Consider the following 229,246-nt stretch of genomic DNA (forward strand, 5'->3'; position numbering starts at 1 on the left):
GAAGATGGCTGCAGTCACTACATTGTGGTGTGCGCTAATCGGATATCCCATGGCGTATTACATCGCTCGCTCGCCTGACTCTATTCGTAATGTGTTGTTATTGGCGGTGATTTTGCCGTTTTGGACATCATTGTTATTGCGCGTTTATGCCTGGGTAGGTATTTTGCGCTCGGATGGTCTTCTAAATAGCGTGCTAATGGCAGTGGGTGTGATTGATGCCCCACTTGAGATTTATCGGACCGATTGGGCGGTTTACATCGGGCTGGTTTACGCCTACCTGCCATTTTTCATCTTGCCGCTATACGCTAATTTAGTGAAGCTAGATACCCGGCTGCTCGATGCGGCGTATGACCTAGGTGCCAAGCCCTGGCGCGCCTTTGTGTCGATCACGTTGCCATTGTCAATGCCAGGCGTGATTGCCGGTGCCATGTTGGTGTTTATTCCCGCGGTTGGGGAATATGTCATTCCAGAACTCTTGGGTGGTGCTGATACGCTCATGATGGGTCGTATTATGTGGAACGAATTCTTTACCAACGCGGATTGGCCAATGGCCTCTGCGATCACGGTCATCATGGTTTTGTTGTTGCTGATCCCCATGATCATCTTCCAGGTCAATCAGAAGCATCGCTATGAAGCTGACAGGGGCAATGTATGAGCTGGCTCAAGCGAACTGCCCCTAATGATCCCAGTCCCCTGGGGCGGATGCTGGCATTGGGCATCGGGTTTTTCTTTTTGTATGTTCCGATTGCCACGTTGATCGTTTTCTCGTTTAACAGCTCTCCCATCATGACCAGCTGGAGCGGATTCTCGTGGCGCTGGTATGAGGCGCTATTGAATGATCAGGCGCTATTAAGTGCCGCCTGGCTGTCATTTAAGGTGGCCACGCTGACAGCGACAGCGGCTGCCATCATCGGCACCTGGGCAGGTTATGTGCTGGCACGTAAGGGTAATTTCAAGGGGTTCTCGCTGTTTGTAGGATTGGTGAGCGCGCCTTTGGTCATACCGGAGGTGGTCTTGGGCATTTCCTTATTGTTGCTGTTTGTAGAAATGGATTCGATCTTTGGTTGGCCCGGTGAGCGAGGTTTGTTCACGATCTGGGTTGGACATACAACGTTCTGTACGGCATTCGTGACGGTTATTGTGCAGTCACGCATTCGAGATCTTGATCGCTCGCTTGAAGAGGCGGCGCTCGATCTTGGCGCTACGCCGCTGAAAGTATTTTTTGCGGTGACCTTACCGTTAATTGCGCCAGCAATTGTGTCAGGCTGGCTATTGGCTTTTACGCTCTCGCTTGATGATGTGGTGATAGCCTCGTTTTTATCCGGACCAGGGGCAACATTGCTGTCACCAGAGATTTTTTCTCGGGTAAGGTTAGGGCTAAAACCGGAGGTCAACGCCTTGGCAACCATTTTTGTGGTGGTTGTGGCCATTGTGGTGGTAGGGCTGAACGCGGTGCAGCGTCGTCAAGCGAGGAGAGGTCTATGAAACTGTATGGATTAAAAAAGTGCAGCACATGCCAGAAAGCAATGGCGTGGTTATCGGAGCACGGTGTAAACCACGAGTTTATTGATTATCGCGATGAGCCAATTGATCCCGAGCATTTAAAAATCTGGGCGGATGCGCTCGGTGGCTGGGAAAAGCTCGTCAATCGCGCCTCAATGACTTGGCGCAAGCTTGCCGATCATGAGCGTGAGGTATACAACGATGAACAGTGGCAATCCCTGATCGCTCAGTATCCATCGTTGGTGCGTCGGCCACTTGCCATTCATCGGGATGGCTCGGTGACGACGGGGTTCAATGAAAAAAAGTTTAAAGAAAAATTAGAGCAGTCGTGAATGAATGGCTAAATGACCCTCAGACCCTGCCATGGCTGGCCTTGGCCAGCGTGGTGCTGTCGGTCGTGATGGTCGTTTTTGTCTATTCTTTGTGGCGATCAAGAAACGTTGACCACGACGATAGGCTAGATCGGATACTGGAAAATCAGGATAGGCTGGAGCAAACCTGGCGAAGTGAGCTTGCTGATAGTCAACGGCAGCTAAGGACAGAGCTGTCAGAGTCGCAGCGGGCCTTGCGCATGGAACTAGCTGCCGCTGACGAGCAATTTCGAGCCATGGTGTCGCGCGATGCTGCTAGCGGCCGTCAGGAATCGGCGCAAGCGCTGGAGCGGTTTGGTGAGTCTTTCGCCCAGCGTCTACAGGCCTTGTCCCAAAGCAATGAACATCGTATGACCGATCTTCGAGGCCTGGTTGAGCAGCGTCTGGAGCTGTTGCAAAAGGATAACGCTGCCAAGCTCGAACAAATGCGGCAAACCGTTGATGAAAAGCTGCATGCCACGCTGGAGCAGCGACTAGGAGAGTCATTTAAACTGGTGTCTGATCGGCTTGAGGCGGTCCATAAAGGTCTGGGCGAGATGCAAACCTTGGCGGCAGGGGTTGGTGACCTCAAGCGGGTATTAACCAACGTTAAATCCCGCGGTACCTGGGGTGAGGTGCAACTAGCCAGGCTCATAGAAGACACGATGACCGGCGATCAATTTGCCCGTAACGTCAAGCCCATTCCGGGCAGTGATGCAATGGTGGAGTTTGCGATCAAGCTACCCGGGCGCGATGGGATCGATGGTCCAGTATGGTTGCCGATTGATGCCAAGTTTCCGAAAGAGGAATACGAACGCTTGCATCAAGCTCAGGAAGAGGCGGACCGTGACGCAGTGAAAACAGCATCACAAGCATTGGGTCGAGCCATTGAGGCACAAGCGAAAATAATCGCCAGCAAGTACGTCGCTCCGCCTTACACGACAGATTTCGCGATTATGTTTCTACCAAGTGAAGGTCTTTATGCTGAGGTGCTCAGGTCGCCAGGGCTACTAGACAGGTTGCAGGCTCTGCGCATCAATGTGTCGGGCCCCGCCAACTTGGCAGCTATGCTCAATAGCCTGCAGATGGGTTTCCGTACACTTGCGATTGAAAAACGCTCGTCTGAGGTCTGGCAATTGCTGCGAGCCGTTAAAACGGAATTCAGCAAATTTGGAGCATCATTGGATGATGTGAAAAAATCGCTGGAAACAGCTGCCAATCGAATTGGCAAGACGGAAACACGCACGCGTGTGATGTTAAGAAATCTGAAGAATGTAGAGGCCTTGCCCGTTGATGAGGCAGCTAGGCTTTTGCGTGATGACGAGTCAAATGAGGATGATGCACGATGACACTCGATGCCAATGCATTGAAACAGGCGGCTGCACAGGCGGCGATTGACTATATCGAACCCTGGTTAAAGCCAGATGCGGTGATCGGTGTGGGTACGGGGTCTACAGCAGACCTGTTCATAGACCTGTTGTGTGCTAAACGAGATCGGTTCAAGGCAGCCGTCGCGAGCTCAGAACGCACGGCCAAGCGCTTGCGTGACGGTTTGGTTCGAGTGCTCGAGCTAAACGAGGTGACCTCAATGCCCGTTTATGTGGATGGTGCTGATGAAATTAACCCGCAGGGCGAGATGATTAAGGGTGGCGGTGGAGCGCTGACTCGAGAAAAGATCGTGGCCTCAGTCTCTGAACGGTTTGTTTGTATTGTCGACGCATCAAAGCAGGTGGAAGTTTTAGGGAGATTTCCTTTGCCGATTGAAGTGATTCCCATGGCGCAGGAAGCAGTACTCCGAAAATGCCGGTTATTGGGTGGCGAACCAGCTGTCAGAGAGGGTTTTGTGACGGATAACGGCAACATCATCGTAGATATCTCTGGGTTGTCAATTCACAACGCTGTCGGGCTTGAGACTGAAATCAATCAATGGCCAGGTGTGGTGACCAATGGCCTGTTTGCCCTGGAAAAGGCTGATGTTGCGCTGGTAGCCGGCCAGGGCGGTGTAACCTTGGTTGAACATTAATTCACAAAACTGTCATATTTAATCCTTAGACTGCGTGCGATAGTAATGAATCAACCCAAAACCCAAAGGTCAGCCTCCACCATGACTGAGCATACCTATAAGCAGTTTGATGTCGAACTTGACGAGATCCGCAGCCATTTGCTGCGTATGGGTGGTTGTGTGCAAAACATGATCACTGATGCAATGCAAGCGGTGCTGACCGGCAACACAGATCTCATCGAAAAAGTCCGTGAAACCGAAAAGGAAGTGAATGAACTTGAGGTTTTAACAGACCAGGAAGTTCAAAATCTCATCGTACGGCGCCAGCCCACGGCGGTGGATCTGCGAATTGCTTTGGCGGTTACCAAGATGCTCACCGACATGGAGCGTTGCGGCGATGAGGCGGAAAAAATCGCCAAGCTTGCTAATCGTATCCATGATGATGCGCAGCGGTTTGTTCCCGAACTTGAATTGCAGCACATGTTTCGTGCCGTATCTGAGATGCTCAATGATGTGATGGATAGTTTTGCACGGCATGACTCGGTCAAAGCCGCTGCAGTGGTTCGCCATGACAAGCAAGTGGATAAAGAGTGGAAAGCCGCGTTACGTGGCTTGATTTCCTACATGATCGAGGATCCTAGAACGATTTCAGGTGCTATCGAGCTTTTGTTTGTGGCTCGTTCTCTGGAGCGCATTGGAGATCATTGCAAGAATATGGCCGAGCGCGTGATCTTTATGGTGCACGGAGCCGATGTGCGTCACCAAGGTGTCAAGGCTGCCGAGCGTTTGGTCGCTGAAAGAACTCAAGCAGAGTAGCGATCACAATAAGAAGCCACCCTGGGACAGGGTGGTTTTATGATGGCTAGGCCGTCACGCCGACGGGGGTACATAGCCCTGTGCTTCGATATCCTGGTCCTCAAACAGAAACTTTTCCATTTGCTCTTTCAGGTATTTACGTGCGCGCGCGTCAGCGAGATTTAAGCGGTTCTCATTCACGAGTCTGGTCTGAACGTCCATCCATTCTTGCCAAGCTTGTTTGGAGACGCTTTGCCAGATTTGTTTGCCAAGCTCGCCTGGGTAGGGCGGGAAATCCAAACCTTCCGCTTCCTTTTTGAGCTTTACGCAATTCACCATTCGAGCCATGCATCACCTCTTGCTTGTTTGTTTTGATCGGCTTGCCCGATCGATTTATTGACCAATGACATTGTAGTGGTTAGTGGTGCTTTGCAAGCAAAGACCACGCTGGCGGGCGTGTTTGCACCCAATGTATTGTCAGAGTCGCTTGATGAAGATCTGACTGTTACGCGCCCGGTTATAGGCCGATTGTCGCTCTTTGGGTAGATCCGATACTCCACCTTGCACAAAACCACGCTTGATAAACCAGTGCGAGGTACGAGTGGTTAATACAAACATGCGCTTGGCACCCAAGGCACGCGCTCGGGATTCCATGTGTCTGAGCAGCAACTCGCCTTCACCAGAACCCTGCCATTCCGGGTGCACAATCAGGCAGCCCATCTCGGCCATTTGCTCCTGGGGAAAGTGATGCAAGGTGGCACAACCGAAGATAACGCCATCGTGTTCCAGCACCGAGAAGTTCTCTACGTCGCGTTCAATGGAGGCTCGGCCACGCGGCACCAATGTCCCATCAAATTCGAGCGGTTCAATCAGGCGCAAGATGGCTCCAACATCATCAATGGTGGCTGGTCTCAAGTCGTCAAGCGTGTCTTCAACCACCATGGTGCCAACACCATCGTGGGTGAATATTTCCAGCAAAACTGAACCGTCCAGATTAAATGGCACCATGTGTGCACGGGCGACACCGCGTTTGACAGCTCGGGATGCGTAGTGCAGATAGAAAGCGGTGTCCTCATCGAGGCCACCAGCTGCCAGCAGTGCATCGGCGTCAAGTCGTGCGAGCTCGGTGTCCACGTTGCCGTCCTCGTCGATCACCCCGGGTGTTTCGGTCAGAAAGATTAGCTTTTCTGCGCGCAGCCCAACAGCTACACTGGTTGCGAGCTCTTCCATGGCGAGATTAAACGCTTCGCCTGTGGGTGAGAACCCCAGAGGCGACAGAACGACAATTGAGCCGCGCTCGATAGCCGCTTTCATGGCGTCAATGTCGATTTTGCGAACCTGTCCAGTATGACGATAGTCCACGCCGTCGATGACCCCCGTCGGGCGCGCCGTCACAAAATTCCCAGAGATCACCCTGATTTGGGCATGCGACATCGGTGTATTGGGCAATCCCTGACTGAATGCAGCCTCAATATCTAGACGAATTTCACCGGCAGCCTCTTTCGCACATTCGAGGGCCGCATCGTCCGTCGGTTGTCGACCCCGACCAAATTGTTGGGTGTAGCCCTTAAGGCGAAGTTGTTCATTGACTTGTGGCCGTGATCCATGCACTAGCACTAGCCGAATGCCTAACGCACTTAAGAGTGACAAGTCTTGAATTAACGGATTCAGGGCATTGGCCTGTACAAGCTCACCGCCGAAGGCGACCACGAACGTCTTGCCACGGAAAGCGTGAACGTAAGGGGCAACCTCGCGAAACCAGCGGACAAACTGTGGACCCGCCGAGTCGGGGGCACCTAAAGCCGATACGGTGTCGGCGACTGCACCAGATAGTGAGTCGTTGTCTGGCTCTTTAGCGACAACAGCGTTGTCGGGGGTGACGTTCATCGTTGGGTGAGATCCTAGTAAGGTTTGATTAGCTATCGATTTTATAATGCGTAAATATTTCCTGCCTCACCGACAGAGCGTAAGCATTGAATTCCGAGCCGTCTGCGGACTTAACCGTTGCCAAATCCCCACGAGCTGAGCCCGTGATCAGTTTTGATCCGGCATTGCCAGTCACACAGGCGCGTGATGAAATCGCGCGCGCTATTGCGTCTCATCAGGTCGTGATCATCAGCGGGCAGACCGGCTCAGGCAAAACCACACAGATCCCGAAAATCTGTCTGTCGATCGGCAGAGGGCGGGCAGGCATGATCGGCCATACTCAACCCAGAAGGCTGGCAGCCACCTCGGTTGCCAAGCGGATTGCACAAGAGTTGCAGACATCGATTGGTGAGCTCGTTGGCTATCAAATTCGATTTCATCAACGGGCGGCATCAACTACCGCGATCAAACTGATGACCGACGGCGTGTTGTTGGCACAAACCCAGCGTGATCGCTTGCTAAAGCAATATGACACTCTGATTATCGATGAGGCACACGAACGTAGCCTAAATATCGACTTCTTATTGGGTTACCTACGCCAGCTGTTGCCCAAGCGACCCGACTTAAAAGTGGTGATTACATCAGCGACCATTGATGCTGACCGTTTTGCGGCGCATTTCGCAGGCCCGGATGGTCAGCCAGCGCCTGTGATTGATGTGTCGGGCAGGTTGTATCCGGTTCAGGTGCTGTATCACCCTGTCACGCAGCCTCGCACACAGATCGAGCAAGGCGAGTTGACAGGCGGTGATGACAGCGACGAGGAGCGCGAACTGACCGATGCCATTGTCGAGGCTGTGGGTGAATGTGCACGCCTCGGTCCTGGTGATGTGTTGGTATTTTTGCCCGGTGAGCGTGAAATTCGCGAGGCTGCTGAGGCCTTGCGCAAGCATCATCCGCCGAGCACGCAGATATTGCCCTTGTATGCCCGGCTATCCCAAAATGAGCAGGAGGAGATCTTTCGACCTAGTACCAGCGCTCGGCGCGTGGTACTGGCCACCAATGTTGCGGAGACCTCCCTGACAGTTCCTGGTATTCGGTTTGTGGTGGATTCTGGCCTGGCACGCGTTAAGCGCTACTCCTGGCGTCAGAAAGTCGAACAGTTACAGGTTGAGCCTATCAGTCAGGCGGCTGCCAACCAGCGCGCTGGGCGTTGTGGGCGTTTAGGCCCAGGCGTTTGTATTCGCCTATACGACGAGTTGGACTTCAAACGCCGGCGTGAATTCACCGAACCTGAAATCCTGCGTTCATCGTTGGCAGGCGTCATTTTGCGCATGAAGTCTTTGGCGCTCGATGATATTGATGCCTTTCCATTTGTCGACCCGCCCACCGGTCGGGCCATAGCGGATGGTTACCAGACACTGCAAGAATTGGGTGCCTTGACTCAGAAAGTTGGGCGTGACGGTCAAGCGTTGAATCATTTGACAGCCGTCGGTCGCACTCTGGCAAAGCTTCCCCTAGATCCCAGGGTTGGCCGCATGTTGTTGGCAGCCAGAGATCAACAGTGTTTGCATGAAATGCTGATCATTGCGTCGGCGCTAGCGGTGCAGGACCCTCGTGAGCGGCCCATGCAGGCCAGAGAGCTTGCCGACCAAGCACATGCCAAGTTCTCTGATAAACAGTCAGAGTTTTTAGTGCTGCTCAAGCTTTGGAGTTGGTACCACGATCAGGTAGCGCATAAATCCTCACAACGGCAATTGGTCAAGCTCTTAAAGCAGAATTACCTGTCAGTGCCGCGTCTGCGCGAATGGCATGATATCCATGGCCAACTTGCCGCTTTGGTGGGAGAGCAGGGCTGGCGGGTTAACCAAACTGAAGCCACGTTTGAACAGATTCACTCTGCCTTGTTGGCTGGTTTGCTTGGGCAAGTAGGTTTGAGCGCTGAGCAAGCGGGGCATTATCAGGGCGTGCGTGGCATTCGGTTCTGGATTCACCCGAGCTCCAAGTTAGCCAAGCGCGCAGGCAAATGGATCATGGCCGCTGAATTGGTCGAAACCAGCAAGCTCTATGCGCGTTGTATCGCCAAGATAGAGCCTGTTTGGATAGAGCGAGTTGGTGGTCATTTGTTACAGCGTAGCTGGTCAGACCCGCGCTGGGATGGCAGGCGTGGGCAGGTGGTCGCGCACGAGCGAGCGACACTATTTGGTTTGCCGGTCTACAGCGGGCGGCTAGTCAATTATGGGCCTATCGATGTGGTGCAGGCCCGTCAGACATTCATACGCGAGGCACTGGTGCCTGGCGAACTGGATGTGCCATTTGATTTTGTGGCTCACAATCGGCGTTTGATTAGGCAAATTGAGCAACTCGAGCATCGTAGCCGTCGTCCTGACATTTTGGTGGATGAGGAGCTAATTGCGCGATTTTATGATCAGCTATTGCCAGCAGATATTTGCCAACTCGCCAAATTTCGACATTGGTTCAGGCATTTGCCCGCTGAGCAACAAGTGCGATGGAAACTGTCGCGGGAGGACTTGATGCAGCATGAGGCTGCCGGTATCACCAGCGATGTGTTTCCCAAGGCCGTGAGTTGGCAAGGCACCCAACTAAAACTCGATTATCACTTTGAGCCGGGTTCCAGCAAAGATGGCGTGACTTTGACGGTGCCTCTGGTCGTTCTGAACCAACTATCGCCTGAGCGTTGGGAGTGGCTTGTGCCGGGCATGCTCAAAGAGAAGGTGCAGTGGTTAGTGAAGTCTCTGCCACAAAAGCTGCGTAAGCATTGTGTGCCTTTACCTGAGTATGCCAAGGCATTTTTTGATAGATGGTTTGATCGCCTCGATCACCCGCCGGGCAGTTTGTTGGCTGCGATCATCCAGGATATCGACACACAGTTTCATGTAAAGGTGGCTATTTCGGATTTTCGGCTTGACAGCTTGCCAGCACATCTATTCATGAATTTCAAGGTGATTGATGAGCACGGTCGCATGCTCAAAGCCGGTCGAAACCTCGCTCAAATCAAAGCTGATCTTGGACGTCAGACGCAACAGACCCTGCAGGCTATGGCCGCAGAGGGCCAGCCTGTAATGGCAGACGTACCTCAGCAAGAGATCACTGGCTGGTGTTTCGATGAGCTACCTGAAATTATGGAGATCCGTCGTCAACGGCAAACGGTGATCGGCTATCCGGCATTGGTGGACGAGGGCAGCCACTGTCGCATCGATGTATTTGATGAGCCCCACATAGCCCGTGAACATCATCGCAGGGGGGTGATTCGACTTTTACGCTTGGCACTGAAGGAGCAAATTCGTTTTATCGAGAAAAACTTACCGCAGTCCCTTAAGCTAGGTGTGTTGTATATGCCGTTGGGTACGTGGGATGAACTGCGCGGTCAGATTGTCGATGCAGCCTTGTATCAGGCTTGTTTGGCTGGTGATTGGCCGGTCACGGCTGCTCAATTTGATGCTTGTCGTGAGCAGGCCAAGGAGCGGGTAGGGCTGCTAGCACAAGAAATGGGGCGATTGGTGTTGGAGATCCTGCAGGTCTGGTCAGATGTGCAAAAGCGTTTGGTGCAATTCAAAGTGCATCCAAGCGCTTGCCAAGATATTCATACCCAACTCGAACAATTGATTCACAAGTACTTTGTGGTGCAAACGCCTTATGAACATCTGAGGCACTTTCCTCGCTACTTACAGGCTGTATTGGTAAGGTTTGATGCTTTGCGCGCAGATGCGGACAAGGATCAGGCCAAAATCAATGAGATGGCGCCACTGGTGGCGAACTATCAACGTGCCAAGGCAAGCTTGGCTGGTGCGCCAGATCCTGCTTTGGATGAGTTTCGCTGGATGCTCGAGGAGCTGAGGGTGGCGTTATTTGCGCAACGATTGCGCACGCCGTATCCCGTATCGGTGAAGCGATTGCATAAAGTCTGGCAGGCCTTGGCACGTTAACGAGACATTAAATGTATTTTGGCAGAGAGCTGGCAGCTTAGCCTTAGAGTCTGGCAAGTTCAATCGCTATTGTCTGGCAGTCTTGGTTTTTGAGGGGTAGATCTGTTTTGTCAGCGAGCTTTGCAAAGATTGCTTGGCTAACCCACCAGTCTTCAAAGGGTTTATTGTCTTGTGACACGTCAAGTGCCAGCGGCACATAACCATTGAGCTCTAATATCTGGCGTTGCGCGAGCGCGGTCTGTTGTCCGAATTGGTACGCGTCGTGTTCGAACGTAATAAAAGAAAAGCTGAACTGATCAAACGGTATTTGTTTAAGTACCGCCAAAGAGGCCTCTGGTGGATCAATATCTATTTGCAGGTAGTCGATGATTTTTGGGAGTGCGTGCTGGTTAAAAATTTCAGCGTAGTCATGCTTGGTTGCATCGCCCTCGATACACGTGTTGTGGCGAAACCAGTTAAAGAACCTCACATATTCTCGATCAATTTCGAATGATAGGCCGCGCCAGCCATAGTTGATCTCAAGTGCGTAGGAATTACTGCGTTTGACTGCGTCTTGCGCACCTATTTCGACATAGGTGCCTCCATGCTTTCGATCAAATAGTTTGATGACAGCCAGATCTTGGTAATTGCTTGAGAAAATTTCTTCTCCGTCTATGGTCTTGCCGTATTTTTTTCTACGGTCTGACAAGATGAATCGAAAAAAATACTTTGTCAGATCAACGAGAATCATGAGAGATCGGGCGTTACCCATCGGATTGTCTTTGCTGCCGGACCGCAATCTGTCGATGAAAGCGTTAGTGCCATTGAGCCTGCATCCTCAGATTGCCAAGAACAACAAAATAGCCAGTGCAATCAAGCCAATTTTGGTTGCTTTGTAGAGCGTTCGATTGGCGTCTTTAAAGGCCTTTCGTTTCTGGTCAATGACCCAGTGAGCATGAGTGAGTTTGTTGATAAAGCCAGTTTGATCGGTTTCAGCATTTGGCGAGCTTGCGGCAGACATCACATGGCGCCCGAACCATCTATTAAATGCCTCGGCCCAACGCCATTTGAGTGGCCGTTCGACATCGCAGAACAGAATGATTCGATTTGAGTCGGTCTTATTGTGTGCCTCGTGCACGTAGGTTTCATCAAAGATAACGCCTTCGCCGTCATGCCAGATGTGTCGGATGCCATCGACATCGATATAACACTGTGGGTCATTTGGCGTAGCAAGGCCCAGGTGGTAGCGTAACGAACCGGCAAATGGGTCTCGATGTGGATTTAGGCGACCACCAGGTGGCAGCTCAGCAAACATCGCGGCTTTGACATACGGAATTTGCTTAAGCAGTCCAACAGTTTGCGGGCAGAGCTCTTCTGCGGAAGGGTGTTTGGCGTCGTACCACTTCAGGTAAAACCGTTTCCATCCGTACTTGAAAAAGGAGTTAAAACCGATATCGTCGTGTTTGTCTGGTGCTTTGATTTCTTTGAGTTGAGCCAGCTGTAATGCCTCGTCTCGGATGGTCTGCCAGTTGTCTTCGAGCAGCTTAAGCTCTGGCAGGCGCGACACCGGGACGTAAGGCGTTGTCGGTACCTTTGAAGTCAGTACCATCAATGCGTTGATGGGTGCCAAGATGATTGAATGATCAAGCAATTGCCGCTTGAGCGGCAGCCTGACTTGTCCGCGAAAGTGGGCTAGTAAAACCGAGCCTAGCCATAAAAAAAGAATCAGCCATTTCATGATGCGTTTGGACACTCCTTCGGTACAATCGACTGCATGTCAGACCCAACTACTACCCCATTTGTTCACCTGCGCGTTCACTCCGAGTTTTCGGTGGTGGACGGCATGGTTCGCATTGGCGATCTGGTCGACCGGGTGCGTGCGCTCAGCCAACCTGCTGTAGCCTTAACTGATTTGGGCAACGTGTTTGGCCTCATCAAGTTTTACAAGGCTGCACGTGCACAAGGGTTAAAGCCGATTGCCGGGTGCGACATTGGGCTAACCAATGAGGCTGACTTAAGCAAACCTTTTCGTATTTTACTATTGGTAGCCAACGATACGGGTTACAGAAGCCTGTGTGAACTGATTACACGCGCTTGGCTGGAAAATGCCCGCCAGGGGCGCGCCGAAATCAAACGGGAGTGGTTGCTTGACCCACAGGCCAATGAGGGGTTGATTGTGCTGTCTGGAGCCCGACATGGTGATGTCGGCCAGGCTTTGCTGGCAGGGCAAGCCGACTTGGCTCAGGAACTGGCCACGCAGTGGCAATGCGCGTTGCCCGGTCGATATTTTCTGGAATTGCAGCGTACTGACAACGTGGCCGATTGGCAGTGCACCGATGCGAGTCTTGCGTTGGCTGAATCGATTGGGCTTGCGGTAGTGGCGACTCACCCGGTGCAATTTTTGTCTGCAGACGATTTTCAGGCACATGAGGCGAGGGTTTGCATTGCTGATGGCGAGATCCTGACCAACCCCAATCGTCCCAAACGATTTACGCCAGATCAGTATTTGCGTACATCACAGGACATGGCGGAGCTTTTTAGTGATGTGCCATCCGCAATCGCCAATACGCTTGCAATCGCCAAACGCTGCACTTTGAATTTGACACTCGGTCAACCGCGGCTACCTGACTTCCCGACGCCAGACGGATTGTCGATTGATGATTACCTGGTCAAGTTGTCTCAGGATGGCTTAAATATAAGGCTTGAGCAACTGTTTGAGGATCCGGCTGAACGAGAGCGCCAGCGCCCGACCTATGAAGCCCGGCTTGACTGGGAGTGTCAGACGATCATCCAGATGGGGTTCGCAGGCTATTTTCTGATTGTGCAGGACTTCATTAACTGGGGTAAGAATAATGGTGTTCCTGTGGGTCCTGGTCGAGGTTCTGGAGCCGGCTCCTTAGTGGCATACAGCCTGGGCATCACTGATCTGGATCCAATACGCTATGACTTGCTTTTTGAGCGTTTTCTGAACCCTGAACGGGTATCCATGCCTGACTTTGATATCGATTTTTGTCAGGACAATCGCGAACGGGTGATTGATTACGTCAAACAAAAGTATGGTCGGCAAGCGGTCAGTCAGATCGCCACCTTCGGAACACTGGGTGCCAAGGCTGTCGTTCGCGATGCGGGGCGAGTGCTAGACATGCCTTACAGCCTGTGTGATGGGTTGTCGAAATTAATCCCATTTAACCCGGCTGACCCCTGGACACTTGAGCGGGCACTAGCCGATGAGCCGGCATTCAAAGCTCGCTATGAGCGTGAGGACGAGGTTAGGGCGTTAATCGATCTTGCGCGACCGCTTGAGGGATTAACGCGTAACGTGGGCATGCATGCAGGTGGCGTTCTCATTGCGCCTGGCAAGCTAACCGATTTCTGCCCCCTATATTGCCAGCCAGGTCAGGATGCCAGCGCCGTGTCGCAATACGACAAGGATGATGTCGAAGCCGCTGGCTTGGTGAAGTTTGACTTCCTGGGGCTGCGCAACCTCACCATTCTCGATTGGTCAGTCCGATATGTACGGCGCTTCAATGATGATTTGACCGACTTTGACATCATGAAGCTGACCCTGGATGACCCAATGGTCTACCAATTGCTGTGTGAGGGTAACACCACGGCAGTGTTTCAGCTTGAATCACGCGGCATGAAAGAGTTGCTTAAGAAGCTGCGACCAAGCAACTTTGAAGACGTCATTGCCGTGTTGGCGTTATATCGTCCTGGCCCCTTGGAATCGGGCATGGTCGATGATTTCGTGAATCGTAAGCACGGCAGAGCAGCGGTCGATTATTTCCACCCGGATTTGGAGCATACGCTTAAGAGCACGTACGGTGTCATCGTTTATCAAGAGCAAGTGATGCTCATTTCGCAGATCATCGGTGGCTACTCACTGGGCAGTGCCGATCTTTTGCGTCGCGCCATGGGTAAGAAAAAGCCTGAGGAAATGGCTAAACAGCGTGAGTTGTTTCAACAGGGCGCGGAAAAGAAGGGCCATGATCCGCAGTTGGCCGTCAAGCTATTTGATTTGATGGAGAAATTTGCGGGCTACGGTTTTAACAAGTCGCACTCGGCCGCCTATGCCTTAATCGCCTATCACACCGCTTGGCTCAAAGCACATCACCCGGCCGAGTTTTTGGCGGCCACACTGTCATCGGATATGGATGACACCGACAAAGTGCAGATTTTTTGGCGCGACTGCATTGCCAATGGCGTTAAAGTGTTGCCACCGGATGTCAATGCGTCGGGTTATCGGTTTGAGCCAGTCAAGGACGAGCATAGCGCTGCGGGCAAGCCTCCCCGAACGATCCGTTATGGTTTGGGGGCCATTAAAGGCGTTGGCCAGGCGGCGATCGAGGAAGTCATTCGGGCGCGTGATGCTCAGGGCGCATACGTATCGTTGGCCGACTTTTGCAATCGTATTAATCGGCAGATTGTCAATCGGCGGGCAATAGAGTCCATGATTCGAGCAGGTGCCTTTGATCCAATCGACGCCAATCGCGCTGCTTTGTTGGCAACCCTACCCAAGGCGATAGAAGCTGCTGAGCAAGCAGCGCGTAGTGCTAGCCAGGCATCGCTTTTTGGTGATGATGCCGGCGAGGTGGTCGCTGTCGAGCTCGCCAAAATAGCCCCATGGGATTTACGGCGTCGCCTCATTGAAGAGAAGGCTGCGCTTGGTTTCTTTTTTAGTGGGCACATGTTTGATGCGTGGCATGATGAGGTCCGTAGAGTAGTGACCAAGCCCTTATCAAAAATTTCACCATCACGCGACAACCAGTGGTTGGCAGGTACGATTGCTTCGGTCAGAACGCAAATGACTCGACGCGGCAAGATGCTGTTCGCGACGCTTGATGACGGTACAGCGCAGATTGAAGTGGCGCTATTTAATGAGCTCTATGAAGCAAATCGGCACCGCTTGCGTGAAGATCATTTGCTCGTGGTCAGTGGTCGTGTATCTCTAGACGAATACTCAGGTGGCCTAAGGGTGTCGGTCGATGAAATATTCGATCTGCAAGCCATGCGTGAATCGCGCGCTCGTGCCCTGAAAATCGAGCTCAATGGCAATGCCGATGCCAAACGACTTGAGCAGTTGCTTGAACCCTATCGCGCTCCAAATGCTGAGCAAGGCATGGTTGTTGAAGTTGTCTACCAAACCAAAGGTGCACAATGTGTTGTGCGTTTGGGCGAGCATTGGCGAGTTCATGTTCCAGACGAGTTGATCGGCGAACTGGCTAAATGGGTCGATGCCAGTCATGTTGAGATACGTTACTGAGTCGGTGCAACGCTGGCGCGACCGGTTGCGTCGGCGCCTAGCTATTTGGATATGGGACAGGCCCAACCGTCAGGATGGTGTCTTTCAAGACCGAGTGGTCTTCATACGTTGGGATGCCAAGCTCGGGGACACAATTGTCCTGTCTTGGGTTTTGCGTGCGCTTGAGCGGCAACGCCCTGATCTTGAAATTGTCGTGATTACTGGTGAGTCACTCGAGGACTTGTACCGTTGGGGTTATGGCATTGACTCTGTTTATCGGGCAAGCAAGCGCCATGGGTTCAAGAGCCTAAGATCGATCGTTTCAAAGCTGGAGCGTCCACGTTATGTTGTGCATTTGAGCATGGCCTGGCGCGCACGAGATTTATGGTTTGTACACCATCTGAAGCCGCGGCACGTTGTCGGGCTTGATGATGAGCTTAGAATGGTTGATGTCAAGCTTGGCCAACGATCGCTCGGCTTGCACTTTGCCGACAAACTTGTACCTTGGCTTGAACAGATCGGCGTCGATGTCAATTCAAGGCGATATTCGATACCGAGAATCCCCGAGGCTGGTCACCGGGTTGATCTATGGTGGCCAAAGGGCAAGGTTATCGGCGTGTGCCCCTATGGGGCAAGTCGCAAGAAGTATCTAAATGATGTCTGGTTTGAGTCAATCGTGCGCGGGCTGCTGGCAAATCAATTTAATGTGGTTGTGCTGGTGTTGCCCGACCATCACGCGGTCGTGCAAAACATGATTCACAAGCACGCCTGGCAACAGCGAGTGTTTTTGAATCCGGATAAGTCGTCCGTGTACGATCTCTTTGAGCAAGTTGCTCGTTGCGATGGCGTGGTGTCAGTTGACACAGCTGTTGTTCATATTGCCGTGGGTTTTGAGCGTCCACTGGTGGCCATTTACAACTCTTCAGGCATCGAGTTTGATCACTGGCATCCGAACAGTTCTAAAGCACTGGTCCTTCGGGGCGCGTCTGATTTAAGTCAGATCGATAATGGTCTGTCTCAGATGGAGCTGGCGAGAGCTTTGCAGTATTTGCGATGCAACATTTAGGCGCTACGCCAAACATCGAACGCTAATCAAGTAGCGCGCCTGTCAGCAGGATGAGGCTGACTCATCTGAAGCATCGCCCAAAACAACACAAAGAAAAGTGTGACAAAGTGCGGGACGACCGTGTAGAACATGCCCACGATCAGCAGGTTCATGAGCAAGATCGATGGCGTCGGATTGCTGTTAATGATGTGCCAACTAAATCGGGTGCATAGCCAAATTAGATAAATAGTCATGGCTAGCGTCCACAAAACACCATGCCTCAGTGCGTTGTCTATGTAGGTGTTGTGGGTGTCACCTGTCGGGTACCCGTAGCCTGTTAATCGGGAGCGGTCCGCATCGTTATATGGCATGGTCTCAAAAAATGCCACCTGCTTTGCATCATAACTTTGAGCCCCTCCGCCCACGATGAATTCGACGGGGTCGTCCTTGGCCAGTTGATTTAGATGAGCAATGCCAATTTGCCACAATTGCAGGCGAATCCAATTGGAGCTGTTGGTTGTGGTATTGAAAACCGAAGCAAACCGCTCGATTACCGGCTGGGCTTTTTGCTCCAGGGTGGTTAGGACTAGAGTGCTGGCTATTACACCAGTGATTAATCCAAAGAGCACCAGCTTTTTATTAGGCTTAAAAAACACAAAGTAGATGGCTAGGCTAAGTAAGGCACCGATCCAGGGTGCCCGACCACCGGCCAGCACAAGCATGAGCAGGGCCAAGGCTGTGGTGCCAAGATGGATGACGCGTTGAGCATTGCTTGCTCCTGTCCATTTAAAACTGAGCACCATGAAGGCAAAAAACAAACCGAGCAATGAGTCCCATGTGCCTTGTGGCCATGGTCCTTGCATTCGATCGCCAAAGTTCAATTGCCATTGGTATTCATTGAGCGTCAAAACCGAGGCAATCCAAAAGCCTGTGATCAATCCAGCCATGGCAATGTTTCGATTCAGTTGCCTAGACAATGCAAATACGAAAAAGACGACAGCAGGCAGGAATAATGTCTTACGGGCCATCCATGTGATGTCCTGAAACTGCTCGGCACCAATACTGGCAGTGATTAAGCCAAGCAAGAAGATCGCTAACGACACTTTGGTGATTCGGTTGTTCCAAACCATGTGTCGGTAATCGGGTTGTATCGCACAACGCACCATCAGATAGAGCGTGATGGCGCCGGATGCAACGTACATCCCGGGCTTCCATACAAACACAGACACTGCAAATAGCAGGGTCAAAAAAGATTCAAAATGCTCGAAGCTAAGTTTGGTGTTCATGCGCTAATTGGCTGTTGTCGCCAGTTTTATTGGTTGCGATGTGGCAACCGAACTATAAGCGATGCATCTGGTGGTCGGTGGATCATCAAGATGAACCAACCAGATTCGTTAGCCAATAGATCACCAATCCCGCGTACTCTTTGATGATGCTTCGACTGGCCAAAAGTGTATGCAGGTCGGGTGACCAATTGGTTTGTGGGGTTGAGCCGTCCAATCTAATTTGAGGTGGTAACGCAGCAGGAGTCACCGCGACGGAGGTGCCATCAAAAGCAGCCATGGCTCGGGGCATGTGCAGTGCAGAGGTGACTAACAACACTCGATCGAGATTGAGTTTTTTTAATGTTTTTTGCGTGAGCTCTGCATTTTCGAGGGTGCTTTGGCTCTCTGTTTCCTGCACAATGGCCTGTGCGGGTATACCGGCCCTTTCAAGAGAGCGGGCCATGCTTGCGGTGTCGCTGATATTGCCTTCTAGCGCTCCGCCAGAAAGCACAATCAGCGGTGCTCGATCAGCTTTATAGAGATCCGCCGCCAAAGATTCCCGGCCAACGACATTGATTCGGTCGTAGGGCTCGAACCAGTTTCGACGATTGCCCTGGATGTGGCCACCGAGTACGACGATAGCCTGCGCTTGGGGGTATGCCGCTGGTTCACGAGCCGGATAGCGATGCTCCAACCATCCACCTGAGAACACAGTGGTGATGGGCAGCGACCACAATAGCACCCAGGCCAACCCGAATAACAAGCAGGTAATCGCCAGTATCCGGCGCTTGATCAGCAGCAGAAGTACTGCAAGCACAACGAGAGCTACCAGTACGTTGGGTGGAAATAGCAAGCTGTATGCCAAGCTACTGACCATGGCGAATGTCTATAGTTTATTGATCAATATTCTGTGATTTTGCAAGCATCTGCCTTACTTTTGCAAAGACTTCATGTAAGTCAGGCCAGCATCCGTTTGTACCCAGTCTTTCGGCTTGCGCTGACCGGGCAGCTGTGATGCTGGGATCGGTTACCCCAAAAAGGGTGAGTTGTTGCGCATCGGCCACGGCTGCCAAGTGTGAAACGCCCGAATCATTACAAACCACCAAGCTAGACAATTGAGTCAATGCGCAGAACTGCCGCAGGGATAGCGGATCAAGCAAAGTGGTGTCTGGACACGCTCGTTTGGCTTGTTCACGCTCTTGTGGGGGAGGACACATCGCCACTGCGGTGCCCTCAGACCTCAGTAACCTAGCAAGCTCAGCAAAATATGGCCATACTTTGACTTTACCGTGGTGTGTGCCCGTAGCCGTGGGGGCAAGCAAAACAAAGTTTCTCGGTGTTAGGCCATGCGCTATAAGATTGGTTTGAGCTACATCGAGGTCTTGCGCACTCGTGGTCAAGGTGACCATAGGTGTCTCAGCGTGCGCGTGAGCCAGCAGGGGGCTCTGAATGTGCCAGGTCAGCAGGGCCTGCCTGGTCAGTAGCCACCATTTTTCGGCGGCGTGTATTGAGTGATCTGGCTTTTTGACAGGCCAGCGCAGCAATAGACTGCGACCGTCATCTCGATAACCGATTGATTTGATACCTGCGAACCGAAATAGGGCTGCACTAGAGAGCGAATCTGGCAAAACTAGACCCAATGCGCTGTGTCTGGTTGCCGCCGTCAGATTCTTGATGGATCGGTAGTCCGACCGGAAGTTGCCTGACACAGCAATAAAGTGTTGCGGCGCGTACTCCTTGACGAGGTCTTCTGCCCAGGCACGGGCGCATACAATCAGAGGGTGTCCAGTTAGAGACAACGCTTTCAGGCAGGGAAGGCTCATACAGACATCGCCAACCCAGTTAGGCAGGCGAACGATGATTGGCGAATTCGCGTGTGCAGATTTAGTCACTATCAATTTGGCCTGTGCGCAGCGTAGGGCAGTGGTCGTTACAATCCAGACTTTATGGACTGACGCCATTATGGCGGCAGGCTCGGGTTTGTTCAAATGAAAGGTTCAAGTTGAAAGAGGCTAATGCCAATCCGCATACTGACCACCCTTTAAAAAGCGCTGTTTGGGGTCGTATTTATTCGCGAGTCGGAAAATTCTGGAAAGCGTTGGCAGCTGCGGCATTCTTCATGGCAATCGCGGCAGCTACACAGCCCACCCTGGCTGTGGCGATGAAGCCCTTGTTAGATGAAGGTGTAAGCGGTGCTAAACCGGGCTATGTCTGGCAGATTCCGCTTGCAATCGTGGCATTGGTATTGCTTCGAGGCATCTGTGCCTTTGTGAGTGATTATTTGCTCGCCTGGGTCGCTAACCACATGCTGCTCGGTTTGCGCCGCGATATGTTCGACCGGTTGCTGTCCCTGCCCGATGATGAATTCAAAAAGGGCGATAGCGGGCGACTAATGAATCGTTTTACGGTCGACGCAGGCAACATCACATTTACGGCCACTAGCGTTGTCACCGTGTTGGTTCGTGAGACGCTGGTTGTGATTTCACTGCTGGCAGTGCTGTTCTATATGTCTTGGCAATTAACACTGATTATTTTGGTGGTGATGCCAACATCGATCTTTATTTCCCGTTTATTCATGAAGCGCCTTCGGCGTATTAACCGTGAGACCATCAGTAGCAATGCTGGTCTTGCTGATGTGGTCTCTGAGGGCATCTCTGGGCAGCGAGTTATCAAGTTATTCGACGGGTATGAAGTAGAGCGAGACCGTTTCAGCCATGTGAACGGGCAGTTACGCCGCCACCAGATGCGCACTGCCATCGCCGACTCTGCGTTACGTTCAATTGCGCAAGTCATCATCGCGGTGGCCGTGGCACTGGCTATCGGTGTGGCCTTAAACGAGACCACATCAGGGGTGTTATCCGTGGGCAGCTTTGCGGCATTTATGGCCGCTTTGGCGCAGATTTTTGATCCGGTTAAACGACTAACCAGTGTGCTGAGCAATATGCAAAAGATGCTGGCTTCAGCAGAAAGCGTTTTCGACTTGATCGATAAGGCTGGCGAGGATGTCGTCACCGGGGGGGATTTCCCGGCAGTGGTGCGTGGGCGCGTCGAGTTTGCCGGTGTAACCCATCGGTTTGAAGACGCTGAACGAGATACATTGAGCGATATCTGGCTGACGGTTGAGCCCGGTGAAATTGTTGCCCTGGTGGGCCGATCCGGAAGTGGCAAAACAACTTTGGTCAACACCTTGGCTCGTTTTGTGACTCCAAGCTCTGGTGCCGTACGTATCGACAGTGTGGACATTCAGACGTTGTCACTTAAGCACCTGCGTGCCAGGTTATCGCTCGTCAGTCAGGATGTTGTTTTGTTTAACGGCACGATTGCGAGCAACGTCGCTTACGGTGCCTTGCATGATGTGACTGATGCGCAGGTAACGGACGCGCTCGCCGCGGCTAACCTGCTTGACTTCGTCAACGGCTTGCCCGATGGCATTCAAACACAGGTCGGAGAAAACGCGACCAGGCTATCGGGCGGGCAGCGGCAACGTTTGGCTATTGCCAGGGCGTTGATCAAGAATGCGCCGATTTTGATTCTGGATGAGGCAACCTCTGCCCTAGACAATGAGTCTGAGCGCCAAGTACAGACTTCACTTGAGACCTTAATGAATGGGCGCACGACCTTGGTTATCGCGCACCGGCTTTCAACCGTCCAGAATGCAAATCGGATTGTGGTGCTTGATCACGGGCGCATCATCGAAAGTGGCTCGCATCAGGAGTTGTTGGCTGTTGATGGCGCTTATGCTGCACTCTTTAAGATGCAGTTCGCAGGGGATCAGGAGCAGGTTGATTAACGACCTTAGATCAACACAATGTCGTACTGCTCCTGCGTGCAGGTCGTCGATACTTCTAGAGAAATCGGTTTGCCAATATGCTCGCTTAGTTGGGCTAACTGCTGGCTTTCTTCGTCGAGGAACAGGTCAATCACTGACTGGGACGCGAGGATACGGTACTCCCGTGGGTTGAACTGTCGTGCCTCACGCATGATTTCGCGCAAGATTTCATAGCAAACGCTGCGAGCGGTGAGGATCTGGCCGCGGCTTTGGCAGGTGGGGCAAGACTCACACAAATGATGTGATAACGCGTCGCGTGTGCGTTTGCGGGTCATTTCGACAAGACCGAGGGGGCTAAATTCACTCACTGTTGTGCGGGTTCGGTCCTGAGCCAAGGCTTGTTTGAGCGTGTCCAGTACCGCGCGCTGGTGTTCAGCTTCATGCATATCTATAAAATCGATGACGATGATGCCGCCTAGGTTGCGTAGTCTTAATTGGCGGGCGATTGCGTGAGCGGCTTCCAGGTTGTTTCTAAATATCGTGTCATCGAAATTGCGCCCGCCCACGAAACCGCCAGTGTTCACATCAATGGTAGTGAGCGCTTCAGTCTGATCAATAATGAGATAGCCACCAGACTTCAGATCTACCCGGCGAGATAGCGCTCTTTTTAGCTCCTCTTCGACATTGGCCAGATCAAATAAGGCCCGCTCTCCCTCGTAGTAGGTGATCTTGGCGCTGACCTGAGGCGTATAGGTATCGGCCCAGACTTGCATGTCGCGTGCGGTTTGCGCGCAGTCCACCAGTATTCTGTGAGTTCTAGGGCTGACAACGTCGCGCAAGACGCGCTCGGGTAATGTCAGGTCCTGATAGAGCAGGGCAGGTACCGTGCAGGATTTCGCGTTTGTTTGAATGTTTTGCCACAGACGCATCAGGTATTCAATATCTGTCTTTAGAGCCTCATCGCTGGCATCTTCGGCTTGTGTGCGAACAATGAAACCACCCTTGCAGTCCTCTGGCATCAGTGACTGCACGCGCTCGCGCAACACTTGTCTTTCTTGCTCTGATTCAATTCGCTGCGATACCCCGATGTGTGGGTCATGTGGCAGATACACCAGCAAGCGCCCGGCCAAGCTGATCTGAGTCGAGAGCCGAGCGCCTTTCGTGCCAAGAGGATCTTTTATGACCTGCACCATCACCGTTTGCCCCTCAAAGAGCAATTTCTCAATCGGTGTCGTGGTTGTGCCAGCAAGTCGCTCTAGTCGGTTCTCGCGTACGTCGGCGATGTGAATGAACGCTGCTCGGTCAAGACCTATGTCGATGAATGCACTTTGCATGCCCGGCAACACTCTGGCGACTTTGCCAAGCCGAACGCTACCCACTTGCCCGAGTTGAATGTTGCGCTCTAAATGAAGCTCTTGTACCGTGCCCTGACAGACCAGGGCGACTCGGGTCTCAAACGGAGTGACATTGATGAGGATATCTTCAGTGGATGGGTCCATTTGGGCTTTGTTTTGTTCAAAGGATTTGATCTCTGTGATTAGAGTCTAGCCCTATTCGGGCTAACCCGGAGTTTTAATTTGACAACCGCCAAAAACGCGTTCATAATCTCGTTTCTTCGCTGCTTGAACAAACGCATCGGAAACGAGGCAAAATCAAGTTGCGAAAGTAGCTTACTGGCTACTCCGTTCTTTAACAACGAAACAACCGATAAGTGTGGGCACTTGTTGTCTGTAGGCGTTGGGTGTTCTGGGTAGTGACTTGGTGTTGGGTTTACTTGACATGGGGTGGCTATCTGGAGGCGCGATGACCACAAGTAAATAGCAAGTGCTCACGAAGAAGAAGCAAGGTAAGGAAGTCTCTTTGGAGAGATTTGGTAGATGACTTGTTTGTTTCTTTGAGTGAAGCGAGGTCTGTGCTGTGATAGGTGCAGGCCAACCAAACAGAGATTGAACTGAAGAGTTTGATCCTGGCTCAGATTGAACGCTAGCGGGATGCTTTACACATGCAAGTCGAACGGCAGCGCGGACTTCGGTCTGGCGGCGAGTGGCGAACGGGTGAGTAATGTATCGGAACGTGCCCAGTAGCGGGGGATAACTACTCGAAAGAGTAGCTAATACCGCATACGCCCTACGGGGGAAAGGGGGGGATCTTAGGACCTCTCACTATTGGAGCGGCCGATATCGGATTAGCTAGTTGGTGGGGTAAAGGCCTACCAAGGCTGCGATCCGTAGCTGGTTTGAGAGGACGACCAGCCACACTGGGACTGAGACACGGCCCAGACTCCTACGGGAGGCAGCAGTGGGGAATTTTGGACAATGGGGGCAACCCTGATCCAGCCATCCCGCGTGTGCGATGAAGGCCTTCGGGTTGTAAAGCACTTTTGGCAGGAAAGAAATCGCATGGGTTAATACCCTGTGTGGATGACGGTACCTGCAGAATAAGCACCGGCTAACTACGTGCCAGCAGCCGCGGTAATACGTAGGGTGCAAGCGTTAATCGGAATTACTGGGCGTAAAGCGTGCGCAGGCGGTTCGGAAAGAAAGATGTGAAATCCCAGGGCTTAACCTTGGAACTGCATTTTTAACTGTCGAGCTAGAGTGCGTCAGAGGGGGGTGGAATTCCGCGTGTAGCAGTGAAATGCGTAGAGATGCGGAGGAACACCGATGGCGAAGGCAGCCCCCTGGGATGACACTGACGCTCATGCACGAAAGCGTGGGGAGCAAACAGGATTAGATACCCTGGTAGTCCACGCCCTAAACGATGTCAACTAGCTGTTGGGGCCTTCGGGCCTTGGTAGCGCAGCTAACGCGTGAAGTTGACCGCCTGGGGAGTACGGTCGCAAGATTAAAACTCAAAGGAATTGACGGGGACCCGCACAAGCGGTGGATGATGTGGATTAATTCGATGCAACGCGAAAAACCTTACCTACCCTTGACATGTCTGGAATCCTGAAGAGATTTAGGAGTGCTCGCAAGAGAACCGGAACACAGGTGCTGCATGGCTGTCGTCAGCTCGTGTCGTGAGATGTTGGGTTAAGTCCCGCAACGAGCGCAACCCTTGTCATTAGTTGCTACGAAAGGGCACTCTAATGAGACTGCCGGTGACAAACCGGAGGAAGGTGGGGATGACGTCAAGTCCTCATGGCCCTTATGGGTAGGGCTTCACACGTCATACAATGGTCGGGACAGAGGGTTGCCAACCCGCGAGGGGGAGCTAATCCCACAAACCCGATCGTAGTCCGGATTGCAGTCTGCAACTCGACTGCATGAAGTCGGAATCGCTAGTAATCGCGGATCAGCATGTCGCGGTGAATACGTTCCCGGGTCTTGTACACACCGCCCGTCACACCATGGGAGTGGGTTTCACCAGAAGTAGTTAGCCTAACCGCAAGGGGGGCGATTACCACGGTGGGATTCATGACTGGGGTGAAGTCGTAACAAGGTAGCCGTATCGGAAGGTGCGGCTGGATCACCTCCTTTCAGAGTCTGCGCGATGCACACAGTGTCTTAGGTGGCAGGTGTCCACACTTATCGGTTGTTGGTTGGGATAGAGAGTTAAATGCTGGGTCGGTTGGGTCTGTAGCTCAGTCGGTTAGAGCACCGTCTTGATAAGGCGGGGGTCGTTGGTTCGAATCCAACCAGACCCACCATCTGCGGTTGCGACACACAGAGGGGGATTAGCTCAGCTGGGAGAGCACCTGCTTTGCAAGCAGGGGGTCGTCGGTTCGATCCCGTCATCCTCCACCAAGTTTGTGTGTTGTGGGTTGGTGAAGCGGCGGATGCAGCAGTGAGGTTTGGGCAGTGGGCGGTGCAGTGTGCAGTGAACAGGGCAAGCGGGTCTTGTGTTGTTGACTGTGCATTGTGTGAGGGCGCTTGTATTGGCGGGCGCGCGGTGCGCGATGTATCAGTAGGGTAATAACTCTTTGTTCTTTAACAATTGGGAAGAAGCACAACGAGAAGTGTTTGTGTCAAAGGGTTTATCTGGCCTACAGGGGTTGGGTAAGCGAAGAGGCACGGATACGGGTTGTGATTGCATAGTAGTAATTTGTTCTTACTCAAGTCTTTGTGTGGAGACACGCAAAGAGCCTTGAAAGGAAGAACGGCACACAAACGCGAAAACTCAGCAAAGTAGTAAAAAACTTATAAGTCTGTCAGGTGCGAGCCTGCAGGGTTATAGGATCAAGTGACTAAGTGCATGTGGTGGATGCCTTGGCGATCACAGGCGAAGAAGGACGTGGCAGCCTGCGAAAAGCTGCGGGGAGCTGGCAAACGAGCTTTGATCCGCAGATATCCGAATGGGGAAACCCACTTACCGTGAGGTAGGTACCCTGGACTGAATCCATAGGTCCAGTGGGGCGAACCGGGTGAACTGAAACATCTAAGTAACCCGAGGAAAAGAAATCAACCGAGATTCCGAAAGTAGTGGCGAGCGAAATCGGAGCAGCCGGTGCGTTTTAGCCGTTGTGATAGTTGAACAGTCTGGAAAGTCTGGCCATAGCAGGTGATAGCCCTGTAGACGAAATCACGATGGTGGAACTAGGCGCACGACAAGTAGGGCGGGACACGTGAAATCCTGTCTGAAGATGGGGGGACCATCCTCCAAGGCTAAATACTCGTGATCGACCGATAGTGAACCAGTACCGCGAGGGAAAGGCGAAAAGAACCCCGGAAGGGGAGTGAAATAGATCCTGAAACCGCATGCATACAAACAGTAGGAGCCTCCTTGAGGGGTGACTGCGTACCTTTTGTATAATGGGTCAGCGACTTACATTCAGTGGCAAGCTTAACCGAATAGGGCAGGCGTAGCGAAAGCGAGTCCGAATAGGGCGATATAGTCGCTGGGTGTAGACCCGAAACCAGGTGATCTATCCATGGCCAGGTTGAAGGCACGGTAACACGTGCTGGAGGACCGAACCCACTAATGTTGAAAAATTAGGGGATGAGCTGTGGATAGGGGTGAAAGGCTAAACAAACCTGGAAATTTCTGGTTCTCTCCGAATACTATTTAGGTAGTGCCTCACGTATTGCTGCCGGGGGTAGAGCACTGTTATGGCTAGGGGGTCATGGCGACTTACCAAACCATGGCAAACTCCGAATACCGGCAAGTATTAGCGTGGGAGACAGAGCACCGGGTGCTAACGTCCGGACTCAAGAGGGAAACAACCCAGACCGCCAGCTAAGGTCCCCAACTATCGCTCAGTGGGAAACGAAGTGGGAAGGCATAGACAGTCAGGAGGTTGGCTTAGAAGCAGCCATCCTTTAAAGAAAGCGTAATAGCTCACTGATCGAGTCGTCCTGCGCGGAAGATGTAACGGGGCTTAAGCGATAGACCGAAGCTGCGGGTGTGTACGTTTGTACACGCGGTAGGAGAGCGTTCTGTAAGCCTGCGAAGGTGGCTTGTAAAGGCTGGAGGTATCAGAAGTGCGAATGCTGACATGAGTAGCGATAAAGGGGGTGAAAAGCCCCCTCGCCGTAAGTCCAAGGTTTCCTGCGCAACGTTCATCGGCGCAGGGTGAGTCGGCCCCTAAGGCGAGGCAGAGATGCGTAGCTGATGGGAAGCTGGTTAATATTCCAAAGACCGTCGTATGGTGCGATGGGGGACGGATTGCTGAAGGTCATCAGGGTGTTGGAAGTCCCTGTTGCTGCACTATAGAAGGCGCTTAGGCAAATCCGGGCGCGTGATTCAAGGGTGTGGCTCGAGTGAACTTAGGTTCACGAAGTGATTGAAGTGGTTCCAGGAAAAGCCTCTAAGCTTCAGCCATACGAGACCGTACCGCAAACCGACACAGGTGGACGGGATGAATATTCCAAGGCGCTTGAGAGAACTCAGGAGAAGGAACTCGGCAAATTGATACCGTAACTTCGGGAGAAGGTATGCCCTGGTAGTGTGAAGAGCCTGCGCTTGGAGCATGAAGGGGCCGCAGAGAATCGGTGGCTGCGACTGTTTATTAAAAACACAGCACTCTGCCAAGACGAAAGTCGACGTATAGGGTGTGACGCCTGCCCGGTGCCGGAAGGTTAAGTGATGGGGTGCAAGCTCTTGATCGAAGCCCCGGTAAACGGCGGCCGTAACTATAACGGTCCTAAGGTAGCGAAATTCCTTGTCGGGTAAGTTCCGACCTGCACGAATGGCGTAACGATGGCCACACTGTCTCCTCCTGAGACTCAGCGAAGTTGAAGTGTTTGTGATGATGCAATCTACCCGCGGCTAGACGGAAAGACCCCATGAACCTTTACTGCAGCTTTGCATTGGATTGTGAACCGGCTTGTGTAGGATAGGTGGGAGGCGCAGAAGCGTGGTCGCCAGACTGCGTGGAGCCAACCTTGAAATACCACCCTGGTTTGTTTGCGATTCTAACCTTGGCCCGTGATCCGGGTTGGGGACAGTGCATGGTGGGCAGTTTGACTGGGGCGGTCTCCTCCCAAAGTGTAACGGAGGAGTTCGAAGGTACGCTAGGTACGGTCGGAAATCGTGCTGATAGTGCAATGGCATAAGCGTGCTTGACTGTGAGACTGACAAGTCGAACAGGTGCGAAAGCAGGACATAGTGATCCGGTGGTTCTGAATGGAAGGGCCATCGCTCAACGGATAAAAGGTACTCTGGGGATAACAGGCTGATACCGCCCAAGAGTTCATATCGACGGCGGTGTTTGGCACCTCGATGTCGGCTCATCTCATCCTGGGGCTGTAGCCGGTCCCAAGGGTATGGCTGTTCGCCATTTAAAGAGGTACGTGAGCTGGGTTTAAAACGTCGTGAGACAGTTTGGTCCCTATCTGCCGTGGGCGTTGGATACTTGACGGAGCCTGCTCCTAGTACGAGAGGACCGGAGTGGACGTACCGCTGGTGTATCGGTTGTCATGCCAATGGCATTGCCGAGTAGCTAAGTACGGAAGAGATAACCGCTGAAGGCATCTAAGCGGGAAACTCGTCTGAAGATTAGGTATCCCGGGGCCTAGAGCCCCCTGAAGGGTCGTTCAAGACCAGGACGTTGATAGGTCGGGTGTGTAAGCGCAGTAATGCGTTGAGCTAACCGATACTAATTGCCCGTGCGGCTTGATCCTATAACTGTGCAGGTTATAGCGTGATAAGTGTGCCGCTCAGTAACGTAGTACATGCAACACCGTGCAGTAAAACGCACAACCCAAATCAATCCAGCAAACACACACACGCTGTGCTTCGACCCCAATTGGCATGCCTGCGCACAACGCAGGTGTGCAACCAAGCTTACGCTTGACGACCATAGCAAGGTGGTCCCACGCCTTCCCATCCCGAACAGGACCGTGAAACGCCTTTGCGCCGATGATAGTGGATGTACATCTGTGAAAGTAGGTCATCGTCAAGCTCCTTACCCTCAAACCCCCGCCCTCAAAGCGGGGGTTTGTCTTTGGCACCGACGGTTTGCCTCATCCATACTGACTCATTTCAGCAACAATCTGGCCTGCCAGTACCGTAGCAATCGGCGCAGCGTCTCTTTACAGCTGTTCTGCCACTGTCACGGACGCTAAACTAAAGCCCTATGCGCGGGCAGGACATCACCGATCTCATTTTGCTAGCTGCCATTTGGGGCAGCTCGTTTCTGTTTATTAGTCTGGCTGTCGAAGATTTTGGTCCTTTTGCTTTGATGGCCATGCGCACCGGTATCGGCCTTTTGGTCTTACTGCCTCTGTTGTTCTGGCGGCACGCCTTGCCAGATTTGGTTCGTCACTGGAAACCGATCTTCACGGTAGGCATTATCAATGCCGCCTTACCATTTACTTTGCTCGCATATGCCGCATTTGTGATTCCGGCCGGCGTATTGTCGATTCTTAACGCTGCCACACCCTTGTGGGGCGCCGTTTTTGCGGGACTCTGGCTAAAGGATATTCTGCCTAAGTGGCGAATTGCTGGTCTTGTGATCGGATTTTGCGGAATGATCTTGCTGGTTTGGGATGAGCTCGAGGTGGATCAGTTGATAGGGACTGGACTTGGTCTGGCTGCCGCGGTGGCTGCACCTATGTTCTATGGGCTGTCATCGACATTTACCAATCGGTATTTAATGGGCGTGAGGTCCATCGCAGTGGCCACAGGTGCTTTGCTATCTGCGACGCTGGTGCTGTGGCCTTTAGCGGTTTTGATGTGGCCTGAGGGAGAGATCAGTCAGCGGTCTTGGGGCGCTTTATTGATGCTCTCCATCCTTTGCACCGGTGTGACCTATATTATTTTTTATCGTCTGGTTATGAATGCTGGACCTGCAAAAGCGAGTACGGTGACTTTGTTAATTCCCGTGTTTGGGGTTCTCTGGGGTTGGATGTGGTTGGAGGAAGAGGTCACGGGCGTGATTTTGCTGGCCACTGGAGTTATTTTGCTTGGTACGGCGTTAGCCACTGGAATCGTTGGTAGCCCGCATTTGAAGCAGTTACGAACAAAATTGATCCGCAAGTCTAAGGTCCGCTAAACGTACAATCCTGCTCGTTTCAGCAACTGTGCAGTTTCAAAAAGCGGCAAACCCACCACAGCGGAGTAGCTGCCCTCGATGTTCTTGACATAAGCGGCAGCTATGCCTTGAATGCCGTATGCGCCTGCTTTGCCGAATGGTTCACCTGAAGCGACGTAGTGATCAATCTCGGGTTCTGTCAAAGTGTCCATTTCAACACGGGCATGTGCTAGGGCTTCATGCAGCTGGCCGTCATGTGACAGAACTACCGCTGTGTAGACATCATGAGTTTTTCCGGCAAGTTCGGTCAATATGCGTTTGGCATCCATTTCGTCTAACGGCTTGCCCAGAATGGTTTGTCCCATGGCAACCGTGGTATCTGCTGCAAGCATTGGGGGCAGGGGCTGGCTTGGATGTTGCTCGCGCCAGTAATGTTGTGTGCGGATTAGTTTGTCGCGGGCAGTGCGGGTGACGTAATCAGTCACACGCTCGCCACTGAGTCTAGGCTCGTCTTCCCCGTCTGCTGGCACAACGAGTTGCTCGACAGGTACATGAATTTGTTCAAGCAACTGGAGCCTTCTCGGGCTAGCCGACGCTAGGATGAGTCGATCTGATTGGTTTGTCCACATGGCCTAGGTCCGATGGTATGGGTGTCCGGTGTCGATGGAATAAGCCCGGTATATCTGTTCGGCCAGGAATGCCTTGACTAAAGCATGTGGCAGCGTCATTGCCGATAGTTGTATCTTGAGGGGACAACTTGCCTTAAATTGGCTGTCGAGCCCATCTGCACCACCAATCACAAAAATTACGCCACCGTGATCGTTTTGCTGTGTCTTTAACAGTCTGAGAAATGCCTCGGTGGTAAGCGATTTGCCGTGCTCATCCAATGCAATGCGCACTCCCTGCGTTTGTTTAAGGGCTGTTTCAATTCGCTCTGCTTCAATCGCCATGTTCTGAGTCGCGGTTTTGCCGGCTTGGCGATCAGCGGGTTTGATGGTTTTAACGTCGAGTTGCCAATCGGGCGGTAATCGTTTGGCATAGGTGTCAAACGCTTGTTGTGCCCAGTCAGGTGGGCGCTGGCTGACCGCAACAATGGTGAGCTTCATGCGCCTTTGAGGGAAGCAGCCTTCTTGGACGTTTTTTTAACGGCAGTTTTAGTGGTTTTTTTAGCAGGTGCTTTGGTCACAGTTTGAGAGAGTGTTTTGACGGCGCGCTTTGAGGGTGGAGGTCCACCGATTTTCATGCGCACAGGTTTGCCACCCCAAATTTCCTCGAGGTTGTAATACTGTCGGATAGCAGGTTGCATGATGTGTACGACCACATCACCTAGGTCGACTAGCACCCATTCGCCAGTTTCCTCGCCCTCAGTGGCAATCACGGGGATACCAAGCTCTCGGGCCTTGTCCTCTACAGAATTTGCCAGTGCCCGCGTCTGACGGTTTGATGTGGCCGTGGCGATTACCACTCGGTCAAACAGGCTCGTGAGCTCTTCGGTGTTAAAGACTTGAATGTCTTGCGCTTTGATGTCTTCAAGAGCATCAACCACCGCACGCTGTTGTTTCTTAATATCCATGAGTTCAATGTTACTCGATGCTGAGCCCTTAAGGCTTGTCTTCAGATTGATAAAGATGGTTGTCTGCAATGTAGGCAGCCACCCTCGGATCGAGCCAATGTTCTGTCGACTCGCCGGCTTTAATTGCATGGCGCAAATGGCTGGCAGATATATCCATCGGCCTAAAATTAAGCACCTGGACGTGGGCCTGACCAGCATCTACCTGCTTTTGGAGCTCGTCCGGCAGTAGCAGCACGGCCCCAGGACGATGCGCCACAACCAACGTCACTAAACTGGCAATGTCTTGCCAGCGATGCCATGTGGGGAAGTTTTGTAGCTGGTCTGACCCTAGAATCCAGAAATAGTCATGATCCGCAGGCAATGTGGTCAAGGTGTCGATCGTGTAGGTTTTACCGGGCCGATTCAGCTCAACCGGATTGACGCTTAGACCAGGGGTGTCGCTGATGGCCATCTCCACCATGGCCAGCCTGTCCTCGCAACTGGCTGACAGGATCGGCTTTTGCCAGGGCTGGCGCGCCGGCAACAATTGCACTTGGTCCAACGCCAGGTCACGCAGGGCGGTTTTGGCGAGCTCGATATGCGCCTTATGCACCGGATCAAAGCTGCCGCCGAGTAATCCGATACGCATCAGACCCAATTCCTGGGTTTGAGGTAATCATACAGACGAGATTCGGGGCTGCCAGCTTCCGGATGCCAGTTATAACGCCAAGTTACCTCAGGGGGCATAGAAAGTAGGATCGATTCAGTCCGACCGCCCGATTGGAGCCCAAATAGCGTTCCGCGATCAAACACGAGATTGAATTCGACGTAGCGTCCACGACGATATCTTTGAAAGTCCTTTTCTCGTACGCTGTATGGCATTGAGCGCCGACGCTCGACGATTGGGAGGTAAGCGTCAATAAAAGCGTCACCAACCGCGCGCATCACGGCAAATGAACCCTCGAAACCGCGATCACTCAGGTCGTCAAAGAACACACCACCTATCCCCCGTGTTTCTTGCCGGTGTTTGAGATAAAAATATTCGTCACACCACTGCTTGTAGGCCGGATACAGTGAGTGATCGTGAAGATCAAGCGCAGTTTTACAGGTCTGGTGAAAGTGGCAGGCGTCTTCTTCAAACACATAGTAGGGGGTTAAATCCATACCGCCACCGAACCAGAATATGTCATTCTCCCCAGAATCGGGCTTGGCGTACGCCACAAACATGCGCACGTTCATATGTGTCGTGGGCACATAGGGATTGTCTGGGTGCAGCACCATGGATACGCCCATGGCCTCCCAGCAACGGCCCGCCACGTTGGGGCGGTGGGCTGTGGCGGACGCGGGCAGCGTATCGCCTTTGACATGACTAAACAACACGCCGGCACGCTCGAACACAGTGCCACCCTCGAGATAGCGAGAGATACCGCCGCCGCCTTGCTCACGCGTCCATTCATCTATCGCAAAGGCGTTGCCGTCCACCGTTTGAAGGGCATTGACGATGGTATTTTGCAAATTGATCAGGTAGGAATGTACACGGGGCACATCGGCTGCCTGGGTTATCGCGTGCGGGTTGTGCTCAGTCATGATGTCAGTGCTCGCCAAGCGATATCGTTGCGATATTGAGCACCATCAAACTTGATGCTTCCAAGCCTTGAGTAGGCAAGCTCGCGAGCCGCCTGAACGGTGTCACCGAGGGCTGTAACGCAAAGTACCCGACCACCCGAAGTGACCAACTTCTGGTCTTGTAGTGATGTGCCGGCATGAAAGACAACCACGTCTTTGTGATCTTTATCAGCGCCTGAATCAGTGATCACGTCTCCTGTGCGAGCTTTGGCAGGGTAGCCAGCGCTTGCCATTACAACGCCCAGTGCAGTGCGAGGATCCCAGTCGAGCGTGATTTCGTTCAGTCTGCCGTCTACCGCGGCATCCAGTGCTTCTAGCAAGTCCGAGCGCAGGCGCATTAGTATGGGTTGAGTCTCAGGGTCACCCATGCGACAGTTGAATTCCAGCACATCGATTGAGCGAGTGGCATCATCGCCATCGCCAATCATGACGCCTGCGTACAAGAAGCCGGTGTAGGGTAAGCCATCTGCTTGCATACCTGAGATGGTTGGCAGGATGACTTCACGCATGATTCGATCGTGAATCGTTGCACTCACCACGGGTGCTGGCGAATAAGCTCCCATGCCACCCGTGTTGGGGCCTTGATCGCCGTCGCCTAGACGTTTGTGATCCTGGCTGCTGGCTAGCGGCAAAATGTGTTTGCCATCAGCCATGATGATAAAGCTGGCCTCTTCTCCAGTCAGGCAGGCCTCTATCACAACCCTTGCGCCCGCGGCTCCCAAGCTGCCATCACCCAACATGCTGTCCACGGCTGCGTGGGCTTGATCGAGCGTTGTTGCAACCACCACACCTTTACCGGCTGCCAAGCCATCGGCTTTGATAACGATCGGGGCGCCTTGTGCATCGATATAGGCATGTGCTGCTGCCGGATCCGTGAACGTTTCATAAGCTGCTGTTGGAATGCCGTGACGCTTCATGAAGGCCTTGGCGTAATCTTTTGAGCTTTCGAGTTGGGCGCATGCTTGGGTAGGGCCAAAAATGCGTAAACCTTGCGCTTGAAAAGCGTCCACCACGCCTGCCGCCAATGGCGCCTCGGGTCCGACGACAGTAAGGTACACATCATGGTCCTTAGCAAACTTGGCAAGCTCAGTCGGGGATGACAACGCCACGTTGGTGACTTTGGCCATACTGGCTGTTGCGCCGTTACCTGGCGCGACATACACATGACTGACCTTTGGGGAGCGCAATAGCGCCCAGGTCAAGGCATGTTCTCGGCCGCCTGAGCCAATCACTAACAGTTTGTGCATGCGCTAAATTCCTTGTCGGTAGTTTCAGTCTTGGGCTGGCAGAACGGCGTTGGTGTAGACCTCTTGTACATCATCTAGGCCCTCTAGCGCATCGAGCAGTTTTTGCATTTTGATGGCATCTTCACCGGTAAGTTCTACCTCGTTTTCTGGTTTCATGATGACATCGGCCATGTCGGCGGTCAGTCCCTTGGCGTCTAGCGCGGCTTTGACGCTACCGAACTTGCCAGGTTCACAAATAACCTCAATAACCCCCTCTTCATCAGTCACGATGTCATCAGCACCAGCCTCTAGCGCAACTTCCATCACGTCATCTTCTGAGGTTCCCGGTGCAAATAGAAATTGACCGACATGGCGAAACATAAACGCCACGCAACCATCTTGCCCCAGATTTCCACCGTGCTTGGTAAAAGCATGCCGTACCTCAGCCACAGTACGCGTTCGGTTGTCTGTCATGCAGTCAACAATAACGGCCGCACCGCTGATGCCATAGCCTTCGTAGCGGATTTCATCATAATTGTCACCTTCGCCAGTGCCAGCGCCGCGTGCAATCGCTCTCTGGATATTATCCTTTGGCATATTAGCGGCGGTAGCCTTATCCCACGCCAGTCTGAGGCGAGGGTTGGCCTCTGGATCTGGGCCACCTGCGCGAGCCGCGACCGTGATTTCGCGGATGATTTTAGTCCAGAGCTTGCCTCGCTTGGCGTCCTGCCGGCCCTTGCGATGCTGAATGTTCGCCCATTTACTGTGACCTGCCATATCGCCCCATCGGTTCTGTCAAAAACCATCATTTTAGCCCGCCAGAAGATACACTAGCTAGCAAGCATCAATTGTCAGTCAATCGGGCTTGATTGCCGAGTTCTGTTGTACCTGGCCGTCGATGCGCAGTCCAGCAAAAAACAGCACACAACCAAATAACAGGATAGGGAGCACTATGAGTACCCTGACAAAAGCCATTCGTATTGAACAGCACGGAGGACCCGAGGTCCTGCAACTCGTTGAGATCGCAGTGCCTGCACCGGCTGAGCATGAAATCACGATCCGTCAACGAGCCGTCGGCCTTAATTTCATCGACATTTATTTCCGAACAGGGTTGTACAAGTCGCCTTTGCCTCATGGTCTCGGTTTCGAGGGGGCTGGTGAAGTGATTGGGGTAGGTAAGGGTGTCAAGCGTTTCAAGGTCGGTGACCGGGTTGCTTATGGTCAAAGCCCAATCGGTGCGTACGCAGGGGTGCGCAATGTGCCGGCGGCTCAAGTGGTCCACTTGCCCAAGGGTATCTCGTTTGAGGATGCCGCTGCCATGATGCTTAAAGGCTTGACGGTTCAGTACCTGTTTCGCCAAACCTATCGTCTTCAAGGTGGCGAGACAATTCTGTTTCATGCAGCCGCCGGGGGTGTGGGCTTGATTGCGTGCCAGTGGGCCAAGGCTTTGGGTGTCAAACTAATTGGCACAGCTTCAAGCGACGAAAAAACAGCGCTGGCCAAAAAGCATGGCGCATGGCAGGTGATTAATTACAGCAAAGAGAATGTGGTGCAACGAGTCGCTGAGCTGACCAAAGGCAAAAAAGTACCGGTTGTTTATGATGGTGTCGGTAAAGACACTTGGGAGACCTCACTCGATTGTTTGCAGCCACGCGGCTTGATGGTGAGTTTTGGGAATGCCTCGGGTGCTGTGGATGGTGTGAACTTGGGTATTTTGGCAGCTAAGGGATCACTCTATGTGACCCGTCCCACGCTTGCGGCTTATGTGCCCACGCCTGAAAAAATGCAAGCCGCTGCCGATGAGCTGTTTGAATTGGTATTAGCTAAAAAGATCAAGATGCAGATCGATCAACGTTACACACTTGAACAGGCCGCCCAAGCGCAGACGGCATTGAAGGCCCGAATGACAACTGGGGCTTCGATTTTTGTATTTGAATAACCCCAAGGGTCTACCCGCCGCAGCGCTTTAAGCTGCGGCGGGGGTGTTGGCGCTGCCCGCTCAAAGTCTTGTTGACCTTTTTAAGCCTGGTCAGCCTCAAGATGGTATTGCGTCACACGAGCAACTTCATTTTTTGAGCCGAGCATGACGCTGACTCGTTCGTGCATGCCTTTGGGTTCGATGTCTAGAATGCGCCGACGCCCATCAGTGGCCATGCCACCGGCTTGTTCCACCAGCATTGCCATGGGGTTAGCCTCGTACATGAGTCGCAATTTACCGGGCTTGTTGGGTTCTCGAGCGTCCCAAGGGTACATGAAGATACCGCCCCGCATCATGAGGCGATGTACGTCTGCCACCATGGATGCGATCCAGCGCATGTTGAAGTTTTTGCCGCGCGCGCCATCTTTGCCCGCTAAGCATTCATCGATGTAGCGCTTCATCGGGGGTGCCCAATGGCGAACATTGGACATATTGATCGCGAATTCCTGTGTATCTTCTGGAATTTGCATGTTCTCGTGTGTAAGCACCCAGGAGCCCATTTCTCGATCCAGGGTAAAGCCAACCACCCCTTCGCCAACTGTTAATACCAGCATGGTCTGTGGACCGTAGATCGCATAACCGGCAGCGACTTGTGTGTGACCGGGTTGCAGAAAGTCTTCCTCAGTGATGTCTCGCCCAGATGCGCTTGGTGGTGCTTGTAGCACCGAGAAAATAGTCCCGATTGAAACATTCACGTCGATGTTTGACGACCCATCGAGTGGGTCGTACATCAACAGGTATTCCCCTTTGGGGTAGCGGTTGGGGATACGGTGAATGGCCTCCATTTCTTCAGATGCCATGGCCGCTAGATGACCACCCCATTCGTTGGCTTCCAGTAGTACCTCATTGGAGATGACATCGAGTTTTTTCTGGATCTCACCCTGAACGTTCTCTTGCTCAAGGCTACCGAGCACGCCGCCAAGAGCCCCTTTGCTGACTGAATGACTGATCGTTTTGCAGGCCCGAGAAACGATCTCGATCAAGAGTCTGAGTTCTGCCGGAAGTGCCTTGTCGGTACGCTGCTTCTCAACAAGATACTGGGTCAGGGAGGTTCTTTTCTTAGACATGATGTACTCTCATGGGAGGATGATCTGAAACAGGGTGATGCGCTACAGGGTTAGAGCTTTGGTGACGATCTCACGGGTGTTGCCGGATATATCAGGCGTATCGGCAACAGACTTTAATGCGGCTTGCATGTGTGACTTTAGTGGCTCGATATGGTGAGCCCAGTGGTCAAGCATACGCGCTAGTCGCGCAGCAACCTCGGGATTGGATTGGTCAATGCGGGTGACCTGCTCGGCCCAGAAGCGATAGCCGCTGCCATCGGGCGCATGGAATCCAAGTGGGTTATTCGAGCAGAATTGAAAGACAAGGGCTCGGAGCCGATTCGGGTTGCGAAATACAAAGGCTGGGTGATTCAGCAATTGCGACACAGTCTTTAGACCGGTGCCCGGCGCGCTCGCTTGGATGGCGAACCACTTATCCACTACCAGGGGGTCATTTTGGAATCGATCATAAAAATGGGCCAACGCCGCCTCGACCCGATCGTCGCGAACGGGGCTTAGCAATAGCGCACGCAAAGCGCCGAGGCGGTCAGTCATGTTGTTTGCGCTGTCGTAATGGTGTGTGGCCAAAGACTTGGCTTGCTCTACATTGGCTAAATTAAGCCAGCCTAGCGCCAAATTGCGTAACGCCCGTTTGCCTGCGGCTTCTGGTGAGGCGTCAAACTGCTGTGTCACTGGAGACTGGGCTACACATTCCATGAGTTGATCAGCCAGATTCATTCCCAGAGTGGTCTCAAGCTGATGCTTGGCGCGAGCCAATGACAGCGGGTTCATCGGTTGCATTTGTTGTAGCAAATACTTGTCCGAGGGCAGGCTAAGTAGTCTGGTGATGTAGGCTTGGTCAAGCTTAGAATCGCCCAAAGTAGCGTTACAGACATCTATAACCAAGGCGAGTAAATTTGCAATTGCTGGCGTGTCGTTTTGGGTGGTGTCGGCAGCCTGGGTCTGAGCAAGCAAATAGCGGGTGTAAAGCATTTGCATCGCCTCCCAGCGCGCCCAGGCATCTGGGTCGTGTTGCGCTAAGGCTGCTAGTTGCTCATTGCTGTATTCATAAGCAATTTCAATTGGTGCGGTGAAGCCCCGATTTAGCGACAAGATGTCGTTTTTGATGAGTCCGGAAATTCGCCAAGATTGCTGCGTTTGCGTCAATTCGAGCAAGACAGATTCACCGGTTTGTACAGCTTGTTCACCCTCAGCATGAACGGACAGGTAGCGCTTGCTCCCGTCGGCACCAATGGCGCCAATGCGCAGTGGAATATGAAAGGGCTGTTTGGCAAAGCCAGTGGATTTTTCGACGCCAACCATCTCGCATCGCTGGGATAAGGTCAGTGTGGCATCTTCTGGGCCGTGTGATAGCTCAACATTGACATGCGGCGTGCCCGCTTGGCTATACCAGCGACGAAAGACGTCCAAATTACGGTTCGGGTGTTCCGCTTGCAACGCCCACTCCAGTGAGCTGACATAATCATCGCAGGTCACAGCCTGGCCGTCATGGCGCCGAAAATACTCTTGCATGCCCGACTGAAATGTCTGCTCTCCAAGCAGGGTATGCATCATGCGTATGACTTCGGCCCCTTTTTCGTAGACGGTCGCAGTGTAAAAGTTGCTGATTTCCTCAAAACTCTCTGGCCGGATAGGATGAGCCATGGGTCCAGCATCCTCGGGGAACTGGGCGGCCCTGAGCATAATGACGTCGTCAATGCGTTTGACTGCACGCGCACTGGCTGCCGAGGTCTCGTCCAGACCCTCAGCGAGCATGTCAGCAGTAAATTCCTGGTCGCGAAATACGGTCAAACCTTCTTTCAGACTTAACTGGAACCAATCACGACACGTGACTCGGTTGCCAGTCCAGTTGTGGAAGTATTCATGGCCGATCACTGCTTCAATGGCCTGATAGTTGGCGTCGGTGGCGGTTTCAGGATCTGCCAGCACATAGGCGGCGTTAAAGATATTCAGGCCCTTGTTTTCCATGGCGCCCATGTTGAAATCACGGGCAGCCACAATCATGAACCGATCAAGGTCAAGTTCGAGTCCAAAGCGACTCTCGTCCCAGCGTACCGAACGTTCGAGTGATTGCATGGCCCATTCAGTGCGATCAAAGGTGCCCGGATCACTATAGATTTGCAGGGTCACCGCTTTGCCGGAGCGGGTGTAGGTTTGCTGTTGGCGCAAATCAAACTCACCTGCCACGAGCGCAAACAAGTAGCAGGGCTTGGGGAAGGGGTCATGCCATTTGCATTCATGTCGGCCGTCATCGAGGTTTGTTTCTTCAACCAGATTGCCGTTAGATAACAGAACCGGGTATTGGCTGCGGTTGGCCCTTAACGTCACGCTGTATGTCGACATCACATCCGGCCTGTCGGCAAAGTAAGTGATACGCCGAAAACCCTCAGCCTCGCATTGGGTGAATAGACTGTGGCCCGAGACGTACAACCCCATGAGGCTGGTGTTTTGAGCGGGCTGTGTGATGCAAACGATTTCTATCTCGCAACTTGAGGGTAGATCCAAAACTGTCAGAGATGTGTCGTCAACTACAAACCGATCAGGTGCGCAAGGCTGGCCATTAAGACTGACGCTGACGAATTCGAGGTCTTCTGCATCGAGTCTGAGGGGGGTATGCGCGGCAACCCCATCGCGCCGAGTGACCGACAGTAAGGAGGTGACCCGTGTAGCCTCGGGGTCTAGGTCAAACTGCAAAGCAACGGTCGGGATGTGATACGGAAATGGTTGGTAGTCGTTACGGTATACAGTCATTTTCTTTTGGATTGGCGGCAAATCGAGAGGTTGTTGACAATTATTCACTCAATGCAGTCAGCAACTTAATGTAGTCGATTTTAGACCGGCCATAGAGTTTGCCTCAGGGCTTTTGCTCACGCGATCGATCGGGGCCGATAGATGACGATAGCGTGAGCAAGGCAGGCGCGCGCAAAGTGCTAGTGGGAGGTTTTAACAGACGCGAGCCGTCCGTGTCCCCGAGACTTTGACCATAGTTGACTGGCCGTGAAGCACTATTCAAATATTGATTGAATAGTCAGTTAATCAAGCGGTCGGAATGAGAAATTCGTCGCGTTTGCGACCAGACGCCTCGGCCTGTGTGACCCAGCGTGGGGCTTTGCCGCGACCGGTCCAGGTTTCGCCGGTATCTGGATGGCGGTATTTGGCAGGTACTGGGCCACGAGATCCACGTTTGCCGGTACTGATTTTGCTGCCGCGCAGCTTGGTGTTGCCTTTTTTGCCGAATGCCGCTGCAATTTCCTCGGGTGTGATGTCATACTCTTTCATCGAATTGATAATCGAACGAATCACAGGCTGGCGTTTCTTGTTTTGCAGAGCTTGCGCCTGTTTTTTTAATTTTTCGATTTCTTTTTCAATTTTTGCCTGTAATGCAGCATAACTTTGACGTGGCATGATGATTTTCCTAGATTCAGTTTGTTTTAGTTCTGACTCGATTCAGTATGGCTTGGAAAGTTATTGTTGTAGCTGCTGTTGGTATGGAGTCAGCTAAGTAGTGATAAGGACATAGGTTGCTTGGAATTCAGTGAGCATGATTGAAAGTGCATGCTAGAACGTGTATTCGCAAAATAGGTCTGCCTTATTGATTTGTAAATCAGCACTCCTAATCACAGTTCAGGGCTATTTGATCTGACCGAGTTGATCCAATCAAGTTTTTAATGACTGAGATTTGGTGGCTAAGTTTTAATTTAAATGAAGAAGCAAATTATCCAGCGATTGATTATAGCGAATCCATTAAAGTGTGTACTGCGCTTTCGATTTAACTGCCATCCAGATAATTATTAAGGAGATTTTATGGTTGACCGTTTTTTAGTGGCAGCTGTGCAAATGGTATCGAGCGATGATGTGCAAGCTAATATTGAAAGTGCCAAGGCTGGTGCTCGTGAGGCGGCCACAAAAGGGGCACAACTTGTTGTTCTTCCAGAGTATTTTTGTCTACTAAGTCCGCGCGATGATGCTAAAAAAGAAATCGCTGAAGATTATGGCGATGGTCCTATTCAAACTGCACTGGCCCAATTAGCCCGTGAAACTAAATTGTGGTTGGTAGGTGGTACGTTACCGCTGAAAGGCAATGAGATTGGTAAAACTGATCGGGTTTTTAATACCCAGTTGGTATTCTCACCTGATGGCGAGGTGGTTGCGCGGTACGACAAGATTCACCTTTTCAATTTTGATAATGGGGCTGAATCCTATAATGAATCAAAATCTGTTGTGGCAGGCCACGAGCCCCGCATCGCTGAATTGCCACTAGGCAAAGTCGGGCTTTCTACCTGTTACGATTTGCGCTTCCCCGAGCTCTACCGTGCGATGGGTGAGGTCGATTTAATCGTGGTGCCAGCGGCATTTACTGAAACCACAGGTCGTGCACATTGGGAACCGCTGCTGCGGGCCCGCGCCATTGAGAATCAGACTTATGTGCTGGCCTCAGCCCAGGGTGGGGAGCATCCGGGGGCACGTCGTACGTGGGGGCATTCTATGCTGATCGACCCATGGGGTGAGATCATCACACAGATGACTTTTGGTCCTGGTGTGTTGGTAGGCGAAATCAGTGGCGAGCGTCTGAGGTCGGTGCGTTCATCGCTTCCGGCGCTTAAAAACCGGGTGCTTTGAGTCGTTGTGTGAAACGTTGGCGAGACTGCCCCGTAATAGCTGGTTTGATTGTTGTGTAAGAACGAACGAAATTTTAGGAACTAATGAATGAGCGCCGTAATTGATAGCCAACCCATGAATGTTGCGCAAAATTTGTTGCTAGAGCCTTGGGGGCTCGGTAACAAGGACTTCGATCGTGCGATGGGCGAGATTTTTAAGCACAAGGTCGACTATGCCGATTTGTACTTTCAGTACACCCGCAGCGAGGGCTGGGGGCTTGAGGAGGGTATTGTCAAAACAGGCAGTTTTTCAATTGGGCAGGGTGTTGGCGTGCGTGCTGTGGCTGGTGAGAAGACGGCATTTGCTTACTCCGATGCTTTGTCCTCCGATGCCATCATGAATGCGGCTAGAGCCGTTCGTGAAATTGCGGGTGCGGGTCAACAGCGGCGCATCCCGATCACGGGTAAGCAAGTGCCAGGTGCGCATGCGCTATATGAATCACTTGACCCCGTGGCCAGTTTGCCTGCCGAAGAAAAGGTGAGATTGCTTGAACGCCTCGAAGCGATGGCTCGTGCTCGCGACCCGCACGTGGTTCAGGTGATGGCTTCGCTTGGCATGGAGTATGACGTGGTGATGGTGGTCGGTAGTGATGGACGTCAATGCGCAGATATTCGGCCTTTGGTACGCCTGTCCTTGACCGTGATTGCCGAACGCAATGGTCGTCGAGAGACCGGCAGAGCTGGGGGAGGCGGTCGCACGAGCCTGGGGTATTTCACTGATGATGTTCTGCAGAGCTACGTGGATCAGGCAGTGCATGAAGCCATGGTCAATCTCGAAGCACGGTCCGCGCCAGCTGGCGAAATGACCGTTGTGCTGGGCTGTGGCTGGCCCGGGATTTTGTTGCACGAGGCAGTCGGCCACGGCCTTGAGGGTGACTTCAATCGCAAGGGCTCCAGTGTATTTGCTGGGCGCATTGGGCAGCGCGTGGCATCCAAGGGCGTGACCGTGGTTGACGATGGCACGTTAAGCGGACGGCGTGGATCGCTGAATATTGATGATGAAGGCAATCCAACGCAGCACAACGTGCTGATTGAGGACGGTATTCTCAAAGGTTATTTGCAAGACACCATGAATGCCCGTCTGATGGGAGTGGCTCCCACCGGTAATGGTCGGCGTGAGTCTTTTGCGCATTTACCGATGCCCCGTATGACCAATACTTATATGCTCGCGGGCAAAGACGATCCAAAAGAGATTGTCAAATCAGTCAAAAGAGGGCTCTACGCAGTCAACTTCGGCGGAGGCCAGGTCGACATCACAAGTGGCAAGTTTGTGTTCTCGGCCTCAGAAGCCTACATGATTGAGAATGGAGAAATCGCCTACCCAGTTAAAGGCGCGACCCTGATTGGTAACGGTCCGGATGCCTTGACTCGGGTGTCGATGATCGGGCGCGACATGCAGCTCGATAGCGGAGTTGGCACTTGTGGGAAAGAGGGGCAAAGCGTGCCGGTAGGCGTGGGAATGCCCACGATTCGGATCGATGGCCTGACAGTGGGTGGGACAGCTTGAAATCCCGGTGTCTTCAAAGCGTTGTGAATGAGCAACAAATAGGCTTCAGTAGCTGGCTGAAATTTCCTTGTCAGCTTATCTGTGGTAGATTCGTGCCATGGTCAAAAACGCAACCTACTTTTGGTTTTACTTTTTTAGCTTTCCTCCCCTTGCTGGCGGAAGGTCGGTTGCCTAGTGCCTAAATAACTGAACCGAATCTGAAACCGCCAGCCAAGCTGGCGGTTTTTGTTTATGGATGCTCGCAATTATTTATTTGAATCCGAGGAGTTTGCTGTGCCACACAATACCGACGACATTAGAATTCGAGAAATCAAAGAACTCGCCCCCCCTGCGCATGCCATGCGCGAGTTTCCTTGCACGGAGTCGGTTAGTACCGTGGTGCATGAGGCGCGCCAGGCCATCCACCGCATATTGCATGGGATGGATGACCGGATGGTGGTGGTCATTGGGCCTTGCTCAATCCACGACACCAAGGCGGCCATGGAATATGCCAACCGTCTGAAGCCGGTTCGTGAGCGCTTAAAGGACAGCCTTGAAATCGTCATGCGCGTCTATTTTGAAAAGCCACGCACTACAGTGGGTTGGAAGGGGTTAATTAACGACCCGGATTTGGATGGTAGCTTCCAGATCAACAAGGGCTTGCGTCTGGCCCGCGAGGTTTTACTGGATGTCAACTCACTGGGCTTGCCTGCAGGCTGTGAGTTCCTGGACATGATCACGCCGCAATACATCGCTGATCTGGTGTCTTGGGGCGCCATTGGCGCACGCACCACTGAGAGCCAGGTACACCGCGAGCTTGCATCTGGATTGTCTTGCCCGGTCGGGTTTAAAAACGGCACCGATGGCAACATCAAGATTGCTGTGGATGCCATGAAGGCTGCCTCGCAGCCTCACCATTTTCTCTCGGTCACCAAGGGCGGTCATTCAGCAATTGTGTCCACCGAGGGCAACGAGGACTGCCATGTCATTTTGCGGGGTGGCAAGGCGCCTAACTTTGACGCACCAAGTGTGCAGTCGGCCTGTGAGGAACTCGCGAAATCGGGTCAGGCCCAGCGCGTGATGATCGATGCTAGCCATGCCAATAGCAATAAAAAACCGGAAAACCAACCAGCGGTGTGTCATGACATTGCGCAACAGGTCGCAGCCGGCGATACTCGTATCATTGGTGTGATGGTTGAGAGCCACTTGGTGGGCGGGCGTCAAGACTTGGTGCCAGGCCAGCCGCTGACATACGGGCAAAGCATCACAGATGGTTGTATCGATTGGGATTCGTCGGTGGCTGTGCTTGAAGAACTCGCGCAGGCTGTGCAGGCGCGTCGTAGAACGCTAGCCACCTCAGGTAAATAGGCCGGCATCGACATTATTGACACGCAACGGGATCAAAAATGGGACACATGTTGATTGAACAGCGGTTGCGCAAACCTCTGCCGCCAAAGATGGTGAGCGAGTTTACCGAGCGCTTTGGCACTCGATTTTCACTCTCGTTGCCAGTCAGGGAGCATCACGGTCGTGACGAGTCGCCGTTTCCCAACATGTTGCCCGACGCCGTCGTGTTTGCCGAGTCACGAGATGATGTGGTGTTCGTGGTCAAGGCATGCTCTGAATACGGCGTACCGTTGATTCCTTATGGCGCTGGCTCCTCGCTTGAAGGGCATTTGCTGGCTATTGAGGGAGGCATTTCTTTAGACGTCAGCGCCATGAATAAAATCGTGTCGCTTAACGTGGAGGATTTAACCGTCACGGTGCAGCCCGGCATCACCCGCAAGCAATTGAATGAACAGTTGCGCAATACGGGGCTATTTTTTCCGATTGATCCAGGCGCCGATGCCTCTATCGGCGGAATGGCTTCAACCCGTGCGTCAGGGACCAATGCAGTTCGCTATGGAACCATGCGTGAAAATGTCTTGGGCCTTGAGGTAGTGACCGCGCAAGGAAAGGTCGTACGAACGGCTCGTCGAGCACGCAAGTCATCGGCTGGCTACGACCTGACCCGCATCTTTGTAGGCAGCGAAGGTACGCTGGGCGTCATCACTGAGGTTACCGTGAGGCTTTATCCTCAGCCAGAGGCGGTTAGTGCTGCCGTCTGTCATTTTCCGTCGATGCAAAATGCCGTGGCGGCGGTCATTCAGACTATTCAGATGGGGATTCCGATCGCGCGTGTCGAATTGATGGATTCCAATGCGGTCAAGGCAAGTAACGCGTATAGCCATTTGAATCTACGTGAAACCCCTCTGTTGCTGTTTGAATTTCACGGCAGCGCCGCCGGTGTTCAGGAACAAGCAGAGATCGTGCAGGAAATCGCACGTGAGCATGACGGCATGGACTTTGAATGGGCGAATTTGCCGGAGGAACGGTCACGGCTCTGGACCGCCCGTCACAACGCGTACTTTGCCGGGCTGCAGTTGCGGCCTGGTTGCCGAGCGAGCACCACCGATGTTTGTGTGCCTATCTCCAGGTTGGCAGAGTGTATTGATCGCGCCGGCGAGTTGCTTGCCACTGCATCGTTTCCGTACACCATCGTCGGTCACGTCGGTGACGGTAACTTCCATGTGCTGATGTTGTTGGACCCTGAAGACTCCAATGAGTGGCAAGAGTCAGAAAAACTGAACCATGCGCTTGTCGAAATGGCACTATCCGTCGATGGCACTTGTACCGGTGAGCACGGAATTGGCTTGCACAAACTTGGCTTTATGCACGAGGAGCATGGTGAGGCGGCGCTTGAGCTGATGTGGGCGTTAAAACGTGCCTATGACCCTAGCAATATCCTTAACCCCGGGAAGGTTTTGCCGACCCTCTGAAATACCCTGATTTGGGGTAAATCCTCGCTGTCAATTGCATCGCGACAATGTATTGTTGTGTTAAGCAATACGAAGTGAAGAATCGTGATGACAACTGAACTGGAAATGCCAGTCTCCGAGACTGTGGTACCGCCGTTAGATGAAATTCTGCATGCGCTCAGGGTCGTGGTGCCCGAGCACTGCATCTTGGCCAGAGACGAGCAAAAACGCCCCTACGAGTGTGATGGCCTGTCGCTTTATCGGCAAATTCCGATGGTGGTGGTCCTACCTGAAAATGAATCCCAAGTGCAAGGGGTGTTGCGTGCGGCGCGGCGACTCAATGTGCCAGTCGTCACCCGAGGTGCAGGCACTGGACTTTCAGGCGGTGCGATGCCCCATGCTCAGGGTATTTTGCTTGGTATGTCCAAATTCAATCGGATTAAGCATATTGATCCGGTCGCAGCAACCGCAGTGGTCGAACCGGGGGTGCGTAACCTCGCGGTGTCTGAAGCGGTCGCTCATCTTGGGCTTTACTACGCGCCAGATCCGTCAAGTCAAATTGCTTGTAGCATCGGCGGCAATATCGCCGAGAACTCGGGTGGTGTGCATTGTCTGAAGTATGGGTTAACCGTGCACAATGTATTAAAGGTTCGCATGGTGACGCTGGACGGCGAGGTGGTGGAGCTCGGCAGTGAGGCGCCCGATGCGCCCGGGCCTGATCTGTTGTCGACATTTATCGGTTCAGAAGGCATGCTGGGTGTGGTGACCGAAGTGACCCTGCGCTTATTGCCAAAGCCTGCGCTCGCCAAGGTCATCATGGCTAGTTTTGATGATGTCGAGAAGGCGGGTCAAGCTGTAGCGGCGGTGATTGCGGCCGGTATTATCCCTGCAGGTTTGGAGATGATGGATCAGCGCGCCACCGAGATGGTCGAGCCATTTGTCAAAGCAGGGTACGACGTGAGTGCCAAAGCGATCTTGCTGTGTGAGTCAGATGGTACGGAAGTGGAAGTCGCAGAGGAAATTGCGCGTATGACCCGCGTGTTTGAGGGCGTGGGTGCGACCCGTATTCAGGTGTCTGAGACTGAAAGTGAGCGCCTGTTGTTTTGGGCGGGCCGCAAAAACGCTTTCCCGGCAGCTGGTCGTGTCTCGCCTGATTACTACTGTATGGATGGCACGATACCGCGCAGACGTTTGTCCGACGTGCTGCAGGCGATCGAAACCATGCAGACCACCTTTGGATTGCGATGTGCCAATGTATTTCACGCAGGCGATGGCAATCTTCATCCCTTGATTCTGTTTGATTCGAATGACCCGGATGAGGTTGAGCGTGCCGAGAAATTTGGTGCTGCGATTCTAGAGTTGTGCGTTCAAGTGGGTGGCACTATCACCGGGGAGCACGGCGTAGGGCTGGAAAAAATCAATCAAATGTGTGTTCAGTTCGAGCGCGATGAGCTCGACACGTTTTTCGGTGTCAAGCGAGCCTTTGACCCTGAGGGACTTCTGAACCCAGAGAAAGTGATTCCGACCCTGGCTCGCTGCGCCGAATACGGCAAGATGCATGTCCATGGCGGTAAGCTGCCGTTTGCTGATATTCCGAGGTTTTGATAATGGACTACGCGCTGTCTCAGTTGTGCGACCAGGTCATGACCGCTCGAGCAAACTTTCATGCGATAGAGATCGTTGGCGGGGGCACCAAGCGCTTCTACGGCAATCCAATGCCTGCTCAGGACAAGACGACGCGTCTTGAGATGTCATCGATTTCAGGCATTTTGACCTACGAGCCTAGTGAGCTTGTGGTCACGGCCATGGCTGGAACGCCGCTTGCTGATATACAGGATATGCTTGCCCAGAAGGGGCAAATGCTTGCCTTTGATCCGCCATGTTTTGGTTCAGGCAGTACGATTGGTGGCGTCGTAGCAAGCGGATTATCGGGACCGTTGAGTTTTGGTTATGGACCGCTGCGGCACTACGTTTTGGGTGCACACTTGCTCGATGCTCAGGGCCGGATTCTGAAGTTTGGCGGCGAAGTCATGAAAAACGTCGCAGGCTATGACGTCTCGCGCTTGTTGACTGGCTCAATGGGTATGTTCGGTGTCATTGTTCAGGTATCCCTGAAAGTCCTGCCTTTGCCGATGTGCGACGCGACCTTGGTGTTCGACCTGACCGAGTCAGAATCGCTCGAACGGTGTGCACCCTTGCGTGCCAAAGCCATGCCAGTCAAGGCAGCAGCCTGGGTACCGAGTGGTATCGGGAAGCAAGGTCAACTAGCTATTCGGCTCTGTGGCGCGCAATCCGCTGTGGAGCAAGCAAAGCAATTGCTCGGTGGGCAGACGCTTGATCAAGCGCTTGCTACGCAATGGTGGCAAGATTTTAGAGATCAGACCACATCATTTTTTGATGGCCAACCCCTGTGGCGTCTTGCGGTGCGGGGACAAACACCAGCGCTAGACCTGGGACCCACTGCGTTTGATCTGGCGGGAGAAGTGCGATGGATAAAAGGTGATCTGCAGGCACAAACGGTGCGGCAGGCTGCTCAAGCCGCTGGCGGGCACGCAACCCTGTTTAGAAGTGGCGAAACGTTGCCTTTGCCGACTGATGGTGTGTTTCAGCCAATGGCACCATCAGCTCGCGTCATCACCGAGCGTCTGAAACGAGAGTTCGATCCCAAGTCCATCTTTAACCCAGGGCGATTGGTCGCCGGCATTTGAAGGAAAGGCAGGCATGCAGACGAAGTTGTTGCCCGACATTAAGGAAACGCCGCTAGGACAAGAAGCAGAGGAGATTTTGCGCCGGTGTGTGCACTGTGGGTTCTGTACGGCCACATGCCCGACCTATCAAGTGCTCGGCGACGAGCTCGATAGTCCCAGAGGCCGTATTTATCTCATCAAGGAAATGCTCGAAGGCGCGGCAGTGACTGAGTCAACCCAGCTTCATCTTGATCGATGTCTGACCTGCCGAAACTGTGAGACGACTTGCCCATCGGGGGTTGAGTATGGCAAGTTAATTGATATAGGGCGTCAGATCGTCGATGAACGCGTGCCACGCTCGACGCCAGAAAAAATAAAGCGTGAGAGCCTGCGTCGTACTTTGAACGCCTCTTGGTTCGGTCATGCCTACAAGCTCGGACAATCAGTGCGTCAATGGCTACCGGAGTCGATTAAGCGCAAGGTGATTGCCAGGCAGTCCGCAGGCGTCATACCAGAGAACCGAGGACATGTCCGTCAGGTGATTATGCTCAAAGGCTGCGTGCAGCCCTCAATGATGCCTAACATCGACGCTGCGACAATCCGTATCCTGGATAAGTTGGGGATCGGTGCTCAAATTGTTCAGGAATCCGGCTGTTGTGGTGCCTTGAATTTCCACCTTGATGCGCAGGAGGCTGGCAGGGCCCAGATGAGGGCAAATATTGACGCCTGGTGGCCTTTATTGGCCAATGGTGAAGTCGAGGCAATCGTGATGAATGCCTCGGGCTGTGGCGGCATGGTACGTGAATACGAACACCATCTGCGTCTGGATCCGGTTTATGCAGAAAAAGCCAAGCTAATCAGCGAACATGTCAAAGACATTGCCGAGTATCTTGCGCCACAGGCTCAGAGACTCAAGGAGTTGATCGAGGTTTCTCGCTTGCCGGCTAAGCCAGTGTTTCATCCACCTTGCACCTTGCAGCATTGGCAGGGACTTCGCCCTCAAAGTGAAACGCTGCTGCGTGATATTGGTCTTGACTTGCAGCCGTTTGCAGAAACCCACCTTTGCTGCGGATCAGCAGGTGCCTATTCAGTTTTACAGCCTCAAATCTCGACTCAACTTCGCGATCGCAAGCTTGAGCACATTGACGCTGCCAATCCGGACGTGATTGTGTCTTCCAATATTGGCTGTATCGGGCATTTGCAGTCGGGGACAGACATGCCAGTCAAGCACTGGGTTGAGGTGATAGATGCCGCACTGCGCTAGTGGGTTGGTGCACTCGTTGTTCAGTGCTTTTGCGCCTGAATCGTGACAAAAAACCCGCCACGTTAGTCGCGTGGCGGGTTGTCAAAGACCTTGGTAAGGCCACTTTGGTATCTGTGTCTCTAAACGGCTTTGACCATGTCCTCAATGACTTTCTTGGCATCGCCAAACACCATCATGGTCTTGTCCATGTAGAAGAGCTCATTGTCTAGGCCGGCGTAACCTGCTGCCATCGAGCGCTTGTTCACGATGACGGTTTTTGCCTTGTAGGCTTCGAGGATGGGCATACCAGCGATTGGCGATTTGGGATCATTCTTGGCCGCAGGGTTGACCACATCGTTGGCTCCTAGCACGAGCACCACGTCGGTTTGCCCAAATTCTCCGTTGATATCCTCCATCTCGAAGACTTGATCATACGGCACTTCGGCTTCCGCCAAAAGCACGTTCATATGACCAGGCATGCGACCGGCGACGGGATGAATCGCATACTTGACGGTCACGCCTTGCTCGGTGAGTTTCTCAGCGAGCTCTTTTAAGGCGTGCTGTGCGCGTGCGACAGCCAAGCCATAGCCCGGCACGATGACGACCGATTCCGCGTTAGACATGATAAATGCAGCATCCTCAGCGCTACCTGAACGAACGTTGCGAGCACCCTGGGCCGCACTAGAGGCGCTGTCATCAGCACCACCACCAAAACCGCCAAGAATCACGTTGAAAAAGGAGCGATTCATGGCCTTGCACATGATGTAGGACAGGATGGCTCCCGACGAACCGACTAACGAACCGGCAATGATGAGCATTGAGTTATTCAACGAAAACCCAATACCAGCTGCTGCCCAGCCAGAGTAGCTGTTGAGCATTGATACCACCACAGGCATATCAGCGCCCCCAATCGGGATGATGATAAGGACCCCCAAAATGAAGGCAATGATGGTCATGATGATGAATGGCGTCCAGGTTTCAGTCAGCATGAACCAGATGCCGCAGGCAATCATGATGATTGCCAGCACGAGGTTCAACATGTGTTGACCACCAAATACGACCGGAGCGCCCTGAAACAGCCGAAACTTGTATTTGCCCGAAAGCTTGCCAAATGCAATCACTGAGCCTGAGAAGGTAATGGCACCTACGAAAGTACCGATAAAGAGTTCTAATCGGTTGCCCAAGGGGATCGCACCGTTTGCGTCGACGATGCCAAAAGCCTGGGGTTCAGCGACAATGGCCACAGCGATAGCAACCGCTGACAAGCCAATCATGCTGTGCATGAAGGCTACGAGCTCAGGCATTTTTGTCATCTCAACACGCTTGGCCATGATGGTGCCAACTGTGCCGCCGATCACCAGGCCCAGAACCACCCAGCCCAGGCCCATCGCCGCACCTTCAGTGCCAGCCAGGCTAACAATCAGAGCGCCTGTCGTGAAAATGGCAATGGCCATGCCTGCCATGCCGAACGTGTTACCGATGCGAGAGGTTGTTGGATGCGAAAGGCCTTTGAGGGCCTGAATGAAGCAAACCGAGGCAATCAGATAGAGCAGGGTGACAAGATTCATCGAGATCATGCTGCATCTCCCGATTTGGCAACCTTTTGTTTTTTCTTGAACATCTCCAGCATCCGACGAGTGACTAAAAAGCCTCCAAAGACGTTGACCGCCGCCAGCGCAACGGCAAATACACCCATGAAACGAGCCAAAGAGCCTTCAGTCAAGGCGGCCGCCAACATGGCACCGACAATCACAATGGCTGAGATGGCATTGGTTACCGCCATCAAGGGGGTGTGCAGTGCTGGCGTGACATTCCAAACCACGTGGTAGCCAACATAGACTGCGAGCACAAAGATGATGAGGTTGATAAGGGTAGGGCTAATAGCTTCCATGTCAGTTTTTCCTCAGAACTTGGCCAGATTCGCACACAAGGCAGGCTTGCACAATATCGTCCTCACGATTAATCGCCAGCTTGCCTTCGGCATCCACAATGAGTTTCAGGAAGTCGAGCAGGTTGCGTGCATACAGGGCAGACGCATCCGTGGGCACCATGCCTGGCAGGTTGGTCAGGCCAACCAGGACGACGCCGTTTTCTTCGACAACTTGCCCGGCAACAGATAGCGGGCAATTGCCGCCCCGTTCAACCGCGAGGTCGACAATGACACTTCCAGGCTTCATTCGATGAACGGTATCGGCACTCACGAGCTGTGGTGCTGGCCGCCCAGGAATTAATGCAGTCGTAATGACGATATCAGCCTGTTGGCAGCGTTGGGCCACCAGTTCAGCCTGACGGGCCATCCACGCAGGGGGCATCGGACGGGCATAGCCGCCAGAGCCTTCAGCGATTTCACGTTCTTCGTCAGTCTCAAATGGCACGTCAATAAATTTCGCCCCCAGTGACTCGACCTGCTCCTTAGCTGCTGGCCGCACGTCAGAGGCTTCGACAACAGCGCCAAGACGTTTGGCTGTGGCAATGGCCTGTAAGCCCGCTACCCCTGCGCCAAGCACCACTACCCTTGCCGCCTTCAGAGTACCCGCAGCGGTCATCATCATCGGGAAGAGACGCCCGTAGTGGTTGGCAGCAAGCATCACAGCCTTGTATCCAGCAAGGTTGGCTTGTGATGACAGGACATCGAGACTTTGAGCCCGTGTGGTGCGGGGTGCAGCCTCAAGGGCAAAAGCGGTTAAGCCGGCAGCGGCCATGGCGGCCAGCCCTTCGTTGTCAAAGGGGTCTAGCATCCCTGCCAGCACGCTGCCAGATTTCATGTGTGTCAGTTCTGCGGCGCTTGGCGCGCGTACTTTGAGCACCGTTTCAGCCGAGAGTGCCGTTGCCGCATCGGTCAGTTCAGCGCCGGCCTCGGTATAGGCTTGGTCCTGAAAGCGAGCGAGCACACCCGCGTGGCGTTCAACTAGAACCTGGTGTCCTGCGGCGATCAGCTTTTTGGTGGTTTCCGGTGTGGCAGCGACCCTGGTTTCGCCATCGCGGGTCTCCTTGGGGATCCCGATGCGCATCGAGCTTCTCCTATTGTTTCTTCGTTGTTTTATTAAAACAATCGTTATACAACAGACCCGTACAATTAAGCCATGAATAAATCAAACAAACTCGAGCCAAAACGCATCGTGGTTGGCATGTCTGGAGGAGTGGACTCCTCGGTGGCTGCCTGGCTCTTAAAGCAACAGGGTCATGAGGTCATCGGACTTTTCATGAAAAATTGGGAGGGTGACGATGATGATGAGTACTGTTCGTCTCGCCAAGACTGGCTTGATGCAGCGAGCGTGGCTGATCTGATCGGGGTTGATATTGAGGCAGTGAACTTCTCGGCCCAATACAAGGATAGGGTATTTGCTGAGTTTTTACGGGAATATCAGGCAGGACGCACGCCCAATCCTGATGTGTTGTGTAATGCCGAAATTAAATTCAAGGCATTTCTAGACCATGCCATGACGCTCGGCGCTGATCTGATTGCCACAGGCCATTATGCGCGCGTACGCCCGTCGCCAACCGTGCCCGGCGAGTTTGAACTGCTCAAAGGACTGGACGCGACCAAGGATCAAAGTTATTTTTTGCATCGATTGAATCAGGCTCAACTCGCCAAGGCCTGTTTCCCTTTGGGCGAGCTACCAAAGACTCGCGTGCGTGAGCTTGCGCATGATCTTGGGTTGCCCAATGCGGCAAAAAAAGACTCCACGGGTATTTGCTTTATCGGTGAGCGGCCATTTAGAGAGTTTTTAAACCGATACTTACCGACCGATCCGGGTCCGATGTTGACCGCCGATGGCATACTGATAGGGCAGCATCATGGTTTGGCCTTCTACACCTTGGGGCAGCGCAAAGGCCTGGGTATTGGGGGTGTCAAGCAATATCAAAACGCCGATGGTAGTGGTCCGACCTGGTATGTTGCAAAAAAGGACATGGCGAACAACACACTTTACGTCGTGCCAGAGCATGATCACCCCTGGCTACAGTCGACGCACCTTTGTGCCGAGCAAGCGAGTTGGGTGGCGGGCAATGCCCCTGAGGTTGGGCGTATTTTTGGCGTGAAGACACGCTACCGGCAGGTCGACGCCGCAGCGTCTCTGGTTAAAACAGATCTCGACGGTTTCAGTCTGAAGTTCGAGTCTGCACAATGGGCCGTGACCCCTGGTCAGTCCGCTGTCGTCTATGACGGTGACGTTTGTCTAGGTGGTGGCATCATTGTGTAACCACCCTTTAAGTTTGCGGTGGCTGGGTATCTACAAACGATGGGCGGACAATCATCTTGTCGTGTAAGGCTGCCAGATTGGGATAAGACTCACGCCATTGAATCTCAGAAAATCTAAAGCTCAGATAGGCCAGTGCACAACCCACCGCAATATCAGCTAATGAGACGGCAGTGCCCCGGCAAAACGTCTGTTCGCCCAGTCCATTGCTCATCGCCTTTAGCGCAGCATTGATCTTGCCAAGTTGTCGGTCTATCCACGACTGGCTGATTTGTTCTGTGGGGCGCTGTCGCTCCTTAAATACTGTTACCGCGGCATCGAGCACACCATCGGCCAGTGCCTCCCAGCAGCGAACCGCTGCGCGTTCGCGCCCGGCTTGTGGAATGAGTCGGTTATAGGGCGACAGGGTGTCTAGGTATTCAACAATCACACGTGAGTCAAACAGCGCGCCACCGTCTTCCATGACCAGACACGGCACTTTACCCAATGGGTTAACTGTCTGAATATGGGTGTCAGGGCTCCAAACATCCTCGAGTTCAAATTGGCATTCAAGTTTTTTTTCAGCCATGACAACACGTACTTTGCGCACGTACGGGCTTGTAAGAGAACCAATCAGTTTCATAATTCGGTGCTTCTATGCAATTCCAGCAAAACGGATCAAATTTGTTTTCAAGTCCATGCATTACGGAGCTGATCCAACATCGTTGAATAATTCGACGCATTGAGTTTATAGCCACATGGAATGCGTAGAGCGAAAATACTGGGTGCTACACTCATCTACCTTCAAACTGTCGTTTTTTTACAAATATAGATCATGTCCATCTCGACCAACTTGAGCGCGCTAACCGCACTTTCCCCATTAGATGGCCGCTATGCAAGCCGCTGCGAGGCTTTACGACCGTTATTGTCTGAGGCCGGTTTTATGGCGCATCGAGTCGAGGTGGAAATCGCCTGGCTCATTGGACTTAGTGAAGCAGGTTTGCCGGAGTTGCCGGCGTTTTCCGCGGATGCCAAGTCGCGTTTGCAGGCGCTAATAGACCACTTCAGTCAAGACGACGCATCGCGCATCAAAGCTATCGAACGCACCACCAATCACGACGTGAAGGCGGTGGAGTACTGGCTTAAAGAAAAAGTTCAGGACCATCCCGAACTAGCGCGAGCTGCGGAATTCATCCACTTTGCTTGTACGTCTGAAGATATCAACAACACTTCCCACGCATTAATGCTAGGCCGCGCTCGTGAGACAGTGCTGCTGCCCGCCCTGAGGGGGCTGTTGACTCAGCTACAAACTATCGCGATTGAGCAGGCGGCGCAGCCGATGTTGTCACGCACACATGGACAGCCGGCCACACCCACCACGCTTGGCAAGGAGTTTGCAAATGTGACGCACAGGCTCGCGCGTGGCATTCAAGCGATTGCTTCTGTCAGGCCATTAGCCAAGCTCAACGGTGCGACCGGCAACTATAGCGCTCATCTGAGTGCGTATCCTGACATTGATTGGCCGGCATTTAGTCGCGGGGTGTTAGATAGGCTTGGTCTGACCCAGAACTCCCACACTATTCAGATTGAACCGCACGACTGGATGGCTGAGTTGTTCGATTCTATTGCTCGGGCCAATACGATTCTGCTTGACTTGAACCGGGACATCTGGGGGTACATATCGCTGGGTTATTTCAAGCAAAAATTGCGTGAAGGCGAGGTCGGGTCGTCAACCATGCCACACAAGGTCAATCCGATCGATTTCGAGAACTCGGAAGGTAACCTCGGTTTGGCTAACGCAGTTTTGCGACACCTATCTGAAAAATTGCCGATATCGCGCTGGCAGCGTGACCTGACAGACTCAACGGTGCTGCGAAACATTGGTGTTGCGCTCGGTTACAGCATGGTGGCCTACGATGCTTGTGCCAAGGGTTTGGGCAAGCTCGAGGTTAACACCGCCGCCATCGATGCGGATCTCGACTCTTGTTGGGAAGTATTGGCCGAACCCGTACAAACAGTCATGAGGCGCTATGGTTTACCCGAGCCATATGAGCAACTGAAGGCACTGACTCGAGGCAAGGGCATTACGCGCGAAGGACTACGCGAGTTCATTATTGCGCTTGATTTGCCTCAAGCCGACAAGGACAGATTGCTTGAAATGACACCAAGAAGCTATCTTGGTTTATCCATATCACTTGCAAAGCAACCCTGAGCGGGTATAGTCGAGGTGAACAAGTTGTTTTTTTGGAGGTGCCGTTATGAATAAATCTTTGTTTGCATCACTTGTCCTGGCTATTGCATCACCACTGGTGGCGACCAGTGTTCAAGCTCAGGCCTTTGGCAAGGCCGACGATGCGATTCAGTATCGTCAAGGTGCATTTCAGATCATCAAAGCACACTTTGGTGCATTGCAGCCTGTGGTTAAAGGCCAAATTGCATACGATCAAGCGGCAGTGCTTGCCAATGTTCAGATCCTGGATCAAGTCGCCAAGCTTCCCTGGAAGGCATTTGGACCGGGCACAGAGGGTGGTGATGCGCGCGACGACATTTGGTTAGATGAAGAAGGCTTTAAGGCCGCTCAGAAGAAATTTCTGGATTCGTTGGTACCCTTGACTGCTGCTGCTCAGGCTGGCAACCTCGATGACTTGAAGAAAGCATTCGCCAATACGGGCGCGTCCTGTAAGGCTTGCCACGATAGCTTTCGGGATTGAGCTGCCACTAACCAGCGGCTGATCAGTTTCTCGCTAACTAAAACAAAGGGCGCTTCGGCGCCCTTTGTTTTAGTTAAAACTCATGCCAGCAGAGTTGCCAAGCTCAATGAGCCACCACCCGATACTACCTAGAATGACGATTAACACCAGGCCCCAAGCTCTGATCCCAACATCATCGCGGGCTGCAGGTGTATCGGGTGGTAGCTGATCGGCTGGTTTGTCACCGGTGATCATAGGTGGCACCAATCGCGTGCCCCTGAGCGCGTAAATCAAGATAGCAATCAAGTGCAAGCCAACCAGCAAAAACAATGGTTTTTCATTGAACCGATGAATCGAACTCATCAGGCTTGCAACATCGCTACTGACGAACTGATTAAGTGGGCCTTGAGTGAGGATCTCGTCAGTCGTAAACAGCCCCGTGAAGGCCTGTATGCCAACGACGGTGAGCAAAGCCAGCACGGACCAGGCGCCAAGGGGGTTATGGCCCGGCGCTACGACTCGATGTTGCTTGCGCAAGTAAGTCACTGTAGCGCCAGGGGAACGAACGAAACTAGAGAATCGAGCGTAGCGAGAGCCGGTAAAGCCCCAAACCAAGCGAAACACGAGCAAGACAAGTGCAGTGATGCCCAATGGCAAGTGCCAGTCCATCCAGCTGCCGCCCACTTTAACGGTCGCCACGGCACCGATCACACTAGCAGCGAATAGCCAGTGAAATAAACGGGTCGGTAGATCCCAGATCCGAATGGTGGGCCTTTGTGGGTTGTGCTTCATGGGTGCATATTCCTGAAATAGGTCTAAAAAAGTGCTATATTCTCGTTCCTGACTGCATCAGGTCGTGATTGTTAAATCAGTCAAGCAATCTAAAGTTGCGATCAAGTTATATCCAAATTGATGCAATCATCCGCTTCGCGGTCATATCGGCGCATTAGCTCAGTTGGTTAGAGCGACGGAATCATAATCCGCAGGTCCGGGGTTCGAGTCCCTGATGCGCCACCAGAACATTAAAGCCCGTCAGCCTCGCCAAGCAGGTTGACGGGCTTTTTTAAAAAACAGGCAAGTAATTGTAATTTGAGCAACATTTGATGTCATTGCTTAATCACAAACGATGTTGACGTCTGCTCGGCTGTCTCAGTTCTTTCGGTGATACGTCCCCTAGAAATTCGAGCGCACCTGAGCGCAAAATAAAACTGCCCGTATCACGAATGTCAGCGACGATTGCTTGTCTGGCACGCACCCCGTCTCGACGCGACAGACTGTCGATGAGCTTGGCGTGATGGGCAAACGACTCCCATTGCTTAACCCCCCTGGTTGCATGACGCAGCGTTGAGGAGATGGCCGGGGTCACCTGGATCCATAAGCTTTCAATCATTTCGAGCAGCTGTGGCATGTTCGCTGCACGGTATACCCCAAAATGCAGATCTCGATTCACCCGAGCCAATAGCGTTGGGTTGGGCCTTGCCTTGTGACCTTCCTTCTCAAACCGCTGGGCGTGGTGGCGCAGCTTCATTAGCTCTGTTTGGGTCATTTGCCGGCAGGCAACTTCTGCAGCAAGCCCCTCTAGTGCGCAGCGAATTTTTATGATCTCGCCGAACTTCGCGGGAGTTGGTGCATTGACGCTAATCGTTCGATTGGTATGCATTTGAAGACCGCCTTCAGCCGTCAATCGCCTGATGGCATCACGAATAGGCATGATGCTTGTGCCAAATTGGTCAGCTAGTGCTCTGAGCGTCAGTTTCTGACCGGGCTGAAGTGCGCCGGTCAACAGCAGCATTTTTAGTTTGCCATAGACATTATCTGCTTCAGTCGCACGCGGTTGGGGCAGTTGATGTGTCCGCTTGCGGGGGGGAGGTGTGTTTGTGTGAGTTGTCATTGTCGCTGAGTGCTCATACGGTTTTCATACTCTTATGCGTTTATCAATATGCTTGGCAATTTTTATTGAATATTGTGATCACAATATTTGAAATATATCTGATGATATCTTGGTTTTAAGTCAAAAAAATCAATAATTTTCTGATTGTGATCACAATTGGTAAGACGAGTTTGTCTGGATTCATATGCGTGGGCTAACCTCTGCTTTGTTGCTGGTGAGCTTTGCGCTCACCTTACGCGCAGTCCTTTCAAGATTCTTTGCTGAGAGAGGGTTGTTCCGATCATGTGCGGCATTGTCGTCAGTTATGTGACGCCGGCATGTATTTCAAGTCCTGTCACAGGACAGTGGCTGCGACAAATGATGTGCAAAGCATCGTTTCAGCCAAGCGCCTAGACCGATCAGGTTCGGTCATTGATGGCGTTAGAGAAGATCAACTTTACGCATGAGCGAGATTAAAGACACACCATCATTTGTAGCGAGATCATCATTGACTTTTCGTGCGCCAAACCAGCGAGATGGCGTGGCGGTATGGCGAGCTGTTCAACAGGCCGGAACACTTGAGCCAAACACGGCATATTTTTATTTGATTTTTTGCAGTGACTTCCGGGAAACCTGTCTCATTGCCGAAGATGACAAGGCGATTGCTGGCGTTTTGATTGGGTATCACCCACCTAATGATCCTGAGACGGCATTTTGTTGGCAAATCGGTGTACTGCCTGCCTGGCGAGGACAGGGGCTAGGTAAACGCATGCTCTGCGCTTGGCTTAATTTGCCGGCTAATCGTGAAGTCAATTGGGTTACAGCCACAGTGGCTGATGACAATGCTGCATCAGACCAGCTGTTTCGATCGTTTGCGAGATCGTTATCAGCGACCTGTTCTGTTGAACCACATTTCACAGCGGATCATTTTCCGGCAGGGCATCGGCCTGAGCCGATTTATCGAATTGGTCCAATTCCCAAGGCTGCGCGCAAGCGCGTCTAAATCGGTCTGGTGGGCGTGTTTGTCTAGCTCTGCGTCACAGTCAGACTTACGAAGGAGGAAATTAGTATGAATATATTTGAACAATACGAATCTGAGGTCCGAGGCTATTGCCGCAATTTTCCGGCGGTATTTTCCTCTGCAAAAGGCGCTTGGATGACTGACACTGGCGGGCAACGCTATCTCGATTTTTTCAGTGGTGCTGGTGTTTTGAACTATGGTCATAACAATGACCGTATTAAACAACCGTTAATCCGTTATCTGCTTGGTGATGGCATTACCCACACGCTTGATATGTACAGCGAAGCCAAGCAGCGTTTCATCCAGCGCTTTAATGATGTTGTGCTTAAGCCGCGTGGTCTTTCATATAAGTTTCAGTTTCCCGGACCTACCGGGACCAATGCGGTTGAAGCCGCTCTTAAGCTGGCCCGTAAAGTGACAGGGCGTCAAACCGTAGTTAATTTCACGAATGCATTTCATGGCATGACACTAGGTTCGTTGGCTGTCACGGGTAACAGCTTTAAACGTGCAGGTGCTGGTGTGCCATTGCATCACACGGCAGCCGTGCCGTTTGAGGGATATCTGGGCGAGGAAATTGACACGCTGGAATATCTTGAAGCCATGTTGATCGACAGTGGTAGTGGCATGGAGATACCGGCTGCTGTCATCGTCGAGACAGTGCAAGCCGAGGGTGGTGTCAATGTGGCCAGTCAAGATTGGCTAAAGCGACTGCGAGACATTACCAAGCAGCACGATATCTTGCTGATTGTGGACGACATTCAGGTCGGTTGTGGTCGCACTGGCGCGTTTTTTAGTTTTGAGGATGCTGGTATTGAGCCTGACATCATCACATTGTCAAAGTCGTTGTCTGGTTACGGATTGCCGCTGGCGTTAGTGCTCATGAAGCCCGAGCTCGATCTTTGGTCTCCCGGTGAGCACAACGGAACATTTCGGGGCCACTGTCCGGCGTTTGTGACAGCGACTGCGGCACTTGATTTCTGGACGGACAACGCTCTGGAAATGTCGGTGCGTAAAAAGTCAAAGCTGGTGGAGCGTCGATTGAACGCCATGGTGCAGGATCAGGAGATTGAGGCCGATGTGCGTGGTCGCGGTTTGATTTGGGGCGTGGAGTTCACCGATCGTGCAATGGCGACTCAAGTTTCAAAGGCGTGTTTTGAGCGTGGTTTGATTATCGAGACCGCGGGAATTGATGATCAGGTTTTAAAGCTTTTACCGAGTTTGACGATCGATGAAGCTGATCTGAACCACGGCTTAGACATTATTGAGCAAAGTATGCAAGCCATCGCTCAGGCCGATACGGCGCAAATAAGCTAACGCAACTCGGAGAATAGGACGATGATTGTCAAGCATCTTGATGACATATTGGGAACAGAAGCTGATGTAGACACGAACGGCTGGAACAGTCGACGGTTGATTTACAGGGACGCCGGCATGGGTTACTCAGTCAATGACACCATTATCAAACCTGGTGCCGAGCTTGAAATGGAGTATCGCCATCATTTTGAGACGGTGTATTGCATTGAAGGCGAGGGTGAGCTCACGGACGTGGCCACAGGGCAAACCCATGCGATACGAACGGGAACGATTTATGCCTTGAATAATCACGATCGCCACATTTTGCGCGCTAACAAAGGGGTGCATATGCGCATGGTTTGTGTTTTTAATCCGCCCCTGACCGGTCGTGAGGTGCATGATCAGACCGGCGCCTACGCCTTGAGCGAGTGAACCGACTTTAAATACCGCATAAGGAGAGCGATATGGACCAAGCCTTCGCAGATTCCATGGTGCTGGTGGACCGATATCCATCAAGAGTTGCTGATACACCTCGTGTTACACCACGTCTTGACCCGGTGGTGTACGGTATGGCTGGCGACGGACCACTTGATCAGGCCACCCTCGATCAGTATGACGAAAACGGGTTGCTATATTTTGATTCCCTATTTAGTGACGCCGACTTGCAAGGTTGGATTGATGAATTAAATCGATTAAGGGCCGATGCAGCGGTGAAATCCTCTGCCCAGGCGATTATCGAGCCCCACAGTCAAGAACTGCGTTCGATTTTTGCTGTGCATCGCACTAGTCGCGTCATGCGTCATCTAGCAGCGCACCCCAAGATTGTCGGCATCGCCGAGCAATTGCTCGGCGGCCCGGTCTACGTGCATCAGTCACGCATTAACTATAAGGGTGGGTTTCGGGGCAAAGAATTTTATTGGCATTCCGATTTCGAAACCTGGCATGTCGAGGATGGTTTGCCCGGGATGCGTACGGTAAGCTGTTCGATCAGCCTGACACCGAACACGCCACATAATGGGCCACTAATGCTGATCCCAGGCTCGCATCATCGTTTCATTGCTTGTGTTGGGCGCACGCCCGAGAATCATTATCAGGCTTCACTTCGACGCCAGGATCTTGGCATACCAGACGACGAAAGCCTGGCAAGGCTGGTGCAGGACTTTGGCATTGTGGCGCCTACAGGGCCAGCTGGGTCAGTGACATTTTTTGATTGCAACACCATGCACGGATCGAGCTCAAACATCACGCCAATGGCACGCAGCAATATTTTTATTGTCTACAACAGCCTTCAAAACAAACCAGTTAGTCCATTTTGTGGGCTTGCACCACGACCGAATTTCATTGCTGAGCGTGAGGAATTTACGCGGGCTTCTGAATTGGGATAGGTGGGTCTTGTGCGGTCGATTCAGCTATTCATTAGGCTACTGAAAGTCGTTAAGTCAAAGTAACAGGGGCGGCAAATGCCGCCCCTGTTACTCATGACCACACAGGTGAGCCAACAACTACTTGGCGTTGGCTACTGCTTGCTCGGCCTTTTTAACCAAGCTCGGTCCAATTTGCTTTACCCACTTGTCATAGACGGGCTTGGTTACTTTCTTGAACTCGGCCAATTGCGCCGGCGTCAACTGTGTAATACCAACGCCCATGGCCAGAATGGTCTCTTTCACGGGCTTACGAGCCAAGGCGATTTGCTGCTTGGCAGCATCTTGAGCGGCTTGGCGCACGATGTCCCGATCGGCCGCGGTCCAGGAGTTCCAGACATCCTTGTTGACCACAAACACCAGTGGATCATTCATGTAGTTCCACTCAGTGATGTATTTTTGTCCAAGCTTATCCATCTTGGCGGCCACAAAGATAGACAGAGGATTCTCCTGACCGTCGACTGCACCGCTTGCCAGAGCAGGTTGTGCATCGGCCCAGCTCATTTGCGTGGGATTGGCACCCAAGGCGGTGAACGCATCGATAAACAGTGGCGAACCCACCACACGAATCTTCATTCCCTTCATATCGGCCGGTGAGGAGACAATTCGCTTGGAGTTGGTTAGCTGACGGAAACCGTTCTCGCCCCAGGCCAGTGGAATGGCGCCGCGCTTTTCAATGATGTCAAAGATTTGCTTTCCAACCTCACCCCCGGTCATGGCATCCGTTTGCGCCCAGGTCGTTGCTAAAAATGGCAATGAGAAGACGTTAAGCTCCTTGATTTGCGGTGACCAGTTGATGGTGGAACCAATGGCCATATCGATCACACCCTGGCGGACTGCCGAGAACTCGCGGGTTTGATCACCATTGACCAGAGAGACCCCAGGATAGAGTTTGATATTGATACGACCGTTGGTGCGCTCGCGCACAAGGTCAGCCCAGATCTGGCCACCTTGACCCCAAGGGAACGCCGTGCCAACTACCAGAGACATACGGTATTCGGGTTTGTAGTTCTGAGCAGCGGCGCCGGTGGCCATCGCCATAGCCGCAGTGGCCAAAGCCACTTTGAGTGTGGTTTTAAAGTTCATCGTGACATCTCCTCCATGTCAATGTCGTTTGTAAAAATCTAAATGCTCGTAAAACGATTAAAAGACCAGTTAATAACCCAGTGTCCTTGGCAACCAAACCACGATTTCAGGGAACACCACTAGCAGCAACAGAACCAGGGCCGCAGCCAGCAACAGCCACATGACCCATCGGATGGTAGTCTCCATCTGCACTTGTGCGATCTTGCATGAAACCATCAGATTAACCGCAATTGGCGGTGTGAATTGGCCGATGGCAACCATGATCGTCAAAATCACGCCAAACCAAACCAGATCCCATTGGTAAAAGGCAGCAATCGGCATCAGCAATGGCACAAAAATCAGGAAAATCGAAACGCCATCCAGAACCATGCCGACTAGAACCAGAAGCAGCAGCACGAGCGCCAAAACCCCATATTCACCGAGCCCAGAGCTCGTGATTGCTTCAGTGATGGGATCGATGATGCCTAATGTGGAAAGCGAGTAGGCAAAAATGCCAGCAAGTGCCACCACCATCAGAATGATGGCAGATAGTTCGCCCGCATCTCTGAAGATGGCGAATAGATCCTTGATTTTGATGGTGCGGTAGATGACCATGCCCACGAACAAGCCATAGAAGACAGCTACCACGGCGGCCTCTGTCGGCGTGAAAAGCCCTGCACGCATGCCGCCAAGAATAAGCACTGGCGCGGCCAATCCCCAGATGGCCTCTTTCAGGCTACGCCAAAACGGTGGGCGTGGCAATGAAGCTTCATTTGCACCCATGTTGTATTGACGTGCCAGCAAGTAGGCTGGGACCATCAGCGCAATGCCAAACAGAAGTCCAGGGAACAAGCCGGCTGCGAACATGGCGGGTACGGAGGCGCCCGGCACCAGAATCGAATACACAATCAGCGCGATGGAAGGGGGGATCAAGATATCGATCGCAGCCGATGCGCCAATCACACTCGCAGAAAAAGAGGGGAAGTAGCCTGCACGTGTCATCGCAGCGATCATGACGCCACCAACCGCAGCTGCTGTGGCAGGTCCGGAACCCGAGATGCCGCCAAGCAACATGGCCACCGCGATAGCGACAACCGGTAAGACACCAGGCCCGCGGCCAAGGATGGCGATCGCCAAGTCAACCAGGCGGCTAGCGACACCGGAGCGCTCAAAGATGGTGCCTACCAAGACAAACATTGGTAGTGCCAGAAGCGGATATTTACCAAGGCTCGCGTAGAAGTTTTGCGGGACGGCAAGTAGTCCAAACCAGAACGTGTCCACGTTGGCAAGACCGATTGCCAACGTGGCTGCTAGCCCCATGGCTACGCCGATGGGTAATCCCAAGAGCATCAGCACGATAAAGACGCCAAATAGAATCAGGCCGATCATGACGACTTCCTGGTGCGCATCCAGAGACCAATCAGACGCAAGCCAATCACCAGAGACAGCAGCGGCAGCCAAATGGAGTACCACCACTGCGGCACGCCAATGGCTGGCGAAATCTCTTCGTACTCATATTGATCCCACACCAGGCGCGCGCTCAGAATAGCCAGCGCAAAAAACATCAATGCGCCTAGCCAGGCTGCAAACTCACCAAGCCATCGTTGCTGTTGCGGATTGCATTTGTTTACAAAGAATTCAATGCGAATGTGATGGTTGCGAGCAAAAGCGATTGAGCCGCCAACTAGCGCCAGAACAATCATTAAAAATACGGAGATTTCTTCGGTCCATGCAAAGGACTGATCAGTGAAATAGCGCACTAGTACATTGATAAAGGTAATCAGCGCAAGCGCGCCCATCACCGCGGCGGTCAGTGCGTCCTCAATCGCCAATGGCACTTTGGGTTTGATGGTCGGTTCGGATGATTCGTTAGGAGTAGGGTTAACTGGGTCTGGCTTCATGAGGTGGGCACTTGATCAGTGTGTTGTGCGAGCATTCGTTGAACGTAATCCACGATTTGTTGGCTGGTGACTCTGGCCAGGGCTTCAAGCTCACTGGCGTAGCCCACCGGGATGCGCGGCGCACCGAGTCGCCTGGCCTGGCAAGGCAGGCGCTCGACGACTGTGCTGACGATTTCTGCGCCAAACCCACCGACTTGAACGGACTCATGCACCACTAACAGGCGGCCAGTTTTGCGGCAAGACTGAAGCACTGCCTCCTTATCCCAGGGCCAGAGACTCTTGAGGTCAATCAGTTCAACATCAATACCCTGATTTGCAAGCTCTTCGATCGCTTGCTGGCAGACTTGTCGTTGGCGACTCCAGGTAACTAGAGTGAGATGTTCCCCTGTTCGCACGACCTCGGCTTTGCCTAATTCAATGTCGAGGCTGGTATCAACTTCGCCACTGCTTGCCCATAGGGTCTTATGCTCTAGAAAAATGACGGGATCGTCACAAACCAATGCTGCTTTCAACAGGCTGTAGTTGTCCTGTGGTGTCGATGGCGCCACCACAACCACACCAGGCAAGTGAACAAACCAATTTTCCAGTGATTGACTGTGTTGGGCAGCCGACGCATCCCAGATGCCCATGGGCATTCGTACCACCACGGGAACCGTACCTTGCCCGCCAAACATGTAGCGGTTTTTAGCTGCCTGGTTGACGATTTCATCCATGGCGCACATCGCAAAATCCGTAACCCGCAGTTCGATGACCGGTCGCATACCAGCCAACGCCATGCCCACACCTGCGCCCATGATGGCTGCTTCGCTAATGGGTGTATCCACTATCCGGTCTGGGCCAAACTTTTGTGCCAAACCGGCATACTGGGCAAAGATACCGCCCCGTCCGACATCTTCACCAAGCACAATGACACGGTCGTTCGCACTCATCGCGTCATCTAAGGCAGCAACTGCGGCTTGGGCGTAAGTCATTAATGCCATTGACCCGCTCCTACGGTCTGGATGTGTGTATATGCCGTCTCTGGATCTGGCGGGTCACAGGCATCGGCGTAAGCCAATGCAGCTTCTATTTCGGCTTGCGCATCGGCTTCTATCTGGTCTAGTACGTCGGCCCGGGCGCCTGGCATGGTTAGGTAAAGAGCACGGGCTTTTTTGATGGGGCAACGTGCGAGCGCTTGCTCGACTTCGCTCGGGTTGCGATATGCCGCTTTATCAACTGAGACATGTCCTTTGACGCGGTAGGTCCGGGTATGAAGCAGCTTTGGACCGTCCCCTTTGCGCACGCTGTTCACAAGTTCTTGGGCGGCGCGATAGACTGCAAGCACATCATTGCCATCGACTTCCACGGCTTCGATATCCATGCTGCGCGCTCGGGCTGCGGCACCAGCGCCAGCACTCATGGCGCTCGTCGCCGTGGTGGCACTCCATTGATTGTCCTCACATACAAACAAAACCGGAAGTCGATAGACTTGTGCCCAATTAAGAGATTCCAGAAACGGTCCTCGGTTAATGGCACCATCGCCAAAGAAACACGCGGTTATGTCGGGCCTTCCTTGTATTTTTTGGGCGTGGGCTGCGCCCACGGCAATCGGCATGCCTGCACCCACTACGCCGTTGGCACCTAGCATCCCAACAGAAAAATCAGCGATGTGCATGGATCCACCGCGACCCCCGTTAAAGCCGTGTGCTTTGCCGAAGAGTTCACACATCATTCTGGTCATGTCCGCGCCTTTGGCCAGTGTGTGGCCGTGTCCGCGGTGGGTTGAGGTGATGTAGTCGTTGGCGGTTAAGTGCGCACAGACACCTGCAGCGACCGCTTCTTGCCCAGTGGACAAGTGCAGTGGCCCGCGCACCTTTGCGCGGCCACTGGTAGCTTGGCCGTAGACTGCCACACCCCCTTGGCTAGCGTCCTCGGCCGCATCTTCAAATGCTCTGATTCGCACCATCGTGCGATATAACGCCGTCAGTACCTGTTGCTGCTCGTCCAAGCTTTCTCCCCATGTGTGAGCAATTGACGTCATCCGGACTCGCTTTGCCTGGTCGTAAAGCGAGTTGTGACGCGCAGCGGCATTTTCCATGCCCGACCACATTTAGATCATATCGCTAGATACAACTTCGTGGCAGTCACACCGTGTAAGGGATTGCCTGAGTGTCCATTTGGGCCAGTCGCTCAGACAGGTCACCAGCCGGCTTGAATGAATTTGGGTCGGCCATCGGCCATCCGAGTTGCAGAACTCGTGAGCGCAGGTCGTTTTCCAGGATTTCACCCGGGCGTGCTTCCGGAAAGACGGTGGACAAAAGGGTCACGTGATTGACTGACAACCGACAGGCAATGTGATGGGCTTTTAAGTCATCTGGGTGATGTAAACCGGCTGCCCCAATAAGTTCTGCCAGTGCAGCCAAGGTGTTGCGATGATAGTTGGCTACCCTGGGCGCTTTATCCTCAACCACCAGGGCTCGCTGGCGTAAAGGGTCCTGTGTGGCCACACCAGTGGGGCAGCGGCCAGTGTGACAAGATTGAGCCTGGATGCAGCCAATTGCAAACATAAATGCCCGGGCACTGTTGCACCAATCGGCGCCTAGGGCCATGATGCGGGCCATATCAAATGCGGTCACTATTTTGCCTGAGGCACCTAGTTTGATCTGGTCTCGCAGATTCAGACCCACTAGCGTGTTGTGTACCAGTCTTAATGCTTCTCTGAGCGGTGTGCCGACATGATCGATAAATTCAGCCGGTGCGGCACCTGTTCCGCCTTCTGCGCCGTCAACCACAATAAAGTCGGGTGTGATGTTTGTTTGCTGCATGGCTTTGGCAATCGCAAACCATTCCCAAGGATGTCCAATGCAAAGCTTAAAGCCGACTGGTTTGCCGCCCGATAGTTTCCTGAGCTTGACAATGAAGTGCATCAACTCAATGGGCGATTTGAATGCCGAATGCGCTGCTGGCGAGTTGCAGTCTTGACCAACTGCCACGCCACGTGCTGCAGCTATTTCCGGCGTGACTTTGCCGCCTGGCAGTATCCCACCATGACCAGGCTTGGCTCCTTGGGAGAGTTTGATTTCTATCATTTTGACTGCTGGGCGGGTAGCGTTTTCTGCAAATTTTTCTTCGCTGAAATTGCCGTTCTCATCGCGACACCCGAAGTAGCCCGAACCGATATTCCAGATCAAGTCACCGCCAGGACGTAGGTGGTATTCACTGATACCGCCTTCGCCGGTATCGTGTGCAAAGCCACCAATCTTTGCGCCTTCATTAAGCGCAAGAACCGCATTGGCAGACAGCGCCCCAAAACTCATGGCCGAGATATTTAGAACGGACAGCTCATGTGGCTGGGTGCAATCTTTGCTACCGACCTTGATACGAAAGTCTTTGTTACTGATGTGAGCTGGCTGCATCGAGTGGTTGATCCACTCGTAATGTTCAGCGTATACGTTCTCCTCGGTACCGAAAGGTTTTTTGTCGAGCTGCTGCTTGGCGCGTTGGTAGACCAACGAGCGTTTCGCCCGAGAAAACGGTGTGTCGTCCTGGTCATTCTCAAAGAAATATTGCCGCAGTTCCGGTCGGATGGACTCGAGCAGATAGCGCATATTGCCGATGATGGGGTAGTTGCGCCGAATGGAATGGTGGGTCTGTTTCAAGTCATACAAGCCCAGTATCAACAAGCCCCAGCTCGCAAAAGCCAGCAGCCACCACTCTTTGTGCCAAATGAGTGCGAGCACTGGAAATATGAAACTCAATGCGAACACAACCCAGAATACGGCGAACTGGCCACGTAACGGTGGCAGGTGGCTGCTGATCATGTTGATGTCTCCGGCTCTATGGATTTGAGCGTTTTGTATGTCAGGTCTATTGGTGCACGACACACTTAAGATAGCAGAAACTTATGCAATTCCTTGGATATTTACCCACGCGATCAATGCAGTTAATGTCATGACCGATCCAATTGTGCTGATCAGGATGGCGCGAGCACTTAGGGCAGCGTCTTGTTGATACAAATTCGCTAGCATGAACGGTCCCGTTCCCACCGGTAGAGCCGTGGCTAGAATGGCGCACCAGGACCACAAGGGGTCAAGATCAAACACGCCGATCGCCAATACCCCAACGGCTAAGGGGTGTACAAACAATTTCAAACTTACGATTTTCAGTACCGACCCAGTGCTGGCTGGAACCGTGGTTTGCGCCAGGAATAAACCAATGGTCAACAGCGCGCATGGTGTCGCAGCCGCACCGAGTAAATCGATGCCACTGACGATCGACACAGGCAGGCTAATCCCGAGGGCCGAGCATAAAATCCCAAGTAGTGTGGCTACCAGAATTGGGTTTTTTAACAGTGAGAGGGCTACTTTTTTTAGGGCGGGCAATAGGCTACGACCGCGAGCGCGCTGAATTTCGATGATCACAATGGTGTAACCAAATTGCACGGCAACCGTTAACACCGTGCCGATAATTGCGATTGGTAATGCCTGGTCGCCAAACACCAGAAGAATAAGCGGGATACCCATAAATCCAGCGTTGGCGTAACTCACGCTCATGCCGTTGATCATACGCGGCAAATCTGCGAGTCCGTCATTGCGACTCAACCAGACGTAGATCAGCGTGGTGAATATTGTCCCGAGTGTGAAGCTCGCAACAAATCCAAGTTCAGCCATTGCATTAAGATCAGCCCTTGCCATGGCAACAAATAGCAACGCTGGCAATGCGAGATAAATCACAAATCTGTTGAGCGCGTCAGTCGCCGTCGCGTTAAGCAGGCCGCGTTTGCCGCAAAGCCAGCCAAGAAAAATGAGCCCAAAAATGGGCACGACAGAATTTATGACTGCTGCGAACATTGAGTGTCATCATTACAATTGACTAGGCTCGAAGTGTACTTTGAGCGCCGCCTAAAAATGACATCGTCTATAGGGTTTGTTGCTTGAACACCACCGATAATGCTGCGAATCTGAGGTTTGGAAGCTGGGTCGACCTTAAGCGGTTGGCTTTGCCGATCCGCTTGACGGTGTTTGTCGAGGAGCAGGGCGTACCTTACGAGCTTGAGCAAGACGAGTTCGATGAGCAAGCCACTCACGTCGTTGCATTTGATGTAGATGGGTGTGCGGTTGCCACGGGACGAGTTCTGACGAGTCCGAACTCTACCGCCAAAATTGGTCGCATCGCGGTACTTGAACCTTATCGGGGCAAAGGATATGGCAAAGCGGTGCTCAGGTCCTTAATCGAGCAAGCCGATGTGCTTGGTGCAAAGACCCTAAAGTTACACGCCCAATGCGAGGCCGAGCATTTCTATCGCTCATTTGGATTTCAGGCTCTGGGCGAGCCTTTCATGGAAGCAGGCATCAGACACGTCCTGATGGTCCGGCAGAATTGACGCGACCGGTTGGACTGATGTGATTCAAGAGGTTTGAGATGTGCCCGACTGATTAATCAGGCTGAGCCGATTCGACTAATCGGCTCATAAGGGGTTAGAACCCATAAAAGCTGGTGCCCAGGAGAGGACTCGAACCTCCACACCTTGCGGCACATGGACCTGAACCATGCGCGTCTACCAATTCCGCCACCTGGGCACTGCGTCAGGCATAATGTCTAACAGGACGCAAATTATATACGAGATTAAACCCCTCGTAATTCACCGCTTCGTGACTCTCAAAGCAAGTAAAGCCTAATGACTTCAAGTACTACAGATTTGCCGGATTTTGATCCAGACGTACCGTCGCGTGAGGCGATTCTGCTTGAGTTGAGGCGTAGCACCACGCCATTAACGCCCGCCGAGTTAGCCGATCGCTTGGGGGTCGTGCGTGACGCCACGTGGGTCGGTTTTGAGCGCAGGCTCGCAGCCATGGAGCGTGACGGGCAGTTGATGCCGAATCGCAAGGGTGTTTTGCTGTTGGCAAAGAAACTGGATTTCATTGCTGGCAAGGTTCTTGGTCACCGTGATGGTTTCGGCTTTCTGCAGCGCGATGATGGTCAGCAGGATATTTTTCTGTCTCCCCGTGAGATGCTCAAGGTGCTGCATGCAGACCGCGTTTTGGTCAAGATAACTGGCGATTATCGTGGCAAACCTGATGGCACCATTGTTGAAGTGCTGGAGCGCCGCACCAACCGCTTGGTGGGTCGCTTCTTAAATGAGCGCGGTGTTTCGATTGTGGTGCCAGAGGATCAACGCATCAAGCATGATGTATTGATTCCGCCATCTGAGACCGCTGGCGCACAGCATGGCCAGGTCGTCACCGTTGAAATCATTGAGCAGCCAACAAGGCATACCCAGCCCTTGGGGCGTGTGGCTGAAATTCTGGGCGAAATCGATGATCCAGGTATGGAAATCGAGATTGCAGTTCGCAAGTTTGATGTGCCGGTGGATTTTTCTGACAAGGCCCAGCGGCAGTGTGACAAATTGCCCGAGGAGGTTAGGCGTCAAGATTTGAAAGGTCGAGTGGATTTGCGTGATGTGCCGTTAATCACAATTGATGGCGAGGATGCGCGCGATTTTGATGATGCGGTTTATTGTGAGCCGGTCGAGCTCGGACAGTCACGCAAGCGCTCGGCTTGGCGCTTGCTAGTGGCCATTGCCGATGTCAGCCATTACGTTAAGGATGGTGACGCTTTGGATGAGGATGCCCGTGAGCGTGGGACTAGCGTCTACTTTCCGCGCCGTGTGATTCCGATGCTGCCAACCAAGCTGTCTAACGGGCTGTGTTCGCTAAACCCGAACGTGGATCGTCTGGCCCTGGTATGCGATATGGTGATCTCAGCCTCGGGCGCGAAGGCCGGGGAGGTGTTGGCCTACCAGTTCTATAACGCGGTGATCCACTCTCACGCACGAACGACGTACACGCAGGTATGGGAAGCCTTGCAGCAACCGACAGGTCCCATTGCCAAGCAGATAGGCGCAGTACTGCCGCATATTCAAAACCTGCATGAACTGTTTGGTGTGCTGGCCGATGCTCGTAAACGCCGTGGTGCAATTGACTTCGATACCGTCGAAACCAAGATTGTCTGTAACGAGTTAGGTCGAATTGAACGGATTGTTGGACTGGTTCGAAATGACGCGCACCGTTTGATCGAGGAGTGCATGCTCGCTGCCAATACCTGTGCGGCTGACTTCATGCGGCGCAGCAAGCATACAGGGCTATTTCGCATTCATGAGGGTCCGACGCCAGAGAAGCTGCAGAGCCTGCGCGCATTTTTAAAAACCCTGGGGCTTGATCTGGCTGGCGGTGATGAGCCACAGGCGAGCCACTACGCGGCATTGGTGGATAAGGCGCGCAATCGTCCGGATTTCGATTTATTGCAAAGCATGTGTTTGCGCTCGATGCAGCAAGCTATTTACTCACCTGATAATGTCGGTCATTTTGGGTTGTCTTATCCTGAGTACACACATTTCACTTCGCCGATTCGGCGCTATCCCGACTTGCTGACACATAGAGTCATTAAGGCGTTGCTAGCCAAAGAGCGATACATGCCTGTTGCCCCAGATCATGTAGTGGTGCCAGGCATGACCCGTAAAGAGTATGAGCACGATATTTGGGAAAAGCTCGGTATCTTGCTTTCAGCTCGTGAGCGCCGTGCTGATGATGCCTCTCGTGATGTGGAGGCATGGCTTAAGTGCTGGTTCGTGAAAGAACGTGTCGGCGAGGTCTTTAGTGGCCGAATCACTGGTGTGGCCAGTTTTGGGATTTTCGTCACGCTTGATACGTTGCATGTCGAAGGCATGGTGCATGTTTCCGAACTCGGCACTGAGTATTTTCAGTTTAACGAGGCCATGCACGAGCTAAGGGGAGAGCGCACAGGCATGCGCTACCGACTGACCGATTCAGTACAGGTGCAGGTCGCGCGTGTGGATCTTGAGGCCCGGCGCATCGAGTTCAGGCTAGTGGCCGGCACGTCGTTCGCTTCACTTAAGCGCGAAGCAGCCAGAGCATCCACGGCAAGCACTCGTCATGTCAAAAAAGCAGCTTCGACCAAGCCCTTTGAACTTAAGGGTCAGACTGCAAAACAGCGACGTGCGCAAGCTAAGCGTAGCGCAAAGCCAGACAGTGCTGCCGCCAAGAAAACCGGTCGACGTGGCTCAAAGAAATCGCCTAGCCGGCGGCGCTAGATAACAAATGCTTGAGAATCAATATCAATGAGTCAATCTAAACTGTTGGCAGGATTTCACGCAGTTCAAGCTCGCGCGCGTCAGGCGCCAGGATCAGTGCGCGAGGTTTATCTCGATGCGACTAGGCGTGATAAGCGCATGTCAAGTCTTCTCGCCTGGTTAAAAGATCAAGGTATTACGTGTCATGTCGTTGATGCCCAGCGGCTTGACCAGCTGACGCAAGGGGTTCGTCATCAAGGCGTTGTGGCGCTAGTGGAGCCTTTGGCATTGGCCCAAGATATTGACGAAGTGTTTGACACCATGCAGTCAGCCCCATTTATCTTGGTGCTCGATGGTGTGACTGACCCTCATAATCTCGGGGCATGTCTTCGAACCGCTGATGCGGCTGGGGTGCATGCTGTGATCGCACCCAAGGATAGGGCAGTGGGATTAAGCCCCGTGGTCGAGCGCGTTGCTTGTGGCGCTACCCAATCCGTGCCCTACATCATGGTCACCAATTTGGCTCGGCAGCTGCGCGAGCTTAAAGACAGGGGGGTGTGGCTGATCGGTACTGATGAGCGTGCCCCCCAGACTTTGCATGAGGTTGATCAGCGTGGCGCGCTTGCCTGGGTGATGGGGGCTGAGGGAGCTGGCATGAGGCGCCTGACCCGCGAATTGTGTGATCATTTAGTGCACATACCCATGGGCGGTTCAGTCGAGAGTCTCAATGTCAGTGTGGCCACGGGGGTTTGTCTATATGAAACTGTTCGTCAGCGCCGTTTGCCAGCGCAGTAAACTGCGCTTATTAATTTCAGTGATCGATTGACCATGACCGCTAAGAGCACTTTAAAGGGCTTTACCACCAAGATCTTGCACCATGATCGCTTACGTGGCACGGAGCACAACGCCGTGCATCAACCGATCCATACATCGTCCCAGTACGCCTATGCCGATGCCAAAGACCTAGTCGCTGTGTTTCAGGGTCGACCAGGCTTCTCTTATGCGCGCCAGGGTACGCCGACTACAGCTGCGCTAGAAGCCAAGTTGGCTCAAATGGAGGCGGGAACTAGCGCTATTACGTTTGCGACTGGCATGGCTGCACTAACAGCCGTATTTGCGACGTTGCTGAAGTCGGGTGATCATTTGCTTGCGAGTCAGTACGTATTTGGTAATACCAACAGTTTGTTCGGCACGTTGTCGCAGCTCGGTATCGAGGTGACTTTGGTTGATGCTACCAACCTAGATGCTGTCAAGGCGGCAGTGCGCACAAATACCCGGATGATTTTTGTGGAGACTATTGGTAACCCTGGAACCCAAATTGCAGATTTAGAGGGTATCGGTGAGGTTGCCAAAGCTAACAATCTTGTCTATTTCGTTGATGGCACGCTGACCTCGCCTTACTTGTTTCAAGCCAAGTCTGTGGGCGCAAGTTTGACGATGCATTCCTTATCAAAGCACATTGCAGGTCATGCGCAGGCACTTGGCGGAGTGGTGATCGATACCGGTCTATTTGATTGGTCCAGCTATCCGAATATATTGCCGACCTATCAAAAAAATGATCCGAAGGGCTGGGCGATGGCTCAGATCAAGAAAAAAGGCTTGCGTGACATGGGTGCAACGCTTGCCGCAGAGCCCGCTCACCGCATCGCAATTGGTGCTGAGACATTGGCGCTCAGGTTAGATAAGGCATGTGCCAATGCACTGGCGCTTGCTCAACTGCTCGATGGTCATCGCGCCGTCGCCAGGGTGGCTTACCCCGGCTTGCCTGATCACCAACAACACGACCGCGCCGCGCGCTTGTTTGGAGATCGGTTTGGGACGCTGCTTTCGTTTTCCTTAAATCCAGGATTGGATTGTGTCGAGTTTCTCAATAGCTTGAGTCTGCCGGTGTTGGCTACCCATGTAGGGGACACGCGCACGCTAGCGTTGCCAGTGGCACAGACCATCTATCATGAAATGGGATCTGCGATGCGTGCTCAGATGGGCATTGAGGATGGCTTGATTCGTGTTTCCGTCGGTATCGAAGATCTGAATGATGTGTTGGCTGATTTTTCAAAGGCGCTTGACGCCATGGTTTGAGGCCCGATCAGGTTGACGGGCGTATGTTATAGCGCAGTTTTTTTGAAAACTCCAACCATTGTTTACGCCCAACTTTCTGAAAGTCTCAAATTCGTCACACCCAATAAATATGCGGTTCTCAGCATGATTTTTTGCTTGACAGTCAGCGTTTGTGAGGGCTAAATACAAGTATGTGGTGTAACCGCACGGTTGGCGCTACGAAAACTCCACACGATTGCTCGCTGTGGACATTATTAACTTGAATTGCAAGGGGTAATCCTGACATGAACAAAACCGAATTGATCGACCACATCGCCAGCAAGGCGGATATTTCGAAGGCTGCAGCTGCTCGTGCCCTCGACGCTCTGATCGGCGGTGTTAAGACCACACTCAAAAAAGGTGGCACGGTGACTTTGGTCGGTTTTGGAACTTTTGCTGTTTCGGCTCGTGCTGCTCGCACTGGTCGCAATCCGCGCACTGGTGAAACCATCAAAATCAAAAAGGCCAAAGTGCCAAAGTTCCGTCCTGGTAAGGCTTTGAAAGACGCTGTTAATTAAATTGCAATCGCGTTTGGCAGTATCGCTGCGGTCCGCTATAATGCGGACCGTTGCTTTTATAAATTCTGAGTAGTTCGGTTGTAGAAGCTGCTTTGGAGTAGTTGCTTTATAGAAGTTTTAACTCCGTCGTTAGTCTGATACCTTCCCAACTGTTTTCCGTATGTGGTTGCAACAAGGATCAGGAGCGCGGATCAGTAAAGCAAGACCGTGGGTGCTTAGCTCAGCTGGTAGAGCGGCGCCCTTACAAGGCGTAGGTCAGCGGTTCGAACCCGTTAGCACCCACCACGGTTATTTTGCTTGCACCCCCGCCTAGCAAACTGGCTAAGCGTTACAAAAATCCCAAGTTGTTACATCCCTGACTTAGGTGGTGCTGCCTCGCTATCACACCTCGCGTGTTGTCTGTTCGTTTGGTGTGCCAGAGGCATGCGCCCATATGTTGAAGTCAGCCGTATTCTAGGACAAGGCAAACCTCTAAACGCCGAGCTTTTCATTGATGGAAGCTTGCATTTTCCCGAGCTCAGTGTCTAACGCATCAGTCAGTGTCGGGGGTGCCGTAGTTTGCTGAAGAATCAAAGTTTCGATTTGTTCAACGAGATCTCTGATCTTTAGCGCGCCGACCTGGCTGGCACTGCCGCGAAGGCTATGCAAACGTTGCGCTGCTTGCTCATGCAAGCCGTTGGCCAGGTCTTCACGGGTTTGCTGTGCGACATGCCGATTCTCACTGATAAAGATCGGCAACAGGCGTCTAAAAAGCTCTGGGTTGTGATTCATGGTCTGCATGGCGTGTTCGAGATCGATACCGTCTATTTCAGGAAATACGCGCCACGGCACCGTTTCTATATGTGCGGTCAGACATTTGACCAATGAATCCTTTTGCAACGGCTTGTGTAGCAAGGCATTGGCGCCAGCATTCATAATCTCTTTCTGTTGGGTGCCAACAAGGTCAGCGGTCATTGCAATGATTGGGATCGTTCGCCAACCCGGATTGGCACGAATAGCCTGGGTACATTCGATGCCGTTCATGTTAGGCATTTGTATGTCCATCAGTATCGCGTCAAACTCGTTATCGGCATGCTGCATTCGTTCAATCGCCTGCTGACCGTCGAGGGCTGGCGTGACATGTATGCCAAGCGGACTCAGCATTTCGTTGATCAGAAACTGGATGGCTTGACTGTCTTCCACCACGAGCAAGTGCGTATTAGTTAGACGCTGCGCGCCAGGTGTGAACGATTCATTGGTGTTTTTTGTGTCTGTAGTACTCGGCTCAGCGCTCGGCAAAGCTAATTCAAACCAGAATGTGCTGCCGATGTTGGGCAGGCTCTTGAATTCGATCGATCCGCCCATGGCCTCGATAATTTGCTTACTGATTGAAAGTCCCAAACCTGTCCCCCCAAAACGCCGAGCGGCCGCACTGTCGGTTTGTTTGAATGGCTTAAACACAAGCGCTTCGAGATCTTTTGGGATGCCTACACCGGTATCTTTGACTTCAACCCGAATGCCCTTTAAAGGGTCTCGTCCACTGATACAAGTCACGGAAACAGTCACCTCGCCACGGTCGGTGAATTTGACGGCGTTACCGACGAGGTTAGCTAAAACCTGCTCGATGCGAAACTCATCACCCATAAGCCACGTTGGGCAGTCAGGTGAGACTCGAGTAAACAGCCCAATTCCTTTGTCTGCAGCAAGCTTGCCGAACATTCGCTCACATCTGCTGATAACTTCGGCAAGATTGAACCGTGTTGATGCTAAAGACAATTCGCCCGCTTCAATTTTGGCGTGATCCAGAACGTCGTTAACGATACGCATCAAGAGATTGTCCACATCGCTTAGCCGTTGAACGAGGTCACGCTGCCTTGGACTTAACGCTTCTGCCTGTAAAAGCTCTGTGATACCTAAAATACTGGTCAAGGGTGTCCGGATTTCATGGCTCATCATGGCCAGAAACTGAGCCTTTTGTCGTTCCTGCTCCTCGGCTTGCAGTTTCGCTTTAAGCAATTCACGCTGCGAAGTACGCAGTGGGGTGACATCGACGAATGTGGCAATCGCTGAGCTATTTAAGGAAATGGCGGCGATAATGACGTCGTGCTTGACCCCGCTGCGACAGGCGATGCTTACTTCAATGGGGTTGCTAGGCGTATCGGTCTCGTGATGGGATTGCACCATCTGGGCCACTAGTTCTGAGACGTGTGCTGCGGTTTGTTCATCCTGGCAGGAAAAGTTAAAGAGTCGCTCGAGGTTCTGCACTTCGTCGGCTGTGTAACCAAAGAGTTCCGTGAAAGTAGCGTTGATAAAGGTCACCCGCTTCGGCCGCACAGTATCGAACACGATCAGCGGTATGGGTACATGTTCCAGAATTAGCCTTAGCTCCGTTTCTTGCGCTTTTAGTTCAGTCGCTGCCGATTCAAGTGCGTGCTCACGTTGCGCTATGGCGTTGGCCATGGACTCGAAGTGTCGATTGATTTCAGTGAACTCAAGTGGTTGGCCGCTGAGGTCATTGTGTGGCTCGCTCACGGGCTTACCCGACTCCATTGAGCGGATTCGTGTCACGAGCGCTCCAATGGGAACCAACACATCTTGGCGCAACTTTCTCCCTTTAATCAAAATCACCATCACAAGACCGGCTAGGATCGCAGCCAGGGCGATCAACAGCGCGTTTCGCTGCTCATCAAGCAGTTGGGTTGATACCAATACAACGAGCCTGGCACCAAGCTGATCCGAGCGGCTCACCACAGAGATCCAGCCTCTATTTTCTATTTCAATTCGGGGTGCCGTTTGGTTGCTATTGGTGAGGGTCTCGATATCGATTCTTGGGATTGTGACATCAGGCCCTCCAGAAATCATGACGACGCCCTTGTCAGTAGTCATTAACAAGACGTTACCGGTGATCTTGGAATACTGATCGATAAAGTTTCTGATGTATGCAAGATTGATGCGCCCCAGAATAATTTGGTCCCGAGTTTTGTAGGCAACATAGACGCTTGGCAGACCATCTTCATAGCCCTGTACGATTGAGGAAACCGAAGCGACATTGCTATCTCTCAGAAGCTGGTCCCAAACAGGTCCGGCGCTAAAGGTATAGCCCTCAAACACCCGGCTCTGTGGAGCTGACTTGTACAGCGAAATCACCCGCCCAGATTGATCAAGTTCGTACAGATCGGAAAATGTTCCAACCTGACGAAGCGAGTGTTGTCGACGCGCGGGGTCTGTCATGGAAGCAAATAAAACGAGCTGCTCTTGGGCATTCGCGAGCTCTGACTCAATAAAGACATGAACGTTGCCGGCATCTGCTACGTTGACCTGCAAAAACCTGTTCTGCAAAGCGTTAAACACATACGAGAGCGCACCCACAACAATGAGGGCGGTTACCAGCGCTGCGCCGATGTCAAGGCGAAGATTCTTGCCTTTTAGGGTTTTTGAATCAAACATAGGCTGGTTTATCAATTAAATATAGGCGGATGCATCTGCCACACAGTTTGTTTAGCAAGCACATCACCGTTTAGGCTCCGTAACAGACTGGGCATGCAAGGGTTGCACCAGTCGATCAGTGGGCGGCAGCAATGGCTCGATCCGGCAGTCCGAGTCGATCGAGTCAGCCGCAAGCAGAGCGGCTCGTACCTCTGTACCTCGGTATTGATGCGCTTCATGGCGTGGTCATTTCTTTGGTTAGGTCGCTAATGGGGTAGAACCCTTGGGTACGGTCGCCGAATTCATTTAGCTGCAATTGGCCAAGGCTCGTATGTAGCGGCTGCCCAGATAGCAAGTATTTCTTAACGCTGGCTGGTGTTTTGTGGCCAGCAGCCATGGCTTGTTCGAGTATTTCTAGTGCTTGTCTTATCATGATCGCCATGGCCATGGGCTGGTAGCCGAACCGCTGCGTGAATCGGTCCAGATAGTCTTTGATGGCAGGGTCTTTGGACTTGGCCGGAAAATTGCTGATAAGCACAATATTGCGCAACGCTGGTCCCGCGGTCTCAAACACAGTGTTTGATCTCGCCCATGGTGTCAGCACGATGGGGGCATTGGGATGGTGGCGATGAAACAACTGCACGATATTGCCCATGCTAGCCTGGAAATCGCCCCCAAGTACATAAAGGGCGTCAAACGGCTTACCCATCTGCTCGTTTAGATTGTCGGGCTTGAAATCTTCGAACTGCAGTTTCGCGTGGGTGACTTGCCAGCGAGGGTTTGTCCCCAACTGTTTCAGAAAAAAACGCAGAGCGGGGTCGGTATAGGCAGCGTTTGAGCCATCTTGCAGAATAAGAAGATTCCTGCCCGGCAGCGTATTGATGTAGTCCGCAATGGTCTGTTGTTCCAGTTCTGCGTCTGCGATGATTCGAATCATGAAGTCATCTTTGGCAGTCAGAGCGGGGCTGGTGGCCGAGGTGTTGATAATCAACGGGCCTGGGTTGGCAAACAAATGCGCGCTAGCGGTCAGTGTCGAAGACGGTTGAGTCGTGACGAAAAATTGTACGCCCTCATCTATGGCAGCCTCAAATCTCGGCGCGGATTGTGCAGGATTGAAGTTATAAAACATCTCCTTTAACTGCATCCGACTATCGGGGTTTTCCTCGAAATACAAGCGTGCGGCGTCCATGTCACTCGGATCAAACACGCGCTCGCTCATCAGTGGTGCATCCACAGCAACCACAATTTTGCCAGGCGCCAGTACGGTGAAACCCCAATAACCGAGCATGACCAAGGCAAGGACAATCAGGGCGAGAGACAACCTACGCTGAGTTTGCATACGAGTTCCTAAGCACCCTAATTGAGAATCACGTAAATGGGTGATTCAGTAAAGACCAAGTCACTGATCGATTTCTTAGGCTGTAGGATATTGACATTTTGATGGTTCAAGCTATCACATAAAAATAGTAATCCTTGGGTCTTGTCTGCTTTTCCTCGCCAAACCAGCTTATGGCACAATCCCGGACTTGGTTTAATCGTACGTTGGGAACGTGTCTATGTCTGAGGCTCAATTCACCGCCCGAAGCCCGCAGGAAATCGAGCAACGCCTGCAAATACAGCTAGGTACCGAGCTTGGGGTGCGCCCGCAACAGGTGGCAGCCACCATGCAGCTGATAGCCGAGGGGTCAACCGTGCCTTTTATTGCACGCTACCGCAAGGAGGCCACAGCTGGCTTGGATGACACCGTGTTGCGCCAGTTGGAGGTCAGGCTGCTGTATCTGCAGGAACTTGAAGCCCGGCGAGACGTCGTGATGGCCTCGGTGCACGAGCAGGGGAAATTGACTGAGCAGCTGCGTCAGGCCTTCGCTGAGGCAGATACCAAGCAACGCCTTGAAGATCTGTATGCCCCATTTAAGCCCAAGCGTCGCACGCGTGCACAGATTGCCCGTGAGGCGGGTCTGCAACCCTTGGCAGAGCAGTTGCTTGCCGATGCTGCCTGTGTGCCACAAGAGGCTGCCTTGGCCTATGTGGACGTTGACAAGGGCGTAGCGGATGTCAAAGCCGCGCTAGACGGCGCACGAGATATCCTGGCCGAGCAGTTTTCGGAAAGCGCGGATCTTGTGGCTAGCCTTCGATCAATGCTCATGCGTCAGGGTTTGATTTATGCCAAGGTGGTCGCCGGTAAAGAAGAAGAGGGTGCAAATTTTCGGGATTGGTTTGATTTCAGTGAGTCGATTAGCACGATTGCCTCACATCGGATGCTCGCCTTGTTGCGCGGCCGCCAACAGGGTGTGCTTGATTTGCGCATTGGCTTGTCCGAGGATCAAGAGGCTTTATTGCCACATCCTTGTAGCGAGCGAATCGCTGAGTTTATGGGGTTCGGTTCTCAAATTTTTGGCAGTCGGGCGAGTGCGCGTGAGCAATGGTTGGCAGAGGTCTGCCGCTGGTGCTGGCGTGTCAAGCTCTTGATGTTCTTTGAGATGGAAATAGTAGGTGTGCTCAGGGAGCGAGCCGAAACCCAAGCCATTGACGTTTTTGCCACAAATTTAAAGGATTTGTTGCTGTCTCCGCCAGCTGGACCCAAAGCAGTGATCGGACTGGATCCAGGGATTCGAACCGGTGTCAAAGTGGCTGTGATAGACCGCACCGGCAAGGTGGTCGATACTACCACCATTTATCCATTTGAGCCTAGACGTGATGTTGCGGGTAGTTTAAGAACGCTGGCTGACCTGATTAAACGTCACCAGGTGGAGCTTGCTGCCATAGGCAATGGTACGGCATCGCGCGAAACCGACAAGTTAGTGGCGGGACTTTGCCAGGCGCACCCGGAGTTGAAGTTAACTCGAGTGACCGTTTCTGAGGCTGGGGCCTCGGTTTACTCCGCATCAGAAACAGCTGCACTAGAGTTTCCGGATCTCGATGTCAGCCTGCGCGGCGCCGTATCAATTGCCAGGCGCCTACAAGATCCGCTGGCTGAGTTAGTGAAAATTGAGCCCAAATCTATCGGGGTGGGCCAATACCAGCATGACGTCAATCAACGTCAGCTTGCCACGACATTGACAGCGGTCGTCGAAGACTGCGTCAACGCAGTCGGTGTGGATGTCAACACCGCCTCAGCGGCTTTGTTGGCGCATGTCTCGGGGCTTAACAGCGGGTTAGCTAAAAATATTGTGAGCTACCGTGATGCTAATGGACGCTTTCACTCTCGAGCTGATTTGATGGCAGTGCCACGCTTTGGCGAGAAAGCGTTTGAGCAAGCGGCAGGTTTTTTGCGGATTAATGGTGGTAACAATCCGCTCGATGCGTCGGCAGTACACCCGGAGGCTTACCCCGTGGTGCAAAAAATCCTGGCTAAGGTGCAGGCCGATGTCAAAGCGGTCATGGGCAACCGTCAACTACTCAATGGCTTGTCGCCATCAGAGTTTATTGATGAGCGGTTTGGCTTGCCAACAGTCAAAGATATTTTTATCGAGCTCGAGAAGCCAGGGCGTGACCCACGCCCTGAATTCAAGCCAGTAACGTTTGACGACAGCGTTCAAACCATGAACGACTTAAAGCCTGGGCAAGTGCTCGATGGCGTGGTCACCAATGTGGCTAACTTTGGGGCTTTTGTGGACATTGGTGTGCATCAAGATGGTTTGGTGCATATTTCGGCGCTCTCAAGTCAGTTCGTCAAAGATCCGCGCGATGTGGTTCGTGCCGGGCAGACGGTCAAGGTCAAGGTGCTTGAGGTGGATTTGGCGCGCAAGCGAATTGCATTGTCCATGCGGCTAGGTGATGAGCCTGGCAGCAGAACGAGTGCTGGCAATTCCTCATCCGTGAGATCCAATGCCCGCCCGAATGCTAGGGATGGCGCCAATCATAAAACTGCAGAGCCTGCCAATGCCATGGCAGCTGCATTTGCTAAGTTAAAGCGCTAAAAGGGCTTCTTTAAAACTAAACTGCAAAAACAAAAAAATGCCTCGCAAATACAAGTTTGCGAGGCATTTTTTGCCTGGTTTTAGGCCAATTTTTGGCTTAGACGTTACTGGCGCCCCTTTTTGGCCTCGATTCGCATACGAAGCGCATTGAGCTTGATAAAGCCTGCGGCATCAGCCTGATTGTAGGCGCCGCCATCATCGTCAAACGTTGCAATGGTCTGATCAAACAGCGTGTCGGCGGAGTCTCGGCCGACCGTGTAGACGTTTCCTTTGTAGAGTTTGAGTCTGACTGTACCATTGACATGTTGTTGTGTATGGTCAATCAAGACTTGCATGGCACGGCGCTCAGGCGACCACCAGTAGCCGTTGTAGATCAGCGATGCATAGCGCGGCATCAGGTCATCTTTTAAGTGTGCGACTTCACGGTCAAGCGTGATCGATTCGATGGCTCTGTGCGCTTTGAGCAAAATCGTACCGCCCGGGGTTTCGTAGCAACCCCGTGATTTCATGCCGACGTAGCGGTTTTCTACCAAATCAAGGCGCCCGATGCCATGTCTGCCGCCGATTTCGTTCAGACGCGCCAGCAAAGCAGCCGGCGTCAGCTTCTGGCCATCGATGCTCACTGGGTCGCCTTTGACGAATTCGATCTCGAGGTATTGAGCTTGGTCGGGCGCATCCTCAGGCGATACGGTCCAACGCCACATCGATTCCTCAGCCTCGGCATTCGGGTCTTCTAGGTGACGGCCCTCATAGCTGATGTGCAGCAGGTTGGCATCCATGGAATAGGGTGCGCCACCTTGCTTGTGTTTCATGTCAACCGGGATGCCGGCAGCCTCCGCGTAAGCCAGCAGCTTTTGGCGCGAGAGCAGATCCCATTCACGCCAGGGTGAAATGACCTTGATCCCTGGCTCTAGCGCGTAGTAGCCAAGTTCGAATCGAACTTGATCATTACCCTTGCCGGTGGCGCCGTGAGAAACCGTGTCTGCACCGACCTGGCGAGCTATTTCGATCTGACGTTTTGCGATGAGTGGGCGTGCGATCGAGGTGCCTAGCAGGTACTCACCTTCATAAATGGTGTTGCAGCGAAACATCGGGAACACAAAATCACGAACAAACTCCTCGCGCAAGTCATCGATAAAGATGTGCTCAGGTTTGATACCAAACTGCAAGGCCTTGGCACGGGCTGGCTCAAGCTCTTCACCTTGACCTATATCAGCTGTGAAGGTCACGACCTCGCATTGATAAGTGTCTTGCAGCCATTTGAGAATGACCGATGTATCAAGCCCGCCGGAATAGGCCAGCACTACTTTATTGACGTTGCTCATGAGTTGCCTTTTAAAAATACATTACACACGATCTAGTTGATGCGCCAGACCTGGTGCGTCTTTGCCTGAATGACGCGTATTTTAACGCTTGCGTTATGGCAATGGCGATCCTGCCTTATGATCTTGCGCGCAATGACCGGTTTACTGTATCTGCCCTAGCAGCAAGAACTCCATCAAGGCCTTTTGGGCATGTAGCCGGTTTTCTGCTTCATCCCACACGACGCTTTGAGGACCATCGATGACTTCAGCAGTGACCTCTTCGCCACGATGCGCTGGCAGGCAGTGCATGAACAAGGCATCAGGTTTGGCTTTGGCCATCATGGTCGAATCTACACACCAATTGGCAAATGCGCGCTTGCGGGCTTCGTTCTCAGTTTCGTAACCCATGCTGGTCCACACATCGGTAGTGATGAGATCAGCACCTTGGCATGCGTCATGCGGATTTTGAAAGGACTGGTAAACAGCAGGATCCACACCGGCTAATCGATGACTCTCAAGTTGGTAGCCTTCTGGTGCACTGAAGTTAAGCTTAAAGCCAAGGCGTTCAGCTGCCTGAATCCAGGTGTAAGCCATGTTGTTGGCATCTCCAATCCATGCCACGACCTTGCCCTGAATGGTTTGCCGATGCTCCATGTAAGTAAATACATCTGCCAGAATCTGACAAGGATGGTACTCATTGGTCAGCCCATTGATCACCGGAACCCGGGAGTATTCAGAAAAGCGTTCAATCCGACTTTGCTCAAATGTACGAATCATCACCAAATCGACCATGCGCGAGACCACCCGAGCGGTATCTTCAATCGGCTCGGAGCGTCCAAGTTGCGAATCGTTGGTGGTCAGGTGAATGACAGCGCCTCCCATTTGGTACATGCCCGCCTCAAATGAAACACGCGTTCTGGTGCTAGCCTTCTCGAACACCATGGCTAGTGTGCGATCGTTGAGTGGCTGGTAGGGCTCGTAGCGCTTGAACTTGTCCTTGATGATACGGGCACGTTCAAGCACATACAAAAGCTCTTGGCCGGTGAGGTCTGTCAGCTGCAGGAAGTGGCGCAGCGGTTGGCTAGTGGTTGAAGATTTCGCGGTCATGAACGATATCCGATAGCTTGAGGAGCCAGTTTTACTGGCTACTTAGAAATGTCTTGATGAGCTTGATGACGTCATCTACAAGTTCGTTTGCTTCTTGCTCGCTGATAATCAGAGGTGGCAATAGCCGTACAACTTTGTCGCGCGTCACATTGATCAATAATCCGGCCTCTAGTGCTTGACGCACCAGATCGGCGCATGGACGATTCAATTCGATGCCGATCATCAGTCCGCGCCCCCGAACCTCAGTGACGCCTGGCAGACCGTCCAGCCCAGCTTGTAAGCGCGCAAGCATGGCATCACCGACCTTGTGAGCATGTTCCAGAAGATTGTCCTGCTCCAAGGTGTCTAGTACGGCCAAAGCAGCAGCACACACAAGCGGTCCACCCCCAAACGTTGTCCCGTGATGCCCCGGTTTAAGGATGCCAGCTGCCGGTCCGCGAGCTGCAACCGCGCCAATTGGGACACCACCCCCTAGGCCTTTAGCCAGCGTGATGACATCGGGCAAGATCTCAGCCCATTGGTGCGCCAGCCATTTGCCAGTGCGGCCGATTCCAGACTGCACTTCGTCAATCATGAGTAGCCAACCGCGTTCATCGCACAGTTTGCGTAATGCCTTGAGATAGCTCAAATCGGAAGGCCGAATGCCGCCTTCACCTTGCAACACTTCAATGAGTACGGCCACGACCTCTGGGCACTGCGCAGCAGCCTCGGTGATGGCATCGAGTTTGTTGTAGGTGACCTGCACAAAACCGGCAGGTAATGGCTCAAATCCCTGGCGAGCTTTTTCGCTGCCGGTGGCCGCCAATGTGCCGAGCGTGCGCCCGTGCCAGGAGGAGTCCATCGTGATGATGGTGGGTACTTGAATGCCCTTTAAATGACCATACAGGCGTGCGAGCTTGATCGCACCCTCATTGGCTTCGGCGCCACTGTTGGCAAAGAATACCTCGGACATGCCTGAAATCGCTGTAATGCGCTGAGCCAATTGCTCTTGGAGCGGCACTTCGTAGATATTTGAAGTGTGGATCACTTTGGCGGCTTGCTCAGAAATCGCTTTCACAAGTGCAGGGTGTGCATGCCCGAGGCAAGAGACACCGATGCCAGATAGGCCATCCAAATATCGCTTTCCCTCGGTATCCCAGAGCCAGACACCTTGCCCGTGCGTGAAAGCCACTGGCAAACGACCGTAAATTGGAGACAGGGCAGAGCGCATGGTGTTCTCTTCCAGAAAAAGTAGAGTTTCAGGTGTGCACGCCAATGTCGATAAGCATGCAAGGATTGGTAAACCCTAATCATATACAATCGCAACCAAGCCTGTGCGAGTCGCCTTGTGTAACAAGCGTGGCTCACCATCGAGATGCCTGAATGAGTAATTCCCCGATTTATTTTGTGATTCTGGGCCAGACCCTTCAGGGCGAGCGGTTTCGCCCGAGCGACTGGGCAGAAAGGCTAGCCGGCGTCATGGCGCCGTATCGCCCCCCCGGATCAGTAGGCGGGCACCTGACTTACTCACCGTATGTGATTCCACGCGTGATTCAAGGCATTAAATGTGTGGTGATTGACGAGCGTTTGCGTGACATCGAGCCCTTGGCCTGGAAGTTCGTACACGACTTTGCGCTCGACAATCATCTACAGACCATTGAAAGCACTCAGGATGTGGCCACGGGTGTCAGCAATGCTTTGCCAGAGAAATAGGCTTGCAAGTTGTTCATAACGACTTCAAACATGGCTTGACGGGTCTCGGTTGTGGCACTACCCACATGTGGCATTAACACTACATTCTCAAGCTGTTTGAGGGCGTCGGGCACCTTGGGTTCGTTTTCAAATACATCTAGTCCAGCCCCGCCAAGTTCACCGTTCATCAACAGTTCGACCATAGCGGTTTCGTCGATGACAGGGCCACGCGCAATATTGATGATGTAGCCTTTGGGGCCGAGGGCTTTTAATACGTCCCGGCTGACGAGTTTACGGGTCGAGGCGCCACCGACCGTTGCTACCACCAAGAAATCTGACCACTGAGCCAGATCTACCAGATTTTGCATATAGGTATATGGCACATCAGTACGGGCGTTGCGGTTGTGATAAGCAATTTGCATATCAAATCCTATGCCACGTTTTGCGATGGCCATGCCGATTCGGCCGAGACCGACGATACCGAGTCTTTTACCGCTAACACGCGTGCCCAAGGCAAGCGTGCCGTCTTTGTTTTCCCAGCGGTTAGCACGCACGAACTGGTCACCTTGCGGGATGTGACGTGCCACAGCAATCATAAGTCCCCAGGCTTCATCAGCCACACAGTCATTCAGCACGTCTGGTGTATTGGTAACGGAGACACCGCGCTTGGCCGCCGCTTCAATATCGATCGTGTCATATCCCACACCCCAGTTGCAAATGAGTTTGAGGTTGGGTAGCATCTCGATGACTTCAGCTGTACAGCCGTGCACCGCCGACGTGACAACGACCTGAACATCGGCGGCTTGGCGTAATGCTTGATCCCGATCAGCAGCTTGCCATAACGGCAGGACGTCGAAATGTTCGCGTAAGGCGTTATCAGCGCCGGGCGATCCACCTAGTGAACCGATCTGGACGATTTTGGGTTTGCTCATACAAATGTCTCAATTAGAAATTGTGTTCAGTCAGGAGCATACTAGGCGTATGCGGGCTCAAGCACAACCGTGTTTGCGATAGCGTGGGTGATTGACGTTTGGCGAGCAACTCTACTAGCAGCTCATTCGGGTGATCAATAGGCGAGTGCACAACTCTGGGCGAGTGCACAACTCTGGATTTGTGCAGATGTTTGGATCTGCAGCTGTGCAAACGAAAATTGGGCCAGCTAAGCGTGGACCAAAGCAATCGCCTGACAAAATGTCAGGCGATCGATACTAAACAGAGGAAGAGGCCCGCAGGGAAATCTTTCGGGCAAAACCGCTAGGCTAAACCGAGCGGTTTGGTGAGCGCTTAGGCTAAAGCTTTGATAGCTGCGTTAAGGCGGCTTTTCTGACGAGCTGCCTTGTTTTTGTGGATGATTTTTTTATCAGCCACGCTATCAATGACACTCATGCTCTTTTTGAAAGCTTCGCTGGCAGCAGCCTTGTCACCCGAGGCAATAGCAGCACGGACGCGCTTGATTGAAGTGCGCAGCATGGAGCGCAGGCTGGAGTTATGCATATTGCGGGCTACGGATTGACGAGCGCGCTTTCTGGCTTGGGCGGTGTTGGCCATTTGTTTCTAGCTGTCCTTTTCTAGCTGTCTTGTATGACAAGATTTTTTAAATAATCGGGGATATTACCACGCTTTGAGCGGTTTTGAGAAGCTGGAATGCGGGTTTAAGCCATGCTGTCAGGGCAAGGAGGGTGCCCGTTTGAAGTCTGCCGGGCGCATCCCCAGAACCCATAAAGTGACTAAATAACCACTTAATCCGCCGCCAAGTGTCAAGGCGAGCCAGCCGGCTCTTTGCCAGATGGATAGGGACTGCCCAGTCCAATCAATGTCGCCTCCGATAAACAGCATGGCACTGGCCATGACCGCGAGTCCAAGCACTAACCTGCCAAGAAATGGCCACCAGCCGGCCTGTGGCTGGTAAAGCTTGCGTCGGCGCAAGCCTATGTAAAGCGCCAAAGCGTTGATGCAGGCGCCCAGACCAATTGCCAACGCCAGACCGACATGCGCCAGTGTGGGCACGAGCAAGAGGTTAAAGAGTTGTGTGAGGATCAAAACAAGAATCGCGATCTTAACGGGGGTCTTGATGTCTTGTTTGCCGTAAAACCCAGGTGCGAGAATCTTGACCAGCAGCAAACCAATCAGACCGACCGCATAGGCCATGACCGCCAGTTCGGTCTGCTGGACGTCGTTCGCACTAAAAGCACCATACTGAAAGAGGGTTGACACCAAGCCGTCTGCCAGCATCATCATGGCCAGCGCAGCCGGCAATCCAAGCACAAAAACGATTCGCATGCCCCAGCCCAGCAGCCGACTGTAGTCCCCATGGTTCTGGTCGGCGTGAGCCTTTGATAGGGTTGGAAGAAGTACCGTCCCTAACGCGACGCCTATGAGAGCTGTGGGAAATTCCATCAGTCGGTCAGCAAACGATAGCCAGGTGACGCTACCCGGTGTAAGCCAAGTGGCGATGTTGGTGTTGATCAAGATCGATACTTGTGCAACGGACACGCCGAGCGTGGCAGGCAGCATCTGGCGCATCACTCGTTTGACGGTGGAGTCTGCAAATGCCTCGGTCGGGGAACTTAGCCTCGGTCTGAGTCCCAGCTTCGAAATTGCCCACCATTGAACGGCCAATTGCGCCACACCACCGATCATGACCCCGAGCGCCAGCGCATAGATGGGTTGGCTCACTTGGTTTGAGAGCCACACGCTTGCTGCAATCATGCTCAGATTAAGCAGCACCGGCGTAAAAGCAGGCACAGCAAAGCGTTTCCAGGTGTTGAGCACGCCCGATGCGAACGACACCAACGACATGCAGACAATGTATGGGAACATGAGGCGTGTCATCCAGACAGCTGCCTCGTATTCGGCAGCGCGGTCTGCTGCGCTTAAGCCACTGGCGATGGCTAGCACCACCACAGGCGCACCAACAATTCCAATGAGCGTGATTAGGCTAAGCGCAGAAAACAGTGCCATGGCCACTCGATCAATGGTCTGGCGCACCGTGTCCTGATCTTCGCTGGTTTGCTTGACCTCAGCCAGTATGGGCACAAACGCTTGCGTGAAGGCCCCTTCGGCAAACAGGCGACGTAAAAGGTTGGGGATGCGAAACGCTACCCAAAACGCGTCGGTCAATGCGCTCGCACCAAAGGTGCGAGCAATGATGATGTCACGAGCCAGGCCGGTGATGCGCGACAGCAGTGTCAGGCTGCTGACGGTGGCCGCGGCTCTAAACAGGTTCATTTAGGCGGCATGCGGATGGCGCCATCCAGACGAATGGTCTCTCCGTTGAGCATCTCGTTTGTGATGATTTGATGTACCAGCTTGGCATAGTCTTCAGGACGGCCCAGCCTGGAGGGGAAGGGGATGCTCGCAGCCAGGGAGTCTTGAACGTTTTGTGGCATGCCGAAGATCATGGGTGTCCCAAAAATTCCCGGGGCGATGGTGATGCAACGTATACCTTGAGGCGCCAAATCCCGAGCCACCGGCAAGGTCATGCCAACAACCGCCGCCTTGGAAGCCGCATAAGCTGCTTGCCCGATTTGGCCATCGTATGCCGCCACCGAAGCGGTGTTGATGAGAACACCACGCTCGCCGGTGTCTTGCGGCGTATTTTTTTGCATGGCTTGCGCAGCCAGGCGAATCATGTTGAAACTACCCACTGTGTTGACCATGAGTACTTTCTGGAACAGGTCAAGGGGGTGAGCACCGTTCTTGCCAACTGTTTTGGCCGCAGGCGCAATGCCAGCGCAGTTCACCAACCCAAAAAGTTCGCCGTGCTTGACTGCCTCGTCAACGACAGCAAGCGCGTCAGCTTCTTGAGTGACGTCGCAATGCATATAGTGTTGACCGAGTTCTTTTGCCAGCGCTTGCCCCAGCTCATCTTGCACGTCTGCCATGATGACCTTGGCACCATTTTCCACGAGCATCCGAACTGTGCCCGCCCCAAGTCCGGAGGCTGCGCCGGTGACAATAAAAACTTTACTAGCGATTTGCATGGTTGATTAATCCCTGTTGTTTGCTCGAACATAGCCCAGACGCAACTTTAGGCTCATCGTACACAAACGATTTGACACTAGGGTTGCAGGGCTTGGAGTATGCGTTGCCGGATCTCGGTTAGGTCGCCCACGCCATTGATTTTTCGATAGCGTGCGGCGCTACTGTCTGATTTGGCCCAGTTGGCATAGTAATCGACCAGCGGACGTGTTTGCTCGCGGTAAACCGACAGACGATGACGCACGGTTTCTTCTTTGTCGTCATCACGCTGTACCAGCGGCTCGCCAGTCACGTCGTCAACACCCGCAGTTTTTGGTGGGTTGAATTTGATGTGATAAGTGCGACCACTTGCCGGGTGCACGCGACGCCCGCTCATGCGCTCAATGATCTCCTCTTCTGGCACATCGATCTCGAGTACGTAGTCCAGTGCCACGTTGGCATTCTTGAGCGCGTCAGCCTGCGGCAGCGTGCGCGGAAAACCGTCGAACAGATAGCCCGCGTCGCAATCGGGCTGCTCTAAGCGATCCTGTACCAGACCGATAATCAGATCGTCTGAAACCAGTCCACCTGACTCCATGACCTGTTTGGCTTGCAGACCAAGAGGTGTGCCCGCTTTGACCGCTGCACGCAACATGTCTCCGGTCGAGATCTGTGGGATGCCGAAATGTTCGGTGATAAAGGAGGCTTGAGTCCCTTTGCCTGCACCGGGCGGGCCTAGCAAAATAAGTCGCATGTCAATTCCTGTGGTCTGTCCGTTCTCTAACGATGGATTATGCCCCATTGCTTAATGACGATGGCTGCGTCAATCTCCGCATTATCCCTAGATTGTGCTTGCATAGAACTGACGGGCTTGTAACAGGTCTTGTTCGGTGTCCACCCCAGGCGCGTGCTCGCGCTCGGTCACGAGCACCTGGATCTTCCAGCCATGTTCAAGCGCCCGCAATTGCTCTAGCGATTCAGCCCTTTCTAGTAAGCCTTGCGTCAGCCCCGGGAAGATTTTTAAAAATCTCACCCGGTAGGCGTAGATACCAATGTGATGCAAAGCGGATAAGCCAGTCACGGGTGTTCGCATAAAGGGGATGGCAGCCCGGGAGAAATAAAGAGCCTGGCTTTTTTGGTCGAGCACTACCTTAACAGCATTCGGATTGGCCACATTCGCTTGATCGGTCATGCGTGCAGCCGCTGTGGCGATCGCAGCCTCGGGGTTCTTTGCGAGGCATTGTGCAAGCTCACCAATCAGTGCAGGGTCTATCCGAGGCTCATCGCCTTGCACATTCACCACAATCGCACTGTCAGGCCATTGCATCAGTTGCACGGTTTCGGATAATCGATCGGTACCGGACTGGTGATCACCTCGAGTCATGACGGCGTGTAGGCCGTGCTCGCGAGCCGCCTGCGCAATCGGCTCGTAGTCGGTGGCTATAGTCACAGACTGTGCATCAGACAGTCGCGCCCGCTCGGCTGTGCGTACCACCATTGGCTTGCCGGCCAGATCCGCCAGCATCTTCCCGGGCAACCGCGTAGAAGCCCAGCGAGCTGGAATAACGACGTGATAGTCCATAGGGGTCTAGCTTGCGTTCACGCCGCTGTCAGTGTCAAGGCGTTTGGCCTGTGCTTGCAACATGATAGGTATGCCGTCGTCAATGGGGTACTCCAGCTTGTCAGCCCGACAGATGAGGCCGGATTTGTCGGCATTCATTTGCAGGCGACCCTTGCAAACCGGGCACACCAGAATGTCTAGCAACTTGTGATCCATCTATCACGACTCCGAACGTTGAATGCCAGCTGCCGCTAGCGTGTTTATCAAGACAGCTTGGGCATCTGCGCGCCATTGAACCGATGTTTGCGCGACCCACAAACGTGTATCTGTGAGCGGATGAGGCAATTTGACCGCATCTTTCTCTGTCATGAGTATAGTCGCCGCTGCCAAGCCTTCAAGCCAGTCAAAATCGATTTGTGCATGATCACCTAGCGCAAAAAAATGATCCACGGTCAAGCCAATCTCAGCCAGGCTATCAAAAAAACGCTGAGGCACGCCAATGCCTGCGAGCGCCGCTACGGGTGGGTTGGTGCGAGCAAACTCTGCGAATGCTTCGCATCCAAGCTGCACACCGGTCGATGGTTGCCAGAAGCTTTCTATTTGCAGGTCAAAGCAAGGCCCAAGTCCTGTCAGGTCGCGCGCGCTTCTGGTCAGCACCAAATCGACCTCATCCAGTCTGGCGGGAGGCTCTCGCAACGGGCCGGCAGGCAACAAAATTCCATTACCCACGCCGCGTTCATCCTGGATGATGATCTCAAAATCTCTTGCCAGACGATAATGCTGCAGACCGTCATCGCTGATGATGATGTCGGTTTGTGGAAAGTTTGACATTAGCGCCTTGACCGCTAGCTCTCGCTTTGAATGGACGCTGACCGGCATGCCTGTCTTTGCTGCGATCAGGGCGGGTTCGTCCCCGAAGTCGCGCCAGTCAAGCCGATCGCCTTGCCCAGTGGCTACAGTTGTGTCGTTCGTTCGACCATAGCCTCGGCTCACGAGTCCGGGATGCCAGCCTTGGGCTTGCAAAATGCGCCCGAGCTCACAGGCGATCGGTGTTTTACCAGTACCGCCAGTGTAGATATTGCCAATCACCAGAACAGGTACCGGGGCACGATAGGTCTTTTGCGGGCTAGATTGATTAATCCTGCGACGATGTTTTGAAATCAATCCATACAGAATGGCGATCGGGATGGTGAGCCACGCCCATAAACCTCGTTTCTGCCATTGACGGCGGATCCACGATTGCAAGTTGGCTACGAGCGACATCGGGAGCATCAGATGGCTTAGTCAGCGACCTGAGCTGCAAAACTCAGCTTTTGAATGCCTGCACGACTGGCTGCTTGCATGGCCGTGACCACAGCCTGATGGGTTGCATTGGCATCTGCTCGAATCACGACAGCAACATCTTCGCCTTTAGCCACACTCGATAGGGCTGCTGCGATGGCTTGAACGGTTATTTCCGGCAAGACCCTATCGTTAATCGCCATTTGACCTTCTGATGAGATGGTCAACTCAATGGCAGTTGGCACTTCGGCCTGCGTGAGCGCCTTGGGCAACAGAACCTCCATGACCCGCTCTTGTGTAAACGTCGTCGATACCGCCAGAAAAATGACAATCACCAGAAGAACATCGATTAACGGGATGAAGTTGATGTCCGGATCGTCTGAGCTGGATGTCCTGCGAATAAGCATCGTGTGGGGACCTCAGGGCTTAATCTGCTCTAGCAGTATGCGGCTTTCTTGCTCAATGCGCACCAGCAGGTTATCCACATGCACTCGTAGCAGCCGATGAGCGATGGCTGCAGGTACCGCAATCAAAATACCAAATCCCGTGTTGTAGAGCGCAATCGAAATGCCACGCGCAAGCTGCCCCGGGTCTGTCCCGCCTGGTTGGTAAGCCGCAAAAATCTCGATCATCCCGATCACCGTTCCAAACAAACCCATCAGCGGCGCGACTGTCGCGATCATGGACAAGGCTGGCAAGAACCGTTGCATGTCGTGAGCAGCGTCAGAACCAGTCAGTTCAGCCTGGTATCGCAATTCAGGCAAAGGTTGGTTGCGATGCACCAGAATGGTCGCCAGGACACGGGCGCATAGGCTGGAGTCTCTGAGCTTTGCCAGTGAGTCAGGATCAAGACTATTGCTGCGATACAGGCGAATAGCCTGGTCTGCGATGCCTTTGGGACAAACTCGCGCACGGCGCAGACTCAGAAGCCGCTCAAAAATGATGGCCAGACCGATTACGGAAATTAGCAACAAAGGCCAAATAGGCCAGCCGGCTTCAGCAATGATTGACTGCAAGATGTGACCGCCTTGACAATGAAAGCTGGCAGCATCGCCAGCGAAACGCTATGGTACGGTTCGAGGCTTGGATGTGGCAAGTCAATGTGTCGCTCAAAGGTGAGATCGAGCCCACAAAAAACTATCCACAGTTTCTGTGGATAAGTCTGGGAAAACTGCTGTGGTTTACCGAAATGTGGCTTTCCGAGGTACTTTGCTTAAAAAATAAGCAATCGTTTCAAGTTTTTTTATTTTACGATTAGTATCAGTAGTTTAGACGATTTATTTGATAAATAAATTGAAGAAAATAGTGGAAATGTCCGATGAAATTCTGTGGTGTTTTCGTCACATATCGAATTTTTGGGATCTGTGGACAGTTTTTCTCCGGAAAGCCTTATGACAATTGAAAGTCTCTTCAAAGAACAAGCGCGCGAGCCGTCGATTTACACGGTTAGTGAATTGAACCAGGCGGTCTCTGATTTGCTTGGCTTGGAGTTTGGTTTAGTCTGGCTTAGGGGAGAGGTCTCGAGTTTTACGAGAGCTTCATCGGGACACTTTTATATGTCTCTGAAAGATGATCGAGCTGTGGTGCGGGCAGTCATGTTTCGTGGCCGTCAGGCGTTTTCTGCTTTCACCCCTGCCATTGGTGATGAAGTCGAGGTTCAGGCCCGTATTGGGCTGTATGAGCCGCGCGGGGAATTTCAAATCAACATACAGGCGTTAAGGCGTGCGGGACGCGGTTCGCTCAATGAGCAGTTCGAACTGTTAAAGGCGAAGTTAAAGGCCGAAGGTCTGTTTGACCTTTCCAATAAGCGCGAAGTGGTAGCCTTGCCGCGCGCCATTGGAGTTATTACCTCGTTGGGGGCGGCCGCGCTGCATGATGTTTTAACGACGCTAGCTCGAAGAGCCCCCCATGTGCCAGTGATTGTCTACCCAGCTCTGGTTCAAGGCCAAACGGCACCCTTGGCTTTGCGCCAGGCATTGGCAAAGGCCAATGAGCGCCGAGAGGTAGAAACGCTGTTACTGGTTCGTGGTGGTGGCAGCATCGAGGACTTGTGGGCATTTAACGATGAAAGTCTGGCACGCGATATTGCCGCTAGCCTGATTCCAGTCATCGCTGGCGTGGGGCACGAATCTGACACGACGATTGCCGATTTTGTTGCCGATCTTCGGGCACCGACACCAACCGCAGCTGCTGAGCTTTGTTGTGCAGCGCGCGCGGACCTCGTTGGCTTACTGGAGTCGCGCACCGATATCCTGGCTGATCGCATGGCGCGCAAGCTAGAGCGATTGGCGCAACGGGTAGACAGGCTTTCGATTAAGCTCGTCTCGCCCTCACAGCGTATAGCGGCACGAGGTCATCAGCTTGCATTGGTCTTGCAGCGCTTAAAGCATGCGGGCCCGGATATCGAGCGCGCCGCTCAAAAAGCGCAAAAAGCTCGCGAGCAGTTAGCCATCGCGTGGCAGCAGCGCCTTGTCATGTGGTCACGCCAGCTCGAACGGCTGACTGATAAATTGAGTGGCTTATCGCCCACGGCACCGCTTGCGCGCGGGTATGCCATTGTCAAAGGGGTAGACGGTCGCATTATTTCTAACGCGCGAAGCTTGTCACCTAAAGACACTGTCCGGATTGACTTTGCGAGCGGCAGGGCAAGTGCTACGGTTGATGAGGTTTTGCCAGACGATTGAAGCATCGGAAACCCGTTTGCTGGCACAGGAATGACAATCCAGTCTGTTACGGTTGGCTACAATCAATGAGTCGCGGTATTTTCCGCTCCCAACAAAAATATTTCTCAAACCAAAAAAAGGAAACTGTTTCCATGACTCATACCCTTGCACCGTTGCCCTATGAGATGGACGCTTTGGCACCACATATCTCCAAGGAAACGCTGGAGTATCACTACGGCAAACACCATCAGACGTACGTCACCAATCTGAACAACCTGATTCCTGGCACCGAGTTTGAGAATGCCACTTTAGAAGAAATCGTCAAGAAGTCTTCCGGTGGCATTTTTAACAACGCCGCTCAAGTCTGGAATCACACGTTTTACTGGAACAGCCTGACTCCAAACGGTGGGGGTGAGCCCAGCGGTGCTTTGGCTGATGCCATCAAAGCAAAGTGGGGTAGCGTTGACGCATTCAAAGAGGCCTTTAACAAATCGGCGGCAGGTAACTTCGGATCAGGTTGGACGTGGTTAGTTAAAAAAGCAGACGGTTCGGTCGATATCGTCAATACCAGTAATGCGGCCACCCCCCTGACGACCGACGATAAGCCCTTGTTGACCTGTGACGTTTGGGAACATGCCTATTACATCGATTACCGCAACGCTCGCCCGAAATATCTCGAGACGTTCTGGAGTCTGGTGAACTGGTCGTTTGCCGAGAAAAACTTCGGTTAATCGTATTCGGTAGCAAACGTCGTTAGCCCTACCACACAGAACGCCTGCACGTACGTTATGCGCAGGCGTTTTTCTTGTTTATGATCGGTTTGAACATCGGGGTATCTCGATCTCTGACAGTCAAATCAACAAGGGATATCATGGCAGCAGACCAGGCCTTCATATGTGATGCGATACGTACACCCATTGGTCGCTACGGCGGCGCATTGGCATCGGTGCGGACCGATGATCTGGGTGCATTGCCTATCAAGGCGCTGATTGACCGAAATACCGGTGTTGACTGGGATCGGGTGAGTGATGTGTTGTATGGCTGCGCCAATCAGGCGGGTGAAGATAACCGTAACGTGGCGCGCATGGCAGCGCTACTGGCTGGGTTGCCTACAGGTATTGCTGGCGCAACGATTAATCGTTTGTGTGGCTCCGGCATGGATGCGGTGGGCACGGCTGCGCGTGCGATTCGAGCGGGTGAGGCTGAGCTCATGATTGCTGGTGGCGTCGAAAGCATGAGTCGTGCGCCGTTTGTCATGGGTAAAGCCGAGACAGCGTTTTCTAGGGCAGCAGCTATTTATGACACCACCATCGGTTGGCGCTTCATCAACAAACTCATGAAGGCACAGTATGGCGTGGATTCGATGCCTGAGACTGCCGAGAACGTTGCTGACCAGTTTGGTGTGTCACGCGAGGATCAAGACAAATTTGCCATGGCCAGTCAGGAAAAAGCGGCCAGCGCACAAACCAATGGCGTGTTTGACACTGAAATCACGCCGGTAGAAATTGCGCAGCGCAAGGGTGATCCAATCGTTGTATCGAAGGACGAACATCCGCGACAGACGAGCTTGCAAGCCCTTGCCAAACTCAAGGGCGTTGTTCGCGAGGGTGGTTCGGTTACTGCCGGGAATGCCTCGGGCGTAAATGACGGCGCTGTGGCAATGCTGATTGCCAATGAAGCGGCAGCTAAGACCCACGGCTTGACGCCTCGAGCTCGAGTGGTCGCCATGGCCACTGTCGGGGTTGAGCCCCGAATCATGGGCATTGGTCCGGCACCTGCCTCACAGAGAGTACTTGCACTGACGGGGTTGTCCATTGATCAAATGGACGTCATTGAGCTTAACGAAGCATTTGCGGCTCAAGGCTTGGCGAGCTTGCGTATGCTGGGCTTGGCCGACGACGATCCTAGGGTCAATCCGAACGGTGGGGCGATCGCGCTGGGTCATCCGTTAGGCGCATCCGGCGCACGTCTTGTGATGACAGCGGTTAATCAGCTGCATCGAGCAAACGGTCGCTACGCACTGTGCACCATGTGTATTGGTGTTGGTCAGGGCATTGCGACGGTGCTTGAGCGGGTCTGATATTTGAGTTCAGTGCAAAGTTCAGAAGTTCAGTTCGGTAGCCCGCGCACCTTCATCGGGGGCACAATGTTGCGTTTTTTAAACCAGCCCTGATTGACTTCCAACGCGTAGCGCACTGGCTCTGCCGGACAATGGCTAGTTTCTTGCAAAGGTTGCATTTGCGCGATGTTGACGATGGATCCATCATCTCGCAAAAAAGCGATCGAGAGCGGGATGAATGTGTTGCGCATCCAGAAGCAATGCAACGCGTGACCTTCAAACACAAACAGCATGGCGCGGTTCTCGGGCATGGACTTACGCCACATCAGTCCCGTGGCACGGTCACGAGGTTCGACAGCTAGTTCGGCCTGCAGTCGATGCATACCAACATACAAGTCGACGGTTGGCAGACTGGTGGGGGTTTGAGCCCGGACGGGCGGACAAACGAGGTAGAGACTTGCCGTTAGAACAAGAATCCAAGCAGTCATGTGCAGTTTTGGCCAAGGAGTCAGTTTGTAGACAACGCATGATACGGCTGACGAGTGCATCTCGGCCTCAAGAAATTAAAGTGATACAAACGCAGAGTGTGCGAAAAGCCTGCACTCGAGTGCCCGTGTACGCATCTTCGAGTGAATGGGTAAAACAAGCAACGCGCGGGGGGTTATTCCCGCGCGCTGATCATGCTGCCGTTATATTGACAGCCTGTTTGCCCTTTGGTCCCTGAGTGATTTCAAAATTGACTTTCTGGCCTTCTTTGAGTGTTTTGAAACCATTCATTTGGATGGATGAGAAGTGAGCGAACAAATCCTCGCCACCGTCGTCCGGGGTGATAAAGCCGAAGCCCTTGGCATCGTTGAACCACTTGACCGTGCCGGTCGCAGTGGGATTGCCCTGAGCGTCTGGGGCGTTGGTCGAATCAGACATCGCGACTGCCTCTTATTGCCTAAAAATAATCTAAGGGCGAGTACTTATGTGTCGCCCCACGGATGCCGCGACCGAAACAATCAGTTGCCGCACGAGCGAAATATGCGTCAAATTTATGTTTGCCGTCAAGACATTAGCGGGTTTTCTCTTATGGCAGGCTGCAATAAACTTGGTGGCAATCCCTCAATTTCAGTACCGATAACGACCATGGCTACCCAAGGTGACTCCTCTGGTTCCCTCGTATTAGAGAAGCAATCATCGCATGTAAAACCACCACCGATGTACCAAGTTATTCTTTTGAATGACGACTACACACCCATGGAATTTGTGGTGCATGTGCTACAAAAAATTTTTGGTAAAGGACAGGAAGAGGCGATGCGCATCATGCTGACAGTGCATCATGAGGGCAAAGGTGTGTGCGGTATCTATCCACAAGATGTTGCAGCCACCCGAATTCACCAGGTCTTACAGTTTGCCAGAAGTCGACAACATCCGCTGCAATGTGTGATGGAGCCAGTGGGGGATTAGGTGAAATTTGTTGTCAGTGCGTAGAATGGTTCCATCGAATGGGTTTAATTGAGTAAGCTGTCGTCATTAGTGCATTGGCTTTGGCAGCAAGGGGAGGAAACGTGATTTCCCAAGAACTTGAAGTTAGTTTGCATATGGCATTTGTGGAGGCCCGCTCGGCGCGTCACGAATTTATTACTGTTGAACACTTGCTGCTCGCGTTACTTGACAATGCGGCTGCTATTGAGGTTCTGAAGGCGTGCACAGCAGATCTGGATGACTTGCGCACGAGCTTGCGCAAGTTTGTGACAGACAACACACCAGTCATTCCCGAGGGCGGGGAAGTGGATACTCAGCCCACACTCGGATTCCAACGGGTGATCCAGCGCGCGATCATGCATGTATCGGCAGGAGGCACCTCCAAGAAGCCAGTCACTGGTGCCAACGTGCTTGTCGCCATTTTCGGGGAGAAGGACTCGCATGCAGTCTACTACCTGCAGCAGCAGGGCATTTCCCGCCTGGATGTCGTTAACTTCTTGTCTCATGGCATCACAAAAAACCAACAACCTGAAACACCGGCAACAGCAAAAGAGGCGGCCGGTCAAACTGAAGAGACGCCAGACTCCCGTCAGTCTGCCCTTGATCAGTATGCGCAAGACTTAAATGCAGCCGCCATGGCCGGGCGTATTGATCCTTTGATTGGCCGTGATCAGGAAATCGAGCGGGTAATTCAAATCCTGTGTCGCCGGCGCAAGAATAATCCTTTGCTCGTGGGCGAGGCCGGCGTTGGTAAAACAGCCATTGCTGAAGGCCTTGCCTATCGAGTGACCAAAAAAGAAGTGCCCGATATTTTGCAGGATGCGCAAGTCTACGCTTTGGACATGGGCTCATTGCTTGCGGGTACTAAATATCGCGGAGACTTCGAACAGCGTCTAAAGGCAGTGCTCAAGCAGTTAAAGAGCAATCCCAATGCGATCCTTTTCATTGATGAAATTCATACGCTCATCGGTGCAGGTTCAGCTTCTGGGGGTACTTTGGATGCATCTAACTTACTGAAGCCTGCGTTGTCTTCCGGGCAGCTGCGCTGCATTGGCGCCACCACCTATAACGAGTTTCGAGGCATCTTTGAGAAAGATGCTGCGCTGTCTCGCCGATTCCAAAAGGTCGATATTGTCGAGCCGAGCGTTGATCAGACTGTGCAAATTCTACGGGGCCTGAAACAGCGGTTTGAAGAGCACCATGGGGTTAAATACTCTGCTGCCGCATTGTCTGCTGCGGCCGAGTTGTCCGCGCGGCATATCAATGACCGGCATTTGCCCGATAAGGCTATTGACGTGATTGATGAGGCGGGGGCTGCTCAAAAGCTTTTGCCACGCTCCAAACAGAAGAAGGTCATTGGCAAGCACGAGATTGAAACGATTATCTGCAAGATAGCCCGCATACCGCCACAGTCGGTTTCAACGGATGATCGTAGTCGATTGGCAACGCTTGAGCGCGATCTAAAAACAGTGGTGTTTGGGCAGGATACGGCCATTGAAGCCCTGTCCGCTGCGATCAAAATGGCGCGTTCAGGACTGGGTAAACCGGAAAAGCCGATTGGGTCATTTCTTTTTTCTGGTCCGACAGGTGTTGGCAAGACAGAGGTGGCTCGACAGCTCGCATTTACGCTGGGTATTGAGCTTTTGCGCTTTGATATGTCAGAGTACATGGAGCGTCACACCGTATCACGTCTGATCGGTGCGCCGCCGGGTTATGTCGGCTACGATCAAGGTGGTTTGCTGACTGAAGCCATCAACAAGCAGCCACACTGCGTTTTGCTATTGGACGAAATAGAAAAGGCACATCCAGATGTCTTTAATATCCTGCTTCAGGTGATGGATCACGGCACGCTGACTGACAATAATGGTCGCAAAGCTGACTTCCGTAACGTGATCTTGATCATGACGACCAACGCGGGTGCTGAAGCCATGAGTAAACCCACCATTGGCTTCGCCAATACTCGCGAGACGGGTGATGAGATGGGTGAGATCAAACGTCTTTTCTCGCCGGAGTTCCGTAACCGGCTAGACGCCATCGTTCATTTTGCGCCGCTATCGAAGGAAATCATTCTGCGCGTGGTTGACAAGTTCTTGATGCAACTTGAAGACCAGCTGCACGAGAAGCGGGTAGACGCTACCTTCACCGAGAAACTGCGAGACTACCTGGCTTTGCACGGCTTTGATCCTCTGATGGGAGCCAGACCTATGCAAAGACTGATTCAGGATATGTTGCGTCGTGCACTGGCAGATGAGTTGTTGTTTGGTCGACTGGTCAACGGTGGATCGGTGACGCTTGATATCGACGATCAGGATAAGGTGCAATTGCAGTTTGACGAGGATGAGCCTTCGGGTAAGAAAAAAGACGCACCCAAGGAGCTGATCCACGAGCAGTAGGTTTGCTCGATGGGAGCATTGTCTGCACGCTCAAGCTAAATTGGCCATCAGACTTGTCTGATGGCCAATTTTTCTGGTTTGACAGGTGCCCGCGCACTGTCGTGGCGAGCGGGTTTGGTCACTTGTGACCTGTGCTGCCAAAGCCACCTGCACCGCGATCGCTTTGCGACTCAAACTCCTCGACGATGCGCCACTGAGCCTGCACAACTGGAACAATGACTAGCTGGGCTAATCGCTCCATGGGTTCGAGTCGAAACACATTCTGTCCTCGATTCCAAGTGGATACCATCAATGGTCCTTGGTAGTCGGAGTCAATCAGACCGACGAGGTTGCCTAAAACGATGCCGTTTTTATGGCCCATGCCCGAGCGAGGCAGGATCATGGCGGCATAGTCTGGATCAGCGATATGAATTGACAGACCAGTAGGCACCAGTACGGTTTGACCAGGCTCAAGATCAATGGCGCTGTCAAGGCAAGCTCTTAGATCCAGACCAGCCGAGCCAGGCGTGGCGTACGTTGGCAAGTTGTCTGTTAAGCGAGCGTCTAGGATCTTGACGTCAACGGTTTTCAAGGCGACTTCTCCTCTGTTTGCGATTTGGCGTGCCTTGGATGACCATGGCGATTCAATCGATTTAGCTGGCGCTGGCTGGCAGCTCCACGAGTTTTAGTAAACATGTAAAGTAGCCAGATACCGATCACGACCGATAAGCCGCCACCGATATAGAGCGTGAGGTTGTTTGCCGTTTGCGCAGCTTCGACGCTTTTTGCCGCCAAAAATCCGGGAAGCAGCATCAGGGGTACCCAGACGATGGCCGATAAGGTGTTGGCTAACTGAAACCGCCACTGGCCCATCCCCATCACACCAGCCACGGTCGGAATCGTGCTTCGGATTGGACCGAGAAATCGCCCGAAGAAAATTGACAGAAAACCGTAGCGGTAAAAAAACAGGCGCGCACGAGCAACAGTGCTTCGGTGGCGCTTTAGCAGTTTCCAACGAAGAATCGTGGGTCCGACCCATCGGCCTAACCAGAATGACACCGCATCGCCCACAATGGCGCCAAGAATCCCCCAGATCAAAATAGGAGCCACTGGCAGGGTGCCTGCACCGACCAAGCCACCGGTAAACAACAGCAATGCAGTGGCAGGTATCATGATGCCGATAACGATCATCGACTCGCCAAGTGTTAATAAAAACACCACAAGCCCTGCCCAGGCCTGGTTAGCTTCTATGAATAAACTGATTTGGTCGATGTAGGCTTGCATCAGGAGTCAAACTCGAGTTGGGGTCGTTTGTGTCTGTCAGTTGCGCGGCAAGTTTAGCTGTTCATGCCTGATGTTGTCTGTAGCGTTTGACAATTTCCGTCATGAGTTGACGCGCCACGTCAAGCTTATGACCTGTTCCCAGCGCGGTCATGCCAGTTTCATCGACCAAGTGGATGGTCGTGTGGTCAGTATCCATGACCTGTTGAGCAAGATTGGCGACCAATATCGGCACGCCCTTGCGTTGGCGTTTGGATTGGAGTTCTTTGGCCGCTAGTGATGTCTCAGCAGCAAATCCGACACACCATGGACCGTTGGCCAGGCTAGCCACCTCTGCGAGAATATCCGGGTTCATGACAAACTCAAGATGAGGGGGGTGTCCATCGGTTTTTTTTAGTTTTTCCGATGAGGCGTTGGCTACACGCCAGTCAGCCACGGCTGCCACCCCGATAAAAATATCACTGTCGTTGGCGTGCTTCATCACGGCAGAGTGCATCTGTTGTGCGGTTTGCACTGACAGTCTGGTGACACCATGAGGGCAGGGCAGGTTAGTCGGGCCCGATATCAGCGTGACCTGGGCGCCGGCCTCATGAGCGGCTTGCGCCAATGCGTAGCCCGTTTTCCCTGACGACCGGTTGGTTATAACGCGCACGGGATCAATTGGCTCACAAGTGGGTCCTGCGGTCAGCAAGATTTTTAAGCCTTGCATTGTCTTTGCTTGAAACTGTGCGCATACGGCTCCTACCAGTTCGTGGGGTTCCAGCATGCGCCCGTCCCCAGTTTCGCCACAGGCCTGCTCGCCCGTACCGGGCCCCAGAATTTGAATGCCATCTGTTTTCAATTGAGCGATATTGCGTACTGTGGCCGGTGCCTGCCACATCTCGCGGTTCATGGCCGGGGCGATCAACAGTGGTTTGGTACTGGCTAAACAAAGCGTGGTCAGCAGATCATCGGCCATGCCGTTGGCGAGTTTGGCGATGATATTGGCTGTTGCCGGTGCGATTAAAACTAGGTCAGCGTTGCGGGACAAGTTAATGTGCACCATGTTGTTTGGCGCACGATTGTCCCATGGGTCTATGTAGACTGGGCGGCCTGATAGTGCCTGAAATGTCACCGGGGTCACAAACTTGCAGGCGCTCTCGGTCATGACCACGTCAACTGTCGCGCCTTGTTCCATCAAGCGGCGCACGAGCTCGGCCGATTTGTAGCAGGCAATGCCACCGCTCACGCCTAAAACAATGTGCTTGTTGTGCAAGTCACCCATGCCTGCCCTCGTCAAGATTGTGATTGGCTGTTGCTTCGTGATTTTCGCCAGCGCCGCCATTCGTCCCAGATAAGCAGAATAGCACCGAGGGTAATGGCTGTGTCAGCAATATTGAATGCCGGGTAATACCAAGGGTGCCAATAGATCAACAAAAAGTCGACAACGTGACCGTATAACAACCGATCGATCAGATTGCCAACAGCACCGGCCAGAATCAACGTCAGAGCGAGCATCATTCGGCGAGAGTCTTGCGCTTGGGTTTTCATGAGCCAAAGGATAAAGACAATCGCAGCAATCGCAATGCCCGATAAAAACCAGCGTTGCCAGCCATCTCCCTGCGCCAAAAAGCTAAACGCGGCACCTCGGTTGTAGACTAAAGTCAGGTCAAACACCGGCAACAGGTTGATACGCTCACCAAACCGCAGGGTGTTTTCTGCGATCAGCTTGGTGGCCTGATCGATAACGATCAAGACCACTGCCAACCCAAGCCATTTCCTCATCACCCGATTAGCCGCCGGTCGCTTGGGCAAGATTGCTGACACAGCGTGCGCAGATGTCAGGGTGTTTCGAGTCTTGTCCAACGTCATCGACATAGTGCCAGCAGCGGCCACACTTTGAATGCGCCGAGGGTGCTGCTTCGATACGCAATCCATCCTGGCTTTCATGTGCCGTTGCGCGTGAAGTAATCGTCAAAAACTTTAATTGATCACCTATGCTATTGAGGATTTCGACATCCTGCGCCTTGGCATAGATGTCCACCTCAGCTTGCAGAGAGGCCCCAATCTTGCCGTCAGTGCGCAACACTTCAAGTGTCTTAAGTACCTCTGCCCGGATCTCTCGTAAGCGTTGCCACTTCTCAGAAAGCGACGTGTCCTGGTCAATCGGGATAGCGTAATAGCATTGTGCAAATATCGTCACCTTCGATGCCTCATCTACCGGTGCCAAGGTAATGTCGCGCAATACTTGCCAAGCTTCTTCTGCTGTGAAAGACAACACAGGGGCCAGCATTTTTAGCAACGCCTGCGTGATATGCAATAGGGCCGTTTGAGCGCTGCGTCTGGCGTGGCTGTTCGGGGCGCTGGTGTAGAGCCTGTCTTTGAGGACGTCGAGATAGAAAGCTCCTAGATCTTCGGAGCAATATGTTTGCAAGCGCGACATCGAGGGGTGAAATTCATATCGTTCGTAATGAGCCAGCACTTCGGACTGAACCTCGGCAGTCATGATGAGTGCATAACGATCGATTTCCATCAGATCTTCGGTGGGTACGAGGTTGTCAGCTTCTCTGAAGTCCGACAGGTTGGCGAGCAAAAATCGAACCGTGTTACGGATGCGGCGATAGCTTTCTACCACCCGCTTTAGGATCTCATCCGATATGGACAACTCGCCTGCGTAATCTGTACTGGCCACCCATAAGCGTAGGATTTCCGCGCCAAGCGAATCTGATACCGTCTGTGGTGCAATGACGTTGCCCACTGACTTACTCATCTTGCGACCATCGCCGTCTACAACAAACCCGTGTGTCAAGAGTCCTTTGTAGGGTGCTCTGCCGTACAACATGCAGCCAGTCAATAGTGATGAGTGAAACCATCCACGGTGTTGGTCCGACCCTTCAAGATAGAGGTCAGCAGGCCATGCAAGTTCGGAGCCATGAGATCCATGGTCTTGGTTGTTTGGTCCGCCGATCACCGTCGCGTGTGTTGAGCCCGAGTCGAACCACACGTCAAGGGTGTCGCGGTTTTTTTCATAGAGCTGTGCGTCTTGCGGGCCAAGCAATTCAGCCGGGTCTAGCGTTTGCCAGGCTTCAATGCCGTGTTGCTCAACGCGCTGCGCAATTTGTTCCAGGAGGGCTGGCGTATCAGGGTGCAATTGACCGGTTTCTTTGTGCACAAAAAATGCCATTGGCACGCCCCACTGGCGCTGGCGCGATAAGGTCCAGTCCGGTCGGTGTGCAATCATGTTGTGCAATCTGGCCTTGCCCCAGCTCGGGTAAAAAGCGGTCTGTTCGATGGCTGCCAGCGCTGAGGTTCGCAATGTGGGTCCGTGATCCTTCGGCTCAACATCCATGCCTGCAAACCATTGGTTGGTCGCGCGGTAAATCACCGGTGTTTTATGACGCCAGCAGTGCATGTAACTGTGCCGATGCGGGTGTTGTTTGACCAGTGTGCCGGCCTCCTGAAGGGTCTTCACTATCTTGGCGTTGGCATCCCAGATTGACAGTCCTCCAAATAGCGGTAGCCAAGAGGCGTACTTGCCGTCTCCCATGACTGGGTTGAGAATCTGGTCGTCTGTCATGCCATGCGCTTTGCATGAGATAAAGTCTTCGACCCCGTAGGCCGGCGAAGAGTGCACCACACCCGTTCCCGTGTCCAGAGTGACATAGTCGCCAAGGTAGATGGGCGATACGCGATTAAAGCCTGAATCGATGTCAGCCAAAGGATGCCTGAATGTCAAGCCCGATAGCTTGTCGCCGGTCACTGTTGCAAGGACTTGTCCGCTTAGACCCCAGCCCTCAAGGCAGGCCTGCACGCGGTCTTTGGCCAGAATCAATAGTTTCCCGGTAGCGCGGGGCTCGTCGAGTTCAACAAGTGCATATTCAAACTCCGGATGAATGTTCAGTGCCTGGTTTGAGGGCACTGTCCAGGCCGTCGTGGTCCAGATGACGATTGCACCATCGGCGACTGTGTTTACACCGAACGCTTTGGCGATGCCATCGTTGTCCGCAAACGGAAACGCCACGTCAATGGCCGGATCGGTTCGATCCATGTATTCGACCTCGGCTTCGGCTAGTGCTGATCCACAATCAAAGCACCAGTTGACCGGCTTTAAGCCACGGAACACATATCCCTTTTGCAGTATTCGCGACAACACGCGAATTTCATTGGCCTCAGCCTTGAAATTCATCGTGAGGTATGGTTCATCCCATTGCCCAAGGACGCCCAAGCGTTTGAAATCTTTTCGCTGGTTGTCGATTTGTTCTAGAGCATAGGCCCGCGCCTTTGCCTGGACTTCTGCTACCGGTAGCGACTTGCCAAATTGTTTCTCGATTTGAATTTCGATCGGCATGCCGTGACAGTCCCAGCCTGGCACGTATTGCGCATCAAAGCCAGCCATGTTGCGGCTTTTGACAATGATGTCTTTCAGGATCTTGTTGACCGCGTGCCCAATATGAATCGAGCCGTTGGCGTAGGGTGGGCCGTCGTGCAGGATGAACTTGGGGCGCCCGGCGCTCGCCTGACGGATGGCTTTGTAGACACCTTTTTCTTCCCACTGTGCGACCCATTCGGGTTCGCGTTTGGGAAGATTGCCGCGCATGGGAAATGGCGTATCGGTCAGGTTCAGCGTGGTCTTATAGTCCATGGTGCGCAAAGTAATCCTTCGCATGCTGGCGATCGCCTTGCATGGCGTCTGTTAAGGAAGTTAAGTCAGGGAATTTCTGCTCGTCCCGCACGTGTTGCAGCAGTTCGACAGACACAAGTTTACCGTAGGCGTCTATATCGGCATCGAGTATGTGCGTTTCCAGCAAAACGCCAAGGTCATCATCGACCGTCGGGCGCCGACCAAGGCTGGCGATGCCGGGTAATGGCCTGGCGTTCAGGCCGTGTACCCGAACGATGTAGATCCCGAATCGGGCAGCGGTGTTGCTGCTGACTTTCAGGTTCAAAGTCGGAAACCCCAGCGTGCGCCCGAGCTTTTTGCCGTGAAGGACGCGACCGCTCAGCCGCCATGGTTGGCCCAGCAGTGTTGCCACGCGTGGCATGTCCCCGGCTTGCATCGCTTGTCGCACTTGGGAGCTTGAAATGCGCTGTCCGTCTTGGTCGACTACCTCCGACAGAATCTCTAGCTCGAAACCCAGCTCTTTTGCCAAGCGAGACAGCAAGGAAATATCACCAGCGCGGCGATGACCGAACCGAAAGTCAGACCCCACCATGAGCCAACGCATCGCCAACTGGTCAAACAATAGTGTTCGGACAAAATGTTCTGGCGACATTTGTGCCATCGCGGCGTTAAACCTAAGTAGTGCTATCTGCTCAATACCGGCGCTCGCGATGCGCGCGAGTTTGTCACGCAGGCCGTTGATTTGAAGCGGTGCGTTGTGCGGCACCCCTTGCAGCTTCGCAAAGTAGGCTCGCGGATGCGGTGCGAAGGTCAACACCGATGGCGACAGTTCCCGCCGCTTGGCGGCTTGCCTGACTCGATCAAGCATCGCCAGGTGTCCGAGGTGTACGCCATCGAGGTTGCCAATGGTGAGCGCGCTCGCAGCCACGGGTGGCCGAGCGGGCAGGTGCCGAATGATGCGTGCAGCAAAAGGAAATGGTTTCACGTTGCGCAGTTTACAATCTCGCACTGGACTTATTCTGATTTCAAGCCGTTTTAGGCAAACCACATGACTGACCGCCAAGCTGATGCCCGCCGATTCGTGATCCTGATATCTGGCCGGGGCAGCAACATGCAACAAATTATCGAACAGGCGCGAGCTCAGGGTTGGCCGGCACAATTTGTGCGTGTTATCGCCAACGAAGCCGATGCGCCTGGTATTGCCTGGGCCAAACAGCAGGGTCTACAAACGGCGGTGGTGCCACATCGTGATTTTACGGATCGGCAGGCGTTTGATGAGCATTTGGCGCAAATCATTGAGGCAGACCGACCTGATTATGTTCTGCTGGCTGGCTTCATGCGCATACTGACACCCGGTTTTGTTGCTAGGTTCAAGCATCGATTGATCAATATCCATCCCTCACTGTTGCCTGCGTTTCCGGGGCTTAAAACGCATGAACAGGCGATTGCTGCGGGTGTTGGCTGGCACGGTTGCACCGTCCACTTTGTCACTGATCAGCTTGATCACGGACCCATCATCGCCCAGGCGGCTGTCCCAGTTAAGGACAACGATACGCCGCAAGTTCTTGCCAATCGAGTGCTCAAGCTCGAGCATCAAATCTATCCTCGGGTTGTTCAATGGCTCGCTCAAGGACTGGTGCAAGTTAATCAGGTCGGGCAGATCACCCTAGAGGGCATCACGCAGCGTCACTTGTGGGTAAGTGAATGAAAAAATACGACTCTGAGCAACGGTCGGCACGCAGGGCGGCGAATCCCCCGAGCAGATCGAAAGCGCGAGGCCATGAGCGCGCCCGTGGCGCAAGCACAGATGAGCGCGGTGGATCGCGGCGTTTGGATCAGGTTACCGAGGTGCTCAAGCAGGTGCTAAGTTGGGATCAGCCCGCGGATGTTTTATTGTCTAAATACTTTCGATCCAATCCTGCCATGGGCGCTCGCGATCGGGCCCAAGTCGCACAGGCCGTCTTCGATGTCTTAAGACATTTACGGCGTTACCGGCATGATGCCCAGAGCATTGCGGGTGGACTGCAAGCCAAGCTGGCTGTCTTTGGGCTTTACGCTAGTCTTGACGATGCAGGGCGGCAATCAATACTGACGCCTGAGCAACTGACTTGGGCAGCTCACAGCCAACAAATTGATCCAGATAGCCTGGCATTTGGGCTCCGGTTTAGCGTGCCAGATTGGATAGAGCAGGAGATCAAGCGATTACCTGAGCCAGAAAGCTACGCCGAGTCGTTGCTGCATGGCGCACCGCTTGACCTGCGAGTCAATGGCTTGAAAGGTGAGCGGCAAGCGGTACTGGAAGAGATTCAGGTGCAGCTGCAAGACAGCAGGTTCTCGGCGCAAGCCACGCCATACTCACCAGACGGTATACGCTTGACTGGCCATCCACCCCTTAATCGCTGGAAACTGTTCTCGGATGGTGTGATCGAGGTTCAAGATGAGGGCAGCCAGCTGCTCGCTCATCTGGTGGGGCCTAAACGTGGCGAAATGGTGATCGATTTTTGCGCTGGAGCCGGGGGCAAGACCTTGGCGCTCGGCGCACTGATGCGATCTACCGGGCGGCTCTACGCTTTTGACGTATCGGCAGCTAGACTTGGTCGAGCCAAGCCACGGTTTGCACGCAGCGGCTTGAGTAATGTTCACCCTGTTGTTATCCGCAACGAGCGTGATGATCGGGTCAATAGGTTGGCTGGCAAGGCACATCGGGTATTGGTGGACGCACCGTGCACAGGATTAGGCACGCTTAGGCGCAATCCTGATCTGAAATGGCGCCAAAGTCCGGAACAACTTCAGCGGCTGTGTCAGGAGCAGGCCAGCATCCTGACGCAGGCGGCAAAGTGTGTTCGCCCCGGAGGTCGACTCGTGTATGCCACTTGCAGCTTTCTGTATCAGGAAAACGAAGCCCAAATTGAGCAGTTTTTGCAGCAACACCCGGAATTTGCCCTGGTCAATGCAACTGAATGCCTGCCAATTTGTCCAACCAATGCGGTTGACGGACAGGGCATGCTGCGGCTAAGGCCTGACTGGCATGGGACCGATGGATTTTTTGCAGCCATTTTACAAAAAAATATTTAGTGATTTTTTCGTTTTTTCAGTGGTAAGGGCCGGGCTGTCATTGATTCTTCACAGTGATGCGGAACCATTTGATGAACTGTGGTAGGGAAACTACGAATATTTGTAAAATACTTGTTATTTTTCAATTAGTTAGGAAATGAGTTTGATATCTATCAACGAACTGCCGTTGATTCGTTTCGTCTCGTGACACTCTGGGCTAAACTCAAGCTACGTCTTAATTTGCAGGGCATTTAATTACATGGACACACTAATTTCTTTGGCTGCTGGTGGCATCATGCAAGCATCTTGGTGGGAGATTTTGCTCTACACCCTGGTGATGACGCACATCACCATTGTTGCTGTGACAATCTACCTGCATAGATCTCAGGCTCACCGTGGTGTGGACCTACACCCGGCGGCAGCACATTTCTTTCGGTTTTGGTTGTGGATGACGACCGGTATGGTGACCAAGGAGTGGGTGTCCATCCACCGCAAGCATCACGCGCGTTGTGAGCGGGAAGGCGACCCGCACTCGCCGATGATCTATGGCATTGGCAAAGTGATGTTTCGGGGTGCTGAGCTCTATCGCGACGAGTCCAAGAATGCCGAGACACTGAAAAAGTTCGGCTACGGCACGCCTGATGACTGGATGGAACGTCATGTTTACTCCAAGCATAGTGCGCTGGGGATACTGATCATGCTTGGTATCGACTTGGCGCTGTTTGGCGCCATCGGCTTGACGGTCTGGGCTGTTCAAATGGCTTGGATTCCGTTTTGGGCAGCTGGCGTAGTCAATGGCTTGGGTCACTACTGGGGGTATCGCAATTTCGCCTCACCGGACACGAGCACCAACGTGTTTCCAATCGGCATCATCATTGGCGGCGAAGAGTTACACAACAACCACCATGCCTACGGTACATCCGCCAAGTTTTCGAGCCGCTGGTTTGAAATCGACATTGGCTGGGGCTATTTGCAAATCCTGAAGTTTCTTGGTTTGGCAGAGATCCGTAAAGTAGCGCCCAAACTCAAGCTTGAGACTGAAAAAGCAACCGTTGATCAACGCACGTTGCAGGGCGTGATTGCGCACCGCTATGAGGTTTTGGCGCGTTACTCGAGCATCATGCGTCAGGCATGCCATGACGAACTAGCCAAACTTAAACAGAAGGGCGGCTCGCTGGTCAACGTGGAGGCCATGAAGTCAGCAGTGCACTGGTTGGGTCGGGGCGATGAGACCTTGGCACCGGCTGAACGTGAGCGTATTGATGCCGCTTTGTCTCAGACCGAGTCGCTTTCGACAATGGTACAAATGCGCCGTGAACTGATGCGCCTTTGGGAAAGCTCGAGCGCAAGCAGTGAACAACTGCTGCATGATTTGCAGGCATGGTGTCAGCGGGCTCAACAAAGTGGCATTTCCAGCCTACAGGAGTTCGCACTGCGACTGCGCCGCTACGCGGCATGACAGTCGAGCAACTGAATGACCCTCAGCGTCGCGCGGTTACGCTGACTGAGGGTCATGCGCTCGTTTTAGCGGGCGCTGGTAGCGGTAAAACCAAAGTCCTCACTACTCGGATCGCCTGGCTGATTCAAAATCGTCTGGCAAGTCCGCTGTCGATTTTGGCAGTAACTTTCACAAACAAAGCCTCCAAGGAAATGCAGTCGCGTGTCGGCGCCATGTTGCCGATTGATACGCGTGGCATGTGGATCGGTACATTTCACGGGCTTTGCCATCGGATGTTGCGTGCGCACAGCCGTGATGCAGGTTTGCCGCAGACATTTCAGATTTTGGATACGACTGATCAACTTGCCCTGATCAAACGCCTTTTGAAGGCTAACGGTATCGATGAGGACAAGTATCCGGCACGTGACGCGCAGCGTTTTATTAACCGTTGTAAAGAAGAGGGTCTGCGTGCGCCTGCGGTTCAGGTTGATGATCCGTTTAGTCGACGTATGCGCGATATTTATGAGCTCTATGAAGCACAGTGTCAGCGCGAAGGTGTCGTCGATTTTCCGGAGTTGTTATTGCGCGCGCTCGAACTGTTACAAAATCACGAGCCAGTGCGTACGCACTATCAGCAGCGATTTCGTCACATCTTGGTGGATGAGTTCCAGGACACCAATCCACTGCAATATGCCTGGCTGCAACTCTTAGCAGGCGATGGTACCTGTTTGTTCGCCGTCGGTGATGATGACCAGTCAATCTACGCTTTCCGGGGAGCCAACGTTGGAAACATGGCTGACTTTGAGCGTGACTATGCGCGCGGCAACGTCATTCGCCTGGAACAAAATTATCGCTCTCACGGGCATATTCTGGACGCCGCAAACGCCTTGATTGCGAATAACACGGGCCGCTTAGGCAAGACGCTTTGGACCGATGCTGGTCAAGGTGAGCTGGTGCGCCTGTGCGAGCAACCCTCAGACCATGCGGAGGCGCAATGGGTGTTGGATGAGATAAGGGCCTTGCATGACGACGGCCTGAGCCGCCAGGACATGGCGATTCTTTATCGCAGCAATGCGCAGTCCAGAGTGCTTGAGCATGCACTGTTTTCGGCTGGCGTGCCGTATCGTGTCTACGGTGGGTTGCGATTCTTCGAGCGGCAGGAAATCAAACACGCACTGGCTTATTTGCGTCTTGTGAGTCGTATCGATGAAGACAGTGCATTTTTGCGGGTGGTGAATTTCCCAGCGCGAGGCATCGGCGCGCGATCGATTGAGACGTTAACCGATCAGGCCAATGCTTATCAGACCAGCTTGGCTCAGGCTGTTGCCAGGGTGTCTGGCAAAGCGGGCAGTTCCCTGGCGCAGTTTGTCAGCATGATTCAAACCTTGAGAGATCAAGTGCTCACATTGTCTCTGTCTGAAGCTGTTGAACAGGTGATTGACACCAGTGGATTGCGTGAGCACTACAGAAGTCAGCGTGATGGTGCAGAGCGCCTGGAAAACCTGGATGAGCTAGTTAATGCTGCCAAGGTGTTTGAATTGGAAGAAGACTTGGCCGGATTGCCCTGCGGAGAACGGCGTGTTCGTGCACAGGATGAACTCAGCGATCCGATGACTGGGCTTGAAGCGTTTTTATCGCATGCCGCACTGGAGTCAGGTGATACCCAAGCACAGGCTGGTCAGGATGCTGTGCAATTGATGACAATCCATGCGGCTAAAGGCCTGGAGTTTGATGCCGTATTCTTGACTGGTGTCGAGGATGGTCTGTTCCCTCATGAGAACAGTATGTACGAGCCGGGTGGTCTGGAAGAAGAGCGGCGGCTGATGTACGTTGCCATGACTCGTGCCAAAAAGCGTCTCTATGTCAGTTTGTCGCAAAGCCGGATGTTGCACGGCCAGACGCGTTACTGTTTGCCATCGCGCTTTATCGAAGAGATCCCTGAAGATCATGTCAAACGATTAAGTGCCAAACCTGCGATTGACGACTGGATTGGCTCGGCGGTCGCTACGCGTATGGGTGGCGGTTATCGCGCATCTAGTCCCAAATCTGCTGTTGCAAGCGGTATTGAAGTGGGTGGGCAGACCTTTAGAGTTGGGCAAGGTGTTCGACATCCCCGCTTCGGGGAGGGCACGATTTTAGGGCTTTCTGGGCTAGGTCTGGATGCACAGGCGCAGATCCATTTCCTGGATGTAGGCACCAAGACCTTGGCACTTGGAGTGGCTAAGCTTGAGATCATTGCCCGATAGCGTTGGTCATTGCAAATGGGTTTTCTCGAGCGCTTCTAGTTGCTCCATGAGCTCTAGGCATTGAATTTCAAGTGTTTCTTTATCTTGGGTGAGCTTGCCGTGTTCGGTCATGACACGTTGCCGGGTTTGGCTATCGGTATCTTGATAAAAAGATTCGCAGGACAGTTCAGTGTCGATTTGTGCCAAGCGGTTACTAACCGTTTGTAACTTTGATTCAAGCGCGGTTAAGGCCTTTTCAATTGGCTTACGGGCTTGGGCAAGTGCTTGCCTTGCCTGGGCTTGTTCACGGCGTTGTTGTTTACGATCTGGCGCGTTTTGGTTGTCCTCTGTTAAGACGTCCTGCGGCAGCGTTCGGTTAGGCTTAAAGCTCGTGATTTGCTGGCGATAGTCATCTAGATCACCATCAAAGGGTTTTACAGTGCCGTGGGCGACTAACCAGAATTTATCGACGGTGGTGCGAAGCAGATGGCGGTCGTGTGAGACCAGCAAAAGAGATCCTTCGTATTCAGCCAGTGCGGTGGTTAATGCCTCACGGGTTTCTACATCAAGGTGGTTGCTAGGCTCATCCAGGATCAGAAGATTGGGTTTGTTCCAAACAATCAGCGCCAGTGCTAGACGCGCTTTTTCTCCGCCAGAAAAGGGTGCGATTGACTCGTTCACCCGGTCGCCTGTGAATCCAAATTGTGCAAGGTAATTACGCAATGTCTGTTCGTTGGCAGTTGGTGCAAGTCGAACCAGGTGCAGCAAAGCGCTGGCATCACGGTCAAGCATCTCCATTTGGTGCTGGGCAAAATAGCCTACGGTCAGTGCTTTGCTCGGTAGTCGCTCGCCGCTGATGGCCTCAAGCTCGCCGGCAATCAGCTTGATCAATGTGGACTTGCCGGCACCGTTGACACCAAGCACGCCGATGCGATCGCCAGCTTCAAGCCGGGCGGTGACGCCTGATAAAACAGGGGTGAGTGCTCCATGGCTATCGCTGTAGCCCACTGAGGTGTCTTTGAGGGTCAATAGCCGGTCAGGTGTGTCGTCTGGGGACGGAATGCGAATATCAATAGCGGACTCGGCGTGCAGTGGTGCCATTGTCTGCATACGTGCCAGCGCTTTTACACGACTTTGCGCCTGCTTTGCCTTTGAGGCCTTTGCCTTGAAGCGATCGACAAATCGCTGTAAGCGTGCCGCCTCTTGTGTCTGGCGCTCCCAGGCGATTTTGGTTTGCCTCAGCCGCTCGGCCCGTTGGGATAAAAAAGATTCGTAATTGCCCTTGTAGCGAGTCAGTTTGCGTTGTTCGATATGGACGATGGTGTTACAGACCGCATCCAGAAATTCACTATCGTGGGAGATGATGATCGCTGTGCCTTGATAGCCGGCGAGCCATCGTTCAAGCCAGATCATGGCATCGAGATCAAGGTGATTGGTTGGCTCATCTAGCAGCAAGAGTTCGGACGGTGCCATCAGAGCCCTGGCTAATGCAATGCGCATCTGCCAGCCCCCAGAAAATGTGTTCACCGGCTTGTCCCACTCTTGGCTCGCGAATCCCAAACCCGCCAGGAGCGCTTGAGCCCGAGATTTGGCTTGCCACGCACCCGCCTGCTCCAAAGCAAGTTCGAGATTGGCAATGGTTTCACCCGCACCATTTTGGGCCGCCTCGCGTTGGCGCTCAAGCTCCCGAAGTTCCTGATGGCCATCGATCACATACTCGCATGCAGTGCGCTGTCCATCAACAATGGTTTGTGCCACCGATGCGATCCGCCATGCCGCGGGTATTTCTACTGCACCGGCGTCAGCATCCATCTCGCCCCGCATCAGGGCAAATAGTGTGCTTTTGCCGCTGCCATTGCGACCCACGAGTCCAACCCGTTCTCCCGGATGAACAACGAAGTCGGCGTCTTCGAGCAGCAATTGGGTGCCGCGTCGAACCGATAGACCGATACCTTTGATCACGTTTGAAGTTGCTCTGCACGCAACAGCATAATGTTTCTCTGCGTCGCAGCAGTATCTAGCCACAATGGTTCAAGGTCGGGAAATGCAGCCTCAAAATGATCTGCTTCATGGCCAACCTCGAGAATCAGAATACCGTCTTCGTTTAATCTGCTGCCCACTTCGACCATCAGCTCGCGGATTAAATCCATGCCGTCAGAACCGCCGGCAAGCGCGAGGCTTGGTTCGTGCTCAAACTCAGCGGGCAGGGCACTCATCGAAGAGGCATTTACATATGGAGGGTTGCAGATAATCAAGTCATATCGTTGCCCATCTGGCAAGGCCTCTAGCAAGTGCCCCTCAAACAGCTGCACCCGATCTTCGAGATCGTAATCAGCGATATTGGCTTGCGCGAGCTCCAACGCCGATTCGCTCACGTCAGTCGCATCGACTTGCGCCTGCGGGAAGTTCAACGCAGCCAAAATAGCAAGACAACCCGAGCCAGTACAGATGTCTGCGATCCGGTAGACCAATTCCGGTGCTTCCAGCCACGGCTCTAGTTGCACTGACAAGAGCTCACTAATGGGCGAGCGCGGAATTAAAACCTGGGGATCGACCTGGAATCGGTAGCCAGATAGCCAGGCTTCATTGACCAGATAAGCCGTAGGTATCCGCTCAAGGCAGCGCTGGTCTATGTTTTGTTTGAGTTGTTCGCATTCTTCTGGCAGCAAACGTGCGTCCAGAAACGGCTCAAGCTGATCAATTGGTAAGTCAAGGGTTCGCAACACCAGAAAAACCGCATCATCCCAGATAGATTGAGTGCCCTGACCGACATGAACCTCGTGTCTGTGCATTTGGCTAACGGCAAAGCGCAGCCAATCTCGAACGGTCACTAGCACGTCAGTGGAGTCTGGCATTACGGGTGTCCATCAAGTTTTTAGGAGCAGGTTTTGCAGCGTGAGTCGATAGACATCTTTTAACGGTTCAAGCTGAGCGATTTCGATGTTTTCGTTGACCTGATGGATGGTCGCGTTCGTGGGCCCAAACTCAATGACTTGTGGGCATATTTGCGCAATGAAACGTCCGTCTGAAGTGCCTCCGGTGGTAGATAGCTCAGGAGTCTTGCCAGTGGCTGCCTTAATGGCATTTGAAAGCGCATCACTAAGCTCACCCCTTGGCGTAAGAAACGGCAAGCCACTTAAGTTCCAATCGAGTTCATAGGTGAGCTCATGGCGCTGCAAAATTGCCTCTACACGGTCTTTAAGCGATTGCGGCGTTGATTCCGTGCAGAACCGGAAGTTGAAGTCGATAACAATATCGCCAGGTATGACGTTGCCTGCGCCTGTTCCGGCATGAATGTTAGAGATCTGAAACGAAGTTGCGGGAAAGTAGTCGTTGCCGTGATCCCATAGCTCGGCAATCAGATCGTTGATCGCTGGTGTGGCCCGATGGATCGGGTTGATTGCCATGTGCGGGTAAGCAATATGCCCCTGTTTACCTTTGACGGTTAACTTGCCTGACAGCGATCCGCGGCGTCCGTTTTTTATGGTGTCGCCCAAATGATTGACCGAGGTGGGCTCGCCAACCACACAAAAATCAGGCGTCTCGCCAGTTGATTTTAAGTGTTCGCATACTTTGACCGTGCCGTGTATGGCAGGGCCTTCCTCGTCCGATGTAATCAGCAGCGCGATTGAACCAGGATGATCAGGATGGGCTCTGACGAATTCCTCAATGCCCACCACGAACGCTGCAATGGACGATTTCATGTCCGATGCGCCGCGACCAAACAGGTAGCCGTCGGTTTCGGTTGGCTGAAATGGGTCTGTATTCCAGCGCTCAAGCGGTCCTGTTGGGACAACATCTGTATGACCGGCAAACACCACCAAAGGTCTGGCCTGACCGCGTCGAATCCATAGGTTGTTGACGCCACCTTCAGCCATCACTTGCCATTCGAACCCAAGCGGCTCGAGCCGTTCAATGATCATTTGCTGGCAGCCTGCATCGTCAGGCGTGACCGAAGGTCGCGCAATCAAATCCTTGGCAAGCTGCAAGACGGTGGTTTCCATTTGGTTCAGGCTCTCAAAAGGTCGTTAATGCTGGTTTTGGCGCGAGTTTGTGCATCGACTTTTTTAACAATCACAGCGCAAGCCAGGCTGTGACTGCCGTCCTCGGCGGGCAGGGAGCCGGGCACCACGACTGAGCCAGCTGGTACTCGACCGTAAATAATTTTGCCGGTCTCACGATCGTAGATTCGTGTGCTTTGTGACAGAAAAACGCCCATGGCAAGCACTGAGTTTTCTTCGACGATAACGCCTTCAACGACTTCTGAACGTGCACCAATAAAGCAGTTGTCTTCGATGATGGTTGGATTGGCTTGCAGTGGCTCAAGCACACCCCCAATTCCAACGCCGCCAGAAAGATGGACATTTTTGCCGATCTGCGCACAGCTACCAACGGTGGCCCAGGTGTCGACCATCGTGCCCTCGTCAACATAGGCGCCAATGTTGACATAGGAGGGCATTAGCACCACATTGTGTCCTATGAAAGCGCCACGGCGAGCCACCGCCGGTGGGACGACTCTGTATCCGCCCGCTTTGAATGCGGTCTCACCAAATCCTGCAAACTTTAACGGTACTTTGTCAAAGAACTGCATCGGCGACTGCCCCATGGGCTCGTTGTCATTCAAACGGAAAGACAAAAGCACTGCCTTTTTGATCCACTGATGAACCACCCATTGCCCATCTAGCTTTTGTGCTACGCGCAATGTGCCTTGATCGAGGCCGTCAATCGTGTGTTCCACGGCTTCTCGTAAGCTCGCCTCAGCAGTCTTGGGCGTGATGGATGCGCGGTTTTCCCAGCCAGATTCGATGGTGGTTTGCAGATCAAGCGTCATGGTTTTGTGTTTCCTAAAGTGGTCTGTAAGGGGTGGTCTGTCATGGATTTAATGTCCCTATGAACACCAAAAGTGTAGCGAATCTGTGAATGGTTCGGTGATCAGTCATTTTGCAGTCACGGATTATTTGTCATAAAGCTCGCGATACGCTTTGCACCCTCGACACAATCTGCCAGTGGTGCCACGAGTGCGATACGAATGCGATTCTCCCCGGGATTGATTCCATCAGCCGTGCGGCTGACGTAGCTGCCTGGCAATACCTTGACTGCTTGTTGGTCTAGCAAGTCGTGAGTGAACTTTGCATCATCGTAGGGTGTTCGTGCCCATAGATAAAACGAGGCTTGCGGTCGCTGGACATCCATGACGGGGCCGAGAATCTCGAGCACCGCATCAAATTTTTCTCTGTAGGTCTGCCGGTTGGCGCGCACATGTTCCTCGTCTTGCCACGCCGCTAGGCTTGCTGCTGTTACCACACCCGACATGGCACTGCCATGATAGGTTCGATAAAGCAGGAATTTGGCGATGATCTGAGCATCGCCTGCCACGAATCCGGAGCGCAGGCCTGGCAGGTTTGATCGTTTGGACAGACTGGAAAAACTCACCAATCGCCGGAAGTCGTCTCGACCAAGCGCCACAGCCGCTTGCAGCCCGCCAAGCGGTGGTTGACTCTCATCGAGGTAGATTTCGCTGTAGCACTCATCTGAAGCAATCACGAAGTCATGTTCATCGGCTAGCTCGAACAGCATTTGCCAATCTTCAAGTGGCATCACGCTGCCGGCTGGATTGCCAGGGTTGCAGACATACAGTAGTTGCGTTCTGTGCCAAACAGCCGGACTGACAGAGCGCCAGTCGCTAAGAAAGTGATTGGTCGGGTCTGCATTGACATAAAACGGCTCAGCACCCGCTAAAAGTGCCGCGCCTTCGTAAATTTGGTAGAACGGATTTGGGCAAACAACCAAACCGCCAGCATTCGGATCCACCACTGTCTGCGCGATTGCGAACAAGGCTTCGCGCGATCCCAGAACGGGCAGAACCTGTGTTTCCGGGTCGGGTGCCTTGATGCGGTAGCGATTGGCGAGCCAGCCCGAGATCGCGGTCCGCAAAGCGGGGTCACCCTTGGTAGGCGGGTAGCCGGACAATCCCGCAAGCGAATTGACGATCGCCTGTTTGGCTAGCTCAGGCGCATCGTGCTTGGGTTCCCCAATCGACAGGTCGACCAGGGGTAGACCGGTGGCTTGAGGGTTCGCTGTGGCAAGCAACTTTCGGAGCTTTTCAAAGGGGTAGGGCTGTAAGAGTTCTAGGCGTGGATTCATGGATAAATTTTAAGGCTTTTGGTTCATGGCACAGTCACATCTTTCTGTGCGCTACAATTCGACATCCGCGAAGGTGGCGAAATTGGTAGACGCACCAGGTTTAGGTCCTGACGCCCGTTTAGGGTGTGCGGGTTCGAGTCCCGCCCTTCGCACCATTTTTTAACACTCGGCAGGCTATACAGCCGCGTCCGATCGAAACTTGGTGATTGATTTATGCAACCTGTGGTGGAAACCCTCGACGGCCTAGAGCGCCGCATTGAAGTCTCTGTGGCGATGGCTGACGTTGAGAAACGCGTCAAGGAAGAATTAAAGAAAGTGGCTCGTACTGCCAAAGCCCCTGGATTTCGTCCTGGCAAAGTCCCCATGTCGATGCTTGAGCGCTCCCACGGTCCTGGCATTCGTTATGACGTTGTGAATCGCGAAGTCGGTCGTGTGCTGGACGAGTCGCTAGCAGCGACCGGTTTGCGGGTGGCCGGTGCGCCTTCACTTGAGCCTAAAACCGATGATGTCGCGCAGGATACATTGGCTTTCAAGGCAACCTTTGAGGTTTACCCCGAGATCGAATTGCCAGACCTTGCATCCGTGGAAGTGACCAAGTCGGTTTGCAAAGTGACGGATGCGGAGGTCGAGCGCACGGTGAATATTCTGCGTGAGCAGCGGGCCGAGTACGTTGCCGAAGCTGATCGTGCAGCTCAAGATAACGACCAGGTCAAGATTGACTTTCTGGGTAAGATCGATGATGTTGCCTTCGAAGGCGGTACTGCAGAGGACTTTCCTTTCGTGGTGGGCAAGGGTCGAATGCTCACCGAATTTGAAGACGCGGTTCGTGGGATGAAGGCTGGCGACACAAAGACGTTTCCGCTTACATTTCCTGAGGACTACCCGGGCAAGGAAGTGGCTGGCAAGACTGCTCAATTTACGGTCACAGTCAAGGAAGTCGGGCGTCCCGAGTTGCCCGAGGTCAATGAGGAGTTTGCCAAGTCTCTTGGTCAGGCTGAGGGTAGCGTTGAGAAACTGATGGCAGATATTCGTCAAAACATCGAACGCGAAGTTGAGTCTCGTTTGCAAGCGAGAACGAAAGACAGTGTGATGAAGGCCATGCTAGATAGGGCCACCTTTGAGGTGCCTAAGGCATTGGTTAACGGCGAGGTCGAAAATCGGATTGCTGCGGCCCGTGAGCAGCTAAAGCAAAGAGGTGTGCCGAACGCTGATTCTGTGCCGATTCCGCCAGAGACCTTCTCTGAAGAGGCACAACGTCGGGTCAAGCTCGGTCTGATGATCGGAGAGCTGATCAACAAGAACAACCTGCAAGCCAAGCCCGAGCAGGTACGCGCCAAAATCGAAACGTTTGCGCAGAACTATGAGCAACCTGCCCAGGTGGTGAGCTACTACTTGTCAGATCGTCAGCGTCGGGCCGAAATTGAGGCGGTCGTACTCGAGGATAACGTGGTCGAGCATGTGTTGGCAGGTGCCAAGGTGACTGAGCAGGCCGTGCCGTTTGAGGAATTGATGGGGCAAAGTGCCTGAAGCAGGCTCGTCCCGATTGCCTGGCTAGATCGTTAAGTGGAGTTGCAATGAGCATTGAACGATTCACAGATTTTTATGCATCCATGCACGGTAACGAGTCAGTTACGCCGACGGCTTTGGGTTACATCCCCATGGTCATTGAGCAGTCTGGCCGTGGTGAACGCGCCTATGACATCTATTCCAGGCTGTTACGTGAGCGGGTGATCTTTTTGGTGGGGCCCGTGAACGATCATTCGGCGAACCTGATCGTGGCGCAGATGTTGTTTCTCGAGTCTGAGAATCCAGATAAAGACATTGCGCTTTATATCAATTCGCCCGGCGGGTCGGTTTACGCAGGATTGGCGATTTTTGACACGATGCGGTTTATCAAGCCGGACGTCTCAACCCTTTGCACCGGTCTGGCAGCCAGTATGGGAGCCTTTCTGTTAGCGGCGGGCCACAAGGGCAAGCGATTTGCTTTGCCTAACTCGCGCATCATGATTCACCAGCCCTCCGGGGGTGCGCAAGGCCAAGCGTCCGATATACAGATCCAGGCGAGGGAGATCTTGAGCTTGCGCGAGCGCCTGAATCAGATTCTGGCAGACAATACCGGTCAACCGATTAGCCGTATTGAAGTCGACACCGAGCGAGACAACTTCATGTCGGCCGAAGATGCGGTATCGTATGGCATGATCGACAAGATGCTAACCACCCGCGCTGACGTGGGTTGAGCCACGACGTATGACGACAAAAAAATCCGCATCTGATTCAAAAACATTGCACTGCTCGTTTTGCAATAAAAGCCAAAATGAAGTGCGCAAGCTGATTGCTGGTCCGTCAGTGTTTATCTGTGATGAGTGCGTTGATTTATGCAATGACATCATCCGCGAGGAGATGGAGTCTAGCGCCAAAGAAGCCATTCGTACTGAATTGCCCACACCTGCGGAAATCAAGTCATTTCTTGACCGTTACGTGATTGGGCAAGATGGCCCTAAACGCGTGTTGGCAGTGGCCGTCTATAACCATTACAAGCGATTGCGGCATGGTGAAATCAAAGGCGATGATGTCGAGCTCAGCAAAAGCAATATTTTACTGATAGGCCCAACAGGCTCAGGTAAAACTCTACTTGCTCAGACACTTGCCAGACAGCTCAATGTGCCGTTTGTGATGGCCGATGCCACGACGCTGACTGAAGCGGGTTATGTGGGTGAGGATGTTGAGAACATTATTCAAAAGTTGCTGCAAAACTGTAACTACGATGTTGAGAAGGCGCAGCGTGCCATCGTCTACATCGATGAAATCGATAAAATTTCACGCAAAGCAGATAACCCGTCTATTACCCGTGATGTTTCCGGCGAAGGGGTTCAACAGGCACTGCTCAAGCTGATTGAGGGTACGGTAGCTTCGGTGCCGCCCCAAGGCGGGCGCAAGCACCCCAATCAAGACTTTGTCCATGTCGATACCACGAATATTCTTTTTATCGTGGGTGGCGCGTTCGATGGTCTTGAGAAGGTGATCCTGAACCGTACCGAACGGTCTGGTATTGGATTTGGTGCTTCGGTCGCCGCTAAAAGCGAAAAATCAGCCGGAGACGCCTTCCAGTCGGTCGAGCCCGAGGATTTAGTCAAGTTTGGATTGATTCCTGAGCTCGTCGGGCGTTTGCCAGTTGTGGCCACGCTTGAAGAGCTTGGTGAAGAAACCTTGGTACGCGTGCTTACAGAGCCTGCCAATTCGCTGGTTCGCCAGTTTCAAAAGCTGTTTGAAATGGAAGGCGCGGAACTTGACATCAGACCGCAAGCTCTGCACGCCATTGCCCGTAAAGCGATTCAGCGCAAGACAGGGGCACGGGGGTTGCGCTCCATCCTCGAGGCGGCGTTACTAGATGTCATGTTTGATTTGCCATCGCACAACAACATCAAGCAGGTAGTGCTTGATGAGTCGGCCATCGAGGGCAATGGCGAACCACTGTTGGTTTATGAAGACAGTGAACCTAGATCTTCTGGTAAATCAAGTCCCCGTAAAGTGCGGGATGCTGCTGCCTGAACTTGATTTTTACGCTATTGTCCCAATATCAATGTCATGATTAGTGACACGATCGTGACTATCAGGTCACGACCGGGCTTATACAGGACACTTCTTTATGTCAGGTCAAGAGTTACTCCCAGCTGAGCGGCAAGCTTTGCCGTTGTTACCACTGCGCGATGTCGTGGTGTTCCCGCACATGGTTATTCCGTTGTTTGTCGGGCGTCCACGTTCGATCAAGGCGCTTGAGCTAGCCATGGAAGGCAGCAAAAACATCATGTTGGCTGCTCAGAAGTCTGCTAGCAAAGACGACCCTACACCTGAAGATATGTATGAAATTGGTTGTCTGGCGTCGATATTACAGATGCTCAAGTTACCCGATGGCACGGTTAAGGTGCTGGTCGAAGGCACGCAGCGTGCCCGTGTTGTTGCAGTCGAAGATGCTGACACACATTTCTCGGCCGACGTGGTGCCCATTACGCCGGATAATGCCGCGGGCGCCGAGATCGAAGCGCTCAGGCGCGCGATTGTTGGCCAGTTCGAGGCATACGTCAAGCTAAACAAAAAGATTCCACCGGAGATCCTGACTTCGCTCGCGGGTATTGAGGATGCAGGTCGCCTAGCCGACACGATTGCCGCGCATCTGCCGCTAAAGCTAGAGCAAAAGCAAGAGTTGCTAGAAGTGCTTGGCACCGTAGAGCGGCTAGAGAAGCTCTTGGCTCAGCTTGAGACTGAAATCGATATTCTGCAAGTTGAAAAACGCATTCGCGGGCGCGTCAAAAAGCAGATGGAAAAAAGCCAGCGCGACTACTATTTGAATGAGCAAGTCAAAGCCATTCAAAAGGAACTTGGCGAAGGTGAGGAAGGCGCAGACATCGAGGAGCTAGAAAAGCGCATCGAAGCAGCCCGACTTCCCAAGGAGGCTCGCAAGAAAGTCGACAATGAGCTCAAGAAACTCAAGTTGATGTCGCCGATGTCAGCTGAGGCGACCGTTGTGCGTAATTACATAGACACCGTGATTGGTTTGCCGTGGCGTAAAAAAAGCACGGTCAACTACTCGGTTCCGCATGCGGAGTCCGTGCTTGACGACGATCACTATGGCCTAGAGAAGGTCAAGGAGCGCATTGTTGAGTATCTCGCTGTGCAACAGCGGGTTGATAAGGTGAAAGCGCCGATTCTTTGTCTTGTTGGGCCACCCGGCGTGGGCAAGACCTCGCTTGGGCAGTCAATCGCCAAAGCCACCAACCGTAAGTTTGTTCGTATGGCACTAGGCGGTGTGCGTGACGAGGCCGAGATTCGTGGACATCGGCGGACCTACATAGGATCTATGCCTGGCAAGATTTTGCAGAATATGTCCAAGGTGGGCGTGCGTAATCCATTGTTCCTGCTTGATGAGATTGACAAGCTTGGCATGGATTTCCGTGGTGATCCCGCATCGGCTCTGTTGGAAGTGCTTGATCCCGAGCAAAACCACACCTTCCAGGATCATTACGTCGAAGTTGATTTTGATTTGTCGGATGTTATGTTTGTAGCGACGAGCAACACGCTGAACATTCCGCCCGCCTTGCTTGATCGTATGGAAGTCATTCGTCTGTCGGGATACACCGAAGATGAAAAGATCCATATTGCAATGGACCATCTGTTGCCCAAGCTCATGAAAAACAATGGCCTGCTCGATAATGAGATCAAGGTGGAGGAATCGGCGATACGCGATGTAATTCGTTATTACACCCGCGAAGCCGGTGTGCGTTCCTTGGAGCGAGAAATCAGCAAGATCTGCCGCAAGGTTGTCAAGCAACTCGTGGCCAATGTTCCGGCTGGTACCTCGCGTGCTGCGGCTCGCAAAGCCTCCAAAGCATCTGCCGTCACGGGGCAGGTCGTGGTGACGAGCGAGAATCTGAACGATTATCTCGGCGTTCGCCGTTTCATGTTTGGCATGGCAGAAAAAGACAATCAGGTTGGTCAGGTCACGGGCCTTGCCTGGACAGAGGTGGGCGGAGACCTGCTCACGATTGAAGTGGCCGATATGCCTGGCAAAGGCGCTGTATTACGTACCGGCTCACTTGGCGATGTGATGAAGGAGTCAGTCGAGGCTGCTCGCACCGTCGTGCGCGCCCGTGCACGCCGTCTAGGAATTGCCGACGCTTTGTTTGAAAAGCGCGATATGCACGTTCACGTGCCAGAGGGTGCTACGCCCAAAGACGGTCCTTCAGCGGGTATTGCCATCACAACGGCGATCGTGTCAGCGTTGACTCAAATTCCGGTGCGAGCTGATGTGGCCATGACTGGCGAAATCACATTGCGCGGCGAAGTGCTTGCGATCGGTGGTTTGAAAGAGAAGCTGCTTGCGGCTCGCCGAGGTGGCATTAAGACGGTCTTGATCCCTGAGGAAAACGTTAAAGATTTGGCCGAAATACCGGATAACGTCAAGAACTTCCTTGAAATTATTCCTGTGAAGTGGATTGACAAAGTACTGGAGGTGGCTTTGGAAAAACGGCCCGAGCCACTAGCTGATGAGCCATTGCCTGAGGTAGTTGGCAAGTCAGCCGATTCTGGTGATGTTGATCCCGTGATCAAGCACTGAATTCGGGTAGGTGTGGAGGCATTGGGTTGCAAGCTTCAGTCCAAAGCGTTCGGCTCGATAAGTGGCTTTGGGCGGCCAGATTTTTTAAATCTCGATCGCTTGCCAGCGAGGCTATTGAGATGGGGCGTGTGCATGTCAATGGTGATCGAGTCAAGCCAGCTCGCCTACTTAAGACAGGTGAAAAAGTCAGGGTTTTACGCGGTCAGGAACGTATTGAAGTCTTTGTACGCTTTCTAAGTGACGTCAGACGTTCAGCACCATTAGCTCAACTGCTGTACGACGAGACAATCGAAAGTAAGGCTGCACGGCAGGAGGCCAGTGAGAGGCGCCGGTTGTATGCTGAGCCCGCCCGGGAACTGGCAGGCCGTCCTACTAAACGAAATCGACGCGCGATCGAGAGATTCGCTCGCGATGATTAGGCGCTCGGCCTTGCGCGGCAGACGTCTACAGCAAAGATGCCTATTGAAGGGTGGTGGTGCGGATCAGGCCTACCGCAATCCCCTCAATGGCGAAACTAGTGTCGTCAGTCACCACAATAGGCTCGAAGTCAGGGTTTTCTGGTTCTAGAACTACCCGGTCTCGTTCACGCACTAACCGCTTGACTGTGACCTCGTCATCAATGCGCGCCACCACGATTTGACCAGTGCGTGCATCGGCGGCTTTCTTAACGGCGAGCAGATCGCCATCCATAATGCCAATATCACGCATACTCATACCGCGCACTTCAAGCATGTAGTCTGGTTGTTTGTCGAACATACCAGGATCAATGGCTACCTCTCTGGCCACGTTCTCAGCCGCCAAAATAGGGGCGCCAGCTGCGACGCGTCCAACCACAGGCAGACTAAGTGCGTTGACTACCCCGCGAGCAAGATCGGCGACCACAGACGATGACGAATCGTGAGCGCTCTGAATTAGACGAATGCCTCGTGAAGCACCCGGTGCCAGACTGATGTAGCCTTTTTTTTCGAGTGCGCGAAGGTGATCTTCAGCGGCATTTGCCGACTTGAAACCCAGAGTTTGGGCAATCTCGGCCCGTGTCGGAGGGAAGCCGGTGTTGGCAATTGCTTGCTCGATCAATCCCAGAATTTCTGACTGTCTGGCGGTAAGTTTGCTGGCCATGAGCAACCCTTAGCTGTATGGATGTACAGCATTGTGGCTCAAACCAGCATTTTATGCAAGTTTTTGATGAACTTGCTGGCAGACAGCAGAAGTATCCGTCACTTTTTCAGCACAGAGGCAATCGCATCGACTACGCCGTCAATGTTTTGACTGTTAAGCGCCGCCACGCAGATTCGTCCACTTGAAACAGCGTATATACCGTGTTCCTCCCGCAGTCGGTCCACTTGCGAGGCTGTCAGACCTGAGTAGGAGAACATACCTTTTTGAGTCAGTACGAAATCAAAATTTTGTGCCACGCCAGCCGCCTGTAGCTTGGATACCAACTGATCGCGCATCTCTTTTATTCGGCTGCGCATTTGCGCGAGTTCCGCGTCCCACAAGGCGAACAGCTTTTCGCTATTGAGCACTTCGGCGACCACAGCACCACCGAACGTCGGTGGATTTGAATAGTTGGTGCGGATAACCCGCTTAACCTGGCTAAGCACTCGTTTGGCTTCATCGGCGCTGCTAGTTACCACCGTCAGTGCTCCAATTCGCTCACCATACAGCGAGAAGGATTTCGAGAATGATGTGCTAATCAGGCAAGTCAGCCCCATCTGAACAAACATTCTTACAGCGGCAGCGTCTTCAACCAAACCATCACCGAATCCTTGGTAGGCAATGTCAAGAAACGAGATGTGATTTTTTTCCTTGATCGTATCGGCAATTTGTTGCCATTGTGCGGGCGTTGGATCAACGCCGGTTGGGTTATGGCAGCACGCATGTAAAACCACGATGCTGCTGTCAGGCAGCGCTTTAAGCGATGCCAGCATGCCGTCAAGGTTTAGTCCATGAGATTGTGGATCGTAGTATGCGTATTCAACGACATCAAAGCCGGCCCGTTCGAACAATGCGCGGTGGTTTTCCCAGCTTGGTGCACTAATGGCAACTTTTGCGTTCGGCAGTAGCTGTTTAAGGTAATCGGCCCCAATCTTAAGCGCGCCGGTTCCACCCAAGGCCTGGACTGTGAAAGCACGCCCTGAGGTGTTTGCCTCCGAGTCTTTACCCAATAGGAGCTCACGTGCTGCCTTGTTTAGCGAGGCCAGGCCTTCGATGGGCAGGTAGCTGTGGGCGCCAGCTGCTTGCACTCGATCTACTTCGGCCTGATGAACGCACTTTAGCAAAGGCACTCGACCTTGATCATCGTAATAAACGCCAACACCTAGGTTGACTTTTCCGGTGCGTTCATCAGCGTTGTATTGCTCGTTAAGCCCAAGAATTGGGTCGCGGGGTGCTAGCTCGACAGCTTCGAATAGTGTGCTCATGTTGGTCTGTGCAGTGTCATGTCATGGTCATTCGGCGGGCTTGGTAGACGTAATCTCCCATTGGCGCCATAATGATCGGTTGTCTCACGATTCAGGGATTTCCCTAGGGTGAAAGTCTAGCATGTCGCAAGGTCGATTCGTAGAGTTTCCAGACAGTCCATTTTCTTTGTACCAGCCATATCCACCAGCTGGTGATCAGCCTCAAGCCATTGAAAAACTGGTTGAGGGTGTGACCGACGGTTTGATGTACCAGACTCTGTTAGGGGTGACCGGATCCGGCAAGACTTTTACGATGGCCAACGTAATTGCCAGAGCAGGTAGACCGGCGTTAGTCCTGGCACCTAACAAAACACTGGCCGCTCAGTTGTATGCCGAGATGCGAGAGTTTTTCCCGCGCAATGCAGTTGAGTATTTTGTCTCTTACTATGACTATTACCAACCTGAAGCCTATGTCCCTGCACGTGACCTCTTTATCGAAAAAGATTCTTCAATAAATGAGCACATCGAGCAGATGCGTCTTTCAGCAACCAAGAGTTTGCTTGAACGGCGTGACACAGTCATCGTAGGTACCGTATCGTGCATTTACGGTATCGGAAATCCAGCCGATTATCATGCCATGGTGCTGATCCTGCGCGCGGGTGATCGCATCTCTCGACGAGAGGTACTGGCGCGTTTGGTGGCGATGCAGTACACGCGCAATGATGCCGAATTCACCCGAGGAATTTTTCGGGCGCGCGGTGATGTCATTGATGTTTATCCTGCTGAAAGTGCTGATCTTGCGGTTCGGATATCTATGTTCGACGACGAGATCGAGTCCTTGTCCCTGTTTGATCCGCTGACGGGTAAGGTACGACAGACGGTGCCGCGCTTTACCGTCTATCCCGGGTCTCATTACGTCACGCCACGCGACACTGTGTTGCGAGCCATCGAGACGATCAAGGAGGAATTGCGCACTCGCGTCAAGCAGTTTGTAGACAATGGTCAGTTACTCGAAGCGCAGCGCATTGAGCAACGCACACGCTTCGATTTGGAGATGCTTGCTGAGCTTGGTTTTTGTAAGGGCATCGAAAACTATTCCCGGCATTTGTCTGGTGCCAAGCCAGGGGATCCGCCGCCAACGCTGATTGACTACTTACCAGCCGATGCGTTGATGTTCATTGATGAGAGCCACGTCACGATTGGGCAGTTAGGTGGCATGTACCGAGGTGACCGAGCGCGCAAAGAAACCTTGGTTCAATATGGTTTTCGTTTGCCATCTGCACTAGATAATCGTCCGCTGCGCATGGAAGAGTTCGAAGAGCGTATGCGTCAGACAGTGTTTGTTTCTGCAACGCCTGCAAATTATGAGAATGATCACTCGGATCAAGTGGTGGAGCAGGTGGTGCGGCCAACTGGTCTGGTTGATCCAGTAGTGGAGGTGCTGCCAGCAAAAACCCAGGTTGACAATCTGCTAGAGCAGGCCAGAGCACGAATTGCCCTTGGCCAGCGCGTGTTGGTCACCACACTGACCAAGCGCATGGCCGAGGATCTGACTGATTTCTTGAGCGAGCAAGGTCTTAAGGTTAGATATCTTCATTCAGACATCGACACAGTTGAGCGTGTGGAAATAATCCGTGACTTGCGTTTAGGCACCTTCGATGTTCTGGTGGGTATCAATTTGTTACGTGAGGGGCTAGATATTCCCGAAGTCTCTCTAGTGGCCATACTGGATGCTGATAAAGAGGGGTTCTTGCGATCGGAACGCAGTTTGATTCAAACCATAGGCAGGGCTGCTCGCAACTTGAACGGGCATGCGATTTTGTACGCTGATTCAGTGACGGACTCCATGCGCCGGGCGATGCACGAAACCGAACGACGTAGGCAGCGACAGCTGGCGTTCAACCAAGAGCACGGCATCCAAGCGAAAGGCGTGGTTAAGGCAGTCAAAGAGCTGATAGACGGCGTGTTACAGGCGCCACAAGCGCAGGAGGCTGATTTGGGGCTGCCAGAGGGCATTCGCATCGATGATGAAAAGTCCGTCGCCAAGGCCATTAAATCGCTGGAAAAGAAGATGCTTGACCATGCGCGTAACCTCGAGTTCGAACAAGCCGCTGCAGCACGGGATGCACTGAACCAGCTCAAGGCGCAAGTGCTGCAGTCTTGATCCCCATCAGGTTTTATCTGCTTGCGCGGTTTTTTGATTATTTGTCAGCTATCTGAAAGCTAATCGCCTTTCTGGCTGCGTGGTTCAAGATGTGCGGCGCAACAGAAATCTCGCAGGAATTGCGGATATGCGAGCCCGAATTTATCTCCAATTAACTTTATATATGTCTTTTATCTAATTGAAAAATAAACATTTAAATTTAAATTTAACGTTGTTAGTTCTTTGCAACTCCTGAAAAATTGTTCTGGACAAATTGAGGGTTTTCCCTCAAAATCTCGACCACTATGACAAAAGTTCTATTCGTATGCATGGGAAACATCTGCCGCTCGCCGAGTGCTGAGGGTGTGTTTCGCCATATGATCAGTGAGGCGGGTCTGGCAGATGTGGTCGGGGTAGATTCGGCCGGTACCCATGGATATCATCTCGGCGAGGGTCCCGACGCCCGCGCTATGGCTGCTGCTGCAAAGCGTGGCTACCAGATTGAGCCGCGCGCGGCTCGGCAGGTGCGTCCAGAAGATTTTCTGGAGTATGACTTGATTCTGGCGATGGATTGGGAAAATCTGTCTGCATTACAGCAGCAGTGCCCCAAGATTCATCATCACAAGTTAATGCTCTTGATGCGCTTTGCGAACGAGTACGAAGAGGCGACTGTACCTGATCCTTACTACGGTGGTGCTGAGTCGTTTTCCAAGGTGTTGGATTACATTGAGGATGCGTGTCAGGGCGTGCTTGAGATTGTTCGCAAACGGGCTACGCAATACCAAGCGGCGTAAGATTGGCGTAGGTTTGTGAAAGGCTGGAGACAGCTAAGAACAAGCTTGCCGTCAGGAATATCTTCCCGCAGTTTAAGTGATTTGCAAAAAATTAGCACCAAAATAAACCGCGCTCGACGCGGTTTATTCTTTTATATCAAAGCTTTAGGTCAATCCCCTACAAATCGTATGGATTGACCAAGTAAATTAGTCGGATTTAGTTTATACTTGAGTCGTTTAGTCAGGTTAGTTCCAGTTTGTAGTTAGTGCACGCTGTTGTCTTCAGCCAAGATGCGAGCGTGAGTAAACAACCAATCTCAAAAAGGACCTGGATATGCGACTCACTACGAAAGGACGCTTTGCAGTTACCGCCATGATCGATTTGGCTTTGCGCCAGCATAGCGGGCCCGTTACGCTGTCCGCAATTAGTCAGCGCCAAAACATTTCTCTGTCGTATCTCGAGCAGTTGTTTGGAAAGCTGCGTCGTCACGAGCTAGTCGACAGCATCCGTGGGCCGGGCGGCGGCTACACCTTGGCGCGTTTGGCCCGCAACATCACGGTTGCAGACATCATTTTTGCTGTCGATGAACCGATGGACGCTACCAACTGTGGCGGTAAGACTGACTGTTCGACCGGCACCGATGGCCGGCCAGGCGTCTGTATGACGCATGAGCTTTGGGCTGCCTTGAACCGTACCATGGTGGACTTCCTGGATTCTGTTTCGTTACAGGATCTAGTTGACCAGCAGCGTATGCGCCAGTTGCAAGACTCGGGGCAGGGACGTACTGAAAGTGCGATCAAGGTGCCGAGCTCGACTGTGGCAAATGCAGATCCCTTTGGTCGTCAGCTCAACGACACGGTGACGATGTAAGCCAGTATGCAGGTTGGCGAATTAAGATTCAGTTCTTCAAATCAGGAGTTTTCTCATGACGGCTCATCCGGTTTATCTTGACTACTCGGCTACCACCCCGGTGGATCCGCGCGTGGTTGACAAGATGGTGCCTTGGCTCTACGAGCACTATGGCAATCCGGCATCGCGTAGTCATTCATTTGGTTGGGAGGCTGAGGAGGCTGTGGAGCAGGCACGTGCTGATGTGGCTGCGCTAGTTAACGCCGATCCTCGCGAAATCGTTTGGACGTCAGGTGCGACTGAGTCGAACAATCTGGCGATCAAAGGGGCAGCCCACTTTTACGCTGAGCGAGGCAAGCATGTCATTACGGTCAAGACCGAGCACAAAGCGGTTTTGGATCCATGTCGTGAGCTTGAGCGCGAAGGTTACGAGGTGACATACCTTGATGTCATGGAAAATGGGTTGGTTGATCTTGAAGTGCTCAAGGCAGCGATACGGCCAGACACGGTCGTGGTTTCCGTGATGTTCGTCAATAACGAGATTGGGGTGATTCAGCCCATTGAAGCGATTGGCGAGATCTGTCGTGAAAAGGACATCATTTTTCATGTCGACGCTGCACAGGCAACAGGTAAGGTCGAAATTGACCTACAGCATCTGAAGGTCGATCTGATGTCCTTCTGTGCCCATAAAACTTATGGTCCAAAGGGCATTGGCGCTCTGTACATTCGTCGCAAACCACGGGTACGTATCGAAGCACAAATGCATGGTGGTGGGCATGAGCGGGGGTTTCGCTCGGGCACCTTGGCAACTCACCAGATCGTTGGCATGGGCGAGTCATTTCGTTTGGCCAAGTTGGAGATGAAAACCGAAAACGAACGTATTCGTATGTTGCGTGATCGCCTCTGGAAGGGCATCTCCGAGATCGAAGAGGTCTATCTGAACGGTGATCTAGAGCAGCGCGTGCCTCACAACCTGAATGTCAGTTTCAACTACGTTGAAGGTGAATCGCTCATCATGGCGGTCAAGGAACTCGCCGTCTCCAGTGGATCGGCTTGTACCTCTGCGAGTTTGGAGCCGTCTTATGTTTTAAGGGCGCTAGGCCGTAACGACGAACTAGCCCACAGTTCAATCCGATTCACACTTGGCCGTTTCACGACTGAACAAGATATTGATTTTGCGGTTGATCTACTGAAGCGTCGAGTCGATAAGCTGCGTGATATGTCGCCATTGTGGGAAATGGTCAAAGAAGGCGTGGATCTTGATTCTGTCCAGTGGGCTGCACATTAATTTGTTGGACTGTCAGCAAAGGAGATAAACATCATGGCTTACAGTGAAAAAGTTCTAGATCATTATGAAAACCCGCGCAATGTGGGTTCTTTTAGCAAAGACGACGGAAACATTGGCACGGGCATGGTGGGTGCACCAGCGTGTGGTGATGTCATGAAACTGCAAATTCGTGTTAACGATAGCGGTATCATTGAAGACGCCCGTTTCAAGACTTACGGTTGTGGTTCGGCAATCGCCTCGAGTTCGTTGGTTACAGAATGGGTAAAGGGCAAGACTTTGGATCAGGCGCTTGAAATCAAGAACTCGGCAATCGCTGAAGAACTTGCTTTGCCGCCGGTGAAGATTCATTGTTCAATCCTGGCTGAAGACGCTATCAAGGCGGCAGTCAAGGACTACAAAGACAAGCACGGAAGTTGAACTGGAGTTTGACGTCATGGCTGTGACATTAACCGCACAAGCGGCCCAGCATATCGAAAAGTATCTGCAAAAACGCGGTAAGGGACTCGGTTTACGTCTTGGTGTGCGCACGACTGGCTGCTCAGGCATGGCCTACAAACTCGAATACGTCGATGAGCAGCACGATGATGATCAAGTGTTTGAGAGTCACGGGGTCAAAGTATTTGTTGACGCCAAAAGCCTGTCCTATATCGACGGCACGCAGCTTGACTATGCCAAGGAGGGCTTGAACGAGGGGTTTAAGTTCTCCAACCCCAACGAGAAAGCCACGTGCGGTTGCGGCGAGTCGTTTACGGTCTAGTGATTTGAGTCAAGCAGATCATTTCGAGCTATTTGGCCTGGCTCGAGGTTTTGAGGTTGACCCTCTAGACCTCGAGCAGCGTTGGAAAGAGCGTGCTTCGGCCGTTCATCCTGATCGATTTGCCAACGCATCGGAGTCAGAAAAACGTGTCGCCATGCAGTGGAGTGCCGCAATTAATGAGGGTTACCGGGTATTACGTGACCCATTAAGGCGTGCACAGTACCTATGCGAGCTTGCGGGTCATCCCGTTGAAAACCAGTCCAGTGGTGCCATGGATGTTGTTTTTCTTAGTCAGCAGATGCAGTGGCGCGAAATGCTTGAGGATATTCGAGCCAGCGCTGACGCAGACGCGCTAAAGGGTCTTGCCGCTGATATTGAAGCGGATCGGCAGCGGCGAGAAGCTGATACGGCCAAGCTCATTGCCAAGCAACAATGGGGTGAAGTCGTAGAACGCCTACGCGAGTGGATGTTTGTTGAGAAATTCTTGGAAGAGATTGTCAGTACGCAACGCGCCTTAAAAACACAAAACCTATAAATCGTAGAAACGGATTCAAAAAATGGCCTTGTTGCAAATTGCCGAGCCAGGGCAAAGCCCAGTGCCCCACCAGCGAAAATTAGCGGTTGGGATTGATCTAGGTACGACTAATTCGCTAGTGGCCGCTGTTCGGCACAGTGTGGCGGAGGTCTTGCCAGACCCGCGAGGCCACGTTTTAGTGCCATCGGCTGTACTCTATACGGCACCCGATGCTGTGTTGGTAGGGCATGATGCAGTCGAGCAACAGGAGCGCAGGCCACTAGATACCCTGGTGTCGGTTAAGCGATTAATGGGCAAGTCAGTTTCTGATGCGATCGCAAGTGGTATGCCTTATGCGTTTGAAGAAATGGGCAACAGTGTCGCGATCGTAACGGAACACGCCACTGTCACACCGGTTAAAGTCGCCTCCCATATCCTGAAGCACCTGCGCACGCTCGCCGAGCAGACGCTCGGCGATGATCTGGTTGGTGCCGTCATCACGGTGCCTGCGTACTTTGATGATGCACAGCGGCAGGCTACGCGTGATGCCGCACGCCTGGCCGGGTTGAATGTGCTTCGGCTCCTGAATGAGCCAACAGCGGCTGCGATTGCATACGGCCTGGAAAATAGCGCTGAGGGGATCTACGCTGTATACGACCTTGGTGGGGGTACGTTTGATTTTTCATTGTTGAGATTAAGCGCAGGCGTTTTTGAAGTGATTGCCACGGGCGGCGATACCGCCTTGGGCGGTGATGATTTTGATGAGGCAATTGTCGCGCATGTCATCGAGCAAATAGGTGTGACCGAACTCAAACCCCAGGAGCATCGTCACTTGCTCGTGGCTGCACGGTCGCTGCGCGAGTCATTGACCGAGCAGGCCCAGGCAACGGTGACCACGGGGTTATCAGGCGTGCTTGGCTCAATGAGTTTGGCGAGGGAAGAGTTTGAAGCCCTGGCAAAGCCCTTGGTACTTCGCACGCTGGCCTGTGCTGAGCGTGCGCTTGATGATGCTGGCAAGGATGTCGCTGCGGTACAAGGCGTGGTGATGGTCGGTGGCGCGACTCGCATGCCGATCGTGCAGCGAATGGTGGCCGAGTATTTCCATCGCGAACCGCTGGTTAATTTGAACCCGGATGAGGTGGTGGCGCTCGGTGCTGCACTGCAGGCTAATCTTTTAGCTGGCAATCGTCATCCAGGCGAGGATTGGTTGTTGCTTGATGTCACACCCTTGTCTCTAGGTCTCGAGACGATGGGTGGGTTGGTTGAAACCATCATCCCTCGAAACAGCACCATCCCAGTGGCTCGTGCGCAGGAGTTCACGACATATCGTGACGGTCAGACTGCTTTGGCTTTACACATCGTTCAGGGTGAGCGTGATCTGGTCAATGAATGCCGCTCTTTGGCTAGGTTTGAGTTGCGTGGTATCCCGCCAATGGTTGCCGGTGCTGCACGCATCCGAGTCACGTTTCAGGTTGACGCTGACGGTCTACTAAACGTGACGGCTCAGGAGCAATCAAGTGGCGTCATGGCCGAAATCACGGTTAAGCCATCACATGGCTTGAGCGATGAGCAAATCGCCACGATGCTCAAAGACAGCGTGGCGCAAGCGAGCCACGACGCGATGGTGCGCATGATTCGGGAAGAGCAGGTTAAAGGGCAGCAATTAATTGAAACAACCGAAGCAGCACTAGCTGTCGATCGCGATCTCCTGTCTGATCAGGAACAACAGGCGGTTGTGGCGCATATCGAGCAAGCGCGGGCGGCGATGGATTCAGATGACCTCGAACACGTTCGCGAGGCTGTGAGGGCGCTGTCGGCAGCAACCGATGATTTTGCGGCACGACGCATGGATCGCAGCATTCGCAAAGCACTTTCAGGCAAGTCCTTAAATGAGCTCTAGGGCTGCTTGACTGTCTTTGCCCACATTGAAGAAATTACAATTGGAATACCTCTCATGCCTAAACTGACCATATTGCCACATCCTGAGGTTTGTCCTGAGGGTGCCGTGATTGAGAATGTGCCAAGCGGTGAAAACATTTGTCGCGTACTGCTTGATCACGATATCGAGATAGAGCATGCCTGTGAATTGTCGTGTGCATGCACCACTTGTCATGTCATTATTCGCCAAGGTTTTGATTCGCTCGAAGATGCAACGGATGCCGAAGAGGATTTACTAGATCGTGCCTGGGGCTTGTCACCAACCTCCCGTCTGTCTTGTCAAGCCAAAATAGCCCAGGAAGACTTGACGATAGAGATCCCACGGTACACGATTAACCACGCCCGAGAAAACCACTAAACTCGGGTCATCACGACTCGGGGGGAATCAAAGTGCGTCCAAATACGGTGAAAGAGCGTCTGCTCAAGGGTGAATCGATTGTCAATGGTTGGTTAGGTATTCCATCATCCTTGTCAGCAGAAATTCTGGGTTTGTCCGGTTTTGATAGTGTCACGGTCGATCTGCAGCATGGCATGATCGCGTTTGATGCTGCGTTGCCAATGCTGCAGGCACTGTCAGCGACTGCAGCCGTTCCTTTGGTGCGTGTCCCTTCAAATAATGGGCCACAAATCATGTCGCTATTGGATGCTGGTGCTTATGGGGTGATTTGTCCCATGATTTCGACCGCCGACCAAGCAGCCGCGTTCGTGAGTGCCTGCCGCTATCCGCCTAAAGGAGATCGCTCATTTGGTCCTTCGCGTGCAATCCTATACGCTGGTGATGATTACTATCAGCATGCCAACGACACTATCTTGACCTTGGCGATGATCGAGACACAGCAGGGCCTCGATCATCTCGATGAAATTCTGGCGGTTGATGGCCTTGATGGAATCTTTATTGGTCCGAATGACCTGAGCTTAGCGCTTGGGCAGGCACCGAGTTCCGAGCCCAGGGCAGATGTGGTGGTCAAAGCCATTGCGCATATCCTTGCCCGAGCTCAGGTTCATGGGAAGATCCCAGGGATATTCTGTTCTTCCGGTGAGGCCGCAGCAATGCGACTAGAACAAGGCTTCAAGTTTGTTGTGCCTGGTAACGATGCAAATATCCTTAAGCAAGCGGCGGTGGCAGCTGTACAAATTGCTCGCTCCCAAGGTACCGGAAAAACCGGTGGTAGTGGATATTGACGCGGTATTCGTTATGAAACCCATCTCACGAAAGGATCGTTGTGAGTATTAAACTTTCAGCAAATCTTGGGTTCTTATGGTCCGAGCTTCCCTTGATAGAGCGAATTGACAAAGCTGCTCAAGCTGGGTTCAAGGCAATTGAGTTGCATTGGCCCTACGACACGCCGCCAGCGCAGGTGGCTGCGGCGTGTGAAGCCCATGATTTGACATTGCTGTCTGTTAATACGCCTCAAGGAGACGTCAGTGCCGGCGACGCAGGGCTGGCTGCTCAAGTTGGCCGAGAAGCTGAGTTCAAATCAGCGTTTGAAATGTCTCTGGCTTGGGCATTGACCGCTGGCGCAACAAAAATCCATGTACTGCCTGGTATGGCAACCCCAGCGAACGCAGATGCCGCTCGCGAAACGTTCGTCTCCAATTTGCAGTGGGCTGCAGACCTGGCAGCTAATGAAAGTGTCACGATTTTGTTGGAAGCCTTAAATCATCGTGACAAACCGGGGTATTTCTACCACACGCAAGCGCAATCGAATTCGATCCGGGTGCAGACTGGCCGGGAAAATGTCAAATTAATGTTTGATGTCTATCACGTTGGCGTGACAGAGGGCGATGTGCTGGTTAAGCTGGAACACTACTTGCCAGTCGTTGGTCATATCCAGATTGCTGCGGTGCCTTCGCGTCGTGAGCCCGATGAGGGTGAGATCCGATATGAAGCCATCTTCAAGCGGCTTGAAGAGCTCGGTTTCAGCGGGTGGATTGGCTGCGAGTACAAACCGAGGGGTAGCGTTCAAGCCGGGCTTGGTTGGGTGCAGGCCATGGGCCTGCACCTAGGGTAATACACCAAACGATTTAGTTGTGATCCTCGCGGCGCAGGTGCGGGAACAAGATCACATCACGGATGCTAGCACTATCAGTCAGAAGCATAATCAAGCGATCGATTCCGATGCCACAGCCGCCTGCGGGTGGCATCCCGTACTCCAAAGCCCTAATGTAGTCATCATCAAAGTACATCGCCTCTTCATCGCCCGCATCTTTAGCGGCAACCTGTGCGTGGAATCGGGCTGCTTGATCTTCGGGGTCATTAAGCTCTGAGAAGCCGTTGGCTAACTCTCGGCCAGCGATAAAGAGTTCAAACCGTTCTGTGATTCCCGCCCGGGTGTCAGACTGCCTGGCCAGGGGCGATACCTCAACCGGGTAATCGATGATGTAGGTTGGTTCCCACAGCAGATGCTCGGCAACTTCTTCAAACAAAGCAAGCTGCAGGGCGCCCAGGCCGGCATTGAGCATGGCGGGTGAATTTAAATCAACTTTTAACGCCTCCAAAGCCTGGCGCAAATAAATGACGTCATCAAGTGGTTTGCCTTGATAAGCCGGTGCATATTTTTCAATGGCCTCGACGATGGTCAAGCGCGCAAAAGGCTTACCCAAATCAAGTTCACGTTCTTGGTAGACCAGTTTAGTGGTTCCAGACGTACGCTGTGTCACTTCACGCAGCAAGGTTTCAGTGAAGTCCATTAACCATTGATAGTCCGTATAGGCGGCATAGAATTCCATCATGGTGAATTCGGGGTTGTGCCGGGGGCTGACACCCTCGTTACGGAAATTGCGGTTGATCTCAAACACTCGTTCAAATCCACCCACTAACAAGCGCTTCAGATAGAGTTCGGGCGCGATACGCAAAAACATTTGCATATCCAGTGCGTTGTGATGGGTTTCAAACGGTTTTGCGGTGGCACCGCCCGGAATCGCCTGAAGCATCGGCGTTTCAACCTCGAGAAACTCGTGCTCCACCATCAATTCACGCATGGCGGCGATTGCCTTGCTGCGCAACTCGAACGTCTTGCGCGTGTGCTCGGTCACGATCAGGTCAACGTATCGTTGGCGATAACGTAGCTCCTGATCGGCCATGCCATGAAACTTGTCAGGTAAAGGGCGCAGCGACTTGGTGAGTACTCGCGCCCGACTGGCATGAACAGAGAGCTCGCCTTTGTTGGTTTTAAAAATTATGCCTTCAATGGCCAAGATGTCGCCCAGATCCCAATGTTTGAAGGACTCGTAATGGTCCTCGCCCAAAGTTCCCTTGTCCAGATAGATTTGAATCCGTCCGGTGCTATCTTGCAATGTTGCAAAGCTCGCTTTCCCCATGACGCGCTTTAGCATCATGCGTCCTGCGATCTTGACTTCATGGTTATGCTCGGCAAGCGCTTCTTTGGTTTGCTCGTCATACAGAAAATGAAGCACGCCTGCCCGATGGGTCGGTTTGAAATCGTTGGGGAATGCGGGACCCTGATCGCGCAGGCGAGCTAATTTCTGGCGACGCTCGGCAATCAAATGGTTCTCGTCTACCGGTGCGGGGTCTGTGGGTGTGGTGTTCATCAGGCGTGATCTCGTATATCGTCGAGCAATTTTTTACCAAAGCTGTCGCTTTCAAGAAACTTGAGCGTGGCTTTGGCGGTGTTGGTGGCGTCGGCCAATGCACCTTGGCTATGCATGTCTTCGAAGCGGCCAACAGATGGGAATTTTGACTTAGGCGTTTGCCGTATCTGCTGTTGCATGCCAGTGTCAATAACCCCGGGCGCCAGAGAGCAAACGCGCAGATGGTTGTGATCCTCGGTGTGTACGACCTCGGCATAGCGGTCCATGGCCGCCTTGGTGGCACAGTAAACGCCCCAGCTACCGGTGGGTCTGCGCCCGGCGCCTGACGATATCAGCATGACCCGACGGTCTGCACAATGTTCGGTGGCGGCAAGAAAATACCCGGTCAAATAGATGGGGGCAACGATATTGACATCGAACGCTGTGCGTATCGCTGCGAGGTTTAATAGCTGATTTGCTGGTTCAATCGGCGCGACGATGCCCGCATTGTGAATCAAACGGCAGTTTTGATGATGAGGTGATTCGGATAGGACTTTGCTCATTTGTTCAGCGGCTTGTTCAAGTGCTGAAGCATCGACCAGATCCACCAGAATTTCTGTCAGCATAGTGCCACTGGTTTGTGCGAGATCCTGCAGGCCAGGAACCGTTTGACGACTAAGTGTCACCACATGGCCGCCGCCTTGGGCTAGTTCGTGAGCCATGGCGTAACCAAGTCCTCGGGTGACACCGGTCACAATAGTAAGTGGTCCTGGCTTCATAATCCCTCCTTAAGGCTTGCCTCGATAAATGTGTCCAGATCACCATCGAGAACTTTTTGTGTGTTAGAAATTTCAACGCCAGTGCGTAAGTCTTTAATACGGCTTTGATCAAGTACGTATGACCGGATCTGATGCCCCCAACCAACGTCAGTTTTCGCGTCTTCCATTTTTTGTTGCTCAGACATACGTTTACGCATTTCAAGTTCGTACAGCTTGGAGCGCAACATATCCATGGCTTCGGCTTTGTTGCGATGTTGCGAGCGATCGTTTTGACATTGCACAACAATCCCGGTCGGGTTGTGTGTGATTCGCACCGCCGAATCAGTTTTGTTGATGTGCTGGCCTCCCGCGCCGCTAGCGCGATAGGTATCGATACGCAAGTCAGCCGGATTGATCTCAATATCGATTGAGTCGTCGACTTGCGGGTACACAAATACACTGGCAAATGAGGTGTGACGTCCGCCGGCGGAATCAAACGGACTTTTGCGTACTAGACGATGAACGCCGGTCTCAGTGCGCAAATGTCCAAAGGCATACTCACCTTCAACTTTGATGGTGGCTGATTTGATACCAGCGACTTCCCCTTCGGACTCTTCCATGACGTCGGCTTTAAAGCCTTTGTGCTCGCAGTAGCGTAAATATTGACGCAAAAGCATGGAGGCCCAGTCTTGCGCTTCGGTGCCGCCCGCGCCAGCCTGAATGTCCACAAAACAATTCAGTGGATCTGCTGGGTTGGAGAACATCCGTTTGAATTCAAGCGTCTCAAGCGTCTTTTGGAACGCATTGGCATCGACTTCGATAGCCTCGAGCGTGGCATCATCATCATCAGCTTGTGCCATCTCAAACAGTTCGAGTGCGTCACGAATCCCAACATCTAGCGCTTGTAGCGTCTGGACCGTGTTTTCAAGTGATTTTTTCTCTCGTCCAAGCGCTTGCGCTTTGTCTGGGTCATTCCAAACGTCAGGGTCTTCGAGTTCAGCGTTTACAACTTCTAAACGTGCAGCTTTGACCTCGTAGTCAAAGATACCTCCGTGCGGCAAGTTCACGTTCGAGGTAGTCTGCTAGCCGGGCGGCGAGCAAGTTCTGGCGATCAACTTCCATGGTGTGTAGCTTTAATAAAAAGAATAATCGAGCATTTTAGCCGAGTTGATCGGTCCCTCAGGCAACCGTTAGGCTCGCTGGGCAGTTTCTATCACCAATTGCAGTGTGATATTGGACTGCCAAATATTCGGGGTAGGGCGATACACCGCCAAGATTCGTTCAGGCAGTGGCTCGTCTCGGTTAAACCAGATCGCATCGAATCGTTGGCGCTCACGCAACAGTGAAAGCTTCATGTGCTTGCCACCGACAAGTCTTTGGTTTTGCACCTCAAATTCATCAAGAAACAAGGGGGCTGGAAATCCGGCACCCCAGACCTGTTCTTGTAGCATCGTGGCGGTTTGCACGTTGGCCCACCCACTCTCTAATGAGCCATCGGTCTCGATCCGGGCGCTAAATTCAGTTTTGCCGGTCATTTCTATGACTGCCTCAGAAAATCCCTGTGCAAATCGCTCCAAACCGTTTTCGGGCAAGGTCAAACCAGCAGCCATCGCATGCCCCCCGAATTTGAGTACCAGGCCCGGGTTCCGTTTGGATACCAAGTCAAACACATCACGTAAGTGAACATCGGGTATCGAGCGCCCTGAACCACGCCACGTTCCGTCACCGGCTGGGGCTAGTGCGACTACTGGGCGCCAGAACTTTTCTTTTAAACGCGACGCGACCAGCCCGACTACGCCTTGATGCCAGTCTGGTTGATAAACACAAATAGCCGCCTGGTTTGTCTGAGTGTTGTCATTGGAATCAAGGCTGTCCATAGACGCCATGGCTTGTTCACGCATGGTGACCTCTATTTGACGGCGTTCCTGATTGATCCGATCTAGTTCACGCGCTAATTCAAGTGCGTGCTGTTCATCATCAGTGCTTAAACACTCTATACCCAGACTCATGTCAGTGAGACGGCCGGCGGCGTTGATACGCGGACCGATCGTGAACCCGAAATCAAACGCACTGGCTTGAGCTGGATCTCTGCCACACACGGCAAACAGAGCGCGTAACCCAGGTTGCATCTGACCTGCTCGAATTCGTTGAATTCCTCTGGTTACCAGTAGCCGATTGTTGGCGTCGAGCTTGACCACATCAGCAATGGTTCCAAGGGCGACTAGATCTACCAAAGCGTCCAATCGGGGTTCAGGTTTGCCCTCGAAATAGCCTCTGGCCCTTAGAGTCGCACGCAGCGCCAAGAGCACATAGAACATCACCCCAACACCCGCTAGATTCTTTGATGGAAAGCCACAGCCTGGTTGATTCGGATTCACAATGGCTAGTGCGGGTGGTAGACGATCACCTGGTAAATGATGGTCTGTGACAATGACGTCAATGCCATGCTCCTTAGCGGCAATGACTCCATCTACGCTGGCAATGCCATTGTCGACCGTCACAATGAGATCAGGTTTGCCAGCATGATGTTTGGTTGCTAGTTCGACGACCTCGGGCGAAAGACCATAGCCTGTTTCGAAGCGATTGGGTACAAGATAGTCAACCCGGGCACCCATGGCGCGCAAGCCCCGCAAACCGACGGCGCAGGCAGTGGCGCCGTCACAGTCATAATCTGCAACGATCAGGAGTTTTTGATGGCTTTCGATGGCATCGGCCAATGCTTCACTGGCCTGTTCGATATGGCTAAGCTGGTTAGGCATGATCAAACCTTGCCAATCGGTGTCGAGTTCAGCGCTGTCGCAAACGCCTCGTGCTGCCATCAGGCGCGCCAAAAGCGGATGAACACCGTGGGTTGTGAGCCGTTGTACCGCATCTTGTGGCACTGGTCTGACAATTAGTTTTGGTTCAGCCACCAATTTCTCCATGAGTCTGACTGCTCTTTGGCGAATAGATTTCGCCACCAGCGTTTGGGCGCGTTCTGTAAACGAACGATACGGTCATCACCCGTTAGCACAATCTCGCGATCTGGCTCTGCTTTTAGCAGTGCCGGCTCTAATTCTTCCCAGGCGTCTAACCAGCCTGACCAGTCACCACGCGAGGCAAACAGACTGAGTGCATCAAGCCAGTGTTGATCTAGCGCCTGGTTTGGCGTAAAGCCTTTGCCACCACCATAAAGCCAAATAGTGTTGATCGCAGGCAGACCCTCGCTCTCTCGTGTCTGGTTGACCGGATGGTTGTGCCACGCCATTTGAATTTCATTAACCCGCTTACGCCAGCTGCGCCACGCATTGTCCGTGGGCCACCAGTCACCGAGATCCTGGCCCATCAAAGCTAGTGGGCTAATCGTCTTACTGCCGCAAGGGAAATCACCATGCACACGCCATAACCCTTGTCCAAGAGGTTCAATCAAAATGCCATCGGCGTCTGGACTAAACAATGATTGGGCAGCATGCTCTAGCGCAACGATATCTTCAGCACGGGCATCTATCAAATCAAGAGGCACGACCGTTGCGCGCTCTTGAGTGATGACGATGCCACATAATTGCGCTACCCAGACGGATTGACCGGAGTGTGTGCTTCGGGCGTGCAGTGGCCCGAGTCCACTGCCGATCGTTGCATTGGATTCGGGCTCATAACCCAATTCCAGAAGCAACAGACCCTCTGCTGGGGTGCAACCTTGATCAGAGACTGGCCAAGGCTGATTCTTGGCGTGCCTGGCGTTAAACAGATGGGCAAGTTTCGGATAGCGAATAGCAAACGGTTCTACCAACGCCGGGCTAGCGTTGGCAGAAGGCAGTGCGTTGGGAATGAAGATGGTCATGCGATTCATTTTAACGGCGGGATCGGCGTCATCGTTCAATCCGAGTTGTGGTAACGTGCCTTCAGATCAGGGAAAATGCACTTGCAATCAGACAAAATGCACTTGCGTTATGTCCTGCCAGAATGGTTTTTAACGGAATCAAGCAGCTGGATGAGTCATTTTTTTGAGTGGTGGGTCGGTCTGCGCTACGCTGGTATAGGCCGGCGAGCAGGGCGCGCATCTGGCCGCGATCGCTTTGTGTCCTTTGTGGCTGCCATGGCGATGGCTGGCATTGCACTTGGCGTGGCTGCCCTGATCGTCGTGCTGTCTGTCATGAATGGTTTTCAGCGAGATGTTCGTGATCGAATGTTGTCGGTCTTGCCTCATATTGAATTGTTCGTGCCAGGCGATGAGCCTCAAGCTGTGCTCGAGCAATTTAACGCGCTGTCTGAGATAGCTCGATCTAATCCCGAGGTCACAGGTGCTGCACCCTTTGTGGCAGCACCCGCCATTTTGATGCGCGGCCAGGCGCTTCGGGGTGTTCAAGTTCGCGGTGTAGAGCCCTCGGCCGAGACCGCTGTTTCAGAGCTTGGTCAGCAGATGGTGGTGGGCAGTCTGTCTGACCTAAAGCCGGGCAAGTATGGTTTGATCGTTGGCCAGACCCTAGCTGATATTCTGAACCTGAGCGCAGGAGACAGCGTGATGCTGCTCGCACCCCAGGGCAGCGTCAGCCCCGCAGGCTTCACACCACGATTAAGGCAGTTCACAATTGTTGGCATTTATCGATCGGGTCATTTTGAGTATGACAGCTCGCTAGTGTTTGCGCAGGCGCAAGATGCGGCCAGGTTATTCAGAGATACGGGAACTGCTGGAGTGCGCTTGCGTGTAACAGATATGCACCAGGCGCCTGAAGTGGCGCTTGAGCTGAGTGCTCAGTTGCCTCGAGGCGTATTTGCAGCAGACTGGTCGCGAAACAATCGAACCTGGTTCGCGGCCGTGCAGACAGAAAAGCGCATGATGTTTTTAATTCTTACACTGATCGTGGCGGTGGCTGCGTTTAACTTGCTATCCTCGCAGGTCATGGCCGTCAAAGACAAGCAATCGGACATTGCGATATTACGTAGCCTTGGCGCAACGCCAGGGGCGATTGCACGGATATTTTTGATTCAAGGCGCTTTAATCGGGATAGTGGGAACGTTTCTGGGCGTATCAGCGGGTGCGTTGCTGGCATATAACGTCGACACCTTAGTGCCAGCGATCGAACGGGCATTGGGCATCCAGTTTCTACCCCAAGAAATTTATTTCATTGCGTCCCTGCCATCTGACCCACGGGTGTCAGATATCACGGTGATTGCGTTGACATCGCTAGTGATGTCTCTACTTGCCACGTTATATCCAAGTTGGCGTGCTTCTAGGCTTGAGCCTGCCCAGGTGTTGCGTCATGATTAACGTGTCATTAACCGCTGGCACGATTGTGCTGCAAGCCCATGGTTTGAGCCGCTACTTTGTGGATGGACAGCGTCAAATCCAGGTACTCAACGGGGTCGATTTGACGATACATGCTGCAGAGATGGTGGCAATTGTAGGTGCTTCGGGCTCGGGCAAAAGTACCTTGCTGCATTGTCTGGGATTGTTGGATCGCCCGGATGCTGGGCAATTGTCGATTGCTGGCAAACCGACGGAAACATTAAATGAAAAGGCGCGTAGTCGCTTGCGCAATGAGTCGCTTGGGTTTGTGTATCAGTTCCATCATTTATTGCCAGAGTTCAACGCCACAGACAACGTGGCCATGCCATTGATTGTTGGTAAAGAGCCTTTAGCCAGTGCTCGTAAAACGGCGCGCCATCTGCTCGAGGCCATGGGTTTAGGTCATCGTCTAGAAAATTATCCTGGTCAACTTTCGGGTGGTGAGCGGCAGCGGGTTGCGCTAGCTCGAGCGTTGGTGACTCGACCGGTCTGTGTGTTGGCAGATGAACCCACCGGCAATCTCGATCGCGAAACAGCCGGCCAAGTGTTTGAGCTCATTGCACGGATACGTGACGATTTCGGGACAGCGGTCGTGCTCGTGACTCATGACCTAAGCCTCGCTGAACGCGCGGATCGTTGCTTGTCAATGGTCAATGGCCGGTTGTTCGAAGGCGGGGTGACGAGTGATGCGGGCATTGTTTGATACCCATTGCCATCTCGATGCCAGTGAGTTTGATGCTGATCGTGATGAGGTGATTGGCCGCGCCGCGACAGTCGGCGTACGGGGCATTCTTATTCCTGCAGTGCAGGCATCAGACTTTGATAAAGTTCGGCGATTGGCCCATGGATTTGCCCAAGGTGCTTATGCCGTTGGTATTCATCCGATGTATGTGCATCAGGCTTCAGACAGTGACCTGCAGAGCCTGAAGGCCTTTTTGCAGGCGCACCGTGATGACCCTCGCTTGGTTGCGGTGGGCGAGATTGGCTTGGACTTTTTTGTTGCTCAGATCAGTCAGGGTGAACAACGCAATCGACAAATCAGGTTTTATCAAGCTCAGCTCGATCTGGCCATGACGATGGGATTGCCGGTTATTTTGCACGTGCGTCGCTCGCAAGACGAGCTGTTAAAGTGGTTGCGTCGTAGACCTTTGATCGGCGGCATTGCTCACGCTTTTAACGGCAGCCTTCAGCAAGCACAGCAATTCATTGATGCCGGATTCGCCCTGGGCGTTGGAGGTGCGTTTACCTTCACACGTGCCAAGCAGATTCGTCGATTGGTGACAACGCTATCATTGTCCAATTTAGTGTTAGAGACCGATTCGCCGGATATGGCACCAGCCTGGCTGGAAAAAGGTTCGCGCAATACACCGTACGAGGTAGCGCAAATTGCTGCAATGCTCGCGCAATTACGTCATGATTCCCTTGATCACGTTTTGCACGAAACGTCGCTTGCTGCCAAGCGCGTGATTCCCAAGCTTGGGCCACTTTGGATGGCATAGTTGGCGTTTGCGCCGCCCCGCGCACTATAACGATCAACGGCAACTCTACGATTGCTATCGGTTTTTACGAATTGAATTTTTGTGTCGGATGAGCCACGCTTGACGGTTTTTTGGTGGCGCACGACATGCACGTTAGCTTGATGGCAGCAGGGTGGCTGCTCGGTATTTGTGTGGCACAACAGTGGCGACAGCTACCCGACCCCAGGATGATCGGCCTTGCACTAGGTGGACTGCTCGTTGTGTCGTTATTGGCATGGCGACGTCAATCATGTCGTCAGTTTCTCTGCCCCATGTTGGCCACATTGATCGCCATGGGCTGGGTAACGTGGCTTGCGCAGGCGAGGCTAAGCGACAGGCTAGCCAATCACGAAGACGATAAAGTTACCCGAGTGTCAGTATTGGTGTCAGATCTACCAACACCGGCAAGCGACGGTGTCCGTTTTACGGGTGTTTTGCTCGACCCCTCACCAAGCGCCTTACCTAAAAAACTCATGGTGTTTTGGCCGGGGGCTTGCGCCGGTCATTGTGTTGACCCGGTCAAGCCGGGTCAACAATGGCGCATGGCCCTGCGCTTCAGACAGCCTCGTTCGAGATTGAATTTCGCAGGCATGGATGGTGAGTCTTGGATGTTTGCCCAAGGCTTACGTGCCACTGCCACGGTCAGGGGTAAGCCGGTTCGCTTGGCCGATGCGACTGGGTGGCAGCCAAGCTTATGGATAGAACAGTTGCGCAACTCAATACGGCAGCGGTTACACCGGTTGCTCGGCAACGCACGTGAGGTCAATGTCATGGTGGCCTTGGCGATTGGTGATCAGCAAGGGGTATCCCGAGAGGATTGGGAAATTTTCAATCTAACGGGTATTACACATCTGGTATCGATTAGTGGGTCACATGTCACGCTAATCGCTGCGCTCGGTGCAACAGTGGTCGCTATAGGCTGGCGCCGTTTTCGTTGGCGCGGTCGATTGTTGACAGAGCGGGTTGCGGTTCGTCTGGTGTTCGTCTGGGCTGCTGGCGTTCTCGCTTTTTTGTACTGTTTATTAGCTGGTTGGGGGGTGCCGGCTCAGCGGACATTTTTTATGCTTGCTGCCGGTGCGCTTAGTCTTAGTGGCCGGATACCCTTGTCTGGTCCGCAGGCGGTACTAGCTGCCGGTACCGCGATGACAGTACTAGATCCTTGGGCAGTGATGTCGACCGGCTTCTGGTTGTCATTTGGAGCCATGGTAATTTTAATTTTCCTGGCTGAACAAGTGGCGGCTTCGTCCCGTGTCGATATCTCACGTTGGGAGATGATCAAGCAAACAGTTATGGTGGCAGCGCGGTTGCAGTGGGTCATGACCCTGGCCATTACACCTGTCACGGTCTACTTGTTTCAGCAATTATCTGTGATTGGTTTATTAGCCAACGCTTGGGCGATACCCTGGATTACGTTTTTAGCCACACCGCTGGCGCTGCTGCTGTCAGCGCTATGCGTCGTCCCGTTACCAGATGCCTGGCTGGCACCCATCGCGTGGCTGGCCCATGCTGCCTTGTATGGATCACTGGCACCCGTGCGCTGGCTGGCAAAGTTCGATGGGCTGGCAATCGAAGCGCGGGCCATCGGTCTGTGGGAACTCGGTCTTGGTATTGTTGGTGTGGCGATGGCACTTTTGCTGCCACCATGGCGTTGCCGAAGGTTGGCTTGGCTGTTGCTGCTTCCTTCGATGACAAGCACGACACCTAGACCGCCGGATGGAGGGTGGCGCTTGACGGCATTGGACATCGGGCAGGGCGGAGCAGTGCTGGTTCAGACAAAATCACACAACCTTTTGTTCGATACTGGCTGGCGCTATGGTGATGTCGATGCGACTGATCGGGTCATTTTGCCGGAATTGCGTGCACTGGGGATTAAACACTTGGACGCTGTCGTCGTATCGCACCCCGATAATGATCATCTAGGCGGGCTAGAACGACTAGAGCAAACACGCTCGATTGGTCAGCTGATTGGATCGGGATTGCAGCGCAAGGATGTACTTGCCTGTCGGACGGGACAGTCTTGGACCGTTGATGGCGTCAGATTCGAGTTCTTACACCCCGACAGTGATTGCAGCAGCAAGGCATTATCTGGCATCGAGCGTAACCGTTGTAGTTGTGTCTTGGCAGTACACGGCAGGTTTCATCGTTTGTTGTTAACAGGTGATATTGATGCTTCAATCGAGCGGGCGTTGTTGACAAGATTAAGTCGCTCATTTGATGTGGTGATGGTCGCTCATCATGGTTCGCACACATCATCAGATCCGACGTGGGTCAGACGTGTAAATGCTAGCCACGCTGTTGCCCAGGCTGGTCAGTACAACCGATTTGGTCATCCGCATGCCGAGGTTGTTCAACGTTGGCAAGCCGCTGGCACTAGAGTTTGGGTCTCTAGTGATGATGGTGCGGTGCGTTTTGATTCGAGTGCCAATGGTCTGGTGGCGCTCAGTGCGCGCCAGCTTCGGCAACGTTACTGGCATACCCCGGTCGGTAGCCTAAAATAGATCCAATTGCAGCAAGGAGTGATAATGTGAGTTCTCCCCGTGTCAAATCGATAGCCTGCGCCAGCCCTGGTGGTTTACATCGCATGGCTTACTACGAATGGGGCGACCCGGATAATTCGGATTTATTGCTCTGCGTACATGGACTTACGCGTACGGGACGTGATTTCGATGTTCTGGCTGAGCATTTGTCCAAACGGTTTCGTGTCGTTTGCCCGGATGTGGTTGGTCGCGGACTATCAGACTGGCTCGTACAACCCTTAAGCTATGCGGTGCCCCAGTATGCGGCTGACATGGTTGCTCTTGTTGCTCGTTTACAGCCCAAGACCTTGTGTTGGGTGGGTACCTCAATGGGCGGCCTGATTGCTTTATCCTACGCGGCGCTGGTCGCTCATGCTAAGGACCCTGATCGTGCGCTGCCACCAGCTAGACGAAACGCTACCATCGGGGAACCTGTCATACCGATCAGTCGTCTGGTGCTCAATGATGTTGGACCCCGGATAGAGGCGTCTTCTCTCACGCGAATTGGTCAATATCTTTCTGAGCCGACGAGTTTTGAGACATTTGAGCAGGCGGTCCAGTATATGAGGCAAACAGCTGCTTCGTTTGGACCGCATTCAGATGTTCAATGGGAGATGCTCACGCGCCATTATTTTGTGCCGTTTAACGGTCGGTGGGTCAAACATTATGATCCCGCTATTGCCGTGGCGTTTGCTGCTGTAACCCAAGATTTGATCACCCAGGGAGAGATGATGCTTTGGCAAGCTTACCAATGCGTCCGTGCTCCTACGCTAATCATGCATGGCGAGCAATCCGATCTGCTTTTGACAGACACGGTACAGGCCATGTTGGCAGCCAACCCGCAGGCACAGGCCCATACGGTCAAAGGGGTAGGCCACGCGCCAAGCCTGATTGTTCAGGATCAGATTGAGGTGGTGAGCGAGTTCTTGTTTACTGATGCTTAAAACCCTGGCTGCACGAGCCAGCAATGTCGAGTGGAGAGTGAGTTGAGCGATTTCTGCCGGCCAGATTTGCATTGTCATTCGCGACAGTCAGATGGCGAACTTGCGCCGGCTGAACTTGCCATGCGAGCACATGCACATGGTGTGGACCTTTGGGCGTTGACTGACCACGATGATGTGTCCGGTGTGGCGCAAGCACGTGAAGCAGCCCAGTCACTAGGCATTGGCTTTGTCGCCGGTGTCGAGATTTCCGTGACTTGGGCCAATCGCACCGTTCATGTGGTGGGTCTGGGCATAGATGAGCAACACCCGGTGCTCGTGCAAGGGCTCTCAAGACTGAGATCTGAGCGTGATGCCAGGGCATTTCTAATTGCCGACAAGTTAGCCCGTGAGGGGTTTGCAGACGCCTATGACGGCGCACTCCAGTACGTCAAGAACCCCACCTTGGTTAGTCGGACTCATTTTGCCAGGTACCTGTATGCGTCTGGATATGTCAGCAGCATGCAGATTGCTTTTGACCGCTATCTGGGTGAACAAGGTTCGGCCTATGTTGCGACGCAGTGGGCAAGCCTACAGGATGCTGTAAGTTGGATTGTGGCAGCCGATGGTGTAGCGGTGATTGCGCACCCCGGTCGTTACAAGTACAGCGAGCTCGAGTTTGATAGCCTATTTAATGAATTTCTTGGGTATGGTGGGCTCGGTATTGAGGTTTGTACAGGTAGTCATCACCCCCATGAAAACGTCCAATATGCCCAAGTGGCCCGCGACTATGGTTTTTTGGCTTCATGTGGTTCAGATTTCCATGGGCCAGCTGAAAGTCGTTGTGATCTCGGTGGCGTACCAGCACTGCCGCGTGACCTAACGCCAGTTTGGCAGTCCTTGTCGATCAACTAGTTTGCGATGAAAGAAGCAGAATCGACAGTTAAAAACTACATGACTCGTAAGGGATATGAGCGTTTGCGAGCCGAGCTCGTTCACCTGATGAACATCGAGCGCCCTGAGGTCGTCCAGACGGTTTCGTGGGCAGCTTCAAATGGAGATCGATCAGAGAACGGCGACTATATCTACGGCAAGAAGCGGTTGCGCGAAATTGATCGGCGCATTCGATTTTTAACTAAACGCCTCGAAATCGCCCACGTGGTGGATCCTTCTGAACAGGCAGGGTTAGATCAGGTTTTTTTCGGGGCGACAGTGACCTACAGCGATCCACAAAACGAATTGGTCACCGTTACCATCGTCGGGGTCGATGAGGTGGATCCGCTTAATGGCAAAATCAGTTGGATTTCACCTGTTGCCAGGGCGCTGATCAAAGCTCGTGAGGGTGATGAAGTAAGGCTGCAAACACCTCAAGGTCCGCAAACGCTGCTTGTGGAGTCTGTGACTTACGACGACTGAGTCGCATCTGGTTGTCCGCGGGCGGCGATGAGAGCCTTGTATCCCAGCATGCTATCTGGCCACTTCAGCTTCAAGCCAGTTGACAGCAGTTTTTGATTCGACAGGCGTTTTTTTCCCATCATGGGCGAAGCGCTGCCAGATTTCGGTTCCGGGGCGCCTAGCATCCGCGCCAGCCCACGATAAAGGTCTGCAAGGGGTATCGGGTGGCTGTCAGTGCCGATAAAAACCCCACTTTGCCTCGACCCTAAAAGGTGCAGAATTGCCCGGGCAGCATCTTCTATGTGGATACGGTTCGCGATAAAGTCTGGGTTGGTGGGTATCGTGGCCGTACCGCTGGCGATTGATGTCAGCAATCCGGTCTTGTTTGGGCCATAGATGCCAGAAAGCCTGAGGATAATCGCGCCAGCCCAGTGTTGCGCCAGCCAGGTCTCCGCTTCGAGCAATATCCTGCCATTAAAGCCGCGTGGTTTAGTCGGGCTAGTCTCGTCAAACTCACCTTTCGTTTGGTTGTCGTATACCGCAGTTGACGAGACAAAGAGCAGTTGTGGCGGTGCATGATGACTTTTTTGTGCTGGGCTTGCTTTCTGAGCCGTCAAATATTGCACGAGATTCCGAAGACCGTCGACATAAGTTGACCGGTACGCACTCTCAAGTCGTTCACTTGGGGCAGCGCAATAGACGACGTGGGTTATCTCTGCAACGTGATCGGTCAGCGCCGCCAGCGATTCAGGCTGACTGAGATCCGCTTGAATCCAGCTGATGTTGCTAGCGTAGACCTTATTCGGAGGATTACGCCGGATCGCAAGCACGGCAGTTTGCTCCCAGCCTGCAGTGGTCAGGCAGGTCTGCGCAAGTGTTTGGCCTAGATCACCAAATCCCGCGATTAAGAGTTTCAAACTTTGATCTCCTGGTGTTTATTTAGGTCCGCTGGCACAAAAAATCTATCGGCCAGGGCCGGTAAGCCAACTCGATCAAGCATTTGCTGTAATTTGAGGGCAGACTTCTGTTGTGGTTTACCTTTGCGCTTGGCAATGATGAGTTCATTTTTAAGGGCGTGTTCCCAGCCAACTAGCTCAGTGACCGTGACCTGATAGCCATGCGCCTCAAGCTGCAGGCAACGAAGGGTATTGGTCAGGTGGCTGCCAAATTCTCGGGTGTGAATCGGTCGTCGCCAGAGCTCAGACAGTGGATCATCGTCGTAAGGTCGTTTGGATTGCCTGAGTGCTGCGGCCACCTCCGCCTGACAGCAGGGCACCACCACAATGTGCTTGGCCTGTTTGGCTAAGCCAAAAGCAATTGCATCATCAGTGGCCGTATCGCAGGCATGCAAAGCCGTGACTATTTCGACCTCGGATGGCAATTCGGGGCTGCACACCGCATCACTGGCATTTAAGGCTAGAAATCTCATCTGTGTGAACGCTGCCTCTTTAGCAAGCGCCTCGGCTTTAAGTACTAGATCTTGACGTCGTTCAATTCCAATAACGCTGGCCTGGGGCGCAAATTGTTTGAAATACAGGTCAACCAGAATAAAGCCAAGATAAGACTTGCCAGCACCATGATCAACGAGCGTGAATGCAGGGTTGTGGTGTTGTGTTTCTTCAAGCAGAGGCTTGATGAACTGAAACAAGTGATTGACTTGCTTGAGCTTGCGTCGACTATCTTGGTTCAATTTGCCATCGCGCGTCAGAATGTGCAGTGCCTTGAGCAAGGCCTCAGACTGACCGGGCAGAAATTCGGTAGTATTCATGCCCCTCATTGTAGTGTTCGGATTGTGCCGTTGTCGTGGTGGGGCGCGACGACTTAAAAACCGGGTGGCAGCGATAGTGTCTCAGTCTTCGCGGGATAAATCCGCCATGGATCGTCGGGGTTACCAGTCAATTCAAGCCATACACCATCACCACTGTTGACCCAGGTGTTGGCGATCGCGCTGACGACTACCTGATGACTACTCATGATGTACGGGCCACCGGCAGGATCTAGCTTTTTTAGGAAAGACTGCAATTCGCGCATCTGCGAAGGACCGGCCGCGCGATTCTGAAAAAATGAGTTCAAGGCTGGTAGTGCTTGAACTTGACCCACATTCATTAGTTCTGCCGTTTCAAACGATCTGCACCACTGGCTAGACCAAACCGCGGTCGGTTTGATCCCTAGCGATTTGAGTTGTCGGCCAATGTCTCTGGCTTGCTCGCGACCTTGGTGGCTCAGGTTACGTTGGGTCGAACAATCATTCAGATCAAAATTGTCTGGGTCACCACCACCTGGTGCATAGGCATGGCGCAACAGCAGAACCAGCGACCTTGTGTCGCTGGCAGCTGCCGGTTTGGGCGTAACCATGGTCACCGCGACCGCGACCACAACCGCGATCCAAAGTAGTCGATCAAGATGTTTAATGAGTGAGTTGGTCATGGCAATGGTGGCCCGAGGCATCGGACCTTTGGGCTTTCATGGCTTGGTGAATCATTACGTTAACTGAAGATCTCCGATTGGCTTGCAACCGTTACACTAGCGTATGGGTATTTCGGACAATCATAAGTCTGTCAGGAGAGCGGGATGTCTGATGTGATAGCGCTGGTGTTTGATTTTGATGACACATTGGCGCCTGATAGCACCTCAGGATTTCTTGAGCATATAGGCGTTGATACGGCCAATTTTTGGGCTCATCACGTCGATCCACTGCTAGGCAATGGCTGGGATCCTGTGCCGGCCTATCTGTATGCCATGATCGAGCTGTCAAAGTCAGGGCAATATGGCAAGATCACTAAAGACTTGCTTTCCAACTGGGGCAGGGCTTTACCGCTTCATTCGGGTGTTCAAAGCCTTTTTGAGCGTTTGAGGCAGCAAGTTCGTGAAGTGCAGCCACAGGTTCAGCTCGAGTTTTACTTGATATCGAGTGGTATTGGTGACGTGGTGCGTCATACACGCGTGGCGCACGAGTTTACTCAGATTTGGGCATCAGAGTTCGTCTATGCTGAAGATGGTGGCATTTCGTTTCCTAAAAGAATAGTCAGCTTTACTGATAAAACGCGCTACCTTTTCCACGTGCAAAAAGGGATCATCGGCGCTGCTTTTGAGAGTCAACCCTTTGAGGTAAACCGTAAAGTACCCGAGGATCGCTTGCGTGTGCCATTTGATCAAATGGTGTTTGTTGGCGATGGATACACCGATATCCCATGCTTTTCTTTGGTGCGCCAGGCGGGCGGTATTGCCTTTGGAGTGTGGGATCCTAAACACCGGGATAAACGCAGCCGTGCCTGGGGCTTTATCGAAGACGGTAGAGTGAACAATCTGAATCAGGCTAGATATGATGAAGACGCCGAGCTTTACCAGTGGCTTGAGGAGGCGGTCATCAGTCTAGCCAAGCGAATTGCGGTCAAGGCGCGCATGTACCGTGGATGATGAGCATTTCATGATGCTAGCCATTGAGCAGGCCAAGCGTGCTCAAGCCGATGGTGAGGTGCCGGTCGGTGCGGTTCTGGTTAACGCAAGCGGAGAAGTGCTTGCAGAAGGTGCCAACGCAGTAATTGGACGATCGGATCCGACGGCTCATGCCGAGATTGTGGCGTTGCGAGCCGCTGGCGCAATACTGGAGAACTACCGCTTGCCTGACACAACACTGTACGTCACGCTCGAGCCGTGTGCGATGTGTCTCGGGGCTCTGTTTCACGCGCGCGTTAGCCGTATTGTGTTTGGGGCCTATGATCCCAAAACCGGTGCATGTGGCTCGAAACTGGATCTGGCCGCGCCTGATCTGATTAATTACCACGCCAAGGTTCAAGGTGGCGTCTTGGGGCAGAAATGTGGACAGCTTTTGACTGATTTTTTTAAAGAGAAAAGAAATCAACAATCATGATCTGATAGCTTGACCGGTGTTGCTATGGTAGACCGTCGCTGAGATCAGATTGCAACGTCTGACTATTTCATCATTATTTCAAGGCTGACAAATGGCTGAGCATCATCACGACCACGAACCACTAGCCAATAATGGCATTTACGTGATTGCACCGTCAGGTGCCATCCATCAACCCGAGCGACTCACCCTTGCAACCCAGAACCTCAAGCAGCTAGGGTTTAAGGTCAAGGTCGACCGGCAGGTCAAGCTGGTGGAAGAGCGTTTTGCAGGTTCAGATAGCAAGCGCCTCGAAGGCATTGAGCGTTCTCTTGTACAGCCTTTCGATATCGTCATGGCAGCTCGGGGTGGCTATGGGTTATCGAGGCTATTACCCGCAATTGACTTTAATGCTGTGGCCGATAGCGGCAAAGTTTTTGTGGGGCATAGTGATTTCACCGCATTCAATCTCGCGCTACTAGCACAAACAGGGCAGGTGAGTTACACCGGTCCAAGTATGGTGACTGACTTTGGGGTTAAAACACCCAACGGATTGACGGCGGAGTTGTTCGGTGAAGTGATGCGCGGCGAGCTTGAAATCCTTAGCTTTCAGAGTCCCGGATCCGATCCATTTGATGGTCGTGGCGTACTCTGGGGCGGGAACTTGGCGATGACCGTCTCACTCCTGGGCACCCCACACTTCCCGAAGATTAAAGGCGGCATTTTGTTTGTTGAAGATGTTAACGAGCATCCCTACAGGATCGAGCGTATGCTGTTGCAGCTCGCTCATGCTGGTGTGCTCGCTAAACAAAAAGCCCTGATACTTGGGCACTTCACTGATTACAAAGTATCAGCGCAGGATCGTGGCTATGACATGGCCTCAGTCATTGAACACATCCGTAAAACTGTGGGGATCCCAGTCATTACCGGCTTGCCATACGGTCATACTGCCGCCAAGGTAACCCTACCCATCGGAGCCAAGGTGGGGTTAGCCACCGAGGCTGGCATGGCCTATCTTGTTATTCACGAACACTGATCGGCTCGGGTAGCCTCTGATGGACAACGATGCCCGATAACAGCAGCAAGCCAATTAAATTGGGAAATGCCATCAGCCCGTTAAATACGTCAGCCAACGCCCAAACCAGGTCTAGCGAGATTGTGGTTCCGAGCATAACGAACCCGGTGTAAACAAAGCGATAAGGCACCACCGCTTTCTCCGATAATAAGTAGGCTGCGCATTTCTCGCCATAATAAGACCAACCCAGAATTGTCGAGTAGGCAAAAAAGATAAGACCTATCGTCACGACCCACCCGCCAACACCTGGCAGTAAAGTTTCAAAACTGTTTGAGGTCAGAGCAGCGCCCGTGACACCGTCATGAAACTGTCCTGCCATCACAAGCACCAAGCCAGTGATGGTGCAAACGATGATGGTGTCTAGAAATGTGCCGGTCATTGAGACGAGTGCCTGATCTTGAGGGAAGTTGGTTTTAGCAGCAGCTGCGGCGATCGGTGCGGTTCCGATGCCCGCCTCATTAGAAAACACACCTCGTGCGACGCCGTAGCGGATAACGGCGCCGATTGCCCCACCCGCGACTGCATCAGCAGCCCAGGCATCGCGCAATATGACCGACAAAGCTGGGAGCACAAGTTCGTAGTTCGCAACGATGATGATCAAGCCACCGGTCAAGTACAGCAAGGCCATTGCCGGTACGATCAAAGATGCCACCCTCGCAATGCTGCGAATGCCACCTAGAAGCACCAACCCCGTAATTGTGGTCAGGATCACACCCGAGATCCAGCCAGGCACGCCAAAGGTGTTTTGCACGGCTTGAGCAACTGAATTTGACTGCACGGAGTTGCCAGTGCCTAGTGCAGCGATCATGCCGCAAACAGCGAACATGATTGCCAGGCTTTTTAGCCCCAAGCCTTTTTCCAGATAGTACATGGGGCCACCTGCCATTTGACCGTTTCGGTCGCGTACGCGAAAGTAAACCGCTAAATAGGCCTCCGCGTACTTGGTGGCCATCCCGAAAAGCGCAGACAGCCACATCCAGAAGATCGCCCCTGGCCCACCGAGTACGACCGCGGTCGCCACACCTGCAATGTTGCCAGTTCCGATGGTGCCCGCCATGGCGGTCATTAAAGCCTGAAACTGAGAAATGTCACCTGGCGCGTCGCTTTGTGGGCTTTTGGAGAAGGCCAGTTTTAAAGCGCGTGGTAGTGCATGAAACTGTAGACCTTTAAGGCGTACGGTATAAAACACGCCAGTGCCAACCAATAACACTAATAAAACGGGTCCCCAAACCCAACCGCCGATTATGTTTAGCCAATGAGTTAAGTCCTGCATGAATGTCTCTCCCAAATGCGATTTGTTGCCTGTCAAAAAGACCTGACAAGTGGCGCGATGTTAGGAAGTCTCTAGCTACCTTGGCGTCGCTAGAACGCGACAATTCACAGACTGTGAAACCTTGCAAGGTGTAACCGAGGTATTGCCTTTTCTGGTTGTTTGTGGATGCAGAAAAATTGGATCTGTCGCCGTACAATGCGTGTATGGTTATTCTTGGATTCGAAAGCTCTTGCGATGAAACCGGTGTCGCTGTGGTGTGCACCGATCGCGGCGTACTCGCCCATGCCCTACACACGCAGGCAGCGATGCATCAAGCCTACGGTGGCGTGGTGCCTGAGCTCGCCTCACGTGACCACATCCGTCGCATCGTTGTGCTTACCCGTCAGGCACTCGTTGATGCCAATTTGAAATTGGCTGATGTTGATGCGCTCGCCTACACAGCCGGTCCGGGTTTGGCCGGGGCGCTGTTAGTTGGTGCAGGTACTGCACAAGCGTTAGCTTGGTCGCTAGGCAAGCCAGCTATTCCCATCCATCACCTCGAGGGGCATCTCTTGTCTCCGCGTTTAGCGGATCCACGGCCAGCGTTTCCGTTTGTGGCACTGCTAGTTTCGGGTGGTCACACACAGTTGATGCGAGTCAGTGGAGTCGGTGATTATAAGCTACTGGGTGAAACGCTCGATGATGCGGCTGGAGAAGCATTCGATAAAACCGCCAAGTTGCTTGGTTTGGGCTATCCAGGAGGGCCTGAGCTTGCCGCGCTTGCTCAGTCTGGTGATGCGGCACGATTCGATCTGCCACGCCCATTGCTACACAGGCCTGGGTTCGATTTTAGTTTTAGCGGATTAAAAACAGCTGTTCTTAATCAGCTTCAAAAAGCTTGTAAGGCGGTCGGGGTGGATGCCGCTGACGCTAGTGTGCTAGACACACAGACCCGAGCCGATCTTGCCGCCGCAGCGCAAGCAGCGATTGTGGATATTTTGATTGCCAAATCCGTCGCCACGCTTGACCAAACTGGCCTAAGAAGACTGGTTGTTGCTGGCGGTGTTGGTGCGAACCGGCTTTTACGGCAGCGTTTGCTAGATGCTTGCACCAAACGGGGTGTAGAAGTCTTTTTCCCGCCCATCGAGCTTTGTACCGACAATGGTGCAATGATCGCATATGCCGCTGCAGAACGAATCAATGCAGGCTTGTGTGATCTCTCGCACGATCAATCCCACGCTTTTACAGTTCGCCCGCGTTGGCCATTATCGGAACTGGGGTCGCCTACTGCCAGCGACCTCGGTCTTGGCGCACTGGGTTAAACCCAATTTTGGCAAGAACCTGGCCAAGCGCTAATGATCCGTTTTTTTACCAATTTTTGGTTCAGTACCATTCAAAATTCGACTGATGTTGGCCTTGTGCCGCCAAATCAACATCAGGCTAATCAGACTGATGGCTGTCAATATTGAGCCAGACAGTGGCCAAAGGACACCCGATAAAATGAAATAGTAAAAGGGTGCAAACAAGGCTGAGGCAATCGCAGCAAAAGATGACATTCGGAAAAAAACTGCAATAACCAACCAGCTAAGCATCGTAGCCAGCCCGAGCAACGGTTCAATGGCCAGCAAAACACCCAGCGCAGTGGCAACGCCTTTACCGCCTTTGAATTTCAGAAATACCGGGAACAGGTGTCCCAGGAAAACCGCGAGCGCTGTGATGGCGACGACATCACTATGTCCTGTGATTTGGTGCGCGAGCCACACTGCCAGCCAGCCTTTGGCAGCGTCCCCGAGCAAAGTAAGTATGGCGGCCTTTTTGTTGCCTGTCCTTAGAACATTCGTGGCACCCGGATTGCCTGAACCATAGGTTCTCGGGTCAGCCAACCCCATCACACGACTAGTGACCACGGCAAAGGGCACTGAACCAAGTAGGTAGCCCAAAACCGCAAAAATTGCCACTGCGGTAAAACCCGAATCGATACTTTGCATTGTGATTGCCCGTCTGAATGTCACCAAAACCATGGTGATCGTAGTTTAAGGGAAGGCCTGAGTCTCTGACCGATAATTGCCTGGCGTAATTTGGCTTGGTTTGCCCGAGTACAATGCAATTCGTTAACGAATCACTTACTTGTTGCCCCATGAAAATTCTGGTTTCTAATGATGATGGTTACAGTGCTGCCGGCATTGAAGCGCTCGCCGATGTGCTTGCGCCACATGCACAGATCACCGTGGTTGCACCGGAGGTCAATCATAGTGGGGCATCAAACTCACTGACACTGAATCGGCCATTATCAGTTCGTCAAGCCAAGAATGGGTTTTATGTGGTCAACGGCACACCTTCAGATTGCGTGCATATCGCGCTGACCGGTCTGTTGGATTTCAAGCCTGATTTGGTGGTGTCTGGGATTAATAATGGTGCCAATATGGGTGACGACACTATTTACTCAGGTACCGTTGCAGCCGCCGTGGAAGGATATTTGTTTGGAATTCCTTCGCTTGCGTTTTCACTGACAGAAAAAGGCTGGCCTCATCTGGCCGACGCGGCCAATTGGTGTCGTGATCTGGTTTTGCGATTTGCTCGCAAGCCTTTGCCTTCAAACTATCTGTTAAATGTCAATCTGCCGCCGCTGCCAGCAGCTCAGATCCGCGGTATTAAAACCACACGGCTTGGCAAGCGACATGCTTCGCAACCGGTCATTCCCGCGTTGAACCCACAAAACGAAACGGTTTACTGGATTGGGGCGGCTGGTGATGCCGCGGACGACTCGTCTGGCACAGACTTTAATGCGGTCGCAAATGGTTTCATCGCGGTGACACCCTTGCGACTCGATTTGACCCATGATCAACAACTTGATCACGTTGCGCAATGGTTGAACGAGTAAAGAAGCGCTCTGATGCCTGGCTTGATAAGCTCAAGCCGGCTAATAGCAACACGCGAATCAGCGTGGGTGGTCGCGTGGCGCCCGAGGGACGTCCACAGTTACTGGCTGGCTCTCCTAACAATTTAGGCTTGACTTCAGATCGCTTACGAATGCGCATGGTTGAGCGCGTGCGTGCTCAGGGGGTTGAACACGAGGTGGTGCTCGGTGCACTAGCCCGCGTGGCGCGTCATCGATTTGTGGATCAGGCGTTGGCCAGTCGCGCCTACGAGGATGGGGCTTTGCCAATCGGTCACGGTCAGACCATTTCGCAACCCTGGGTGGTGGCGCGTATGTTGGCTGCCCTATGTGAGCCCGACACACCTCGCAAAGTGTTGGAGATTGGAACCGGTTGCGGATATCAAGCAGCAGTGATGTCTCACATATTTGCGCAAGTATTCACGGTTGAGCGGGTTCGTCCGTTGTACGATATGGCTAAGACGCGCCTTCAGGACATGGCGATACGCAATGTGCATTGCCTGTTTGGTGATGGCATGCTCGGCTGGAGTGCGAAAGCACCGTTTGATGCCATCGTGGTGGCTGCAGCCGGGCTGTCAATTCCGCAAACATTGCTAGATCAGCTTGCTGTCGGTGGTAAGCTCATTGCACCAGAGGGTGATACTAATCAGCGTCTAATTATGGTTACCCGGCAGTCGACAAGGGAGTGGCGGCGGGTGGAACTCGAGGCAGTCCGATTCGTGCCGCTTAAGCCCGGCGTACAGACTTGAAAGTATGGGAGAGTAGTATGGCTAGCGCCAAAGCGCTTCACACAAAGACAGCACTTGCCAATAACAGGGGCGTTGCGAGGGAGCCGCTCCCATTTGGTACGCGCGTCGCCAAAGCAATCAGTTTGGTGGCTCTGGTGACATTGGCTGGCTGTGCTGGAACTGGTGTGTTTGCTCCTATCGCCGATCTGAGTGACCGCGGCGTAGACGGTACTTACCGTGTCCAGCCAGGCGATACGTTGTCATCGATCTCGCGCGAAACTGGCGTCAGTGTCGAGCGCCTGATAGCCTTAAACGATATCTCCAATCCAAGCTTGATCCGTGTTGGACAGCGTTTGCGCCTTAATGACGATGCTGTTGTGCCTGCTGCCTCAATGGCGCAAGGCAGTAACACGTCAACTTCGGGTGGCTCGATGACGATGGATCGCGGTGAAGTACAAGATGCTCCGGAATCAAGACCAGCCCCGGCACAGGTTACGCCCGCTGCTGACGCCAGCAAAATTGCCATGGTGTGGCCCGCCAAAGGTGAAATCATTCAACGTTTTACTCCACAGACCAAAGGTATTGATATCGCTGGAACCATCGGGGAGCCAGTGGTGGCTGCCGCTGGCGGTAACGTTGTCTTTGCTGGCGATGCCGTAAGAGGATTTGGGAATTTGGTGATAGTTGACCACGGCGATGGGTTTATCACCGCGTATGCACATAATGAGAAACTGCTTGTTAAAAAGGGCGATGCCGTGAGCAAGTCTCAGCAAATTGCTACGTTGGGGCAGTCTGCGACGACTTCACCGCGGTTGCATTTCGAGGTGCGTCGAAATGGCACCCCGGTTGATCCGTTGCGTTATTTGCCTGCTCAGTAAAGCGGGGTCAAGCATGACACCAACCTTGGTATTTGACCTGGAGACAATCCCGGATGTAGAAGGTTTGCGTCAGATCAATGATTGGTCTGACCTGACTGATGACGAGGTTGTCGAGCGAGCGTTTGCGCAACGACAAGAAAAAACCGGCAGTACTTTTTTGCCGCACCACCTACACAAGATCGCAGTAGTCGGTTGCGTGTTTCGAGATGACAATGGATTCCGGGTTAAATGTCTAGGTCAAGCTGATGATCCTGAGGATAGTCTGATCCAGGGTTTTTTTAAAACGATTGACCATTACACGCCGCGTTTAGTCAGTTGGAACGGGTCAGGCTTTGATCTGCCAGTGTTGCATTACCGCAGCTTAATTCACGGTATTGCTTGTGCGCGTTATTGGGACACGGGACAAGACGATAGAGACTTCAAATACAACAATTATCTGAGTCGTTATCACGACCGCCATGTGGATCTGATGGATGTGCTGGCTAAATATGGCGGTCGCGCCAATGCACCGCTAGATGATATGGCCAAGTTATGCGGTTTTCCTGGAAAGCTTGGCATGGATGGCAGTCAAGTTTGGCAGGCATGGCGAGACGGCCAGGCTGAGCAGGTCCGTGCCTACTGTGAGACTGATGTTGTGAACACTTGGCTTGTATTTTGTCGATTCAGGCTAATTCGTGCAGAGTTGTCGGCGCAGGCCTATGAGAAGGAAATAGAGCTTGTGCGTGAATATCTTGCTGGTATTGATGCACCTCACTGGCGCGAGTACCTAAAAGCGTGGGATAAAGCCTGAAAATGCCTCAAATGTTTGAATTGCACGTTGAGTCGCTTGACCACGAGGCTCGCGGCGTAGCTCACCTCGATGGCAAAGTGGTGTTTGTCGAGGGTGCGTTGCCTGGCGAATATGTCACAGCGCAGCTGATCAAGAAAAAGCCCAAGTTCAACACTGCCCGAGCTACCGATATTCATAAAACCAGTTGGCTGAGGGTGCAGCCCCAATGCCCCCATTTTGGTGTGTGTGGTGGATGTGCGATGCAGCATTTGGCCGCAGATGCGCAAGTGGCTGTGAAGCAGCGTGTGTTAGAGGATGCTTTTAAGCATTTGGCGGATTTAAAACCCGAACAGATGCTTTCACCGATCCACGGGCCGAGCTGGGGATATCGTTTCCGTGCCAGATTGACCGTGCGTCTCGTGCCGCGTAAAGGTGGTGTCTTGGTTGGTTTTCATGAGCGGCGTAGTAGTTATGTCGCAGACATGTCAAGCTGTTCTGTGCTGCCGCCTAAGGTGAGTGATTTGCTGGTGCCACTGCGACGGCTGATCGAATCCATGAGCATCCCCGATCGACTGCCACAAATTGAAGTGGCTGTTGGTGACTCTGTTATTGCTCTGGTATTGCGTCATCTTGAGGCTTTAGATAGCAGGGATGAGGAGTTTTTGCGGGCATTTGGCCAAAAGCATGGTGTGCAGTGGTGGCTGCAACCAAAGGGACCTGATACGGTGGCGTTACTTGACGGGCAGGACTCATCAGAGCTTGCTTACAGTTTGCCCGCATTTGATGTACGCATGCCCTTTAAGCCAACAGACTTTACGCAAGTTAATCATCAGATCAACCGCACGCTGGTATCCAAAGCGCTGTCGTTATTAGAGGTTAATCCCACGGATCAAGTGCTTGATCTGTTTTGTGGGCTTGGCAACTTTACTTTGCCACTGGCTCGGCAAGCCAAGAACGTGCTTGGTATTGAGGGTAGCGACGTTCTGGTTCAAAGAGCGTTTCAGAACGCTGAAACTAATGGTTTGCGTAATGTAACTTTTGAAGCCCGAAATCTATTTGAATTTACGCTTGAAGATCTTCACGCCTTACCAGTTTTTGACCGTTTGTTGATTGACCCGCCGCGTGAGGGCGCATTGGCGGTCTGTGAGGCTTTGGCCAATCAACGTGAGGCTGACCGCCCCAAGCGTATCGTTTATGTCTCGTGTAATCCAGCCACATTGGCCCGTGATGCCGCTGTGCTGTGTCACCTCGGTTCATACCGGCTACGTCAAGCGGGTGTCATCAACATGTTTCCACACACAGGCCATGTTGAATCAATTGCAGTTTTTGAGCCGAACCGATGAACAACAAGCCTGGTCAGCCTGAAATAAAAATGGCTGCTGATGCAGCCATTTTTTCCTTGATTGCTCTATCCTACTGACTCGACAGTGTTTTTAACATTGCTTGTGCTGCAGCTTTGACTTGCGCTGGCGCTGTACCGCCGATGTGATCTCGCGCATTGACTGATCCTTCAAGGGTAAGGACCTCGTGCACCGTGCTATCGATGCGATCATCAAAGGCTTTTAGCTCATCCAACGAAAGGTCAGCCAAGTCGCAACCGCGTTTCTCGCAAGTCAGTACAGCGTGAGCCACTACTTCGTGAGCATCGCGAAACGGCAAACCTTTTTTAACGAGATAATCGGCTAGGTCAGTTGCAGTTGCAAATCCTTGACGCGCAGCCGCTTGCATGTTTTGAGCATGCACCGTTAATCCCTTCATCATGTCGGCGAAGATGGTCAAAGTGTCTCTGACAGTATCAGCCGTATCAAATAAACCTTCCTTGTCTTCCTGGTTGTCCTTGTTGTAGGCCAGTGGCTGTCCCTTCATCAAAGTCAACAAAGCCATCAGGTGGCCATTGACACGACCTGTTTTGCCGCGTGCCAATTCCGGTACGTCAGGGTTTTTTTTCTGCGGCATGATGGAGCTGCCGGTACAAAACCTGTCAGCCAACGTGATGAAGCCTACTTTAGGGCTCATCCAGAGCACGAGTTCTTCGGATAATCGGGAGATGTGGACCATCACGATGGCGCTGGCCGCGCAGAACTCAATGGCAAAGTCGCGATCTGAAACCGCATCCAGCGAGTTTTGGCAAACACCGTCAAACCCGAGTGTTTTGGCCACCTGTTCACGGTCAATCGGATAACTGGTGCCAGCGAGCGCCGCTGCGCCTAGCGGCAGACGGTTAACCCGCGCTCTGCAGTCAGCCAAGCGTTCAGCATCGCGAGTGAACATCTCGGCATAGGCCATCAGGTGGTGTCCAAAAGTGACCGGCTGAGCTACCTGAAGGTGCGTAAACCCCGGCATGATGGTATCGGCATAAATTAACGCCTGCTCGGCAAGCGTGCGACGCAGAGACTTTAACTGAAGCTGAATCAAGTCAATTTGCTCGCGCAGCCAAAGCCTTATGTCTGTGGCAACCTGGTCGTTGCGTGAACGTCCGGTATGAAGGCGTTTGCCGGCATCGCCAATGAGTTCAACCAGGCGCTTTTCAATATTTAGGTGTACATCTTCGAGATCAAGTGACCACTGGAACTGTCCACTAGCGATTTCCTGACCAATGATCGTCATGCCGCGCTCAATGTCCGCAAAGTCCTGGCTGCTGATGACTCCAACCTTAGCCAGCATCTGGGCGTGCGCTAGCGAACCCTGGATATCTTGCATAGCCATGCGCTTATCAAAATCGACTGATGCTGTGTAACGCTTGACCAGATCTGACACGGGTTCTGAGAAGCGGGCAGACCAAGCTTGCGCCTTGTTGGCGAATTGGTCCTGATTCGAAATGGGGGAAGATTTATTCGTCATGGTGACCAGATTATAGAGTGCTAGGGTCGCCGGCAGGCGTGCAATAATCGGGATTCATGATTTTGACGTAAAAAGAGAGATCTATGGTCGCGGCAAACGTCGCGCTGGCTCAGCTAAACGCGACGGTCGGCGATTTTGAAGGCAATGCTCGCAAGATTGAGCAGATGGCAAGACTTGCGGCAGCTAGCGGTGCCGACGTGTTGTTGACGCCGGAAATGGCGCTAACTGGCTACCCGGCCGAGGATTTGTTATTGCGCCCCGCTTTTATTGAGCAAGAACGCGTGGCATTGCTTGCCTTAGTTGAACGTTTGGCCGATCTGCCGGGTTTGGCTGTGGTCGTGGGGCACACCCAGGCTCAGGGCAACGATTTGTATAACGCCGCAAGCGTGCTGTTAGAGGGCAGGGTAGTCGCTCGGTACTTCAAGCGGGAATTGCCTAATTATGGTGTTTTCGATGAAAAGCGCTATTTCGTTGCTGGGCATGAAGCCTGCGTGTTCGAGCATGCTGGCCTGAAATTTGGTCTTAATATTTGCGAGGATGCCTGGTTCAAGCATGCCCCTCAAGCTGCTGTGGCAGCTGGCGCCCAATGTTTATTGGTTCTTAATGCATCGCCCTTTCACATGGGCAAGTTCAATCAACGCCTTGAAATGATGCGTCGTTGTGTTGATCGGGCGGGCGTCAGCTTGGTCTATGCAAACCTTTGCGGCGCGCAGGACGAACTGGTGTTTGATGGCATGTCATTCGCAATGGACAAAACGGGCCATTGCATCGGACACGCGCCAGCCTATGATGAGTCAGTTACACAGGTCTCCGTTAACGCCAGTGGTGCCGTGACGGCGGTTACAACCGAGTCTGGGGATTGGACGCCTGTGACCAGCATGGAAGAAGAAGCCGAGCATGACCATTTGTCGATGGTGTGGCAGGCCTTGGTTGTAGGTACACGGGATTATGTGCAAAAGAATGGCTTTAAATCCGTCTTGCTTGGATTGTCCGGCGGGATTGATTCCGCTGTGGTTCTCGCAGTGGCCGTTCAAGCGCTAGGGGCCGATAACGTGATGGCTGTGATGATGCCATCTCGCTACACAGCAGACATTTCGCTGGCAGATGCTGCTGACATGGCAAAGCGTGTGGGGGTGCGCTACGAACAGGTCGCTATAGATGAAATTGCAAAGCATTTCGAGCATGCTTTGGCACCTGTTTTTGCGGGACGTGAGGCTGATACCACCGAAGAAAACATACAAGCTAGGGTTCGAGGCACGCTGTTGATGGCCCTGTCAAACAAGTTGGGTGCTCTGGTGCTGACCACGGGCAACAAGTCGGAATTAACCACCGGTTATTGCACCTTGTACGGCGACATGGCAGGTGGGTTTGCGGTTCTTAAAGATGTGCCTAAAACGCTCGTGTATCGACTAGCGCGCTGGCGTAATACGCAGTCTGAGGTCATCCCAGACCGGATTATCACGCGAGCTCCATCGGCTGAGTTGAGAGCTGACCAAACTGACCAAGATTCTTTGCCGCCTTACGAAGTGATAGACAGCATTATTGCCGGATATGTTGATCACAATTTGCCGGTCTCGCGACTGATTGAGGCTGGACTGGATGCTCAGGCGGTACAGCAAGTAGTTCGGTTATTACGCATCAATGAATATAAGCGCTCGCAATCTGCGCCGGGGCCTAAAGTCACTGTTCGGGCATTTGGACGCGATTGGCGCTATCCTTTGACCAATGCATTTCGTGAAACGGGTGCCTAGTGCATCTGGCGCCGCACAGCCAAATAGGGAGAAGCCGTGAAACTCGTAACCGCCATTATTAAACCGTTCAAGCTTGACGAGGTGAGGGAGGCGCTTTCTGAAGTCGGCATTACAGGCTTGACTGTGACCGAGATCAAGGGGTTTGGACGTCAAAAAGGCCATACCGAGCTTTATCGGGGCGCTGAGTATGTTGTGGATTTCTTACCCAAAATCCGAGTGGAAGTCGCTGTTGCCGACGCTAAGGTAGAGGCTGTCATCGAGGCCATCATTAAGGCTGCGCGTACTGGGAAAATTGGTGATGGCAAGATATTCGTATCGCCGCTGGATGAGGTGATCAGAATTCGTACGGGCGAGCAGGGCGATGAGGCACTCTAACTAGCTGAAACTCACCTTAAAGCTCAGGCTTTGTCGAACAAACGGGTACAGCCGGCCACGCGTGCTTATTGCCGTCTGTAAGACATCATAAAAACCTTCTGACGCAACGCAGCATGAAACCATTTAACTGGCAAAACCCTTATCCGAGCCTACGCATACCACTGTTCGCTAGAAACGTGGTGTCCACATCGCACCCGCTAGCTGCCCAAGCAGGATTGCGAATGCTGTATCAAGGCGGTAGTGCTGTAGATGCTGCCATTGCGGCAGCCGCAGCGATTACGCTAGTCGAACCAGTCTCTTGTGGGATCGGTGGTGATGCCTTTGCGATTGTCTGGGATAAGGGCAGGGCACATGGACTAAACGCATCCGGTCATTCCCCAGCCGCCTGGAACCTTGATTATTTCTCCAGTAAATACGGCTGCGACGCGACAGGCCGACCACTCGCTCCTAAACGCGGTGTTGACTCAGTGACTGTACCGGGGGTTGTTGCCGGATGGGCTGCTCTGCACGAGAAATTCGGCAAGTTGCCGTTTGCGGATTTAATGGTGCCAGCCATCGAGCTTGCCGAGCGTGGTTATGCGGTGCCACCAGTCGTTGCGCATAAGTGGGCAGCAGCCGTGCCTGAACTAAAAGATCAACCTGGATTTGCGCAAGCATTCATGCCAGGTGGAAAGTCGCCGGCTGTCGGGCAACGATTTAGTTGGCCCGCAGCTGCCAAGACGCTCCGATTGATTGGGCAAACTCAAGGCAAATCGATGTATCAGGGCGAGCTGGCTGAACAGTTGGTCAAGTTCCTTGGTGAGCATGGTGGTGCGCATACGCTCGATGATTTTGCGTCTTATGAGGCTCTATGGGTCGAACCAATTGCCAAAGATTATCGCGGATACACTTTGCACGAGATCCCGCCAAACGGACAGGGCATTGCAGCATTGATGGCGGTTGGCATGCTCGAGCACTTTGACCTTGCTAGTTTGGGGGTTGATTCGGTTGCCTCACAGCATTTGCAGATTGAAGCAATGAAGCTTGCGTTTGCCGATTTGTATAAATATGTCGCAGATGCCGGCAGCATGACAGTGGCGGCCGAACAACTACTCGATCCAGGGTATCTGGCGTCTCGTGCCAAGTTGATTGACACCAAACGTGCCACTTATTTTGGGCCGGGTGTCCCCGACGCTGGGGGCACAATCTATTTGTCCGCAGCCGATGAGTCCGGCATGATGGTTTCGTTCATTCAGTCGAACTACATGGGATTTGGTTCGGGTGTGGTGATGCCCGAATCAGGCGTCAGCCTGCAAAACAGAGGTGTTGGCTTCTCGATGGATGCAGATTCGCCCAATGTGGTCTCAGGCCGTAAGCGCCCGTTTCACACGATTATCCCGGGGTTTTTGAGTCGCCGTGGTGAGCCTGTGATGAGTTTTGGTGTGATGGGTGGCGATATGCAGCCTCAAGGGCATTTGCAGACATTGGTACGCATGCTTGATTACGACCAACAGCCGCAAGCAGCTTGCTGTGCGCCCCGCTGGAAGGTCAACCGTGATTTCACGCTCGATGTCGAGTCCACCATGGATCCCACCGTTGTTCAAGGGCTTAAGGCGCTTGGACATCAACTGAAATCAGTTGATGATCCTTACATGGATTTTGGTTCGGGACAATTTATTTGGCGCCTTTCAGCTGACCTTGAAGACGGCTATGTCGCCGCGAGTGACAGTCGAAGAGACGGTCAAGCGGTTGGTTTTTAGATCGGTCAAGCCGTGAAGTATGTCAAACGCCAGTCAGCATGGCTTGGTGGCGTTTTTCCCAAAGCATCATCAGCAGTACTACTGCTACGCAAGGGAATATCAACCAGTTAATCAATTCCCAGCCAGCGACTGAGAGTAGTTTGCCAGAAGCAAATGACGAAATAGCCACCGACCCAAATACTAGAAAGTCGTTCATGGCTTGAACCCGATTCTTCTCTTCAGGGCGATGACAAGTTGTCACCATCGTGGTGGCACCAATGAACCCTAAATTCCAGCCAACACCAAGCAATACCAGCGCAATCCAAAAGTGTTCAAGACCAAGCCCGGCTAGCGCCACGGCGCCTGAGGCCGCCAGAATAATGAGGCCTAGCGCCGTAATCGTCTTGACCCCGAAACGCTGTATAAGCCGCCCTGTAAAAAAGCTCGGTGCAAACATCGCAAGGACATGCCATTGGATGCCTAGTGCCGCCTCACCGACCGTGTGGCCACAGCCAACCATGGCGATGGGTGCTGCTGTCATCACAAAACTCATGAGCGCATACGAAACCACCCCGGCAGTCACGGCCAGAATGAATCGCGGTTGTCTGGCGATTTCCTTCAAGGTGCGTCCGGTGTGATTGGCTGCATTGCTCGTCTTGCTAGCAGATGCACGGGTACTAGTCGCGGATTTCAGTCGCCAGATAACCGGAATCGCAAGTGCCGCCAAGATCGCCTGGGCGACAAAGCTCCCCGCAAAAGGCGCCCATGGCACGATATCTCTTGTCCAAATGACGGTCTGCGGTCCGATCACCGCCGCAAATAGTCCACCAACCATTACCCAGGAGATCAACCTCGGTTTGATATCCTCTGGCGCACCATCTGCCACCGCAAACCGGTAGCTCTGAACGTAAGAGGCATAAAAACCCGCAATCATGGTGCCTAAGCAAAAGATCACGAATAATTGTTGGTAGATCCCAAACGCGGCTACCAAGCCAGCAATCATGCCCAGACCAGCGCCAAACAAATAACCGAGTCTCCTGCCATGGCGTCGCATGACCCAGGCAGCCGGTAGTGTGCCGATCGCCAATCCGAGGTTAAAGATGCTGACAGGTAGCGTCGCTAGAGCTGGGTTACTCGCTAGTTGTTGACCCACCAAGCCGCCTAAAGACACGATAATGGCAGGACTGGCGCCGCCAAGCGCCTGAGCAGTGGTTAGGACACGGGCGTTATGCTGTGATGTGCGAGAGAGATCCAAAGTCATGAGCGCATATTACCCATTTGTCGAGGATTCGGTGGTTGCGATCGCCCAAAAAGCCGGCAAAAAACACTCTGACACCAATAAAGGGGCGCCACCTCGCCAGAAAACGGAGCGCCTGGCCCAAAAGGTCCGGTTCCTGTTGCCTGATGACGTTGGCTCACTGGATAAAGCAAGTCTGGCCAATGGATGGGGCGAATGAATCCTGCCAGTTTCAAACGCACTGCGCCTGACATGTCTGTCGTCATAAAGGATATCGGCTAACGGTCGACGGCCAAGCTGGCCGATGGCCTGCCAGAGTCCACGACGACTGGGCAGACTGACGACTGAGCGAGCAACGACACAGCTTTGTCCATCGATCGACAAACAGATCTCCCGTATATGCACCGGCTGCCTTGACGTCAGTCGCATGATGAGTTGCTCATCAAGGGTCGGTAGGGCGGTCGTTTGTCTGATCACACCGAGCTCCAGACGACCAAGCTTGCGTAATCCGGCTGTCAAAGCCCCGGCTCGTCTTAGCCACTTTCTTTGCAGTGAATCCGCTAAAGGGTCTATTTGGGTGCTCCAACGGCACAATGCGATTGCTTGATCGGGAATCATGTTTGCGCTTTGGCGAGGTATCATCGCATCGTTTATGGAAAAAATTCGTATATCCAAACTCATGGCCCAGCAGGGTCTGTGTTCGCGTCGCGAGGCCGACGCCCATTTGGCTGCCGGGCGCGTGACCGTTGATGGCCAGCTCGTCGGGGTAGGCGATAAAGCTTGGCCAACACAGCGTATCGTACTGGATCAGCGCGGACAGGCGCAGCAACGCGCCAGCGTCACCGTACTGGTTCACAAACCGATTGGTCTTGTTTCTGGACAGGCCGAGGACGGTTATAAACCTGCCGTGACCCTGGTGACGCCTGCGAATCACTTTGGCGAAGATCGCTCTGGCATTGCGTTTCGTCGAGAACATTTACGGGGCCTGGCTGTCGCCGGACGGCTTGACATAGATTCCACTGGACTGTTGGTGTTGACACAAGATGGGCGTGTTGCAAGGCAGCTGATCGGTCAAGACAGTGACGTTGAGAAGGAATACCTCGTGCGGGTAAAAGGCAAGCTTTCGGCTGATGGTTTGGCTCGCCTGCGGCATGGATTGGTGTTAGACGGACGACCCTTAAAACCAGCGCAAGTTGCCTGGCAAAATCAGGATCAACTGAAATTTGTCCTCAAAGAGGGTCGCAAGCGCCAGATTCGACGCATGTGCGAGCTTGTTGGCCTGACTGTTCTGGGCTTAAAGCGGGTGCGAATCGGGAAAATCAAGTTGGGTAATTTGCCTGTTGGTCAGTGGCGATACCTAGGGGCCAATGAGCAAATCTAGCCACGGCATGGCCATACCCCTAGTGCATCGCGCGTGGCCTGCCCGATCTACCTGGTTTGTGAGGTTTCGGTGTTTCGGTAGCGTTCGCGCGCAGCTTCCAGCTCGCGTGATTATCCTGAGCCAACGTCTTTGCTAACCACGGTAAGGCAAGCTGGAGTTGTTTGTGCAGTGTGTAGGGCGGATTGATCACGAACACGCCAGAGCCAAATAAGCCATGTTGATCCGTGGGGGCTTTACAAACGGTCAACTCAGCTTGCAGCCACTGTATCCCAGGTAAATGCTGCAGTTGCTTGAGCATTTGGTCGACTTGCAATCGGTTAACCCGGGGGTACCAGATCAGATAGCAACCAGTGGCAAAGCGTGTCAGTCCGTCCTTGATGGCTTGTACAACCGATCGATAGTCTTGTTTATTCTCGTAAGCCGGGTCAATCAGTATGACTGCTCGTCGTGTCGGCGGCGGCAGTACCGCTTTGATGGCTGCAAATCCGTCGGCTCTTTCCAACTTGATGGCACGTGGCGGTAAACGGCGCTGTTGATCGAGGTTGTTTGCCAACACATCCGCTTCGGCCGACAGTAACTCAAAAAGCTTGAGACGATCCTGCGAGCGAAGCAGCTGCAAGGCCAACCACGGCGATCCTGGATACAGTGTTAGTTCGTGACTCGCGTTGAGCGCTTTGATCGCGCTGACATATTCAGACACCAGCCAAGGCAAGTCCGTTGCAGACCACAATCGACCAATACCATCGGCGTATTCACTGCGGGTATTGGCCCATTTGCCAGTAAGGTCATACAGGCCTGCTCCTGCATGGGTGTCAACGTACACAAATCCCGTCTCTTTCTCCTGGTAATACTTTAGAACCTCAAGCAAAACACAATGCTTGAGTACATCGGCATGGTTGCCGGCATGAAATCCGTGGCGGTAGCTAAACAAATCATCCTCACCGGCAATTAGGTTTAAGACTGGCTGCGTTATTCCGAGGGCAGGCGGGTCTGTCCCGCTTGCGCGCGTTCGCCAATGGTACACTCGGCGACATCGATTACAGGCTTAATTTACAGGCTTATTACCATCCATGTTTGATTTCATAAGATCGCATCGCCGTTGGATGCAGCTGGTCCTGTTGTTGCTGGTGGTACCGGCGTTCGCTTTTTTTGGGATTGAGGGCTATGTGGGCTTCATGTCGCGTGACAAGGAGCTAGCAGAGGTCAACGGGGTAGCTATCACCCAACCGGAATATGATGCCGTACGCCGCAATCAGCTCGAGGAATTGCGGCGCGTGCTTGGTGCGCAATTTGACGCAGAGGCGCTTGATACCCCTACATTTCGTGAGCGAATCCTCAATGACATGATTAATCAGCGCGTGATTGCTGAGGCGGCGATGCAGGGTCGCTACACCGTGTCGGACGAGCAATTACGTGAAACGATCGCCAAAATCCCAGCGGTCCAGGAGAACGGCGTATTCTCGCCCGAACGTTACCGACAGGTGCTGGCTGCCCAGGGCATGACCCCAGCAGATTTTGAGATGCGCGTTCGCAGCGACTTAATCCTGTCTCAAGTGCTAGGCCCCATTGGTTCGACCGCAGCGGCACCTAAGCGTGTAGCCGATGAGCTGATGGCTGCTCTGACGCAACAACGTACGGTTGCTCTACGGCGCTTTAACGCTCAGGGATTTGAGGCTGATGTGCAGGTGACCGATGCTGATATCCAGGCTTGGTATGACGCCAATGCCGAGCAACTGCGTCTGCCGGAAAGCGTCGACGTTGAATATGTCGTGCTAGACGAAGCGGCTGCAAGCAGAGGACTCTCGGTGCCTGCGGCGGAAATTGAAGCCTACTACCAACAAAATCAGTCTCGGTTTGGACAGCCAGAGCAACGACGTGTCAGCCATATTCTGCGCGAGGTTGCGACAGATGCTGATCAGTCAGCCAGAGACGCAGCGCTTGCCAAAGCCCAGGAACTAGCTAATCAGTTAAAGGCCGACCCGAGTCAGTTTGCTAAATTGGCTGCTGAGTTCTCGGAAGACCCAGGCTCCTCTGGCCAAGGTGGTGATCTGGGCTGGATTTCGAAAGACACTTTGGTGCCCGAAGTAGAGGAGGCAGTTTTTAAACTCGAACCCAATACGATCTCTGAAGTGATTCAGAGTCCCTTTGGGTACCATGTGGCGGTGGTTACCCAAGTTCAACCAGCGAGCGTCAAGCCGCTAGAGCAGGTTCGGGACGAAGTGCAAAACGAAGTCTTACGCCAAATGGCATCGGTGCGTTTTGCGGATCTTGCAAGCGAATTGACCAATCTCGTGTATGACCAGCGCGACGCGCTTGAGCCAATTGCCCAGCAGCTTGGGCTCGAGCTTAAGCGCGCTCAGGCGGTGGCGCGCAGCGGGCTGTTGCCTGACGAGCTGTTTTTCAGATCAACACCTTTGCAGGCTGGTCAAGCCGAGATACTGGGTAATCCGCGGGTGTTGCAGGTTGCGTTTTCTCCGGAGGTATTTCAGGACAAACTGAATTCTGGGGTGATTGAGACGTCGCCTGGCTCATTGGTAGCGTTACGTGTGACCCAGGTGAATCCCTCCTCGGTCCCGCCGCTAGAACAAGTCAAGGAGCTGATACGTGAGGATCTGGTGGCGCAAGGTGCGCTCAAGCTAGCGCGTGAAGCAGGCAAAGCAGCGTTAACGGTGATTGCTGATGGCAGTCAGCCAGCCATTGGCTTTGCTGCTGCAGAGGTCGTATCACGTCAAGACCCCCGTAACTTGAGCCCAGTTGAGCTTGATGCCGTCATGAAGTTGTCCGAGTCTGAGGTGCCGAAGGTAATTGGGGTCGATACCCCGATTGGATACAGCCTTCTGGAAGTCAAGGCGGTTAACCCCGGCGAGCCGTTACCAGATGCTAATCAAGCCCAGTTTAAAGGCCAGTTAGCCCAAGCTTGGGGCGGCGCAGAAGAACAGGCCGCTCTGCTGGTTCTCAGGCGTTTATTTAATGTGCAGATATTGCCTGATGCCAGAGTCCTTATTGATGGCAATGACGCTGGCACTTGATTGTCTGCGTGGGTCTTCTCGATCGTGCCCCATCGAGTTTTGTTGAATCAAGGTGTAGCAGCGGGTAGGGCACTCTGAACCGCAGGCCAGACGTTTTCAAGCAAGATTGGTTGTGCCTGCTCGGATGGATGTATACCATCCTCGATAAATAAGTTGCGATCCGTTTCAAGACCCGCCAACAGGAAAGGAACCAGTACGCTGTTGGTTGCAGCTGCAATTTCAGGATACAGCGACCTAAATGCCTCAGTGTAAGCAGGGCCATAGTTCGCCGGGATCTGAATCCCGGTGACGATGGTTAGGGCGCCAGCTTTTTGGGAAAGCTCAACCATCCGCGTTAGGTTGTTGCGGGTCATGTCGAGTGCCAGCCCACGCAGCGCATCGTTGCCACCAAGCTCAATGATGACCAGACCCGGGTTGTGCTCTTTCAGAAGCGCTGGTAGCCGCGTCACGCCACCACTGGTTGTGTCACCACTGATGCTGGCGTTAATGACCTCTGGCGGTTCGGGATACTGTTCGGCCAACCGGTTGCGCAAGAGCTGTACCCAACCGCTTTGGCGTTTGATGCCGTACTCAGATGACAAACTATCGCCCACAATCAGGATTGGGCGATCAAGACTGGCTTTCGGTGTCGATGCGTGCGCTGTGCCAAACAGGACTAAGCCAACAAAAATCAGAAATGTCAGCTTTGTCAGTGGGATATTGATAAAAAAGCGGTTCCAGTAATGCGACAATTGATACATGATGACGAATAATGCAATTGAAGTGATTGGGCTCACCAAGCGAGTGTCTGACGCCGGCGGTGAGTTGACTATCCTTGACGATATACGTTTTTCTGTAGCCATGGGTGAATCCCTGGCGATCACAGGAGCATCGGGATCCGGAAAGTCTACCCTCTTGGGACTCATGGCTGGCCTAGATGTTCCCAGCCAGGGCAAGGTCAATGTGCTTGGGACAGACCTATTTTCTCTTGATGAGGATGGTCGTGCCAAGTTTCGTGCTTCTCACGTCGGATTTGTATTTCAGTCGTTTCAGCTTTTACCCAACTTGACTGCTCTAGAGAATGTCATGTTGCCGTTAGAGTTGGCTGGTCACGATGCTGAAGCCCCCGCGCTTGAGGCCCTTGCGGAAGTAGGACTTGAGCATCGATTGCATCACTATCCTTCGACATTGTCTGGTGGAGAGCAACAAAGGGTTTCACTTGCAAGGGCCTTTATAAGTCGCCCAGCCTTGTTGTTTGCCGATGAGCCCACCGGCAGCCTAGACGTTGTGACAGGTGCCCGCATTATTGACCTGATGTTTCGGTTGCACCAAGATCATCGCACGACACTGGTATTGGTCACCCATGACCCCAATCTAGCCAAGCGCTGCCAACGGGTTGTGGAGATTCATGCTGGTCGTTTGGCCAGTGCCGAGATTGCTTGACGACGAGAACTATGCCATTCGTACCAGGCGATGCCAGCGCCGCTGGTGCAAATCAAACCGATACCAATCCAGCTAATCGCATCCGGGAAATCCCCCCAAATCAACCATCCCAGAGCCGCGGCGGGAATAATTTGTACGTACATGAAGGGTGCCAATAGGGAGGCGGCTGCTAGTCGATAAGCCTGTACCTGCAGTAGGTGACCAATTCCCCCACTGAGCCCTAGTGACAGCAGCACGGCCCAAGCGCCGAGAGGCAATTCCGCCAGGGTTTGAGCCCAATGGGGATCAGCGATCGGCAGCATAATGGGCAGCATTAAAGTCAGCGCGATGGCTCCTATCATCCCGCTCCAGAGTATGGTGGTTAATGGATGGTCAATGGCCACTTTGCGTGTCAACAAGTGCTGCGTAGCCATCAACAGGGCTGTCAGCACGCCGAATCCAACTCCTATCGGACTAAGCCCCGAGCTTGGACGCACCACAATCAACACCCCCATAAAACCCAGTGTCGCCGCCAACCACCGGGACACGCGTTTGGGTTCGCCCAGCAACCATGGCGCGAGCGCCAATATGATCAAGGGCGCAGCAAACAACATGGTGGTGGCTTGCGCCTGTGGCAGATAAGATATCGTCGTAAAAAAGCCCATGGTTGTGAACAGAATAGTCACACCACGCGAAAGTTGGTACTTAAGCGCATGGCTTTTAAAAAGGTGAAGTTCGTTGCGTGAAAGTAGTAGCCCAACGATCAAAAGAAAATGAACGACATACCTAAACCACGTAACGACTACCAGCGATACGCCAGCTGCCAGGATCCATTTGCCACTGGCATCCAGAACCGAAAGAACCGATAGCGATAGCAACAAGATTGCCACACCGGCAATCGCATTTTGTGATCTCAGGGTGGGTATCGGTTGCACGACAGTGAGACTCTTAAGCGGTGAGAACACATGATACGCTTTTGCACATTGATCCAACCACCTAATGAGGTCGGAAATGTTGTCTGGTGAACCCTATACCTTGCTAAACGTTACGCAAAGCCTGCGAGAGGGCAAGGTGACAGCCTTGCAGTTGACCCAGGCGTGTTTGGCGCGTATCAAAGATCCGAAGGGGCAGGGTAGCGTGGCTTTTACGCGCGTGTTCGAAGAGCAGGCGCTAGCCGATGCCAAAGCATCTGATGTCAGGAGAGCGCAAGCAGACTGCTTGTCAGAGATTGATGGTGTACCCATCTCGATCAAGGATTTGTTTGATATTGCCGGGTTGCCGACGACGGCTGGCTCTGTTGTGTTGTCTGACGCCAAGCCAGCAGCTGCAGATGCCCTTGTGGTCAAGCGGCTGCGCGAGGCCGGTGCAGTGATCTTGGGTACGACCAACATGACTGAATTCGCGTACTCAGGGCTTGGTCTGAATCCGCACTACGGAACGCCTTTGTCGCCCTGGGATCGCCAGACCGGTCATATAGCCGGGGGCTCTTCGTCCGGTGCGGCGGTTTCTGTCGCCGATGCCATGGCGATCGCCGCAGTAGGTACCGACACGGGCGGATCGGTTCGGATACCGGCAGCATTTTGTGGGCTGGTCGGGTATAAACCAACCGCGCGTCGGATCGATATGAGTGGTGCCTTGCCCTTGTCAGCATATCTGGACTCAATCGGGCCAATCGCACGAACGGTGGCTGATTGTGCCTGGCTTGCTTGTGTCATGGCTGCTGAACCCGTTTCTGTACCAGCACCGATAGGGTTAGATGGACTAAGGCTCGGCGTGCCCAATCAATTGGTACTTGATGGCATGGATGATGTGGTGTCCAGCACCTTTGCAGTGACCTGCGATTTACTTGAACAATCAGGTGTTCAAATTGTTAGTCTGGATCTGCCCGAGCTACTTGAAATCGCTACCATGAATGCCGCTGGTGGATTTACGGCTGCTGAGGCCTGGGCGTGGCATCAAGATCTACTTAATTCAAGACAATCCGAATATGACCCTAGAGTGGCAGTGCGTATCCGACGCGGCCAGTCTCTCGATACTCCGTACATCGCAAAGCTTGAGCAGCAACGACGAGACTGGATTGCGCGCGTGCAGGCAAAGCTTCACTCGGTCGATGCACTATTGATGCCAACAGTCCCCATCGTACCGCCAGCGCTTGGCCCACTGCAGGACAATGACGAGCTGTATGCGCAGACAAATCTCTTGGTATTACGCAACCCGACGGTTATCAATTTTTTAGATGGCTGTGCGATTAGTCTGCCGTGTCATCATCGAGGACAACCCCCTGTGGGAATGATGCTTGCTGGCCTTAGCGGACAGGACGATAAAGTGCTTGCGATCGCATTAGCCTGCGAAGCCATTATGTCCAATCAGGATTAAATCGGAAGACGTTCAGGCGGTGACCGAACAACCAATGTCAGTGATGGGCTGCGTTGGCCTGGTGATTACCTTTTAATCGAGCAATCCTTCTGACCTGCGGCACGCGACGGATTGCTCGAAATACCTTAGCCAAGTGTTTACGGTCATCGACTTGGACGGTCATGCTCAACAAAAACGCCTCGCTGGTGTCGTCAGTCATGGTGACATTGGTAATGTTGGAGTCTGCTTGGGCGATTTCACCGGCGATCTTACCGAGCACACCGCGTTCATTTAATGCAGTGACATCTATGCGCGCCAGAAAGTGCTTGGCGTGGTTGTGATCCCAAGCGACGTCAATCCAGCGATCCGGTTCACGCTCCTTAGCACGCATAGCAACTGGGCAGTCAGCGGTGTGCACAACCAAGCCGGTGCCCACACGAATACCAGCCACAATTTCATCACCGGGCAAGGGTCCGCAACAAGGCGCCAGTGATACTGCTTGTCCCTCGTTGCCCTGGATAAGAATGGGTGCGGCACGTGCAGCGCTTACCACGTCGATATGGGCGGCCGTGGTCTCAAGCAAGGGGTGATCGGCGGTGAATCGACGAGCAACCACAGCAGCCAGACGTTTGCCTAAACCGATGTCAGCAAGGATTTCCTCTCTCGATTTGGCACCACTTTCTTTGATCAATTTGTCCCACGTGGGATCGTCATTGTCAGGAAAGTCGATCTGCAATTCGTGCAAGGATTGGGTAAGCAGTCGTTTGCCAAATGCTACCGATTCGTCATACCGAACTGTGCGCAAATAATGACGAATTTCTGAGCGGGCACGACCGGTGCGCGCAAAGTTCAACCAGTGCGCGCTTGGGCGTGATGCCTCCGAGGTAATGACCTCAACGGTGTCACCGCTCGACAGCTCGGTACGCAGTGGCACATACTCACCGTTGACTTTGCAAGCAACGGCGTGATTCCCGATGTCGGTGTGAATTGAATATGCGAAATCAACTGGTGTTGCACCGCGTGGCAGCGAAATAATTTTGCCGTTGGGCGTAAAGACATAGACCGCATCAGGGAAGAGATCGACTTTGACGTGCTCAAGAAACTCGCCGGAGTCGCCAGTTTGGCTCTGGATATCAAGCAACGATTGCAACGCGGAGTGTGTTTTTTTCTGGATGTCTGACAAAGAGACATCATCGGTTTTGTATATCCAATGCGCTGCCACACCTTGTTCAGCCACATTGTGCATTTCGCGGGTACGAAACTGAAACTCAATCGGCGTCCCATAGGGACCTACCAGCGTCGTGTGTAGCGACTGGTATCCGTTTAACTTGGGGATCGCCACATAATCCTTGAACTTGCCCGGTACGGGACGATACAACTGATGCAAAATGCCCAACGCGAGGTAGCATTCAGGCAGGGTATGCACGATGACACGGAACCCATAGATGTCAAGCACATCGGAAAACGATTTCTTCTGGTCGGTCATCTTGCGATAGATGCCCCAGAGCGTTTTCTCTCTGCCAGTGACGTCGGCCTCAATACCGGCAGCAGGCAACGCGGCACGGACTGAATCGAAAATTTTTGTCAGAACCTCGCGACGGTTGCCACGTGCAGCGAGCACTGCTTTGTGTAGAACAGAGTACCGGTTTGGATACATCGCCTCGAAACAAAGGTCCTGAAGCTCGCGATAGACTGCATTCAGACCGAGACGATTGGCAATTGGGGCATAGATGTCCAAGGTCTCTTTGGCGATTCGTCTGCGCTTTTCTGGGCTAACCGCACCTAGCGTGCGCATGTTGTGCAACCGATCGGCAAGCTTGATCAGGATAACACGCAGATCACGCGCCATGGCGAGCAACATCTTGCGGAAACTTTCCGCTTGTTGTTGAGCCTTGGTCGCAAAATCAAGCCGATCTAGTTTCGAGAGACCGTCAACCAGTTCAGCGACATCCGTTCCAAATTTTTCCGCGAGTTCAGTTTTGGGGATGCCCTGGTCTTCCATGACATCGTGCAACAAAGCCGCCATGAGGGCATCGGCATCTAGCTTCCAGCCAGCGCAGATCTCGGTGACAGCAATGGGGTGGGTGATGTAGGGCGCACCGCTTGACCTGAACTGCCCCAAGTGGGCTTGATCTGAGAATTTGTAAGCTTCTTTTACCCTGGCTACATCCTTCTTGGGCATGTAGCCAGAGATAATTTTTTGTAGCTCGGTGATTGATGCCTGCTCTGGTTCGGTGCCAGCACTCGTCAAAGCTTGTGTGGCACCTGAGCTATTTTGTTGACTCTTTGCACGTCTACCAAAGCGCGAACCAACCTTGATTGCCGAGAGCAACCCGCTAGATGCAGTGCGTAGCCCCGGAAACCCCATCTTTTTCTACCTGATCAAGTTGGCACCTTGCGCAACATTTCTGTGCCCGTCAAACCGGCAGCAACCTCACGCAGCGCGAGCACTGTTGGTTTATCACGGCTGTCTAGACGCGGTGCGTGACCTTGCGCCAACTCACGAGCACGATAGGTTGCTGCTAGGGTGAGTTTGAAGCGATTCGGGATTTGGTTCAGACAGTCTTCAACGGTTATACGTGCCATTTGGCCATTTCTCACAAAAAAGTTAACTTAAACAACAGGATATAGCGTTTTGTGTCACAACACCAGTACTACCTTGTCACCAGTGCATTGTGGCGCGAATCCGACGGTATTTGATCAGGCGCACTATCTCGGTAAACCAAACGAATCGAATAGGGCCGGGTTCATCACAGCCTGTCTGGCGTATCGCAGGCGAGCACTCGAGATGATATGTTCGAGCTGCTGTAAAGCAACGCTAAATTCTTGATTAATAATAACATATTCGAATTCGTGGGCATGAGCAATTTCGCTGCTCGCGCCAGCCATTCTCTTGGAAATGACCTCTTCGGAGTCCTTGCCTCGAGCTCTTAGGCGTGATTCAAGTGCGTCAAGCGAAGGTGGAAGGATAAAAATGCCCGTGACACCTTGCAGCATCCGACGAACTTGTTGCGCGCCTTGCCAATCAATCTCGAGCAACACGTCTCGCCCAAGTTCAAGCGCTCTGGCCAGCGGTGCGCGCGGGGTGCCGTAAAAGTTGTCATGCACTTGAGCCCATTCCAACAGCTCATCGCCATCGCGCATGGCTTTGAATTGATCTGAGGACACGAAATAATAGTCTCGTCCGTCAACTTCTCCCTCGCGCGGCGCCCGGGTCGTACAGGAGATGGAGAGCTGCAAGCCGGCATCGTTTTCAAGTAGGGCGTTCACCAAGCTGGATTTGCCCGCGCCGCTGGGGGCTGTGACTAAAAATACGTTTCCGGCAGGCTGATTTTTCATGTGCTTAAACAACGATGGCTTGCATATGCATACAATTGCCTGAGCATAGCAGAAGCGCCATCGCTTGGTGTGGCGGCTAGATCACTAAGGAGACAGGTTTGAATCAGGCAGCAACAAAAAAGGTGGCGGTGGTCACAGGGGCCGGTAGTGGAATCGGCAGGGCAGTCTCATTGGCATTGGCAGCAGATGGATTTGATGTCGTGATGGCTGGTCGCCGAGCTGACGCACTGGAACAAACCCGTTCGATGGGGCCAGCTGAGCGACTTCACGCGATGGTCACCGATGTCACAAGCTACGATCAGGTCAAAGCGTTGTTTGACCACGTTGATCAGAAGTTCGGTCGGCTCGATGTGCTCTTTAATAATGCGGGTCGTGGAGCGCCGGCCGTGCCAATCGAAGATCTCCCGGTGCAGACCTGGCTCGATGTGGTCAACGTCAATTTAAATGGCATGTTCTTTTGCGCGCGTGAAGCGATCGCTCTGATGAAACGACAAGATCCTCAAGGTGGTCGTATCATCAACAATGGTTCCATCTCTGCACACGCGCCTCGACCGTTTTCGATCGCCTATACCGCAACTAAACATGCGGTGACTGGTTTGACAAAATCCATTGCGCTTGACACCAGACCATACGGCATTGCCTGCACTCAGATCGATATTGGTAACGCCGCTACCGAGATGACCGACCGCATGGCAAAAGGGATTTTGCAAGCTGACGGTTCAACCCGGGTAGAGCCGCGCATGGATGTTAACCATGTAGCTCAGTCGGTCGTTCAGATTGTGAACTTCCCGCTTCAGACCAATGTGCAGTTCATGACAATCATGGCAACCAATATGCCGTTTGTCGGTCGTGGCTAAGCCTTGAGCGACATCCGCAGTGAGGTATGGTCGTCATTCGATGTTCTGAATCTGTTCGCGCATTTGTTCGATCAAGAGTTTCAGATCCATAGCGGCTCTGGTTAATCGAATATCAACTGCTTTTGAACCCAGCGTGTTGGCCTCACGGTTCATTTCCTGGAACAGGAAGTCGAGCCGTTTACCTACGCTTTTGGTATTTGGCCTGGCTGTGCTGCGGTCGTTTGTGGCTAAGCTGTCCTGAAGCTCATCCAAATGCAGGTTAAGCCTGTCTAGCTCTTCAGCGACATCAGCTCGCAGTGAGAACAGATTGGCTTCAGCTGCCAGCCGTTCAGAGATCTCTTCTGGCCGAATGTGTGTCAGACCCTCGGGACTGACCTGGTCAAGCGCTTCGCGCATACGCGATGCCAGTCTATTTGATTGCGATTTCAACAAGACAGGTAATTCAGCTTTGAGCGCAATGACGATGTCTTTTGCCTGCATGGCCTGACCTTTGATGAGATCGGCTAGTCTGGCGCCTTCTCGTTCTCGGGACTGCACCAACTGCGCGAGTGCTTCATTCGCAGCCTCAAGGCAAAGGGGGACCCATCGCGTCGGATCGGAAACATTTTTTTCGCTTTCGGTCCATTGCAAGACGTCAGCAAAGGTCGGTGCCTGTATGTTCGGTAATTGTTGTTTGATCCGCTCAAAGACTGCTTGAATGTCATCTAACGTGCGTTGCTCCACCACAGAGGAGAGACTTTTCTGAGGGCGGCTATAGCTAGCTCGCACATCCACTTTGCCGCGCGTCAATGTTCGCGACACCAGCTCTCGAAGCGGCATCTCTGCCATGCGAAGTTCATCTGGCATACGAAACTGCGTTTCGAGGTAGCGACTATTAACGCTTCGAATCTCGATGGTTACCGTGCAGTTGTCACTGCTGGCTTGGGCATTACCGTAGCCCGTCATGCTTTTGATGGTCATTCTAGAATTCCAATGGCAGCACCGTCTGTGCTGCGTGGGTCACTTGCACCGAATTGTTGCCTGCCTTCGATGGCTACCGATTGTAAGCGGCCTGCCGCTCTGCTTGCTTTAACCGGATGTCCCATGCCTCGCAAAATCGCGATGGTATCCGGGCTAAAACCCTGTTCGAGCCATAACGTGTCTGGTAACCACTGGTGATGCATACGGGGCATTGCGCTGGCAGAGGCAATGTTCATGCCGTGGTCAGAGACATTGGTAATGAATTGCAAGACGATGGTGATGATGCGTGACCCACCTGGTGATCCCGTCGCAATCCATGGCTTGCCTTCTTTGAATAAGAGGGTGGGGGTCATTGAACTGAGTGGACGTTTGCCCGGTGCTATGGCGTTGGCCTGGTTACCAATCAGACCGAAGGCATTTGGAAATCCAGGCTTTGCCGAGAAATCATCCATTTCATTGTTTAGCAACACCCCAGTGCCTTCGGCCATCCAGCCTGAGCCGAAGTTTAGGTTCAGTGTGGTTGTTGTTGCCACCAGATTGCCATGCCGGTCTGCCACAGAAAAGTGTGTCGTTTCAGTGCTTTCTTGTGTCTTGGGCTGACCTGATTTGATTTGCTCGCTCGCGGTGGCGTGTGTTTCATTGATCAATGACAGTCTGGATTGGGCATAGTCTTTTGCAATCAGTTCATGGATGGGCACTGGGTAAAAGTCAGCGTCACCAAGGTGGGTTGCGCGGTCTGCATACGCAAGCTTGGCGACTTCACTAAAGCGATGCAGGTTGATGGCACTGCCCCAACCATCGGAAGCAATCGCCCACTGTTCAAGCATATTGAGCATCTGCACCAGATGAATGCCACCAGCGCTTGGCGGAGGCATGCTGGCAATCTGGATACCACGATAATCGCCCCAGATGGGTTGTCTTATCTTGGCTTTATAGTCGCGCAAATCACCCAGTGTCATTTGTCCACGATCGGCATTGATCGTGTCGACAATACGGCTTGCTACCGGGCCACGATAGAAGCCATCCGCACCTAGATTCACGATTCTGTTCAGTGTGTTTGCCAGATCAGCTTGTATCAGTGTTTCGCCCGCCGCTAAAGGCCGCAGCGATTCACGAGGACATACGATTGGCTCGCACTTGCTATGGGCGACTCGCCTGAAAAAAATTGACCGGTTAGGCGGTGACTTGTACAAATGATCTGCATGCGTACGCAGTAGCCTGGCTAAAGTGGGCGATACGATAAAGCCATCTTGAGCTAGTGCAATCGCTGGTCCAATGACCGTCTCACGAGACATCGTGCCGTGGCGCTCGAGCGCTAATAACAGCCCGGCCACACTGCCTGGGACACCAATCGCGGCTGTTGACTCGATCGACCATTCACGCGCGACGTTGCCGTTGTGATCAAGAAACATGTCAGCACTTGACTGTTGTGGCGCCATTTCCCTGAAATCGATCGCTTCAGTGACATTCTGACTTGATTGGTGCAGGAGCATGAAGCCGCCACCGCCAAGATTACCGGCATAGGGCAAGACCACCGCAAGTGCAAAACCAGTGGCTACGGCGGCATCAACTGCATTGCCGCCAAGTTTCAAGATGTTTGCCCCGATTTCGGAGGCAAGGTAATGATCACTCGCTACCATGCCACCTGTTGCGACGTTCGGCTGAAAAATTTCCTGGCGTTGGGCGTATTGCAGTACGGCTTGCGAGGAGGGTGCTGCAACCTGAGCCAGGCTGCTCGGTATTCCGACCCACAGGGCAATGCACAGCCCCCAGACCAGTTTGATCGCGTCAAAATGCGGTGTGCGTATACTGTCGCTCATTGGTGTAACTCAACGGTTGTGGCCCGGACGGATGTCCCGTCCGCAAATCATAGCAATGAGCGCAGTGGCTTGTTGAGTTACCGCATTGAATTCAACGAGTTTTAACGTGTCAAGGAACATGAATGTCCGAGCCAACCAAATCGATTCCAAGAGCACATCAACGGCCTTTTGATGCGCTTCGACCCGTGACGTTCGTGCGCGGTTTTACCCGCTATGCGGAAGGATCTGTCTTGATCAGTATGGGTGAAACAAGGGTTTTATGCACAGCCAGCGTACTGGATAAAGTCCCGTCATTTCTCAAAGGTAAGGGGCAAGGCTGGGTAACAGCTGAATACGGGATGTTGCCGCGTTCAACCCACACCCGATCAGATCGTGAAGCCGCAAGAGGAAAGCAGTCCGGTCGCACGCAAGAGATTCAACGTTTGATCGGCCGTAGCTTGCGCGCTGTCATTGATTTATCTGCGCTTGGCGAGCGAACCATTCATATCGACTGCGATGTATTGCAAGCTGACGGAGGCACGCGTTGTGCAAGCATCACTGGTGCCTGGGTGGCGTTAGCTGATGCCATCGATGGCTTGCTTGCAGCGGGGGCTTTAATGGATAGTCCATTACTGGACAGTGTGGCTGCAGTGTCGGTCGGACTAGTTGGCGGCCAGCCTCGCCTAGATCTTGACTATGAAGAGGACTCTGGATGTGATGCCGACATGAATGTGGTCATGACCGGCAGTGGCAGGTTTGTGGAAGTGCAGGGCACTGCCGAGGGGCATACGTTTGAGCGACCCATGCTTGACCAGCTAATCGACCTTGCTCAGACAGGGATCGCGCAATTGCAGCAACTCGCCAGTCAGGCCCGGGCATGACTTTGATCAGACTACTGGCGCAGTTCAAAGATTGCTTCGACTTCTACGGCAACATTTCCAGGCAATGCTGCCACCCCGATTGCTGAGCGGGCATGACGGCCAGACTCACCCATAATCTCTACAATCAAATCAGACGCTCCATTAATCACTTTAGGGGCGTCTCCAAACGGAGCCTCTGAGTTGACATACCCGGTTAGTCTCACGCAAGAGGCCACCTTGCTCCAATCGCCGCCAACCGCCAAACGTAACACTAAAAGGATATTTTGCATGCAAAGTTGGGCAGCCTCATATCCTTGCTCGATCGATAGATCTTTACCAACCTGGCCAACGATTGGATCACGTCCATCCTGGGTCGACGTCTGTCCAGATACGTACAACAGATGTCCGATTTGCCGATAGGTGACGTAATTGCCACCAGCACGACGATCAGGCAGCGTTTGTATGTGACGAATGACAGGATGATTAATGTCTATTGTCATTGCTAGTTCAATAAAAGATTGCCGACTTTGGCTGCCGTTTCGATTTGCCAGACTTGATCAATGATTGACTTGACCTCCTGCGCCGTGGCTGCGTTTTGGTAAGTTCCAAGTCGCATGGCCTTGTCTTCGATTTCCGGGCGCGATAGTGTGTTGCCGGGGTCGCCCTTGGGTTCCTCCACTACCGTCGTGACGGTTTTGCCATCGCGAGTGGTCACGGTCACCTTTCCGATCCAGCGTGCCGGATATGCCTGATCAATTTCGGGATCGAGCACCATGGTCACACGCTCACGGAATTCGGTAATCTTGCCGTCGCCCAGCACTGAATCGAAGCTAATAAGATCAGCGCTGTTTTTAACCGCGATCAAGCCCAGGACAGTACCCATTGAGAACTTGGATTGGTGCACTGTCTTGGGGTCAGTGACTGGACCGAGCACATCAATGGCACCCTGATGCACGTGGGCTACGACTGACTCAATATCATCTACGCTCAGGTTGTTATCCAGCATTGCTTTTTGCAAAGCGTCCGCAGCAGGGTGGGTGTGCCGGCAAGAGGCATGGAACTTGAAGGAGGTTTCAGCCAATGCCCAACGGCTGCCCAGGCCATCAACGAGCTTGGCTGGATCGGCATTGGTGGTCATGGCAACACCAAGCCCTTGCTTGCCCTCGAGAATGCGTTTCGCGCCGGTAAACCCGCTTGCCGCTAAATACGCCGCTTGCAAACCCGTCGACGCAGCATGGCCGGTGTGCAGCTGCTTGGAATCAGCAGCATCGCGTAAAAACTCCCAAAGGCCGCCAGTCACCGTTCCTGCTGACCCGAAAGCATTGAGCATTTGCTCAGGCGTCAAACTCAACAAACGCCCGACCGCAGCGGCCGCGGCAATCGTCCCGGCAGTGCCGGTTGTATGGAAAGTTTTGTAGTGTGGACGACCCAAGAACTCACCTATGCGGATGCCAACTTCATAGCCAGCCACACACGCTGTCATAAAGTCCTTGCCAGATGCGCCAATGGCTTGGGCTACCGCGAGCGCTGGTGGGATAACGACTGCTGCGGCGTGAAATACCGCACCATTATGCACGTCATCCTGTTCAACAAAGTGCGCCGATGCAGCGTTAACCATTGCTGCGAAATACGGTGAAGTGTGAGTGCGACGCACAAAGTCTTCGCTCAGCCCTTGCGCCGGTCCCATTGCTTTGGCGAAGTCCGCCATGTTGAGTACCGGCCTGGCCTTAGAGCCAGCTAGGATTGACGCCATGGTGTCGAGCAGCAGATCTTCAAACCGCCGTGCCACTGCCGCAGGGATGTCTTCAAAACGAAGATTGGCAGCAAACGTAGCCAGCGTGGCACTCGGATGCAACACGGCAGTTTGCCCAGGGTTCGACTCGGCGATGTGAGTGGCAGTAGACATGGTTTACCTCGACAGAATTAGAATGAACGTGGCAGGCCCAACACATGCTCGGCCACGTATGACAAGATCAGGTTGGTCGAAATGGGGGCAACTTGGTATAGGCGTGTTTCGCGGAATTTACGCTCCACGTCATATTCGCAAGCGAAACCAAACCCACCATGAAACTGTAAACACGCATTAGCTGCTTCCCAAGATGCATCGGCAGCCAAGAGTTTCGACATATTGGCCTGAGCACCGCAAGGCAGGTGCGCGTCAAACAAACGACACGCCTCGTAGCGCATCAGGCTGGCTGCTTCAACATTGATGTATGCCTTGGCTATCGGGAACTGCACGCCCTGGTTTTGTCCGATGGGGCGTCCAAACACGATCCTGTCCTTGACGTACTTCGTGACGCGGTCGATAAACCAATAGCCATCACCAATACACTCGGCAGCGATCAGCACCCGTTCCGCATTCAACCCGTCGAGGATGTACTTAAAGCCCTTACCTTCCTCGCCAATCAGGTTTTCAGCGGGGATTTCAAGGTTGTCAAAGAACAACTCGTTGGTTTCATGATTCACCATGTTCAGGATCGGACGAATGGTCATCCCGTTTTTAACCGCGTCGTGCAAATCGACTATAAAAATCGACATTCCTTCCGATTTTTTGGTGACCTGATTTAGCGGCGTAGTGCGCGCAAGCAGAATCATCAAGTCAGAATGTTGCACTCGAGAAATCCAGACCTTTTGTCCATTGATGACGTACTTGTCGCCTTTCTTGACAGCAGTTGTTTTTATCCGGGTGGTGTCGGTGCCGGTGGTCGGCTCAGTCACACCCATTGATTGCAGTCGTAATTCGCCCGAGGCGATTTTCGGGAGGTAGAGGCGCTTTTGTTCCTCTGATCCGTGGCGCACCAGTGTGCCCATGTTGTACATCTGCCCATGACAGGCTCCCGAGTTGCCACCACAGCGGTTGATTTCTTCCATGATGACTGAGGCTTCAGCCAGGCTCAATCCTGAGCCACCGTATTCTTGAGGAATGAGAGCAGCCATCCAGCCAGCATCGGTCAGTGCTTTCACAAACTCATCGGGATAGCCTCGTTGCTCGTCCACCTTGCGAAAATATTCATCGGGGAATTGAGCACAGAGGCTACGGATGCCATCACGGATGTCTTGATACTGTTCTGCGTAGGTTGTCATATTTGGCTTATCATTGAGATTTGATACCGCGCCAAATTAGCCTGCCGAACGCACCTTTGCCAATTGACGTTTCACAAACCCCGACTTTGCCTAGGGCAAACCGTGGCGGTCGGCAAGTGCATTGCGCCGCAGCATAATTTTTAGCAAAAACACATGGCTAGTCATTTTGACCTTACAGACCTTCAGCTCATTGTCAATATTGGGGATGCCAATAGCTTGACCCGTGGTGCTGAGCGTTCGCACCTGTCACTTCCGGCGGCTAGTAACCGCGTGAAAAATCTCGAGGAGCATTTCGGGACTCGATTGTTTCATCGAAACAGTCAGGGTGTGACGCTAACGCCTTCGGGCGAGGCATTCATGCGGCATGCGCGTAAGGTATTGCAACAGATCGAGCATTTGCGTGGCGATATCTATGAATATTCCCGAGGCATCAAGGGCCAAGTCAGGATGGTTGCCAACACGACTGCCATGAATGAGTTCATGCCGGCAGTGCTTAGTCGATATTTGGCCTCGCACTCCGATGTGACGGTTGATCTGCGTGAGCGACTAAGTTATCTCGTTGTGAAAGCGGTCATCGACGGTACTGCTGACATTGGCATCGTTGCTGGTAAGCCAGCAAATGCTGAATTGCAATATTTACCTTATCGGCGTGATCGCCTCGCGTTAGTTACTCCAGCTAGTCATCCGCTGGCTGATCGTGACTCTGTTTCATTTAACGAAACCCTCGACTTCGAATACGTTGGTTTGTCTGAGTGGAGCGCCATACACGCATTCCTTATTCAAGCGGCAGATAATTTGGGGTACCCGTTTCGCTTCCGGGTAGAGGTTGGTAGTTTCGATGCTGTTTGCCGCATGATCGAGGCTGGCGTAGGGATTGGTGTGGTGCCCCAAAAAGCGGCGCTGCGCTACAGCAACACCATGAAAATCCGTGTTATTGAGCTAACCGATGCTTGGGCAGAGCGCAAATTGCATGTTTGTGTACGTGACCTCGATGCATTGCCATCATTCGCGCGCGAGCTAGTACAGATGCTGCAAGATGACGTGCCTACCGACGAACGCGAAGAAAATGGTCGCTAATACCCAATTGTCTGAGTTGGTGCTGGCCTCTGCCAACACCGGGAAACTGCGTGAATTTGATCGGTTGCTGCTTCCGATTGGCGTAAAAGTCCGCAGTCAATCGGAATTTGCAGTATCGCCTGCAGACGAACCGTTTGACACTTTTGTGGAAAACGCGCTGGCCAAGGCACGTCACGCTAGTGCACAAACCGGTCTGCCGGCGCTTGCCGACGATTCCGGGATATGCGTACCGGTTCTGGGTGGAGCGCCTGGCGTCAGATCGGCCCGATACGCGCAGCCTCAGCCAGGTGTCGATCAAGATCTGCTCAATAACGCCAAATTAGTGCAGGCTCTGGCTAGTTTCGATGATCGTCGCGCCTATTATGTCGCCGTATTGGTGTTCGTGACTCGTCGTGATGATCCTCTGCCCATCATTGCGCAAGGCTTATGGATGGGTGAGGTTAGGGCGGACCCTCGTGGTGATCATGGCTTTGGCTACGACCCGCATTTCTGGTTGCCTGATCTAGGCGTATCAGCAGCCGAGCTCGATCCCGCTGAAAAAAATCGCGTCAGCCATCGTGGACAGGCGATGCATTCGCTCATTGAGCAAATGAGCCAGCGAGGGTTGGTTTCGGGCTGCACTCATTGAGAGTGTAATTTTGGATAAACGCGTCATACCGATCTTTGATGAGACGCCAGGTAAACCATCAGGCGCGCCAACGTTGGGTCAGGGGCTGTCGAGTTTGCCGCCACTTGCACTTTACATCCATGTTCCATGGTGTGTGCGTAAATGTCCCTACTGCGACTTCAACTCACACCAAGCGCCTGAGTCCCTACCCGAATCGGATTACTTGTCTAGCTTGACAGCGGATCTAGAACAGGCACTACCGCTAATTTGGGGCAGACAAATTCACTCGGTATTTATTGGTGGCGGCACACCAAGTTTGCTCTGCGAAGCAACGATTGACCAGATGCTCGGCATGATTCGGGCGCGCTTGAGTTTGTGGCCAGATGCCGAGATCACGCTTGAAGCCAACCCGGGTACGGTTGAAGCCAATCGGTTCAAAAGCTACGCCGCCAGTGGAGTTAACCGGATATCGCTAGGTATTCAATCATTTGATGACGAGCATCTCGCACGTTTGGGGCGCATTCATGATTCTCAGCAAGCGATGTTCGCGATTGATTTGGCGCAGAACGCGGTCGCACGAGTGAATCTTGATTTGATGTATGGACTCGTGGAACAAACGCTTACTCAGTGCAAGCGCGATCTTGAACTCGCTGTTTCATTTCAGACAGAGCACTTAAGCTTATATCAGCTAACGCTTGAGCCGCAGACTGTGTTTGCCAAATATCCACCGACACTTCCCGATGAGCAGACCATTGAGCAAATGGAGGGGCTAATTGAGGAATTGGTCGAAAGTGCAGGTTGGCAGCGATACGAAGTATCGGCCTATGCGCGCCACAACGCTCGCTGCCGACACAACATGAATTATTGGACTTTCGGGGATTATCTTGGGATAGGGCCAGGCGCCCACAGTAAGATTTCGTTTCCCGACCGGATTGTCCGTCAAGCAAGGACTCGCAATCCAATTCAATGGATGCAGTCAACGCTTGCGTTTACTGGCGAGCATATTGCACAAAATCGTGAACTCACCGAGGATGATTTGCCGTTTGAGTTTTTTCTGAATGCACTGCGGTTACGCGACGGCATCAATTTGGATCTGTTTACCGAACATACGGGTCTGTCGAGTTCTGTAATTACGCCGCTGCTTCAAAAAGCGAAGCAAAAAAAACTGTTGACCGTCTCCAACCGAATCGTCAGGCCGACTGATCTTGGCTGGCGGCACCTTAATGAGCTGCAGAGTATCTTCTTGCGCTAGCTTTTTGCACTGAAATAGTGCATCATAGTGGTGCATAATGCCCTAGTTTAGGGCATCTATAGCTTTCTTGCAGCTTCCCGGACGTACATTTGCCGATCGTGGACGCATCAGAAACTTGGCATGAATGTTGCTTTTGTGCTTGCAACACCCTTAACGGCGGTGACCTTACTCTCAAACCTACCATTGATTCGGAGCCATTATGAGCACGACGCAAGACGTACTAAAAATGATCGCAGACAACGATGTCAAGTTCGTTGACTTTCGTTTCACTGACACCATCGGTAAAGAGCAGCACGTATCAGTGCCTGCAAAGCTAGTCGACGCTGACAAGCTTGAGTCGGGTCAAGCGTTTGATGGCTCATCAATCGCTGGCTGGAAAGGTATTGAAGCATCCGACATGTTGCTCATGCCCGATTGCGATACGGCTCATATGGACCCATTTCGCGAAGAGTCCACCCTAATCCTGACGTGCGATGTGCTCGAGCCATCCGACATGAAAGGGTACGATCGTGACCCTCGTTCCTTGGCAAAGCGAGCTGAAGCTTATTTGAAATCAACCGGACTTGGCGACACGGCTTACTTTGGTCCGGAACCCGAATTTTTTGTATTCGACGGCGTAACCTGGAATGACGATATGTCAGGTTGCTTTGTGAAGATCAAATCTGACGAAGGCTTCTGGACTCGGGCAGCCGATACCGAAGGCGGCAACCTGGCTCACCGTCCAAAAGTCAAGGGTGGTTACTTCCCAGTGCCGCCGGTCGATTCGTTCCAGGATATGCGTTCTGAAATGTGCCTGTTGCTTGAAGAGCAGGGCGTTCCGGTTGAAGTGCACCACCATGAAGTCGCGGGTGCTGGTCAATCAGAAATTGGCACTCTGTTCAATACGCTGGTGCGTCGTGCCGACTGGAACCAGATTCTGAAATACACCGTGCAAAATGTGGCGCACGCCTACGGTAAGACCGCAACCTTCATGCCAAAGCCAGTTGTTGGCGATAACGGATCGGGTATGCACGTGCATCAATCGATCTGGAAAGATGGTCAAAACCTGTTTTCAGGTAACGGCTATGCTGGTTTGTCCGAGTTTGCCCTCTATTACATCGGTGGGATCATCAAGCATGCGCGGGCGCTAAATGCAATCACCAACCCTGGCACCAACTCATACAAGCGCCTGGTGCCTCACTTTGAAGCGCCGGTCAAGTTGGCGTACTCCGCCCGTAATCGCTCGGCTTCGATTCGTATTCCCTATGTAGGCAACCCCAAGGCTCGCCGTATCGAGGCACGTTTCCCCGATCCACTTGCCAACCCCTATCTGGCTTTCTCTGCATTGATGATGGCCGGCTTGGACGGTGTGCAAAACAAGATTCATCCAGGTGATCCAGCTGATAAGAACTTGTATGACTTGGCTCCGGAAGAGGATGCAAAGATCCCCACCGTATGTCATTCACTCGATCAGGCCTTGGAGGCTCTGGACAAAGATCGCGAGTTCCTGACCCGCGGTGGTGTCTTTAGCAACGAAATGATTGATGCCTACATCGAGCTCAAAATGGGTGAAGTCACTCGCATGCGTGTGACCACACACCCGGTTGAGTTCGATATGTATTACAGCCTGTAATCATGTGTAACTAGGTGGTCGGGCCAGACCCGGCCCGACAACCATGACACCGATCGAACCCTATGATCTGTTAGCGACCACCGTTCTATTGCTTGACCGCGATGGTGTGGTGGTTCGCGCCAACGCAGCCGCTGAGGATCTTTTCAGTCGGTCCAAACGGCAGATCGAAGGGCAGATGGCAATTGCCCTGTTTGAAGAAGATGCGGCCTTGGCACAATCGGTACTCCATGCCTGTGAGGGCACGCTTGAGAGTTGCCGACAAGTGGCAACCGTTGCGCGACATAGTACGCAGCGTGAAGTGTCAGTGACGACGATCAGCCTGATGGGGCAGCCATGGTCGGCTTTAATGGAGCTAGCAGATCTTGAAAGCCGGTCTGTCGTTGACCGTACTCAGCGGTTGGCCGAAGAAATTCAGGTGCAGCATGAGCTTTTGCGGAATCTGGCCCACGAAGTCAAAAATCCGCTCGGTGGTTTGCGCGGTGCGGCCCAGTTGCTTGAGGCCGAATTGCCCGACCAGCGACTCACCGAATACACCCAGGTCATTATCTCTGAGGCAGACAGACTGCAAGCGCTGGTTGACCGATTAGCCGCACCACAAGCAAGTCCCATGCAGATTCATGAAATCAACATTCATGAAGTTTGCGAGCGCGTGTGTGCTTTGGTTCGCGCCGAATTTCCGGATGTCGATTTGGTACGTGACTATGACGCATCTATGCCCGAAATTAAGGCGGACAGCGCCCGATTGGTGCAAGCACTCCTAAATGTTGTGCGCAATGCGGCTCAGATTCTCACACAATCAGATCGAGATGGACCAACGGTTGTGGTGCGCACCCGAATCGCGCGTCAAGTGATGTTGCATAGACGGCAGCATCGCATGGTTGCTGAAATTGCAGTGATCGACAATGGCCCCGGGGTGCCTGCTGCCATACAGGACAAAGTGTTTCACCCATTGGTAACCGCACGTGAGGGTGGTACCGGGTTGGGGTTAAGTCTGGCACAAGATCTGCTACAGCAACATGGCGGCCTGATTGAAATGGAATCCAAGCCAGGCCACACAGAGTTTCGATTATTGATTCCGATGGAGTTGTCATGAAGCCAGTCTGGATAGTCGATGACGATCAAGCCATCCGGTGGGTGTTAGAAAAAGCTTTGATGAGAGCCAATATCGACACCATCAGTTTTGCTTGTGCTCAAGAAGTTGAGCAAGCGTTGCAAAAAGATACGCCTGCTGCATTGATCACCGATATTCGTATGCCTGGCAAGGACGGATTGAAGCTGCTTGGCGAAATCAAGTCAGAGCACCCAAAGCTTCCCGTGATCGTAATGACTGCCTATGGAGATCTTGATAGCACCGTTTCTGCGTTTCAGGGTGGCGCATTTGATTTTTTAGCCAAACCATTTGACGTTAACGAAGCGGTTGCATTAATCGAGCGGGCCATCCAAGAAAACACCGAGGGCTCAGCGGGCAACGGTGAGGATAAAGCTGGTAATGGTAAGAGCAGTGGTCGTGCGATGCTGACGCAATCACTGTCGCCCGCAATGCAAGAGGTGTTTCGAGCCATCGGCAAACTTGCTCAATCGAACGTAACGGTTTTGATTACCGGCGAGTCGGGAAGCGGTAAAGAGCTTGTTGCGCGTGCCTTGCATGACCACGGCATGCGATCACACGCGCCCTTTGTGGCGCTTAACACCGCTGCCATTCCACGCGATTTACTTGAAGCAGAACTGTTTGGCCATGAACGTGGCGCCTTCACTGGTGCGAGTGCCAATCGCCGAGGTCGGTTTGAAGAGGCTTCCGGAGGAACGCTGTTTCTTGACGAGATCGGCGATATGCCGCTTGAGCTGCAAACGCGATTGCTGAGAGTTTTATCAGATGGCACTTTTTATCGTGTCGGAGGCTCACAGCCAGTCAAGGTCGATGTGCGCATTGTGGCGGCCACCCATCAGCCGCTAGAGGAAAGGGTTCGCGAAGGCAAGTTTCGTGAGGATCTGTTTCATCGACTGAACGTCATTCGGTTACGCTTGCCGCCGCTGCGTGAGCGCAAAGAAGATGTGCCAGCGCTCGCAAAGCATTTCCTGAGCGCAAGTGCCAAAGCGCTTGGTGTGCCTGTCAAACGTTTGTCTGAAGCTGCTATGCAGCAGCTACAGCAGTTTGATTTTCCCGGCAATGTGCGTCAACTCGAGAACTTTTGTCATTGGCTAACGGTCATGGCGCCCGGTCAAACAGTCAATGTGACAGATCTGCCGCCAGAGGTGTCCTCAGGTGTGCCCCTAGCAGTCGATCATCCTGAGGCTGAAGCAGGCGCCCCGATCGTTTCACCTAAGTCGGTTCCCATGAACAAAAGTTGGACAGAGCTGCTCTCGCAGGAGGCTTCTGAGCGCCTAGCGAGTGCCCAACCCGACGTTTGGGGCACATTGACCGAAGAGTTTGAGCGGGCCGTCATCGATGCCGCCTTGCGCGCTTGTCGTGGCAGGCGAGTTGAAGCTGCTTCGCGGCTTGGCATGGGACGTAATACGATCACGCGGAAATTGCGCGAACTCGGGATGGATCCCCCTGGACTCTGAGCCAACTGAGTCTTGTCGTTGGCAAAACGCTAGGGCCTCCCAATCCTCTAGATTGCGATAGTTGACCGGAACCTTGGTCAACCGCATCGACCCTTTGATCGCTAGCGTTAGCGTCTAGCATCGTGCGTGTAAATTTTGAGCGCTCGAAAATACATCGCGGACGCATTTCACGCAAAATCACTAAACTTTCTCTGTGGGTTTATTGGAGGCCGGGCGTTCAGACAGGCGGCTGGCACCAGTATCCAACCTTGCATAAGCTGAAAACCAGGGTGGTTTTTATAACCCTGATTTATTCAAGCTGAGTAAACGATTAGAATTTAACTATCGCGCGATCTGTCGTGTGTCTCAAACTCAAAAGGAGAACAGCGTTGAGCAAGGAAATTATTCACACAGATAAAGCACCAGCGGCAGTCGGCCCTTATTCGCAGGCAGTCGCTACTAGCGCCTCAAAGCTGGTGTTTCTGTCCGGGCAGATTGGATTTGTTCCAGCCACTGGAGAGCTTGTCACTTCTTCTTTTGAGGAGCAGGTCAAACAGGCATTTCAGAACATGCAGGCAGTGGTTGAGGCATCCGGTGGCAGTTTAAACAGTATTGTAAAGTTAACCTTGTATCTTACTGATTTAAATAATTTTTCTGTAGTCAATGAAATCATGGCTACCATGATCCCACAGCCGTTTCCAGCGAGATCAACCGTCGGTGTGGCCAGCTTGCCCAAGGGGGCCTCATTTGAGGTCGAAGCCATCGTCGCCCTCTAAACGTCGCAGTGCGACAACACTACTAGAGCGGCTTGGACTATCGACGCCGCTCGATTTTGTCTTGCATTTCCCGATTCGGTATGAAGATCAAACGAGTCTTCAGACCATATCAGTCGCCACCCCAGGGCGACACCTTCAGATTGAGGGCGAAGTTGTATCGTCCGAGGTGATCTATCGCCCCAGAAAATACTTGACTGCCCAATTTAGAGACAACACGGGCACCATACAGCTGCGATGGCTCAATTTTTATCCTAGCCAGATTCAACAAATGCAGGCCGGAAAGCGATGGCGAGTGCGGGGTGAGATTCGGGCGGGGTATCAGGGGCTTGAAATGGTGCACCCCAAAGTGTCAAGCCCGTCCCAGCCACTGCCCACATCGCTGACCCCGGTTTACCCATCCACTGAAGGTCTAGCACAAAGAGCGATCCGCCAGCATATTGAAACGGCTCTTCAAACTGTCGACCTCAGTGACACGCTACCGCCGGCGGTCGTGCAGGCCTATGGTTTGCTAAGCTTTGAGCAAGCGGTCGATATTTTGCATCGACCCAAACCGGGTGATGACCTTGTCTGCCTTGAGGACCGGACGCATCCGGCCTGGTTACGCGTGAAGTTTGATGAGTTACTAGCGCAACAATTGAGTTTGGCCTATGCACGCGAGCAACGGCGGGAACGTCGAGCCGAACCTTTGTTACCACCAACTGATAGGATCAGCTTGGCTGATAAGCTGTTGGCTCATTTGCCATTTCAACTCACAGGTGCTCAGCAACGGGTTGTGGCTGAAATCCACGCGGATCTAGCGCAAAGCTATCCGATGCATCGGTTGCTGCAAGGCGACGTTGGCAGCGGTAAAACAGTGGTGGCCGCGTTAGCTGCCATGCGCGCAATCGATAACGGCAAACAGGCCGCCGTCATGGCTCCAACCGAAATCCTGGCTGAGCAACATTTTTTAAAGCTTGAGCCTTGGGCACGTGCGCTTGGCCTGCGCTGTGTTTGGCTTTCTGCAGGATTACGCGCTCCAGTCAAACGAAAAGCGTTGGCCGAGATTGCTTGCGGGCAGGCGCAGCTCGTGGTCGGTACGCAAGCGTTGATTCAATCAGGCGTAGAGTTTCACGACTTGGGGTTAGCCATCGTGGATGAGCAACATCGGTTTGGTGTGTCGCAGCGCTTATCGCTCGGTGGCAAAGCCTTGGGTGGACTGCCACATCAACTAACCATGAGCGCCACGCCTATTCCTCGCTCTTTGGCGATGACATTCTTTGGGGATCTGGATGTGTCAGTCATTGACGAGCGACCGCCCGGGCGTCTACCCGTCAAAACCAAGCTGGTAAGTGCCTCGCGCCGCACGCAAGTCATTGAAGGACTGCGTGACTCCGTGAACAAAGGCGGACAGGTCTATTGGGTATGTCCTCTGGTCGAGGAAAGCGAAGCGTTACAGCTGCAAACTGCAGTCGATACACACGAAATGCTAAGGCAAGCCTTGCCAGGTTTGACAGTAGGTCTAGTGCACGGACGGATGTCTGCAGCAGATAAGACTGAAGTCATGCAGCGTTTTAAAACCGGTGAGATTTCTGTGCTAGTGGCCACCACAGTCATTGAGGTTGGGGTGGATGTGCCAAACGCCAGTCAAATGGTGATTGAGCACGCTGAACGCTTTGGGCTGGCACAGTTACACCAGCTACGTGGACGAGTGGGGCGGGGTACTCGCGAGTCAGTGTGTGTATTGATGTATGAGCCACCTCTATCAGCAGAGGCAAAGTACCGGTTAAAAGCGATGTATGAGACTGACGATGGATTTGAAATTGCCAGGCGGGATTTGCAGTTGCGCGGCCCAGGTGAGTTCCTCGGAGCGCGTCAATCAGGTTTGTCGTTATTACGTTTTGCGGACTTTGAGGCTGATGCGCATTGGGTTACTCGAGCTAAAGAATTGGCCCAAAGATTACGACAAGAATACCCAGACATTGCGCGGCGTCATATTAATCGCTGGATGCAGGGGCGTGAGGCTTATTTAAACGGTTAGGATAGAAGCAGGAGAGATGACTGATGACACTGACTGAACTGAAGTACATCGTTGCTGTTGCCCGAGAGCGACATTTTGGGCGGGCTGCTGAGGCTTGTTTTGTCAGCCAGCCGACGTTATCAGTCGCCATACGGAAACTTGAGGATGAGCTCGGCATTATTATTTTTGAGCGCGGCGGCTCTGAAATTGGTGTCACGCCAGTGGGTGAACGCGTCGTTGCACAAGCACATAAAGTGTTGCAAGAAAGCGCTGCCATCAAGGAAATAGCTCGCATGGGTCATGACCCTTTGGCAGGGCCATTGCGAGTCGGTGTTATCTACACCATTGGCCCGTACCTTTTGCCTCGCCTGATACCGACGCAGATCGAGCGCACGCCACAAATGCCATTGATCTTGCAAGAAAACTTTACGGTCAAGCTCGTCGAGCTGTTACGCCAAGGCGAAATCGACTGCGCCATCATGGCGTTGCCACTGCCGGATTCGGGTTTAAGTATGGTGCCTATTTATGATGAGCCATTTATGGTGGCCATGCCAGCACATCATCCATGGTCGAGCCGCCAGGAAATTGATGCCGAGGACCTCAAGCAAGAAAACATGCTTTTACTTGGCTCCGGTCACTGTTTCAGGGACCATGTGCTTGGTGTCTGTCCGGAATTGTCGCGTTACTCGGATGCATCCGAGGGCATACAACGTACGTTTGAAGGATCATCGCTTGAGACGATCCGCCACATGGTTGCCGCAGGGATTGGTTTAACCGTGATGCCGGTTACGTCATTGATGGGCAACGACCATCCCGAGTCCCGGCTATTGAAGTATGTACCCTTCAAAGCACCCGTTCCTGAACGTCGAGTGGTACTGGCCTGGCGTAAAAGTTTTCCGCGCATGCCAGCGATTAAAGCGCTTGCTCAGGCAATACAGGCAACGCAGTTACCTGGAGTGCAGATGCTCAAGCTTGATGTCAGTGCATTAGACGAGTAGTCGGTGCAGTGGTATTCTGGATTCAAACGTTGTCGGTATTTTTGTAGAGGACAAGATCATGGCTAAAAAGCTCACAGCAACTGCCAAAGCCCCCCCAATCAACATTGGCATATCAGCCAAGGATAGAGCGGCAGTTGCCAGCGAACTGTCAAAAATGTTGGCTGACTCGTACACGCTCTACATGATGACCCACAATTTCCACTGGAATGTGGAAGGGCCAATGTTCAACACCTTGCACGCGATGTTCATGACTCAATACACCGAGCAGTGGACAGCGCTTGACGACATCGCCGAGCGAATACGAGCGCTTGGACATTATGCACCTGGTACATACGCCGATTACGCTAAGCTCTCTTCGATTCGAGAACCCAAGGCTGTGCCAGAAGCCACCGATATGATTCGCTTGCTGGTTCAAGGCAATGAAGCGGTCGCCAAAACAGCGCGCACCGCGCTGAATCAGGCTGACCAAGCCAATGATCAGCCCAGCGCCGATTTACTGACCCAGCGTCTGGACGTTCATGAGAAAAATGCGTGGATGTTACGTAGTCTTTTACGCTAAGTCATGACAGCTGCAGTCATGGGTCGGCTTGGCCTATACGCCCGGCTCGTTCGTCTGGACAAACCGATAGGCACTTTATTGCTGCTGTGGCCCACTTTGTGGGCCCTGTGGGCAGCCGGGCAGGGCAATCCACCTTTATCCATTCTGGTGATATTCGTTGTCGGTACATTTTTGATGCGCTCAGCCGGGTGTGCGATTAACGACTACTTTGACCGCGACTTTGATAGACACGTGCAGCGCACGCAAGCTCGTGTGCTCACCGCAGGACTGATCAAGCCCAAAGAGGCCTTGATGGTGGCAGGTGGCTTGGCATTGATCGCGTTTGTGCTGGTTCTGAGTCTAAATGCACTCACAATCGGACTCTCGTTCGTGGCGTTGTTGCTAGCGGCTACATATCCCTTGATGAAACGGCTGTTTGGCGTGCCGCAAGCTTATCTTGGCATTGCCTTTGGTTTTGGTATTCCGATGGCGTTTGCTGCCGTGACGGATTCTGTGCCGTTAGTTGCTTGGGTACTGTTATTGGCCAATATATGTTGGACAGTGGCTTACGATACGGAATACGCCATGGTTGATCGCGACGATGATGTCAAGCTCGGATTGAAAACTGCAGCCATCACATTTGGTCAATATGATGTCGTAGCAATAGGAGTTTGCTATACCCTTGCAATCATCTTGCTTGGGTATGCGGGCCTGTTGATGGGGTGGGGGGTGCCTTACTTGAGCGGCCTGGCCTTGGCCAGCGCAATAGCCTTGGTGCACATGCGCTGGATCAGACACCGTGACCGTGCGGCATGTTTCCGGGCATTTCGCCATAACAACTGGTTTGGGGCGATGGTCTTTGCTGGGATCCTGGCTCAGTATTTGATTCACGGTTAGACACAAAGACCAAACCATCAGTCCATAAAGCCATCGAACAGCGTACACTTGGCAACCATGACAACACACATTGATATTGCATTCGTGGGCGGCGGCAACATGGCTGGCGCACTGATTGAGGGGCTGTTAAAGCGAGGGATGCCACCCGAGCGTCTTCATGTCATCGAGGTCAATGGTGATACGCGTGCCCGCTGGCGTGAGCGCGGCTTATCCGTGTCAAGTGAGCCGGATCAGTCCTTGTCGCATCACCAGATGTGGGTGCTGGCCGTAAAGCCTCAGCAACTCGCCGAGGTCGTACAGCAGTGCAAACCCTTCTTGTTGCCACACACTGTGGTGCTGAGCATCGCAGCGGGGATCTCGATGACTTGTTTGTCGAACTGGCTAGGTTCATCCACAAAGCCTTGGCCTTTGGTGGTGCGAGCCATGCCCAATACACCGGCGTTGGTAGAGAAGGGAATGACCGGACTGGCAGCCGGCGTGGCAGTCTCGGCTGAGCATCGTGCGCACGTGCAAAATATCCTGTCTGCCGTTGGCGAGGTTGTCTGGGTAGACTCCGATGACATGATTGATGCAGTGACAGCGGTCTCCGGTAGCGGCCCGGCTTATGTGTTCCGGTTCATTGAGGCCATGATGGAAGGGGCCGTGGCCTTGGGGCTAGATGAGGTTCAAGCCAAGCAATTAACGCTAGCCACACTAGCCGGTGCAACCGAATTGGCCTCTCAATCTGCTGAGCCTGTTTCCGTTTTGCGCGAGCGGGTGACATCCAAAGGTGGCACGACTGAAGCGGCTCTAAAAGTCATGCAGACTGAAGGATTGGCTCAGATCGTTCAACGCGCAATGCAGGCTGCCTATGAGAGAGCAGGCCAGTTGTCGCGAGAGTTTGGTGACGACCCTGGGCCGAGATGAGCCTCTGGCCTCGATTCGCCCAGCATCACGAGACAAATGCTTGCAACACTGAATATTTAGTAACAACCAAGGGTTAGTGAGCGCCCAGCTAATGGATAAGGCACGCAACATGAGCAAAACATTTCGAATCGCAGTATTACCTGGTGATGGTATTGGCAAGGAGGTCATGCCTGAGGGCTTGAAAGTCCTGCAAAAGGCGGTCGATAAATTCGGCCTGAAACTGCAATTTGAACATCACGAATGGGCTTCTTGTGATTATTACGCCAAGCATGGTGACATGATGCCAGTTGACTGGAAGGAGCGTTTGGCCGGATCCGACGCCTTATTGTTCGGGGCGGTCGGTTGGCCCGACACCGTACCTGACCATGTGTCGCTGTGGGGATCGTTGCTTAAGTTTCGCCGCGAATTCGACCAGTACATCAATTTGCGTCCAGTGCGTTTGTTCGATGGTGTACCGTGTCCGCTGGCCAATCGCAAAGCGGGCGATATTGATTTTTTTGTGGTGCGAGAAAACACAGAGGGTGAATATACCTCGCTCGGTGGCACCATGTTCCCGGGTACAGATCGCGAGATTGTGATCCAGGAGTCGGTCTTTAGTCGTATTGGAACTGACAGGGTACTTAAATACGCGTTTGAACTCGCCAGCCAGCGGGCACGCAAGCACCTGACCATTGCCACCAAGTCAAACGGTATTGCCATCAGCATGCCGTATTGGGACAGCAGGGCTGCGGAGATGGCAAAAAAATACCCCGACATTACGACTGACAAACAACATATCGATATCTTATCGGCTCGTTTTGTGTTGCAGCCTGGCCGCTTTGATGTAGTCGTTGCGTCCAACCTGTTTGGCGATATTTTGTCGGATCTGGGGCCAGCTTGTACTGGTACGATTGGCTTGGCGCCATCGGGTAACCTGAATCCGGATCGACAGTTTCCTTCCTTGTTCGAGCCCGTTCATGGCTCTGCGCCCGATATTTACGGCAAAGGCATTGCTAACCCTATCGCGATGATTTGGTCGGCTGCATTAATGCTCGATTTTCTGGGGCGTGGGCTCTCAGGTGACGAGCAGCAACCTTATCTGCAGGCGCACGACACGATCTTAAAGGCCATCGAAACGGTACTTGCCCAGGGTCCCCGTACGCCAGATCTAGGTGGCAATTCCAATACGGTTGCACTCGGTGACGCAGTGGCACAATTGGTCTAATGAGCCCGGAAAAACCAGCATGAATCTCACATTTGATAACCGGTTCAAAAAGCGATTGCTAAGGGGTGAGCCACAAATAGGCTTGTGGCTGTCGATTCCGAGTGCGTTTACCGCAGAAATTTGTGCCACGGCTGGCTACGACTGGCTCTTGCTCGATGGCGAGCACACGCCCAATGATATCCAAACCGTCTTGAGTCAGATTCAGGCGTGTGGTGGGTATCCGCAAACTCATCCAATCGCGCGTCCGGTTATCGGTGATCCCGTGCTGATCAAACAATTGCTCGATATCGGCGTACAGACTCTATTGATCCCGATGGTTGATAGCGCCGAACAAGCAAGAGAGCTTGTTCGCGCCACTCGATATCCGCCTAAGGGGTTTCGGGGGGTTGGCTACGGCACTGCGCGAGTCTCTCGGTGGGATTTACGTCAGAACTACGCGCAAGTCGCAGACGACGAGGTTTGTTTGCTCGTTCAAGCTGAAACCCAAACAGCAATAGGAAACCTTGACGCTATTTGCGCTGTCGAGGGTGTGGATGGCGTCTTTCTAGGTCCCTCCGATCTTGCAGCCGCTTACGGTCATCTTGGAAATCCCGGTCATCCCGATGTGCAAACGGTTATCGAGAACGCCATCCTCACCATACTGAAGCACGGCAAAGCGCCTGGCATCCTGACGCCAGACGAAAACCTAGCCAAGCGCTACTTATCTTTGGGTGCGAAGTTTGTAGCAGTCGGACTTGAGGCGAGGGTGCTTGCTCGCGGGGTACGCGAACTTCGTCAGAGGTTTACCACCTAAATCGCATGCTTATGCGATATTTTGTTCCTGTTTTGGTGGCTTTACTGCCGATGGCCATCGGCTATGGCGTCTGGCATTTCATGAGCGATTCCAGAATTGCAACGGATGCTTGGATTTCCCCGGATGATGGTCAAGCCAGGCTTGAAGGTAAGCGCCTTTATGACGCTTACTGCGCGAGCTGCCATGGCGTGCACCTCCAAGGCGAGCCCAAATGGCGCGACCGCATGGCCAATGGCAGGTTGCCAGCGCCACCCCACGATGTGTCTGGTCACACCTGGCACCATTCCGATGCCCAATTAATTGAGATGATCAAGATCGGTTTTATGGGCGGTGTCAACGCGCCGCGAGGATACCAGAGTGACATGCCAGCATTCGGATCGATTCTGTCAGATGAACAAATCAGGCTGATCTTGGCCTACATCAAGTCGTCTTGGCCAGAGCAGGCGCTAGCTGCCCAGAAAGAGATTTCGCTCAATAGAGAATGAAACTGCCAAAGGGAATACGATAGGCGGATTGCATACTTCCATAAATCAGTTACTTTACATAATATACATTATGCGCTTTAAAGAAGTGAGAGTACAGATCTGCTCGTAACACTTTTCTATTAATTTAATCATTAATAATCAGAGTCTTATATATTGTTTTTGATAATTACGTTTAGGTAATGGTGTTCATTGGCTTTCAATCAACAACGGCGGATGGGAATCCAAATACGTCAACGCGTAGGTCAGCTCTCCTTGAGCTTCTGCGTGCATACTGAACAATGGATCACCACGACTGACCGTATCACCAAGAGCCACTTGCAGCTGCACGCCAGCAGTTTTGGCCTCTGGTGCGCCCAAGAGTTTTGCGAGCCTGGCCAATCGACGGTTATCGATCGCGTTAATGGTGCCGGCAACGCTTGCAGTAACCAAATGCACTATTGGTGCGCGCAATGGTTCTGTAAAGCCTCCTTGAGCGTGGCAAATCCTTAGAAATTTTTCCCAGGCCTGACCAGACACCACAATTGAGTTGGCCAATCGATAGCCATCACCCGCCGGGCACTTACCACAGAGCTCCAATACTTCAGCCGCTAGCCTTAACGCTCGTTCGCGTAAATCAGTCGGCGCTTGCGGGTGGTTTCTTAGAACGGCAATGACATCATTAGCCTCTAGTGCAGGACCAATTCCGCGGCCAACAGGTTGCAGGCCATCAGTACGGACTACCTTCAAGTTCAAGCCATTGGCAAAAGCAACCTGGTTGAGTAAGTGTTCGAGCTGGTCAGCCTGCTCTTTACTACGAACCTTGGCAGTTGGGCCGATCGGAATATCAATGACTGTGTGAGTTGACCCGGCAGCAATTTTTTTGGACAGTACAGAGGCAACGAGTTGGGCATCACTGTCAAGCTCAAGTGGACGAGCGACTTTGATCATCAAGTCATCGGCTGGGCTCAGAGCCAGCGAACCTCCCCACACAAAACAACCGCCCTCCTTGTCCACCACGGCACGCATGGCGTCAAGACTCAATGTAACCGGTGTCATGACTTCCATCACGTCAGCAGTGCCGGCTGGCGATGTAATCGCTCTTGAGGACGTTTTAGGCATGGTTAAGCCAGCGCTGGCAACAATGGCCACCACAATAGGCGTCGTTCGATTGCCTGGTAAACCGCCAACACAGTGTTTGTCGGCCACTGGACTTACCCCCCAGCTCAGGCGTTCACCGATCGCAACCATGGCGGCAGTCAAGTCGATGACCTCTTGCACATTGGCGCGCCGACTTGCCATGGCTGTTAAGAAGGCTGCAATGTGGATGTTGGCGTAGCGACCTTTGGCAATATCGGACACGATAGTCTCAAATCCATGCCGATCAAGTTTGTGGCCGTAGATTTTGGTGCGCAATTGACTCAGTGAGTCCAAGGGAGCTGCCTGCATCACTTCAATAGGGTCACCCTGTTTAGCACCGAGATCCTGTTCGGTGTTCAATGACAGTCCAATCTGGCCACAATCTAGTAGATCTGAATGGATCACGTTCACGATCGCAATGACACTTTTATTGTGATGCCTAAGTTCAACTCGAGTCTGTGCCTCGATGCCTTCAGACTTGCAGATATGGCAATCACGATGCATGAATGCCACATGCTCTTGCAAAGTATCAATACCTAATGGTTTGTAGATCAAGCTTGCAGGCTGGGTCATAAGCGCACTTCCTGCCCAAGCAATGGAACCACACAATCAATGCCAAGCTCACGTTCAATGCGTAGACGCAAAGCATCGGCAGCGTCAGGTTCACCATGATTAAGATAAACTCGGCGAGGCTCTCGTGTCGCTGTTTTAAGCCAGTCAATCAATTGATCGGCATCCGCATGTGCAGAAAACCCGTCAATTGAATGAATGCTAGCCTTGATGATCAGATCTTGCCCAAACACACGGATCGAAGTTTCACCGGCCACCATGCGTGCACCGCGGGTGCCCGCAGCCTGAAACCCGGCAAAGACGATCGAGTTGCGATGGTCACCCACCAAAGTACGCAAATGATGCAGCACCCTGCCACCGGTTGCCATGCCACTGGCCGAGATAATGATGCGTGGATATTTGAGCTCATTCAATGCCTTCGACTGCTCAACTGTTTGCACCATTTTTGCGATGCCGAAGACCTCTTTTATCGCTTTTTGCGACAATAAATGATCATCGTGATGACGCTTGTAAAGTTCAGTGACATTGACCGCCATGGGGCTATCCAAAAACACGGGTACTTTCGGAATTTGGCCAGACTTGATCAGAGAGTCAATCGTGTGCAGCAGTACTTGTGAACGACCAACCGCAAACGCTGGCAATAAAACCGCACCACCCCGCTCTACTGTGTCTTTGATGATTTTTGCTAATAGGAGCTTCGGATCTTCGCTTGGATGGCGACGGTTACCGTAAGTTGATTCCATCACCAGATAATCGACGTCGCCAAGTGGCTCGGGCGCACCGAGAATCGGTGCTTCGGCTCGACCCAAATCACCAGAAAACACGATTTCATCTTGATTGGCCTTGACTCGAATGGATGCCGCGCCAAGGATATGGCTTGCATACTGCAGTTTGACCGGCAATCCAGGCAACACTTCCTGCCATTGACCAAACGGCATCGGTTCGAATAGTTCGAGCGTTTTTTCTACATCATCGATGGTGTAAAGCGGCTTGGCCGGATGGTGCTTGGATGTGTGATGCCGATTGGCATACTCAGCCTCTTCAGCCTGTAACTTGGCACTATCAATCAGTAAAACACTCGCAACATCAATAGTGGCATCTGATGTGTAAATCGGACCGTTATATCCTTGACGCACGAGCAACGGCAACGCACCTGAATGGTCGATGTGAGCGTGCGTCAAGACGACCGCTGATAGTTTTTTGACATCGAACGGCAACTCAAGCCAATTGAGCTGTCTTAGGTTCTTGTATCCCTGAAACAACCCGGCATCGATCATGACTTGATGCTCTTTGACCTTTAAAAGAGTCTTGGAACCGGTCACTGTGCCGGCAGCTCCGAGAAGGTTCAAGCTAGTGTCACTTCTTGACTTGTGCATCTCGATTTACTCCTAAATCAAACAGGGAGCCGGCATCCTAAACTTGATTGGCTTTGGGCGATTCTGTGGTGAGACAAATCCACCCACCTGCTTCTACGATACACTGGCTTGGTTATTGCTGTGATGATTGCTTTGCAATCGCCTAAAAAATTTAAACTGGAGGCATGATCGTGGTGACTGAAATTGCACATTTGCTTGTCAAGGCTGGTGAAGAAACCGAATTTGAGAAAAAAGTTGCATTAGCCAAGCCCCACTTTTTGTCTTTCGAAGGTTGTCACGGCGTGACGCTGGCCCGTTGTGTAGAGAATCCCCAGCAATACCAGCTATTTGTTCAGTGGGATACAGTTCAACGGCACATGGTTGACTTTCGTCAGAGCGAGAATTTTCAAAAATGGCGCGAGCTCGTGAGTCCACATTTTCAAGAAGCGCCCTGGGTTGAACACGTTGCCGATGTACCACTTTGATCGATGGTTCAGCCAAACAACTCAAAACCTCAGTACCCCTGATCAGCCCGCTTTTGAGCGTAGCGCATGTCTGCGTCAAACTGTAGCCTGGCTCGAGCTAGGCACACTTTTTTGTCCTCGGCGCTTAAACCCTCGCACGCGGCTTTATTCATTTGGTAGGCCGCTCTGGCCTCGCGTTGGAATAGCTTCAGAATCTCCTCGCTAGACATGCGGTCATCTGCTGTTGCGATTGCGGCCGGATTTGGTGCGTCAGTCGTGGATCCTGACGCTTTTTGTTCGACTTGTGCTTGGGCAGAGCTTAACCCTGATGCGAGTCCGATGCCGATAGTTATCAGCCCCATGGCAACTATTCGTGAAACGCGTGGGTACCTGTAGATACCCACCGTGAAGGGTAAGCCTTTATAGTATTTGCTCGGGATTTGTCGCATGATTAGCCTATTGATCTGTTATTTACATTCAGAAGATACCGCGATGCCGATGACACGACTAGCCCCCCGCCCTTCAAAGCCATGTGTTGGTTCAACAAGACAGTCACGAGCGACAACAATTGGCCTGTTTGCTTCGTTGATGCTTTTGGTCTTTGGCTTATGGATGACTACAGCACAGGCTCAATTGGCACCCGGATCACGGGCACCCGACTTCAAAGCACCCGCAGCCATGGCTGGCAAGCCGTTTGAGTTTGACCTTCAAGCAGCACTCGACCAAGGCCCAGTCGTCGTGTATTTTTATCCAAAGGCATTCACCAGCGGATGTACGATAGAGGCTCAATTGTTCGCGCAAGCAATGGACGATTTCAAGGCAGTTAACACCACGGTAGTCGGCGTCTCAGGCGATGATATTGACACACTCAAGAAATTCTCTGAGGGACCTTGCGGTGGAAAATTTCCTGTCGCTGCTGATCCTGATGGGAAAATTATCAAAGCCTATGACGCCGGGTTTGCGATTATTCCCGGTATGGCCGACCGCATTTCATATGCGGTCGCACCCGATGGCACGATTCTCCAAACCTATGAAAGCATGAGTCCAGATCAGCATGTCACACGTACATTGGCGGCAGTTCGTGACTGGCATGCCCAACAGCCTTCGGCCAAGACGAAATGACTGAACTAGTCTGGTTTAGAACTGATCTGCGCATAGCGGATCAACCTGCGCTTGCCGCCGCTTGCGCCGCGGGTCCGGCGATTGGTCTCTTTATTGTCTCGCCTACACAATGGGGTACACACCCGGAGGCACCTGCAAAGTTAGAGCTTTGGCGCAGGTTGCTCAAAGACTTACAGCCCCGCCTGAGTGAGCGTGGCGTCACCCTGAAGCTACTGAGAGTTCAAACGTGGCAAGAGGTACCTCAGCGTTTACTGGCGTTTTGTCAAGAGCATGGCATCGGCCGTGTGCATTGCAATCGTGAGCAAGGTGTCTACGAGCGTCGCCGTGACCGCGCCACCTACAAACTGCTAGCTGATCATGACATTGAGCTAGTTGGTCATGATGGGCAGACGCTACTTACACCTGGGTCACTTAAAACCGGCAGCGGGGCTACGTATCGAGTCTTTAGCCCATTTGCCCGTGCTTGTCGTGCTCAGATTGCCAAGGCGCCGCTGCGCATTGCTGCGATACCACCACGCAGCCAGTGTCTTGATAGTTTATCGCCCGATGACATCGATGCCATCTGGCCAGAGGATTTGCCTAGCCTGGCTGATTACTGGCCCGCTGATCAGGACGAGATTCAGCGGCGATTGACAGAGTTTATTAACGATCGCGCAATTCATTACGACACGGCACGTGACTTTCCAGCTGAGCTTGGTACTAGCCAGCTATCGCCCTATTTGGCTGCAGGTGCCATCTCCGTCAAGCAATGCTTTCACCAAGCCTTGCAGCTCAATCATGGAGAACTAGAGTCTGGCAACCCTGGCATCCGCAGTTGGATGAACGAGCTCATCTGGCGAGAGTTTTACTGGCATCTATTACACGGGTTTCCCAAGCTGTCGATGCATCGACCATTGCGTGAGGAAACTGACGCTGTTGTGTGGCGCGACGCACCGCAAGATGTAGATGCCTGGCGCAACGGCCGCACTGGCGTACCCATAATCGATGCAGCCATGCATCAGTTGCTTGCAACGGGCTGGATGCACAATCGATTACGTATGATCGTGGCAATGTTTTTAACTAAAAACCTGTTGATCGACTGGCGCATAGGCGAACGTTTTTTTATGGAGCACTTGATTGATGGTGAACTTGCGGCCAATAATGGTGGTTGGCAATGGAGCGCATCCACCGGTGCTGATGCAGCACCCTACTTCCGAGTATTTAATCCAGTGAGCCAATCCCAAAAGTTTGACCCTGATGGTGCGTTCATTCGCCATTGGCTGCCACAGCTGGCCTCATTGGACAAAAAATCCATACATAACCCTACTGAGGAACAACGCAAGGCGCTGGGCTATCCACCCATGTTGGTTGACTTAAAGTCAAGCCGTCAGCGAGCGATCGACGCATTCACAGGTATTTAACGATAGTCAATGCTCTGAATATTTATCTAAGCATCACAAACATACCAACCCGAACAAGGAATTAGCTAAGATGGCAAGCATCGCTGATTTTTCTGCTCACGATATTCACGGTAAAGAACGGTCACTGTCTGACTATCTCGGTAAAGTCGTGTTAATAGTCAATGTGGCCTCACGCTGCGGATTTACTGGGCAATACGCTGGTTTACAGCAGCTTTACAACGACTTGGGTGAGCGTGGGCTGGTAGTGCTGGGTTTCCCGTGTAACCAGTTCGGAGCACAGGAGCCTGGTGATGAAGCAGCAATCGAATCATTCTGCCAGACCCAGTATGGAGTGAGCTTTCCAATGTTTGGCAAGATCGAGGTCAATGGTCAGCAAGCCCACCCCTTGTTCGAGTGGTTGAAATCAAGCATGCCAGGTGTGTTGGGTACCGAAGCCATCAAGTGGAATTTCACGAAATTTCTGGTTAATCGGCAAGGCCTTGTAGTCAAGCGTTACGCTCCAAATGCCACGCCCGATTCGATCCGCACAGATATTGAGGCACTGCTCTAAACTCTCGATTCACTTACACAACGAAAAAAGACAAACGATGATAGATCTCTACTATTGGACTACCCCAAACGGCCACAAAATCACCCTCTTTCTAGAGGAAACTGGCTTACCCTATTCCATCAAGCCAATCAATATTGGCAAGGGCGATCAGTTTGCAGCTGAGTTTCTGGCGATCTCGCCGAACAATCGTATTCCGGCCATCGTAGACCACGAGCCTTCCGATGGCCAAGCGCCATTATCGATTTTTGAATCCGGTGCTATTTTGCTATATCTCGCCGAGAAAACCGGCAAGTTTCTTTCCCGCGATTTTCGAGTGCGCCAGCAAACGCTTGAGTGGCTGTTCTGGCAAATGGGTGGCCTAGGTCCCATGGCCGGTCAGAACCATCACTTCGGTAATTTTGCACCGGAAAAAATTCCATACGCCATCAAGCGCTACGTTGATGAGACTGCCCGCCTGTATGGTGTGCTGGATAAACGACTAGAAGGTAGGGAGTTCATCGCAGGCGAGTATTCAATCGCTGACATGGCTTGCTTTCCATGGGTGGCTGCCTACACCCGCCAGCAAATCGACATCAATGAGTTTCCAAACGTAAAGCGTTGGTTTAACGACATTCACGAACGTGATGCGACCCAACGAGCTTACGGTTTGTCGGAGAAGATGAATCCCAATGCGCCTAAACTGCCACCGCTTGTGGATTGATTTTTAGCGATTTTTTGCGCGACGCTGATCAACCACTTTTTGTAGAGCGTCAGCAAGTTGGGTATGCCCCCGGTCACGCGCAGCTTGGACGGCATCAACGCCGTTGGTATTGATGGCACTTGGATCCGCACCGGCAGCAAGTAGCGCCTGTACGGTGTCGATTGCCCCCGCCTGAGCGGCCATGGCAATGGGGCTCGTTCCGTCTGGCGCAGGCGCGTTTGGTAAGGCACCCTTGGACAAAAGAAATTCAACTACCGGCAGCTGCCCCTTGGCAGCCGCGTAGTGCAAAGGTGTCCAGCCCAAGTGATTGATCTGTGCTCCTTTGGAAACCAGTTGTTTCGCCATGTCCAGATTACCCACCAAGCTGACATACATAAGTGGCGTCTCTTGGTAGCCGTTCATGATGTTTAGATCGGTTTTACGGTTGTTCATAACCAACTCAAACACATCCCATGCATTGTCCCTGACTGCCTGCATGATGATGGGATTGCCACGACTATCTCTGGTATTTGGATCCAACCCTTGTGCTAGCAAGGCTTGGACAGCGTTTGCTTGATCATTTCTTACATACACCCACAGATCATCGCGTGACTGTGCCAACACCGGCAATGACACTGAGAAACACATGAGCACAAGAAATAAAACCTTTAGGAACAATTGGTTATTATTTGATTTCAAAGTAATTTCTTGCATCTGACGTCTCGACCATTAATTGTTGAGATAATTGAATTTATTTTTAATTTAATGCTTTATCTTATTGAAAAGTCTAAAGAAATTATCAGTTGACTGCTCTGCAACCTCTTCGACCGATAGACCTTTGAGTTCGGCAATTTTTTCTGCAACATGCACCACGAGGGATGGATCATTGCGCTTGCCCCTGAACGGTACCGGGGCTAAATAAGGAGAATCTGTCTCGATCAGCAATCGGTCCATCGGCACTTTAGCCGCAGTTTCCTGCAAGTCACGAGCATTCTTGAAGGTCACAATCCCGGAAAACGACACATAAAACCCGAGCTCCATGCTTTGTTGAGCCATTTCCCAACTCTCGGTGAAGCAGTGCATCACACCGCCAACTTCTTCGGCACCCTCTTCACGCAAGATTTTTATGGTGTCATCGCTGGCTTGGCGAGTGTGGATGATCAACGGCAATTTGGCAAGCTTGGCTGCCCGGATGTGGGTACGAAACCGCTCACGCTGCCATTGGAGATCTCCCGTCAACCGAAAATAATCCAGACCGGTTTCGCCAATAGCAACTACTTTGGCATGGCGACTGCGAGACACCAGATCTTCCACAGAAGGTTCGATCTCATTCTCATAGTCCGGGTGCACCCCTACGGACGCCCAGAGCGTTGGCTCTCGTTCGACCATTTGCATCATCGGATCCCAGTCTGGCAAATTAACGCTGACACACAGTGCCATCTGTACGCTATTTTTAGCCATTCGCTTGGCAATCTCCGGATAGTCCGAAGCCAGATCAGGGAAGTTGACGTGACAGTGAGAATCAATAAAGACAGTCATAAGACAGCATCACAAAAACGTTGTAAACAAACTTGGGCAAACAGCTTGGGGCTAAGCGGATGCTTGGCAAGCCGAGCTTGCTGATTGATCCATCCTGAAAGCGCCTGAGCCTCGGATAAGCGACCCCGTTTAGCTGCTTGACTGAAATTCACTTGCAAATCAGGAAAATAACGCACCGGCAAGTCTGCGCAGGCTAAGCCGAGGTCGACTGCCAAACGTTGCATGACGATTAGCCACTGCCCAGCATTCTGCTTCGCAAGATTATCAGCCATGACCGCCAAATCTGGCTCATGTCCTTTGGCCAGGGCCGCAATGAGGGCCTGCGCCCAATCAGGACAAGCTGATTGAAGTGACTGTGACATTTCAAGTGCTGCTAGCGGTGCGCCACCCGCTGCAGCAAGCCATAGCGGTGCACTCTTGACTCCTTGTCCGGTAAGCCATTGTTCGCAATCAATTTTTGATGGCTGACCTAATGCGAATTTTTGACAGCGCGACACGATCGTTGGCAGCAAACGATCGGGCGCATTGCTCGTTAGCAGAAATAATGTCTCAGGCGGCGGCTCCTCGAGCGCTTTAAGTAAGGCGTTGGCACTGACCACAGATAAAGTGTCAGCCGGATAAAGCACCACAATCCGCCAGCCAGCCCGATGAGTCGACCGATGGTACCAGGCCTCAAGCGCACGAATCTGATCAATCTTGATCTCTTCCGAATGTTTTCTCTTGGCGGCACCGGCCTCGGGAGATGCCTCGCCGTCCTCATCAACCTGCGCAACAGCCCCCTCCTGCACCGCAACGGCTTCTGGGCGCACCAGCTTTAGGTCCGGATGGTTGCCGGCTGCCACCCAAATGCAAGACTGGCACTTGCCGCAAGCCAAACCATCGACGCGATCTTCACACAGCAAAGTGGCTGCAAGGGCAAGGGCGAACTCTCGCTTACCTGAGCCAGCGATACCGTGAATTAAAAGCGCATGCGGTAGGTGACCTGTATCGCCAAGCAATCGCTTGGCGTGATCAACCTGCCACGGCAGCAGCATGGTGCCCATACTAGGAGCTGCCCTTGCCCCAAAGCGCGATCAGTTGTTTCAGATCTGCTTGAAGCTCAAGACGAACGGTCTCAATCGATTGCGTCGCATCGATGACTTTAAATCGGCCAGGCTCATTTCTGGCGTGATCAAGATAGACCGTGCGGGTACGAATAAAAAACTGATCTTGCTCTTGCTCAAACCGATCTAAGGTACGGGTGCGGCTTAGTCGTTCACGAGCCACCTCAAGTGGCACATCAAATAACCAGGTTCGATCAGGCTTAAACCCAGGATGCACCCAATTAGCCAGTTGCGCAACGCGTTCTAAACCTAGTTCTCGCCCACCCCCTTGGTATGCAAAGGTAGCATCGGTAAATCGATCACACACCACCCACTGTCCGCGAGCCAGTGCTGGCTCGATGAGGCTGCGCAGGTGCTCATTGCGAGCAGCAAACATCAGTAGCGTCTCTGTCTGCAAATGCATAGGTTCGTGCAACAGCAGCTCGCGCAGCTTCTCTCCGATAGGTGTGCCGCCAGGCTCGCGCGTTTGACAAACATCGATACCAGCTTGTCTTAACTGCTCGCACACCCACTCGATGTGAGTGCTTTTACCAGCACCATCGACGCCTTCAAAAGTTAAGAAACGGCCCGAAAAAACCGACATGCATCACCTACCCAAAATGTATTTCGCGACGTTGCGATTATGCTCTCTTAAGGTTTTGGCGAATGCGCTGGTGCCATCACCTCGTGCAACGAAGTAGTAATAGTCATGCTCCTCTGGATTCAAAACGGCTTCCAGGGAGGCTTTGCTAGGAGCAGCAATCGGTGTGGGCGGCAGCCCTGCTCGGATGTATGTGTTCCAAGGGGTATCACGCTGCAGGTCTGCTTTACGAATGCGTCCCTGATAACGATCGCCCATGCCGTAAATCACGGTGGGGTCAGTCTGCAACAGCATTCCCTTGCGCAATCGGTTAATAAATACCCCAGCAACCCGACGACGTTCATTGGCCTGGCCAGTCTCTTTTTCCACGATCGATGCAAGAATCAAGGCTTCGTAGGGGTTTTTCAGTGGCAGATTCGGCACACGGTCCTCCCAGGCGCGTTCAACGACTTGCTCTTGAGTCTTTAGGGCTCGACGCAGTATTTCCTCATCGCTGGCACCAACGGCAAACACGTAAGTATCGGGGAACACCAATCCCTCCAGCCGCTCTTGCTCAACGCCAAAGCGACTAGCCAGTGCGCGGTGATCCTGCAGCAAATTCGGCTCAATGGTTTTTTCAACATCCGGGTGGGCGGCCAGCGCCTGCATGATCTGCTCGATTGTCCATCCCTCAATAAATGTCACCTGCCGCTGGGTGACCTCGCCTTGGGCCATGCGTCTGACAACATCTGCCAAACTGTCCCCCTGTGACACTTGGTAGCCGCCGGCTTTAATGTCTCTGTCCTGTCCGGTGAGCCTTGCAACCCAGCCAAACGCCTCAGGTGGCATCACCACACCCGCATCCACAAGCAGTTGTCCAATTTGGCCGGGACGAACACCAGCGGGCACACGAACATCCACGACAGGCTCAACAAGCTCAAGCGGCTTATTGACCCAATGATACGCAAAGCCCACCACAGCAAAAACCGCGATGAACCCGAGCAATATCAACCAGAGCAAAGTTTTGAATAACAGACGCATTGGCAACGAGTTTAAAGGAAATTGACCAGCTAGACTTTGATTTCCGTGTCTAGTGATTACACGATTTTGCTCTTACCGATAGCTCGCCTTGTCGTCTTCATGGGCTTGCGGTGCCCTGCTAGCCGGATTGGTATTATCTGCATATCTTCCTCAGATTGTTTGACGGCCCACTGGTGATCCACATGTCGAGCTTTACGACCCCTGTTTTTATAACGCCGTGTCAGCACCTATCCATTTTTTCAGCAGTGGGTGCCGATACCCGCGCCTTCCTGCAGTCCCAGCTTACGCAGGATGTGTCCTTGATCTCGCCCAGCCAGGCTGCAATGGCGGGGTTTTGTACGGCGCAGGGACGTCTTTGGGCCACTATGCTGTTGACCCCAACAGATCAGGAACAGCAAATCCACGGAGTGATCGCAGCGGATTTGATGGAAAGCTTACTAAAGCGGCTGCGGATGTTCGTGCTTCGCAGCAAAGTGACACTCGGTCCGGTGCCGGACTTGCAGGTCTTGGGGATTGAGGTTGCTGCTGCTGACTTCGATGTTTTGTCTTCAACACTCGAGGTGACTTTACCCGGAGCAATATGGCAGGCTCAGATGACTTCATGCGGCACCTGGATTCAGGTGCCATCGGCCAACGAGAACTGTCGCCTGCGCCTGTTAGCCCTGACAACTGCCCGGCAAGCTGAGCAAATTGTTGACCAACTCGGCGAAAACGGAAAAGTTTTGACTGATGTCAACGCCTGGAAGGCGCAGGATGTCCAGGCCGGCATGGCATGGGTCGAAGCATCTACGCAGGATTTATTTATTGCACAAACTTTGAATCTGGACCTAATTGGCGGCGTCAGCTTTACCAAGGGGTGCTATCCGGGGCAAGAGGTCATTGCGCGGGCGCACTATCGTGGAACCGTCAAGCGACGAATGCACGTAGCGACGATTGTTTCCCCCACTGAAGTCGAGATGAAAGCCGGCATGGATGTATTTGATGCCAGCGATCCCGACAATCCAGTGGGGCGTTTAATTAATGTCGCAAACACCGTGACCAAGACCGACGAAGGGCCTGTCACCATCTGGGTCTTGTTCGAAGCCCCTTTCAAAAGCATCGAAACAGCATCGTTGCGAGTGGGCTCCTCAGAGGGGCCTTTGTTGACCATGCAACCTATGCCCTATGACATTGCACCAACATAATACTGTTGGCCGACCCTGAGTGCGGGGACTCGTTCTACCTTAAGTTCCTAAGTGTCTCAGTGGATGATCGGGATCATCGATAGACATCTCGAAATAAGGATTGCACCAATCACCAGCCGTTTGCTCAAGGGTAGCGGGCTCCCACTTGGGGCTGCGATCCTTGTCAACCAATACGGCTCGAATACCCTCTTGAAATGTGCCGCTTGCGCAGCATTCAATGGCGACCCCCCACTCCATTCGGAACACGTCTGCTAGTGAGAGTTGACGTGCACAACGCCACAAGATCCAAGACAAGCGAGCTGCTGCCGGACATCCGGCACTGAACGTCTTACCGGCGCGTGCGAGCCATGGATCACTGTGCTGCGCCAGTGCTGCGATCTTACGTGCAATATCCTCAAGCTCGTAGCCTTGGCAAGTTTGCTGAATCAGGTCAAAGTGTTCACGTAAGGGGCCAACCGGTAAGTCTTTGATCGCAAGACGACTTAAGATATCAGTCAATACCTGATAGTCCGAATATTGAGTCTGCCAGTGCTTTGTCTTGACTTGTTCAATTAGCTCGTTAAAACGCCCGCTTGCGACAGCATGATCTGCCATACCAGCAAGAATCCCGTCTGAGGCACCAAGCTGAGCGCCGGTGAGCCCTAAAAACACGCCGGTGCGCGCAGGCGCTTTAGCAAGCAGCCAGGAACCACCCACATCAGGGAACAAACCAATACTGATTTCTGGCATCGCCAGGCGTGAGCGCTCGGTGACAACCCTGTGGCTAGCGCCAGCCATCAAACCCATGCCCCCACCCATCACAATGCCATCGCCCCACACCAAAATAGGCTTAGGATAGGTGTGAATCAGGAAATCAAGCGAATACTCTTCGGCGAAGAAATCACAGGCGTACTTATTTGCCCGTGCGGGTTGCCCTTGGTGTGCCTGCATCTCGTGATAAAGCCCGTGCAAGTCCCCGCCCGCACAGAAGGCTTTTTCGCCAGCACCTCGCAAGATCACGAGCGAAACACTGTCATCGCAAACCCAGGTTTCAAGTTTCTCATTCAACAAGCGTGTCATCGCAAGCGACAAACCATTGAGTGTGTTGGGGCGATTTAATGTTGCCATCGCCGCATATTTGCCACCGGCACACTCGATTAATTCAAACAATACGCTGTCGTCCACGTGTTTTTCCTTTTATGGTTTGGCGTTGCCGATGCAATGCCCGGCGACGCCTGGATTCTTTGGGATCAAAGACAAGTGCTCGATAGATCTCAATACGATCGCCGGGATTAACCATGTCCTCAGGTTTGACCCGCCGACCGAATATACCAACCCCGCCGCTTCGCCAATCCACGTCAGGGTGCTGGGCCTCAAAGCCACTTGAATCAATAGCCTGCGCTATGCTCATGCCGGGCAACGGCTGGATTGCTCGCTGCCAAACCCGATTGCGTCCAAGCGCGTAGACCACCCAAATCTGCCTCTGCGTGTTCGCCGGTTCAGGCACGGTTGCCATAACAACTGTCAGCTCTTTGGGTGAATGAGTCAATGAAGCTATTGGCGATCCGGTTAAAAATTGGTCCTACCAATTTCTCCAGGGTTCGACTCGAGAACTCATAGCGCAATGTGAAGACCACCTTACAGGCTGAATCCGACAATGCCTGAAACTCCCAGCGACCATTGAGGTCTGAGAATGGTCCATCGACGAGCTCCAGCTCAATTAGCTGCGGATATTGGTGCCGGTTATTGGTCGTAAAGGTCTGCTTGATGCCAGCCAGTGCGATCGAGACAGAGGCTTGCATGCCATTTTCGTTTTGCCAGTGAATCTGACTGCCACCGCACCAGGGCATGAATTCAGGGTATCGATCCACAGCTGCAACCAGATCAAACATTTGGGCTGCACTGTACGGCACTAATACTGATCGTTCTACAGAATGCATGAGTTCAAACAAATCGCTAGAATGGATGGATTTTAACGGTTCACGCGGTCTTAAGGTTTTATGAGCATCATTGACAATCGCAAGGCGTTTCACGACTACTTCATCGACGAGCGCTTCGAGGCCGGCATGGTGCTTGAGGGCTGGGAAGTCAAGGCCATTCGTGCTGGTCGCGCTCAAATAAAAGAGAGCTATGTGATTGTGCGCGATGCGCAGATTTACCTGATAGGCATGCATATCAGCCCCCTGCCCTCGACATCGACACATACCAAGCCAGACCCCACCCGAACCCGTAAATTGTTGCTGCACGCCGAAGAAATCAGCAAACTGATCGGAAAGGTGGAGCAGCGGGGGTTTACGCTCGTGCCGTTAAACCTGCACTACAAAAATGGCCGAATCAAACTTGAGCTAGGTCTGGGACGGGGTAAAAAGCAACATGACAAGCGTGATACGGCTCAGGCCAAGGATTGGGCGCGTGAACGCGAGCGCCTGCTTAAACATGACACGCGGCGTGCTAACTAGGACCACCTAAAAAGTGGGGGGCATCGCCTGATGCCCCCCACAATCAATCGAGCAGCAGTTGGTCCTAAGGACCCGGATACGCTAGCTCGTTGCCAGTTTTTTCCAGGTCTCAACGACTGTATCTGGGTTCAAAGACACCGATAGAATGCCTTGCACCTTTAGCCATTGAGCAAAGTCGGGATGGTCACTCGGGCCCTGACCACAGATACCAACATACTTGTTCGCCTTCAAACAAGCATCAATGGCACGTTTGAGCATGAACTTAACAGCGTCATCACGCTCATCAAAGTCTGATGCCAATAGCTCCATGCCTGAGTCGCGATCCAAACCTAGCGTAAGCTGAGTCATGTCATTGGAGCCTATGGAAAACCCATCAAAGTATTGCAGAAACTCTTCGGCCAGAATCGCGTTCGACGGAACTTCACACATCATGACTATGCGCAGGCCGTTTTGTCCACGGGCAAGCCCATTTTCCGCCAGCAAGTTAATGACCCGTTCAGCCTGTGGCACGGTACGCACAAACGGCACCATGACCTCCATATTGGTCAGTCCCATTTCGTCTCTGACTTTTCTGACAGCCTCACACTCCATCCGGAAGCACTCGGCAAACTCATCTGCGAGATAACGCGACGCGCCGCGGAAACCAAGCATCGGGTTTTCTTCCTCGGGCTCATAACGAGATCCACCGACAAGCTTGCGATATTCGTTTGACTTGAAGTCCGACAAGCGAACAATCACAGGCTTAGGAGCAAAGGCCGCAGCAATCGTTGCCATTCCCTCTGCAAGCTTTTCTACGAAGAAGGCACGCGGACTCGCATAGCCACGAGCTGCCGATTCGACCGCTATTTTCAAGTCGCTATCGACATTGGGATAATCCAACACGGCTTTGGGATGGATACCGATGTTGTTGTTAATGATGAACTCCAGACGCGCCAGTCCAACACCGTGATTCGGAATCTGCGCAAAGTCGAAAGCTAACTGCGGGTTACCGACGTTCATCATGACCTTCAGGTCTACTGGCGGCATTTCGCCACGGCGAACCTCTTCAACTTCCGTCTCAATCAAGCCGTCATAAATGCGTCCCTCATCGCCTTCAGCACAAGACACAGTGACCGATTGTCCTTCTTTGAGCTGGTCAGTGGCATCGGCACAGCCAACTACGGCTGGGATACCTAGCTCGCGAGCAATAATCGCTGCGTGGCAGGTACGGCCACCACGATTGGTAACGATCGCGGCCGCACGTTTCATGACGGGCTCCCAGTTGGGATCTGTCATGTCGGTGACCAGGACATCACCAGCTTGGACCTTGTCCATTTCAGACACATCGGCCACGATGCGCACGGGACCGGCGCCAATTTTCTGGCCAATCGCGCGGCCTGTTACCAGCACGTCGCCCGTTGCTTTCAAGCGGTAACGCAATTGCACATCATGCTGTGACTGTTGTGACTTCACCGTTTCAGGGCGAGCTTGCAATATGTAGAGCTTGCCATCAATGCCATCGCGTCCCCATTCGATGTCCATTGGGCGCTGATAGTGCTTTTCTATGATCACCGCGTAGTGAGCAAGCTCGATGACCTCAGCATCACTTAAAGAGAACCGGTTCCTCTCAACCACCGGGACATCCACAGTTCGCACCGCGTGCCCGCTAGACCGATCCTCGTCAAACTCCATCTTGATCAGCTTGGAGCCAATACGACGGCTAACAATCGGGTAATGACCGTCAGTCAAGGTTGGCTTAAAGACATAGAACTCATCAGGATTGACAGCCCCTTGAACGACGGTCTCACCTAGGCCATACGACGATGTAATAAACACGACATCAGAAAACCCAGACTCCGTGTCAATCGTGAACATCACGCCCGCACTGCCCTTGTCTGAACGCACCATACGCTGAATCCCTGCCGACAGTGCCACTTCGGCATGGGCAAAGCCTTTGTGTACCCGATAAGAAATGGCGCGGTCGTTGTATAGGGACGCAAACACGTGACGGATCTTGTCGATGACATCATCGATACCGACAACATTCAAAAAGGTTTCCTGTTGCCCAGCAAATGAAGCATCTGGAAGATCTTCGGCGGTGGCCGAGGAGCGAACCGCAAATGAACCCTGACCATCGGCATCGAGCTCTGCAAAAGCTTGGCGAATTTGCTCATCGAGCTGAGTTGGCAAAGGCGCCTCAACTATCCATTGACGAATCTGAGCACCCGCCTCGGCAAGCGCACGCACATCGTCAGCGTCAAGCGTTGACAAGCGCTCAGCAATGCGATCGGCAAGCCCGGTTTGGGCCAGAAAATCACGATATGCCTGCGCCGTCGTGGCAAAACCACCCGGTACACGGACACCTGCGTCAGAAAGTTGGCTGATCATCTCGCCAAGAGATGCGTTCTTGCCTCCTACAGTGTCAACATCCGTCATCCGGAGTTGATCAAATGGTACGACATATGACATGGAGTCACCTTATAACAATGAATGAAAAGCGAGTTTGGTCAGTCCACACCTTGTCTAAAGGCGATACACTGACCAAACCGGCCTACTCAGCAGGTCGCACACATCTGGGCTTGAGCCGATACTGTGCAACTTGGGCTGGTTTCACTGCAATTACCGACGCTTGCCGTTAAGCCATCGTCGGATGCGACTCCGGTTGCTGCAGTGCATTGTACCCTCAGTTATTGTGACTTTAGGACCTTAAAAGTGACTGACGCATCAAACATCGAACGCACGGTTTTCATTATTTCCGATGGCACAGGCATTACCGCCGAGACCTTTAGTCACTCCGTGCTGTCACAATTCGAAGGTGTGAAATTCAATCAAGTACGTATTCCGTTTGTGGATACGCTTGAGAAGGCAGATTCAGTGGTCGAGCGTATCAACCACTTAGCCGCTCAGGGGACTCAGCCTATTGCTTTTACGACTTTGGTCAACACCGAAGTCTCTACCCGCATTAAAACCGCCAACGCATTGTTTTTGGATCTTTTTGCCGGGTTTGTCGAACCGCTAGAACACAATCTGGGAGTGCGTTCTAGCCACAGCATTGGCAAATCGCACAAAGTGGCTAATTCTGCGCAATATCGCAACCGGATTGATGCTATCAACTACAGCCTGGCGCATGACGATGGTCAATTCATCAAGGGGCTTTCCGAAGCTGATGTGATTTTGGTTGGCGTGTCGAGATGCGGCAAGACCCCGACTAGTCTGTATTTAGCCATGCAATATGGGGTAAAAGCGGCTAATTTTCCGCTGATTCCTGAAGATTTTGAGCGCGGCGGCTTACCGGCTACGTTACATCCACATCGCAGCAAGTTATTTGGCCTGACCATTCAACCGGAACGACTCGCGGAGGTCAGGCAGGAGCGCCGTCCCAACAGTAAATATGCATCCTTGCCACAGTGCCTACACGAAGTCGCTGAGGCTGAGCGTTTGATGCGTATGGAGAACATTCCGTCGCTGTCAACAACGACCAAGTCCATTGAAGAAATTGCCACGACGATCCTGCACGAAATCAAGCTGGATCAACACCAGTCCTATTAGCGTTGATTTGACGCGAGCCATTGTCGCCGTTGCTCAAATAAACACACAGCGCCAGCGCTGGCCACATTTAAAGATTCGACCGCATCCGTGTCATGCGCAATGAACACCTTATGATCAGCCAAAGCCAGCAAGGCAGGATCAACTCCCCGCCCTTCATGACCAAAGATCCAGGCCACCTCGCGGTCTAGCTTTAAATCAAACAAGGAAGTTGCTGTTGCGTCGAGCGCTGTGGCTAGTATCTGTGGTCGTTTTGTTTGAGAGGACCATTCAGTGATCAGCTGGCGCAAGTTAACCGATTCATAAATATCCAATGCAAACTGGGCGCCTTGACCAGCCCTGAGTACTTTAGGTGACCAACACCCTGCGGTTGCAGGTCCAGAGAATACCGATCGAATACCGGCTGCAGCCGCTGTCCTTAACAAGGTGCCGACGTTACCAGGATCTTGTATGTCATCCATAAGCAGATGACTGCCCGTCAAGCCAGATCGATCAGGTACCGTCAGCCGATTTTGTGTTTGTCGATGGTCACCCACGAAGATTACCGAGGGTGCGGTGACCAGTGTTGACAAACTTCCTATCAATTTGTGCGGCAGCCAGATCTGTTTATCAGGGTCAATCTCGGTGATCAACGATTCTATTTCTGCTAACCCGCGTGCCTCGAGCGCCAATAACGCGAATTGCGGCTGACCTTTGTGCATCAGCCAAGCCTGGCACAAGTGCATGCCTTCGAGCCAGATATCATGGCCAGGACGGCCAGCATCTTTCATCTGGGCATGCAACTGTTTGTATAACGGATTGCTACGAGAGGTAATCGTTTTCATGGACGGGCTCACATGACAAACTTAAATTGACAAGCACTCGCGCACCGGCGCAAAACTTCGTCTGTGCGCCGGACAGGGGCCATATTGACGCAGCCGCTCCAAATGCAAAGCGGTGCCATAGCCTTTATGCTGATCGAATCCGTACAAAGGATACTGCTCATGCAGCTCAAGTAATGCCGCGTCACGAGCTGTTTTTGCAAGTATTGACGCCGCTGAAATGGCAGGCTCAGTCAAATCACCCTTGACGATTGCTCGGGTGGGGACATCAAGCTTGGGCGTTCGATTACCATCGATTAATACTTCGTCTGGAACTTGACCCAGGCCACTGACGGCTCGCTGCATCGCAAGCATAGTCGCTTGCAGAATATTCATTTGGTCAATTTCTTCAACAGATGCACTGCCAATGGCCCAGGCCATCGCCCGCTCGCGGATTGTCATGGCAAGCTGATCGCGTCTGCGCTCGGTCAGTTTCTTGGAATCAGTCAAACCTTCAATAACACGACCCGGATCAAGTATGACTGCTGATGCGTAAACATCGCCTGCCAGTGGGCCACGACCTGCCTCATCAACACCAGCCACCAAGATAACTTGGTTCATGGACCTCGCTCCATGACTTGCAAAATAGCTTGGCTAGCCCTAGTGGCAGTGTCGCAGCGCAAGGTTTGGTGCAAGCGTACAAACTGTTGTTCAATTTCATGACGCCTGCCTGCATCCTCCCACAACCCCCACAGTGCATTTGCCAGGTTTTCCGGGGTAGCCTCATCTTGCAACAATTCGGGCACAACAAATGACTGGCTAAGCACATTAGGCAGGCCTACCCACGGAAGATTGGGTTTAGACTGTCCGGAT

Annotated in this window: 206 protein-coding genes, 6 tRNA genes and 3 rRNA genes (2 of these 215 running past the window's edge); 114 read left to right on the forward strand and 101 right to left on the reverse strand. The window is 52.8% G+C overall.

What is annotated here, in order from left to right; translation table 11 throughout:
• The 6 genes from DHf2319_RS06295 to phoU all read left to right on the forward strand — a co-directional run.
• Positions 1-655: the 3' portion of an ABC transporter permease subunit gene (locus tag DHf2319_RS06295; protein WP_243480034.1), read on the forward strand. 272 nt of this gene lie to the left of the window's left edge; 655 of the gene's 927 nt are visible here — the last part of the coding sequence; its start codon lies beyond the left edge, outside the window; the stop codon is at positions 653-655.
• Positions 652-1,485: an ABC transporter permease subunit gene (locus DHf2319_RS06300; RefSeq protein ID WP_243479942.1), complete on the forward strand. Its 834-nt coding sequence runs from the start codon at positions 652-654 to the stop codon at positions 1,483-1,485. The genes DHf2319_RS06295 and DHf2319_RS06300 overlap by 4 nt, the downstream gene beginning before the upstream one ends.
• Complete coding sequence (locus tag DHf2319_RS06305; RefSeq protein ID WP_243479943.1) at positions 1,482-1,835, forward strand: Spx/MgsR family RNA polymerase-binding regulatory protein; 354 nt, start codon at positions 1,482-1,484, stop codon at positions 1,833-1,835. The genes DHf2319_RS06300 and DHf2319_RS06305 overlap by 4 nt, the downstream gene beginning before the upstream one ends.
• A gap of 68 nt (positions 1,836-1,903) precedes the next feature.
• Positions 1,904-3,202: a DNA recombination protein RmuC gene (locus DHf2319_RS06310; protein ID WP_243480035.1), complete on the forward strand. Its 1,299-nt coding sequence runs from the start codon at positions 1,904-1,906 to the stop codon at positions 3,200-3,202.
• Positions 3,199-3,876, forward strand: a complete 678-nt coding sequence (gene rpiA / locus DHf2319_RS06315; RefSeq protein ID WP_243479944.1) for a ribose-5-phosphate isomerase RpiA — start codon at positions 3,199-3,201, stop codon at positions 3,874-3,876. The genes DHf2319_RS06310 and rpiA overlap by 4 nt, the downstream gene beginning before the upstream one ends.
• A gap of 81 nt (positions 3,877-3,957) precedes the next feature.
• Positions 3,958-4,671, forward strand: coding sequence for a phosphate signaling complex protein PhoU (gene phoU / locus DHf2319_RS06320; RefSeq protein WP_243480036.1), 714 nt, complete (start codon positions 3,958-3,960; stop codon positions 4,669-4,671).
• A gap of 54 nt (positions 4,672-4,725) precedes the next feature.
• Here the strand turns inward: phoU and DHf2319_RS06325 are convergent, their stop codons facing one another.
• Both DHf2319_RS06325 and argA read right to left on the reverse strand, forming a co-directional pair.
• On the reverse strand, positions 4,726-4,998 hold the full coding sequence (locus DHf2319_RS06325) for an oxidative damage protection protein (protein ID WP_243479945.1): 273 nt from the start codon (positions 4,996-4,998) through the stop codon (positions 4,726-4,728).
• 129 nt (positions 4,999-5,127) lie between these two features.
• A complete protein-coding gene (argA, locus tag DHf2319_RS06330) occupies positions 5,128-6,537 on the reverse strand; it encodes an amino-acid N-acetyltransferase (protein WP_243479946.1) in 1,410 nt (469 codons plus the stop codon).
• Positions 6,538-6,623: 86 nt separating this feature from the next.
• Between argA and hrpA the strand changes: the two genes are divergently transcribed.
• Positions 6,624-10,460 carry an ATP-dependent RNA helicase HrpA gene (gene hrpA / locus DHf2319_RS06335; protein WP_243479947.1) on the forward strand — a complete coding sequence of 1,279 codons (3,837 nt, stop codon included), beginning with the start codon at positions 6,624-6,626 and terminating at the stop codon, positions 10,458-10,460.
• Positions 10,461-10,503: 43 nt separating this feature from the next.
• On the opposite strand, the gene DHf2319_RS06340 is transcribed toward hrpA, so the two are convergent.
• On the reverse strand, positions 10,504-11,211 hold the full coding sequence (locus DHf2319_RS06340) for a hypothetical protein (protein ID WP_243479948.1): 708 nt from the start codon (positions 11,209-11,211) through the stop codon (positions 10,504-10,506).
• Positions 11,212-11,277: 66 nt separating this feature from the next.
• Positions 11,278-12,177 carry an aspartyl/asparaginyl beta-hydroxylase domain-containing protein gene (locus DHf2319_RS06345; RefSeq protein WP_243479949.1) on the reverse strand — a complete coding sequence of 300 codons (900 nt, stop codon included), beginning with the start codon at positions 12,175-12,177 and terminating at the stop codon, positions 11,278-11,280.
• Between the two features lie 36 nt (positions 12,178-12,213).
• Here DHf2319_RS06345 and dnaE point away from each other — a divergent pair, with 36 nt between their 5' ends.
• Together dnaE and DHf2319_RS06355 are read left to right on the forward strand one after the other, a co-directional pair.
• Positions 12,214-15,702, forward strand: a complete 3,489-nt coding sequence (gene dnaE, locus DHf2319_RS06350) for a DNA polymerase III subunit alpha (protein ID WP_243479950.1) — start codon at positions 12,214-12,216, stop codon at positions 15,700-15,702.
• Positions 15,683-16,747, forward strand: a complete 1,065-nt coding sequence (locus DHf2319_RS06355; RefSeq protein ID WP_243479951.1) for a glycosyltransferase family 9 protein — start codon at positions 15,683-15,685, stop codon at positions 16,745-16,747. The genes dnaE and DHf2319_RS06355 overlap by 20 nt, the downstream gene beginning before the upstream one ends.
• Positions 16,748-16,773: 26 nt before the next feature.
• On the opposite strand, the gene DHf2319_RS06360 is transcribed toward DHf2319_RS06355, so the two are convergent.
• The 3 genes from DHf2319_RS06360 to DHf2319_RS06370 all read right to left on the reverse strand — a co-directional run bounded on the left by DHf2319_RS06360 (position 16,774) and on the right by DHf2319_RS06370 (position 19,814).
• Complete coding sequence (locus tag DHf2319_RS06360) at positions 16,774-18,012, reverse strand: O-antigen ligase family protein (RefSeq protein ID WP_243479952.1); 1,239 nt, start codon at positions 18,010-18,012, stop codon at positions 16,774-16,776.
• An 85-nt stretch (positions 18,013-18,097) separates the two neighbouring features.
• Positions 18,098-18,868 (reverse strand): YdcF family protein, encoded by a 771-nt coding sequence (locus DHf2319_RS06365; protein ID WP_243479953.1) that lies wholly within the window; start codon positions 18,866-18,868, stop codon positions 18,098-18,100.
• 16 nt (positions 18,869-18,884) lie between these two features.
• Positions 18,885-19,814, reverse strand: a complete 930-nt coding sequence (locus tag DHf2319_RS06370; RefSeq protein ID WP_243479954.1) for a glycosyltransferase family 9 protein — start codon at positions 19,812-19,814, stop codon at positions 18,885-18,887.
• Between the two features lie 179 nt (positions 19,815-19,993).
• Here DHf2319_RS06370 and msbA point away from each other — a divergent pair, with 179 nt between their 5' ends.
• Positions 19,994-21,781 carry a lipid A export permease/ATP-binding protein MsbA gene (gene msbA / locus DHf2319_RS06375; protein ID WP_243479955.1) on the forward strand — a complete coding sequence of 596 codons (1,788 nt, stop codon included), beginning with the start codon at positions 19,994-19,996 and terminating at the stop codon, positions 21,779-21,781.
• A gap of 5 nt (positions 21,782-21,786) precedes the next feature.
• Here the strand turns inward: msbA and rng are convergent, their stop codons facing one another.
• A complete protein-coding gene (rng, locus tag DHf2319_RS06380; protein WP_243479956.1) occupies positions 21,787-23,259 on the reverse strand; it encodes a ribonuclease G in 1,473 nt (490 codons plus the stop codon).
• A gap of 449 nt (positions 23,260-23,708) precedes the next feature.
• On the opposite strand from rng, the gene DHf2319_RS06385 reads away from it, so the two are divergent.
• The 6 genes from DHf2319_RS06385 (at position 23,709) to DHf2319_RS06410 (ending at position 30,194) form a co-directional block, all read left to right on the forward strand.
• Positions 23,709-25,239: ribosomal RNA gene (locus DHf2319_RS06385) — 16S ribosomal RNA — on the forward strand.
• A gap of 93 nt (positions 25,240-25,332) precedes the next feature.
• Positions 25,333-25,409: transfer RNA gene (locus tag DHf2319_RS06390), tRNA-Ile, on the forward strand.
• A gap of 21 nt (positions 25,410-25,430) precedes the next feature.
• A tRNA-Ala gene (locus DHf2319_RS06395) sits at positions 25,431-25,506 on the forward strand.
• A gap of 430 nt (positions 25,507-25,936) precedes the next feature.
• Positions 25,937-28,821 (forward strand): 23S ribosomal RNA (locus DHf2319_RS06400).
• A 168-nt stretch (positions 28,822-28,989) separates the two neighbouring features.
• Positions 28,990-29,102 (forward strand): 5S ribosomal RNA (gene rrf, locus DHf2319_RS06405).
• Together the 16S, 23S and 5S rRNA genes with 2 tRNA genes alongside form the textbook arrangement of a ribosomal RNA operon.
• 174 nt (positions 29,103-29,276) lie before the next feature.
• On the forward strand, positions 29,277-30,194 hold the full coding sequence (locus DHf2319_RS06410; protein ID WP_243477312.1) for a DMT family transporter: 918 nt from the start codon (positions 29,277-29,279) through the stop codon (positions 30,192-30,194).
• Here DHf2319_RS06410 and DHf2319_RS06415 read toward each other — a convergent pair.
• The 7 genes from DHf2319_RS06415 to DHf2319_RS06445 are packed head-to-tail and all read right to left on the reverse strand — an operon-like array spanning position 30,191 to position 35,354.
• A complete protein-coding gene (locus DHf2319_RS06415) occupies positions 30,191-30,802 on the reverse strand; it encodes a Maf family protein (protein ID WP_243477313.1) in 612 nt (203 codons plus the stop codon). The genes DHf2319_RS06410 and DHf2319_RS06415 overlap by 4 nt on opposite strands.
• A gap of 3 nt (positions 30,803-30,805) precedes the next feature.
• Positions 30,806-31,279 carry a 23S rRNA (pseudouridine(1915)-N(3))-methyltransferase RlmH gene (gene rlmH, locus DHf2319_RS06420; RefSeq protein ID WP_243477314.1) on the reverse strand — a complete coding sequence of 158 codons (474 nt, stop codon included), beginning with the start codon at positions 31,277-31,279 and terminating at the stop codon, positions 30,806-30,808.
• Entirely contained in the window at positions 31,276-31,746 is a 471-nt protein-coding gene (gene rsfS, locus DHf2319_RS06425) for a ribosome silencing factor (protein WP_243477315.1), read from the reverse strand. The genes rlmH and rsfS overlap by 4 nt, the downstream gene beginning before the upstream one ends.
• Before the next feature lie 28 nt (positions 31,747-31,774).
• Positions 31,775-32,377 (reverse strand): nicotinate (nicotinamide) nucleotide adenylyltransferase, encoded by a 603-nt coding sequence (gene nadD / locus DHf2319_RS06430; RefSeq protein WP_243480037.1) that lies wholly within the window; start codon positions 32,375-32,377, stop codon positions 31,775-31,777.
• The gene (gene hemF / locus DHf2319_RS06435; protein ID WP_243477316.1) at positions 32,374-33,312 is read right to left on the reverse strand and encodes an oxygen-dependent coproporphyrinogen oxidase; all 939 of its coding nucleotides are present in this window, start codon (positions 33,310-33,312) and stop codon (positions 32,374-32,376) included. Before hemF ends, nadD begins: the two co-directional genes overlap by 4 nt.
• Positions 33,309-34,598, reverse strand: coding sequence for a phosphoribosylamine--glycine ligase (gene purD / locus DHf2319_RS06440; protein ID WP_243477317.1), 1,290 nt, complete (start codon positions 34,596-34,598; stop codon positions 33,309-33,311). The genes hemF and purD overlap by 4 nt, the downstream gene beginning before the upstream one ends.
• 24 nt (positions 34,599-34,622) lie before the next feature.
• Entirely contained in the window at positions 34,623-35,354 is a 732-nt protein-coding gene (locus DHf2319_RS06445; protein WP_243477318.1) for a YebC/PmpR family DNA-binding transcriptional regulator, read from the reverse strand.
• 175 nt (positions 35,355-35,529) lie between these two features.
• Here DHf2319_RS06445 and DHf2319_RS06450 point away from each other — a divergent pair, with 175 nt between their 5' ends.
• Positions 35,530-36,516, forward strand: a complete 987-nt coding sequence (locus DHf2319_RS06450) for a quinone oxidoreductase family protein (protein ID WP_243477319.1) — start codon at positions 35,530-35,532, stop codon at positions 36,514-36,516.
• A gap of 80 nt (positions 36,517-36,596) precedes the next feature.
• On the opposite strand, the gene DHf2319_RS06455 is transcribed toward DHf2319_RS06450, so the two are convergent.
• The 3 genes from DHf2319_RS06455 to DHf2319_RS06465 all read right to left on the reverse strand — a co-directional run bounded on the left by DHf2319_RS06455 (position 36,597) and on the right by DHf2319_RS06465 (position 41,027).
• Entirely contained in the window at positions 36,597-37,622 is a 1,026-nt protein-coding gene (locus DHf2319_RS06455; protein WP_243477320.1) for a class 1 fructose-bisphosphatase, read from the reverse strand.
• 42 nt (positions 37,623-37,664) lie between these two features.
• The gene (pepN, locus tag DHf2319_RS06460; protein ID WP_243477321.1) at positions 37,665-40,373 is read right to left on the reverse strand and encodes an aminopeptidase N; all 2,709 of its coding nucleotides are present in this window, start codon (positions 40,371-40,373) and stop codon (positions 37,665-37,667) included.
• A 285-nt stretch (positions 40,374-40,658) separates the two neighbouring features.
• Positions 40,659-41,027 (reverse strand): H-NS histone family protein, encoded by a 369-nt coding sequence (locus DHf2319_RS06465; protein ID WP_243477322.1) that lies wholly within the window; start codon positions 41,025-41,027, stop codon positions 40,659-40,661.
• A gap of 399 nt (positions 41,028-41,426) precedes the next feature.
• Between DHf2319_RS06465 and DHf2319_RS06470 the strand changes: the two genes are divergently transcribed.
• The 7 genes from DHf2319_RS06470 (at position 41,427) to glcF (ending at position 50,515) form a co-directional block, all read left to right on the forward strand.
• On the forward strand, positions 41,427-42,242 hold the full coding sequence (locus DHf2319_RS06470; protein WP_243477323.1) for a carbon-nitrogen hydrolase family protein: 816 nt from the start codon (positions 41,427-41,429) through the stop codon (positions 42,240-42,242).
• 87 nt (positions 42,243-42,329) lie between these two features.
• Positions 42,330-43,787, forward strand: coding sequence for a metalloprotease TldD (gene tldD, locus DHf2319_RS06475; RefSeq protein ID WP_243477324.1), 1,458 nt, complete (start codon positions 42,330-42,332; stop codon positions 43,785-43,787).
• A gap of 273 nt (positions 43,788-44,060) precedes the next feature.
• Positions 44,061-45,134, forward strand: a complete 1,074-nt coding sequence (gene aroG / locus DHf2319_RS06480; RefSeq protein WP_243480038.1) for a 3-deoxy-7-phosphoheptulonate synthase AroG — start codon at positions 44,061-44,063, stop codon at positions 45,132-45,134.
• A 38-nt stretch (positions 45,135-45,172) separates the two neighbouring features.
• Positions 45,173-46,585, forward strand: coding sequence for an FAD-binding oxidoreductase (locus DHf2319_RS06485; RefSeq protein ID WP_369810163.1), 1,413 nt, complete (start codon positions 45,173-45,175; stop codon positions 46,583-46,585).
• A 105-nt stretch (positions 46,586-46,690) separates the two neighbouring features.
• The gene (locus DHf2319_RS06490; RefSeq protein ID WP_369810241.1) at positions 46,691-48,169 is read left to right on the forward strand and encodes an FAD-linked oxidase C-terminal domain-containing protein; all 1,479 of its coding nucleotides are present in this window, start codon (positions 46,691-46,693) and stop codon (positions 48,167-48,169) included.
• Between the two features lie 2 nt (positions 48,170-48,171).
• Entirely contained in the window at positions 48,172-49,272 is a 1,101-nt protein-coding gene (gene glcE / locus DHf2319_RS06495) for a glycolate oxidase subunit GlcE (protein ID WP_243477326.1), read from the forward strand.
• Positions 49,273-49,285: 13 nt separating this feature from the next.
• Positions 49,286-50,515: a glycolate oxidase subunit GlcF gene (gene glcF / locus DHf2319_RS06500; protein WP_243477327.1), complete on the forward strand. Its 1,230-nt coding sequence runs from the start codon at positions 49,286-49,288 to the stop codon at positions 50,513-50,515.
• Between the two features lie 119 nt (positions 50,516-50,634).
• On the opposite strand, the gene DHf2319_RS06505 is transcribed toward glcF, so the two are convergent.
• From DHf2319_RS06505 to DHf2319_RS06515, 3 genes are read right to left on the reverse strand one after another with little or no spacing between them, the layout of a single operon-like run.
• A complete protein-coding gene (locus tag DHf2319_RS06505) occupies positions 50,635-52,071 on the reverse strand; it encodes an NAD(P)(+) transhydrogenase (Re/Si-specific) subunit beta (protein WP_243477328.1) in 1,437 nt (478 codons plus the stop codon).
• Complete coding sequence (locus DHf2319_RS06510) at positions 52,068-52,385, reverse strand: NAD(P) transhydrogenase subunit alpha part 2 (protein ID WP_243477329.1); 318 nt, start codon at positions 52,383-52,385, stop codon at positions 52,068-52,070. The genes DHf2319_RS06505 and DHf2319_RS06510 overlap by 4 nt, the downstream gene beginning before the upstream one ends.
• Position 52,386: 1 nt before the next feature.
• A complete protein-coding gene (locus tag DHf2319_RS06515) occupies positions 52,387-53,505 on the reverse strand; it encodes a Re/Si-specific NAD(P)(+) transhydrogenase subunit alpha (RefSeq protein ID WP_243477330.1) in 1,119 nt (372 codons plus the stop codon).
• 72 nt (positions 53,506-53,577) lie between these two features.
• Here DHf2319_RS06515 and mnmA point away from each other — a divergent pair, with 72 nt between their 5' ends.
• Positions 53,578-54,696 (forward strand): tRNA 2-thiouridine(34) synthase MnmA, encoded by a 1,119-nt coding sequence (gene mnmA, locus DHf2319_RS06520; protein WP_243477331.1) that lies wholly within the window; start codon positions 53,578-53,580, stop codon positions 54,694-54,696.
• 7 nt (positions 54,697-54,703) lie between these two features.
• Here the strand turns inward: mnmA and DHf2319_RS06525 are convergent, their stop codons facing one another.
• Positions 54,704-55,315 carry a glutathione S-transferase gene (locus DHf2319_RS06525; RefSeq protein ID WP_243477332.1) on the reverse strand — a complete coding sequence of 204 codons (612 nt, stop codon included), beginning with the start codon at positions 55,313-55,315 and terminating at the stop codon, positions 54,704-54,706.
• Between the two features lie 192 nt (positions 55,316-55,507).
• Between DHf2319_RS06525 and purB the strand changes: the two genes are divergently transcribed.
• Entirely contained in the window at positions 55,508-56,884 is a 1,377-nt protein-coding gene (gene purB / locus DHf2319_RS06530; protein WP_243477333.1) for an adenylosuccinate lyase, read from the forward strand.
• 46 nt (positions 56,885-56,930) lie between these two features.
• Entirely contained in the window at positions 56,931-57,383 is a 453-nt protein-coding gene (locus tag DHf2319_RS06535) for a c-type cytochrome (RefSeq protein WP_243477334.1), read from the forward strand.
• Positions 57,384-57,452: 69 nt separating this feature from the next.
• On the opposite strand, the gene DHf2319_RS06540 is transcribed toward DHf2319_RS06535, so the two are convergent.
• Positions 57,453-58,154, reverse strand: a complete 702-nt coding sequence (locus tag DHf2319_RS06540) for a cytochrome b/b6 domain-containing protein (RefSeq protein ID WP_243477335.1) — start codon at positions 58,152-58,154, stop codon at positions 57,453-57,455.
• A 148-nt stretch (positions 58,155-58,302) separates the two neighbouring features.
• Between DHf2319_RS06540 and DHf2319_RS06545 the strand changes: the two genes are divergently transcribed.
• Positions 58,303-58,379, forward strand: a tRNA-Met gene (locus DHf2319_RS06545).
• A gap of 100 nt (positions 58,380-58,479) precedes the next feature.
• Here DHf2319_RS06545 and DHf2319_RS06550 read toward each other — a convergent pair.
• The gene (locus DHf2319_RS06550) at positions 58,480-59,253 is read right to left on the reverse strand and encodes a GntR family transcriptional regulator (RefSeq protein WP_243477336.1); all 774 of its coding nucleotides are present in this window, start codon (positions 59,251-59,253) and stop codon (positions 58,480-58,482) included.
• Between the two features lie 442 nt (positions 59,254-59,695).
• Between DHf2319_RS06550 and ectA the strand changes: the two genes are divergently transcribed.
• The 4 genes from ectA to thpD are packed head-to-tail and all read left to right on the forward strand — an operon-like array spanning position 59,696 to position 62,931.
• A complete protein-coding gene (gene ectA / locus DHf2319_RS06555) occupies positions 59,696-60,235 on the forward strand; it encodes a diaminobutyrate acetyltransferase (protein ID WP_243477337.1) in 540 nt (179 codons plus the stop codon).
• 60 nt (positions 60,236-60,295) lie between these two features.
• Positions 60,296-61,567 (forward strand): diaminobutyrate--2-oxoglutarate transaminase, encoded by a 1,272-nt coding sequence (gene ectB, locus DHf2319_RS06560; protein WP_243480040.1) that lies wholly within the window; start codon positions 60,296-60,298, stop codon positions 61,565-61,567.
• Positions 61,568-61,588: 21 nt separating this feature from the next.
• Complete coding sequence (locus DHf2319_RS06565) at positions 61,589-61,978, forward strand: ectoine synthase (RefSeq protein WP_243477338.1); 390 nt, start codon at positions 61,589-61,591, stop codon at positions 61,976-61,978.
• A gap of 32 nt (positions 61,979-62,010) precedes the next feature.
• Entirely contained in the window at positions 62,011-62,931 is a 921-nt protein-coding gene (gene thpD / locus DHf2319_RS06570; RefSeq protein WP_243477339.1) for an ectoine hydroxylase, read from the forward strand.
• Between the two features lie 117 nt (positions 62,932-63,048).
• On the opposite strand, the gene DHf2319_RS06575 is transcribed toward thpD, so the two are convergent.
• The 7 genes from DHf2319_RS06575 to DHf2319_RS06605 form a co-directional block, all read right to left on the reverse strand.
• Positions 63,049-64,053, reverse strand: coding sequence for a DctP family TRAP transporter solute-binding subunit (locus DHf2319_RS06575; RefSeq protein ID WP_243477340.1), 1,005 nt, complete (start codon positions 64,051-64,053; stop codon positions 63,049-63,051).
• Positions 64,054-64,122: 69 nt separating this feature from the next.
• Positions 64,123-65,421, reverse strand: a complete 1,299-nt coding sequence (locus DHf2319_RS06580) for a TRAP transporter large permease (protein WP_243477341.1) — start codon at positions 65,419-65,421, stop codon at positions 64,123-64,125.
• Positions 65,418-65,933, reverse strand: a complete 516-nt coding sequence (locus DHf2319_RS06585; protein ID WP_243477342.1) for a TRAP transporter small permease — start codon at positions 65,931-65,933, stop codon at positions 65,418-65,420. The genes DHf2319_RS06580 and DHf2319_RS06585 overlap by 4 nt, the downstream gene beginning before the upstream one ends.
• Positions 65,930-66,913: an alpha-ketoacid dehydrogenase subunit beta gene (locus DHf2319_RS06590; RefSeq protein WP_243477343.1), complete on the reverse strand. Its 984-nt coding sequence runs from the start codon at positions 66,911-66,913 to the stop codon at positions 65,930-65,932. The genes DHf2319_RS06585 and DHf2319_RS06590 overlap by 4 nt, the downstream gene beginning before the upstream one ends.
• The gene (locus tag DHf2319_RS06595) at positions 66,904-67,878 is read right to left on the reverse strand and encodes a thiamine pyrophosphate-dependent dehydrogenase E1 component subunit alpha (protein ID WP_243480041.1); all 975 of its coding nucleotides are present in this window, start codon (positions 67,876-67,878) and stop codon (positions 66,904-66,906) included. The genes DHf2319_RS06590 and DHf2319_RS06595 overlap by 10 nt, the downstream gene beginning before the upstream one ends.
• Before the next feature lie 178 nt (positions 67,879-68,056).
• Entirely contained in the window at positions 68,057-69,733 is a 1,677-nt protein-coding gene (locus DHf2319_RS06600) for an FMN-binding glutamate synthase family protein (protein WP_243477344.1), read from the reverse strand.
• Positions 69,734-69,814: 81 nt separating this feature from the next.
• Complete coding sequence (locus DHf2319_RS06605) at positions 69,815-70,762, reverse strand: AEC family transporter (RefSeq protein ID WP_243477345.1); 948 nt, start codon at positions 70,760-70,762, stop codon at positions 69,815-69,817.
• An 83-nt stretch (positions 70,763-70,845) separates the two neighbouring features.
• Here DHf2319_RS06605 and DHf2319_RS06610 point away from each other — a divergent pair, with 83 nt between their 5' ends.
• Positions 70,846-71,295 (forward strand): GNAT family N-acetyltransferase, encoded by a 450-nt coding sequence (locus DHf2319_RS06610; RefSeq protein ID WP_243477346.1) that lies wholly within the window; start codon positions 70,846-70,848, stop codon positions 71,293-71,295.
• 111 nt (positions 71,296-71,406) lie between these two features.
• Here the strand turns inward: DHf2319_RS06610 and DHf2319_RS06615 are convergent.
• A tRNA-Leu gene (locus DHf2319_RS06615) sits at positions 71,407-71,491 on the reverse strand.
• A 98-nt stretch (positions 71,492-71,589) separates the two neighbouring features.
• Between DHf2319_RS06615 and rnr the strand changes: the two genes are divergently transcribed.
• The 5 genes from rnr to DHf2319_RS06640 all read left to right on the forward strand — a co-directional run bounded on the left by rnr (position 71,590) and on the right by DHf2319_RS06640 (position 76,901).
• Entirely contained in the window at positions 71,590-74,022 is a 2,433-nt protein-coding gene (gene rnr / locus DHf2319_RS06620) for a ribonuclease R (protein ID WP_243477347.1), read from the forward strand.
• 27 nt (positions 74,023-74,049) lie between these two features.
• Positions 74,050-74,796, forward strand: coding sequence for a 23S rRNA (guanosine(2251)-2'-O)-methyltransferase RlmB (gene rlmB, locus DHf2319_RS06625; RefSeq protein WP_243477348.1), 747 nt, complete (start codon positions 74,050-74,052; stop codon positions 74,794-74,796).
• A gap of 33 nt (positions 74,797-74,829) precedes the next feature.
• On the forward strand, positions 74,830-76,080 hold the full coding sequence (locus DHf2319_RS06630; protein WP_243477349.1) for a cystathionine gamma-synthase family protein: 1,251 nt from the start codon (positions 74,830-74,832) through the stop codon (positions 76,078-76,080).
• A 263-nt stretch (positions 76,081-76,343) separates the two neighbouring features.
• The gene (locus tag DHf2319_RS06635; RefSeq protein ID WP_243477350.1) at positions 76,344-76,616 is read left to right on the forward strand and encodes an HU family DNA-binding protein; all 273 of its coding nucleotides are present in this window, start codon (positions 76,344-76,346) and stop codon (positions 76,614-76,616) included.
• 209 nt (positions 76,617-76,825) lie between these two features.
• Positions 76,826-76,901, forward strand: a tRNA-Val gene (locus DHf2319_RS06640).
• A gap of 186 nt (positions 76,902-77,087) precedes the next feature.
• Here the strand turns inward: DHf2319_RS06640 and DHf2319_RS06645 are convergent.
• Together DHf2319_RS06645 and DHf2319_RS06650 are read right to left on the reverse strand one after the other, a co-directional pair.
• Complete coding sequence (locus tag DHf2319_RS06645; RefSeq protein WP_243477351.1) at positions 77,088-80,042, reverse strand: hybrid sensor histidine kinase/response regulator; 2,955 nt, start codon at positions 80,040-80,042, stop codon at positions 77,088-77,090.
• A 214-nt stretch (positions 80,043-80,256) separates the two neighbouring features.
• Positions 80,257-81,360: an ABC transporter substrate-binding protein gene (locus DHf2319_RS06650; protein ID WP_243477352.1), complete on the reverse strand. Its 1,104-nt coding sequence runs from the start codon at positions 81,358-81,360 to the stop codon at positions 80,257-80,259.
• A 217-nt stretch (positions 81,361-81,577) separates the two neighbouring features.
• On the opposite strand from DHf2319_RS06650, the gene DHf2319_RS06655 reads away from it, so the two are divergent.
• A complete protein-coding gene (locus tag DHf2319_RS06655) occupies positions 81,578-83,941 on the forward strand; it encodes a Tex family protein (protein ID WP_243477353.1) in 2,364 nt (787 codons plus the stop codon).
• Positions 83,942-84,045: 104 nt separating this feature from the next.
• Here DHf2319_RS06655 and DHf2319_RS06660 read toward each other — a convergent pair whose 3' ends face one another.
• The 3 genes from DHf2319_RS06660 to DHf2319_RS06670 all read right to left on the reverse strand — a co-directional run bounded on the left by DHf2319_RS06660 (position 84,046) and on the right by DHf2319_RS06670 (position 87,562).
• Positions 84,046-85,266, reverse strand: a complete 1,221-nt coding sequence (locus tag DHf2319_RS06660; protein ID WP_243477354.1) for an argininosuccinate synthase — start codon at positions 85,264-85,266, stop codon at positions 84,046-84,048.
• Positions 85,267-85,407: 141 nt separating this feature from the next.
• On the reverse strand, positions 85,408-86,352 hold the full coding sequence (gene argF, locus DHf2319_RS06665) for an ornithine carbamoyltransferase (protein WP_243477355.1): 945 nt from the start codon (positions 86,350-86,352) through the stop codon (positions 85,408-85,410).
• 31 nt (positions 86,353-86,383) lie between these two features.
• The gene (locus DHf2319_RS06670) at positions 86,384-87,562 is read right to left on the reverse strand and encodes an aspartate aminotransferase family protein (RefSeq protein WP_243477356.1); all 1,179 of its coding nucleotides are present in this window, start codon (positions 87,560-87,562) and stop codon (positions 86,384-86,386) included.
• Positions 87,563-87,714: 152 nt separating this feature from the next.
• On the opposite strand from DHf2319_RS06670, the gene DHf2319_RS06675 reads away from it, so the two are divergent.
• On the forward strand, positions 87,715-88,044 hold the full coding sequence (locus DHf2319_RS06675) for a DUF3579 domain-containing protein (RefSeq protein ID WP_243477357.1): 330 nt from the start codon (positions 87,715-87,717) through the stop codon (positions 88,042-88,044).
• Here DHf2319_RS06675 and DHf2319_RS06680 read toward each other — a convergent pair.
• The 10 genes from DHf2319_RS06680 to DHf2319_RS06725 form a co-directional block, all read right to left on the reverse strand.
• Complete coding sequence (locus DHf2319_RS06680) at positions 87,999-88,955, reverse strand: 2-hydroxyacid dehydrogenase (protein WP_243477358.1); 957 nt, start codon at positions 88,953-88,955, stop codon at positions 87,999-88,001. The two genes, DHf2319_RS06675 and DHf2319_RS06680, sit on opposite strands and share 46 nt — an antisense overlap.
• A 352-nt stretch (positions 88,956-89,307) precedes the next feature.
• Complete coding sequence (gene rpsT, locus DHf2319_RS06685; RefSeq protein WP_243477359.1) at positions 89,308-89,571, reverse strand: 30S ribosomal protein S20; 264 nt, start codon at positions 89,569-89,571, stop codon at positions 89,308-89,310.
• 117 nt (positions 89,572-89,688) lie between these two features.
• Positions 89,689-91,251, reverse strand: a complete 1,563-nt coding sequence (gene murJ, locus DHf2319_RS06690) for a murein biosynthesis integral membrane protein MurJ (RefSeq protein WP_243477360.1) — start codon at positions 91,249-91,251, stop codon at positions 89,689-89,691.
• Positions 91,248-92,006 (reverse strand): 3-hydroxyacyl-CoA dehydrogenase, encoded by a 759-nt coding sequence (locus DHf2319_RS06695; protein ID WP_243477361.1) that lies wholly within the window; start codon positions 92,004-92,006, stop codon positions 91,248-91,250. Before DHf2319_RS06695 ends, murJ begins: the two co-directional genes overlap by 4 nt.
• Before the next feature lie 77 nt (positions 92,007-92,083).
• Positions 92,084-92,737 carry an adenylate kinase gene (gene adk / locus DHf2319_RS06700; RefSeq protein ID WP_243477362.1) on the reverse strand — a complete coding sequence of 218 codons (654 nt, stop codon included), beginning with the start codon at positions 92,735-92,737 and terminating at the stop codon, positions 92,084-92,086.
• A gap of 87 nt (positions 92,738-92,824) precedes the next feature.
• The gene (gene kdsB, locus DHf2319_RS06705; RefSeq protein ID WP_243477363.1) at positions 92,825-93,565 is read right to left on the reverse strand and encodes a 3-deoxy-manno-octulosonate cytidylyltransferase; all 741 of its coding nucleotides are present in this window, start codon (positions 93,563-93,565) and stop codon (positions 92,825-92,827) included.
• A gap of 6 nt (positions 93,566-93,571) precedes the next feature.
• Positions 93,572-93,760 carry a Trm112 family protein gene (locus tag DHf2319_RS06710; protein WP_243477364.1) on the reverse strand — a complete coding sequence of 63 codons (189 nt, stop codon included), beginning with the start codon at positions 93,758-93,760 and terminating at the stop codon, positions 93,572-93,574.
• A gap of 3 nt (positions 93,761-93,763) precedes the next feature.
• On the reverse strand, positions 93,764-94,807 hold the full coding sequence (lpxK, locus tag DHf2319_RS06715) for a tetraacyldisaccharide 4'-kinase (RefSeq protein ID WP_243477365.1): 1,044 nt from the start codon (positions 94,805-94,807) through the stop codon (positions 93,764-93,766).
• A 17-nt stretch (positions 94,808-94,824) separates the two neighbouring features.
• Positions 94,825-95,232, reverse strand: a complete 408-nt coding sequence (locus DHf2319_RS06720; protein ID WP_243477366.1) for an ExbD/TolR family protein — start codon at positions 95,230-95,232, stop codon at positions 94,825-94,827.
• A gap of 12 nt (positions 95,233-95,244) precedes the next feature.
• Entirely contained in the window at positions 95,245-95,841 is a 597-nt protein-coding gene (locus DHf2319_RS06725) for a MotA/TolQ/ExbB proton channel family protein (RefSeq protein ID WP_243477367.1), read from the reverse strand.
• Positions 95,842-96,216: 375 nt separating this feature from the next.
• Here DHf2319_RS06725 and xseA point away from each other — a divergent pair, with 375 nt between their 5' ends.
• From xseA to pcaF, 3 genes are all read left to right on the forward strand, one after another.
• Positions 96,217-97,509 carry an exodeoxyribonuclease VII large subunit gene (gene xseA, locus DHf2319_RS06730; RefSeq protein ID WP_243477368.1) on the forward strand — a complete coding sequence of 431 codons (1,293 nt, stop codon included), beginning with the start codon at positions 96,217-96,219 and terminating at the stop codon, positions 97,507-97,509.
• Between the two features lie 131 nt (positions 97,510-97,640).
• On the forward strand, positions 97,641-98,219 hold the full coding sequence (gene sodB / locus DHf2319_RS06735) for a superoxide dismutase (RefSeq protein WP_243477369.1): 579 nt from the start codon (positions 97,641-97,643) through the stop codon (positions 98,217-98,219).
• Between the two features lie 140 nt (positions 98,220-98,359).
• Positions 98,360-99,568 carry a 3-oxoadipyl-CoA thiolase gene (gene pcaF, locus DHf2319_RS06740; protein ID WP_243477370.1) on the forward strand — a complete coding sequence of 403 codons (1,209 nt, stop codon included), beginning with the start codon at positions 98,360-98,362 and terminating at the stop codon, positions 99,566-99,568.
• A gap of 29 nt (positions 99,569-99,597) precedes the next feature.
• Here the strand turns inward: pcaF and DHf2319_RS06745 are convergent, their stop codons facing one another.
• Together DHf2319_RS06745 and cspE are read right to left on the reverse strand one after the other, a co-directional pair.
• On the reverse strand, positions 99,598-100,035 hold the full coding sequence (locus DHf2319_RS06745; RefSeq protein WP_243477371.1) for a DUF192 domain-containing protein: 438 nt from the start codon (positions 100,033-100,035) through the stop codon (positions 99,598-99,600).
• Positions 100,036-100,225: 190 nt separating this feature from the next.
• Complete coding sequence (cspE, locus tag DHf2319_RS06750; RefSeq protein WP_243477372.1) at positions 100,226-100,471, reverse strand: transcription antiterminator/RNA stability regulator CspE; 246 nt, start codon at positions 100,469-100,471, stop codon at positions 100,226-100,228.
• Between the two features lie 207 nt (positions 100,472-100,678).
• Here cspE and clpS point away from each other — a divergent pair, with 207 nt between their 5' ends.
• Both clpS and clpA read left to right on the forward strand, forming a co-directional pair.
• On the forward strand, positions 100,679-100,999 hold the full coding sequence (gene clpS / locus DHf2319_RS06755) for an ATP-dependent Clp protease adapter ClpS (protein WP_243480042.1): 321 nt from the start codon (positions 100,679-100,681) through the stop codon (positions 100,997-100,999).
• Between the two features lie 101 nt (positions 101,000-101,100).
• Positions 101,101-103,410: an ATP-dependent Clp protease ATP-binding subunit ClpA gene (clpA, locus tag DHf2319_RS06760; protein ID WP_243477373.1), complete on the forward strand. Its 2,310-nt coding sequence runs from the start codon at positions 101,101-101,103 to the stop codon at positions 103,408-103,410.
• A gap of 118 nt (positions 103,411-103,528) precedes the next feature.
• On the opposite strand, the gene dut is transcribed toward clpA, so the two are convergent.
• From dut to DHf2319_RS06790, 6 genes are all read right to left on the reverse strand, one after another.
• Positions 103,529-103,981, reverse strand: coding sequence for a dUTP diphosphatase (gene dut / locus DHf2319_RS06765; RefSeq protein WP_243477374.1), 453 nt, complete (start codon positions 103,979-103,981; stop codon positions 103,529-103,531).
• The gene (locus DHf2319_RS06770) at positions 103,978-104,673 is read right to left on the reverse strand and encodes a DedA family protein (RefSeq protein ID WP_243477375.1); all 696 of its coding nucleotides are present in this window, start codon (positions 104,671-104,673) and stop codon (positions 103,978-103,980) included. Before DHf2319_RS06770 ends, dut begins: the two co-directional genes overlap by 4 nt.
• 61 nt (positions 104,674-104,734) lie before the next feature.
• A complete protein-coding gene (coaBC, locus tag DHf2319_RS06775; RefSeq protein ID WP_243477376.1) occupies positions 104,735-105,934 on the reverse strand; it encodes a bifunctional phosphopantothenoylcysteine decarboxylase/phosphopantothenate--cysteine ligase CoaBC in 1,200 nt (399 codons plus the stop codon).
• 11 nt (positions 105,935-105,945) lie between these two features.
• On the reverse strand, positions 105,946-106,464 hold the full coding sequence (gene lspA / locus DHf2319_RS06780) for a signal peptidase II (protein ID WP_369810242.1): 519 nt from the start codon (positions 106,462-106,464) through the stop codon (positions 105,946-105,948).
• Complete coding sequence (ileS, locus tag DHf2319_RS06785; RefSeq protein ID WP_243480044.1) at positions 106,442-109,291, reverse strand: isoleucine--tRNA ligase; 2,850 nt, start codon at positions 109,289-109,291, stop codon at positions 106,442-106,444. Before ileS ends, lspA begins: the two co-directional genes overlap by 23 nt.
• A complete protein-coding gene (locus DHf2319_RS06790; RefSeq protein WP_243477377.1) occupies positions 109,281-110,255 on the reverse strand; it encodes a bifunctional riboflavin kinase/FAD synthetase in 975 nt (324 codons plus the stop codon). Before DHf2319_RS06790 ends, ileS begins: the two co-directional genes overlap by 11 nt.
• A 63-nt stretch (positions 110,256-110,318) precedes the next feature.
• Between DHf2319_RS06790 and purN the strand changes: the two genes are divergently transcribed.
• The 4 genes from purN to DHf2319_RS06810 all read left to right on the forward strand — a co-directional run bounded on the left by purN (position 110,319) and on the right by DHf2319_RS06810 (position 116,008).
• A complete protein-coding gene (gene purN / locus DHf2319_RS06795; protein ID WP_243477378.1) occupies positions 110,319-110,978 on the forward strand; it encodes a phosphoribosylglycinamide formyltransferase in 660 nt (219 codons plus the stop codon).
• Positions 110,975-112,345, forward strand: coding sequence for an RsmB/NOP family class I SAM-dependent RNA methyltransferase (locus DHf2319_RS06800; RefSeq protein ID WP_243477379.1), 1,371 nt, complete (start codon positions 110,975-110,977; stop codon positions 112,343-112,345). The genes purN and DHf2319_RS06800 overlap by 4 nt, the downstream gene beginning before the upstream one ends.
• 238 nt (positions 112,346-112,583) lie before the next feature.
• A complete protein-coding gene (locus tag DHf2319_RS06805) occupies positions 112,584-113,783 on the forward strand; it encodes a DesA family fatty acid desaturase (protein WP_243477380.1) in 1,200 nt (399 codons plus the stop codon).
• Entirely contained in the window at positions 113,780-116,008 is a 2,229-nt protein-coding gene (locus tag DHf2319_RS06810) for a UvrD-helicase domain-containing protein (RefSeq protein ID WP_243477381.1), read from the forward strand. The genes DHf2319_RS06805 and DHf2319_RS06810 overlap by 4 nt, the downstream gene beginning before the upstream one ends.
• Before the next feature lie 6 nt (positions 116,009-116,014).
• Here DHf2319_RS06810 and DHf2319_RS06815 read toward each other — a convergent pair whose 3' ends face one another.
• The 5 genes from DHf2319_RS06815 to dapC all read right to left on the reverse strand — a co-directional run bounded on the left by DHf2319_RS06815 (position 116,015) and on the right by dapC (position 122,131).
• Positions 116,015-117,949: an ABC-F family ATP-binding cassette domain-containing protein gene (locus tag DHf2319_RS06815; protein WP_243477382.1), complete on the reverse strand. Its 1,935-nt coding sequence runs from the start codon at positions 117,947-117,949 to the stop codon at positions 116,015-116,017.
• On the reverse strand, positions 117,946-118,842 hold the full coding sequence (gene prmB, locus DHf2319_RS06820; RefSeq protein WP_243477383.1) for a 50S ribosomal protein L3 N(5)-glutamine methyltransferase: 897 nt from the start codon (positions 118,840-118,842) through the stop codon (positions 117,946-117,948). The genes DHf2319_RS06815 and prmB overlap by 4 nt, the downstream gene beginning before the upstream one ends.
• Before the next feature lie 12 nt (positions 118,843-118,854).
• Positions 118,855-119,991, reverse strand: a complete 1,137-nt coding sequence (gene dapE, locus DHf2319_RS06825; RefSeq protein ID WP_243477384.1) for a succinyl-diaminopimelate desuccinylase — start codon at positions 119,989-119,991, stop codon at positions 118,855-118,857.
• 5 nt (positions 119,992-119,996) lie between these two features.
• Positions 119,997-120,818 carry a 2,3,4,5-tetrahydropyridine-2,6-dicarboxylate N-succinyltransferase gene (dapD, locus tag DHf2319_RS06830; protein ID WP_243477385.1) on the reverse strand — a complete coding sequence of 274 codons (822 nt, stop codon included), beginning with the start codon at positions 120,816-120,818 and terminating at the stop codon, positions 119,997-119,999.
• Between the two features lie 116 nt (positions 120,819-120,934).
• On the reverse strand, positions 120,935-122,131 hold the full coding sequence (dapC, locus tag DHf2319_RS06835) for a succinyldiaminopimelate transaminase (protein ID WP_243477386.1): 1,197 nt from the start codon (positions 122,129-122,131) through the stop codon (positions 120,935-120,937).
• Between the two features lie 67 nt (positions 122,132-122,198).
• On the opposite strand from dapC, the gene DHf2319_RS06840 reads away from it, so the two are divergent.
• The 6 genes from DHf2319_RS06840 to DHf2319_RS06865 all read left to right on the forward strand — a co-directional run bounded on the left by DHf2319_RS06840 (position 122,199) and on the right by DHf2319_RS06865 (position 128,662).
• Positions 122,199-122,286 (forward strand) — tRNA-Leu (locus tag DHf2319_RS06840).
• A 58-nt stretch (positions 122,287-122,344) separates the two neighbouring features.
• A complete protein-coding gene (gene tig / locus DHf2319_RS06845) occupies positions 122,345-123,658 on the forward strand; it encodes a trigger factor (RefSeq protein WP_243477387.1) in 1,314 nt (437 codons plus the stop codon).
• Positions 123,659-123,711: 53 nt separating this feature from the next.
• Positions 123,712-124,368, forward strand: coding sequence for an ATP-dependent Clp endopeptidase proteolytic subunit ClpP (clpP, locus tag DHf2319_RS06850; protein WP_305802194.1), 657 nt, complete (start codon positions 123,712-123,714; stop codon positions 124,366-124,368).
• A 10-nt stretch (positions 124,369-124,378) separates the two neighbouring features.
• A complete protein-coding gene (clpX, locus tag DHf2319_RS06855) occupies positions 124,379-125,680 on the forward strand; it encodes an ATP-dependent Clp protease ATP-binding subunit ClpX (protein WP_243477388.1) in 1,302 nt (433 codons plus the stop codon).
• 97 nt (positions 125,681-125,777) lie between these two features.
• On the forward strand, positions 125,778-128,243 hold the full coding sequence (gene lon / locus DHf2319_RS06860) for an endopeptidase La (RefSeq protein ID WP_243477389.1): 2,466 nt from the start codon (positions 125,778-125,780) through the stop codon (positions 128,241-128,243).
• A 20-nt stretch (positions 128,244-128,263) separates the two neighbouring features.
• Positions 128,264-128,662: an RNA-binding S4 domain-containing protein gene (locus tag DHf2319_RS06865; protein ID WP_369810243.1), complete on the forward strand. Its 399-nt coding sequence runs from the start codon at positions 128,264-128,266 to the stop codon at positions 128,660-128,662.
• Positions 128,663-128,702: 40 nt separating this feature from the next.
• On the opposite strand, the gene lexA is transcribed toward DHf2319_RS06865, so the two are convergent.
• Both lexA and DHf2319_RS06875 read right to left on the reverse strand, forming a co-directional pair.
• Positions 128,703-129,362 carry a transcriptional repressor LexA gene (gene lexA / locus DHf2319_RS06870; protein WP_243477391.1) on the reverse strand — a complete coding sequence of 220 codons (660 nt, stop codon included), beginning with the start codon at positions 129,360-129,362 and terminating at the stop codon, positions 128,703-128,705.
• Between the two features lie 98 nt (positions 129,363-129,460).
• Entirely contained in the window at positions 129,461-130,666 is a 1,206-nt protein-coding gene (locus tag DHf2319_RS06875) for an amino acid aminotransferase (RefSeq protein ID WP_243477392.1), read from the reverse strand.
• Between the two features lie 121 nt (positions 130,667-130,787).
• On the opposite strand from DHf2319_RS06875, the gene uvrB reads away from it, so the two are divergent.
• The 11 genes from uvrB (at position 130,788) to DHf2319_RS06930 (ending at position 140,920) form a co-directional block, all read left to right on the forward strand.
• On the forward strand, positions 130,788-132,809 hold the full coding sequence (gene uvrB / locus DHf2319_RS06880; RefSeq protein WP_243477393.1) for an excinuclease ABC subunit UvrB: 2,022 nt from the start codon (positions 130,788-130,790) through the stop codon (positions 132,807-132,809).
• Between the two features lie 284 nt (positions 132,810-133,093).
• The gene (locus tag DHf2319_RS06885) at positions 133,094-133,582 is read left to right on the forward strand and encodes a low molecular weight protein-tyrosine-phosphatase (protein ID WP_243477394.1); all 489 of its coding nucleotides are present in this window, start codon (positions 133,094-133,096) and stop codon (positions 133,580-133,582) included.
• A 313-nt stretch (positions 133,583-133,895) separates the two neighbouring features.
• Positions 133,896-134,432 carry a Fe-S cluster assembly transcription factor gene (locus DHf2319_RS06890; protein ID WP_243477395.1) on the forward strand — a complete coding sequence of 179 codons (537 nt, stop codon included), beginning with the start codon at positions 133,896-133,898 and terminating at the stop codon, positions 134,430-134,432.
• A gap of 55 nt (positions 134,433-134,487) precedes the next feature.
• The gene (locus DHf2319_RS06895; protein ID WP_243477396.1) at positions 134,488-135,699 is read left to right on the forward strand and encodes an IscS subfamily cysteine desulfurase; all 1,212 of its coding nucleotides are present in this window, start codon (positions 134,488-134,490) and stop codon (positions 135,697-135,699) included.
• A 33-nt stretch (positions 135,700-135,732) separates the two neighbouring features.
• A complete protein-coding gene (gene iscU, locus DHf2319_RS06900; protein WP_243477397.1) occupies positions 135,733-136,116 on the forward strand; it encodes a Fe-S cluster assembly scaffold IscU in 384 nt (127 codons plus the stop codon).
• 16 nt (positions 136,117-136,132) lie between these two features.
• Entirely contained in the window at positions 136,133-136,456 is a 324-nt protein-coding gene (iscA, locus tag DHf2319_RS06905; protein ID WP_243477398.1) for an iron-sulfur cluster assembly protein IscA, read from the forward strand.
• A gap of 4 nt (positions 136,457-136,460) precedes the next feature.
• Positions 136,461-136,991 carry a Fe-S protein assembly co-chaperone HscB gene (hscB, locus tag DHf2319_RS06910; protein WP_243477399.1) on the forward strand — a complete coding sequence of 177 codons (531 nt, stop codon included), beginning with the start codon at positions 136,461-136,463 and terminating at the stop codon, positions 136,989-136,991.
• A 22-nt stretch (positions 136,992-137,013) separates the two neighbouring features.
• Positions 137,014-138,870, forward strand: coding sequence for a Fe-S protein assembly chaperone HscA (gene hscA / locus DHf2319_RS06915; protein ID WP_243477400.1), 1,857 nt, complete (start codon positions 137,014-137,016; stop codon positions 138,868-138,870).
• A gap of 54 nt (positions 138,871-138,924) precedes the next feature.
• Positions 138,925-139,266, forward strand: a complete 342-nt coding sequence (fdx, locus tag DHf2319_RS06920; protein WP_243477401.1) for an ISC system 2Fe-2S type ferredoxin — start codon at positions 138,925-138,927, stop codon at positions 139,264-139,266.
• 32 nt (positions 139,267-139,298) lie between these two features.
• Complete coding sequence (locus DHf2319_RS06925; protein WP_243477402.1) at positions 139,299-140,090, forward strand: HpcH/HpaI aldolase family protein; 792 nt, start codon at positions 139,299-139,301, stop codon at positions 140,088-140,090.
• Between the two features lie 41 nt (positions 140,091-140,131).
• Complete coding sequence (locus tag DHf2319_RS06930; RefSeq protein WP_243477403.1) at positions 140,132-140,920, forward strand: hydroxypyruvate isomerase family protein; 789 nt, start codon at positions 140,132-140,134, stop codon at positions 140,918-140,920.
• Between the two features lie 13 nt (positions 140,921-140,933).
• Here the strand turns inward: DHf2319_RS06930 and lysS are convergent, their stop codons facing one another.
• From lysS to DHf2319_RS06955, 5 genes are all read right to left on the reverse strand, one after another.
• Positions 140,934-142,460, reverse strand: a complete 1,527-nt coding sequence (lysS, locus tag DHf2319_RS06935) for a lysine--tRNA ligase (protein ID WP_243477404.1) — start codon at positions 142,458-142,460, stop codon at positions 140,934-140,936.
• A complete protein-coding gene (locus tag DHf2319_RS06940) occupies positions 142,460-143,218 on the reverse strand; it encodes an SDR family NAD(P)-dependent oxidoreductase (RefSeq protein ID WP_243477405.1) in 759 nt (252 codons plus the stop codon). The genes lysS and DHf2319_RS06940 overlap by 1 nt, the downstream gene beginning before the upstream one ends.
• Positions 143,215-144,319 (reverse strand): peptide chain release factor 2 gene (prfB, locus tag DHf2319_RS06945; RefSeq protein WP_243477406.1). Its coding sequence is split into 2 segments (ribosomal slippage): positions 143,215-144,237 and positions 144,239-144,319, totalling 1,104 coding nucleotides; the frame shifts between segments, so codons are not numbered across the junction. Before prfB ends, DHf2319_RS06940 begins: the two co-directional genes overlap by 4 nt.
• A 68-nt stretch (positions 144,320-144,387) precedes the next feature.
• Positions 144,388-146,109 (reverse strand): single-stranded-DNA-specific exonuclease RecJ, encoded by a 1,722-nt coding sequence (gene recJ, locus DHf2319_RS06950; RefSeq protein WP_369810165.1) that lies wholly within the window; start codon positions 146,107-146,109, stop codon positions 144,388-144,390.
• Positions 146,091-147,017: a hypothetical protein gene (locus DHf2319_RS06955; RefSeq protein ID WP_243477408.1), complete on the reverse strand. Its 927-nt coding sequence runs from the start codon at positions 147,015-147,017 to the stop codon at positions 146,091-146,093. Before DHf2319_RS06955 ends, recJ begins: the two co-directional genes overlap by 19 nt.
• 150 nt (positions 147,018-147,167) lie before the next feature.
• Here DHf2319_RS06955 and DHf2319_RS06960 point away from each other — a divergent pair, with 150 nt between their 5' ends.
• The 7 genes from DHf2319_RS06960 (at position 147,168) to greB (ending at position 154,832) form a co-directional block, all read left to right on the forward strand.
• Positions 147,168-148,445: a lipoprotein-releasing ABC transporter permease subunit gene (locus DHf2319_RS06960; RefSeq protein ID WP_243480046.1), complete on the forward strand. Its 1,278-nt coding sequence runs from the start codon at positions 147,168-147,170 to the stop codon at positions 148,443-148,445.
• Complete coding sequence (locus DHf2319_RS06965; protein WP_243477409.1) at positions 148,438-149,166, forward strand: ABC transporter ATP-binding protein; 729 nt, start codon at positions 148,438-148,440, stop codon at positions 149,164-149,166. The genes DHf2319_RS06960 and DHf2319_RS06965 overlap by 8 nt, the downstream gene beginning before the upstream one ends.
• Positions 149,150-149,962: a TatD family hydrolase gene (locus DHf2319_RS06970; protein WP_243477410.1), complete on the forward strand. Its 813-nt coding sequence runs from the start codon at positions 149,150-149,152 to the stop codon at positions 149,960-149,962. The genes DHf2319_RS06965 and DHf2319_RS06970 overlap by 17 nt, the downstream gene beginning before the upstream one ends.
• 125 nt (positions 149,963-150,087) lie before the next feature.
• Complete coding sequence (locus DHf2319_RS06975) at positions 150,088-152,478, forward strand: DNA internalization-related competence protein ComEC/Rec2 (protein WP_243477411.1); 2,391 nt, start codon at positions 150,088-150,090, stop codon at positions 152,476-152,478.
• Between the two features lie 26 nt (positions 152,479-152,504).
• Positions 152,505-153,440 carry an alpha/beta fold hydrolase gene (locus tag DHf2319_RS06980; protein ID WP_369810166.1) on the forward strand — a complete coding sequence of 312 codons (936 nt, stop codon included), beginning with the start codon at positions 152,505-152,507 and terminating at the stop codon, positions 153,438-153,440.
• Between the two features lie 42 nt (positions 153,441-153,482).
• The gene (locus tag DHf2319_RS06985) at positions 153,483-154,331 is read left to right on the forward strand and encodes a PHP domain-containing protein (protein WP_243477412.1); all 849 of its coding nucleotides are present in this window, start codon (positions 153,483-153,485) and stop codon (positions 154,329-154,331) included.
• A 6-nt stretch (positions 154,332-154,337) separates the two neighbouring features.
• Complete coding sequence (gene greB / locus DHf2319_RS06990; protein ID WP_243477413.1) at positions 154,338-154,832, forward strand: transcription elongation factor GreB; 495 nt, start codon at positions 154,338-154,340, stop codon at positions 154,830-154,832.
• Here greB and DHf2319_RS06995 read toward each other — a convergent pair.
• The 3 genes from DHf2319_RS06995 to DHf2319_RS07005 are packed head-to-tail and all read right to left on the reverse strand — an operon-like array spanning position 154,820 to position 157,238.
• Entirely contained in the window at positions 154,820-155,728 is a 909-nt protein-coding gene (locus DHf2319_RS06995; RefSeq protein WP_243477414.1) for a sugar nucleotide-binding protein, read from the reverse strand. The genes greB and DHf2319_RS06995 overlap by 13 nt on opposite strands.
• Positions 155,725-156,579 (reverse strand): class I SAM-dependent methyltransferase, encoded by an 855-nt coding sequence (locus tag DHf2319_RS07000; protein WP_243477415.1) that lies wholly within the window; start codon positions 156,577-156,579, stop codon positions 155,725-155,727. Before DHf2319_RS07000 ends, DHf2319_RS06995 begins: the two co-directional genes overlap by 4 nt.
• A gap of 53 nt (positions 156,580-156,632) precedes the next feature.
• Entirely contained in the window at positions 156,633-157,238 is a 606-nt protein-coding gene (locus tag DHf2319_RS07005; protein WP_243477416.1) for a histidine phosphatase family protein, read from the reverse strand.
• Positions 157,239-157,382: 144 nt separating this feature from the next.
• Here DHf2319_RS07005 and DHf2319_RS07010 point away from each other — a divergent pair, with 144 nt between their 5' ends.
• The 3 genes from DHf2319_RS07010 (at position 157,383) to DHf2319_RS07020 (ending at position 159,694) form a co-directional block, all read left to right on the forward strand.
• Positions 157,383-158,228 carry an HAD family hydrolase gene (locus DHf2319_RS07010; RefSeq protein WP_243477417.1) on the forward strand — a complete coding sequence of 282 codons (846 nt, stop codon included), beginning with the start codon at positions 157,383-157,385 and terminating at the stop codon, positions 158,226-158,228.
• A gap of 10 nt (positions 158,229-158,238) precedes the next feature.
• A complete protein-coding gene (gene tadA / locus DHf2319_RS07015; protein ID WP_243477418.1) occupies positions 158,239-158,682 on the forward strand; it encodes a tRNA adenosine(34) deaminase TadA in 444 nt (147 codons plus the stop codon).
• Between the two features lie 91 nt (positions 158,683-158,773).
• Complete coding sequence (locus tag DHf2319_RS07020; RefSeq protein ID WP_243477422.1) at positions 158,774-159,694, forward strand: LD-carboxypeptidase; 921 nt, start codon at positions 158,774-158,776, stop codon at positions 159,692-159,694.
• Here the strand turns inward: DHf2319_RS07020 and DHf2319_RS07025 are convergent.
• Positions 159,678-161,006: an alanine/glycine:cation symporter family protein gene (locus DHf2319_RS07025; RefSeq protein WP_243477424.1), complete on the reverse strand. Its 1,329-nt coding sequence runs from the start codon at positions 161,004-161,006 to the stop codon at positions 159,678-159,680. The two genes, DHf2319_RS07020 and DHf2319_RS07025, sit on opposite strands and share 17 nt — an antisense overlap.
• A 203-nt stretch (positions 161,007-161,209) precedes the next feature.
• Here DHf2319_RS07025 and tsaD point away from each other — a divergent pair, with 203 nt between their 5' ends.
• Positions 161,210-162,307, forward strand: coding sequence for a tRNA (adenosine(37)-N6)-threonylcarbamoyltransferase complex transferase subunit TsaD (gene tsaD, locus DHf2319_RS07030; RefSeq protein WP_243477426.1), 1,098 nt, complete (start codon positions 161,210-161,212; stop codon positions 162,305-162,307).
• 30 nt (positions 162,308-162,337) lie between these two features.
• Here the strand turns inward: tsaD and plsY are convergent, their stop codons facing one another.
• Positions 162,338-162,973, reverse strand: coding sequence for a glycerol-3-phosphate 1-O-acyltransferase PlsY (gene plsY / locus DHf2319_RS07035; RefSeq protein ID WP_243477428.1), 636 nt, complete (start codon positions 162,971-162,973; stop codon positions 162,338-162,340).
• 149 nt (positions 162,974-163,122) lie between these two features.
• On the opposite strand from plsY, the gene surE reads away from it, so the two are divergent.
• The 5 genes from surE to rlmD are packed head-to-tail and all read left to right on the forward strand — an operon-like array spanning position 163,123 to position 167,599.
• Complete coding sequence (surE, locus tag DHf2319_RS07040) at positions 163,123-163,866, forward strand: 5'/3'-nucleotidase SurE (protein ID WP_243477431.1); 744 nt, start codon at positions 163,123-163,125, stop codon at positions 163,864-163,866.
• Positions 163,851-164,630, forward strand: a complete 780-nt coding sequence (locus tag DHf2319_RS07045) for a protein-L-isoaspartate(D-aspartate) O-methyltransferase (RefSeq protein ID WP_243477436.1) — start codon at positions 163,851-163,853, stop codon at positions 164,628-164,630. The genes surE and DHf2319_RS07045 overlap by 16 nt, the downstream gene beginning before the upstream one ends.
• A gap of 17 nt (positions 164,631-164,647) precedes the next feature.
• Positions 164,648-165,487 carry a peptidoglycan DD-metalloendopeptidase family protein gene (locus DHf2319_RS07050; RefSeq protein ID WP_243477438.1) on the forward strand — a complete coding sequence of 280 codons (840 nt, stop codon included), beginning with the start codon at positions 164,648-164,650 and terminating at the stop codon, positions 165,485-165,487.
• Between the two features lie 13 nt (positions 165,488-165,500).
• Entirely contained in the window at positions 165,501-166,277 is a 777-nt protein-coding gene (locus DHf2319_RS07055) for a 3'-5' exonuclease (RefSeq protein WP_243477440.1), read from the forward strand.
• A gap of 11 nt (positions 166,278-166,288) precedes the next feature.
• Positions 166,289-167,599 carry a 23S rRNA (uracil(1939)-C(5))-methyltransferase RlmD gene (rlmD, locus tag DHf2319_RS07060; protein ID WP_243477448.1) on the forward strand — a complete coding sequence of 437 codons (1,311 nt, stop codon included), beginning with the start codon at positions 166,289-166,291 and terminating at the stop codon, positions 167,597-167,599.
• Between the two features lie 70 nt (positions 167,600-167,669).
• On the opposite strand, the gene argH is transcribed toward rlmD, so the two are convergent.
• Positions 167,670-169,097, reverse strand: a complete 1,428-nt coding sequence (gene argH, locus DHf2319_RS07065) for an argininosuccinate lyase (RefSeq protein ID WP_243477450.1) — start codon at positions 169,095-169,097, stop codon at positions 167,670-167,672.
• Positions 169,098-169,180: 83 nt separating this feature from the next.
• Here argH and DHf2319_RS07070 point away from each other — a divergent pair, with 83 nt between their 5' ends.
• From DHf2319_RS07070 to DHf2319_RS07080, 3 genes are all read left to right on the forward strand, one after another.
• Positions 169,181-170,848, forward strand: a complete 1,668-nt coding sequence (locus DHf2319_RS07070) for an NAD+ synthase (RefSeq protein WP_243477452.1) — start codon at positions 169,181-169,183, stop codon at positions 170,846-170,848.
• 36 nt (positions 170,849-170,884) lie between these two features.
• A complete protein-coding gene (locus DHf2319_RS07075; protein ID WP_243477454.1) occupies positions 170,885-171,223 on the forward strand; it encodes a P-II family nitrogen regulator in 339 nt (112 codons plus the stop codon).
• Positions 171,224-171,336: 113 nt separating this feature from the next.
• Complete coding sequence (locus DHf2319_RS07080) at positions 171,337-172,962, forward strand: gamma-glutamyltransferase family protein (protein ID WP_243477456.1); 1,626 nt, start codon at positions 171,337-171,339, stop codon at positions 172,960-172,962.
• Positions 172,963-172,984: 22 nt separating this feature from the next.
• Here the strand turns inward: DHf2319_RS07080 and DHf2319_RS07085 are convergent, their stop codons facing one another.
• Both DHf2319_RS07085 and DHf2319_RS07090 read right to left on the reverse strand, forming a co-directional pair.
• Positions 172,985-174,202 carry an MFS transporter gene (locus DHf2319_RS07085; protein ID WP_243477457.1) on the reverse strand — a complete coding sequence of 406 codons (1,218 nt, stop codon included), beginning with the start codon at positions 174,200-174,202 and terminating at the stop codon, positions 172,985-172,987.
• A gap of 9 nt (positions 174,203-174,211) precedes the next feature.
• Positions 174,212-174,796, reverse strand: coding sequence for a chorismate--pyruvate lyase family protein (locus DHf2319_RS07090; protein ID WP_243477462.1), 585 nt, complete (start codon positions 174,794-174,796; stop codon positions 174,212-174,214).
• Positions 174,797-174,830: 34 nt separating this feature from the next.
• Between DHf2319_RS07090 and DHf2319_RS07095 the strand changes: the two genes are divergently transcribed.
• Complete coding sequence (locus DHf2319_RS07095; RefSeq protein ID WP_243480048.1) at positions 174,831-175,559, forward strand: pseudouridine synthase; 729 nt, start codon at positions 174,831-174,833, stop codon at positions 175,557-175,559.
• Positions 175,560-175,578: 19 nt separating this feature from the next.
• On the opposite strand, the gene DHf2319_RS07100 is transcribed toward DHf2319_RS07095, so the two are convergent.
• A complete protein-coding gene (locus tag DHf2319_RS07100; RefSeq protein ID WP_243477466.1) occupies positions 175,579-176,490 on the reverse strand; it encodes a 23S rRNA (adenine(2030)-N(6))-methyltransferase RlmJ in 912 nt (303 codons plus the stop codon).
• A 139-nt stretch (positions 176,491-176,629) separates the two neighbouring features.
• On the opposite strand from DHf2319_RS07100, the gene DHf2319_RS07105 reads away from it, so the two are divergent.
• Positions 176,630-178,588, forward strand: a complete 1,959-nt coding sequence (locus DHf2319_RS07105) for a SurA N-terminal domain-containing protein (protein ID WP_256462150.1) — start codon at positions 176,630-176,632, stop codon at positions 178,586-178,588.
• Between the two features lie 47 nt (positions 178,589-178,635).
• On the opposite strand, the gene DHf2319_RS07110 is transcribed toward DHf2319_RS07105, so the two are convergent.
• On the reverse strand, positions 178,636-179,328 hold the full coding sequence (locus tag DHf2319_RS07110) for an arylesterase (RefSeq protein WP_243477468.1): 693 nt from the start codon (positions 179,326-179,328) through the stop codon (positions 178,636-178,638).
• Here DHf2319_RS07110 and DHf2319_RS07115 point away from each other — a divergent pair.
• Entirely contained in the window at positions 179,327-180,010 is a 684-nt protein-coding gene (locus tag DHf2319_RS07115) for an ABC transporter ATP-binding protein (RefSeq protein ID WP_243477470.1), read from the forward strand. The two genes, DHf2319_RS07110 and DHf2319_RS07115, sit on opposite strands and share 2 nt — an antisense overlap.
• Here the strand turns inward: DHf2319_RS07115 and DHf2319_RS07120 are convergent.
• A complete protein-coding gene (locus tag DHf2319_RS07120) occupies positions 179,974-180,924 on the reverse strand; it encodes a DMT family transporter (protein WP_243477471.1) in 951 nt (316 codons plus the stop codon). The two genes, DHf2319_RS07115 and DHf2319_RS07120, sit on opposite strands and share 37 nt — an antisense overlap.
• Before the next feature lie 76 nt (positions 180,925-181,000).
• Here DHf2319_RS07120 and DHf2319_RS07125 point away from each other — a divergent pair, with 76 nt between their 5' ends.
• The gene (locus DHf2319_RS07125) at positions 181,001-182,365 is read left to right on the forward strand and encodes an amidase (protein ID WP_243477473.1); all 1,365 of its coding nucleotides are present in this window, start codon (positions 181,001-181,003) and stop codon (positions 182,363-182,365) included.
• A 37-nt stretch (positions 182,366-182,402) separates the two neighbouring features.
• On the opposite strand, the gene DHf2319_RS07130 is transcribed toward DHf2319_RS07125, so the two are convergent.
• From DHf2319_RS07130 to gmk, 3 genes are all read right to left on the reverse strand, one after another.
• On the reverse strand, positions 182,403-184,712 hold the full coding sequence (locus tag DHf2319_RS07130) for a RelA/SpoT family protein (protein ID WP_243477475.1): 2,310 nt from the start codon (positions 184,710-184,712) through the stop codon (positions 182,403-182,405).
• A gap of 14 nt (positions 184,713-184,726) precedes the next feature.
• Positions 184,727-184,930, reverse strand: a complete 204-nt coding sequence (gene rpoZ, locus DHf2319_RS07135) for a DNA-directed RNA polymerase subunit omega (RefSeq protein ID WP_243477477.1) — start codon at positions 184,928-184,930, stop codon at positions 184,727-184,729.
• A 123-nt stretch (positions 184,931-185,053) separates the two neighbouring features.
• Positions 185,054-185,683 (reverse strand): guanylate kinase, encoded by a 630-nt coding sequence (gene gmk, locus DHf2319_RS07140; RefSeq protein WP_243477478.1) that lies wholly within the window; start codon positions 185,681-185,683, stop codon positions 185,054-185,056.
• A 98-nt stretch (positions 185,684-185,781) separates the two neighbouring features.
• Here gmk and DHf2319_RS07145 point away from each other — a divergent pair, with 98 nt between their 5' ends.
• Positions 185,782-186,540 carry an SDR family oxidoreductase gene (locus DHf2319_RS07145; RefSeq protein WP_243477479.1) on the forward strand — a complete coding sequence of 253 codons (759 nt, stop codon included), beginning with the start codon at positions 185,782-185,784 and terminating at the stop codon, positions 186,538-186,540.
• Positions 186,541-186,573: 33 nt separating this feature from the next.
• Here the strand turns inward: DHf2319_RS07145 and DHf2319_RS07150 are convergent, their stop codons facing one another.
• Complete coding sequence (locus DHf2319_RS07150) at positions 186,574-187,500, reverse strand: YicC/YloC family endoribonuclease (RefSeq protein WP_243477480.1); 927 nt, start codon at positions 187,498-187,500, stop codon at positions 186,574-186,576.
• Positions 187,497-189,320, reverse strand: coding sequence for a gamma-glutamyltransferase (gene ggt / locus DHf2319_RS07155; protein ID WP_243477481.1), 1,824 nt, complete (start codon positions 189,318-189,320; stop codon positions 187,497-187,499). The genes DHf2319_RS07150 and ggt overlap by 4 nt, the downstream gene beginning before the upstream one ends.
• A 122-nt stretch (positions 189,321-189,442) precedes the next feature.
• Between ggt and rph the strand changes: the two genes are divergently transcribed.
• Entirely contained in the window at positions 189,443-190,180 is a 738-nt protein-coding gene (gene rph / locus DHf2319_RS07160) for a ribonuclease PH (RefSeq protein ID WP_243477482.1), read from the forward strand.
• An 11-nt stretch (positions 190,181-190,191) separates the two neighbouring features.
• On the opposite strand, the gene DHf2319_RS07165 is transcribed toward rph, so the two are convergent.
• The 3 genes from DHf2319_RS07165 to DHf2319_RS07175 are packed head-to-tail and all read right to left on the reverse strand — an operon-like array spanning position 190,192 to position 193,243.
• Positions 190,192-190,659, reverse strand: a complete 468-nt coding sequence (locus DHf2319_RS07165) for a RidA family protein (protein ID WP_243477483.1) — start codon at positions 190,657-190,659, stop codon at positions 190,192-190,194.
• 2 nt (positions 190,660-190,661) lie between these two features.
• Entirely contained in the window at positions 190,662-192,065 is a 1,404-nt protein-coding gene (locus DHf2319_RS07170; protein WP_243477484.1) for an MmgE/PrpD family protein, read from the reverse strand.
• A 17-nt stretch (positions 192,066-192,082) separates the two neighbouring features.
• Positions 192,083-193,243 (reverse strand): acyl-CoA dehydrogenase family protein, encoded by a 1,161-nt coding sequence (locus tag DHf2319_RS07175; protein ID WP_243477485.1) that lies wholly within the window; start codon positions 193,241-193,243, stop codon positions 192,083-192,085.
• Between the two features lie 153 nt (positions 193,244-193,396).
• Between DHf2319_RS07175 and DHf2319_RS07180 the strand changes: the two genes are divergently transcribed.
• From DHf2319_RS07180 to DHf2319_RS07250, 15 genes are all read left to right on the forward strand, one after another.
• Positions 193,397-194,320, forward strand: a complete 924-nt coding sequence (locus DHf2319_RS07180; protein WP_243477486.1) for a LysR family transcriptional regulator — start codon at positions 193,397-193,399, stop codon at positions 194,318-194,320.
• The gene (gene rdgB / locus DHf2319_RS07185) at positions 194,310-194,948 is read left to right on the forward strand and encodes an RdgB/HAM1 family non-canonical purine NTP pyrophosphatase (RefSeq protein WP_243477487.1); all 639 of its coding nucleotides are present in this window, start codon (positions 194,310-194,312) and stop codon (positions 194,946-194,948) included. The genes DHf2319_RS07180 and rdgB overlap by 11 nt, the downstream gene beginning before the upstream one ends.
• A 10-nt stretch (positions 194,949-194,958) precedes the next feature.
• Positions 194,959-196,179, forward strand: a complete 1,221-nt coding sequence (gene hemW / locus DHf2319_RS07190) for a radical SAM family heme chaperone HemW (RefSeq protein WP_369810167.1) — start codon at positions 194,959-194,961, stop codon at positions 196,177-196,179.
• Between the two features lie 199 nt (positions 196,180-196,378).
• Positions 196,379-197,791, forward strand: coding sequence for a type I glutamate--ammonia ligase (glnA, locus tag DHf2319_RS07195; RefSeq protein ID WP_243477488.1), 1,413 nt, complete (start codon positions 196,379-196,381; stop codon positions 197,789-197,791).
• A 43-nt stretch (positions 197,792-197,834) separates the two neighbouring features.
• Complete coding sequence (gene glnL / locus DHf2319_RS07200) at positions 197,835-198,884, forward strand: nitrogen regulation protein NR(II) (protein WP_243477489.1); 1,050 nt, start codon at positions 197,835-197,837, stop codon at positions 198,882-198,884.
• Complete coding sequence (ntrC, locus tag DHf2319_RS07205) at positions 198,881-200,356, forward strand: nitrogen regulation protein NR(I) (RefSeq protein ID WP_243477490.1); 1,476 nt, start codon at positions 198,881-198,883, stop codon at positions 200,354-200,356. Before glnL ends, ntrC begins: the two co-directional genes overlap by 4 nt.
• Before the next feature lie 368 nt (positions 200,357-200,724).
• Positions 200,725-201,111: a Rid family detoxifying hydrolase gene (locus tag DHf2319_RS07210; RefSeq protein WP_243477491.1), complete on the forward strand. Its 387-nt coding sequence runs from the start codon at positions 200,725-200,727 to the stop codon at positions 201,109-201,111.
• Positions 201,083-203,128, forward strand: coding sequence for an ATP-dependent DNA helicase RecG (recG, locus tag DHf2319_RS07215; RefSeq protein ID WP_243477492.1), 2,046 nt, complete (start codon positions 201,083-201,085; stop codon positions 203,126-203,128). The genes DHf2319_RS07210 and recG overlap by 29 nt, the downstream gene beginning before the upstream one ends.
• Before the next feature lie 23 nt (positions 203,129-203,151).
• Positions 203,152-204,105 (forward strand): LysR substrate-binding domain-containing protein, encoded by a 954-nt coding sequence (locus DHf2319_RS07220; protein WP_243477493.1) that lies wholly within the window; start codon positions 203,152-203,154, stop codon positions 204,103-204,105.
• A 58-nt stretch (positions 204,106-204,163) separates the two neighbouring features.
• On the forward strand, positions 204,164-204,664 hold the full coding sequence (locus DHf2319_RS07225; protein WP_243477494.1) for a Dps family protein: 501 nt from the start codon (positions 204,164-204,166) through the stop codon (positions 204,662-204,664).
• A 3-nt stretch (positions 204,665-204,667) separates the two neighbouring features.
• A complete protein-coding gene (gene ubiA / locus DHf2319_RS07230) occupies positions 204,668-205,540 on the forward strand; it encodes a 4-hydroxybenzoate octaprenyltransferase (protein ID WP_243477495.1) in 873 nt (290 codons plus the stop codon).
• A gap of 57 nt (positions 205,541-205,597) precedes the next feature.
• Positions 205,598-206,446, forward strand: a complete 849-nt coding sequence (gene proC / locus DHf2319_RS07235) for a pyrroline-5-carboxylate reductase (protein ID WP_243477496.1) — start codon at positions 205,598-205,600, stop codon at positions 206,444-206,446.
• 109 nt (positions 206,447-206,555) lie between these two features.
• The gene (locus DHf2319_RS07240; RefSeq protein WP_243477497.1) at positions 206,556-207,650 is read left to right on the forward strand and encodes a tartrate dehydrogenase; all 1,095 of its coding nucleotides are present in this window, start codon (positions 206,556-206,558) and stop codon (positions 207,648-207,650) included.
• A 19-nt stretch (positions 207,651-207,669) separates the two neighbouring features.
• Positions 207,670-208,443 carry an aldolase/citrate lyase family protein gene (locus DHf2319_RS07245; RefSeq protein WP_243477498.1) on the forward strand — a complete coding sequence of 258 codons (774 nt, stop codon included), beginning with the start codon at positions 207,670-207,672 and terminating at the stop codon, positions 208,441-208,443.
• Positions 208,444-208,454: 11 nt separating this feature from the next.
• A complete protein-coding gene (locus DHf2319_RS07250; protein WP_243477499.1) occupies positions 208,455-208,928 on the forward strand; it encodes a c-type cytochrome in 474 nt (157 codons plus the stop codon).
• Positions 208,929-209,114: 186 nt separating this feature from the next.
• Here DHf2319_RS07250 and DHf2319_RS07255 read toward each other — a convergent pair whose 3' ends face one another.
• Both DHf2319_RS07255 and DHf2319_RS07260 read right to left on the reverse strand, forming a co-directional pair.
• The gene (locus DHf2319_RS07255; protein ID WP_243477500.1) at positions 209,115-210,617 is read right to left on the reverse strand and encodes a thymidine phosphorylase family protein; all 1,503 of its coding nucleotides are present in this window, start codon (positions 210,615-210,617) and stop codon (positions 209,115-209,117) included.
• Positions 210,614-211,990, reverse strand: a complete 1,377-nt coding sequence (locus DHf2319_RS07260; RefSeq protein ID WP_243477501.1) for an MBL fold metallo-hydrolase RNA specificity domain-containing protein — start codon at positions 211,988-211,990, stop codon at positions 210,614-210,616. Before DHf2319_RS07260 ends, DHf2319_RS07255 begins: the two co-directional genes overlap by 4 nt.
• Positions 211,991-212,160: 170 nt before the next feature.
• Between DHf2319_RS07260 and DHf2319_RS07265 the strand changes: the two genes are divergently transcribed.
• Positions 212,161-212,454, forward strand: a complete 294-nt coding sequence (locus DHf2319_RS07265) for an antibiotic biosynthesis monooxygenase family protein (protein ID WP_243477502.1) — start codon at positions 212,161-212,163, stop codon at positions 212,452-212,454.
• Positions 212,455-212,483: 29 nt separating this feature from the next.
• On the opposite strand, the gene DHf2319_RS07270 is transcribed toward DHf2319_RS07265, so the two are convergent.
• Positions 212,484-212,795: a hypothetical protein gene (locus tag DHf2319_RS07270; protein WP_243477503.1), complete on the reverse strand. Its 312-nt coding sequence runs from the start codon at positions 212,793-212,795 to the stop codon at positions 212,484-212,486.
• Positions 212,796-213,045: 250 nt separating this feature from the next.
• On the opposite strand from DHf2319_RS07270, the gene DHf2319_RS07275 reads away from it, so the two are divergent.
• The 4 genes from DHf2319_RS07275 (at position 213,046) to DHf2319_RS07290 (ending at position 216,205) form a co-directional block, all read left to right on the forward strand.
• On the forward strand, positions 213,046-213,555 hold the full coding sequence (locus tag DHf2319_RS07275) for a peroxiredoxin (RefSeq protein WP_243477504.1): 510 nt from the start codon (positions 213,046-213,048) through the stop codon (positions 213,553-213,555).
• Positions 213,552-214,955 carry a cryptochrome/photolyase family protein gene (locus tag DHf2319_RS07280; protein WP_243477505.1) on the forward strand — a complete coding sequence of 468 codons (1,404 nt, stop codon included), beginning with the start codon at positions 213,552-213,554 and terminating at the stop codon, positions 214,953-214,955. The genes DHf2319_RS07275 and DHf2319_RS07280 overlap by 4 nt, the downstream gene beginning before the upstream one ends.
• Positions 214,956-215,025: 70 nt before the next feature.
• Positions 215,026-215,505, forward strand: coding sequence for a glutathione peroxidase (locus DHf2319_RS07285; protein WP_243477506.1), 480 nt, complete (start codon positions 215,026-215,028; stop codon positions 215,503-215,505).
• Between the two features lie 37 nt (positions 215,506-215,542).
• A complete protein-coding gene (locus tag DHf2319_RS07290; protein WP_243477507.1) occupies positions 215,543-216,205 on the forward strand; it encodes a glutathione S-transferase N-terminal domain-containing protein in 663 nt (220 codons plus the stop codon).
• 3 nt (positions 216,206-216,208) lie between these two features.
• Here DHf2319_RS07290 and DHf2319_RS07295 read toward each other — a convergent pair whose 3' ends face one another.
• From DHf2319_RS07295 to mltG, 5 genes are read right to left on the reverse strand one after another with little or no spacing between them, the layout of a single operon-like run.
• The gene (locus DHf2319_RS07295) at positions 216,209-216,898 is read right to left on the reverse strand and encodes an ankyrin repeat domain-containing protein (RefSeq protein ID WP_243477508.1); all 690 of its coding nucleotides are present in this window, start codon (positions 216,896-216,898) and stop codon (positions 216,209-216,211) included.
• Between the two features lie 48 nt (positions 216,899-216,946).
• Entirely contained in the window at positions 216,947-217,723 is a 777-nt protein-coding gene (locus DHf2319_RS07300; RefSeq protein WP_243477509.1) for a TatD family hydrolase, read from the reverse strand.
• A complete protein-coding gene (holB, locus tag DHf2319_RS07305; RefSeq protein ID WP_243477510.1) occupies positions 217,720-218,766 on the reverse strand; it encodes a DNA polymerase III subunit delta' in 1,047 nt (348 codons plus the stop codon). Before holB ends, DHf2319_RS07300 begins: the two co-directional genes overlap by 4 nt.
• 1 nt (position 218,767) lies before the next feature.
• A complete protein-coding gene (gene tmk, locus DHf2319_RS07310; protein ID WP_243477511.1) occupies positions 218,768-219,409 on the reverse strand; it encodes a dTMP kinase in 642 nt (213 codons plus the stop codon).
• A gap of 3 nt (positions 219,410-219,412) precedes the next feature.
• Positions 219,413-220,426 carry an endolytic transglycosylase MltG gene (gene mltG / locus DHf2319_RS07315; RefSeq protein WP_243477512.1) on the reverse strand — a complete coding sequence of 338 codons (1,014 nt, stop codon included), beginning with the start codon at positions 220,424-220,426 and terminating at the stop codon, positions 219,413-219,415.
• A 182-nt stretch (positions 220,427-220,608) separates the two neighbouring features.
• Here mltG and ygfZ point away from each other — a divergent pair, with 182 nt between their 5' ends.
• Positions 220,609-221,610 carry a CAF17-like 4Fe-4S cluster assembly/insertion protein YgfZ gene (gene ygfZ / locus DHf2319_RS07320; protein WP_243477513.1) on the forward strand — a complete coding sequence of 334 codons (1,002 nt, stop codon included), beginning with the start codon at positions 220,609-220,611 and terminating at the stop codon, positions 221,608-221,610.
• Between the two features lie 39 nt (positions 221,611-221,649).
• Here the strand turns inward: ygfZ and DHf2319_RS07325 are convergent, their stop codons facing one another.
• From DHf2319_RS07325 to DHf2319_RS07335, 3 genes are read right to left on the reverse strand one after another with little or no spacing between them, the layout of a single operon-like run.
• Positions 221,650-222,774 (reverse strand): enoyl-CoA hydratase/isomerase family protein, encoded by a 1,125-nt coding sequence (locus DHf2319_RS07325; protein WP_243477514.1) that lies wholly within the window; start codon positions 222,772-222,774, stop codon positions 221,650-221,652.
• Entirely contained in the window at positions 222,752-223,105 is a 354-nt protein-coding gene (locus tag DHf2319_RS07330) for an RnfH family protein (RefSeq protein ID WP_243477515.1), read from the reverse strand. The genes DHf2319_RS07325 and DHf2319_RS07330 overlap by 23 nt, the downstream gene beginning before the upstream one ends.
• Positions 223,089-223,529: a type II toxin-antitoxin system RatA family toxin gene (locus DHf2319_RS07335; RefSeq protein WP_243477516.1), complete on the reverse strand. Its 441-nt coding sequence runs from the start codon at positions 223,527-223,529 to the stop codon at positions 223,089-223,091. The genes DHf2319_RS07330 and DHf2319_RS07335 overlap by 17 nt, the downstream gene beginning before the upstream one ends.
• Before the next feature lie 60 nt (positions 223,530-223,589).
• On the opposite strand from DHf2319_RS07335, the gene smpB reads away from it, so the two are divergent.
• Positions 223,590-224,048 (forward strand): SsrA-binding protein SmpB, encoded by a 459-nt coding sequence (gene smpB, locus DHf2319_RS07340; RefSeq protein ID WP_243477517.1) that lies wholly within the window; start codon positions 223,590-223,592, stop codon positions 224,046-224,048.
• An 81-nt stretch (positions 224,049-224,129) separates the two neighbouring features.
• Here the strand turns inward: smpB and ppsA are convergent, their stop codons facing one another.
• On the reverse strand, positions 224,130-226,496 hold the full coding sequence (gene ppsA, locus DHf2319_RS07345) for a phosphoenolpyruvate synthase (RefSeq protein WP_243477518.1): 2,367 nt from the start codon (positions 226,494-226,496) through the stop codon (positions 224,130-224,132).
• 243 nt (positions 226,497-226,739) lie between these two features.
• Here ppsA and ppsR point away from each other — a divergent pair, with 243 nt between their 5' ends.
• The gene (ppsR, locus tag DHf2319_RS07350; RefSeq protein ID WP_243477519.1) at positions 226,740-227,576 is read left to right on the forward strand and encodes a posphoenolpyruvate synthetase regulatory kinase/phosphorylase PpsR; all 837 of its coding nucleotides are present in this window, start codon (positions 226,740-226,742) and stop codon (positions 227,574-227,576) included.
• Here the strand turns inward: ppsR and DHf2319_RS07355 are convergent.
• The 3 genes in view from DHf2319_RS07355 to lpxB are tightly spaced (at most 21 nt apart) and all read right to left on the reverse strand, a layout consistent with a single transcriptional unit that may run on beyond the window.
• Positions 227,573-228,397: a TrmH family RNA methyltransferase gene (locus tag DHf2319_RS07355; protein ID WP_243477520.1), complete on the reverse strand. Its 825-nt coding sequence runs from the start codon at positions 228,395-228,397 to the stop codon at positions 227,573-227,575. The two genes, ppsR and DHf2319_RS07355, sit on opposite strands and share 4 nt — an antisense overlap.
• Positions 228,398-228,418: 21 nt before the next feature.
• On the reverse strand, positions 228,419-228,994 hold the full coding sequence (gene rnhB / locus DHf2319_RS07360; protein WP_243477521.1) for a ribonuclease HII: 576 nt from the start codon (positions 228,992-228,994) through the stop codon (positions 228,419-228,421).
• A protein-coding gene (gene lpxB, locus DHf2319_RS07365; protein ID WP_243477522.1) for a lipid-A-disaccharide synthase crosses the window boundary here: on the reverse strand, positions 228,991-229,246 show its final stretch. 923 nt of this gene lie beyond the right edge of the window; the window shows 256 of its 1,179 coding nt (coding positions 924-1,179); its start codon lies beyond the right edge, outside the window; the stop codon is at positions 228,991-228,993. The genes rnhB and lpxB overlap by 4 nt, the downstream gene beginning before the upstream one ends.

Source organism: Orrella daihaiensis (assembly GCF_022811525.1).
Taxonomy (GTDB): domain Bacteria; phylum Pseudomonadota; class Gammaproteobacteria; order Burkholderiales; family Burkholderiaceae_B; genus Algicoccus; species Algicoccus daihaiensis.

What these genes read in the sequence shown, in the direction of transcription:
- DHf2319_RS06300 (WP_243479942.1), top strand. Translation starts at nt 652, where the DNA reads ATGAGCTGGCTCAAGCGAACTGCCCCTAATGATCCCAGTCCCCTGGGG.
- DHf2319_RS06305 (WP_243479943.1), top strand. Translation starts at nt 1,482, where the DNA reads ATGAAACTGTATGGATTAAAAAAGTGCAGCACATGCCAGAAAGCAATG.
- DHf2319_RS06310 (WP_243480035.1), top strand. Translation starts at nt 1,904, where the DNA reads ATGGTCGTTTTTGTCTATTCTTTGTGGCGATCAAGAAACGTTGACCAC.
- rpiA (WP_243479944.1), top strand. Translation starts at nt 3,199, where the DNA reads ATGACACTCGATGCCAATGCATTGAAACAGGCGGCTGCACAGGCGGCG.
- phoU (WP_243480036.1), top strand. Translation starts at nt 3,958, where the DNA reads ATGACTGAGCATACCTATAAGCAGTTTGATGTCGAACTTGACGAGATC.
- DHf2319_RS06325 (WP_243479945.1), bottom strand. Translation starts at nt 4,998, where the DNA reads ATGGCTCGAATGGTGAATTGCGTAAAGCTCAAAAAGGAAGCGGAAGGT.
- argA (WP_243479946.1), bottom strand. Translation starts at nt 6,537, where the DNA reads ATGAACGTCACCCCCGACAACGCTGTTGTCGCTAAAGAGCCAGACAAC.
- DHf2319_RS06340 (WP_243479948.1), bottom strand. Translation starts at nt 11,211, where the DNA reads ATGGGTAACGCCCGATCTCTCATGATTCTCGTTGATCTGACAAAGTAT.
- DHf2319_RS06345 (WP_243479949.1), bottom strand. Translation starts at nt 12,177, where the DNA reads ATGAAATGGCTGATTCTTTTTTTATGGCTAGGCTCGGTTTTACTAGCC.
- dnaE (WP_243479950.1), top strand. Translation starts at nt 12,214, where the DNA reads ATGTCAGACCCAACTACTACCCCATTTGTTCACCTGCGCGTTCACTCC.
- DHf2319_RS06355 (WP_243479951.1), top strand. Translation starts at nt 15,683, where the DNA reads ATGTTGAGATACGTTACTGAGTCGGTGCAACGCTGGCGCGACCGGTTG.
- DHf2319_RS06360 (WP_243479952.1), bottom strand. Translation starts at nt 18,012, where the DNA reads ATGAACACCAAACTTAGCTTCGAGCATTTTGAATCTTTTTTGACCCTG.
- DHf2319_RS06365 (WP_243479953.1), bottom strand. Translation starts at nt 18,868, where the DNA reads ATGGTCAGTAGCTTGGCATACAGCTTGCTATTTCCACCCAACGTACTG.
- DHf2319_RS06370 (WP_243479954.1), bottom strand. Translation starts at nt 19,814, where the DNA reads ATGAGCCTTCCCTGCCTGAAAGCGTTGTCTCTAACTGGACACCCTCTG.
- rng (WP_243479956.1), bottom strand. Translation starts at nt 23,259, where the DNA reads ATGGACCCATCCACTGAAGATATCCTCATCAATGTCACTCCGTTTGAG.
- DHf2319_RS06410 (WP_243477312.1), top strand. Translation starts at nt 29,277, where the DNA reads ATGCGCGGGCAGGACATCACCGATCTCATTTTGCTAGCTGCCATTTGG.
- DHf2319_RS06415 (WP_243477313.1), bottom strand. Translation starts at nt 30,802, where the DNA reads ATGTGGACAAACCAATCAGATCGACTCATCCTAGCGTCGGCTAGCCCG.
- rlmH (WP_243477314.1), bottom strand. Translation starts at nt 31,279, where the DNA reads ATGAAGCTCACCATTGTTGCGGTCAGCCAGCGCCCACCTGACTGGGCA.
- rsfS (WP_243477315.1), bottom strand. Translation starts at nt 31,746, where the DNA reads ATGGATATTAAGAAACAACAGCGTGCGGTGGTTGATGCTCTTGAAGAC.
- hemF (WP_243477316.1), bottom strand. Translation starts at nt 33,312, where the DNA reads ATGACTGAGCACAACCCGCACGCGATAACCCAGGCAGCCGATGTGCCC.
- purD (WP_243477317.1), bottom strand. Translation starts at nt 34,598, where the DNA reads ATGCACAAACTGTTAGTGATTGGCTCAGGCGGCCGAGAACATGCCTTG.
- DHf2319_RS06445 (WP_243477318.1), bottom strand. Translation starts at nt 35,354, where the DNA reads ATGGCAGGTCACAGTAAATGGGCGAACATTCAGCATCGCAAGGGCCGG.
- DHf2319_RS06450 (WP_243477319.1), top strand. Translation starts at nt 35,530, where the DNA reads ATGAGTACCCTGACAAAAGCCATTCGTATTGAACAGCACGGAGGACCC.
- DHf2319_RS06455 (WP_243477320.1), bottom strand. Translation starts at nt 37,622, where the DNA reads ATGTCTAAGAAAAGAACCTCCCTGACCCAGTATCTTGTTGAGAAGCAG.
- pepN (WP_243477321.1), bottom strand. Translation starts at nt 40,373, where the DNA reads ATGACTGTATACCGTAACGACTACCAACCATTTCCGTATCACATCCCG.
- DHf2319_RS06465 (WP_243477322.1), bottom strand. Translation starts at nt 41,027, where the DNA reads ATGCCACGTCAAAGTTATGCTGCATTACAGGCAAAAATTGAAAAAGAA.
- DHf2319_RS06470 (WP_243477323.1), top strand. Translation starts at nt 41,427, where the DNA reads ATGGTTGACCGTTTTTTAGTGGCAGCTGTGCAAATGGTATCGAGCGAT.
- tldD (WP_243477324.1), top strand. Translation starts at nt 42,330, where the DNA reads ATGAGCGCCGTAATTGATAGCCAACCCATGAATGTTGCGCAAAATTTG.
- DHf2319_RS06485 (WP_369810163.1), top strand. Translation starts at nt 45,173, where the DNA reads ATGGGACACATGTTGATTGAACAGCGGTTGCGCAAACCTCTGCCGCCA.
- DHf2319_RS06490 (WP_369810241.1), top strand. Translation starts at nt 46,691, where the DNA reads ATGCCAGTCTCCGAGACTGTGGTACCGCCGTTAGATGAAATTCTGCAT.
- glcE (WP_243477326.1), top strand. Translation starts at nt 48,172, where the DNA reads ATGGACTACGCGCTGTCTCAGTTGTGCGACCAGGTCATGACCGCTCGA.
- glcF (WP_243477327.1), top strand. Translation starts at nt 49,286, where the DNA reads ATGCAGACGAAGTTGTTGCCCGACATTAAGGAAACGCCGCTAGGACAA.
- DHf2319_RS06505 (WP_243477328.1), bottom strand. Translation starts at nt 52,071, where the DNA reads ATGATCTCGATGAATCTTGTCACCCTGCTCTATCTGATTGCCTCGGTT.
- DHf2319_RS06510 (WP_243477329.1), bottom strand. Translation starts at nt 52,385, where the DNA reads ATGGAAGCTATTAGCCCTACCCTTATCAACCTCATCATCTTTGTGCTC.
- DHf2319_RS06515 (WP_243477330.1), bottom strand. Translation starts at nt 53,505, where the DNA reads ATGCGCATCGGGATCCCCAAGGAGACCCGCGATGGCGAAACCAGGGTC.
- mnmA (WP_243477331.1), top strand. Translation starts at nt 53,578, where the DNA reads ATGAATAAATCAAACAAACTCGAGCCAAAACGCATCGTGGTTGGCATG.
- DHf2319_RS06525 (WP_243477332.1), bottom strand. Translation starts at nt 55,315, where the DNA reads ATGAAACTGATTGGTTCTCTTACAAGCCCGTACGTGCGCAAAGTACGT.
- purB (WP_243477333.1), top strand. Translation starts at nt 55,508, where the DNA reads ATGTCCATCTCGACCAACTTGAGCGCGCTAACCGCACTTTCCCCATTA.
- DHf2319_RS06535 (WP_243477334.1), top strand. Translation starts at nt 56,931, where the DNA reads ATGAATAAATCTTTGTTTGCATCACTTGTCCTGGCTATTGCATCACCA.
- DHf2319_RS06540 (WP_243477335.1), bottom strand. Translation starts at nt 58,154, where the DNA reads ATGAAGCACAACCCACAAAGGCCCACCATTCGGATCTGGGATCTACCG.
- DHf2319_RS06550 (WP_243477336.1), bottom strand. Translation starts at nt 59,253, where the DNA reads ATGACAACTCACACAAACACACCTCCCCCCCGCAAGCGGACACATCAA.
- ectA (WP_243477337.1), top strand. Translation starts at nt 59,696, where the DNA reads ATGAGCGAGATTAAAGACACACCATCATTTGTAGCGAGATCATCATTG.
- DHf2319_RS06565 (WP_243477338.1), top strand. Translation starts at nt 61,589, where the DNA reads ATGATTGTCAAGCATCTTGATGACATATTGGGAACAGAAGCTGATGTA.
- thpD (WP_243477339.1), top strand. Translation starts at nt 62,011, where the DNA reads ATGGACCAAGCCTTCGCAGATTCCATGGTGCTGGTGGACCGATATCCA.
- DHf2319_RS06575 (WP_243477340.1), bottom strand. Translation starts at nt 64,053, where the DNA reads ATGAACTTTAAAACCACACTCAAAGTGGCTTTGGCCACTGCGGCTATG.
- DHf2319_RS06580 (WP_243477341.1), bottom strand. Translation starts at nt 65,421, where the DNA reads ATGATCGGCCTGATTCTATTTGGCGTCTTTATCGTGCTGATGCTCTTG.
- DHf2319_RS06585 (WP_243477342.1), bottom strand. Translation starts at nt 65,933, where the DNA reads ATGAAGCCAGACCCAGTTAACCCTACTCCTAACGAATCATCCGAACCG.
- DHf2319_RS06590 (WP_243477343.1), bottom strand. Translation starts at nt 66,913, where the DNA reads ATGGCATTAATGACTTACGCCCAAGCCGCAGTTGCTGCCTTAGATGAC.
- DHf2319_RS06595 (WP_243480041.1), bottom strand. Translation starts at nt 67,878, where the DNA reads ATGGTGCGAATCAGAGCATTTGAAGATGCGGCCGAGGACGCTAGCCAA.
- DHf2319_RS06600 (WP_243477344.1), bottom strand. Translation starts at nt 69,733, where the DNA reads ATGATCAGCAGCCACCTGCCACCGTTACGTGGCCAGTTCGCCGTATTC.
- DHf2319_RS06605 (WP_243477345.1), bottom strand. Translation starts at nt 70,762, where the DNA reads ATGTTCGCAGCAGTCATAAATTCTGTCGTGCCCATTTTTGGGCTCATT.
- rnr (WP_243477347.1), top strand. Translation starts at nt 71,590, where the DNA reads ATGACTTCAAGTACTACAGATTTGCCGGATTTTGATCCAGACGTACCG.
- rlmB (WP_243477348.1), top strand. Translation starts at nt 74,050, where the DNA reads ATGAGTCAATCTAAACTGTTGGCAGGATTTCACGCAGTTCAAGCTCGC.
- DHf2319_RS06630 (WP_243477349.1), top strand. Translation starts at nt 74,830, where the DNA reads ATGACCGCTAAGAGCACTTTAAAGGGCTTTACCACCAAGATCTTGCAC.
- DHf2319_RS06635 (WP_243477350.1), top strand. Translation starts at nt 76,344, where the DNA reads ATGAACAAAACCGAATTGATCGACCACATCGCCAGCAAGGCGGATATT.
- DHf2319_RS06645 (WP_243477351.1), bottom strand. Translation starts at nt 80,042, where the DNA reads ATGTTTGATTCAAAAACCCTAAAAGGCAAGAATCTTCGCCTTGACATC.
- DHf2319_RS06650 (WP_243477352.1), bottom strand. Translation starts at nt 81,360, where the DNA reads ATGCAAACTCAGCGTAGGTTGTCTCTCGCCCTGATTGTCCTTGCCTTG.
- DHf2319_RS06655 (WP_243477353.1), top strand. Translation starts at nt 81,578, where the DNA reads ATGTCTGAGGCTCAATTCACCGCCCGAAGCCCGCAGGAAATCGAGCAA.
- DHf2319_RS06660 (WP_243477354.1), bottom strand. Translation starts at nt 85,266, where the DNA reads ATGAGCAACGTCAATAAAGTAGTGCTGGCCTATTCCGGCGGGCTTGAT.
- argF (WP_243477355.1), bottom strand. Translation starts at nt 86,352, where the DNA reads ATGACCGCGAAATCTTCAACCACTAGCCAACCGCTGCGCCACTTCCTG.
- DHf2319_RS06670 (WP_243477356.1), bottom strand. Translation starts at nt 87,562, where the DNA reads ATGCGCTCTGCCCTGTCTCCAATTTACGGTCGTTTGCCAGTGGCTTTC.
- DHf2319_RS06675 (WP_243477357.1), top strand. Translation starts at nt 87,715, where the DNA reads ATGAGTAATTCCCCGATTTATTTTGTGATTCTGGGCCAGACCCTTCAG.
- DHf2319_RS06680 (WP_243477358.1), bottom strand. Translation starts at nt 88,955, where the DNA reads ATGAGCAAACCCAAAATCGTCCAGATCGGTTCACTAGGTGGATCGCCC.
- rpsT (WP_243477359.1), bottom strand. Translation starts at nt 89,571, where the DNA reads ATGGCCAACACCGCCCAAGCCAGAAAGCGCGCTCGTCAATCCGTAGCC.
- murJ (WP_243477360.1), bottom strand. Translation starts at nt 91,251, where the DNA reads ATGAACCTGTTTAGAGCCGCGGCCACCGTCAGCAGCCTGACACTGCTG.
- DHf2319_RS06695 (WP_243477361.1), bottom strand. Translation starts at nt 92,006, where the DNA reads ATGCAAATCGCTAGTAAAGTTTTTATTGTCACCGGCGCAGCCTCCGGA.
- adk (WP_243477362.1), bottom strand. Translation starts at nt 92,737, where the DNA reads ATGCGACTTATTTTGCTAGGCCCGCCCGGTGCAGGCAAAGGGACTCAA.
- kdsB (WP_243477363.1), bottom strand. Translation starts at nt 93,565, where the DNA reads ATGGACTATCACGTCGTTATTCCAGCTCGCTGGGCTTCTACGCGGTTG.
- DHf2319_RS06710 (WP_243477364.1), bottom strand. Translation starts at nt 93,760, where the DNA reads ATGGATCACAAGTTGCTAGACATTCTGGTGTGCCCGGTTTGCAAGGGT.
- lpxK (WP_243477365.1), bottom strand. Translation starts at nt 94,807, where the DNA reads ATGTCGCTCGTAGCCAACTTGCAATCGTGGATCCGCCGTCAATGGCAG.
- DHf2319_RS06720 (WP_243477366.1), bottom strand. Translation starts at nt 95,232, where the DNA reads ATGCTTATTCGCAGGACATCCAGCTCAGACGATCCGGACATCAACTTC.
- xseA (WP_243477368.1), top strand. Translation starts at nt 96,217, where the DNA reads ATGACAATTGAAAGTCTCTTCAAAGAACAAGCGCGCGAGCCGTCGATT.
- sodB (WP_243477369.1), top strand. Translation starts at nt 97,641, where the DNA reads ATGACTCATACCCTTGCACCGTTGCCCTATGAGATGGACGCTTTGGCA.
- pcaF (WP_243477370.1), top strand. Translation starts at nt 98,360, where the DNA reads ATGGCAGCAGACCAGGCCTTCATATGTGATGCGATACGTACACCCATT.
- DHf2319_RS06745 (WP_243477371.1), bottom strand. Translation starts at nt 100,035, where the DNA reads ATGACTGCTTGGATTCTTGTTCTAACGGCAAGTCTCTACCTCGTTTGT.
- cspE (WP_243477372.1), bottom strand. Translation starts at nt 100,471, where the DNA reads ATGTCTGATTCGACCAACGCCCCAGACGCTCAGGGCAATCCCACTGCG.
- clpS (WP_243480042.1), top strand. Translation starts at nt 100,679, where the DNA reads ATGGCTACCCAAGGTGACTCCTCTGGTTCCCTCGTATTAGAGAAGCAA.
- DHf2319_RS06770 (WP_243477375.1), bottom strand. Translation starts at nt 104,673, where the DNA reads ATGCAAGCCTACATCGACCAAATCAGTTTATTCATAGAAGCTAACCAG.
- coaBC (WP_243477376.1), bottom strand. Translation starts at nt 105,934, where the DNA reads ATGGGTGACTTGCACAACAAGCACATTGTTTTAGGCGTGAGCGGTGGC.
- ileS (WP_243480044.1), bottom strand. Translation starts at nt 109,291, where the DNA reads ATGGACTATAAGACCACGCTGAACCTGACCGATACGCCATTTCCCATG.
- purN (WP_243477378.1), top strand. Translation starts at nt 110,319, where the DNA reads ATGACTGACCGCCAAGCTGATGCCCGCCGATTCGTGATCCTGATATCT.
- DHf2319_RS06800 (WP_243477379.1), top strand. Translation starts at nt 110,975, where the DNA reads ATGAAAAAATACGACTCTGAGCAACGGTCGGCACGCAGGGCGGCGAAT.
- DHf2319_RS06805 (WP_243477380.1), top strand. Translation starts at nt 112,584, where the DNA reads ATGGACACACTAATTTCTTTGGCTGCTGGTGGCATCATGCAAGCATCT.
- DHf2319_RS06810 (WP_243477381.1), top strand. Translation starts at nt 113,780, where the DNA reads ATGACAGTCGAGCAACTGAATGACCCTCAGCGTCGCGCGGTTACGCTG.
- prmB (WP_243477383.1), bottom strand. Translation starts at nt 118,842, where the DNA reads ATGCCAGACTCCACTGACGTGCTAGTGACCGTTCGAGATTGGCTGCGC.
- dapE (WP_243477384.1), bottom strand. Translation starts at nt 119,991, where the DNA reads ATGGAAACCACCGTCTTGCAGCTTGCCAAGGATTTGATTGCGCGACCT.
- dapD (WP_243477385.1), bottom strand. Translation starts at nt 120,818, where the DNA reads ATGACGCTTGATCTGCAAACCACCATCGAATCTGGCTGGGAAAACCGC.
- dapC (WP_243477386.1), bottom strand. Translation starts at nt 122,131, where the DNA reads ATGAATCCACGCCTAGAACTCTTACAGCCCTACCCCTTTGAAAAGCTC.
- tig (WP_243477387.1), top strand. Translation starts at nt 122,345, where the DNA reads ATGCAACCTGTGGTGGAAACCCTCGACGGCCTAGAGCGCCGCATTGAA.
- clpX (WP_243477388.1), top strand. Translation starts at nt 124,379, where the DNA reads ATGACGACAAAAAAATCCGCATCTGATTCAAAAACATTGCACTGCTCG.
- lon (WP_243477389.1), top strand. Translation starts at nt 125,778, where the DNA reads ATGTCAGGTCAAGAGTTACTCCCAGCTGAGCGGCAAGCTTTGCCGTTG.
- lexA (WP_243477391.1), bottom strand. Translation starts at nt 129,362, where the DNA reads ATGGCCAGCAAACTTACCGCCAGACAGTCAGAAATTCTGGGATTGATC.
- DHf2319_RS06875 (WP_243477392.1), bottom strand. Translation starts at nt 130,666, where the DNA reads ATGAGCACACTATTCGAAGCTGTCGAGCTAGCACCCCGCGACCCAATT.
- uvrB (WP_243477393.1), top strand. Translation starts at nt 130,788, where the DNA reads ATGTCGCAAGGTCGATTCGTAGAGTTTCCAGACAGTCCATTTTCTTTG.
- DHf2319_RS06885 (WP_243477394.1), top strand. Translation starts at nt 133,094, where the DNA reads ATGACAAAAGTTCTATTCGTATGCATGGGAAACATCTGCCGCTCGCCG.
- DHf2319_RS06890 (WP_243477395.1), top strand. Translation starts at nt 133,896, where the DNA reads ATGCGACTCACTACGAAAGGACGCTTTGCAGTTACCGCCATGATCGAT.
- DHf2319_RS06895 (WP_243477396.1), top strand. Translation starts at nt 134,488, where the DNA reads ATGACGGCTCATCCGGTTTATCTTGACTACTCGGCTACCACCCCGGTG.
- iscU (WP_243477397.1), top strand. Translation starts at nt 135,733, where the DNA reads ATGGCTTACAGTGAAAAAGTTCTAGATCATTATGAAAACCCGCGCAAT.
- iscA (WP_243477398.1), top strand. Translation starts at nt 136,133, where the DNA reads ATGGCTGTGACATTAACCGCACAAGCGGCCCAGCATATCGAAAAGTAT.
- hscA (WP_243477400.1), top strand. Translation starts at nt 137,014, where the DNA reads ATGGCCTTGTTGCAAATTGCCGAGCCAGGGCAAAGCCCAGTGCCCCAC.
- fdx (WP_243477401.1), top strand. Translation starts at nt 138,925, where the DNA reads ATGCCTAAACTGACCATATTGCCACATCCTGAGGTTTGTCCTGAGGGT.
- lysS (WP_243477404.1), bottom strand. Translation starts at nt 142,460, where the DNA reads ATGAACACCACACCCACAGACCCCGCACCGGTAGACGAGAACCATTTG.
- DHf2319_RS06940 (WP_243477405.1), bottom strand. Translation starts at nt 143,218, where the DNA reads ATGAAGCCAGGACCACTTACTATTGTGACCGGTGTCACCCGAGGACTT.
- DHf2319_RS06955 (WP_243477408.1), bottom strand. Translation starts at nt 147,017, where the DNA reads ATGACCATCTTCATTCCCAACGCACTGCCTTCTGCCAACGCTAGCCCG.
- DHf2319_RS06960 (WP_243480046.1), top strand. Translation starts at nt 147,168, where the DNA reads ATGAGTCATTTTTTTGAGTGGTGGGTCGGTCTGCGCTACGCTGGTATA.
- DHf2319_RS06965 (WP_243477409.1), top strand. Translation starts at nt 148,438, where the DNA reads ATGATTAACGTGTCATTAACCGCTGGCACGATTGTGCTGCAAGCCCAT.
- DHf2319_RS06970 (WP_243477410.1), top strand. Translation starts at nt 149,150, where the DNA reads ATGCGGGCATTGTTTGATACCCATTGCCATCTCGATGCCAGTGAGTTT.
- DHf2319_RS06975 (WP_243477411.1), top strand. Translation starts at nt 150,088, where the DNA reads ATGCACGTTAGCTTGATGGCAGCAGGGTGGCTGCTCGGTATTTGTGTG.
- greB (WP_243477413.1), top strand. Translation starts at nt 154,338, where the DNA reads ATGAAAGAAGCAGAATCGACAGTTAAAAACTACATGACTCGTAAGGGA.
- DHf2319_RS07000 (WP_243477415.1), bottom strand. Translation starts at nt 156,579, where the DNA reads ATGAATACTACCGAATTTCTGCCCGGTCAGTCTGAGGCCTTGCTCAAG.
- DHf2319_RS07005 (WP_243477416.1), bottom strand. Translation starts at nt 157,238, where the DNA reads ATGACCAACTCACTCATTAAACATCTTGATCGACTACTTTGGATCGCG.
- DHf2319_RS07010 (WP_243477417.1), top strand. Translation starts at nt 157,383, where the DNA reads ATGTCTGATGTGATAGCGCTGGTGTTTGATTTTGATGACACATTGGCG.
- tadA (WP_243477418.1), top strand. Translation starts at nt 158,239, where the DNA reads ATGATGCTAGCCATTGAGCAGGCCAAGCGTGCTCAAGCCGATGGTGAG.
- DHf2319_RS07020 (WP_243477422.1), top strand. Translation starts at nt 158,774, where the DNA reads ATGGCTGAGCATCATCACGACCACGAACCACTAGCCAATAATGGCATT.
- DHf2319_RS07025 (WP_243477424.1), bottom strand. Translation starts at nt 161,006, where the DNA reads ATGCAGGACTTAACTCATTGGCTAAACATAATCGGCGGTTGGGTTTGG.
- tsaD (WP_243477426.1), top strand. Translation starts at nt 161,210, where the DNA reads ATGGTTATTCTTGGATTCGAAAGCTCTTGCGATGAAACCGGTGTCGCT.
- plsY (WP_243477428.1), bottom strand. Translation starts at nt 162,973, where the DNA reads ATGCAAAGTATCGATTCGGGTTTTACCGCAGTGGCAATTTTTGCGGTT.
- surE (WP_243477431.1), top strand. Translation starts at nt 163,123, where the DNA reads ATGAAAATTCTGGTTTCTAATGATGATGGTTACAGTGCTGCCGGCATT.
- DHf2319_RS07045 (WP_243477436.1), top strand. Translation starts at nt 163,851, where the DNA reads ATGGTTGAACGAGTAAAGAAGCGCTCTGATGCCTGGCTTGATAAGCTC.
- DHf2319_RS07050 (WP_243477438.1), top strand. Translation starts at nt 164,648, where the DNA reads ATGGCTAGCGCCAAAGCGCTTCACACAAAGACAGCACTTGCCAATAAC.
- DHf2319_RS07055 (WP_243477440.1), top strand. Translation starts at nt 165,501, where the DNA reads ATGACACCAACCTTGGTATTTGACCTGGAGACAATCCCGGATGTAGAA.
- rlmD (WP_243477448.1), top strand. Translation starts at nt 166,289, where the DNA reads ATGTTTGAATTGCACGTTGAGTCGCTTGACCACGAGGCTCGCGGCGTA.
- argH (WP_243477450.1), bottom strand. Translation starts at nt 169,097, where the DNA reads ATGACGAATAAATCTTCCCCCATTTCGAATCAGGACCAATTCGCCAAC.
- DHf2319_RS07070 (WP_243477452.1), top strand. Translation starts at nt 169,181, where the DNA reads ATGGTCGCGGCAAACGTCGCGCTGGCTCAGCTAAACGCGACGGTCGGC.
- DHf2319_RS07080 (WP_243477456.1), top strand. Translation starts at nt 171,337, where the DNA reads ATGAAACCATTTAACTGGCAAAACCCTTATCCGAGCCTACGCATACCA.
- DHf2319_RS07085 (WP_243477457.1), bottom strand. Translation starts at nt 174,202, where the DNA reads ATGACTTTGGATCTCTCTCGCACATCACAGCATAACGCCCGTGTCCTA.
- DHf2319_RS07090 (WP_243477462.1), bottom strand. Translation starts at nt 174,796, where the DNA reads ATGATTCCCGATCAAGCAATCGCATTGTGCCGTTGGAGCACCCAAATA.
- DHf2319_RS07095 (WP_243480048.1), top strand. Translation starts at nt 174,831, where the DNA reads ATGGAAAAAATTCGTATATCCAAACTCATGGCCCAGCAGGGTCTGTGT.
- DHf2319_RS07105 (WP_256462150.1), top strand. Translation starts at nt 176,630, where the DNA reads ATGTTTGATTTCATAAGATCGCATCGCCGTTGGATGCAGCTGGTCCTG.
- DHf2319_RS07115 (WP_243477470.1), top strand. Translation starts at nt 179,327, where the DNA reads ATGATGACGAATAATGCAATTGAAGTGATTGGGCTCACCAAGCGAGTG.
- DHf2319_RS07110 (WP_243477468.1), bottom strand. Translation starts at nt 179,328, where the DNA reads ATGTATCAATTGTCGCATTACTGGAACCGCTTTTTTATCAATATCCCA.
- DHf2319_RS07125 (WP_243477473.1), top strand. Translation starts at nt 181,001, where the DNA reads ATGTTGTCTGGTGAACCCTATACCTTGCTAAACGTTACGCAAAGCCTG.
- DHf2319_RS07130 (WP_243477475.1), bottom strand. Translation starts at nt 184,712, where the DNA reads ATGGGGTTTCCGGGGCTACGCACTGCATCTAGCGGGTTGCTCTCGGCA.
- rpoZ (WP_243477477.1), bottom strand. Translation starts at nt 184,930, where the DNA reads ATGGCACGTATAACCGTTGAAGACTGTCTGAACCAAATCCCGAATCGC.
- gmk (WP_243477478.1), bottom strand. Translation starts at nt 185,683, where the DNA reads ATGAAAAATCAGCCTGCCGGAAACGTATTTTTAGTCACAGCCCCCAGC.
- DHf2319_RS07150 (WP_243477480.1), bottom strand. Translation starts at nt 187,500, where the DNA reads ATGACCATCAAAAGCATGACGGGCTACGGTAATGCCCAAGCCAGCAGT.
- ggt (WP_243477481.1), bottom strand. Translation starts at nt 189,320, where the DNA reads ATGAGCGACAGTATACGCACACCGCATTTTGACGCGATCAAACTGGTC.
- rph (WP_243477482.1), top strand. Translation starts at nt 189,443, where the DNA reads ATGTCCGAGCCAACCAAATCGATTCCAAGAGCACATCAACGGCCTTTT.
- DHf2319_RS07165 (WP_243477483.1), bottom strand. Translation starts at nt 190,659, where the DNA reads ATGACAATAGACATTAATCATCCTGTCATTCGTCACATACAAACGCTG.
- DHf2319_RS07170 (WP_243477484.1), bottom strand. Translation starts at nt 192,065, where the DNA reads ATGTCTACTGCCACTCACATCGCCGAGTCGAACCCTGGGCAAACTGCC.
- DHf2319_RS07175 (WP_243477485.1), bottom strand. Translation starts at nt 193,243, where the DNA reads ATGACAACCTACGCAGAACAGTATCAAGACATCCGTGATGGCATCCGT.
- DHf2319_RS07180 (WP_243477486.1), top strand. Translation starts at nt 193,397, where the DNA reads ATGGCTAGTCATTTTGACCTTACAGACCTTCAGCTCATTGTCAATATT.
- rdgB (WP_243477487.1), top strand. Translation starts at nt 194,310, where the DNA reads ATGGTCGCTAATACCCAATTGTCTGAGTTGGTGCTGGCCTCTGCCAAC.
- glnA (WP_243477488.1), top strand. Translation starts at nt 196,379, where the DNA reads ATGAGCACGACGCAAGACGTACTAAAAATGATCGCAGACAACGATGTC.
- glnL (WP_243477489.1), top strand. Translation starts at nt 197,835, where the DNA reads ATGACACCGATCGAACCCTATGATCTGTTAGCGACCACCGTTCTATTG.
- ntrC (WP_243477490.1), top strand. Translation starts at nt 198,881, where the DNA reads ATGAAGCCAGTCTGGATAGTCGATGACGATCAAGCCATCCGGTGGGTG.
- DHf2319_RS07220 (WP_243477493.1), top strand. Translation starts at nt 203,152, where the DNA reads ATGACACTGACTGAACTGAAGTACATCGTTGCTGTTGCCCGAGAGCGA.
- DHf2319_RS07225 (WP_243477494.1), top strand. Translation starts at nt 204,164, where the DNA reads ATGGCTAAAAAGCTCACAGCAACTGCCAAAGCCCCCCCAATCAACATT.
- ubiA (WP_243477495.1), top strand. Translation starts at nt 204,668, where the DNA reads ATGACAGCTGCAGTCATGGGTCGGCTTGGCCTATACGCCCGGCTCGTT.
- proC (WP_243477496.1), top strand. Translation starts at nt 205,598, where the DNA reads ATGACAACACACATTGATATTGCATTCGTGGGCGGCGGCAACATGGCT.
- DHf2319_RS07240 (WP_243477497.1), top strand. Translation starts at nt 206,556, where the DNA reads ATGAGCAAAACATTTCGAATCGCAGTATTACCTGGTGATGGTATTGGC.
- DHf2319_RS07245 (WP_243477498.1), top strand. Translation starts at nt 207,670, where the DNA reads ATGAATCTCACATTTGATAACCGGTTCAAAAAGCGATTGCTAAGGGGT.
- DHf2319_RS07250 (WP_243477499.1), top strand. Translation starts at nt 208,455, where the DNA reads ATGCGATATTTTGTTCCTGTTTTGGTGGCTTTACTGCCGATGGCCATC.
- DHf2319_RS07255 (WP_243477500.1), bottom strand. Translation starts at nt 210,617, where the DNA reads ATGACCCAGCCTGCAAGCTTGATCTACAAACCATTAGGTATTGATACT.
- DHf2319_RS07260 (WP_243477501.1), bottom strand. Translation starts at nt 211,990, where the DNA reads ATGCACAAGTCAAGAAGTGACACTAGCTTGAACCTTCTCGGAGCTGCC.
- DHf2319_RS07270 (WP_243477503.1), bottom strand. Translation starts at nt 212,795, where the DNA reads ATGGGGCTGATAACTATCGGCATCGGACTCGCATCAGGGTTAAGCTCT.
- DHf2319_RS07275 (WP_243477504.1), top strand. Translation starts at nt 213,046, where the DNA reads ATGACTACAGCACAGGCTCAATTGGCACCCGGATCACGGGCACCCGAC.
- DHf2319_RS07280 (WP_243477505.1), top strand. Translation starts at nt 213,552, where the DNA reads ATGACTGAACTAGTCTGGTTTAGAACTGATCTGCGCATAGCGGATCAA.
- DHf2319_RS07285 (WP_243477506.1), top strand. Translation starts at nt 215,026, where the DNA reads ATGGCAAGCATCGCTGATTTTTCTGCTCACGATATTCACGGTAAAGAA.
- DHf2319_RS07290 (WP_243477507.1), top strand. Translation starts at nt 215,543, where the DNA reads ATGATAGATCTCTACTATTGGACTACCCCAAACGGCCACAAAATCACC.
- DHf2319_RS07295 (WP_243477508.1), bottom strand. Translation starts at nt 216,898, where the DNA reads ATGCAAGAAATTACTTTGAAATCAAATAATAACCAATTGTTCCTAAAG.
- DHf2319_RS07300 (WP_243477509.1), bottom strand. Translation starts at nt 217,723, where the DNA reads ATGACTGTCTTTATTGATTCTCACTGTCACGTCAACTTCCCTGATCTG.
- holB (WP_243477510.1), bottom strand. Translation starts at nt 218,766, where the DNA reads ATGGGCACCATGCTGCTGCCGTGGCAGGTTGATCACGCCAAGCGATTG.
- tmk (WP_243477511.1), bottom strand. Translation starts at nt 219,409, where the DNA reads ATGTCGGTTTTTTCGGGCCGTTTCTTAACTTTTGAAGGCGTCGATGGT.
- mltG (WP_243477512.1), bottom strand. Translation starts at nt 220,426, where the DNA reads ATGCGTCTGTTATTCAAAACTTTGCTCTGGTTGATATTGCTCGGGTTC.
- ygfZ (WP_243477513.1), top strand. Translation starts at nt 220,609, where the DNA reads ATGTCGAGCTTTACGACCCCTGTTTTTATAACGCCGTGTCAGCACCTA.
- DHf2319_RS07330 (WP_243477515.1), bottom strand. Translation starts at nt 223,105, where the DNA reads ATGGCAACCGTGCCTGAACCGGCGAACACGCAGAGGCAGATTTGGGTG.
- DHf2319_RS07335 (WP_243477516.1), bottom strand. Translation starts at nt 223,529, where the DNA reads ATGCATTCTGTAGAACGATCAGTATTAGTGCCGTACAGTGCAGCCCAA.
- smpB (WP_243477517.1), top strand. Translation starts at nt 223,590, where the DNA reads ATGAGCATCATTGACAATCGCAAGGCGTTTCACGACTACTTCATCGAC.
- ppsA (WP_243477518.1), bottom strand. Translation starts at nt 226,496, where the DNA reads ATGTCATATGTCGTACCATTTGATCAACTCCGGATGACGGATGTTGAC.
- DHf2319_RS07355 (WP_243477520.1), bottom strand. Translation starts at nt 228,397, where the DNA reads ATGAAAACGATTACCTCTCGTAGCAATCCGTTATACAAACAGTTGCAT.
- rnhB (WP_243477521.1), bottom strand. Translation starts at nt 228,994, where the DNA reads ATGAACCAAGTTATCTTGGTGGCTGGTGTTGATGAGGCAGGTCGTGGC.